The organism is Sphaerisporangium fuscum (assembly GCF_018531465.1).
In the GTDB taxonomy this organism is placed as follows: Bacteria; Actinomycetota; Actinomycetes; order Streptosporangiales; family Streptosporangiaceae; genus Sphaerisporangium; species Sphaerisporangium fuscum.
In genome coordinates this window covers 1-226,692 of the sequence record NZ_JAHDTF010000008.1, presented here as the reverse complement: position 1 = coordinate 226,692, position 226,692 = coordinate 1, and the positions used below count along the sequence as shown (strand labels likewise).

The 226,692-nt window shown below is 72.1% G+C and carries 207 protein-coding genes and 1 pseudogene (1 of these 208 only partly in view); 114 read left to right on the top strand and 94 right to left on the bottom strand.

Going from position 1 to position 226,692, the window contains the following annotated elements:
* From KIK05_RS11840 to KIK05_RS11830, 3 genes are all read left to right on the top strand, one after another.
* Nucleotides 1-45: the end of an ABC transporter ATP-binding protein gene (locus KIK05_RS11840; protein ID WP_214410692.1), read on the top strand. 669 nt of this gene lie to the left of the window's left edge; the window shows 45 of its 714 coding nt (coding positions 670-714); its start codon lies beyond the left edge, outside the window; the stop codon is at nt 43-45.
* Nucleotides 42-830, top strand: coding sequence for a hypothetical protein (locus KIK05_RS11835; protein ID WP_214410691.1), 789 nt, complete (start codon nt 42-44; stop codon nt 828-830). Before KIK05_RS11840 ends, KIK05_RS11835 begins: the two co-directional genes overlap by 4 nt.
* 322 nt (nt 831-1,152) lie before the next feature.
* Complete coding sequence (locus KIK05_RS11830) at nt 1,153-2,388, top strand: hypothetical protein (protein ID WP_308249865.1); 1,236 nt, start codon at nt 1,153-1,155, stop codon at nt 2,386-2,388.
* Between the two features lie 234 nt (nt 2,389-2,622).
* Here KIK05_RS11830 and KIK05_RS11825 read toward each other — a convergent pair whose 3' ends face one another.
* Nucleotides 2,623-2,790, bottom strand: coding sequence for a hypothetical protein (locus KIK05_RS11825; RefSeq protein WP_214410772.1), 168 nt, complete (start codon nt 2,788-2,790; stop codon nt 2,623-2,625).
* A 197-nt stretch (nt 2,791-2,987) separates the two neighbouring features.
* Here KIK05_RS11825 and KIK05_RS11820 point away from each other — a divergent pair, with 197 nt between their 5' ends.
* The gene (locus tag KIK05_RS11820) at nt 2,988-5,090 is read left to right on the top strand and encodes an ATP-binding protein (RefSeq protein ID WP_214410689.1); all 2,103 of its coding nucleotides are present in this window, start codon (nt 2,988-2,990) and stop codon (nt 5,088-5,090) included.
* 8 nt (nt 5,091-5,098) lie between these two features.
* Here KIK05_RS11820 and KIK05_RS11815 read toward each other — a convergent pair whose 3' ends face one another.
* A complete protein-coding gene (locus KIK05_RS11815) occupies nt 5,099-6,034 on the bottom strand; it encodes a 4-epi-cubebol synthase (RefSeq protein ID WP_214410688.1) in 936 nt (311 codons plus the stop codon).
* Between the two features lie 450 nt (nt 6,035-6,484).
* Here KIK05_RS11815 and KIK05_RS11810 point away from each other — a divergent pair, with 450 nt between their 5' ends.
* The 8 genes from KIK05_RS11810 to KIK05_RS11775 all read left to right on the top strand — a co-directional run bounded on the left by KIK05_RS11810 (nt 6,485) and on the right by KIK05_RS11775 (nt 16,220).
* Nucleotides 6,485-7,399, top strand: coding sequence for a proteasome assembly chaperone family protein (locus KIK05_RS11810; protein ID WP_214410687.1), 915 nt, complete (start codon nt 6,485-6,487; stop codon nt 7,397-7,399).
* Nucleotides 7,396-8,436, top strand: a complete 1,041-nt coding sequence (locus KIK05_RS11805) for a Gfo/Idh/MocA family protein (RefSeq protein ID WP_214410686.1) — start codon at nt 7,396-7,398, stop codon at nt 8,434-8,436. The genes KIK05_RS11810 and KIK05_RS11805 overlap by 4 nt, the downstream gene beginning before the upstream one ends.
* Before the next feature lie 120 nt (nt 8,437-8,556).
* Complete coding sequence (locus KIK05_RS11800) at nt 8,557-9,363, top strand: tyrosine-protein phosphatase (RefSeq protein ID WP_214410685.1); 807 nt, start codon at nt 8,557-8,559, stop codon at nt 9,361-9,363.
* A 435-nt stretch (nt 9,364-9,798) separates the two neighbouring features.
* Complete coding sequence (locus KIK05_RS11795; protein ID WP_214410684.1) at nt 9,799-11,457, top strand: ABC transporter ATP-binding protein; 1,659 nt, start codon at nt 9,799-9,801, stop codon at nt 11,455-11,457.
* Nucleotides 11,454-12,017, top strand: coding sequence for an ECF transporter S component (locus KIK05_RS11790; protein WP_214410683.1), 564 nt, complete (start codon nt 11,454-11,456; stop codon nt 12,015-12,017). Before KIK05_RS11795 ends, KIK05_RS11790 begins: the two co-directional genes overlap by 4 nt.
* A gap of 6 nt (nt 12,018-12,023) precedes the next feature.
* On the top strand, nt 12,024-12,845 hold the full coding sequence (locus KIK05_RS11785; protein WP_214410682.1) for an energy-coupling factor transporter transmembrane component T family protein: 822 nt from the start codon (nt 12,024-12,026) through the stop codon (nt 12,843-12,845).
* A 31-nt stretch (nt 12,846-12,876) separates the two neighbouring features.
* A complete protein-coding gene (locus KIK05_RS11780; protein ID WP_214410681.1) occupies nt 12,877-14,181 on the top strand; it encodes an amidohydrolase family protein in 1,305 nt (434 codons plus the stop codon).
* 77 nt (nt 14,182-14,258) lie between these two features.
* A complete protein-coding gene (locus KIK05_RS11775; RefSeq protein ID WP_214410680.1) occupies nt 14,259-16,220 on the top strand; it encodes a sensor histidine kinase in 1,962 nt (653 codons plus the stop codon).
* 112 nt (nt 16,221-16,332) lie between these two features.
* Here KIK05_RS11775 and KIK05_RS11770 read toward each other — a convergent pair whose 3' ends face one another.
* The 6 genes from KIK05_RS11770 to KIK05_RS11745 all read right to left on the bottom strand — a co-directional run bounded on the left by KIK05_RS11770 (nt 16,333) and on the right by KIK05_RS11745 (nt 21,114).
* Complete coding sequence (locus KIK05_RS11770; RefSeq protein ID WP_214410679.1) at nt 16,333-17,007, bottom strand: HAD family hydrolase; 675 nt, start codon at nt 17,005-17,007, stop codon at nt 16,333-16,335.
* A 77-nt stretch (nt 17,008-17,084) separates the two neighbouring features.
* The gene (locus KIK05_RS11765; protein ID WP_214410678.1) at nt 17,085-18,170 is read right to left on the bottom strand and encodes a methyltransferase domain-containing protein; all 1,086 of its coding nucleotides are present in this window, start codon (nt 18,168-18,170) and stop codon (nt 17,085-17,087) included.
* A gap of 273 nt (nt 18,171-18,443) precedes the next feature.
* A complete protein-coding gene (locus KIK05_RS11760; protein ID WP_214410677.1) occupies nt 18,444-19,100 on the bottom strand; it encodes an NAD(P)-dependent oxidoreductase in 657 nt (218 codons plus the stop codon).
* A 199-nt stretch (nt 19,101-19,299) separates the two neighbouring features.
* On the bottom strand, nt 19,300-20,052 hold the full coding sequence (locus KIK05_RS11755; RefSeq protein WP_214410676.1) for a ZIP family metal transporter: 753 nt from the start codon (nt 20,050-20,052) through the stop codon (nt 19,300-19,302).
* A gap of 139 nt (nt 20,053-20,191) precedes the next feature.
* On the bottom strand, nt 20,192-20,590 hold the full coding sequence (locus KIK05_RS11750; protein ID WP_214410675.1) for a hypothetical protein: 399 nt from the start codon (nt 20,588-20,590) through the stop codon (nt 20,192-20,194).
* A gap of 20 nt (nt 20,591-20,610) precedes the next feature.
* Nucleotides 20,611-21,114 carry a DUF2231 domain-containing protein gene (locus tag KIK05_RS11745; protein WP_214410674.1) on the bottom strand — a complete coding sequence of 168 codons (504 nt, stop codon included), beginning with the start codon at nt 21,112-21,114 and terminating at the stop codon, nt 20,611-20,613.
* Nucleotides 21,115-21,212: 98 nt separating this feature from the next.
* On the opposite strand from KIK05_RS11745, the gene KIK05_RS11740 reads away from it, so the two are divergent.
* Nucleotides 21,213-21,938, top strand: coding sequence for a helix-turn-helix transcriptional regulator (locus tag KIK05_RS11740; protein ID WP_214410673.1), 726 nt, complete (start codon nt 21,213-21,215; stop codon nt 21,936-21,938).
* A 123-nt stretch (nt 21,939-22,061) separates the two neighbouring features.
* On the opposite strand, the gene KIK05_RS11735 is transcribed toward KIK05_RS11740, so the two are convergent.
* From KIK05_RS11735 to KIK05_RS11725, 3 genes are read right to left on the bottom strand one after another with little or no spacing between them, the layout of a single operon-like run.
* On the bottom strand, nt 22,062-22,820 hold the full coding sequence (locus KIK05_RS11735) for an ABC transporter permease (protein WP_214410672.1): 759 nt from the start codon (nt 22,818-22,820) through the stop codon (nt 22,062-22,064).
* Entirely contained in the window at nt 22,817-23,761 is a 945-nt protein-coding gene (locus tag KIK05_RS11730; protein ID WP_214410671.1) for an ATP-binding cassette domain-containing protein, read from the bottom strand. The genes KIK05_RS11735 and KIK05_RS11730 overlap by 4 nt, the downstream gene beginning before the upstream one ends.
* A gap of 5 nt (nt 23,762-23,766) precedes the next feature.
* Nucleotides 23,767-24,975: a cytochrome P450 gene (locus KIK05_RS11725; protein WP_214410670.1), complete on the bottom strand. Its 1,209-nt coding sequence runs from the start codon at nt 24,973-24,975 to the stop codon at nt 23,767-23,769.
* Between the two features lie 146 nt (nt 24,976-25,121).
* Between KIK05_RS11725 and KIK05_RS11720 the strand changes: the two genes are divergently transcribed.
* Nucleotides 25,122-25,805, top strand: coding sequence for a helix-turn-helix domain-containing protein (locus tag KIK05_RS11720; protein ID WP_214410669.1), 684 nt, complete (start codon nt 25,122-25,124; stop codon nt 25,803-25,805).
* Between the two features lie 16 nt (nt 25,806-25,821).
* Here KIK05_RS11720 and KIK05_RS11715 read toward each other — a convergent pair whose 3' ends face one another.
* Nucleotides 25,822-26,118 carry a hypothetical protein gene (locus KIK05_RS11715; protein WP_214410668.1) on the bottom strand — a complete coding sequence of 99 codons (297 nt, stop codon included), beginning with the start codon at nt 26,116-26,118 and terminating at the stop codon, nt 25,822-25,824.
* A gap of 151 nt (nt 26,119-26,269) precedes the next feature.
* Nucleotides 26,270-26,584 carry an NUDIX domain-containing protein gene (locus KIK05_RS11710; protein WP_308249864.1) on the bottom strand — a complete coding sequence of 105 codons (315 nt, stop codon included), beginning with the start codon at nt 26,582-26,584 and terminating at the stop codon, nt 26,270-26,272.
* Between the two features lie 84 nt (nt 26,585-26,668).
* Here KIK05_RS11710 and KIK05_RS46815 point away from each other — a divergent pair, with 84 nt between their 5' ends.
* Nucleotides 26,669-26,830, top strand: coding sequence for a hypothetical protein (locus tag KIK05_RS46815; RefSeq protein ID WP_308249863.1), 162 nt, complete (start codon nt 26,669-26,671; stop codon nt 26,828-26,830).
* 14 nt (nt 26,831-26,844) lie between these two features.
* On the opposite strand, the gene hrpA is transcribed toward KIK05_RS46815, so the two are convergent.
* The 3 genes from hrpA to ppgK all read right to left on the bottom strand — a co-directional run bounded on the left by hrpA (nt 26,845) and on the right by ppgK (nt 32,136).
* Nucleotides 26,845-30,735 (bottom strand): ATP-dependent RNA helicase HrpA, encoded by a 3,891-nt coding sequence (gene hrpA / locus KIK05_RS11700; protein WP_214410665.1) that lies wholly within the window; start codon nt 30,733-30,735, stop codon nt 26,845-26,847.
* A 119-nt stretch (nt 30,736-30,854) separates the two neighbouring features.
* On the bottom strand, nt 30,855-31,286 hold the full coding sequence (locus KIK05_RS11695) for an ATP-binding protein (protein ID WP_214410664.1): 432 nt from the start codon (nt 31,284-31,286) through the stop codon (nt 30,855-30,857).
* Between the two features lie 109 nt (nt 31,287-31,395).
* The gene (gene ppgK, locus KIK05_RS11690; protein WP_214410663.1) at nt 31,396-32,136 is read right to left on the bottom strand and encodes a polyphosphate--glucose phosphotransferase; all 741 of its coding nucleotides are present in this window, start codon (nt 32,134-32,136) and stop codon (nt 31,396-31,398) included.
* Nucleotides 32,137-32,234: 98 nt separating this feature from the next.
* Between ppgK and KIK05_RS11685 the strand changes: the two genes are divergently transcribed.
* On the top strand, nt 32,235-33,158 hold the full coding sequence (locus tag KIK05_RS11685) for a serine hydrolase (protein ID WP_308249862.1): 924 nt from the start codon (nt 32,235-32,237) through the stop codon (nt 33,156-33,158).
* A 12-nt stretch (nt 33,159-33,170) separates the two neighbouring features.
* Here KIK05_RS11685 and KIK05_RS11680 read toward each other — a convergent pair whose 3' ends face one another.
* Nucleotides 33,171-34,787, bottom strand: a complete 1,617-nt coding sequence (locus tag KIK05_RS11680) for a pyridoxal phosphate-dependent aminotransferase (RefSeq protein ID WP_214410662.1) — start codon at nt 34,785-34,787, stop codon at nt 33,171-33,173.
* Between the two features lie 127 nt (nt 34,788-34,914).
* Nucleotides 34,915-36,285 carry a cation:dicarboxylate symporter family transporter gene (locus tag KIK05_RS11675; RefSeq protein ID WP_214410661.1) on the bottom strand — a complete coding sequence of 457 codons (1,371 nt, stop codon included), beginning with the start codon at nt 36,283-36,285 and terminating at the stop codon, nt 34,915-34,917.
* A 160-nt stretch (nt 36,286-36,445) separates the two neighbouring features.
* Here KIK05_RS11675 and KIK05_RS11670 point away from each other — a divergent pair, with 160 nt between their 5' ends.
* Together KIK05_RS11670 and KIK05_RS11665 are read left to right on the top strand one after the other, a co-directional pair.
* Nucleotides 36,446-38,071 (top strand): sensor histidine kinase, encoded by a 1,626-nt coding sequence (locus KIK05_RS11670; protein ID WP_308249861.1) that lies wholly within the window; start codon nt 36,446-36,448, stop codon nt 38,069-38,071.
* Nucleotides 38,068-38,739 (top strand): response regulator, encoded by a 672-nt coding sequence (locus tag KIK05_RS11665; protein WP_214410659.1) that lies wholly within the window; start codon nt 38,068-38,070, stop codon nt 38,737-38,739. The genes KIK05_RS11670 and KIK05_RS11665 overlap by 4 nt, the downstream gene beginning before the upstream one ends.
* Nucleotides 38,740-38,817: 78 nt before the next feature.
* Here KIK05_RS11665 and KIK05_RS11660 read toward each other — a convergent pair whose 3' ends face one another.
* The gene (locus KIK05_RS11660; RefSeq protein WP_214410658.1) at nt 38,818-39,009 is read right to left on the bottom strand and encodes a DUF2795 domain-containing protein; all 192 of its coding nucleotides are present in this window, start codon (nt 39,007-39,009) and stop codon (nt 38,818-38,820) included.
* Between the two features lie 493 nt (nt 39,010-39,502).
* On the opposite strand from KIK05_RS11660, the gene lanKC reads away from it, so the two are divergent.
* The 13 genes from lanKC (at nt 39,503) to KIK05_RS11595 (ending at nt 52,442) form a co-directional block, all read left to right on the top strand.
* Nucleotides 39,503-42,118, top strand: a complete 2,616-nt coding sequence (gene lanKC, locus KIK05_RS11655; RefSeq protein ID WP_214410657.1) for a class III lanthionine synthetase LanKC — start codon at nt 39,503-39,505, stop codon at nt 42,116-42,118.
* Between the two features lie 5 nt (nt 42,119-42,123).
* Nucleotides 42,124-42,246, top strand: a complete 123-nt coding sequence (locus tag KIK05_RS11650; protein WP_214410656.1) for a SapB/AmfS family lanthipeptide — start codon at nt 42,124-42,126, stop codon at nt 42,244-42,246.
* 38 nt (nt 42,247-42,284) lie between these two features.
* A complete protein-coding gene (locus KIK05_RS11645; protein ID WP_214410656.1) occupies nt 42,285-42,407 on the top strand; it encodes a SapB/AmfS family lanthipeptide in 123 nt (40 codons plus the stop codon).
* An 84-nt stretch (nt 42,408-42,491) separates the two neighbouring features.
* Nucleotides 42,492-44,252 (top strand): ATP-binding cassette domain-containing protein, encoded by a 1,761-nt coding sequence (locus KIK05_RS11640; protein ID WP_214410655.1) that lies wholly within the window; start codon nt 42,492-42,494, stop codon nt 44,250-44,252.
* Nucleotides 44,249-46,009, top strand: a complete 1,761-nt coding sequence (locus KIK05_RS11635) for an ATP-binding cassette domain-containing protein (protein WP_214410654.1) — start codon at nt 44,249-44,251, stop codon at nt 46,007-46,009. The genes KIK05_RS11640 and KIK05_RS11635 overlap by 4 nt, the downstream gene beginning before the upstream one ends.
* A 147-nt stretch (nt 46,010-46,156) precedes the next feature.
* A complete protein-coding gene (locus tag KIK05_RS11630) occupies nt 46,157-46,615 on the top strand; it encodes an Asp23/Gls24 family envelope stress response protein (protein ID WP_214410653.1) in 459 nt (152 codons plus the stop codon).
* Nucleotides 46,612-46,983 (top strand): Asp23/Gls24 family envelope stress response protein, encoded by a 372-nt coding sequence (locus KIK05_RS11625; protein ID WP_214410652.1) that lies wholly within the window; start codon nt 46,612-46,614, stop codon nt 46,981-46,983. The genes KIK05_RS11630 and KIK05_RS11625 overlap by 4 nt, the downstream gene beginning before the upstream one ends.
* Nucleotides 46,976-47,164 (top strand): hypothetical protein, encoded by a 189-nt coding sequence (locus KIK05_RS11620; protein WP_214410651.1) that lies wholly within the window; start codon nt 46,976-46,978, stop codon nt 47,162-47,164. Before KIK05_RS11625 ends, KIK05_RS11620 begins: the two co-directional genes overlap by 8 nt.
* Entirely contained in the window at nt 47,161-47,583 is a 423-nt protein-coding gene (locus KIK05_RS11615) for an Asp23/Gls24 family envelope stress response protein (protein ID WP_214410650.1), read from the top strand. The genes KIK05_RS11620 and KIK05_RS11615 overlap by 4 nt, the downstream gene beginning before the upstream one ends.
* Nucleotides 47,580-48,206 carry a DUF6286 domain-containing protein gene (locus tag KIK05_RS48825; protein ID WP_214410649.1) on the top strand — a complete coding sequence of 209 codons (627 nt, stop codon included), beginning with the start codon at nt 47,580-47,582 and terminating at the stop codon, nt 48,204-48,206. Before KIK05_RS11615 ends, KIK05_RS48825 begins: the two co-directional genes overlap by 4 nt.
* A 3-nt stretch (nt 48,207-48,209) precedes the next feature.
* Complete coding sequence (locus KIK05_RS11605) at nt 48,210-48,815, top strand: alkaline shock response membrane anchor protein AmaP (protein WP_214410648.1); 606 nt, start codon at nt 48,210-48,212, stop codon at nt 48,813-48,815.
* A 130-nt stretch (nt 48,816-48,945) separates the two neighbouring features.
* Nucleotides 48,946-49,413 (top strand): DUF4383 domain-containing protein, encoded by a 468-nt coding sequence (locus tag KIK05_RS11600; RefSeq protein ID WP_214410647.1) that lies wholly within the window; start codon nt 48,946-48,948, stop codon nt 49,411-49,413.
* A 167-nt stretch (nt 49,414-49,580) separates the two neighbouring features.
* Nucleotides 49,581-52,442, top strand: a complete 2,862-nt coding sequence (locus KIK05_RS11595) for an AfsR/SARP family transcriptional regulator (protein WP_214410646.1) — start codon at nt 49,581-49,583, stop codon at nt 52,440-52,442.
* A gap of 185 nt (nt 52,443-52,627) precedes the next feature.
* Here the strand turns inward: KIK05_RS11595 and KIK05_RS48065 are convergent, their stop codons facing one another.
* The gene (locus KIK05_RS48065) at nt 52,628-52,759 is read right to left on the bottom strand and encodes a hypothetical protein (protein WP_284681284.1); all 132 of its coding nucleotides are present in this window, start codon (nt 52,757-52,759) and stop codon (nt 52,628-52,630) included.
* A 247-nt stretch (nt 52,760-53,006) separates the two neighbouring features.
* On the opposite strand from KIK05_RS48065, the gene KIK05_RS11590 reads away from it, so the two are divergent.
* Nucleotides 53,007-53,984, top strand: coding sequence for a helix-turn-helix domain-containing protein (locus KIK05_RS11590; RefSeq protein WP_214410645.1), 978 nt, complete (start codon nt 53,007-53,009; stop codon nt 53,982-53,984).
* 324 nt (nt 53,985-54,308) lie between these two features.
* Here KIK05_RS11590 and KIK05_RS11585 read toward each other — a convergent pair whose 3' ends face one another.
* Nucleotides 54,309-54,563, bottom strand: a complete 255-nt coding sequence (locus KIK05_RS11585) for a hypothetical protein (protein ID WP_214410644.1) — start codon at nt 54,561-54,563, stop codon at nt 54,309-54,311.
* A gap of 773 nt (nt 54,564-55,336) precedes the next feature.
* Here KIK05_RS11585 and KIK05_RS11580 point away from each other — a divergent pair.
* From KIK05_RS11580 to KIK05_RS11570, 3 genes are all read left to right on the top strand, one after another.
* Nucleotides 55,337-55,573 carry a hypothetical protein gene (locus tag KIK05_RS11580; RefSeq protein WP_214410643.1) on the top strand — a complete coding sequence of 79 codons (237 nt, stop codon included), beginning with the start codon at nt 55,337-55,339 and terminating at the stop codon, nt 55,571-55,573.
* Nucleotides 55,570-56,055, top strand: coding sequence for a Clp protease N-terminal domain-containing protein (locus tag KIK05_RS11575; protein ID WP_214410642.1), 486 nt, complete (start codon nt 55,570-55,572; stop codon nt 56,053-56,055). Before KIK05_RS11580 ends, KIK05_RS11575 begins: the two co-directional genes overlap by 4 nt.
* Nucleotides 56,056-56,420: 365 nt before the next feature.
* A complete protein-coding gene (locus KIK05_RS11570; protein WP_214410641.1) occupies nt 56,421-57,521 on the top strand; it encodes a serine hydrolase domain-containing protein in 1,101 nt (366 codons plus the stop codon).
* Nucleotides 57,522-57,527: 6 nt separating this feature from the next.
* Here the strand turns inward: KIK05_RS11570 and KIK05_RS11565 are convergent, their stop codons facing one another.
* The gene (locus KIK05_RS11565) at nt 57,528-59,081 is read right to left on the bottom strand and encodes a gamma-glutamyltransferase family protein (protein ID WP_214410640.1); all 1,554 of its coding nucleotides are present in this window, start codon (nt 59,079-59,081) and stop codon (nt 57,528-57,530) included.
* 126 nt (nt 59,082-59,207) lie between these two features.
* Here KIK05_RS11565 and KIK05_RS11560 point away from each other — a divergent pair, with 126 nt between their 5' ends.
* Nucleotides 59,208-60,050: an SAM-dependent methyltransferase gene (locus tag KIK05_RS11560; protein ID WP_214410639.1), complete on the top strand. Its 843-nt coding sequence runs from the start codon at nt 59,208-59,210 to the stop codon at nt 60,048-60,050.
* A 42-nt stretch (nt 60,051-60,092) separates the two neighbouring features.
* Here the strand turns inward: KIK05_RS11560 and KIK05_RS48820 are convergent, their stop codons facing one another.
* Genes KIK05_RS48820 through KIK05_RS11535 form a run of 5 tightly spaced genes read right to left on the bottom strand, consistent with a single transcriptional unit; the run spans nt 60,093 to nt 68,185 of the window.
* A complete protein-coding gene (locus KIK05_RS48820) occupies nt 60,093-60,863 on the bottom strand; it encodes a peptidylprolyl isomerase (RefSeq protein WP_214410638.1) in 771 nt (256 codons plus the stop codon).
* 28 nt (nt 60,864-60,891) lie between these two features.
* A complete protein-coding gene (locus tag KIK05_RS11550) occupies nt 60,892-65,064 on the bottom strand; it encodes a glycoside hydrolase family 38 N-terminal domain-containing protein (protein ID WP_214410637.1) in 4,173 nt (1,390 codons plus the stop codon).
* 3 nt (nt 65,065-65,067) lie between these two features.
* Nucleotides 65,068-65,889 (bottom strand): carbohydrate ABC transporter permease, encoded by an 822-nt coding sequence (locus KIK05_RS11545; RefSeq protein ID WP_214410636.1) that lies wholly within the window; start codon nt 65,887-65,889, stop codon nt 65,068-65,070.
* Entirely contained in the window at nt 65,889-66,818 is a 930-nt protein-coding gene (locus KIK05_RS11540; RefSeq protein WP_214410635.1) for a carbohydrate ABC transporter permease, read from the bottom strand. The genes KIK05_RS11545 and KIK05_RS11540 overlap by 1 nt, the downstream gene beginning before the upstream one ends.
* Complete coding sequence (locus tag KIK05_RS11535; RefSeq protein ID WP_214410634.1) at nt 66,815-68,185, bottom strand: extracellular solute-binding protein; 1,371 nt, start codon at nt 68,183-68,185, stop codon at nt 66,815-66,817. The genes KIK05_RS11540 and KIK05_RS11535 overlap by 4 nt, the downstream gene beginning before the upstream one ends.
* A gap of 196 nt (nt 68,186-68,381) precedes the next feature.
* Here KIK05_RS11535 and KIK05_RS11530 point away from each other — a divergent pair, with 196 nt between their 5' ends.
* From KIK05_RS11530 to KIK05_RS11520, 3 genes are all read left to right on the top strand, one after another.
* Nucleotides 68,382-69,578, top strand: coding sequence for an ROK family transcriptional regulator (locus KIK05_RS11530; protein ID WP_214410633.1), 1,197 nt, complete (start codon nt 68,382-68,384; stop codon nt 69,576-69,578).
* A 129-nt stretch (nt 69,579-69,707) separates the two neighbouring features.
* Nucleotides 69,708-70,613: an ROK family protein gene (locus KIK05_RS11525; RefSeq protein ID WP_214410632.1), complete on the top strand. Its 906-nt coding sequence runs from the start codon at nt 69,708-69,710 to the stop codon at nt 70,611-70,613.
* A gap of 128 nt (nt 70,614-70,741) precedes the next feature.
* A complete protein-coding gene (locus KIK05_RS11520; RefSeq protein ID WP_214410631.1) occupies nt 70,742-72,682 on the top strand; it encodes a mannosyltransferase YkcB-related protein in 1,941 nt (646 codons plus the stop codon).
* A 10-nt stretch (nt 72,683-72,692) separates the two neighbouring features.
* Here the strand turns inward: KIK05_RS11520 and KIK05_RS11515 are convergent, their stop codons facing one another.
* On the bottom strand, nt 72,693-73,679 hold the full coding sequence (locus tag KIK05_RS11515) for an ArsR/SmtB family transcription factor (RefSeq protein WP_214410630.1): 987 nt from the start codon (nt 73,677-73,679) through the stop codon (nt 72,693-72,695).
* Nucleotides 73,680-73,738: 59 nt separating this feature from the next.
* A complete protein-coding gene (locus KIK05_RS11510; protein ID WP_214410629.1) occupies nt 73,739-75,169 on the bottom strand; it encodes a WS/DGAT/MGAT family O-acyltransferase in 1,431 nt (476 codons plus the stop codon).
* Nucleotides 75,170-75,458: 289 nt separating this feature from the next.
* Here KIK05_RS11510 and KIK05_RS11505 point away from each other — a divergent pair, with 289 nt between their 5' ends.
* Nucleotides 75,459-76,811 (top strand): erythromycin esterase family protein, encoded by a 1,353-nt coding sequence (locus tag KIK05_RS11505; RefSeq protein ID WP_214410628.1) that lies wholly within the window; start codon nt 75,459-75,461, stop codon nt 76,809-76,811.
* An 87-nt stretch (nt 76,812-76,898) separates the two neighbouring features.
* Here the strand turns inward: KIK05_RS11505 and KIK05_RS46800 are convergent.
* Together KIK05_RS46800 and KIK05_RS11495 are read right to left on the bottom strand one after the other, a co-directional pair.
* Nucleotides 76,899-77,039 (bottom strand): annotated as a pseudogene (locus KIK05_RS46800) (epoxide hydrolase N-terminal domain-containing protein); the annotation flags it as partial.
* The gene (locus KIK05_RS11495) at nt 77,036-77,488 is read right to left on the bottom strand and encodes a hypothetical protein (RefSeq protein WP_214410627.1); all 453 of its coding nucleotides are present in this window, start codon (nt 77,486-77,488) and stop codon (nt 77,036-77,038) included. The gene KIK05_RS11495 and the pseudogene KIK05_RS46800, both read right to left, overlap by 4 nt.
* Nucleotides 77,489-77,664: 176 nt before the next feature.
* On the opposite strand from KIK05_RS11495, the gene KIK05_RS11490 reads away from it, so the two are divergent.
* From KIK05_RS11490 to KIK05_RS11470, 5 genes are read left to right on the top strand one after another with little or no spacing between them, the layout of a single operon-like run.
* Nucleotides 77,665-79,491: an ABC transporter substrate-binding protein gene (locus KIK05_RS11490; protein ID WP_214410626.1), complete on the top strand. Its 1,827-nt coding sequence runs from the start codon at nt 77,665-77,667 to the stop codon at nt 79,489-79,491.
* Between the two features lie 6 nt (nt 79,492-79,497).
* Nucleotides 79,498-80,526: an ABC transporter permease gene (locus KIK05_RS11485; protein ID WP_214410625.1), complete on the top strand. Its 1,029-nt coding sequence runs from the start codon at nt 79,498-79,500 to the stop codon at nt 80,524-80,526.
* Entirely contained in the window at nt 80,523-81,407 is an 885-nt protein-coding gene (locus tag KIK05_RS11480) for an ABC transporter permease (protein WP_214410624.1), read from the top strand. The genes KIK05_RS11485 and KIK05_RS11480 overlap by 4 nt, the downstream gene beginning before the upstream one ends.
* Nucleotides 81,404-82,378: an ABC transporter ATP-binding protein gene (locus KIK05_RS11475; RefSeq protein WP_214410623.1), complete on the top strand. Its 975-nt coding sequence runs from the start codon at nt 81,404-81,406 to the stop codon at nt 82,376-82,378. Before KIK05_RS11480 ends, KIK05_RS11475 begins: the two co-directional genes overlap by 4 nt.
* Nucleotides 82,375-83,349: an ABC transporter ATP-binding protein gene (locus tag KIK05_RS11470; protein WP_372455581.1), complete on the top strand. Its 975-nt coding sequence runs from the start codon at nt 82,375-82,377 to the stop codon at nt 83,347-83,349. Before KIK05_RS11475 ends, KIK05_RS11470 begins: the two co-directional genes overlap by 4 nt.
* A 23-nt stretch (nt 83,350-83,372) precedes the next feature.
* Here the strand turns inward: KIK05_RS11470 and KIK05_RS11465 are convergent, their stop codons facing one another.
* Nucleotides 83,373-83,924: a TetR/AcrR family transcriptional regulator gene (locus KIK05_RS11465; RefSeq protein WP_214410622.1), complete on the bottom strand. Its 552-nt coding sequence runs from the start codon at nt 83,922-83,924 to the stop codon at nt 83,373-83,375.
* Nucleotides 83,925-84,025: 101 nt separating this feature from the next.
* On the opposite strand from KIK05_RS11465, the gene KIK05_RS11460 reads away from it, so the two are divergent.
* Together KIK05_RS11460 and KIK05_RS11455 are read left to right on the top strand one after the other, a co-directional pair.
* On the top strand, nt 84,026-84,535 hold the full coding sequence (locus KIK05_RS11460) for a carboxymuconolactone decarboxylase family protein (RefSeq protein ID WP_250562629.1): 510 nt from the start codon (nt 84,026-84,028) through the stop codon (nt 84,533-84,535).
* 88 nt (nt 84,536-84,623) lie between these two features.
* Entirely contained in the window at nt 84,624-84,824 is a 201-nt protein-coding gene (locus KIK05_RS11455) for a hypothetical protein (protein ID WP_214410620.1), read from the top strand.
* A 27-nt stretch (nt 84,825-84,851) separates the two neighbouring features.
* On the opposite strand, the gene KIK05_RS11450 is transcribed toward KIK05_RS11455, so the two are convergent.
* Nucleotides 84,852-86,861, bottom strand: coding sequence for a serine/threonine-protein kinase (locus KIK05_RS11450; protein WP_214410619.1), 2,010 nt, complete (start codon nt 86,859-86,861; stop codon nt 84,852-84,854).
* A gap of 296 nt (nt 86,862-87,157) precedes the next feature.
* Between KIK05_RS11450 and KIK05_RS11445 the strand changes: the two genes are divergently transcribed.
* From KIK05_RS11445 to KIK05_RS11425, 6 genes are all read left to right on the top strand, one after another.
* Complete coding sequence (locus KIK05_RS11445; RefSeq protein ID WP_214410618.1) at nt 87,158-87,772, top strand: TetR/AcrR family transcriptional regulator; 615 nt, start codon at nt 87,158-87,160, stop codon at nt 87,770-87,772.
* A 13-nt stretch (nt 87,773-87,785) separates the two neighbouring features.
* The gene (locus KIK05_RS11440) at nt 87,786-88,625 is read left to right on the top strand and encodes an NAD(P)H-binding protein (RefSeq protein ID WP_214410617.1); all 840 of its coding nucleotides are present in this window, start codon (nt 87,786-87,788) and stop codon (nt 88,623-88,625) included.
* Nucleotides 88,626-88,841: 216 nt separating this feature from the next.
* On the top strand, nt 88,842-88,967 hold the full coding sequence (locus KIK05_RS48060; protein ID WP_284681283.1) for a hypothetical protein: 126 nt from the start codon (nt 88,842-88,844) through the stop codon (nt 88,965-88,967).
* 20 nt (nt 88,968-88,987) lie between these two features.
* Entirely contained in the window at nt 88,988-89,254 is a 267-nt protein-coding gene (locus KIK05_RS11435) for a hypothetical protein (protein ID WP_214410616.1), read from the top strand.
* A gap of 24 nt (nt 89,255-89,278) precedes the next feature.
* Nucleotides 89,279-90,037 carry a 4'-phosphopantetheinyl transferase family protein gene (locus tag KIK05_RS11430; RefSeq protein WP_214410615.1) on the top strand — a complete coding sequence of 253 codons (759 nt, stop codon included), beginning with the start codon at nt 89,279-89,281 and terminating at the stop codon, nt 90,035-90,037.
* A 157-nt stretch (nt 90,038-90,194) separates the two neighbouring features.
* Nucleotides 90,195-90,920 carry an alpha/beta fold hydrolase gene (locus KIK05_RS11425; protein WP_214410614.1) on the top strand — a complete coding sequence of 242 codons (726 nt, stop codon included), beginning with the start codon at nt 90,195-90,197 and terminating at the stop codon, nt 90,918-90,920.
* Here KIK05_RS11425 and KIK05_RS11420 read toward each other — a convergent pair.
* The 7 genes from KIK05_RS11420 to KIK05_RS11390 all read right to left on the bottom strand — a co-directional run bounded on the left by KIK05_RS11420 (nt 90,848) and on the right by KIK05_RS11390 (nt 97,446).
* On the bottom strand, nt 90,848-91,747 hold the full coding sequence (locus tag KIK05_RS11420; protein ID WP_214410613.1) for a GDSL-type esterase/lipase family protein: 900 nt from the start codon (nt 91,745-91,747) through the stop codon (nt 90,848-90,850). The genes KIK05_RS11425 and KIK05_RS11420 overlap by 73 nt on opposite strands.
* The gene (locus KIK05_RS11415; RefSeq protein ID WP_214410612.1) at nt 91,666-92,154 is read right to left on the bottom strand and encodes a hypothetical protein; all 489 of its coding nucleotides are present in this window, start codon (nt 92,152-92,154) and stop codon (nt 91,666-91,668) included. Before KIK05_RS11415 ends, KIK05_RS11420 begins: the two co-directional genes overlap by 82 nt.
* Nucleotides 92,155-92,162: 8 nt before the next feature.
* The gene (locus tag KIK05_RS11410) at nt 92,163-92,726 is read right to left on the bottom strand and encodes a hypothetical protein (RefSeq protein ID WP_214410611.1); all 564 of its coding nucleotides are present in this window, start codon (nt 92,724-92,726) and stop codon (nt 92,163-92,165) included.
* 203 nt (nt 92,727-92,929) lie between these two features.
* Entirely contained in the window at nt 92,930-94,516 is a 1,587-nt protein-coding gene (locus tag KIK05_RS11405; RefSeq protein WP_214410754.1) for an acyl-CoA carboxylase subunit beta, read from the bottom strand.
* 122 nt (nt 94,517-94,638) lie between these two features.
* Nucleotides 94,639-95,682, bottom strand: a complete 1,044-nt coding sequence (locus tag KIK05_RS11400; RefSeq protein WP_214410610.1) for an NAD-dependent epimerase/dehydratase family protein — start codon at nt 95,680-95,682, stop codon at nt 94,639-94,641.
* Between the two features lie 190 nt (nt 95,683-95,872).
* Nucleotides 95,873-96,859, bottom strand: a complete 987-nt coding sequence (locus KIK05_RS11395; protein WP_214410609.1) for a helix-turn-helix domain-containing protein — start codon at nt 96,857-96,859, stop codon at nt 95,873-95,875.
* Between the two features lie 131 nt (nt 96,860-96,990).
* Complete coding sequence (locus KIK05_RS11390; RefSeq protein WP_214410608.1) at nt 96,991-97,446, bottom strand: MarR family winged helix-turn-helix transcriptional regulator; 456 nt, start codon at nt 97,444-97,446, stop codon at nt 96,991-96,993.
* 379 nt (nt 97,447-97,825) lie between these two features.
* Between KIK05_RS11390 and KIK05_RS11385 the strand changes: the two genes are divergently transcribed.
* Nucleotides 97,826-98,308, top strand: coding sequence for a MarR family winged helix-turn-helix transcriptional regulator (locus KIK05_RS11385; RefSeq protein WP_308249860.1), 483 nt, complete (start codon nt 97,826-97,828; stop codon nt 98,306-98,308).
* Nucleotides 98,309-98,407: 99 nt separating this feature from the next.
* Nucleotides 98,408-99,289, top strand: coding sequence for a phosphotransferase family protein (locus tag KIK05_RS11380; RefSeq protein WP_214410607.1), 882 nt, complete (start codon nt 98,408-98,410; stop codon nt 99,287-99,289).
* 2 nt (nt 99,290-99,291) lie between these two features.
* Here KIK05_RS11380 and KIK05_RS11375 read toward each other — a convergent pair whose 3' ends face one another.
* From KIK05_RS11375 to KIK05_RS11365, 3 genes are all read right to left on the bottom strand, one after another.
* On the bottom strand, nt 99,292-100,329 hold the full coding sequence (locus KIK05_RS11375) for a hypothetical protein (RefSeq protein WP_214410606.1): 1,038 nt from the start codon (nt 100,327-100,329) through the stop codon (nt 99,292-99,294).
* 387 nt (nt 100,330-100,716) lie between these two features.
* Nucleotides 100,717-100,860, bottom strand: coding sequence for a hypothetical protein (locus KIK05_RS11370; protein ID WP_214410605.1), 144 nt, complete (start codon nt 100,858-100,860; stop codon nt 100,717-100,719).
* Between the two features lie 92 nt (nt 100,861-100,952).
* Nucleotides 100,953-103,781: an AfsR/SARP family transcriptional regulator gene (locus tag KIK05_RS11365; RefSeq protein WP_214410604.1), complete on the bottom strand. Its 2,829-nt coding sequence runs from the start codon at nt 103,779-103,781 to the stop codon at nt 100,953-100,955.
* 600 nt (nt 103,782-104,381) lie between these two features.
* Here KIK05_RS11365 and KIK05_RS11360 point away from each other — a divergent pair.
* Nucleotides 104,382-105,251, top strand: a complete 870-nt coding sequence (locus tag KIK05_RS11360; RefSeq protein WP_214410603.1) for a class I SAM-dependent methyltransferase — start codon at nt 104,382-104,384, stop codon at nt 105,249-105,251.
* 65 nt (nt 105,252-105,316) lie between these two features.
* Here KIK05_RS11360 and KIK05_RS11355 read toward each other — a convergent pair whose 3' ends face one another.
* Nucleotides 105,317-105,742 carry an SgcJ/EcaC family oxidoreductase gene (locus KIK05_RS11355; protein ID WP_214410602.1) on the bottom strand — a complete coding sequence of 142 codons (426 nt, stop codon included), beginning with the start codon at nt 105,740-105,742 and terminating at the stop codon, nt 105,317-105,319.
* A 27-nt stretch (nt 105,743-105,769) separates the two neighbouring features.
* Nucleotides 105,770-106,957 (bottom strand): acyl-CoA dehydrogenase family protein, encoded by a 1,188-nt coding sequence (locus KIK05_RS11350; RefSeq protein ID WP_250562626.1) that lies wholly within the window; start codon nt 106,955-106,957, stop codon nt 105,770-105,772.
* 389 nt (nt 106,958-107,346) lie between these two features.
* On the opposite strand from KIK05_RS11350, the gene KIK05_RS11345 reads away from it, so the two are divergent.
* On the top strand, nt 107,347-108,951 hold the full coding sequence (locus KIK05_RS11345) for a 4-hydroxyphenylacetate 3-hydroxylase family protein (protein ID WP_214410600.1): 1,605 nt from the start codon (nt 107,347-107,349) through the stop codon (nt 108,949-108,951).
* A gap of 40 nt (nt 108,952-108,991) precedes the next feature.
* On the opposite strand, the gene KIK05_RS11340 is transcribed toward KIK05_RS11345, so the two are convergent.
* Nucleotides 108,992-109,285 carry an antibiotic biosynthesis monooxygenase family protein gene (locus KIK05_RS11340; RefSeq protein WP_214410599.1) on the bottom strand — a complete coding sequence of 98 codons (294 nt, stop codon included), beginning with the start codon at nt 109,283-109,285 and terminating at the stop codon, nt 108,992-108,994.
* Nucleotides 109,286-109,395: 110 nt separating this feature from the next.
* On the opposite strand from KIK05_RS11340, the gene rfbB reads away from it, so the two are divergent.
* On the top strand, nt 109,396-110,370 hold the full coding sequence (gene rfbB / locus KIK05_RS11335; RefSeq protein ID WP_214410598.1) for a dTDP-glucose 4,6-dehydratase: 975 nt from the start codon (nt 109,396-109,398) through the stop codon (nt 110,368-110,370).
* A gap of 69 nt (nt 110,371-110,439) precedes the next feature.
* Here rfbB and KIK05_RS11330 read toward each other — a convergent pair whose 3' ends face one another.
* Entirely contained in the window at nt 110,440-110,760 is a 321-nt protein-coding gene (locus tag KIK05_RS11330; RefSeq protein ID WP_214410597.1) for a PadR family transcriptional regulator, read from the bottom strand.
* A gap of 140 nt (nt 110,761-110,900) precedes the next feature.
* Here KIK05_RS11330 and KIK05_RS11325 point away from each other — a divergent pair, with 140 nt between their 5' ends.
* Complete coding sequence (locus tag KIK05_RS11325) at nt 110,901-111,074, top strand: hypothetical protein (protein ID WP_214410596.1); 174 nt, start codon at nt 110,901-110,903, stop codon at nt 111,072-111,074.
* On the opposite strand, the gene accB is transcribed toward KIK05_RS11325, so the two are convergent.
* Entirely contained in the window at nt 111,049-111,543 is a 495-nt protein-coding gene (accB, locus tag KIK05_RS11320) for an acetyl-CoA carboxylase biotin carboxyl carrier protein (protein WP_214410595.1), read from the bottom strand. The genes KIK05_RS11325 and accB overlap by 26 nt on opposite strands.
* Before the next feature lie 40 nt (nt 111,544-111,583).
* Nucleotides 111,584-113,410 carry a TIM-barrel domain-containing protein gene (locus tag KIK05_RS11315; RefSeq protein WP_214410594.1) on the bottom strand — a complete coding sequence of 609 codons (1,827 nt, stop codon included), beginning with the start codon at nt 113,408-113,410 and terminating at the stop codon, nt 111,584-111,586.
* 297 nt (nt 113,411-113,707) lie between these two features.
* Here KIK05_RS11315 and KIK05_RS11310 point away from each other — a divergent pair, with 297 nt between their 5' ends.
* Nucleotides 113,708-114,907 carry a cytochrome P450 gene (locus tag KIK05_RS11310; protein WP_214410593.1) on the top strand — a complete coding sequence of 400 codons (1,200 nt, stop codon included), beginning with the start codon at nt 113,708-113,710 and terminating at the stop codon, nt 114,905-114,907.
* A gap of 64 nt (nt 114,908-114,971) precedes the next feature.
* On the opposite strand, the gene KIK05_RS11305 is transcribed toward KIK05_RS11310, so the two are convergent.
* Together KIK05_RS11305 and KIK05_RS11300 are read right to left on the bottom strand one after the other, a co-directional pair.
* Entirely contained in the window at nt 114,972-116,117 is a 1,146-nt protein-coding gene (locus tag KIK05_RS11305; RefSeq protein ID WP_214410592.1) for a nucleotide disphospho-sugar-binding domain-containing protein, read from the bottom strand.
* A 22-nt stretch (nt 116,118-116,139) separates the two neighbouring features.
* Nucleotides 116,140-116,961, bottom strand: coding sequence for a class I SAM-dependent methyltransferase (locus KIK05_RS11300; protein WP_214410591.1), 822 nt, complete (start codon nt 116,959-116,961; stop codon nt 116,140-116,142).
* A gap of 165 nt (nt 116,962-117,126) precedes the next feature.
* Between KIK05_RS11300 and KIK05_RS11295 the strand changes: the two genes are divergently transcribed.
* A complete protein-coding gene (locus KIK05_RS11295; RefSeq protein WP_214410590.1) occupies nt 117,127-118,611 on the top strand; it encodes a multicopper oxidase family protein in 1,485 nt (494 codons plus the stop codon).
* A gap of 13 nt (nt 118,612-118,624) precedes the next feature.
* Here KIK05_RS11295 and KIK05_RS11290 read toward each other — a convergent pair whose 3' ends face one another.
* Complete coding sequence (locus KIK05_RS11290; RefSeq protein WP_214410589.1) at nt 118,625-118,861, bottom strand: PadR family transcriptional regulator; 237 nt, start codon at nt 118,859-118,861, stop codon at nt 118,625-118,627.
* Between the two features lie 99 nt (nt 118,862-118,960).
* Here KIK05_RS11290 and KIK05_RS11285 point away from each other — a divergent pair, with 99 nt between their 5' ends.
* Nucleotides 118,961-119,374, top strand: a complete 414-nt coding sequence (locus KIK05_RS11285) for a hypothetical protein (RefSeq protein WP_214410588.1) — start codon at nt 118,961-118,963, stop codon at nt 119,372-119,374.
* A 97-nt stretch (nt 119,375-119,471) separates the two neighbouring features.
* On the opposite strand, the gene KIK05_RS11280 is transcribed toward KIK05_RS11285, so the two are convergent.
* Nucleotides 119,472-120,209, bottom strand: a complete 738-nt coding sequence (locus KIK05_RS11280) for a permease prefix domain 1-containing protein (protein WP_214410587.1) — start codon at nt 120,207-120,209, stop codon at nt 119,472-119,474.
* A gap of 140 nt (nt 120,210-120,349) precedes the next feature.
* On the opposite strand from KIK05_RS11280, the gene KIK05_RS11275 reads away from it, so the two are divergent.
* The 7 genes from KIK05_RS11275 to KIK05_RS11245 all read left to right on the top strand — a co-directional run bounded on the left by KIK05_RS11275 (nt 120,350) and on the right by KIK05_RS11245 (nt 127,908).
* On the top strand, nt 120,350-121,909 hold the full coding sequence (locus tag KIK05_RS11275; RefSeq protein WP_308249859.1) for a multicopper oxidase family protein: 1,560 nt from the start codon (nt 120,350-120,352) through the stop codon (nt 121,907-121,909).
* 13 nt (nt 121,910-121,922) lie between these two features.
* On the top strand, nt 121,923-122,708 hold the full coding sequence (locus KIK05_RS11270) for a PEP/pyruvate-binding domain-containing protein (RefSeq protein ID WP_214410585.1): 786 nt from the start codon (nt 121,923-121,925) through the stop codon (nt 122,706-122,708).
* A gap of 122 nt (nt 122,709-122,830) precedes the next feature.
* A complete protein-coding gene (locus KIK05_RS11265; protein ID WP_214410584.1) occupies nt 122,831-124,249 on the top strand; it encodes a sialidase family protein in 1,419 nt (472 codons plus the stop codon).
* A 24-nt stretch (nt 124,250-124,273) separates the two neighbouring features.
* On the top strand, nt 124,274-125,011 hold the full coding sequence (locus KIK05_RS11260) for a class I SAM-dependent methyltransferase (RefSeq protein WP_214410583.1): 738 nt from the start codon (nt 124,274-124,276) through the stop codon (nt 125,009-125,011).
* A gap of 34 nt (nt 125,012-125,045) precedes the next feature.
* Nucleotides 125,046-126,140, top strand: a complete 1,095-nt coding sequence (locus tag KIK05_RS11255; RefSeq protein WP_214410582.1) for an NAD-dependent epimerase/dehydratase family protein — start codon at nt 125,046-125,048, stop codon at nt 126,138-126,140.
* A complete protein-coding gene (locus KIK05_RS11250) occupies nt 126,137-127,090 on the top strand; it encodes an ATP-binding cassette domain-containing protein (RefSeq protein ID WP_214410581.1) in 954 nt (317 codons plus the stop codon). The genes KIK05_RS11255 and KIK05_RS11250 overlap by 4 nt, the downstream gene beginning before the upstream one ends.
* The gene (locus KIK05_RS11245) at nt 127,087-127,908 is read left to right on the top strand and encodes an ABC transporter permease (protein ID WP_214410580.1); all 822 of its coding nucleotides are present in this window, start codon (nt 127,087-127,089) and stop codon (nt 127,906-127,908) included. Before KIK05_RS11250 ends, KIK05_RS11245 begins: the two co-directional genes overlap by 4 nt.
* Here KIK05_RS11245 and KIK05_RS11240 read toward each other — a convergent pair.
* Nucleotides 127,850-129,073 carry a DegT/DnrJ/EryC1/StrS family aminotransferase gene (locus tag KIK05_RS11240; protein WP_214410579.1) on the bottom strand — a complete coding sequence of 408 codons (1,224 nt, stop codon included), beginning with the start codon at nt 129,071-129,073 and terminating at the stop codon, nt 127,850-127,852. The genes KIK05_RS11245 and KIK05_RS11240 overlap by 59 nt on opposite strands.
* A 141-nt stretch (nt 129,074-129,214) precedes the next feature.
* On the opposite strand from KIK05_RS11240, the gene KIK05_RS11235 reads away from it, so the two are divergent.
* Nucleotides 129,215-131,029 carry a non-ribosomal peptide synthetase gene (locus KIK05_RS11235; protein WP_214410578.1) on the top strand — a complete coding sequence of 605 codons (1,815 nt, stop codon included), beginning with the start codon at nt 129,215-129,217 and terminating at the stop codon, nt 131,027-131,029.
* Between the two features lie 66 nt (nt 131,030-131,095).
* Here KIK05_RS11235 and KIK05_RS11230 read toward each other — a convergent pair whose 3' ends face one another.
* On the bottom strand, nt 131,096-132,283 hold the full coding sequence (locus tag KIK05_RS11230; protein ID WP_214410577.1) for an NAD(P)/FAD-dependent oxidoreductase: 1,188 nt from the start codon (nt 132,281-132,283) through the stop codon (nt 131,096-131,098).
* Nucleotides 132,284-132,402: 119 nt separating this feature from the next.
* On the opposite strand from KIK05_RS11230, the gene KIK05_RS11225 reads away from it, so the two are divergent.
* The 16 genes from KIK05_RS11225 (at nt 132,403) to KIK05_RS11150 (ending at nt 147,972) form a co-directional block, all read left to right on the top strand.
* On the top strand, nt 132,403-133,455 hold the full coding sequence (locus KIK05_RS11225) for a ketoacyl-ACP synthase III family protein (RefSeq protein ID WP_214410576.1): 1,053 nt from the start codon (nt 132,403-132,405) through the stop codon (nt 133,453-133,455).
* Between the two features lie 69 nt (nt 133,456-133,524).
* Nucleotides 133,525-134,739: a nucleotide disphospho-sugar-binding domain-containing protein gene (locus tag KIK05_RS11220; protein WP_214410575.1), complete on the top strand. Its 1,215-nt coding sequence runs from the start codon at nt 133,525-133,527 to the stop codon at nt 134,737-134,739.
* The gene (locus KIK05_RS11215) at nt 134,736-135,068 is read left to right on the top strand and encodes a TcmI family type II polyketide cyclase (protein ID WP_214410574.1); all 333 of its coding nucleotides are present in this window, start codon (nt 134,736-134,738) and stop codon (nt 135,066-135,068) included. Before KIK05_RS11220 ends, KIK05_RS11215 begins: the two co-directional genes overlap by 4 nt.
* A gap of 30 nt (nt 135,069-135,098) precedes the next feature.
* Nucleotides 135,099-135,551 (top strand): cupin domain-containing protein, encoded by a 453-nt coding sequence (locus KIK05_RS11210; RefSeq protein WP_214410573.1) that lies wholly within the window; start codon nt 135,099-135,101, stop codon nt 135,549-135,551.
* Entirely contained in the window at nt 135,548-136,819 is a 1,272-nt protein-coding gene (locus tag KIK05_RS11205; protein ID WP_214410572.1) for a beta-ketoacyl-[acyl-carrier-protein] synthase family protein, read from the top strand. Before KIK05_RS11210 ends, KIK05_RS11205 begins: the two co-directional genes overlap by 4 nt.
* Nucleotides 136,816-138,033 carry a ketosynthase chain-length factor gene (locus tag KIK05_RS11200; RefSeq protein WP_214410571.1) on the top strand — a complete coding sequence of 406 codons (1,218 nt, stop codon included), beginning with the start codon at nt 136,816-136,818 and terminating at the stop codon, nt 138,031-138,033. Before KIK05_RS11205 ends, KIK05_RS11200 begins: the two co-directional genes overlap by 4 nt.
* Before the next feature lie 26 nt (nt 138,034-138,059).
* On the top strand, nt 138,060-138,314 hold the full coding sequence (locus KIK05_RS11195; RefSeq protein ID WP_214410570.1) for an acyl carrier protein: 255 nt from the start codon (nt 138,060-138,062) through the stop codon (nt 138,312-138,314).
* A gap of 2 nt (nt 138,315-138,316) precedes the next feature.
* The gene (locus tag KIK05_RS11190; protein WP_214410569.1) at nt 138,317-138,784 is read left to right on the top strand and encodes an SRPBCC family protein; all 468 of its coding nucleotides are present in this window, start codon (nt 138,317-138,319) and stop codon (nt 138,782-138,784) included.
* Complete coding sequence (locus KIK05_RS11185) at nt 138,781-139,539, top strand: SDR family NAD(P)-dependent oxidoreductase (protein WP_214410568.1); 759 nt, start codon at nt 138,781-138,783, stop codon at nt 139,537-139,539. Before KIK05_RS11190 ends, KIK05_RS11185 begins: the two co-directional genes overlap by 4 nt.
* Nucleotide 139,540: 1 nt before the next feature.
* Nucleotides 139,541-139,873, top strand: a complete 333-nt coding sequence (locus KIK05_RS11180) for an antibiotic biosynthesis monooxygenase family protein (protein ID WP_214410567.1) — start codon at nt 139,541-139,543, stop codon at nt 139,871-139,873.
* Entirely contained in the window at nt 139,870-140,232 is a 363-nt protein-coding gene (locus tag KIK05_RS11175) for an antibiotic biosynthesis monooxygenase family protein (RefSeq protein ID WP_308249858.1), read from the top strand. The genes KIK05_RS11180 and KIK05_RS11175 overlap by 4 nt, the downstream gene beginning before the upstream one ends.
* Before the next feature lie 27 nt (nt 140,233-140,259).
* The gene (accD, locus tag KIK05_RS11170; RefSeq protein WP_214410566.1) at nt 140,260-141,930 is read left to right on the top strand and encodes an acetyl-CoA carboxylase, carboxyltransferase subunit beta; all 1,671 of its coding nucleotides are present in this window, start codon (nt 140,260-140,262) and stop codon (nt 141,928-141,930) included.
* Nucleotides 141,931-141,943: 13 nt separating this feature from the next.
* Entirely contained in the window at nt 141,944-143,335 is a 1,392-nt protein-coding gene (locus KIK05_RS11165) for an acetyl-CoA carboxylase biotin carboxylase subunit (protein ID WP_214410565.1), read from the top strand.
* Between the two features lie 3 nt (nt 143,336-143,338).
* Entirely contained in the window at nt 143,339-144,262 is a 924-nt protein-coding gene (locus tag KIK05_RS11160; protein WP_214410564.1) for a hypothetical protein, read from the top strand.
* A gap of 182 nt (nt 144,263-144,444) precedes the next feature.
* Nucleotides 144,445-146,286: an AfsR/SARP family transcriptional regulator gene (locus KIK05_RS11155; RefSeq protein ID WP_308249857.1), complete on the top strand. Its 1,842-nt coding sequence runs from the start codon at nt 144,445-144,447 to the stop codon at nt 146,284-146,286.
* Between the two features lie 90 nt (nt 146,287-146,376).
* Nucleotides 146,377-147,972 carry an FAD-dependent monooxygenase gene (locus tag KIK05_RS11150; protein ID WP_214410562.1) on the top strand — a complete coding sequence of 532 codons (1,596 nt, stop codon included), beginning with the start codon at nt 146,377-146,379 and terminating at the stop codon, nt 147,970-147,972.
* Between the two features lie 58 nt (nt 147,973-148,030).
* Here the strand turns inward: KIK05_RS11150 and KIK05_RS11145 are convergent, their stop codons facing one another.
* On the bottom strand, nt 148,031-149,236 hold the full coding sequence (locus KIK05_RS11145) for a cytochrome P450 (protein WP_214410561.1): 1,206 nt from the start codon (nt 149,234-149,236) through the stop codon (nt 148,031-148,033).
* Between the two features lie 161 nt (nt 149,237-149,397).
* Here KIK05_RS11145 and KIK05_RS11140 point away from each other — a divergent pair, with 161 nt between their 5' ends.
* Together KIK05_RS11140 and KIK05_RS11135 are read left to right on the top strand one after the other, a co-directional pair.
* Nucleotides 149,398-151,038, top strand: coding sequence for an FAD-dependent monooxygenase (locus KIK05_RS11140; protein ID WP_214410560.1), 1,641 nt, complete (start codon nt 149,398-149,400; stop codon nt 151,036-151,038).
* 25 nt (nt 151,039-151,063) lie between these two features.
* Nucleotides 151,064-151,876 carry an SDR family NAD(P)-dependent oxidoreductase gene (locus KIK05_RS11135; protein WP_214410559.1) on the top strand — a complete coding sequence of 271 codons (813 nt, stop codon included), beginning with the start codon at nt 151,064-151,066 and terminating at the stop codon, nt 151,874-151,876.
* Between the two features lie 75 nt (nt 151,877-151,951).
* Here KIK05_RS11135 and KIK05_RS11130 read toward each other — a convergent pair whose 3' ends face one another.
* Both KIK05_RS11130 and KIK05_RS11125 read right to left on the bottom strand, forming a co-directional pair.
* Nucleotides 151,952-153,013 (bottom strand): glucose-1-phosphate thymidylyltransferase, encoded by a 1,062-nt coding sequence (locus tag KIK05_RS11130; protein ID WP_214410558.1) that lies wholly within the window; start codon nt 153,011-153,013, stop codon nt 151,952-151,954.
* Nucleotides 153,010-154,506, bottom strand: coding sequence for a peptide MFS transporter (locus tag KIK05_RS11125; RefSeq protein ID WP_214410557.1), 1,497 nt, complete (start codon nt 154,504-154,506; stop codon nt 153,010-153,012). The genes KIK05_RS11130 and KIK05_RS11125 overlap by 4 nt, the downstream gene beginning before the upstream one ends.
* Before the next feature lie 162 nt (nt 154,507-154,668).
* Between KIK05_RS11125 and KIK05_RS11120 the strand changes: the two genes are divergently transcribed.
* Together KIK05_RS11120 and KIK05_RS11115 are read left to right on the top strand one after the other, a co-directional pair.
* Complete coding sequence (locus tag KIK05_RS11120; RefSeq protein WP_214410556.1) at nt 154,669-155,934, top strand: cytochrome ubiquinol oxidase subunit I; 1,266 nt, start codon at nt 154,669-154,671, stop codon at nt 155,932-155,934.
* 19 nt (nt 155,935-155,953) lie between these two features.
* Nucleotides 155,954-156,913 carry a cytochrome d ubiquinol oxidase subunit II gene (locus tag KIK05_RS11115; protein ID WP_214410555.1) on the top strand — a complete coding sequence of 320 codons (960 nt, stop codon included), beginning with the start codon at nt 155,954-155,956 and terminating at the stop codon, nt 156,911-156,913.
* A 66-nt stretch (nt 156,914-156,979) separates the two neighbouring features.
* Here the strand turns inward: KIK05_RS11115 and KIK05_RS11110 are convergent, their stop codons facing one another.
* A complete protein-coding gene (locus tag KIK05_RS11110) occupies nt 156,980-157,735 on the bottom strand; it encodes a SchA/CurD-like domain-containing protein (RefSeq protein ID WP_214410554.1) in 756 nt (251 codons plus the stop codon).
* 95 nt (nt 157,736-157,830) lie between these two features.
* On the bottom strand, nt 157,831-158,286 hold the full coding sequence (locus KIK05_RS11105; protein WP_308249856.1) for an anthrone oxygenase family protein: 456 nt from the start codon (nt 158,284-158,286) through the stop codon (nt 157,831-157,833).
* Between the two features lie 172 nt (nt 158,287-158,458).
* Between KIK05_RS11105 and KIK05_RS11100 the strand changes: the two genes are divergently transcribed.
* From KIK05_RS11100 to KIK05_RS11090, 3 genes are read left to right on the top strand one after another with little or no spacing between them, the layout of a single operon-like run.
* Nucleotides 158,459-158,923 carry an anthrone oxygenase family protein gene (locus KIK05_RS11100; RefSeq protein ID WP_308249855.1) on the top strand — a complete coding sequence of 155 codons (465 nt, stop codon included), beginning with the start codon at nt 158,459-158,461 and terminating at the stop codon, nt 158,921-158,923.
* Nucleotides 158,924-158,939: 16 nt separating this feature from the next.
* On the top strand, nt 158,940-159,995 hold the full coding sequence (locus KIK05_RS11095) for a methyltransferase (RefSeq protein ID WP_214410553.1): 1,056 nt from the start codon (nt 158,940-158,942) through the stop codon (nt 159,993-159,995).
* On the top strand, nt 159,977-160,729 hold the full coding sequence (locus tag KIK05_RS11090) for an SDR family NAD(P)-dependent oxidoreductase (protein ID WP_250562623.1): 753 nt from the start codon (nt 159,977-159,979) through the stop codon (nt 160,727-160,729). Before KIK05_RS11095 ends, KIK05_RS11090 begins: the two co-directional genes overlap by 19 nt.
* A 4-nt stretch (nt 160,730-160,733) precedes the next feature.
* On the opposite strand, the gene KIK05_RS11085 is transcribed toward KIK05_RS11090, so the two are convergent.
* Nucleotides 160,734-163,427 carry an AAA family ATPase gene (locus tag KIK05_RS11085; protein WP_214410552.1) on the bottom strand — a complete coding sequence of 898 codons (2,694 nt, stop codon included), beginning with the start codon at nt 163,425-163,427 and terminating at the stop codon, nt 160,734-160,736.
* Nucleotides 163,428-163,552: 125 nt separating this feature from the next.
* Between KIK05_RS11085 and KIK05_RS11080 the strand changes: the two genes are divergently transcribed.
* Both KIK05_RS11080 and KIK05_RS11075 read left to right on the top strand, forming a co-directional pair.
* Complete coding sequence (locus KIK05_RS11080; protein ID WP_214410551.1) at nt 163,553-163,921, top strand: nuclear transport factor 2 family protein; 369 nt, start codon at nt 163,553-163,555, stop codon at nt 163,919-163,921.
* Between the two features lie 153 nt (nt 163,922-164,074).
* Nucleotides 164,075-165,496 (top strand): MFS transporter, encoded by a 1,422-nt coding sequence (locus tag KIK05_RS11075; protein ID WP_214410550.1) that lies wholly within the window; start codon nt 164,075-164,077, stop codon nt 165,494-165,496.
* A gap of 150 nt (nt 165,497-165,646) precedes the next feature.
* Here KIK05_RS11075 and KIK05_RS11070 read toward each other — a convergent pair whose 3' ends face one another.
* From KIK05_RS11070 to KIK05_RS11035, 8 genes are all read right to left on the bottom strand, one after another.
* Complete coding sequence (locus KIK05_RS11070) at nt 165,647-166,078, bottom strand: hypothetical protein (RefSeq protein ID WP_214410549.1); 432 nt, start codon at nt 166,076-166,078, stop codon at nt 165,647-165,649.
* Between the two features lie 97 nt (nt 166,079-166,175).
* Nucleotides 166,176-167,339 (bottom strand): helix-turn-helix domain-containing protein, encoded by a 1,164-nt coding sequence (locus tag KIK05_RS11065; protein WP_250562622.1) that lies wholly within the window; start codon nt 167,337-167,339, stop codon nt 166,176-166,178.
* Nucleotides 167,340-167,543: 204 nt separating this feature from the next.
* Nucleotides 167,544-168,416, bottom strand: a complete 873-nt coding sequence (locus tag KIK05_RS11060; protein WP_214410547.1) for a phytanoyl-CoA dioxygenase family protein — start codon at nt 168,414-168,416, stop codon at nt 167,544-167,546.
* Nucleotides 168,417-168,507: 91 nt separating this feature from the next.
* The gene (locus tag KIK05_RS11055; RefSeq protein WP_214410546.1) at nt 168,508-168,762 is read right to left on the bottom strand and encodes a phosphopantetheine-binding protein; all 255 of its coding nucleotides are present in this window, start codon (nt 168,760-168,762) and stop codon (nt 168,508-168,510) included.
* A 30-nt stretch (nt 168,763-168,792) separates the two neighbouring features.
* Nucleotides 168,793-170,172 (bottom strand): condensation domain-containing protein, encoded by a 1,380-nt coding sequence (locus tag KIK05_RS11050; protein ID WP_214410545.1) that lies wholly within the window; start codon nt 170,170-170,172, stop codon nt 168,793-168,795.
* Between the two features lie 237 nt (nt 170,173-170,409).
* Complete coding sequence (cmdF, locus tag KIK05_RS11045; RefSeq protein WP_214410544.1) at nt 170,410-172,014, bottom strand: tyrosine 2,3-aminomutase; 1,605 nt, start codon at nt 172,012-172,014, stop codon at nt 170,410-170,412.
* A gap of 6 nt (nt 172,015-172,020) precedes the next feature.
* Nucleotides 172,021-173,613, bottom strand: coding sequence for an amino acid adenylation domain-containing protein (locus KIK05_RS11040; protein WP_214410543.1), 1,593 nt, complete (start codon nt 173,611-173,613; stop codon nt 172,021-172,023).
* Nucleotides 173,614-173,671: 58 nt separating this feature from the next.
* Entirely contained in the window at nt 173,672-175,078 is a 1,407-nt protein-coding gene (locus KIK05_RS11035; protein WP_214410542.1) for an NAD(P)/FAD-dependent oxidoreductase, read from the bottom strand.
* Between the two features lie 398 nt (nt 175,079-175,476).
* Between KIK05_RS11035 and KIK05_RS11030 the strand changes: the two genes are divergently transcribed.
* Both KIK05_RS11030 and KIK05_RS11025 read left to right on the top strand, forming a co-directional pair.
* Nucleotides 175,477-176,229: an SDR family NAD(P)-dependent oxidoreductase gene (locus KIK05_RS11030; RefSeq protein ID WP_214410541.1), complete on the top strand. Its 753-nt coding sequence runs from the start codon at nt 175,477-175,479 to the stop codon at nt 176,227-176,229.
* 46 nt (nt 176,230-176,275) lie between these two features.
* Complete coding sequence (locus tag KIK05_RS11025) at nt 176,276-177,430, top strand: acyl-CoA dehydrogenase family protein (protein ID WP_214410748.1); 1,155 nt, start codon at nt 176,276-176,278, stop codon at nt 177,428-177,430.
* An 83-nt stretch (nt 177,431-177,513) separates the two neighbouring features.
* Here KIK05_RS11025 and KIK05_RS11020 read toward each other — a convergent pair whose 3' ends face one another.
* The 5 genes from KIK05_RS11020 to KIK05_RS11000 form a co-directional block, all read right to left on the bottom strand.
* The gene (locus KIK05_RS11020; protein ID WP_214410540.1) at nt 177,514-179,115 is read right to left on the bottom strand and encodes a carboxylesterase/lipase family protein; all 1,602 of its coding nucleotides are present in this window, start codon (nt 179,113-179,115) and stop codon (nt 177,514-177,516) included.
* A 553-nt stretch (nt 179,116-179,668) separates the two neighbouring features.
* A complete protein-coding gene (locus KIK05_RS11015; protein WP_214410539.1) occupies nt 179,669-180,322 on the bottom strand; it encodes a response regulator in 654 nt (217 codons plus the stop codon).
* A gap of 43 nt (nt 180,323-180,365) precedes the next feature.
* Nucleotides 180,366-181,463: a sensor histidine kinase gene (locus KIK05_RS11010; protein WP_214410538.1), complete on the bottom strand. Its 1,098-nt coding sequence runs from the start codon at nt 181,461-181,463 to the stop codon at nt 180,366-180,368.
* A gap of 120 nt (nt 181,464-181,583) precedes the next feature.
* Nucleotides 181,584-182,969: an FAD-binding oxidoreductase gene (locus KIK05_RS11005; RefSeq protein ID WP_214410537.1), complete on the bottom strand. Its 1,386-nt coding sequence runs from the start codon at nt 182,967-182,969 to the stop codon at nt 181,584-181,586.
* 68 nt (nt 182,970-183,037) lie between these two features.
* A complete protein-coding gene (locus KIK05_RS11000) occupies nt 183,038-184,597 on the bottom strand; it encodes a class I SAM-dependent methyltransferase (protein WP_214410536.1) in 1,560 nt (519 codons plus the stop codon).
* Between the two features lie 345 nt (nt 184,598-184,942).
* Between KIK05_RS11000 and KIK05_RS10995 the strand changes: the two genes are divergently transcribed.
* Complete coding sequence (locus KIK05_RS10995) at nt 184,943-185,773, top strand: methyltransferase domain-containing protein (RefSeq protein WP_214410535.1); 831 nt, start codon at nt 184,943-184,945, stop codon at nt 185,771-185,773.
* Nucleotides 185,774-186,031: 258 nt separating this feature from the next.
* Here the strand turns inward: KIK05_RS10995 and KIK05_RS10990 are convergent, their stop codons facing one another.
* Nucleotides 186,032-187,285, bottom strand: coding sequence for an acyl-CoA dehydrogenase family protein (locus KIK05_RS10990; RefSeq protein ID WP_214410534.1), 1,254 nt, complete (start codon nt 187,283-187,285; stop codon nt 186,032-186,034).
* Nucleotides 187,286-187,593: 308 nt separating this feature from the next.
* Here KIK05_RS10990 and KIK05_RS10985 point away from each other — a divergent pair, with 308 nt between their 5' ends.
* On the top strand, nt 187,594-188,796 hold the full coding sequence (locus tag KIK05_RS10985; RefSeq protein ID WP_214410533.1) for an acyltransferase family protein: 1,203 nt from the start codon (nt 187,594-187,596) through the stop codon (nt 188,794-188,796).
* Nucleotides 188,797-188,801: 5 nt separating this feature from the next.
* A complete protein-coding gene (locus KIK05_RS10980) occupies nt 188,802-190,496 on the top strand; it encodes an AMP-binding protein (protein WP_284681281.1) in 1,695 nt (564 codons plus the stop codon).
* A gap of 14 nt (nt 190,497-190,510) precedes the next feature.
* On the opposite strand, the gene KIK05_RS10975 is transcribed toward KIK05_RS10980, so the two are convergent.
* On the bottom strand, nt 190,511-191,527 hold the full coding sequence (locus KIK05_RS10975) for a LacI family DNA-binding transcriptional regulator (RefSeq protein ID WP_214410532.1): 1,017 nt from the start codon (nt 191,525-191,527) through the stop codon (nt 190,511-190,513).
* Between the two features lie 166 nt (nt 191,528-191,693).
* Between KIK05_RS10975 and KIK05_RS10970 the strand changes: the two genes are divergently transcribed.
* Genes KIK05_RS10970 through KIK05_RS10955 form a run of 4 tightly spaced genes read left to right on the top strand, consistent with a single transcriptional unit; the run spans nt 191,694 to nt 196,245 of the window.
* Nucleotides 191,694-192,602, top strand: a complete 909-nt coding sequence (locus KIK05_RS10970; RefSeq protein ID WP_214410531.1) for a nitrilase family protein — start codon at nt 191,694-191,696, stop codon at nt 192,600-192,602.
* Between the two features lie 8 nt (nt 192,603-192,610).
* Entirely contained in the window at nt 192,611-193,804 is a 1,194-nt protein-coding gene (locus KIK05_RS10965; RefSeq protein WP_214410530.1) for a hypothetical protein, read from the top strand.
* Nucleotides 193,797-195,242, top strand: a complete 1,446-nt coding sequence (locus KIK05_RS10960; RefSeq protein WP_250562620.1) for an amidase — start codon at nt 193,797-193,799, stop codon at nt 195,240-195,242. The genes KIK05_RS10965 and KIK05_RS10960 overlap by 8 nt, the downstream gene beginning before the upstream one ends.
* Nucleotides 195,229-196,245: an alpha/beta fold hydrolase gene (locus KIK05_RS10955; protein WP_214410529.1), complete on the top strand. Its 1,017-nt coding sequence runs from the start codon at nt 195,229-195,231 to the stop codon at nt 196,243-196,245. Before KIK05_RS10960 ends, KIK05_RS10955 begins: the two co-directional genes overlap by 14 nt.
* A gap of 63 nt (nt 196,246-196,308) precedes the next feature.
* Here KIK05_RS10955 and KIK05_RS10950 read toward each other — a convergent pair whose 3' ends face one another.
* From KIK05_RS10950 to KIK05_RS10895, 12 genes are all read right to left on the bottom strand, one after another.
* Nucleotides 196,309-197,616, bottom strand: a complete 1,308-nt coding sequence (locus KIK05_RS10950) for an acyltransferase family protein (RefSeq protein WP_214410528.1) — start codon at nt 197,614-197,616, stop codon at nt 196,309-196,311.
* Between the two features lie 277 nt (nt 197,617-197,893).
* Complete coding sequence (locus KIK05_RS10945; protein ID WP_214410527.1) at nt 197,894-199,192, bottom strand: hypothetical protein; 1,299 nt, start codon at nt 199,190-199,192, stop codon at nt 197,894-197,896.
* Between the two features lie 629 nt (nt 199,193-199,821).
* The gene (locus KIK05_RS10940; protein ID WP_214410526.1) at nt 199,822-200,595 is read right to left on the bottom strand and encodes a thioesterase II family protein; all 774 of its coding nucleotides are present in this window, start codon (nt 200,593-200,595) and stop codon (nt 199,822-199,824) included.
* 151 nt (nt 200,596-200,746) lie between these two features.
* Nucleotides 200,747-201,487, bottom strand: a complete 741-nt coding sequence (gene cuyB, locus KIK05_RS10935; RefSeq protein ID WP_214410525.1) for a cysteate racemase — start codon at nt 201,485-201,487, stop codon at nt 200,747-200,749.
* Entirely contained in the window at nt 201,484-203,859 is a 2,376-nt protein-coding gene (locus tag KIK05_RS10930; protein ID WP_214410524.1) for a condensation domain-containing protein, read from the bottom strand. Before KIK05_RS10930 ends, cuyB begins: the two co-directional genes overlap by 4 nt.
* Nucleotide 203,860: 1 nt before the next feature.
* Complete coding sequence (locus KIK05_RS10925) at nt 203,861-205,726, bottom strand: non-ribosomal peptide synthetase (protein WP_214410523.1); 1,866 nt, start codon at nt 205,724-205,726, stop codon at nt 203,861-203,863.
* A gap of 53 nt (nt 205,727-205,779) precedes the next feature.
* A complete protein-coding gene (gene asnB, locus KIK05_RS10920; protein WP_214410522.1) occupies nt 205,780-207,636 on the bottom strand; it encodes an asparagine synthase (glutamine-hydrolyzing) in 1,857 nt (618 codons plus the stop codon).
* Between the two features lie 40 nt (nt 207,637-207,676).
* The gene (locus KIK05_RS10915) at nt 207,677-208,558 is read right to left on the bottom strand and encodes an LLM class F420-dependent oxidoreductase (protein ID WP_214410521.1); all 882 of its coding nucleotides are present in this window, start codon (nt 208,556-208,558) and stop codon (nt 207,677-207,679) included.
* A 97-nt stretch (nt 208,559-208,655) separates the two neighbouring features.
* Nucleotides 208,656-209,201, bottom strand: a complete 546-nt coding sequence (locus tag KIK05_RS10910; RefSeq protein WP_214410520.1) for a dihydrofolate reductase family protein — start codon at nt 209,199-209,201, stop codon at nt 208,656-208,658.
* Complete coding sequence (locus tag KIK05_RS10905) at nt 209,198-209,701, bottom strand: SRPBCC family protein (RefSeq protein ID WP_214410519.1); 504 nt, start codon at nt 209,699-209,701, stop codon at nt 209,198-209,200. The genes KIK05_RS10910 and KIK05_RS10905 overlap by 4 nt, the downstream gene beginning before the upstream one ends.
* 106 nt (nt 209,702-209,807) lie before the next feature.
* Nucleotides 209,808-211,058, bottom strand: coding sequence for a cytochrome P450 family protein (locus KIK05_RS10900; RefSeq protein ID WP_214410518.1), 1,251 nt, complete (start codon nt 211,056-211,058; stop codon nt 209,808-209,810).
* Between the two features lie 52 nt (nt 211,059-211,110).
* The gene (locus KIK05_RS10895) at nt 211,111-212,700 is read right to left on the bottom strand and encodes an FAD-binding oxidoreductase (protein WP_214410517.1); all 1,590 of its coding nucleotides are present in this window, start codon (nt 212,698-212,700) and stop codon (nt 211,111-211,113) included.
* A gap of 13 nt (nt 212,701-212,713) precedes the next feature.
* On the opposite strand from KIK05_RS10895, the gene KIK05_RS10890 reads away from it, so the two are divergent.
* Together KIK05_RS10890 and KIK05_RS10885 are read left to right on the top strand one after the other, a co-directional pair.
* Nucleotides 212,714-212,962 (top strand): hypothetical protein, encoded by a 249-nt coding sequence (locus KIK05_RS10890; RefSeq protein ID WP_214410516.1) that lies wholly within the window; start codon nt 212,714-212,716, stop codon nt 212,960-212,962.
* A gap of 82 nt (nt 212,963-213,044) precedes the next feature.
* Nucleotides 213,045-214,391: an extracellular solute-binding protein gene (locus KIK05_RS10885; protein ID WP_214410515.1), complete on the top strand. Its 1,347-nt coding sequence runs from the start codon at nt 213,045-213,047 to the stop codon at nt 214,389-214,391.
* Between the two features lie 117 nt (nt 214,392-214,508).
* Here the strand turns inward: KIK05_RS10885 and KIK05_RS10880 are convergent, their stop codons facing one another.
* Both KIK05_RS10880 and KIK05_RS10875 read right to left on the bottom strand, forming a co-directional pair.
* Nucleotides 214,509-215,219 carry a DUF2306 domain-containing protein gene (locus tag KIK05_RS10880; RefSeq protein ID WP_214410514.1) on the bottom strand — a complete coding sequence of 237 codons (711 nt, stop codon included), beginning with the start codon at nt 215,217-215,219 and terminating at the stop codon, nt 214,509-214,511.
* Between the two features lie 54 nt (nt 215,220-215,273).
* The gene (locus tag KIK05_RS10875; protein WP_214410513.1) at nt 215,274-216,356 is read right to left on the bottom strand and encodes a DUF2855 family protein; all 1,083 of its coding nucleotides are present in this window, start codon (nt 216,354-216,356) and stop codon (nt 215,274-215,276) included.
* A gap of 45 nt (nt 216,357-216,401) precedes the next feature.
* Here KIK05_RS10875 and KIK05_RS10870 point away from each other — a divergent pair, with 45 nt between their 5' ends.
* Entirely contained in the window at nt 216,402-217,859 is a 1,458-nt protein-coding gene (locus KIK05_RS10870; RefSeq protein ID WP_308249854.1) for an acyltransferase family protein, read from the top strand.
* Nucleotides 217,860-217,940: 81 nt separating this feature from the next.
* On the opposite strand, the gene KIK05_RS10865 is transcribed toward KIK05_RS10870, so the two are convergent.
* Nucleotides 217,941-218,405, bottom strand: a complete 465-nt coding sequence (locus tag KIK05_RS10865; protein ID WP_214410511.1) for a nuclear transport factor 2 family protein — start codon at nt 218,403-218,405, stop codon at nt 217,941-217,943.
* 87 nt (nt 218,406-218,492) lie between these two features.
* Between KIK05_RS10865 and KIK05_RS10860 the strand changes: the two genes are divergently transcribed.
* The 3 genes from KIK05_RS10860 to KIK05_RS10850 all read left to right on the top strand — a co-directional run bounded on the left by KIK05_RS10860 (nt 218,493) and on the right by KIK05_RS10850 (nt 223,214).
* Nucleotides 218,493-219,071 carry a TetR/AcrR family transcriptional regulator gene (locus KIK05_RS10860; RefSeq protein ID WP_214410510.1) on the top strand — a complete coding sequence of 193 codons (579 nt, stop codon included), beginning with the start codon at nt 218,493-218,495 and terminating at the stop codon, nt 219,069-219,071.
* A 184-nt stretch (nt 219,072-219,255) separates the two neighbouring features.
* The gene (locus tag KIK05_RS48055; RefSeq protein ID WP_214410509.1) at nt 219,256-222,090 is read left to right on the top strand and encodes an ATP-binding protein; all 2,835 of its coding nucleotides are present in this window, start codon (nt 219,256-219,258) and stop codon (nt 222,088-222,090) included.
* Nucleotides 222,091-222,215: 125 nt separating this feature from the next.
* Nucleotides 222,216-223,214: a helix-turn-helix domain-containing protein gene (locus KIK05_RS10850; protein WP_214410508.1), complete on the top strand. Its 999-nt coding sequence runs from the start codon at nt 222,216-222,218 to the stop codon at nt 223,212-223,214.
* 16 nt (nt 223,215-223,230) lie between these two features.
* Here KIK05_RS10850 and KIK05_RS10845 read toward each other — a convergent pair whose 3' ends face one another.
* A complete protein-coding gene (locus tag KIK05_RS10845; RefSeq protein ID WP_214410745.1) occupies nt 223,231-223,881 on the bottom strand; it encodes a formylglycine-generating enzyme family protein in 651 nt (216 codons plus the stop codon).
* Between the two features lie 65 nt (nt 223,882-223,946).
* Nucleotides 223,947-224,390 (bottom strand): helix-turn-helix domain-containing protein, encoded by a 444-nt coding sequence (locus KIK05_RS10840; protein WP_214410507.1) that lies wholly within the window; start codon nt 224,388-224,390, stop codon nt 223,947-223,949.
* A gap of 115 nt (nt 224,391-224,505) precedes the next feature.
* Between KIK05_RS10840 and KIK05_RS10835 the strand changes: the two genes are divergently transcribed.
* From KIK05_RS10835 to KIK05_RS10825, 3 genes are read left to right on the top strand one after another with little or no spacing between them, the layout of a single operon-like run.
* Nucleotides 224,506-225,036: a TetR/AcrR family transcriptional regulator gene (locus KIK05_RS10835; RefSeq protein WP_214410506.1), complete on the top strand. Its 531-nt coding sequence runs from the start codon at nt 224,506-224,508 to the stop codon at nt 225,034-225,036.
* Complete coding sequence (locus KIK05_RS10830) at nt 225,036-225,365, top strand: DMT family transporter (RefSeq protein ID WP_214410505.1); 330 nt, start codon at nt 225,036-225,038, stop codon at nt 225,363-225,365. Before KIK05_RS10835 ends, KIK05_RS10830 begins: the two co-directional genes overlap by 1 nt.
* Entirely contained in the window at nt 225,362-225,784 is a 423-nt protein-coding gene (locus tag KIK05_RS10825; RefSeq protein WP_214410504.1) for a DUF5360 family protein, read from the top strand. The genes KIK05_RS10830 and KIK05_RS10825 overlap by 4 nt, the downstream gene beginning before the upstream one ends.
* Nucleotides 225,785-225,794: 10 nt before the next feature.
* On the opposite strand, the gene KIK05_RS10820 is transcribed toward KIK05_RS10825, so the two are convergent.
* Nucleotides 225,795-226,166, bottom strand: coding sequence for a winged helix-turn-helix transcriptional regulator (locus tag KIK05_RS10820; protein WP_214410503.1), 372 nt, complete (start codon nt 226,164-226,166; stop codon nt 225,795-225,797).
* Nucleotides 226,167-226,226: 60 nt separating this feature from the next.
* Between KIK05_RS10820 and KIK05_RS10815 the strand changes: the two genes are divergently transcribed.
* Nucleotides 226,227-226,604 carry a YybH family protein gene (locus KIK05_RS10815; RefSeq protein ID WP_214410502.1) on the top strand — a complete coding sequence of 126 codons (378 nt, stop codon included), beginning with the start codon at nt 226,227-226,229 and terminating at the stop codon, nt 226,602-226,604.
* Nucleotides 226,605-226,692 lie beyond the last annotated feature (88 nt).

Genomic DNA, 226,692 nt, shown 5'->3' with positions numbered 1-226,692 from the left:
GTCTTCCTCGAAGCGACCGCCGGAGCGGATCGGAGCGCGTCATGAACGGACCCCATCCGGGCGGTAGTCCTGGCACGGCGCGGCACGACGATCCGCCCCCGGCGGGGATCCCGTTCCGCCGGTTGCTGGCGGTCGAGACGCGCAAGCTGTTCGACACGCGCGGCAGCATGCTGATGACGGCGCTGCTGGTGGTGATGACGGTCGTGTTCGTCGCCGGCCGCGGGACCGTCGCGGGCCCCCGCCTGCACATGCTGACGGGGACCGCCGGGATCGGGTACGGCACCCTGCTCCCCGTGCTCGGCATCCTCACGGTGACCGGCGAGTGGGCGCACCGTACGGCGCTGGTCACCTTCGCGCTGGAACCGCGGAGGGTACGGGTGCTGGCGGCCAAGTGCGTGCCGCCGCTGGTCCTCGCCGTGGTCGCCTCCCTGTTCGCGGCCCTGGCCGGCGTGGCCGCGACGGCCGTCACCGCCCGCCTCCAGGGTGTCCCGGCCGTCTGGGACCTTCCGCCGCTCGCCCTGCTGGGCTGGACGGCGGGGAACGTCCTGGTGGTCGCGACGGGGCTCGCCATGGGCATGCTGCTGACGAACGCCCCGGCCGCGATCGTGATCTGCCTGTCGGTCCCGATGCTCGGCAGCCTCGTCGCCCGGCTGGGCGGAGTGGGCGAGGTGCTGGCGGGATGGCTCGACCTGGGGACGACCAGCGCGCCGCTCGCGGCGGGCACCATGACCGGCGGCGAGGCCGCCCGTCTGGCGGTGTCGGTTCTGCTGTGGATCGTGGCGCCGACGGCGGTGGGCATGGCGCGCGCGGCCCGCAGGGACATCGCCTGACACGGCTATCACTACGACATAAGCGGCAAATAGCTATAAACAATGATGAAATCCCGGTGGATCGCCGCCGGCCGGCTTTCCGGCCGGCGGCGGTGCGCTCGGCATCGAGGCGGGAGGTGGCGGAAAAGCCTCTGGGCCTGGCGAGGCCGCCGATTCGATTGAGACCGATGTCCCTTTCGGGGAACATGCTTGGCGATATTCTGGAATGATCCTCTCGGTAACCCTGTCGGACATCGAGAATGACGGACAGTGACTGATGCCCCCCATCGATCAGATCACCACCTTCGTATCGGACAAACCGGTCCAAACGGCCATCATCTGCGTGTCCGCTCTGGTCGTTCTGGTCCTGGCCTACTTCGCTCTTCGCACCGCCTACCGCGCGGCCTCCCGCGCCTTCCGCCGCTTCGCCGAGAACCGTCCGGCGGAGGACATCCTCACCATCGTCGCCGCCTGCATCGCCACCGGCGTGTCGGCGCAGGGCATGTGGCGCTTCTCCGGTGACGTGCTCGGTTTCGACGGCCCGCTGCGGCTGCTGCTCTTCGCGTTCATCGAGGTCGCGGTCATCACCAGCGCCGTCCGGGCGCGCCGCAACATGCGCGAGAACTTCTCCGCCGGCATCGACGGCATGGCCGTCTGGGCCCTCACCTGCCTTTCGGCGGTGCTGTCCAGCATGGACGCCCGCAGCCTCGCCGAGGCGGTCTTCCGCCTCGCCGCGCCCCTGGTCGCCGCCTGGCTGTGGGAGCGGGGCATGGCCATCGAGCGGCACCGCATCACCGGCCGTTCCCGCATCAAGTGGCGGTTCACCCCGGAGCGGGCGATGGTACGGCTCGGGCTCGCCGAGGTCAGCGACCGCACCGCGAGCGAGGTGGACGCCCACCGCAGGCTGACCCGCGTCGCGCTCGCCGCCAAGCGTGCCCGCGCCCTGCGCGAGGCCGGCGCCTCCGACCGCAAGATGCGCGCGGCGCTCGCCAGGCTCGACAAGGTGATGGACCAGGCCGTGGAGCACACCGGCCTCGCGGTGGACCCGGCGCGCCAGGAGGCCCTGCTCTCGCAGATCGGCGCGCTGTACAACACCAGCGCCCTGATGGACCTGCGCCCGCCGGTGCCGTGGGCCCCCGAGGACGACGAGAAGGCCAAGCCCCAGGCCCTGCCCGCCTCCGCCGCCTACCTCGACGACGAGGAAGAGGAGGCCGAGATGGTGGAGCCGGAGCAGGCGCCCGCCGTCGATCCCTCCCAACGCGCGGCCCTGATGCGCGCCGCCCGGCAGTACTGGGACAAGCAGATCGAGCGCAGGATCGTGCCCCGCGCGGCCGACATCGCGAGCGAGACCGGCATCTCGCTGGCCACGGCCCGGGAGTACCGCGCCCTGTGGAAGCTGGAGCCGCGCGCCCACGCCCTGATCGAGGCGGCGTACAACGAGCACGGCATCATCGACACCGGCACCTTCCCGGCGATCGTCGTCCCCGAGGGCGGCGAGAAGGCCGACCGCGCCGAGCGTCCGCGGCAGGTGTTCTCGATGAACGGCTCCTCGCCGTCGCCCGACCCCGTCGGCATCTAGAGCATCCGCCCGTACGGACGGTGAGCCGGGTCACGGCCCGAAGGCTGAGGATCAGCCTTCGGGCCGTGTCTTTTCACGTGATGGGCCCCCGTCGGACGATGATCCGCTCGAAGGCCGTTCCCGACGCCCGTTTCCGCACATCGCCCTCATCGACCCGGGTCGATCACTGATGGCACAGGACCACACAGGGCCTCACCAGGGAGATTCGGGCTCGTGCGGAGAACAGGCGACATGTCAGTCCCAGTGCGGGGGGCGCTCCTCCAGCAGCCGAGACACGTTGTCAGACGAACTCCACTCACCCCACCCGAGGTCGGTGTCGTCACTCGTCTGGTCGGGAAGCACCGGCAGCCCCTCATCGAAGAGGTCCACCGGACGCAGGTCATCCGGCTCATGCACAGTCACGGCACAATGCTACGCGCCCCACCGGCCGCCCGTCGGTCCCCCCTGCATCAAGACGTCCCTTTCCCTGCGTACAGGGTGTTCCTCCATCGGAGGGCACATCTCGGGCGCACATCTGCGGCACAAGGACAGCTAACGGCCCGCACGGGTACGATGCGGATGCAGGCAGCACGCCGGAACGACCCCACGTGAGGCGGCCCATGGCAACCCCGGCAGGATGGCGCAGGACGGGCAACCTTCCCGCGGAGCTCACCAGCTTCGTCGGCAGGGAACGGCTGCTCGCCACCATCAGGCAGCGCCTTCAGGACTCCCGGCTCGTCACGGTGACCGGCATCGGAGGGGTGGGCAAGTCGCGCACGGCCCTGCGCGTCGCCCACCAGGTCGGCCCGCAGTTCGCCGACGGCGTGTGGTACGTCGACCTGTCCCGCCTGCAGGACAAGACGATGGTGCAGCACGCCTTCAACGCCGCGCTCGGCATCGCCGACCAGTCCGCCAGGCCCGAGGCCGAGACGCTCACCGAGTGGCTGAGCCCCCGCAGGGTCCTGCTGGTGGTCGACTCCTGCGAGCACCTCCTGGAGGCCTGCGCGGAGCTGATGGACCGGCTGCTGCGTGAGGCCCCGCACGTGCGCATCCTGGCGACCAGCAGGCAGTCGCTCGGCGTCCAGGGCGAGCAGACCATCCCGGTCGCTCCCCTGCTGGTGCCGGGCGACGACGACGGCGAGAGCCCGTTCGTCAACGAGTCGGTGCAGCTGTTCGCCGAACGCGCCGGCGGCGTCGTCCCCGGGTTCACCGTCGACGAGGACAACATCGGGCCCGTCGCCGAGCTGTGCCGCCGTCTCGACGGCATCCCGCTGGCCATCGAGCTCGCCTCGGTGCGGCTGCGCGCGCTCTCGGTCGAGCAGATCCTCGCGCTGCTGACCGATCGTTTCAGCCTGCTCGCCGGCGCGAGCCGTACGGCCCTGCCCCGGCACCAGACCCTCCGCGCGGCCATCGGGTGGAGCCACGAGCTGTGCGAGCCCGCCGAGCGCCTGCTCTGGGCCCGCCTGTCGATCTTCGCGGGCGACTTCGAGCTGGAGGCCGCCCGCTACGTGTGCGCCAGCGAGAACCTCCCCGCCGAGAACGTCATGGACCTCATCTCGGGCCTGGTCGAGAAGTCGATCCTGATGAGCGGCAACGAGCGCGCCGGGGTGCGGTACCGCCTCATCGACACGCTGCGCTCCTACGGCAGGGAGTGGCTCGACAAGCTCGGCGAGACCGAATGGGTGCGGCGCCGCCACCGCGACTACTACCTCCGGCTGGCCGAGCGCGGCGAGCACTCCTGGTCGGGCCCGCGCCAGGTCTACTGGTTCGGGCGGATGCGGCAGGAGCACGACAACATCCGCGCGGCGCTCGACTACTGCCTGGGCGACCCGGCGGAGGCGCGCACGTCCCTCGACCTGCTGTCGTCGCTGTGGTTCATGTGGGTCGCCTGCGGGTTCGCCCGCGAGGGCCGGCTGTACCTCGAGCGGGCGCTCAGCGCCTCCCCCAAGCCGAGCAAGGAGCGGTGCAAGGCGCTGTGGGTGCTGGCGTACGTGCGCAGCGCCCAGGGCGACACGGCGGGCGCGCTGCAGGCCGCGGAGGACTGCGCCGCCGACGCGGTGCGCGTGGGCGACTCGGTGGCGGTGATCCTGGCGACGAAGATGCAGGGCACGGCCGCGTTCCTGCAGGGCGACCTGCACAAGGCGACGGCCCTGCTGGGCGTGGCGATCGAGTTCCACCGCAGCGGCCGCGAGCTGAACCCCGGTCTGCTGCCCGCCATCGTCGAGCTCGCGGTGGTGCTCACCCAGCAGAACGAGCTCACCGAGGCCGAGTCGCTGCTGCGCGACTGCCGCCAGCTGTGCGCCGAGCGCGGGGAGCTGTGGCTGCGCTCGTACGCGGTGTGGGCGACCTCGGCGATCGAACGCATGACGGGCCGCCGCGAGGACGCCGTGCGCAGCGCCCAGGAGTCGCTGCGCATCAAGCGGCACTTCCACGACGTGCTCGGCGCGGTCCTGGCGATGGAGACGCTGGCGCAGCTGGCCGTCGACATGGGCGAGCCCACGCGGGGGGCGCACATCCTCGGCGCGGCGCACGCCAACTGGCAGCTGTTCGGCCTCCCGCAGTTCGGCTCGCCGTTCTTCAGCACCGAGCACGAGCAGTGCGTCAAGGAGTGCAAGCGCCTGCTCGGCGAGGACTCCTACGCCGCCGCCTACCGGCGGGGCGGCGAGATGAACTTCGACGAGGCCGTCAGCTACGCCATGGGCGAGATCGACCCGACCTCCTAGCCCTCAGTTCAGTTCCGCTGGCGAGGGCCGACGGCCGGGGTGGCCACCCCCTCCCAGGCCCGGGTGTACCTCGTGCTGGTCAGGGAGTAGGCGACGCTGCCGCTGATCCAGTGCTCCAGGCCCCGCACGTACGCGTCGACGGCGGGGGAGTTCATCTGTTCGAGCCGCGCGCGCAGGTCGAGCATCCGGAGGATGGCGTCGTCGCGCATGCGCCCGATCTGGTTCATGGCGTCCTGGATGGAGTGGTGCCGGTGCCGGGCGAGCACGTTGACCAGGTTGTTGCGGGAGTTGACGCCGTCCCTCTCCTTGGCGTAGGAGAGCAGGTCGTTGTCCCACACCACCACGTCGTTGGCGCTCTGGGAGATGGCGCGCATGTCGGGGTGGCGCCATTCGTCGGTGGTGAGGGGACGGCCGGTGGCGAGGTCGACCAGCGCGAACACGGTCAGCATGGCGCCGGTCCTGCGGCGCATGAAGATGTAGTCGCCGTAGGTGGGGACGACGGCGTCCTCCCGGTTGGCCGCCTCCCATACCTGCGCGAACAGGTAGTCCTTGACCACCGAGCGCCAGCGGTCGAGCTGGTCGGCGTCGCCGGCGGCGGCGACGCGTCCCTTGATGTCGAGCATCGACCGGGCGAAGGGGTTCTCGACGCGCGCGCCGGTCTCCAGGTCGTCCAGGACGGTCAGCAGGAGCGGCAGCGCCCGGGCGATCTCGGCGGCCCGCCGGTCCGACTCGCAGAACGCGTCGTCGAAGGCGAACAGCCAAACGCACCAGTCGGTGACCAGGCGGAGCATCTCGTGGCCGGCGTAGGGGTAGGTGCGGGCCCCCAGATAGCCGTATCCCGCCTCGCGGTAGCGCTCCAGCTCGGCCGGGTCCTCGATCATGCGGCTCGCCGTCAGCCAGGCGAAGGTCTCCTTGTCGACCTGGTCGGCGTAGGGGCTGATCAAGCTGGGGAACGGGCATGTCAAAGCAGGGAGAAGGAGTGCGGAGTGCGCTGACTCAGCCATCTGCACATCATGCCAACAAAAGGTTTTGACCACTACGGCATGAGATGCCCGAATATCGGAACTATGCCCTTTTCTCCATGCACCATTCAAGCAATTCGGCACGTCCGAACCCCTGCCCGGAGGGCGTACCCTCGGACGGACCGGCGGCCCGCGCGCACCACCTCGGCGTCCTCGGGAAGGCCGCGCGGGCGCGCGCCTTCCGCCCCCGGTCGCCCGCCTCGCCCGGGCAGGGCGCGGACGGTCCCGGCGCGGCGCATCCGGCCGCGTGTGCGGCCGGAAACCGGGGGTAGCGGAGCCGGAACCGCGGTCAGCGGGCGACACGCCGGGCGGAATCCTCAGCACATCCCATAGGTTCTGTCTTGAGAGACGAAAGAAAGGCTGGGAACCAAGGTGTTCGACCCGACGGATCTCTACCGGCTCAGCGGTGACGTCCCTGAGCTGACCGATCCGGTGCTGCTCTACCACTTCGAGGGCTTCGTGGACGCCGGAGGGGCCGGCCGGCTCGCCGTCGGACACCTGCTCGCCGAGCTGGAGCACCGGGTCGTGGCGACGTTCGACGTGGACCGTCTGCTCGACTACCGGTCACGGCGTCCCCTGATGACCTTCGACACCGACCACTGGGTCGACTGCGAGTCCCCCGAGCTCGCCGTCCACCTGGCGCGCGACGCCGCCGGCACGCCGTTCCTGGTGATGAGCGGGCCGGAGCCCGACCGCGAATGGGAGCTGTTCACCGAGGCCGTCGGCACCCTCGCCACGCGCCTGAACGTCGGCAAGCTCGTCACCGTGCACGGCATCCCGATGGCCGTCCCGCACACCCGCCCCCTCGGGGTGACGGCCCACGGCACCAAGCCGGGGCTGGCCGGGGCCGCGACCGGGCCGGCGAGCCCCTTCGGCAAGGTCCAGGTGCCGGGCAGCGCCGCCGCCCTCATCGAGCTGCGCCTCGGCGCCAGGGGGCACGACGCGCTCGGGTACGCCGTCCACGTCCCCCACTACCTCGCCCAGGCCGAGTACCCCCGCGCGGCCGTCACGGCCCTGGAGGCGGTCGCGCTCAGCACCGGGCTGGTGTTCCCCCTCGAAGGCCTGCGCGACGCCGCCGAGAAGACCACGGCCGAGATCGAGGAGCAGATCGTGGCCTCCGCCGAGCTGTCCACGGCGATCCACGGCCTGGAGCAGCAGTACGACGCGTTCACCGCCGGCGAGGAGCGCGAGAGCCTGCTGGCCGAGAGCAGTCCGATGCCGACGGGCGACGAGCTGGCCGCGCAGTTCGAGCGCTTCCTCGCCGAGCGCGACGAGAGCGACTCGTGATCAAGGTCGGGCTGGTGGGGTACGGCCCGGCCGGGGCGTTCTTCCACGCGCCGCTCATCGCCGCGACCCCGGGGCTGCGCCTGCACGCCGTGGTGACGCGGGACGCCGAGCGGGGCGCCGCCGTCGCCCGCGACCATCCCGGTGCCACGGTGGTGCCCTCGGCCGAGGAACTGCTCGGCCTCGGGATCGACCTCGTCGTCGTGGCCTCGCCGAACCGCACGCACGTCCCGCTGGCGCGGCTGGCGCTGTCGGCCGGGGTGCCCGTCGTGGTCGACAAGCCCCTGGCCGCGACCGCGCGCGAGGCGCTCGACCTGGCACGCCTGGCCGCCGAACGGGGCCTGATGCTCACGGTCTTCCAGAACCGCCGCTGGGACGGCGACTTCCGCACGCTCCTCAAGCTCGACCTCGGCGAGGTGCACCGCTTCGAGTCGCGGTTCGAGCGCTGGCGGCCGGTCCCCAAGGGCGGGTGGCGCGAGAACGGCGGCCCCGACGATCTCGGCGGCGTCCTGTACGACCTGGGCAGTCACCTGGTCGACCAGGCCCTGCGGTACCTCGGCCCGGTCACCGAGGTCTACGCCGAGACCGACATCCGGCGGGCCGGAGTGGGCGCCGACGACGACGCGTTCGTCGCGCTGACCCACGCCAACGGTGCGCGGTCCCACCTGTGGATGAGCTCGGTGGCCGCGCGAACCGGGCCGCGCTTCCGCGTGCTCGGCTCACGGGCGGCGTACGTCAAGTGGGGCCTGGACCCGCAGGAGGAGCGGCTGCGGGCGGGCGGGCGTCCGGGCGACCCCGGCTTCGGGGCCGAGCCCGAGGAGCGCTGGGGCGTCCTCGGCGCCGACGGCGACAGCCGTCCCGTGCCGACCGACCCGGGGGCCTACCAGGAGTTCTACGCGGGGGTGGTCGCGTGCCTGCGCGACGGCGCCCCGCCTCCCGTCGACCCCGCCGGCGTGGCCGAGGCGCTGGCGGTGCTGAACGCCGCGCACACCTCGGCGGCCGAGCGCCGCGTGGTCGCACTGGCGCCGCCGGCCGTCTGAGCACGGCGGGCGTCCCCGTCGCACGAATGGCGGGCGCCCCTCGCCGTTGCCTCTGTCCGGCTCCGGACGTTTCGCCGGCATTCTTCGCTCGGACATTTGCCCCATATAGGGTTGCAGGTGATGAACGCAATCAACAGGTGGATAGCTCTTGACGGTGCCGTGAACGTGCGCGACCTCGGCGGTCTGCCCACGGTCGACGGCGAGACGACGCGGTTCGGGCGGGTGCTGCGCTCGGACAACCTCCAGGGGTTGTCCGACGCCGACATCGAGAGGCTCGTCGGCGAACTGAAGCTGCGCGACGTGGTGGACCTGCGCTCCAACGCCGAGGTCGACCTCGAAGGCCCCGGCCCCCTCACCCTGGTGCCCGAGGTGACCATCCATCACCTGACCCTGTTCGCCGAAGGCGGCCGGCACACCGACGTCGAGGCCGACACGCCCAAGCGCATCGAGGGCGACAAGGTGCTCCCCTGGCAGGGGCAGCGCGAGGCCGACACCGCCGAGGTCCGGGTCGTCGGGTTCTACTACGCCTACCTGCGCGACCGGCCCGACTCGGTGCTCGCCGCGCTGCGCGCGATGGCGTACGGCGAGGGCGCGGCCCTGGTGCACTGCGCGGCGGGCAAGGACCGCACGGGTGTGGTCTGCGCCCTGGCGCTGTCGGTCGCCGGGGTCACCCGCGAGGCGATCGTCGCCGACTACGCGGCGACCGGTGACCGGCTGGAGCCCCTGCTCGCCCGGCTGCGCGCCAGCGACACCTACCGGGACGACCTCGACTCCCAGCCCGCCGAGAACCACATGCCCCGGCCGGACTACATGGAGCACTTCCTGAAGGTCCTCGACGAGAACCACGGCGGCGCGCGGGGCTGGCTCGCCGAGCACGGCTGGACCGCCGAGGACGACGCGGCCCTGCGCTCCCGCCTGCTCGACTGAGTTTCACCCGTCGTCGTCCAGGCGATCCAGGATGGCCTGGGCGCGGGTCATCCTCCGCCTGGCCGCCGAGCGCCCGCCGGGTCTGGGCCTCGGAGTACTTGTTGCCGTCGCCCTGGAAGACGGCGAGCGCCTCCTCCAGCGACCCGCGCGCCTCGGCGAGCCTACGCCGGAGGGCCGGTCACCGGAAGATCACCCATCATTCTCCTGAAATTCACCACGGAGGGGACGAAACACCCCGGTAACCGGCACAGCCATGAGTGACATGTCGGTAATAGAACCATCCAAAGGCCGCAATTCGGTTACGTCACGAAATATCACGGCTTTCACCAGCAATTGCGCTTAGGTGATGATCTCCCCTTTAATCTCCTCTGGACAAAGATCCGGACCAGGCCGCGCGCCGGTGCGGAACGGCGGAAGGAGAAGGGTGATCACGTCATGACCGCGCTCATCGAGGTCCGTGACGTGACCGTCCGTTACCTGTCGACCGGGCGGACCGCCCTCGGCCCGGTGTCGTTCACCGTGTCCTCCGGCGACCTCATGCTGGTCAGCGGCCCGTCCGGATGCGGCAAGAGCACCCTGCTGCGCCTGGTCAACGGGCTCATCCCCCACGCCTACCGCGCCGAGGTCGAGGGCGAGGTCATCGTCGGCGGGCGACCGGTCACGGGCCGGACGATCCGCGACCTCTCCTCGGTCGTCGGCACGATGCTCCAGGACCCGCGCAAGCAGATCGTCGGCACCACCGTCACGGCCGAGCTCGCCTTCGGCCCCGAGAACCTCGGCCTGCCGCGCGAGGAGATCCGGCGGCGGATCACCGAGGTCGCCGAGCGCCTCGGCATCACCCACCTGCTCGACCGCGCCACCGCCGGGCTGAGCGGCGGCGAGCTGCAGCTGGTGGCCTTCGCGGGCGTGCTGGTCATGCGCCCCCGGGTCGTCGTGGTCGACGAACCGCTCGCCAACCTCGACCCCGACGCCGGCCTGCGCCTGATGCGCGAGGTGCGGCGGTTCGCCGACGAGGGCGGGGCCGCCGTGGTCGTCGAGCACCGGGTCGAGGAGATCCTTGAGTTCGAGCCGACCCGGGTCCTCTACCTCGAGGACGGCACGGCGCGCTACCAGGGGCCCGTCGACGGATTCCTGCGCATGGCGCCCGTCGGGCACGTCAAGCTGCCGTTCGCGACCCTGCTCGCCCGCGCCGGCGACCTGCCGCCCGCGCCCGCCCTGAGCCGTGCCGCCGACGCGGGGGCACCCCCGCGCCTCGAATACCGCCAGGTCAGCCTCGGGTACGGCTCGCGAACCGTCCTGTCGGACGTCGACCTCGCCCTCGCGCCGCGTGAGCGCGTGGCGGTGCTCGGCTCGAACGGGGCCGGCAAGTCGACGCTGCTGCGCGCCGCCGTGCTCCTGACCGCCGCCACGAGCGGCGAGGTGCTCGTGGACGGCTCCCCCGTCGCGGAACGGTCGACGGCGAGCCTCGCCACGACGTTCGGATACGTCTTCCAGAACCCCGGGCAGGCACTGTTCTGCGCCACCGTCGGCCAGGAGCTGGCGTTCGGCCCGCGCAACCTGGGCTTCTCGCCCGAGGAGATCGCCGAGGAGTCGGACAGGGCGCTGCGGGCCACGCTGCTCGACGGCGAGAAGGACATCATGGACAGGCCGCCGCGCACGCTGTCGTTCGGGCAGCAGCGCCGGCTGACCGTGGCGCTCGCCCTCGCCATGCGCCCGCGGACGCTGATCCTCGACGAGCCCACCGCCGGACAGGACCTCCACACCACCACCGAGTTCGTCGGCCACGCGCTCGCCGCCGACAGCGTGGAGAGCGTGTACTTCATCACCCACGACGTCGACCTCGCGCTCACCTACGCCGACCGCGTCATCGTCGTGGACCGGGGCCGGGTGATCGCCGACGCCTCCCCCGCCGAGCTCGCGCGCGACGACGACGTGTGGTCGCGCGCGGGGCTGCGCACCACGAGCCTGGTGCGGGCCGTACGCGACCACCTTCACGGCGGCGGATCGATCCCGCACCCCTTCGATCTCGCCCGCAGGCTTTCCGTCCCGTCATGTTCCAACCCATCCCCCCAGGAAGGAACCACCTCTCCATGAGCACAGACGCGACCGCCCCACGCGAGCCGGTCTTATCCATCTCCTCCCGCACCGTGGTGTTCGGCGCGGTCGGCGCGGCGCTTTACGCCGTGCTCGGCCTGTTCAGCTTCCTCATCCCCGGCACCCAGAGCGTGGTCGTCCGCCCCGCCTTCGCGCTGGTGCCGTTCTTCGGCAAGCGCTTCGGCGTCGTCGCGGGCTTCTTCGTCGGCCTCGTCGGCAACGCCGTCATCGACCTGCTCCAGGGCAGCAGCTTCCAGTACTGGAACTGGAGCGTCGCCAACGGCCTCGCCGGCGCCGTCGCGGGCCTGCTCTTCACCTACCTGCCGCCCATCGCGAGCGAGGCGGTACGGCTGGTCGTCACCGCCGTCGTGTCGCTGGTGGCGACCGCCGTCGGCCTGCTCTTCACCCTGACCGACATCTGGGTGCAGGGCATCGGCTTCGACACCGCCTTCGGCGTCAACTACGTGCCCGCGCTCATCGCCGACGGCATCGCCGTCGTCATCCTGACCCCCGCGCTGGACGCCATCTGGGAGCCGCTGTCCAAGCGGACCGGGCGGTAACAGGCAGTGGACGTCACGCCGCGCTACCTGGGCGCGGGTTCTTTCCTGAGCCGCCGCGACCCGCGCGTGCTCCTGCTGGTCCCCGTGCTCTACCTCGTGGCGGTGGCGGGCGTCGCCGACCTTCGCGGCGTGCTGGTGTGCGCCGTGGCCGCCCTGGTCTACTACCGCGCGGCCGGCATCCCCTGGCGCGCCGTGCGGGCCAACTGGGCGTTCATGCTGGTCTTCACGGCGGTCCTCGTGGTGGTGAACAGCATCCTGACCTCGGCGGACGTGCCTCCCAGCTCGGACACGGAGGTGCTGTTCACCATCCCGGTGCCGCACACCGAGGTGACCCGGGTGATGCTCTCGTACGCCGCCACCGTCTTCCTGCGGTACGTCACGCTGGCCATGGTGAGCTTCCCGGTGGCGTTCAACGTCGCGCCGTCCGACCTCGGGGTGGCGTTCGCGCGGCTCGGGCTGTCGCAGCGGCTGGCGTACGGCGTCGACCTGACCTTCCGTTTCCTCCCCTCCACGTGGGCGAGCCTGCAGGAGACCATCGACGCCCAGCGGATCCGGGGGTACGAGCACAGCCGCACCCGCAACCCGGTCAAGAAGCTGCTGTCGCTGCGGCCGGTCGTCGTACCGGTGACCGTGAACGCCCTGATCGACGCGGAGGACACCGTGAACGCCATGGACCTGCGCGGTTTCGGCGGCAGGCACCGCACCTGGATGCGGGAGCCGGCCTTCGACCGCACCGACTACCTGATCCTCGCCGGGTTCGCCGCGGTGGCCGTCGCGATGGTCGCCGCCAAGATCCTCGGGCTGACGCAGGACGTGTGGGCGCCGTGACGGCCGGCGCGGCCGGCGTGGCGGGAGCCGCATGTCCGGTGTGATCCACACGGCGCCCCTGGTCGTCCCGATCTCCCGGCCCCCCGTCCGCGACGGCGCCGTCGCCGTGCGGGGCGGCAGGGTGGTGGCGGTGGGGCCGCGGCGGGAGGTCCTGAGCGGCGGCGGCGAGGAGGTGCGCTGGCCCGGCGTCATCGTGGCCGGGCTCGTCAACGCCCACACCCACCTGCAGTTCACCCGCATGGCCGAGGTGGGACGGCAGGTGTACGACTCCTTCGAGGAATGGTCGAACGCCTTCGACGCGGTCTACTTCTCCTCGGCCGGCGCCGACTGGGCGGCCGGCGCCCGTGAGGGGGCCCGGCTCGCGCTGCGGCACGGCACCACGGCCGTCGCCGACGTCGTCACCGACATCGAGGCCATGCCCGTGCCGGCCCAGGCGGGCCTGGCCGGGATCTCCTACCTCGAAGTGCTGGGCGACACCGACGAGAGCTGGCAGCGGACCGGCCGCGACCACTTCGTCTCGACCGTCGGCCGTCTGCGCGGCAGCGAGGGCATGGTCGGGATCTCGCCGCACGCGCCGTACACGCTGGACACCGGGGTCCTCGCCGACCTCGCGGTCCTCGCCCGCCGGTTCCGGCTGCGCCAGCACATCCACCTGCTGGAGTCGGCGCACGAGCGGGAGTACACCGTCTCCGGCACCGGGCCGATCGCCCAGCTGGTACGTGAGCTGGGCTTCGACTTCGAGATCCTGCGCGCCGGCGGGACCGGCCACGGTCCGGTGGCCTTCCTGGACAAGCTCGGGCTGCTCGGACCGCACTGCCACGTGGCGCACGGCGTCCACCTGGACGCCGAGGAGCGGGCGCTGCTGCGCGAGCGCGGGGTGAGCGTGGCGCTGTGCCCGCGTTCCAACCGGACCCTCGGCCTGGACGGGCCCCCGGTCGCCGCACTGCTCTCCGAGGGCAACCCGATCGCGGTCGGCACCGACTCGCTCGCCTCCTCGCCGTCGCTGGACCTGCTGGAGGACGTCCGCGTGCTGCACGCGCTCGCCCGCGAGCAGGGGTACCGGGAGCCGGACCTCGCGCGGCGGCTCGTCGAGGCCGCCACGGCCGGCGGCGCGCGGGCGCTCGGCCTGGACGGCGGTCCCGGCCGGATCGGGTGCCTGGAGGCGGGCACGCGGGGCGACTTCGCCGTCTTCGGCGTCGACCCCGACGAGCGGGACCCGTACCGCACGCTCATCGAGGACGGCCCGGGGCGCTGCGTCGCCACGGTGACCGCCGCCCACCGCAACGGCCGCGTTCACATCGTGAACCCCGCCACGGAGCCGCGCCGTGGGTGTTAGCCTCGCAGCGCTCTCCAGGAAAACGCGCTTCTCTTCCCTCGCAGAACCTTTTACTGCCTCACGCTAGGCGCGGAGACATGGCCCCTCAGAACCGAACCATTCGCTTCAAGCTGTACTCGCTGCTCAGCCTGCCGATCGTGGCGCTCATCGTGCTGTGGGTGTACATGACCGGGCACATCGTGGGCGATTTCTTCGACCTGCGCAGGGCCGTCACGCTGCAGCAGCAGGTGGCGTCCCCGGCCGCCGTGGTGGCCGACCGGGTGCGGGAGGAGCGCCGGCTCTCCGCCCTGTTCCTCAGCCAGCGGTCCCCCGACACCGCCGGCCTGAAGGTCGCCCGGCAGGAGACCGACAAGGCGGTGGTGCTGTTCCACCAGCGCGCGACCTCGCTGGAGGGCCTCTCGGCGACCGGCCCGGAGGTCGCCGAGAGCAGGACCGCGCTCGAAAGAGAGCTGAACCGGCTCGCCTCGATCAGGGACGCCGTCGACGGCCGTACCACCACGCGCCTCGGGGTGGTGCAGGACTACAACACCATCCAGGACGCTCTCTACCGGATGTACGACGAGCTGGTCACCGTCCCCGACCTGACGCTCGACCGGAAGGCCGACGGCCTGCAGACCGTCGTGCTGTCCCGCGAACTGCTGTCGCAGGAGGACGCGCTGCTCTCGGGGGCCATCGCGCAGGGCGGGCCGAACAAGGAGGAGCAGCGCGGCTTCGCCGAGATGGTGGCCAACCGCCGCCTGCTGCTCACCCGCGGCGCCCAGGGGCTCGACATCGAGCTGCGCCGGCCGTTCGACGACCTGCTCCTGTCGGCCGACTACAAGCGGCTCACGACGATGGAGAACCAGGTCGTCTCGCACGGCGGCAACCCCGACCAGGCCGCCGGCTGGCAGCCGCTCGCCGGCACGCTGGGGCAGCGGATCGACCAGGTCGTCGCCACCCGCGTGGCGCTGCTCAACGAGCGCACCGACGCCGCCGCCGGGGGGATCATCGCGCAGATCGCCGTCGCGGGCGGCCTCGGCCTGATCGCCGTCCTGCTCGCCGTCGTGTTCTCCGCGCGGCTCGGCCGGGGGCTGGCGCAGGAGCTCGCCGACCTGCGCACCGCCGCCCTCGACCTCGCCGACGTCCGCCTGCCCCGCGTCGTCGCCAAGCTGCGCAACGGCGAACCGGTGGACATCGAGGCCGACGCCCCGCCGATCCCGGTCACCGGCAGCACGCTGGAGGCGCAGGACGTCGCCCACGCCTTCTCGACCGTGCGGCGCACCGCCGTCGAGGCCGCGGTCGGCCAGGCCGACCTCCGCAAGGGCGTCAGCCTCGTCTTCCGCAACCTGGCGCGGCGCAACCAGTCACTGCTGCACCGCCAGCTCACCCAGCTGGACGCGATGCAGCGCAAGACCAGCGCCCCCGAGGCCCTGGCCGACCTGTTCCGGCTCGACCACCTCACCACCCGCATGCGCCGCCAGGCCGAAGGCCTGATCATCCTGTCCGGCGCCCCCGCCGGGCGCGCCTGGCGCAAGCCCGTCCCCGTGCACGACGTGGTGCGGGGAGCCGTCGCCGAGGTGGAGGACTACACGCGGGTGACGGTGCTGCCGATGTCGGACGCCTCCCTGGTCGGCACGGCCGTCGCCGACGTGATCCACCTGCTCGCCGAGCTCATCGAGAACGCCACCGTCTTCTCCCCGCCCAGCACCCGCGTGACCATCAGGGGCGAGCTGGTGGCGCGGGGCTTCGCCGTCGAGATCGAGGACCGCGGCCTCGGCATGAGCGACGACGACCGCGCCGAGCTCAACCGCCGCCTGGCCGAGCCGCCGGAGTTCGACCTGGCCGACAGCGACCGTCTCGGCCTGTTCGTGGTCAGCCAGCTCGCCGCGCGGCACGAGGCGAAGGTGACGGTGCGCCGCTCGCCGTACGGCGGCACCACCGCCGTCGTCCTGCTGCCGCACACCCTGATCATCCCGCCGGACGACGGCCTGCCTCCCGAGCAGGACCGCGTCCTGAACACCGGCCCCATGACCGCCGTGGAGGCGACGCCCGAAGGATGAGGTCCCAGGCCCGTTCTCCGCACATCGCCCTCACCGACCTGGGCCGATCACTGATGCTGCCCGGCTGTATACCGCCGGACCGGGGAGATTCGGGCTCGTGCGGAAAACAGGCCTACAGGCGGCCCTCGGCGAGGGCGGCGGCCAGCTCGGGGACGGTGTCGACGATCAGGTCGGCGACCAGGGCCTCCGGACGCTCGGCGTGCAGGTACCCCCAGGGGCCGCGGCGGATCAGGGCGGTGCGCATCCCGGCGTCGCGCGCCGGGAGCACGTCGTTGTCCAGCCGGTCGCCGACGTACAGGATCTCGCCCGGCTCCCGGCCCGCCACGGCCGCGACCTTGTCGAAGAACTCGCGCTGCGGCTTGCTGACGCCCCAGCCGGCCGAGGTGTGGACGGCGTCGGCGGGCAGGTTCATCGCGACGAGCGCGTCGTAGGCCTGCGGCGGCTGGTTGCCCGCGATGATCACTTGGTGTCCCGCCTCGCGCAGCGCCGCCAGCCCCGGCCGCACGTCGGGGTACAGGTCGTCGGCGTCGAAGTTCTCGCGCAGGCCGCCGGGGTCGTCGCGGCGCCAGGCCTCGATCTCGGCCTCGATGTCGAGCCCCGGCCGTACCACCTGGAAGGCGTCGCGGTGCGACCGGTCGAGCGCCGCCATGCCGCCGAGCACTCCGAGCATCGTGAACCGCGGGACGCCCAGCCGGTCGGCCCATCGCGACCAGATGCGCGTCTCGCCGATCAGCGTCTCCCCCACATCGAACACCACGGCCCGGACCACACCGACTCCCCTCGTCATCGCACGACGATCCGACCATACCCGCCCTTCCGGACGGCCCCGCTCTCCCGCACACCCCCCACGTCACCGCTTCCCGCCTACGTCCTCCCGCGGCGCCGTACCCGCCCCCCGGTCAGGCGGACGATGTACGACTCGGCGCCGGAGAGCCGGACCCGCTGCACCCCGACGGGCTCCAGCCCGTGCCGGATGGCGGTGACCAGGCCGCCGATGTCGGGGATGAGCACCACGGCCACGCCGTCGGGTGCCAGGATCCGCCGCAGCTCCGCCCACCACCTCGACGGCGACCCCGCGAGCAGGCCCCGCGCGCCGACCTGCCCGCCCCACGGCGGGTTGCACACCACACGGTGCGCGCCGCCGTCGGGCAGGGGGAGGTCGCCGGCGTCGGCCCGGTGGACGGCGACGGCGGGGAAGCCCGCCACGTTCGCACGCGCCGCCGTGCGCGCCTCCGGGTCCACGTCGTAGCCGTCGAACCGGGCGTCCGGCCGTAGCAGCGCGGCCTCGGCGAGCAGCGTACCGGCCCCGCAGCAGGGGTCGACGACCCGGTCACCCGGCCTGATGTCCGCCATTCGGGCGATCGCGGCGGCCAGGGGCGGATGCAGGGTGCCCGGGATCGTCCGGACCTTGTAGGCGCGCCGGTGCAGCGGCCGGTCGGCGATCCGCAGCATGAGCGTCGCCCACCGGCCGTCGAGGGTGAGGCGCCAGGCGCCGAGGCCGGGCGGCGGCGCGCCGCCCCCACGGCGCGAGTGGTAGCCGACACCCGCGCGGCGGGCCAGGGCCGGGCCGACGGCGTCCTCCACGTCGTAACGGTTGAAGTTGCGCCTGCCGAGGAAGGACGCCGACACCTCGACACCGGTGACCTCGCTCCGCCCCCCGCACAACGTCCGTTCCTCCAGGAGCGCCGCCACGTCGGCGTGGCCCGCCAGCTCGGCCAGCCGGCCGACCCCGGTCCTGGCCGCCCCGATGTCCGGAAGCCGGGTGGCCAGCAGGAACACGTCGTCGGCCGTGCGCAACCGGACCACCCCGGGGTCCGGTCGTACGGCATGGAAGTGCACTTCACGGTGTCCGAGCCGGGTGATCACGCCGAGCCCCAGGTCGAGGATCTCGGCGGCCACGACGGGCTCCAGCCCGCGTACGCACCGCGCCACCAGGCGCGCCGCCGTCATGAGACGGCAGGGGCGCCGGGACGCGGGGCGGTGAGAAAACGCACGCGAACGCGCATGCTGATCGTTCTTCTCCCACGTCGAAGCCCGGGACGGCGCCACGCCGCCCCGCCTCACCGACGACGGGGAAACCCTCGTCTCGCCGGCGGCCTGCTCAACGTCGGAAGAAGAACTTCACGCCGCGGATGCTAACAGCCGGTCCGCACGATGATCCACGCATTTTCCCGACAGACCCGACGGCCCGCGCCTCGCCCTACGGTCCTCGCCGGGCCCCTGTCACTCGGCGAGGGTCGGGGCGGCGTGGGACCAGTGGGGGTCGTGGAGTTCCTGGACGATGAAGCGGGCGAGGTCGGCACGGGTGATCTTCCAGCCGCCCTTGGGCGTCTCACCGTCCTGGACGCGATAGGCGCCGGTGGGCGGTTCGTCCAGGAGGCGGGCCGGGCGGACGAACGTCCAGTCGAGGCCGGCCTCGCGGATGACCGCCTCCATCAGGCGCATGTCGTCGTAGGGTTCCTTCGCCAGGGTGCGGGCGAGGAGGCGGTACCAGAGCGCGAAGTTCGGATCGTCATGCCGTACGCCCGCGGACGTCACGGCGATGACACGGGTGACACCGCCGTGCCGCATGGCCGTCACCAGCGCGCGGGCGGCGTCGGCGTAGAGACCGTGCGAGCGCGCGCCCGCGTGGCCGACGGCGGAGATCACGACGTCCTGCCCCTTGACGGCGGCGAGGACGCTGTCCGGCTCCCGCATGTCGGCCCGTACGACGTCGACCTCTCCCTGCCGCACATCGAACGACGGGCACCTCTCCGGCGCCCGCACCGCCGCGGCCACGTCGTAGCCGGCCCGCGCCGCCTCTTCCACGACGAGCCGTCCCGTACGCCCGGCGGCGCCGAAGACGACCACGCGGCTCACACCCGAGTTCTCCTGGATCATGCCCCTCAGCATATACGAACATGTTCGTCACGATCGCGCTCGTGACAAACAGAGTCGTCACGAACGCGTTCGCCCGACGGCGGTGCACACCCAGGGTCGCCGCCCCGTCCGTCACCCAACCCAAACTGGGCGGTGGCGGGCCGGCGGGCGGTGACCGACCCCCCGCCCCTCAGCGGGTCACCGCGAGGGCGAGGAGGGGCTATCCGAAGCGTTCGATGGTGAAGGCGGTGAGGAAGCCGGCCGTGGTGATCAGGCCGGTGAGCACGTGGGCGCGTTCGAAGGCTTCCGGGATCATGGTGTCGGCGATCATCGCGAGGATCGCCCCGGCGGCGACGGCCGTGATGAGGGCGACGACCTCGGGGGAGGCTCCCTGGAAGGCGACATATCCGAGGAGGGCCGCCAGCCCGCTGATCACCGCGATCCCACCCCAGACCCCGAACACGTAGGACGCGGGACGTCCGGCCCGCTTCATGCCCGCCGCGCTCGACAGTCCTTCCGGGACGTTGGAGATCATCACGGCCGCCAGGACGGCGACTCCCACGCCGTCTCCGTTGAGGAGGGAGAGGCCGAGCACGACGGATTCGGGGATTCCGTCCAGCAGGGCGCCGACGGCGATCGCGAGGCCGCTGCCCTGCACGTCGGTCTCGGACGGCTGCTGGTCGCCCGAGCGCTTGCGATGGCGGGCGCCACGGCGGGCCAGCCAGACGTTCGCCGCGACGTACGCCACCGCGCCCGCCGCGAAGCCGGCGACGGTCGAGAGCAGCCCTCCGGACCGCTCGGCCTCGTCGACCAGGTCGAAGGCCAGCGCCGAGACGAGGACCCCGGCGCCGAAAGCCATGATCCACGCGACGACCTGGGACGACACCCGGACCAGCCAGGCGATCAGCGCCCCGACGACGAGGGCGCCCCCGCCGACCGATCCCCACCATCCTGCCGTGACCCATCCCGGCATCGCGCCCCCTTCGAATCCGCACATGATGCCCGGCAAGGCGGAAAGCCATTCCTTCCCCTAACCGCAGCAGGCCGGGTCATGCCCGCCAGGCCCTTCCGCCGTCTTCAGGGCCTCGACAGCGGGCAGGTGGACGGTCGCCTCAGCTTCCGGGCACCACGCTGATCACGACCAGGACGAGCGTGGCGACGGCGAGGAGGCCGTGCCCGGCGACGACGGCGACGGGAATGGCGCGCTCGGGGGCGGTGCTGGTGGCGCGGGAGCGGTAGACGGGGATCCACCGGGCCAGCATCGCGAAGCCGAGCAGCGCGATCAGCACGAGCAGGCCCAGGGCGATCCGCGCCAGGACGTCGTCGCCGAAGGCCAGGTAGAGGATCCACAGGACGAGTCCGGTCGCGGCGAGCAGCAGATGGCCGAAGGCCACTGGGGCGGGCAGGCGGGATTCCTGCGTGCGGGGCCCGCCCCGCGAGATCCACACGCCGAGCATGTAGAACCCGCCCAGCGCGGTGAGAACCCAGGTGACGAGTGCGGCGACAGCCATGATGACGTCTCTCCCTTGTGTCAGGAACGGAAGCCCTCTGCTTGGGTGGTCTCATCGGCGACCCGGACGCCGTACCGGTAGGCGAGTTCGCCGCCCAGGAATCCGGAAACCGCCAGCCCTGCCAGGGCCACCACCGACAGCGCGATCTGGCCCGCCGGCACCGGCCCCGGCCCTGTGCCGGCTCGCCAGGCCCACGCGCCGCCGTACATGGCGGTGATGAGCAGGTTGAGCACCATATGGAGGCGTGCCGTGCGGAACGCGGGTGTGCCCGCCGGGATGGCCAGGAAGTCCAGGAACCCGAACAGGGCGGCGGCCAGCGCGCCGACCACTCCGACGGCGATCAGCCACAGCGATCCGCGGGCCAGAAAGGCCGGATCGGACGTCAGGTGCGAGGCCAGGTCGAAGACCAGGCTCGTCACCCAGGCGCCGATCGGCACGGTGACCAGGATCGGGTGCAGTGGATGCCCGTACGGCCCGGCCAGTGCTGTGACGGGGCGCTTGGCCTGATGCGGTGACGTGGACATGACCCACCTCCTATTTCGCCAATAAGTTTTAGCTTTATTGCGTCGGAGGTCAAGGGGTGACAGGTTTCGACCGAGAGAGCAGGTGTTACCGTGGACGGGTGGCAGACGACGCGGTGCGGGCTGTGGCGGCGCTGGACGAGGAGCTGAGGCGCCGCATGTACATGTTCATCCGGCAGTCGCCGGCGCCGGTGACACGTGACGAGGCCGCGCTCAGCGTCGGCATCTCCCGCAAGCTGGCAGCCTTCCACCTGGACAAGCTGGTCGAGGTGGGGCTGTTGACGGCCACCTACGCCCAGCCGGGCGGCATCCGCCGGGTGGGCCGCGCCCCCAAGGTCTATCAGCCCTCCGATCTGGAGGTGCAGGTCAGCATCCCGCCACGCGAGCACGGCCTGCTCGCCGACATCCTGCTGGACGCGGTACGCCTGCAGCGGCCGCAGGAGCACGGATCCGACGCCGCCCTGCGCGTGGCCGCCGAGCACGGCCGTACTCTGGGACAGGCCGAACGCGAGCGGCTCAGGCCCGGCCGCCTCGGCCCGGAACGCGCCCTCACCTACATCGGCCAGATGCTCGAGCGCCACGGCTTCGAGCCGGCCCGCGTCGCGCCGACGCGCATCCGGCTGACCAACTGTCCCTTCCACCCGCTCGCCGCCAAGGACCCCGGCCTGGTGTGCGGCATCAACCACGCCTTCCTGGCCGCCTACTGCGCCGGCCTCGGCGCCACCACCATCTCGGCCACCCTTGCGCCCCGTCCCGGGGCTTGCTGCGTCGAACTCCACGCGACCGGCCCTGGGCAGCCTGCTTCAATGATCGGTGATGTCCCGTAGTCCAACGGTCGTCCGCCGCGGCGGCCGGAGAACAACGGCTGTCCTGGTTCCGCTCCTCGGACAACCGGTCCCGGACCACCCTTGTTCAGCAGCAGGCGCCGACGTCCAGTGCCGGAACCGACCTCACCGGTTGTAGAGCCTGCGTGCCCACAGATAACCGACCAGGGCGACGCCCGCGCTCCACACAGCCGCCTCCAGGAAGCTGGACCCGGCCGGACGCCCGGCCAGCAGCGCGCGCAGCGTCTCGATGACAGGGGTGGCCGGCTGGTGCTCGGCGAACCACCGCAGACCGGCCGGCATCGACTCGGTCGGGACGAAGCCGCTGCCGAGGAACGGCAGCAGCATCAGCGGCATCGGCAGGTTGCTGGCCGTGGCCACGTTCTTGGTGACCATGGCGAGCGCGACCGACAGCCAGGTGATCGCGAAGGTGAACATGGCCAGCACACCGACCACGCCGAGCCAGTCCAGCACCGAGGCGGGCGGGCGGAACCCGATCAGCAGCGCCACCACGGTCACCACGGCGATCGCGAGGAACGTCTGCACCATCGCTCCGAGTACGTGCCCGGTGAGCACCGAGACGCGGGCGATGGCCATGGTCTTGAACCTGGCGATGATGCCCTCGGTCATGTCGGTCGCCACCGCGATCGCGGTTCCCTGCGCGGCCCCGACGATCGTCGTGATCATGATGCCGGGGGTGAGATAACCGACGTAGGCGGCACGGTCGGCGCCGATGCCCGCGCCCATGGCGCCGCCGAAGACGTAGACGAACAGCAGCAGGAACACCACGGGCACGGACGCGAACGTGAGGATCAGCGTGGGGTAGCGCCAGATGTGCTTGACCTGGCGCCGCAGCATCGTCGCCGAGTCGGTGATCGCTCTCATCGGGAGGGCTCCTTGGCCGAGGACTCCTGGGTCAGGGTGAGGAAGACGTCGTCCAGGTCGGGGGTGTGCACCGACAGTTCGGCGACGTCGATGGCATGCGTGTCCAGCCACTCCAGGAGCTTCCTCAGCGTCCTGACTCCGCCGGAGTCGGGGATCTGGACGGTGAGCGCCGCGTCGTCGCAGGAGGTGGCGCCGACGTGGCCGGCCGCCCTGCGGTACCCGTCGAGGTCGGCGAAGCGCACGACGATGTGGCCGCCGGGGACCATTCGCTTGAGCTCCTCAGGGGTGCCCTCGGCCACCAGCCGGCCCTGGCTGAGCAGCGCGACGCAGTCGGCGAGTTCGTCGGCCTCCTCCAGGTACTGGGTGGTCAGGAAGATGGTCACGCCGTCCTGCCGGACGAGGTCCCGGACGATCTGCCACATGGTGCGGCGGCTGCGCGGGTCCAGGCCCGTGGTCGGTTCGTCGAGGAAGATGAGCCCGGGCGTGCCGACCATGGTCATGGCGAGGTCGAGCCGGCGGCGCATGCCGCCCGAGTAGGTGACCGCGGGCTTGCGCGCGGCGTCGGTGAGGTCGAAGCGCTCGAGCAGTTCGCGGACGCGCCTGCGGCCCTTGGCGCGGCCGAGGTGGAGCAGGTCGGCCATGAGCCGCAGGTTCTCCTCGCCGGTGAGGAAGCCGTCGACCGCGGAGAACTGGCCGGTGACGCCGATCGCGGCACGCACCTCGTCGGGTTCCTTGGCCAGGTCGTGCCCGGCCACCCAGATCTGGCCCGCGTCGGCCTTGATCAGGGTGGACAGGATCTGCACCGTGGTGGTCTTGCCCGCGCCGTTCGGGCCGAGCAGCGAGAAGACGGTGCCCTGCGGGATGGTGAGGTCGATGCCGTCCAGGACGCGGTGGGCGCCGTAGGACTTACGCAGCCCCGTCACCGAGACGAAGGTTCGCATCGCGTTCACCCCCGATCCCAGGTGACGGGCAGGCCGTGCAGGCCGTACACCTGCGAGGGGTCGGTGCGCAGCGACAGCTCTTCGGCCGGTACGGCGAGCCGCAGCGTCGGGAAGCGGTTGAGCAGCGCGGGAAACGCGACGCGCATCTCGATTCGGGCAAGCTGCTGACCGAGGCACTGATGGACGCCGTGGCCGAAGGCCAGATGCCCGGCGGCCGAGCGGCGCAGATCGAGCACGTCGGGGTCGGAGAACCTCGCCGGGTCCCTGTTGGCGGCGTTGATCGCGATGACGACCGTGTCGCCCGCCCTGAGCCGCCTGCCGCCGAGCTCGACGTCCTCCAGCACGCCGCGCATACCGGTGGCGGCGACGGACAGGTAGCGCAGCAGCTCCTCTACGGCACCGGCGGCCAGATCGGGGTCTCCGCGCAGGACGGTGAGCTGGGCCGGGTTGCGCAGCAGGGCGAAGGTGCCGAGCGCGAGCATGTTGGCGGTGGTGTCGAGCCCGGCGCCGAGCAGGAAGGCGGCCACGCCGCCGAGCTCCTCGTCGGTCAGGTCGCCGCCGGTGGCCAGGTCGCTGAGCAGGTCGTCGGTCGGGTCGGCCCGCTTGGCGAGCGCGAGCTCCCGCAGATATGTGCCGAGCTCGACGAAGGCGGCGTACTGCGCCTCAGCGGTCCCGGCGTCCTGCAGGGCCCGGGTGGAGCTCTGGAACCGGTCGCGGTCCTCGTACGGCACGCCGAGCAGCTCACAGATGATCAGCGCCGGAACCGGCTGCGCGAAGACCTCGACGAGGTCGGCGGGCGGACCCTGCCGCTCCATCGCGTCGAGCCGCTCGCGGGTGATCTCGGTGACCCGCTCGGTGAGCAGGTTCATCCTGCGGACGGTGAACTTGCCCGCCAGCAGCTTGCGGAAGCGGGTGTGCTGGGGGGCGTCCATACCGGTCAGGTCGCCGACGGGGGCGGGCGGCAGGTGACCGCCGGCCAGGGGGTGGTAGTGGGTTTCGTAGCGGGAGCTGAACCGCGGGTCGGCGAGGATCTGGCGGACCAGGTCGTATCCGGTGATCATCCAGACGCCGGGGGCGCCCTCGGGCGCGGCCAGGCGGGCGATCGGCTGCTCTGCGCGCAGGGCGGTGAGCGAAGGGGCGGGATCGAAGGGGCACGCGGGTGCGCGGTCCAGGGACGGAGTGACCGGCTCCACGCGATAGTTCACGTTCGACATGATTGAAAGCTACGTTGCTTTCAAGAATTCCGTCAATCGACCGATTCGCTTCAATGCAGGTCAGGGCCAATAAATTGATGCGTTGACCCTGGAGTCGAATGCAACGAAACATTGCATTGCGTGATGCCGAACGCAATACTGGCGTCATGCCAGAAGGAAGGTTGACCCGGCAGGACCGCCAACGCATCGCGGCCGGCCTGGCCGAAGGACGTTCGTACGCGGAGATCGCCAGGCGGCTGGACCGGCCGACCTCGACGATCAGCCGCGAGGTCGGCCGCAACGGCGGCCCCGGCGACTACCGCGCCGAGCGGGCGCACCAGGCGGCAGCGCGGCGGGCACGGCGCGGCACTCCGGCACGTTCCCTCGAGGCCGGACCCCAGGACCGCAAGGTCTTCGAGGTGGAAGAGGGCGCCGTCGAGATGGCGGTCGGGATGGGCCTGCCGAAAATGGTGGCGCGCGTGCTCATCGGCCTGTGGCTGAGCGAGGATGGCAGGCTCACCGCGGCCGAGCTGTCGCGCGGGCTGAACGTCAGTCCCGCCTCGATCTCCATGGCGGTGGGCTACCTGACCCAGCAGGGGCTGATCAGACGCGAACGTGATCCGCGGCGGCGCCGCGACATCTACGTGGTCGACGACGACGCCTGGTACCACTCGACGGTGATCAGCGCGCGGCAGACGCTCGCGGCGGCGGAGATCACGAAGGCGGCAGGGGAGACGCTCGGGCTCGACACGCCCGTGGGACGCCGCCTGGCCAGGGGCGGTGCGTTCCTGGAGCGGATCAGCCTGGACGCTCTGGCGTCGGCCGAACGCTGGCGCGACCTCCCGCCGTGACCAGACCGCTGAAAGCTCATGAAGAACTCCTGAAAAGCCGCCGAAAAGCACCCTCCACGGAATTCCACCGCGTTTTCAGCGCCTCGAGCGAACCTTGCGGCGCACGGGACGACGTCCCCTCTCCCACCCGGAAGGTTCCCATGAAAATCAAGCGCCTGATCTCCGGCGCATTCAGCCTCGCGGCCGCGGTCTCCCTGAGCTTCGCGGCACCGGTGACCGGCGTCGGCATGATCACCCAGTCCCCACGGGTTCCACGGGCCGTCCGATCGCCGATCGACGGCCCGTTGAGCCGTACCCGGACCACAAGGGACACGGCGTGATCGTTCTCTCCGCCCCGAGATCAGCCGGATTCATCCGGGCCCGCGCCGTGGGCGTCACGGATTTCCCCGCGGTCCGGTCGCGTTTCCTGCCCGGCTGCCCGATCGGCACGACAGCTCGTCCCAGAGGTCGAGGATCAGCGCAGCTCAACGGCCGGATGTCATCCCACCGTCCCTCAGCCCGCTGTCCCAGGGCGGGCGAGGCGACACCCAGTCCACGCACAGCAGCGGCCCCACCTGCCGCTTCACGCCCAGCTCCTCCTCGATCTCGCGGACGCAGGCCGCGAACGGCGACTCGTCGACCTCCACCATTCCGCCGGGGATGTCCCAGTCGTCCTTGTACGTGGGGTGCACGACCATGACACGCCCACTCTCGTCCCGTATCAACGCCCCCGCCGCCGACCGCACCCGCGGCAACCCGTCGATGAAGGCCCGGTCAGGCCGCTTACCCGAAGTGCTCACCGGTCGACCCTAAGCTCGGCCGGAGAGTCCCGGGAGGATCGGGAGGACAAGCCGGAGATCTACGCGCGGGGCCGGGTTCCGGTGATGTTGGTGATCGACCCGGTCGACTCCCCGCCCTCGGTGACCGTTCTGAGCGATCCCGAGGACGGGTTCTACCAGACCGTCACCCGCGTGACCACGGGTAAGCCGCTGCGCCTCCCGGCCCCGGTCGACTTCGACCTCGACACGGGGATCTTCCTCGGCTGAGGAGCCTCGGGAGGCTAGTCGGTGAGCTGGGCCATGGCCTTCTGGATGCGTTTGTCGGAGACGGGGTACGGGGTGCCCAGGGTTTGGGCGAAGTAGCTGACGCGGAGTTCCTCCAGCATCCAGCGGATGTCGACGACGGCCTCCTCCGATCGGCGTTCAGGAGGGAGCTTGGCGAGGAGCTCCTCGTAGGCCAGGCGGATGTCGTCGAGCCGCAGCATCTGCTCGTGGTCGCGGTAGGGGTCGTCGGGGAGCTTCTCCAGGCGCCGCTCGACCGCCCGCAGGTAACGCTGCAGGTCGGGCAGCCGTTTGTGGCCGGTCTCGGTGACGAATCCGGGGAACACCAGGGTGGACAGGTGCTCCTCGATCTCCTCCAGGGCGTCGGCCGGGCTCTTCATCGCGGCGAGCGTGTTGCGGACGTTCTGCCAGACGACCAGGATGCGCTCCACCCGGGAGACGACCTCCGCCGTCGTGTCGTACAGCTCGGCGCGCACGTGGTCGTGCGCGCGGGTGAAGTCGGCGGCGTTCCAGGCCGGGCCGCCGGACTCGGCGATCAGCTTGTCGGCAGCGCACGTGACGCAGTCCTCGAACAGCTCGGCCGCGTCGCGGTGCGGGCTGTGGCTGAGGGCGAGCTTCTGCTGGGTGGACAGGCCGCGCAGGATCGCCTTGGCGGGTGAGGTGACGTTGAGCAGCACCAGCCGCCGCATGCCGGCCCACATCGCCGTACGCTGCTCGGCCTCGGTCTCGAAGACGCGCACGCCGACCGTGGCGCCCTCGTCGACGAGCGCGGGGTAGCCCTTCACCCGCCCCTGTTCGAAGAGCTTGGGCAGCTCGCCGAACGTCCACGAGCGCAGGCCCGTGCGTTCGAGGTGCTCCCCCGCCCGTGACAGGGTGGCCCGCAGCTTGGGGGCGAGCCGGCGCTTGAGCGCGGTGAGGTCCTTGTCCTCGGCGACCGTGCGCTTGCGTTCGTCGACGACGCGGTAGGTGACGCGCAGGTGGTCGGGCAGGCGCTCGGGCTCCCAGGCGTCCAGCGGCACGCGGACGCCGGTGAGGGTGAGCAGCTCGCGCGACACGGCCTCCAGCAGCGGCTCCTTGCCGGGGGTGACGCGCTCCAGGACGGCTTTGGCGAAGTTCGGCGCGGGGACGAAGTTGCGGCGGATCTGCTTGGGCAGCGAGCGGATCAGCTCGGTGACGAGCTCCTCGCGCAGGCCGGGGACCTGCCAGTCGAAGCCCTCGCCCTCGACCTGGTTGAGCACCTGGAGGGGGACGTGGACGGTGACGCCGTCGGCGTCCGCGCCGGGCTCGAACTGGTAGGTGAGCCGCATCCGCTGCCCGGCCTGCCGCCAGGCGTCGGGGTAGGCCTCCTGGAGGTCCTCCGCGTCGGCGCCCTCGTTGATGAGCATGTCGGTGGAGAAGGTGAGCAGCTCGGGCTCGCTCTGACGTTTCTTCTTCCACCAGGAGTCGAAGTGGCGGCCCGACACCACGCTCTCGGGGATGCGCTTGTCGTAGAAGTCGAACAGCGTCTCGTCGTCGACGAGGATGTCGCGGCGCCGGGCGCGGTTCTCCAGCTCCTCGACCTCCGACAGCAGCCGGCGGTTCTCCTTCAGGAAGCGGTGGTGGGCGTCCCAGTCGCCGTCGACCAAAGCGTGGCGGATGAACAGCTCACGCGACAGATCGGGGTCGATGCGGCCGTAGTTCACCTTGCGGTCGACGACGATGGGCACGCCGTACAGGGTGACCTTCTCCAGGGCCATGACCGCGCCCTGGTTCTTCTCCCAGTGGGGCTCGCTGTAGGTGCGCCGGACCAGATGCCCGGCGAGCGGCTCGATCCACTCGGGCTCGATCTTGGCCACGACGCGCGCCCACAGCCGGGACGTCTCCACGAGCTCCCCGGCCATGACCCAGCGGGGCTGCTTCCGGAACAGCGCCGAGCCGGGGAAGATGGCGAAGCGGGCGTTGCGGGCGCCGATGTACTCGCGGAGGGAGCGGCGGCGCGGGCCGCCGTCGTTCTTGTCGGACTTCTCGACGTCCATCATGCCGATGTGGGACAGCATGCCGGCGAGCAGCGAGACGTGGATCTTGTACGGGTCGGGGCGGGTGCTGTTGAGGGTGACGCCCATGCCCCTGGCGACCTGCTTGAGCTGGCTGTAGATGTCCTGCCACTCGCGTACCCGCAGGTAGTTGAGGTAATCGGCCTTGCACATGCGCCGGAACTGGCTGGAGGACAGCTCGCGCTGCTGCTCCCGCAGGTGGTCCCAGAGGTTCAGGTACGTCAGGAAGTCGGACTCCTTGTCGACGAACCGGGCGTGCTTCTGGTCGGCCTGGGCCTGCTTGTCGGCCGGTCGCTCGCGGGGGTCCTGGATGGACAGCGCGGCCGCGATGACCATGACCTCGGTGGCGCAGCCGTTGTCGTCGGCGGCGAGCACCATGCGGGCGAGCCGGGGGTCGACCGGAAGCTGGGCGAGCCGGTTGCCGATGGAGGTGAGCTTGCGCTGGTCGTCGAAGGCGCCGAGCTCGTGCAGGAGGTTGACGCCGTCCTTGACCTGCCGCTGGTCCGGGGGCTCCACGAAAGGGAACGCCGCGATGTCGCCGAGGCCGAGCGTGGTCATCTGCAGGATGACCGAGGCCAGGTTGGTGCGCAGGATCTCGGGGTCGGTGAACTCCGGGCGGCCGAGGAAGTCCTCCTCGGAGTAGAGCCGGATGCACACGCCGTCGGAGGTACGGCCGCAGCGGCCCTTGCGCTGGTTGGCCGACGCCTGCGAGATCGGCTCGATCGGCAGGCGCTGCACCTTCAGCCGGTGGCTGTAGCGCGAGATGCGGGCGAAGCCGGGGTCGACGACGTACTTGATGCCGGGGACCGTCAGCGAGGTCTCGGCGACGTTGGTGGCCAGCACGATGCGCCGCCCCCGGTGGGGCTGGAAGACGCGGTGCTGCTCGCCCGCCGACAGCCGCGCGAACAGCGGCAGGACCTCCTCCTTGCGGCCCTTGAGCGCCTCGGCGGTGTCCCTGATCTCGCGCTCGCCGCTGAGGAAGACCAGGATGTCGCCCGGCCCCTCGGCGCAGAGCTCGTCGACGGCGTCGACGATGGCCTGCGCCTGGTCCTCCTGCTCGTCGGTGATGGGCCGGTAGCGGACCTCGACGGGATAGGTGCGGCCGGAGACCTCGACGATCGGCGCGCCGCCGAAGTGCCGCGAGAAGCGCTCGGGGTCGATCGTCGCCGAGGTGATGATCACCTTGAGGTCGGGCCGTTTGGGCAGCAGTTGCTTGAGGTAGCCCAGGATGAAGTCGATGTTGAGGCTGCGCTCGTGCGCCTCGTCGATGATCAGGGTGTCGTACCGCGAGAGCAGGCGGTCGCGCTGCATCTCGGCGAGCAGGATGCCGTCGGTCATCAGCTTGACGAGGGTGTCGTCGCCGGACTGGTCGGTGAAGCGCACCTTGTAGCCGACGGTCTCGCCGAGCGGGGTGCCGATCTCCTCGGCGATGCGCTCGGCGACGGTGCGCGCGGCGATGCGGCGCGGCTGGGTGTGGCCGATCTGGCCCCGCACGCCCCGGCCGAGCTCCAGGCAGATCTTGGGGATCTGGGTGGTCTTGCCCGACCCGGTCTCGCCCGCGATGATCACGACCTGGTTGTCGCGCAGGGCTTGGAGGATGTCGTCCTTGCGCTGGCTGACCGGCAGGTTCGCCGGGTAGGTGATCGCCGGCGTGAGCGCGCGGCGGGCCTCGACCCTGGCCTCGGCCGCCTCGATGTCGGCGGCGACCTGGTCGGCGATCGCCCGCAGGGACTTGCCGTCGCGGACGCGGCGCGCGCCGTCGATGCGACGGCGCAGCCGGATCTCGTCGCGCAGCATGAGCGCGGGCAGGCGGTCACGCAGATCGGTCAGGGGCGATTTCAACGAAGACGTTCCCATGGTCGCTTTCCCGGCCGTCTCGTCAGACAGCCGCCACCGCAAAGGATAAGCAACTCGCCCCGGCTCCACGCCAATGGTTTACGGCCCGGCCCGCCCTCCCCCTTCCGTGATCGGCCCGTTCAGCGGGTGGACATCAGCTCCCCGGGAGAGTCGGAGGCGAACTTCAGGCCCTTCTCGAGGCAGACGATCGCCCCCTTGCGCGGGCGGTTCATGAAGCGTACGTCGTCGGCCAGCGCCCGCATGATCTGCAGGCCCCGGCCGTGCTCGGCCATGGGGGATCCCTGGCCGACCTTCTCGGCGTCGAACCCGGTGCCGGTGTCCACCACCGTGATCACGCACTTGTCACCGGAGAGTTCGGCGCTGACGGTGTACTCGTCGCCGTCTTTGGCGTGTCTTATGACGTTGGAGCAGGCTTCGGTGAGCATGAGCTGAATGTCCTCGCAGATCGGCCGTTCGACCCCGAGGACCTCCAACTCCGCCCCAAGAATCTGCCTGGTGATGGACACGCTCGCGGCATCGCGCGGCAGGCGCAATGAGATCGTCACCTTCACGTTTCCTCCTTCCGGCCCACCCTGTTAAAGGTGCCCCCATGAACGACGCCAAACACAGGACGCCGGGAAACCTGCCAGGTGGGGCCTGCCGCCGCGCGTGCCGGGGCCGTCAGCCGCGGCCGGCGGCGGCCAGCGCGGCCCCGATGATGCCCGCCTCGTTGAGCAGTGCGGCGGGCACCACCGGAGTGCCCTTCAGGTCGACGAGCGGCAGGAACTTGTCGGCCTTCTTGCTGACGCCGCCACCCACGATGATCAGCGACGGCGACATCAGCATCTGGATGTGCTCCAGGTACTTCTGGACGCGGTGCGCCCACTTCTCCCAGCTCAGGTCGTGCGCCTCCCGGGCGTGGTCGGACGCGCGGCTCTCGGCCTCGTGACCGTCGATCTCCAGATGGCCGAACTCGGTGTTCGGCACCAGCACGCCGTCGATGATCAGCGCGCTGCCGATCCCGGTGCCGAAGGTGAACATCGCCACCAGCCCCTCGCGGCCGCGCCCGGCCCCGAAGGTGGCCTCAGCGACGCCGGCGGCGTCGGCGTCATTCAGCACGGTCACCTCCAGCCCGGTCGCCTCGCCGAAGAGCTTGCGGGCGTCCAGGCCGATCCAGGCGCGGTCGACGTTGGCCGCCGTCCGGGTCACCCCGTCGACGACGACGCCCGGGAAGGTGACGCCGACCGGCCCCGTCCAGGAGAAGTGGTCCACCAGCTCCCGCACGACGGCCGCCACGGCCTCGGGGGTGGAGGGGGCCGGCGTGGGGATCCGCCACCTGTCGTCCAGCAGCTTTCCGCTCTCTGTGTCCACCGGCGCACCCTTGATCCCGGATCCGCCGATGTCGATGCCCAATACGTTCATGTCACTCCTCATTACCGGGACAGGACCCTCGATGCGTCCGCCCAGAACTATCACCGGTCGGCTCCATCGCCGGCATCGGATCTGGTAGGCATGTCCGGGTGAAGCCCTTCCCCCTGAAGACCTCGCTGACGGTGGCCCTCGCCGCCGCGCTCGTCGCCGGCGCCGCGCCCGCGTCCGCGTCCGCCGCGAGCCCCGCCTCGGCGGCACGGGCGCCGAGGATCCCGCCCGGCACGACCGCGAGCTACATGGTGTTCGACCGCCAGGCGGGCAGGGCGACGCTGGCGTACAAGACCCACAGCCGGTTCCGGTCGGCGTCGGTCGTCAAGATCCTCATCGCGATCGACTACCTGGAGTCGCTGAAGCCGGGCGCGGCCGTCCCCGCCGCCGACCAGGCTCTCCTGCGCACCATGCTGCGGTCGAGCGACGACGCCGCGGCCTCGGCGTTCTGGAACCGCCGCGGCAAGGGGGCCATCGTCGAGCGCATGGTCCGCCGTCTCGGGCTGACCGACACCGCGCCCCCTCCGGCGTCCAAACCCGGCTTCTGGGGGTACACCGCGCTGAGCGCCGCCGACGTCGTGCGGACCTACCGGTACCTGCTCGACCGGGCGGCCCCCAAGGTGCGCGATCTCGTCCTTGGCCACCTGCGCGCCGCGACGCGCTGCGCCTCCGACGACTTCGACCAGTATTTCGGCATCCCGAGCGCCGTCCCCCGGCCGTGGGCGGTCAAACAGGGGTGGTCCGGGTACGGCTCGCGGCCCGCCGTGCCGTGCTCGGGGCGGCGCGGAAGCGCCCAGGGGACCGCTGCCGCGAGCACGACGACGGCGACCGCGGGCGCGGCCGTCCCGGGACCGGTGAACCTCGTCCGGCCGGTGCTCCACACCACCGGCCTGGTGGGCAAGGACGACCGGCTGATCGTCGTCGTCCTCACCCTGCAGCCCGCCGGCTCCTCCTTCAAGTCCTCCGCCGCCCGCCTCACCTCGATCGCCCGGGACGTCTATCTCGCCGGGCGACCGGGCGGGTGACGGGCACGGCGGTCAGTACCTTCCGTCGTACCCGGCGCGGGAGCCGTCCCTCACCGCGCTGAACGGCCCGGTGTTGTTGTCGAACACCCAGGTCGCGGTGGTGCTCAGCGGGTCCAGGCGGCCGTGCCGGGGGTCCTCGCTGCCGACGACGAACGGGTCGTCCTGGTAGGAGGACGCCCCTTCCAGGCGGTAGGTCGCCGAGTCGCGCGAGTAGGAGGCCGCCGGGGCGTACGACTCCTGCGACGGCGCGGCCGGGGACGGATACGACGAATGGCCGGCCGGCGACTGGTAGCCGGAGCCGGACTCGTACGACGGCGTCGACTCGTAGGCGGGCGCGGACGGGTAGCCGGACGACGAGCCGTACGAGGATGACGAGGCGTAGGAGGCCGACGACGTGCCGTAGGAGGCGGAGGAGCCCGACGACGTGCCGTAGGAGGGCGACGACGTCTCGTACGCCGGGGAGGGCTGGTAGGACGACGACGCCCCGATGGCCGCGGTGGCCCTCCCGTTGCCCACGGCGAACAGGAAGGAGTGCAGCCCGTCGACCAGCCGTTGCACGTCCTGCCGCGGCCGCACCACCAGCCGCAGGAACTGGCTGCTGGAGCCCAGCTTGTCGCCGCACTCCCGCACGAACACGTTGTGCGAGGAGAAGAGGTGGTCGCGCAGCGCCTTGCCGTCCTTGCCGTCCGGCAGCTTGACCATCAGGAAGTTGCCCTGCGACGGGTACACCGTGAGACCGGGCAGCGCGGACAGCTGCTGGATCATCGACTGGCGGTCGCCGGCGAGCAGCCGCAGGCTGTCCTGGTACTCGCGCATGTGCTCCTTGAGCATGAAGACCACCGACTCGGCCAGGGAGTTGAGGTTCCACTTGGGCAGCCTGCGGCGGATCGTGCCGGCCAGCGCCGGGTTGGCCACCAGGTAGCCGAAGCGGATGCCGTGGAGGCCGAAGTTCTTGCCGAGGCTCTTCAGCACGATCACGTTGGGGCGGATGGCCGCCTCGTCGGCGACGCTCGGGTACGGCTCGGCGTCCACGAAGTCGATGAACGACTCGTCCACCACGACCAGGTCCAGGTCGGACAGCTGGTCGAGCAGGTCGATCACCTGGGCGCGGGGCAGGTAGCCGCCGTCGGGGTTGTTGGGGTTGCACACGACCGCGACCCGCGAGCCGCGCCTGCGGACGAACCGTACGTAGGCGTCCACGTCGAGGCCGAAGCCCTGGGCCTCGGGCAGCGGGTACATGTCGACCCGTTTGCCGGTCTCCAGCGGCTGGTCGGTCCAGCGCCCGGAGGTCGGGATCGGGACGGCGAGGCTCTCGCGGACCAGGAGGTGGTCGATCCAGGTGATCAGTTCGGTGGACCCGTTGCCCATGGCGATCGTCTGCGGCTTCAGCCCGAGCGCCGCGCTGAGCTCGGCGGCGATGGTGTCGGTGTCGCTCGGGTAGTACTTCAGGATCGTGGTGATGTTCCTGCCGAGCAGGTCGAACATCTCCGGGGTGGGGAAGTACGGGTTGCAGGGGACGCAGAAGTCCACCGGAGCGCCGTGCAGCCCGGACGTCCCGCGCAGCAGCGAGAAGTACGACGGGCTGTGCGCTTCTGCGCGCAGCAGGTTGAGATCGGTGGAACCGGCCAACTGGGGCCCCTCTCCAAGACGGCGAACGTCCGCGCATGGGTGTGGTGACGCCCGGAGGTACGCGGCGGCGCCGCGGCCGGTTCAACCGGCTTCGAGGGGGTCCGTGCCGGACCCCCTCGGTGCCGGTTCAGCTGGACGACAGTGCGGGTGCGGGCTGCTCGGTGGCCGGGGGCGGCGGGTTCTTGCCGCCGTCCTCCTCGTCCACGAACGTCGCCTCGTCGAACGGGTCGCGGCCCGCCAGCACCCTCTCGGCGCGTTCCCGGTCGAAGTCGCCCACCCAGGTGCCGATCACGACGGTGGCGACGGCGTTGCCGGCGAAGTTGGTCAGGGCGCGGGCCTCGGACATGAAGCGGTCGATGCCGACGATGAGGCCGACGCCGTCCACCAGGCCGGGACGGTGCGACTGCAGGCCGCCGGCCAGGGTGGCGAGCCCGGCGCCGGTGACGCCCGCCGCGCCCTTGGAGGCGATCATCATGAAGACCAGGAGCGAGATCTGCTCGCCGATGGACAGCGGGGCGCCGGTCGCGCTCGCCACGAACAGCGTGGCCATGGTGAGGTAGATGGCGGTGCCGTCGAGGTTGAAGGAGTACCCGGTCGGGACGGTGATGCCGGCGACCGTCCGGCTGACGCCGAGGTGCTCCATCTTCGCGATCAGGCGCGGCAGCGCCGACTCCGACGAGGAGGTCGACAGGATCAGCAGGAACTCCCGGCCGAGGTAGCGCAGCAGCGACCAGAGGTTCACGCGGGCGACCGCCCACAGCACCGGCCCGAGGACGAAGGCGACGAACAGCACACAGGTGACGTAGAAGCCGAGCATGAGGACGCCGAGGCTGACCAGGGCGCCGAACCCGCCCGCGCCGACGACCGCCGCGATCGCGCCGAACGCGCCGACCGGGGCCGCCCACATGATCATGGCGAGGATGCGGAAGACGAGCCGCTGGATGTGGCCGATGCCGGTGAGGATCGGGGCCGCCCGCTCCCCCATGGCCTGCAGGGCGAAGCCGGCCAGCAGCGCAACCAGGAGGGTCTGCAGCGTCTGCCCCTCGGTGAACGCCGAGACCAGCGTGGTGGGGATGATGCCGAGCAGGAACGACGTGGGGTCGCCCTCCGTGCCCTTGGACGCCTGCTCCTGGGCGGCCTTGCGCAGGTCGTCGGTCAGTTGCAGGCCCTCGCCCGGGTGCAGGACGTTGCCGACGATCAGGCCGATGACCAGCGCGACCGTCGACATGACGAGGAAGTAGCCGATGGCGAGGCCGCCCACCTTGCCGACCTTGGCGGCCTGGGCCACCGAGCCGACGCCGAGCACGATGGTGCAGAAGATGATCGGGCCGACCATCATCTTGATCAGGTTGACGAAGGCCGTGCCGAGCGGCTTCAGCGCCACGCCGGTGTCGGGGGCGAACAGTCCGACCGCGATCCCGGCCAGTACCGCGCCGATTACCGCCAGGTACAGATAGTGGGTACGGTCCCTGTGAGGCGTGGACGCGGGTGTGGTCACGCGGCCCTCCCTGTCGGTGAGAAGCGGGGGAAGCGATGCTTCGGGTCGAGTGACTATGCGCCACCATGGTGACCTAGGTCACTATTACGTACATTTCGTTCATTGCCGTCTCCGCACGACGGCCTCTCCCACGTCGTGATCCCCGTAATCGATGGTGAAAGTGAAGACCCTGACGACCGTCACCTCGCGCCTCGCGCTGTGGAGCCTGGCACGGCAGATGTTCGTGCTGCAGGTGGTCGTCGTCCTGGTCACCGTGGTGGCGTGCACCGTGCTGACGTCGCTGCACGTCCACCGGTTGCTGACCGACGAGGCGGCCATGACGACCCGCCGGGTGGCGATCAGCGTCGCCGACTCCCCCTCCGTGCTCGCCGCCCTCGGCGATCCCGACCCGTCGGCGGCGCTGCAGCCGTACGCCGAGCGGATCCGCTCCGAGACCGGCCTCGACTTCATCACGATCATGAACACCCAGGGCCGCCGGTACACCCACCGCAACCCCTCGCAGATCGGCAAGCGGTTCCTCGGCACCATCGCCCCCGCCCTGGCCGGCAGGACGTTCACCGAGACCTACACCGGCACGCTCGGCCCGTCGATGCGCGCGGTCACCCCCGTGCGCGACGCGGCTGGCCGGGTGCGCGGCCTGGTGAGCGCGGGGATCACCATCCAGAAGATCAGCGAGCAGGTGCGCGGGCAGATCGTCTCGGCCGTCCTCGCCGGGCTGCTGGGCCTGGTGGCGGGGCTCGCCGGCACCTACCTGGCCGGCGCGCGGCTGCGCCGGCACACCCACGGGCTGCGTTCGGCGGAGCTGGACCGCATGTACGACCACCACGACGCGATCCTGCACGCCGTCCGCGAGGGACTGCTGCTCGTCGACACCGGGCGCAGACTGACTCTTTGCAATGACGGAGCCCGGGAGCTGCTCGGCCTGCCCGCCGACGCCGAAGGGCGGCCGGTCACCGAGCTCGGCCTCCCCGCGTCCCTGGCCGAGCTGCTCGCCTCCGGCGAGGACCGCTCCGACGAGATCCACCTGACCGGCGAGCGGGTGCTGGTGGTGAGCTCCTCGGCGGTCCGCTCCGGGTCGCGCTCGCTCGGCAGCGTGGTGACCCTGCGCGACCACACCGAGCTGCAGGCGCTCACCGGCCAGCTGGACGCCGAGCGCGGCTTCGCCGAGTCGCTGCGCGCGGCCGCGCACGAGGCGGCCAACCGCCTGCACACGGTGGTGACCCTGGTCGAGCTGGGCCGCGCCGACCAGGCCGTGGCCTTCGCCACCGAGGAGCTCAGGACGGCCCAGCAGCTCACCGACCGGGTCGTCGGCGCCGTACGCGAGCCCGTGCTCGCCGCCCTGCTCCTCGGCAAGACCGCCGAGGCGGCCGAGCGCGGTGTCGAGCTGTCGATCGGCCCCGACAGCGAGCTGGACGACGTGGTGCTGAACCCTCGCGACCTGGTGACCATCCTGGGCAACCTGATCGACAACGCCGTGGAGGCCGCCATGAACGGCACGCGGCCCGCCCGTGTGCACGTCCGCCTGAGCGCCGGCGACGGCGTGTTCCTCGCGCGGGTGGCCGACAGCGGGCCGGGGCTCCCGGCGGACGCCGCCGAGATGTTCCGGCGCGGCTGGACCACCAAGGGCGACGGCCGCGGGCTCGGTCTCGCCATGGTCGGCCAGGCCGTGCGCCGCCTCGGCGGCACCATCGAGGCGGGCCAGGAGGACGAGGGCGCGGTCTTCACCGTACGGCTGCCGATCCCGGACGGCGCGGCGCGGGTGGCGGGCGGGACGGCGCCGTCGTGATCTCGGTGCTGATCGTCGAGGACGAGGAGCTGACGGCCGAGGCCAATCGCCTGTACGTCGAGCGGACGCCGGGGTTCGCGGTGGCCGGGGTGGTGCGCTCGGGCGGGGAGGCGCTGCGGTTCCTGCGGCGGCGGCCCGCCGACCTGGTGCTGCTCGACCTCTATCTCCCCGACATGCACGGGCTGGACGTCTGCCGGGCGCTGCGGGCGGCCGGGGTCTTCTGCGACGTCATCGCCGTCACCTCCGCCCGCGACCTGTCGGTGGTGCGGTCGGCGGTGTCGGTCGGCGTCGTGCAGTACCTCCTCAAGCCCTTCACCTACGCGGTGCTGCGCGAGAAGCTGCAGCGGTACGCCGAGTTCCGGTCCACGATCGAGGGGGCGGGCGAGGTGGCCGGTCAGGTGGAGGTGGACCGCGCGCTGTCCACCCTCAGGGGGGCCGTGACGACCTCGCTGCCGAAGGGGATGACCGAGGCCACGCTGGAGGCCGTCGCCGGCGAGCTGCGCAAGGCGCCCGGAGGCATGTCGGCCCAGGCGGTGGGCTCGGCCATCGGCGTCTCACGGGTGACGGCGCGCCGCTACCTGGAGCATCTGGTCGAGACCGGCTCGGTGCGCCGCGTCCCGCAGTACGGCGGGCTCGGGCGCCCGGAGCTGCTCTACCAGATCACCTAGGCCTGTTTCCGCACCACCCCTGCTCGGGTGCCGTATGCGATCCGGGAGCGATGTGCGGGAGACGGCCCAGGCCTGTCCTCATGTCTTGGCGACGGCCTGGCTGACCGCGTTGGGGCCGTCGTAGGTCTTGTCGGGGAGCCGGTTGAGGGCCTCGATCGCCTCCTGGTCGGCGCCCTGCTTCTTGGCGTGGTCCAGCAGCTCGTCCTTGCCCGCCGGATAGTCAACTCCGGACAGGTACTTCTGGACACGGATGAAGTCCGCCTGCGGCATGATTCCTCCTTTTGTCGCAAATGATTCCTGTCCCCCCGCGGGTGCCTGAAACCGGGTTCCTCGCCGCAGACATGCGGAATGTACGACTCTTTGCCTTCTCTCGCCAAGCGCCCCTTCCGGCCGCCTATGGACGTTTGCCAACCCTTACCAGTGACCCATCGCACGGTCGCTAAACCTGGCAAACCTCATCAATCTTCGGACCTACCAGCCCTACCGCCGCAATCCGGTCAAGTAACCGAACGATCTAGAGCAATGTTCTGCCGCAGGTCACGGCCCCGGAGCGTCGTCCCGCCCCGAATTCGGAGGTTCTCAAATGCCGGCGGCCCACGGCCGGGATCCGGGACATCACTGGTCAAACACTGAAGTAGTGACAACAGTCACGAAACGAATAGTGACACCGGCATATCACACCAATGGAAACCGTCACTAGGCATGGCTCGGGTTATCCGCAATTCTCCTTCCAAGCGATCGAGCGACGAGAGGGGTGCGGGACGTGATCGACAGGTACGAGATCTATTGCCTAGCCGATCCACTGTTTTACGACACCCTTGACAACCAGCGCGCCAAGTATCCGGACTTCGCGACAGCCGCGAGGGAGGTGCCCGCCGGCTGGGACCACCGCTCGACCGACACCTGGCTCCACTACGGTCCGAAGGAGCGATCCCTCCCCTCGCAGGGCTGGAAGATCCACATCTCCTCCTGCCTGGAGGACGCCGAGCGCACCCTGGACACCGCCTGGGACTACTGCGTCGCCCGCGGGCTCAGCTTCAAGTTCCTGCGCGGCCCCCGGGTCGTCATGATGCTGAACTCCAAGTACGCCGAGCGGGGCAGCAGCGGCAAACTGGTGACGATCTACCCGGCCGACGTGGACGAGCTGGAACTCGTGCTGAAGGAGCTCGACGAGCTCCTGCACGGGGTGCGCGGCCCCTACATCCTCAGCGACCTGCGCTTCGGTGACGGCCCCCTGTTCGTGCGGTACGGCGGGTTCGCCGAGCGCTACTGCCTGACGGCCGGCCGGGAGCGGGTCCTGGCGATCGAGAACGCGGACGGGGTCCTGGTGCCCGACCGGCGGGGGCCCTCGTTCTCGCCACCGCCGTGGATCACGCTCCCGGCCTTCCTGGAACCCCACCTGGCCGCCCGCAACGCGGTGACCCTCGCCGGCCTGCCGTACGAGATCGAGTCGGTGCTGCACTTCTCCAACGGCGGCGGCGTGTACAAGGCGCGGGACACCCGCGACGGCGGCCCGGTCGTGCTGAAGGAGGCGCGGCCGTACGCCGGCCTCGACGCCTCCGGCCGTGACGCCGTCACCCGCCTGCGCCACGAGGCGGACATCCTGCGGCGGCTCGACGGCCTCGACGTCGTGCCCGCGCTGCGCGACTACTTCGTCCTCGGCGAGCACCACTTCCTCGTGCAGGAGTTCGTCGACGGGCAGACGCTCAGCCAGGAGTCCATCCACCGGCACCCGCTGACCCGCGCCGACATCACGCCCGAGCACGCCGCCGAGTTCACCGAATGGGCGCTCGGCATGCTGGACCGCGTCGAGCGCGCGGTGGACGCCCTGCACGGGCGCGGGGTCGTGTTCGGCGACCTGCACCCCTTCAACGTGCTGGTGGCGGGCGAGCGGGTGGTGCTGATCGACTTCGAGGTCGCCTCCCCCGCCGAGGAGCGGAAGCGGCCCACGCTCGCCCACCCCGGCTTCTGCCCCCCGCGGGACCGGCTCGGCGTGGCCGCCGACCGGTACGCGCTGGCGTGCCTGCGCCTCGGCCTGTTCGCCCCCATGTCGACCGTGCTGATCCCCCTGCACCGGGCCAAGGTGACCCACCTGGCCGAGCTGGTGTGCGAGATGTTCCCGGTCCCCCGCGCCTACATCGACGACGCGGTGCGGACGATCCTCGGCGAGGACGCCGCCGGCCGTACGCCCGGCGACCGGGCGATGCGCGAGCTGCCCCTGCCCGGCCGGGCACCCTGGACCGAGGTCAGGGACGCGTGCCGCCGGGCGATCCTCGCCTCGGCGACCCCGGAGCGCGGCGACCGGCTGTTCCCCGGGGACGCCGCGCAGTTCCAGCCGGGCGGCGGGCTCAACCTTGCCAACGGCGCCGCGGGCGTCCTGTACGCGCTCCACGCGACCGGCGCCGGACGCGTCCCCGAGCACGAGGCCTGGCTGCGCGAGCGCGCCTTCGCCCCCGAACCCGGCACGGGCCTCGGCTTCTACGACGGCCTGCACGGCGTGGCGTACGCCTTCGAGGCGCTCGGCCGCAGGCAGGACGCCCTCGACCTCGTCACGCTGTGCCTGCGGGAGAAGTGGGAGCGGCTCGGCCAGACCCTGTACTCCGGGCTGTCCGGTATCGGGCTCAACCTCCTGCACCTGGCGCAGGCCACCGGCGAGCGGACGCTCGAGGAGGCCGCGCTGCGGGTGGTCGACATGGTGGCCGACCGGCTCGGCGGCGTCGAGGACGTGCCCGAGGTGAGCGGCGGGAAGAACCCGCACGCCGGGCTGATGCGCGGCTCCTCCGGTCCCGCCCTGCTCTTCCTCCAGGCCCACGAGCTCACCGGCGACGGCGCGCTGCTCGACCACGCGCGCGTGGCGCTCCGGCAGGACCTGCGGCGCTGCACCCACCGCGCCGACGGACAGCTCCAGGTGCAGCAGGGCTGGCGCACCAACCCCTACCTGGACGAGGGCTCGGCCGGAATCGGGGTGGTGCTGCGCCAGTACCTCGCCCGCCGCCACGACGAGGCGTTCCGGCAGGCGCTGGACGACATCGGGCCGGTCGCGACGCTCGACTACTACGTGCAGTCGGGACTGTTCGCCGGCCGGGCCGGCATGATCGCGGCCTTGGCGGCGGGGCTGCAGCCCGGGGTCGGCCGTTCCTCCCCGGAGGTGGCGGCGCAGATCGAACGCCTCGCCTGGCACGCGATGCCGTACGGCGGCGGCCTCGCCTTCCCCGGCAACCAGCTGCTCAGGCTCTCGATGGACCTCGCGTCCGGCACGGCCGGGGTCCTGCTCGCGCTCGGCACCGCGCTGCACGACCAGCCGGTGCGCGTGCCTCTGATCTCCCCGCCCGGCAATCCCGCCGGGCCGGCGGATCCCGCGGACGACGGAAGGAGGTGACTCGAATGGCGCTTCTGGACCTCCAGGAGATGGAGCTGCCCGGCGGCCACGGCGGTGGCGGCAGCAACCTGAGCCTCGTGGGCTGCACCCCCCACGAGAACAGCAGCCTCAGCATTCTCTGCGGCTGAGCATTCCCCTCACCACGAAACGAAAGGGCGTGACCCCCATGGCGCTTCTCGACCTGCAGGAAATGGAACTCCCCGGCGGCCACGGCGGTGGCGGCAGCAACCTGAGCCTCGTGGGCTGCACCCCCCACGAGAACAGCAGCCTCAGCATCCTCTGCGGCTGACGACTGACCAGAGCCTGGGGCGGCCCTGCACCGGCCGCTCCAGGCCTGTTCATTCCCGCGGTCATCGGAAGGGAAACCTTTGGCATGTCGGACACGGCGGCGGACCGGCTCGTCCTGTCCGTGCTGCGCCGCAGCGGCCCGTGGCCCGCGGTGTACGCCGTGGCCGCGCTGACGGGCGCCGTGGTCGAGCTGCTGCTCCCCGCCGCCCTGGGCCGCGCGGTGGACGCCCTGGTCACCCCCCGGCAGGGGGACGGCGGGGCGCTGCTCGCGTGCGCGCTGCTCGCCGTCGCGGCGGCGGCGTGCGAGGCGGTCGGCATGCTCGCGGCGGGGACCGGAGGCGCGCAGGCCGCGCTCATGCTCCGGCGGCGTCTGGTGCGTCATCTCCTGGCGGCCGGGCCGGCCGTCACCCGGCGCTTCCCGGCCGGCGATCTCGTCACCCGGGCCGGCGCGAACGCCGAGGAGGTCGCCGCCGCGGCGGAGTCCCTGGTCACCGCGGTGTCCTTCCTCGTTCCGGCCGTCGGCTCGCTGGTCGCCCTGGCGCTCATCGATCCGCTGCTGGCGGTGGCGTTCGCGGTGGGCCTGACCGCCATCGCCGTCGTGCTGCGCGCGTTCCTGCGGGAGACGACCGCCGTCGCGACCGGCTACCAGCGGGCGCAGAGCGACCTCGCCTCGCGGCTGTTCGACGCGCTCGCCGGCGCCCGCACCATCGCCGCCGCCGGTACCGAGGAGCTCGAGGTCCGCCGGGTGCTCGGGCCGCTGCCGCGCCTTCGCGAGTACGGCATGCGGCTGTGGCGGGTGAACGCGCGGGCCGGCGTGCAGGCGGCGATCGTCGTCCCCCTCCTGGAGACGGCGGTGCTCACCGTGGGCGGCTTCCGGCTCGCCGCGGGCGGGCTGAGCGTCGGGGAGCTGTACGCCGCGGCCCGCTACGCCGTGCTCGGCGCGGGGATCGCCTCCGCGCTCGGGCAGCTGAACCGCCTGGCCCGCGCCCGCTCGGCCGCGCGCCGCGTCCAGGAGGTGCTCCAGCAGCCGGAGGTCGCCTACGGCGGAGCCGAGCTGCCGGACCCGGGGCGGGGGCGGCTGGAGTTCCGCGGTGTGAGCGTCCACGTGGACGGGCGGGCGGTGCTGCGGGAGGTCGATCTCGTCGTGCCCGGCGGCTCCACGGTGGCCGTGGTCGGCAGGTCGGGCAGCGGCAAGTCGCTCCTGGCCGCCGTCGCCGGCCGGCTGGCCGACCCCGACCTCGGCGAGGTGCTGCTGGACGGGGTGCCGCTGCGGCGGCTCGGCCGCGCGGCGCTGCGCCGCGCCGTGGGGTACGCCTTCGAACGGCCCGTGCTCTTCGGCTCCACCCTGGGCGAGGCGATCGCCGTGGGGCGTCCGGCCGCCGAGGCGCGGACGGCCGCCGGGGCGGCGGCCGCCGACGCGTTCATCCGCAGGCTGCCCCGCGCGTACGACACGCCGGTCGCGGACGCGCCGATGTCGGGCGGCGAGCGGCAGCGGGTGGGGCTGGCCCGGGCGTTCGCCCACGGGGGCCGGCTGCTCATCCTGGACGACGCCACCTCGAGCCTGGACACCGTCACCGAATTCCAGGTGGCGCGCGCGCTGACCGAGGAGCTGCGCCACCGCACGCGCCTGATCGTCGCGCACCGGGCCACGACGGCCGCCCGCGCCGACCTGGTGGTCTGGCTGGACGGCGGCCGGGTGCGCGGCGTGGCCCCGCACGCGACCCTGTGGCGCGAGGCCGCCTACCGCGCCGTCTTCCAGGTGGACGGACCGGGCGCACCGGAGGCCTCCCCCGCAGAACGCGACTCCCCGGCCGTGAGGCGGCTCGCCGAGAGGAAGGCGGGATGAGCGGCCGGCCCCGGCGCGCGGCCGCCCTCTCGCGTCAGGTGCGCGGGGTGCTGTGGGAGGCGGTGCGGCGGGAGCCCCGGCAGGTGGCGCGGCTGCTCGGGTGGTCGTTCGCGGAGGCGGCGCCGTCGTTCGCCTCCGGGCAGGCGGTGGCCCGGGCGGTGGACGGCGGGTTCGCGGCGGGCCGTCCGCTGACCGGCCTCGCCTGGCTGGCCGTGCTGGCCGCCGCGTGGCTGGCCGCCGCGCTCGGCGCCCGCCAGGTGCTGCTGGCGATCGCCGCGATCGTCGAGCCGTTCCGCGACACGCTGCTGCGGCGCGTGGTTGACGGCGCGCTGCACCGGGCCGCCGCCTCGGGCCGGCGACCGGACAGCGCCGCCGTCGCGCGCCTGAACCGGCAGGTGGAGCTCGCGCGGGACGCGTTCGGGGCCGTGATAGCGGTGGTGAGGTCGTTCCTGTTCTCGGTGACCGGCGTGGTGCTCGGCGTGCTGACCCTGATGGGGGCCGTGGTCCCGCTGGTCGTCCTCCCGCTGGTGGCCGGGCTCGCGCTGTTCCTGATGTCGCTGCCGGCCATGGCGAGGCTGCAGCGGGAGCTGATCCTCGCCGAGGAGCGGACCGCCGCGTCCCTGGCGTCGATGGTGGACGGCCTGCGGGACGTCGTGGCGTGCGGCGCCGAGGAGCGGGTGGCGGACGTGGTCGCGCGGGACGTCGAAGGGCAGGCGCGCACGGGCCGCGCGCTCGCCCGGCTCACGGCGGTGCGCACGCTCTCGCTGGCCGTGGGCGGCCTGCTGCCGGTCCTGATGGTGCTGGCGGCGACGCCGGCCCTGCTGCGCGCGGGCGCGACCGCCGGGATCGTCCTCGGCACGCTGACGTACGTCGCGCAGTCGCTCGCGCCCGCGCTCGGCAGCCTGGTGCAGGGCGTGGGGGTCAACGGGGTGCGCCTGGTGGTGGCCCTCGAACGGATCCTGGCCACCAGCGGCCGTCCTCCCGCGCCCGCCTCCGGCGCCGTGCGCGAGGTCCGCGGCGTGTCGCTGCGGCTGCGCGAGGTGGGGTTCGCCTACGGCCCCGGAGCCGAGCCGGTCGTCCGGGGCCTGGACCTGGCCGTCCGGGAGGGCGAGCACCTGGCCGTCGTCGGCCCGAGCGGGATCGGCAAGTCGACGGTGGCCGCCCTGGTCGCCGGCATCCTCGCGCCGGACGACGGGCGGGTCCTCCTCGGCGGGATCCGCGTCGAGGAGTACGACCGGTCCGCGATGTGCCGGGCGCGGGTGCTCATCCCGCAGGAGGCCTACGTCTTCCGGGGCACCCTGGAGGAGAACCTGACCTACCTCGCCGGCGGGTGCACCCGCGCCGAGTTGGACGAGGCCGTCGACGCGGTCGGCATGCGGGAGCTGGCGGCCAGGCTCGGCGGGTACGGGGCGGAGGTGGACCCCTCGCGGCTGTCGTCGGGCGAGCGGCAGCTCGTCGCCCTGACCCGCGCCTACCTCTCCCCCTCCCGGGTCGTCCTGCTCGACGAGGCCACCTGTCACCTGGACCCGGTCGCCGAGGCCAGGGCCGAGGAGGCGTTCGCCGCCCGGGAGGGCACGCTGATCGTCATCGCGCACCGCCTCACCTCCGCGCTGCGGGCGCGGCGGGTCCTGGTCATGGACGGCAACCGGGCCCAGGTGGGCACGCACGAGGAGATGATCGCGGCCTCCCCTCTCTACCGGGACCTGATGGGCCACTGGGACGGCCCCTCCGCGGGCGGGAACCGGGCCCAGGGGTGACGACCGCCCCAAAATTCGGACATGCGATACCAAAAATGCCTTATGTCCGCTTATGAGGGGGTACGTCCATCTACGCCGGTTGTGCCTTTCCATTCGCGACGCGGGGCGGGTCCTGCTGGAACGGAGGACACCAAGGTGAGCGCACAGATGAGCGAGACGCCGGGCCAGGCGTCCGATGTGAAGACCCCACGCGGCGGGACCTCCCGCGGCGCCGAGCTCGTCAGCGAGCGCGGCCGTACGACGATCTCCCCCATCGTGGTGGCGAAGATCGCCGGGATGGCCGCCCGCGAGGTGAACGGGGTGCACGCGATGGGCGCCGGCATGTCGCGCGCGCTCGGCGTCGTACGCGACCGCCTCACCGGAAGCCACGGCGTCACCCAGGGCGTGACGGTGGAGGTCGGCGAGCGCCAGGCGGCGATCGACCTGGAGGTCATCGTGGAGTACGGGGTCTCCATCCCCGACCTCGCGGCCGGCATCCGCCGGAACGTGATCAGCGCTGTCGAGGGCATGTGCGGCCTGGAGGTCACCGAGGTGAACATCACCGTCGACGACCTCCACCTGCCGGACGAGGAGTCCGCCGAGCACGAGGAGCGCCGCGTCGTATGACGCACTTCGCCGGCACGGCCGAGGTGGAGCGCCTGGCGGACCGGATCGCCCAGGCCGTCCAGGGCTGCCCGGACGTCGCCGCGCCGGCCCGCCGCGGGGTGGCGACGTACCTGTCGGGCCGCGCGGTCGCCGGGGTCGCCGTCCGCGACACCGGGGTGGAGGTGTCGGTGGTCGTGCGGTACGGGCGGCGGCTGCCCGAGATCGCCGACGCGATCCGCGACGCGGTCGCGCCCCTGGTCCCCGGCCTGCCGATCGACGTCCACATCGACGACATAGAGATACCCGAGAAGGAACACGGCCCGGGAGACCGGGCGGGCGAGGACGCCAAGAGCCCGAGCAGGGCGGTGGAAGGTGAGCGACATGGATGAGACCCGCTTCTGGCCGGCGGTCGGCCTGCTCTTCGGGACCGCGCTCGGCTTCGCCGTGGTCGTCGGCGGCCTTACCGCCTTCCTGATCGTGCTGGTCCTCGGCGTGATCGGGTTCGTGGTCGGCCGCGCGCTGACCGGTGAGCTCGACATGAGCGGCCTGATGGGCCGGCGGCGCACATGAACACCGCCCCCGTCCCCGAGCCCGGGCGGGCCGGGACGCCTCCGGCGGGCGCCACGCTCCCGGAGAAGCGCGGCACGACGCGCATCGCCGACCGGGTGCTGGAACGGATCGCCGCGCGGGCGGTCACGGAGGTCGACCAGGTCGGCGGCGCCGCGCCGCGGCTGCTCGGCGTGCCGCTCGGACGCGGCGCGCCCCCGGCGGCGGCGCCGCGCGTCAGCGCCCGCGTCGAGGGACGCCTGGCCGTCGTCCACGTCGCGCTGTCGGCGACGTACCCGGCGCCGCTCCGGCAGGTCGCCCAGCGGGTCCGCGAGCGGGTCGCCGGACGCGTGCGCGAGCTGACCGGGCTGGACGCGCGCCAGGTCGACGTCGACGTCACCCGGCTCGTGCATCCCGTCGAGCACGGGAGGCGGGCGTCGTGACCTCGCCCGAGCGGTTCCACCACGCGGGCCCGCCCCAGGAGGCCGGTCCCGAGCCGGCCCCCCGCACCAGGGGCGGGCCGCGGACGGCGTCGCGGGCGTTCCGCCCTCGCCGGACGGTTCCCGCGACGCTGACCGCGCTGGCACTGGCCGTCGCCGCCATCCTGGCCCTGGTCGGAGCGGTCGCGGCGGCGGCCGGCGGCCTCGTGCACGCGCCGCAGGCGGGCTGGCTGACACCGCTGGACCGGTTGCACTGGGACGACCCGTCCGCCCTCGCCACCGCGTCGGTGGCGGTCGTCCTCGGGTTCCTGCTGCTCGCGGCGGCGCTGATCCCGGGACGCCCGCGGGCCATCCCTCTGGCGTCGGAGGACCCGCAGATCCTCACGGGCATCACGCGGTCGGGCCTGTGCCGTCACGTGGCCGCCGTCGCCGGGCACGTCCCGGGCGTCTCCGGTGCCCGCGCCCGGCTGCGGGGCAGGCGGCTGCACGTGACCGCCACCACGCCGCTGCGCGACCCGGGTGAGCTGCCCGGTCAGGTGGCCGGCGCCGTGTCGGCGCGCCTTTCGGAGCTGCGCCCGCTCAAGCCGGTGAAGGTCGACGTCTCCATCCGCAGGAAGGAGGGCTGAAAGGTGGACCGCCATATCGCTCGCGTCAACCGCGTCGGCCTGGCCGTCGTGGGGATGGTGCTGATCCTCTGCGGGCTCGCGGCCCTGGCCCGCGGCCTCGGCGTGCTCGGGCCCGCCCACGTGCCGGTCACCTCGGGACCGCTTCCCGCCTACGCGCTCACGCCGTGGTTCTGGCCCGCGGTCGCCCTCGTCGCGCTGGTGGCCGAGCTGCTGGCCCTGCGCTGGCTCCTCCTCCAGGGGCGCAGGAGCACCATCCACCACCTCGACCTGGAGCGCGACCCCGGGCACGGCACCACCCACATCTCCGCGCGCGCCGCGGCGGAGGCACTGGAGGACGACCTCGCCGAGAGCGTGCACGAGGAGCGGCCGGCCGAGTCCCTGGCGGCGGGCGAGGCGGCACCGGCGCGGGCGGAACGGGTGCACGCCACCCTCGGCGGCGCCCCGGCCGACCCGCGCCTCGCGCTGGCGGTCACCCTGCCCGACGAGGCGGACCCGGCGGCCGCGGGGCGGGCCGTCCAGCGTGCGGTGGCGCGGTTCCGGGAGTCCCTGGAGACCGACCGCCTCCCCGCCGTCGTCCGGCTGCACACCGTCCGGACCCATCCCTTCTGATGCCGGCAGGCCGACGCCTTCACCAGGTTTTTAAGCAGCCGGCACCGGTCCGCGACGGTGGGGCGTGTACGGCCCCGCCACTCAGGGAATGCGGACAAATACGACATATCGCCGAAGGGTAGGGGGCGTCATGGGTGCTCACCTTCATGCGCGTGAAGTGACCCGCACGCCGGTGCAGACGGCCGCGTTCGTCGTGGGCCTGGTCTTCCTCGTGGTGGGGATCCTCGGCTTCATCCCCGGGATCACGACCAACTACGGCTCCATGACGTTCGCCGGTCACCACTCGGGCTCGCTCCTGTTCAACCTGTTCCAGGTGTCGGTGCTGCACAACATCGTGCACCTCGTCTTCGGCTTCGCCGGCGTGACGATGGCCCGGTCGTACGGCGCGGCGGCCAACTACCTGGTCTGGGGCGGCGTCATCTACCTGCTGCTGTGGATCTACGGCCTGTTCGTGGCCGGTCCGAACACGGCCAACTTCGTGCCGGTGAACACCGCCGACAACTGGCTGCACTTCCTGCTCGGCATCGTGATGATCGCCCTCGGCGTGGGCCTGTCCCGCAGGAGGGCGGGGATCCGCAAGGGGACCTTCCCCATCTGACCCGCGACCGGCCTGGCGGTGGTCCGAGCGCCCGGCGAGGCGATCGAACACGGCCCCGGTACCGCCCCGCGTACGGCGGCGGGCTCCGCGGCGACGCTCATCTCATGACATGACGTGATTCTGGCTAGCATGGGCGGTCGCCGCGGAACTCGGATGGGGAGCAAGTGATGGCTGCGACGGGCTCGGCTCCGGACGGCGGACCGGGCTTCCGGGTGCTCGGGCCGCTCACCGTGCTGGCCGACGGCCGCGAGGTGCCGGTCGCCGGCAACAAGCTGCGCGTGGTGCTCGCCGGTCTGCTGCTGCGCGCCGGGGAGACCGTCCCCATGTCGCGGCTGGCCACCTGGCTGTGGGACGACGGGCCGCAGGACGCCGAGCGGGCCAGGGCCGCCGTCCACACCTACGTCAACCGGCTGCGCCGCCACTCCCAGGTGCGCGACGTCGTGCGCACCGTCCACGACGGCTACCGGGCCGAGATCGGCGAGCACACTCTCGACCTGCTGCGCTTCCGCGAGCTGGCGGCGTCGGCGCGCGAGGCCGCCGCCCGCGACGACCTGGAACCGGCCTCCCGGCTGTTCTCCCAGGCGGTCGAGCTGTGGCGGCCCCCGGTGCTGGCGAACGTCGAGTCGGTGGCGCTGCACGACGAGGAGGTGGCGCCGCTCACCGAGGAGTGGCTCCAGGTCCAGGAACAGTGGCTCGACATCGGCCTGCGGACCGGCCGGCACGCCGAGCTCGTCGGGCGGCTGCGCGAGCTGACCCGGTCGCATCCCCTGCGCGAGCCGTTCTGGGAGCGGCTGATGCTGGCGCTGTACCGCGGCGGGCGGCCGGCCGAGGCGCTGCAGGCCTACCACACGGTGAGCGAGGTGCTCGCCGACGAGCTCGGCGTCGACCCCGGCCCGGCGCTGCGCGCCCTCCACCAGGCGATACTGACCGACGACCCGTCGCTCGGGCCGCCCGGCGTCCCGGTGAAGGCCCGCGCCGAGGCGCCCGTCCAGGTCCCCCGGCAGCTGCGGCCCGACGTCCCGGGGTTCGCCGGGCGGCGGGCCCAGCTCGCCGTACTCGACGGGCTGCTGCCGGCGACGTCGTCCCCGGAGGCGCCCCCGGCCATCGTGTCCGTGCAGGGCATGGCGGGGTCGGGCAAGACGGCCCTGGCCGTCCACTGGGCCCACCGGGCGTCCCGGCACTTCCCCGACGGCCAGCTGTACCTCGACCTGCACGGCTACGGCGCGGGCAGGCCGGTCCAGCCCGCCGCCGCGCTGGAATCCCTGCTGCGCGCCCTCGGCACCCCCGCCGACCGCGTCCCCGCCGGGCTGGACGAGCGGGCGGCCCTGTTCCGCACGCTGCTGGCCGGACGGCGGGTGCTGCTCCTGCTGGACAACGCCGGCGGCAGCGAACAGGTGCGCCCCCTCGTCCCCGGCTCCGGGGGCATGACGATCGTGACCAGCCGCAACCAGCTACGCGGCCTGATCGTGCAGTACGGCGCCCGCCGCGTCATCCTCGACCAGATGCCGCACGGCGAGGCGGTCGAGCTGCTGGAAGGCGTGCTCGGCCGCGAGCGCCTGGCCGCCGAGCCGGAGGCCGTGGCCGACATCATCGCGCGCTGCGCCCGCCTGCCGCTCGCCCTTCGCATCTTCGGCGAGCGCGCCGCCCGCTTCCCCGACGCGCCGCTGGAGAAGCTCGCCTGCGAGCTGCGCGACGAGCGGACCCGGCTGTCCGCGCTCGACACCGGCGACGGCGACGAGACCGACGTGCGCATGGTCTTCTCCTGGACCTATCGGGCGCTCGACGCGGCGTCCGCGCGGCTGTTCCGGCTGCTCGGGCTGCACCCGGGCCACGAGATCGGCGCGGAGGCCGCCGCGGCGCTGACGGGCGGCGAGGTGGGCGACGCCGTCCGCCTGCTGGACCGGCTCACCGCCGACCACCTGCTGCGCTCCCGCTCCCCCGGGCGGTACGACTTCCACGACCTGCTGTCCAGCTACGCCGCCGAGCGGGCGCGCGCCGAGGAGACCGAGCAGGACGCCGACGCGGCGCTGCGCCGGCTGCTGCGGTGGTACGAGCGCACGGCGGGCAATGCCGCCCGTCACCTGCCGCACCACGGCCGGGCGCTCCCGCGGGAACCCGCGCCGGCCGACGTCGTACCACTGGACTTCGGCGGCCCGGAGGCGGCCGTCGACTGGTACGAGGAGGAGCTGCCCAACCTGGCGGCCGCGGTCCGCTACGCCGCCTCCCGCGGGTGGCACGAGGCGGCCTGGCGCCTGTCGCGGGTGCTGGCGCCGTTCTTCCAGTACCACGTGCCGGGACCGGTGTGGGTGGACGTCTTCCGTACGGCCGTCAGGGCGAGCCGCCACGGCGGGCAGGCCGTGGAGGAGGGCTGGGCCCTCACCGACCTGGGATGCGCCCTGTCCAAGCTCGGCCGGCTCGACGAGGCGGCGGCGCGGTACGCCGAGGCCCTGACGGTGGCCCGCCGCGCCGGGGACCGCGACCTGGAGGGGCAGGCGCTGGCCCTTCTCGGCACGGCGCGCTTCACGCTCGGCGACTACGAGGCCTCCACGCGCTGCTACAACCAGGCCCTCGCCATCGCCCGCGACAGCGGCGACCGGCTCCTGGAGGCGGAGACGCTGAACCACATCGCGCGGAACGACATCGTGCTGGGCCGCCACGCCGAGGCGCTCACCGGAGGCGGCGCGGCGCTGGCGGTGTACACCGAGCTGGGTGACCGCTACCACCAGGGCGACGCGCTGCGCACGCTGGGCGCCGCCCACGCCGCGACGGGACGGTGGGACCGGGCGGCGGAGGAGCTGACGCGCGCGCTGGAGCTGATGCGGGAGTTCGAGGACCGCCGCGGCGAGGCCGAGGTGCTGGTCCTGCTGGGTGACGCCCTGCACGCCTCCGGCGACCCGGAGGAGGCGCGAGGCTATCTGCGGCAGGCCCTGGCGATCCTCGTCGAGCTGGACGACCCGGGGGCGGCGGACGTGCGCGAACGCCTGACGAGGACCGGCCCCCGTACCTCGTCCGATCCTCGCCGGGCCTGAGGCACGGCGGCGCCCAGGCGCACCACCGACCTCGCCTACGCCCACCCCCTGTCGTACGCCGCGCCCAGGCGCTGGACCCACACGTTCCCGAGGTGCGCCGCGCCGGCGGCCGGTTCCCCTGACCGGGCCGCCGGCGCGGGCCCCCTCCCCGTCCCGCCTTTCACCCCCGTGCGGCGGGACGGAGCTCAGGCGCGCGTGATGCGGACGCTGTCGCGTCCCTCGGCGGGCCTTCTCCACTGGGACACGGTGTCGCCGCCGCTCACGCCGCCCCCGAGCATCTCGCCGGTCGCCGTCGGCTCCTGCATGGCTGTGCGCATGATCATCTCCGTTCGTCCGTCGCCCGCTCGGGCGAGCGATGACGAAACTAGAGGGCGCCGCTGACGTCCGCCTGTCATGACGCTCACACCGGATGACAGCCCGGCGGGAACGTCGGTGATCTCGGAATTCCTTCGCGAAGTCTCCCCTGTGACGGGAACCGGTGGCGGTCACTTGCACGTTCGTTGAACCATTGCGTATACGACTGTTTCGGTAGATGTCCCCCTTGAACCCGGTGTCTGGAGTGCCATGCGTACGACCCTGGCCGTGGAGCGGCCGCAGAACGTCCCCGTGGCGCTGGCCCTCGCCCCCGGCCTGTCGATGCTCGCGTTGATCACCGACGCGCTGGGCGGGCGTTCGCGCGGGGCCCCGGAGTCGTGGCGGAGGCTGGTGCGGTCGGTTGCCACCTCCAAGGACGCCATGGTGGTGCGGTCGCTGGCCACCCCCGGCTACAGCGTGGTCCCCGACCTGGTCTTCCCCGGCGACCCCGCCACCGACGTCGCCGTCGAGACCCAGATCGAGATGCTGCGCGACCTTCCCGGGCACGCCCTGACGGACGAGCTGCACGTGATCCTGAACGGGCCGGTGCCGCCCCACTGGCGGGCGGCGGCCGACAAGCCGGAGCAGTGGCTGCACGGCTACGCCGACCTGCTCGAACGCACCTGGTCGGCCATGGGGGACATCTGGAAGCGCGCCCGGCCCCTGCTCGACCGCGAGATGGAGCGCGTCGCCCTCGCGGCGGCCCGCGGCTCCACCGACGCGGTGCTGAACGACCTGCACGCCGACTGCATGTTCCGCGACGGCGCCTTCAGCTTCCCCGACACCCAGCCCGGCCGCTTCTACATCGGGTCACGGCGGCTGGTGCTCATGCCCATGCTCGCCGGGCCCACCGCCTTGGTCAGCCACCTCGACGGTCCGGACCTGGTGTGGATCGGCTACCCCCTGCCCGGGGTGGGCGCCCTGACGTCCTCCCCGAAGCCCAGGGGCAAGGACGACCCGCTGGTGCTGCTGATCGGCGACGTGCGGGCCGCCATCCTCGCCAACCTCGAACGGCCGCTGACCATGGGCAGGCTCGCCGAGCTCACCCACCACGCCCCCAACGCGATCACCTACCACTGCGACCGCCTGGAGACCGCCGGGCTCATCGTCCGCCAGCGCTTCGGCAGGGAGATCCACGTCCACCGGACCGACCGCGGCACCGCGCTGGTACGACTACTCAGCATCTGACGCGCCGCGCGCGACGCGACACGACCCTTCCGGCTTCCTTGAAGCATGGTTCGCGCGCTTCGGGCCCCTGGCGGCAGGGGCTTGCCGGGGGTCGGTGAGGCACTTAGGCGTCGCCGTCCCTCGGCCTGGCCTCCGGCGAGATGGCGGCGCAGTTCCTCGGAGTGCTCGGCCTGGGCGAGGGCCTCTATCGAGGCGAGCCACAGCGTGCGATCGGTCCGCCCGGCTTCGCCGCCGCACCGGCCGCCAGGCTCACCTGTGCGGGGTCCGCCGCCCACCGCAGTGCCCCACTCGCCGCACGGACGAGAGGGACACTGCCCGATGTCGCTACGGCTTGAGCCACCGCCACCTCGGCGACGAGCTCTTGCACTTGTACTTCTTGCCGGTGACCTTGGCGTACCCGTACCTGCCATGGGCGGCGGCCGGGCAGAACGCTCCCGGGGTGACGCAGTTCCAGTGGTTCCCGACCTGCTGGTACGTGCACGCCGCGGCAGTGGCGGCGTCAGCGGTCCCGACCGCCGCCGGCGCGACGAGCAGAGCACCGCCAAGGACGACAGCGGAGAGGATGGATCGCAGGCGCAAGTTGACTCCTTTTGTGGGAGACGGGGCGCTTGTGAGACGAGCTTGGGCGGGGGCGGGTTGACAGGAGTGTCCGTATTCCGACTGGCCTGGAGGGATTCGACGGCTGCGTCCGGGACACATACCGCGAGGTCGTTTCGCCGCTCCCCGGCGCGCCGCGGACCGCCGCGACGCCAGGGTCCCGCCGCGCTCACCATGTCCCGTAACCAGCGGGACCACCAGCGCCGATGCTGTCCCCAGGGTCCCCGGCCCCGCCTTTCGCTCACGGCAGGCGTCTCCCGTCGTCCCCCTTCTCCTGATCAACCGGGGAAAGAATTTCTGGCAGCGGGGAACAACCACCGGGTGCCGCTGGTTACATCACACGTGACCGGTGTGCCTGGTGTCCCCGGGCCTCATCTATCGCCTTCGCGGACTACCGTTCGGCTGGAGCCGCGTTGTGCCTTTCGCCGAGAGGCGACCCGCACACCGGTTCGCACACGTGGGACCCCGCCAGGTTCGCCTGGCGGGGTCCTTCACGTTTCCCGCCCCGGCGCCTCGCGAACCTGCCCACGCCGCCCGCCGCCCCCGAGCCTTTCCGGGGCGTCCTGCCTTGCCGGGGCGGCTTGACGGTCCGAGGTCTGGTCGGCCGTCCGCCGGTCTCCGAGTGGTCGCCGCTTCCGGGTTCCCCCGCCGCACCGCGCCCGAGTCACGCCGTGCCAGGTCTCGGGGGCACCACCATGGAGGGATTAAGCAACTCGTGTTGACTATCTCTGGATTAGTCAATTAATGTTGCTTGCATGCCGGCAAGTGAGATCCCTGTCCCGCAGGAGCCCGCCGACGCTTTGGCGGCGGTGGTGGCCTTGCGGCGGCTCGCCGATCAGTTGGAGGACGCCGCCGTCGAGCAGGCGATGCGTGCCGGCTGGGGCTGGCCGCAGGTCGCCGAGGCGCTCGGAGTGACCCGCCAGGCGGTCCACAGGAAGCATGCCAAGCGGCTCATCGCCGCAGGCGTCAAGCTGAGGAGACGTTCCCCATGAACCCGATCGACGAATACCTCCACACGGTCATCATGGAGGGGGCCGTGGAGGCGCGAAGGCAGGGATCGGACGCGGTCGAGGCGCAGCACCTCCTGCTGGCCGTCGCCGCCCAGCAGGGCACCGTCCCGCAGCGCATCCTGGCCTCCGCCGGTCTCGACCAGGAAGGGGTCCGGGCCGCCCTGGAGCGGGAGATCGACCACAGCCTGAGCGCGGTCGGGGTCTCCCGGGCCGCCTTCGGGCCTCCCCGGCCGAGCATGACGCTCAAGCGCTCCCCCACGATGGGCGCCACGGGCAAGCTCGCCCTCGAGCGCGCCTTCGCCTCGGTCTCCCGCAAGAAGGACCTCCGGCCGGCGCACGTACTGCTGGGAATCCTGCAGGCCGAGGTCGGCACGGTGCCGCGCGCCCTGGCCCTGGCCGGCGTCGACCGTACCGACCTGCTGACCCGCGTCCGTACCGCCATCGAGAGCGACGGCATCGAATAGCCGGCGTCGGGTGGACGAGCACGCCCTCGTCACCCATCGCCCTACGCGCTTCACCCAAGAGAGCTGTCGAATCAGGCGGTCCCGCGCCGTCTGACCGACCGGGCGCGCGGCTCGTTCGCCGCGCCCCCATTCGTGCTCGTCCGGACGGCATCGCGATCCGGCGCAGCCGGCGGCACGTGACCGTCACCGCCTGCCGCCCTGGCACGACCGCACGGTCCCCGGAGATCGATCGGCCGCCACGCTCCGCGACCTTCATTCACTCGCACACCGGCGAAACCCCCGGCGCAGCCCTTTCCGGGCCCCATCATGCCCGAATCCCGTCCCGGCCGGCCTCCGGCCTTTTCTCCATGCCCAAGGAGCCATGAATGTCCCTGTTCCGCACCCAGGCGGGCCTGCTCGTCGCCGCCCTGACCGTCGCGGGGGTCGCCATGACGGTCCCCGGCGCCTCCGCCTCCGCCTCCGCCTCCGGCGATGACGGCCACGAGCGGCTCCGGCGCGCGCTCGGCGATGCCGTGGCCGACGGCGGTGTCCCCGGCATCGTCGCCGAGCTGAGCGACGGCCACTCGAGGCCGTGGTTCGGCACGGCGGGGGTGGCCGATCTGACGACCGGGCGCGCCCGCCGGCCGGGTGAGCACTTCCGCATCGGCAGCTTCACCAAGGCGTTCACCGGGACGGTGGTCCTGCAACTGGCGGCCGCGGGCACGCTGACCCTGGACGACACGGTGGCCAGGTGGCTGCCCGGCGTGGTGGAGGAGCATCTCGGCGCGGACGGCACCAAGATCACGATCAGGCAACTGCTCAACCACACGAGCGGCCTCCCCGACGCCCTTCCCGGCCAGACCCCGGACCCCGAAGAGCCCGGCAGGCGCTTCATCTACTCCAAGATCAACTACAACCTCGCCGGGATGATCGTCGAGCGTGCGACCGGCTCGACCCTCGCCGACGAGATCGACCGCCGCATCGCCCGCCCGCTGCATCTCACCGGGACCTACCTCCCCGGCACCGACAACACGATGCGCGAGCCGCACGCCCGCCACTACTCGAAGTCCGACGAGGCCGGCAGTCCCACCGAGATCCACGACGTGACCGGCGCGGACCTCAGCTGGGCCTGGGCGGCCGGGGGCATGGTGTCGACGACCTCTGACGTGCACCGGTTCCTGCGGGCCCTGCTGAGCGGCCGGCTCCTCCCGCCCGCCCAGCAGCGGGAGATGTTCACCACCGTCTCCACCGAAGGCGCGGACTGGGTCCCGGACACCAGGTACGGCCTCGGCGTGTACGCGCAGAAGCTTCCCTGCGGGGTCACGCTCTGGGGCGGCGGCGGGTACATCCAGGGCTCGGTGACGTACGCCATGGGCGACCGTCAGGGCCACCACATACTGGTGACCAACATGAACGGCGACTGGAACGACTACCTGAAGACCTTCACCGAGCTCTACGAGGCGCACTTCCGCCGGTCGTTCTCCTGACAGGCGTCAGCGGCCGGCGGCGGTCGAGATCAGGGCCCGGGGGTCGGCGGCCGCGGCGAGGACGCCGTCGGGGCGTACGTCGATGAGGTGGGCGTGCCCGAACGATCCCCCGTACGGGAGGCCCTGCACCACGTGGCCGCGCTCGCGCAGGCCGTCGCCCCACGGCGCGCCCTCTTCGACGTCCACCGGCGCCTCGTCCGGCTCGCTCCAGGCGTCGAACCCGGTGAGGCCGGGGCCGAGCCGCCAGCGGGGCGCGCCGATGGCGTCCCCCGGCGACTCCCCGGCGCCGAGCAGGCGGGCCAGCACCTGCAGGAGGATCTGCGGCTGGGAGTCGCCGCCCATCGTGCCGAGCACCGTGCGCAGCGAACCGTCCGGCCGGGTGACCAGGGCGGGCGCGAGGGTGTGCGGCGGGCGGCGGCCGGGCCCGTACTCGGCGGGGTGACCGGGGACGAGGGAGAAGCCGATGCCCCGGTTGTGCAGGTTGATGCCGGTGGCGGGCTCGAACAGCATGCTGCCGAACCCCGCCGCGTTCGACTGGATCAGCGAGACGCCCATGCCGTCGGCGTCGACCGCGCAGAGGTAGGTGGTGTCGCCGGGCGAGACCAGGTCGCGCAGCCGGGCGCGGCGGGCGGGGTCGATGGCGGCGCGCCGCTCCGCGGCGGAGGCCAGCACGTGCTCCACCGAGGCGCCCTCGCACAGCACCTCCGGCCGGTCGTGCCCGGCCGCTCTGGCGGCCTCCACGAGCAGGTGGGCCCACAGAGGGTCGGCCGGGTCACCGGGCAGGCCGAGGCCGTCGGCGATCTCCAGGGCCAGCAGCAGGAGGTAGCCCTGGGAGTTCGGCGGCACGGTCCACACCTGGTGCCCGAAGGCCGGGGCGCTGAGGGGGGCGACCCAGTCGGCGCCCGGGCGCGCGAGGTCGTCCTCGGTGTACTCCCCGGTGGAGGAGCCGCCCGCCTCGGGGTCGCGGCCGAGCATGAGCAGGCCCTTGCCGAATTCTCCCAGGTAGAAGCCGTCGCGCCCGTCGGTGGCGAGGGCCGCGAGGGCGCGGGCCACGCCCGGCCGCCTGATCAGCTCGCCGGGCGCCACGGCGGTGTCCATCTCGGGCAGGACGGCGGCGGCCGGGGCGAGCAGCGGGGAGGCGGGGAATCCCTCCTCGGCGTACCGGACGGCGGGCGCGAGCAGGTCGGCCAGCGGCAGCCGTCCGTACCTCTCGTGCAGCGCGAGCCAGCCGTCGGCGCAGCCGGGAACCGGCACCGACCGGATGTCCCGCTGGAACGGCATGCGGGCGTGCCCCTCGGCGCGGAGCCGCTCCGGGTCGGCCCCGGACCCGGCACGGCCGGAGGCGTTCAGCGCGACGGGGGTGCCGCCCGCGTGGACCAGGGCGAACAGGTCTCCGCCGAGGCCGCAGGCGTGGGGGGCGGTGACGGCCAGGACGGCGTTGGCGGCGATCGCGGCGTCGGCCGCCGACCCACCGCGGTCCAGCATGGCGAGCCCGGCCGAGGACGCCAGGGGATCGATAGTGCATACCATGCCGAACCTGGCGAACCTGGTGTACGTCATGCCGGAACTGTACGGCCTTTCCGGCACCGCCGGGCGCCACGACACCGGCGCCGATCGCACCCTGCCGGGAAGATCCGCTGAGGCGTACGCTCCCCTGAGTCGCATCGCACGCCAGGAGAGCTCACCATGACCGATGACGTGACCGCCGGAAGCCCGTTACCGGGGCAGGACACTCGAAGCCCCGCTCCAGGGCGCATCGACAGCAGCGTCCCGCACTCGGCCCGCATCTGGAACTACCTGCTCGGCGGGAAGGACAACTACCCCGTGGACCGGGAGGCGGGCGACCGCATCGGCCAGGTGTTCCCCGGCATGGTGGACATCGCCCGCCACTCCCGCCACATGCTCGCCCGTACGGTGCGCTTCCTCACCGGCGAGGCGGGGATCCGGCAGTTCCTCGACATCGGCACCGGCCTGCCGACCGTTGACAACACCCACGAGGTCGCCCAGCGGGTCGCGCCTGAGTCCCGGATCGTCTACGTCGACAACGACCCCCTGGTGCTGGCGCACGCCCACGCGCTGCTCACCAGCACCCCGGAGGGGGTCACGGCCTATGTCGAGGCCGACGTCCGCGACCCCGAGCTCATCCTCCGCGCCGCCGCGAGGACGCTGGACCTCACCCGGCCGACCGCGCTGATGCTGATGGGCATCCTCGGCCTGGTCGCCGACCATGACGAGGCGCGCTCGATCGTCCGCCGGCTGATGCGCGCCCTGCCGTCCGGCAGCTACCGCGCCCTCTACGACGGCAGCGACACCGACCCCGCCTACGTGGAGGCGCTGCGCCGGCACAACTCCGGCGCCGGCGTCGTCCCGTACACCCCGCGCAGCCCGGAGCTGATCGCCGGCTACTTCGAGGGCATGACGCTGCTCGATCCCGGCGTGGTGCCGGTGACGCGCTGGCGGCCCGAACCCGGCCCCTGGGCCGCGCCGGCCGAGATCGCCTGCCACGGCGGTCTGGCCCGCAAGCCGTAGCCACGAGAGGAGCCCGGCACCGGCGGCACCGGGCTCCTCCCGTCAGTGGCGGTGGGTGGCGTCCGCGTGGTGGGGATCGGCGGGATGCTCGAAACCCGCCCAGAGTCGTACCTTCTCCGCGTAGCGGCGCTCCAGCCACCCGGCGAAGGCCTGGTCCACCGCCACGGAGGTCAGCTCGCGGGCGATGCCCTCGCGCACCGTCTCGTACGGCCTGCGCCCGCCCGGCCGTATCCGGTCCACGCGCAGCGTCCACGGGCCACCCGGCCCCTCGACGGGGCCGACGACCTCCCCCTCCTCGGCCGAGAAGACGGCCTCCTCCAGCGCGCCCGTCAGCTCGCCCCGCCGCACCGGCCCGAGGGACGACTCCCCCTGCCCCCGCAGCCGGCTGACGTGCCGGACCTCGGGATCGGTGAACCTGTCGAGGTTGCGGTCGTAGTACCCGCGGACCTCGTCCTCGGGCACGTCCACCCCGGCCGTCACCGCGTCGCGCAGGGCCCGCGCGAGCGGCATCGACGCGGTCACGGCGGCGACGACGCCTCCGGTGCGGAGCGCGGCGGGCAGGGTGAGCGGCGCGGGCGGCGGCGGGGCGGCGGGCGCCACGAGCCCGAGGGCGGCCGCCTCGTCCTCGACGAGGGCCTCGGTCACCAGCATCTGGACCAGCCAGCGGCGCAGGTTGCGCCCCTCCGCGCTGTGCGGATGCGGCAGGCGCGAGGCCAGCGGCCCGGCGCGCAACTCCGCCTCCCGGGCGTCGACCTGGGCCACCGTGACGACCCGGTCCCCCACCTCCGCCGCGACGACGGCGAGCGAGGTCACGGGCGCACCCCTTCCTCACGGGCACCGGTCATGCCCGCACCTCGATCTCCACGGCCTCGGTGTAGTGCAGCCACCCGGCGCAGGCGAGCTTGACGACGGCCCACCAGCGTCCCGGCCGCGTACCGGGCGGCACCTGCAGGACGAAGCGGAGCAGGGCCTCACCACGGGCCGGGACGACCACGCCGGTGTTCCACTCGGGGACCAGCTCGAAGGTGTGCCAGGGGCTGATGAGCTGCGCCTGCACGGACACCTCGCCGCGGGCCTCCGAGCGGAGCAGCACCTCCACGGCCCCGGTGGAGTCCGGGCCGCCGGGCGCGAGCCGTACGCGGGGCGTCCGCAGGTCGACCTCCAGGCCGGCGGCCCGGCGCTCGCCCACGTACAGCCGCGTGACGTCCTCGTACACCTGGCCGCCGTAGGTGGTGCGGGCACGCAGCCAGTACTCGCCCGGCTCGGCGCCGTCGGGCGGGACGACCCGCACCGGGAAGGCCGCGTGGCCGCCGGGCGCGAGGACGTAGGGCCGTTCGGCGGGCTCGCAGGTCCACCCCTCGGGCGGCAGCACGGTGACCACGCCGGACACCTCCGCCTCGGTGAGCCCGGAGGCGACGGACACGACCGGTTCGACGGGCCCGGAGACGGCGAGGCCGGACTCCGACAGGTGGACGGCCACCGGGATGTTCCCGGCCGGGGCGGGCCCGGTGTTGTTCAGCCAGTACCTCGTGTAGACGGGCTGGTACGGCTCGGCCTCCGGCCCCAGCGCCACCGTCCCGGACGCCGCCCCGCGAGCCTCGGCCGTGACGGTCGCGATCTCCATGCCGTTCAGCTCGACGGCGTCGAGGGACAGGGCGGACAGCGGGCGTTCGAGCAGGTCGGCGCGGTGCGCGCCACCGACGGGCAGCGCGGTGCGGACGGCGGCGGTCACCTGGTCGCCGGACGCCTCGTACAGCCGCAGCGTGACGCCGTCCACCTCGCCCGCCTCCCTGCCGGAGGCCAGCGGGTTGCCGGCGGGCTTGAGCGCGGCGAGCACCACCGCGCCGGCGGGCTCGACGGCGAGGAACGACGTGGTGGCCGCCAGCTCCCCCTCGTGCGGGTCGGCCGGGACGGCGGACAGGGGGTGGTTGACGTCGTGCCCCTGGGTCACCATGCCGGTCGCGCGCCAGTCGCCCGGCCCGGTGACCAGGGAGTACTCGAAGGAGTGCGTCCAGTGCTGGAGCTGGAAGTTCGCCCCGTCGGGGGTGGTGCGCCGCGGCGGGTCGATCCACACGCCGGACGGCCAGCCGGTGCACGAGCGCATGAGCGACAGGTGCAGGGAGCCGCCGGAGTCGACCGCGAAGCCCGGGACGCCGCGGTTGATGACGCCGAAGGTGTAGTCGTCCAGGGCCGGCTCGGTGAGGACGGCGAGCGCGGACGGCTGGGTCACCTCGATGACGGCGTCGTCGAGATCGGCGACGAGCTCCTCGGCGGCGCCCTCCCCCGCGACGATCAGCACCGGCAGCGCGCGCGGCCCGGTCAGGTCTGCGCTCGGCACCCACACCTTCTCCAGCGGCTCGGACGCCGGCACCCAGACCCGCGCGCGGCCGGCGGAGGCCAGCCGTTCGCGCAGCAGCTCGGCGTACTCGGGCTCGGCGGCCTGGAGCACCTGCGCGACGAACGGGTTGTCCTCCGGCGTGCCGAGGGCGATCCGGACGTCGGGCAGGTTGGAGTCGACGGTGAGGTCGCCGTACCGGCGGCCGGGGGCGCTGGAGCAGGTGGCGGTCACCCCCTTGCGCACCAGCGCGGCGGCGAGGTCGCGCGGCTCGCCGCCGATGATCTCGGCGATGCCGATGGCGCGGTCGCCGACGCGCTCGCCGTCATCGCCGCGCAGGGCGACCCTGGCGGTGGACGACAGCGCGATCCAGTTGCCGGCCGGGTTGTCGAGGGTCCACGGGTGCTCGCCGGAGTCGACGTCGATCAGGCCGAAGCCGCGCCCGACCACGGCGTCCCCGACCTCGCTCACCGGGAGCGCGCCGGGCACGCGGGCCGGCCAGCGGAGGCGGACGAGCTGGTCGGCGCCGTCGAACTCGTCCACGTGGGTGACGCAGTCGACCCGGTCGAGGCCGTGCCAGAGGGTGATCCGCTGGGTGTACCGCACGGGGCCGACGCGGCCGGTGACGGTGACGCGCTCGCCCAGCGCGCACGTCTCGGCCTGGACGGACTCGGCGGGCCGTGCGGCCGACCCGGTGACGGTGCCCTTGGGCACCAGGTGCCAGGGACCTTCGTGGAACTGGGGGTGCGCGGGGTACTCGTCGTACACCAGCAGCTCGTTGCCCACCCGGCCCGGCTGGAGCAGGTCGCGGTCGCGGGCCACGTCGCGGAACCGCGACACGCAGCCGCCGCGCGCCGGGTCGACCTCCACGACGTGGGTCGCGGAGGCGATCCGTACGCCGTCGCGGGCGGTCCAGCCGACCGGACGCTCGTCGGCGACCGGCTCGGCGCGCAGGGTGCGGCAGCCGAGCGGCGGCACGGCCCGCGCGACCAGGACGACGTCGACGGCGGCGAGCCCGCCGTCCTCGCGGTACTCGGCGTTCTCCAGCAGCACGGGCAGCTCGCCGCCGTCGGCGTCGGTGACGCGGACGCCGTACGCGCCCGCGGCGGGCGGCGTCAGCCGTACCCGGACGATGTCGGTGCGCTCCCAGGACGAGGGGTTCCACACCACCACGGCGAGGCCGTCGCCGCGCGTGTCGACACGGGCGGTCAGCTCGCCGAGCGAGGCCTTCAGCACGCCCTCGCCGACGTCGTGGGCCTCGCGCCAGCCGGTGAGCAGGTCGAGGTACACCTGGTCGGACTCCGAGCCGGTGATCGCGTCGTGGTGCGCGCCGTACACCAGCTGGCGCCAGGCCTTGTCGAGGGCGGCGTGCGGGTAGCGGGCGCCGGTGGTGAGGGCGGCGATCGTGGCGAACTTCTCGGCGTCGACGACCAGCGACTCGGCCGACCGCTGGGCCTGCTTGGTGTCGATGAACGAGACGTCCTTGCCGGTGTAGACCGGGTTCATGTCGCGGGTCTGCGGCGAGGCGGCCGGCAGCGACGAGCGGACGGCCGCGAAGAACTCCTTCGGCAGTCCGACGACGAACCGCGGCGAGACGTAGCGGGCGTTCCAGTGGCGGTGGATCTCGGTGACCCACTTGTTGGGTGGCGAGTAGTCGGTGCCCATCGGCAGCAGCAGGTTGGGCGTGGCCGCGACCTGCTTCAGCCGCAGGAACAGCTGGTACACCGCCTCCTCGGCGGTGGCGAGGTCGGGTGAGGAGTCGAGCCACCAGCCGGCGCTGTAGTGGGCGGGCATGTAGTGGGTGAGCACGCCCTTGCCGGACGGCGACAGCCACTCGAACTCCGCCGGGAACTGCATGCCGTCGGGGTACCCGAAGCCGTCCCGCTCCAGGTCGCGGCCGGTGAGCATGGGGCCCCACTGGTGGTGCGGGCCGCGGGCCCAGGAGCTGGACGTCAGCCCGGCCTCGGCGAGCAGCCCGGGGAACTGCGGGTCGTGCCCGAACACGTCGAGCTGCCAGGCGGTCGCCGGGTCGCCGCCGACGACGTCGCGCTGGAAACCGACGCCGTAGACGATGTTGCGGATCGTCGACTCGGCGGAGGTGAGGTTGGTGTTGGGCTCGTTGTAGGTGCCGCCCATCAGCTCGACCCGGCCCTCGGCGAGCAGCCGCCGCAGGTGGTCGCGGTCCTCGGGGTGGGCGTCCCAGTAGGGCTTGAGGTAGTCGACCTCGGCGAGCACGAACTTGTAGTCGGGGTCGCGGCGGGCGGTCTCCAGGTGCTCGCGCATCAGGGCGAACCCCGCGTTCTGCCTGTCACCACGGAACTCCTGGGCGACCTCGCCGGCGTCGTCCCAGGTGGTGGTGTAGGCGGCCTGGGTGTTCCACCACACCGGGTCGTAGTGGAAGTGCGGCACCATCCACACCGTCCAGCCGGGTTCGGCGACCACCAGCTCGCCGGTCGCGACCGCGTCGCCGGCCACCACCTCGATGGGGACGCGGGTGCCGGGCGCGGCCTCCGCCGAGACGGCCACCTCGGCGGGGCGCTCGGCCGTACGGCTCGCGCCCGTCACGCCGGGACCGGTCACCCGGACCTCGACCTCGCCGGGAGGCCCCTCGAGGTGCACCCGGACCACCTGGCCGGATTCGACGAAGAGCTCGGTGGATTCGACGCTGGTGATACGCAAGGGTCAACCCTTCACTGATCCGGCGAAGCTGAACGATCCGGCGAGGTACTTGTTGACGGCGACGTAGAGGATCACCGCCGGGGCGGTGTAGATGATCGAAAACGCGGCGAGCTCACCGTAGGCGGCCTGGCCGTACTGGGAGAAGAAGGTGTAGATGGTGACGGCGGCCGGTTGCTTCTCGGGCGTGTCGAGCAGCACGAAGGGGACGAAGAAGTTCCCCCACTGGCCGACGAAGACGAAGATCGCGACGACGGCGACGCCCGGGGCCATCAGCGGGGTCACGACGCGGGCCAGCGACTGCACCCATCCGGCGCCGTCGACCCAGGCGGCCTCCTCCAGGCTCACCGGCACGCCGTCCATGAAGTTCTTCATCATCCAGATGGAGAACGGCAGCGCGCTGGCCGTCAGGAACAGCACCATCGCCGGGACCGAGCCGTACAGGTTGAACCGGAAGAACATCGAGTACACCGGCACCATCACCGCCGTGACCGGCAGCCCGGTCGTGAACAGCAGCGTCAGCATGAAGTGCCGCTTGAAGCGCAGCTTGTACCGGGAGAGCGGGTAGGCCGCGAGCCCGGACACGACCACGGTGAGGATCGCGGTGGCGCCGGAGATGACGATGGAGTTGAGCACCGGCCGGTAGACGGTCTCCCAGTCGAGCACCGCGGCGAAGTTCCTGAAGGAGAACCGGAAGGTGGGCTTGGCGACCAGGCTCGCGTCGGGTTGCAGGGAGGCGAGCACCAGCCACAGGAACGGGCCGACGAACGCCAGCGTGATCACCACGAGCGAGACGAGCGCCGCGACACGGGCGGCCGCGCGGGTCATCAGGCCTCCACCTTGATCAGCCGCAGGTAGACCAGGGAGAACACCGCTCCGATGACCAGCAGCACCAGCGCCATCGCGCTGCCGTACCCGATCTCGAAGTAGCGGAAGGCCTGCTCGTACATGTAGAGCGGGGTGGTCTGGCTCGCCGTGCCGGGCCCGCCGCCGGTTAGGGCGTAGATCAGGCCGAAGCTCGCCAGCGTCTGCAGGGTGATGAGCATGAGGTTCGACAGGATGGAGCGGCGGATCAGCGGCAGCGTCACGTTGGTGAACCGCCGCCAGCCGCTCGCGCCGTCGACCGCCGCCGCCTCCAGCAGGTCGCCGGGCACCTCCGACAGCGCCGCCGAGTAGACCAGCATCGAGAACGCGGTGCCGCGCCAGATGTTGGCCAGGATGATCGCCACCATGGGGGCGCTGTACAGCCAGTCCTGCGAGACCCCGAACACGCCGAGGAACTCGTTCAGCGTGCCCTCCTCCGACAGGAAGGAGAACCAGCACGCGGCGGCGACCACCTCGGGCATCACCCAGGCGGCGATGACGACGCCGTTCACCACGCTCCTGACCGCCCGGCCGCGCCCGCGCTGCAGCAGCGCGATGATCAGGCCGAGAGTGTTCTGCCCGACGACCGCCGAGCCGATCACGAACACGAACGTGAGGAGGAAGGAGTTGCGGAAGGCGTCGTCGCCGAACAGCTTGACGAAGTTGGCCACGCCCACGAACCGGGAGTTCACCGACGCCGAGCCGGTGAGCGTCTCGTTGGTGAAGGCGATGTAGACGCTCCACAGGATGGGGCCGGCCATGAAGAGCACGAGCAGGGCCAGCGCGGGCAGGAGCGGGAGCAGCCGCCGCAGCGCCGGGCCGGGCCGCCGGCGCGGCTTCCCCTGGTCGGGGAGCCGCGCCGGCCGCGACGGGGTCACGGTGGTGATCGTCATGAGCCGGAGACGACCTTGTCGGGGCCGCCCGCGACGGCGGGCAGCGCGTCGGCGTACTCCTTGGCCGCCTGCTCGGGGGTCTTGGAGCCGGTGGTGACGGCCTCCATGGCCTTCTGCACCTCCGCCGAGACCTTGGGGTAGACCTCGTAAGCGGGGCGGTAGTGCGTCACCGAGGCGAGGTCGGTCCAGAACTTCACGCTGGGGTTGTCGGCGGTGTACTTCGGATCGGCGGCGACGTCCTTGCGCGGGGCCAGGTCACCGGAGCCGGTGGAGTACAGCAGCGTGTTGTCCTTGTCGGTGGCGATGGAGATGAAGTCGAAGGCGTCCTTCTTGTCCTTGGCGTAGGAGCTCATCGCCATGACCCAGCCGCCGGACATGCTGACCGCGCCGGGGGCCTGGCCGTTCTGGGTGGGCATGGGGGTCCAGCCCATCTTCTCGGTCCACTGCGGCCACGGCTTGGTGCTCTTGGGCGTCCAGGCGGCGGCCATCCACGCGCCGTCGAGGCCGATGCCGAGCTTGCCGCCGGGGAACCAGTCCTGGCCGACCTTCTCGCCGAGCTTGGGGTTGAACGCGTCGGCGGCCTTGGGGCCGAGGCCCTCGCGGTAGACGGTGTTGACGAAGCCGAGCGAGTCGGTGAAGCCCTTGCTGGAGGCCACCCACTTCTTCTGCGTGTCGTCGTACAGCGTGCCGCCGGGGGTGCCGTACAGCAGCATCTCGAAGCCCTGCATGGTGGCGGCCTCGCCGAGCGGCTTGGTGGAGTACATGTTGAAGGGGATGACGCCGGGGACCTTCTGCTTGATGGCGCGGGCGGCGGTCAGCACGTCGGCCCAGGTCTTCGGCTCCCAGGGCACCTGAATGCCCGCCTTGGCGAAGATGTCCTTGTTGTACCAGAGGCCGCGGGTGTCGGTGCTGATGGGAACGCCGTAGATCTTGCCGTCGGGGCCCTTGGCGGCCTGCTGGACCGCCTCGGAGTACTGGGTGTTCCAGTCGGGCCAGTTCTTCAGGTAGTCGTCGAGAGGGGCGAGCTTGCCGGCGGCGACGTCGGCGTTCACCTGGAACGTGTCGTGGAGGTACACGTCGGGGGCCGAGTCCGGCGAGCGGTTGAGCAGGGCGAGCTTGGTGTAGTAGTCCTCGTTGGTGCCCTGGACGGCCGTCAGTTTGATGGTCACGCCCTTGTGCGAGGATTCGAACTGCGTCTTCGCCTGCTTGATCATCTTCTCGAAGTGCGGCCAGGAGGGCTCCACCCTGTAGAGCACCTCGATCTGCTTGCCGCCGTCATCGCTCGTGCCGGACGCGTCGCCGCCGCACGCGCCCGCGGTGGCGGCGACCGCGACCGCCAGCACCGAAGCCACCATCGCTCGTCTCATCGGGACTCCTTCTCCGGCCATCCGCCCGCCGGCCACGACGGACCAGCCCGGGGCCCCGAATCCCCGTACTGGCAGTGGCCTGCCGGCTCGCTACGGCCGTGTTGCTTGGGTGACGCGAACTTAAATCTTTTTGATTTACTAAGTCAACGGTCTGTGCGATATTGCCAGGGGACCACGAGGACGCCAGGAGATATACATGCAGGTCGGCACAAACCTGCCGAAAGTCGGCACCTTCAACCGTGCCGTCGTACTGGAGGCGATCCAGGTGTCGGACGGCATCAGCCGCGTCCAGATCGCCGAGCGCACCGGCCTCACCGCCCAGACCGTCTCCGTCATCGTGCGCAGGCTCCTGGAGGAAGGGCTCGTCATCGAGGACGGCTCGCTCCCCTCCAGCGGAGGCAAGCCCCGGACGATCCTGCGGGTCGACCCCGCCGCCGGGTACGCCGTCGGCATCCACTTCGACCCCGGCGAGGTCTCCTACGTCCTCGCCGACCTCGCCGGAGAACCCGTCACGAAACTCCACACCGAGCTGCGGCCGGGCCTCTCCCCCGAGGCGGTCGTCCGGCAGATGGCCGCCACCGCGCGGAACATGCTGCAGGACGCCGGCGTGCCCGACGGCAAGGTGCTCGGCATCGGCCTCGCCTGCCCCGGGCCGCTCGACGCCGACGGCGTGATGAACGACCCGCCGCGCCTGCCCGGCTGGGACGAGGTGCCCATCAAGCGCCTGCTCGAAGAGCACACCGGCTTCCCGGTCACCTTCGACAACGACGCCTCGGCCGCCGCCATAGGAGAACGGTGGGCGGGCCTGGCCCGCAGCACGCCGAGCTTCGCCTACCTCTACCTCGGCACCGGCATCGGCGGCGGGCTGTTCCTCGACAACCAGATCTACCGGGGCCGCTCGCTCAACGCGGCCGAGTTCGGCCATATCACGGTCGTACCCGAGGGGCCCGAGTGCTACTGCGGCAACCGCGGCTGCGTCGAGGCGGTCTGCTGTCCCAGCGCCGTGGAAGCCACCTTCCGCGCCCGCCTCGCCACCGGCGTCCCGGCGCCGGCGGACCACGCCGCCATCTGCGCCGCCGCGGCGGCGGGCGACCCCCTGGCCGTCGAGGTCATCGGTGAGGTGGCCGCGCGGCTCGCCGACGCCGCCGTGAGCATCGTCAACATGCTCGACATCGACCTGCTGGTGCTCGGCGGGCCCGCGATGCACGAGGCCGCGGGCATCTACCGCCAGGTGATCGCCGACGCGGTCGCCACCCGTCCCCTCGCCCGCCGCCTCCACAAGGTGCAGGTCGAGATCTCCCCCATCGCCGCCGACGCCGCCGCCATCGGCGCCGCCTCCCTGGTCTTCCACGCCACCTACGCCCCCCGCCTGGGCACACTCCTCACTTCCTGAGATGCTGATCACGCCCCAGGCCCGACCCGTTCCCCGCCCCCACCTGCCTCTTCCGGACGCCCCGCGCTCACCTACCATCGGCCTGGGCCCGGGACGGCCGGTCCCCCACCTTCCCGCGACGAGGAGACCATGACCCCGTACGTGCTCGCCGCCGACATCGGCGGCACAAAGCTGGCCGCGGCCATGATCGGCGAGGACGGCGCGGTTCTCCGGCGCAAAGAGGTGCCCACCCCGGCGGCGCCCGCCGGACAGGCGGACGTGGTGAGCGCGGCGCTGACGGACCTGCTGAAGGAGGTCGCGGGAGACGCCGCGCCGCTCGCGGTCAGCGTCGCCTCCGCCGGGCCGCTCGACTTGCTCGCCGGCACGGTCAGCCCCGTCAACATCCCGGCCTGGCGCGAGTTCCCGATCCTCGCCCAGGTGGCCGAGGTCGTTCCGGACGTCCCGTCACGGCTGGTGGGGGACGCCGTCGCCGCGGCCGCCGGGGAGCACTGGCGCGGAGCCGGGCGCGGCAGCGCCACCATGCTCGGCATCGTCGTCTCCACCGGCATCGGCGGCGGCCTCGTCCTCGACGGGGTCCCGTTCACCGGGCCGACCGGGAACGCCGGGCACATCGGGCACATCTCGGTCGACCCCGCCGGCTCGCCCTGCCCGTGCGGGGGCATCGGCTGCGTCGAGACGATCTCCAGTGGGCCCTCGATGGTCCGCTGGGCGCGCGAGCAGGGCTGGGACGGGCCCGACGCGCGCCGGCTGGCCGAGGCGGCCGGCGCGGGCGAGGAGATCGCCCTGGCCGCGTTCGAGCGGGCGGCCGACGCCCTGGCGCGGGGCGTCGTCTCGGTGGCCGCGATCTGCGACCTGGACCAGGTGGTGATCGGCGGCGGGGTGGCCGGGGCGGGCGAGGTGCTGTTCGCCCCGCTGCGCCGCGCCGTCGCCGCACACGCCAAGCTGGGGTTCGTCCGCCGCCTCCAGGTCACCCCCGCCGCCCTCGGCCGCGACGCCGGCCTGGTCGGCGCCGCCCGCATGGCCCTGCTCCCCTGACCTCTCCACCCCGGCCGGGTCGCGGCCGGGGAATTCATGAAGTTCTCAAACTTCTCTTACGGGGCTGGTAGTCGTGCGCGCCTAGCTTTGCCGGTACATCCCAGCGCAACCGGCAAAGGACGGTCCCTGTGACTACCACCCTCGGCGGGGCGGCAGCCGCCCAAGGCTCGACGGCGACGCGGCGGGCGTGGATCCGGGGCGGGCCGCGCCGGGCGTGGCCGGGGCCGCTCGCGCTCCTGGCCGGGACGGCGGTGCTCTACCTGTGGGGGCTCGGGGCCTCGGGATGGGCCAACCAGTTCTACTCCGCCGCCGTCCAGGCCGGCACCCGGAGCTGGCAGGCGTTCTTCTTCGGCTCCTCGGACGCGGCGAACTTCATCACCGTGGACAAGACACCCGCCTCGCTGTGGCCGATGGAGCTGTCCGCCCGCGTCTTCGGGCTGAACTCCTGGAGCCTCCTGGTGCCGCAGGCGCTGATGGGCGTCGCCGCGGTGGGGGTCCTGTACGCGACGGTGCGCCGCCATCTCGGGCCGGGGGCAGGGCTGCTCGCCGGGACGGCGCTCGCGCTCACCCCGGTCGCCGCGCTGATGTTCCGGTTCAACAACCCCGACGCGCTGCTGGTGCTGCTGCTCACCCTCGGCGCGTACGGCATGGTGCGGGCGCAGGAACGCGGGCACACCGGCTGGCTGGTGTTCGCGGCGTCGTGCGTCGGCACCGCGTTCCTGGCCAAGATGCTGCAGGCGTTCCTGGTGGTGCCGGGGTTCGCGCTGACTTATCTCCTCACCGCCCCCGGGACCGCGTGGCGGCGCGTACGGCAGCTGCTGACGGCCGGAGCCGCCATGGTGGTGGCCGCAGGGTGGTGGGTCGCGGTCGTCGCGCTCGTCCCGGCCGGATCGCGTCCGTACATCGGCGGGTCGCAGACCGACAGCGTGCTCGAACTGGCCCTCGGCTACAACGGCCTGGGCCGGCTGACCGGTGAGGAGACCGGCGGCCTCGGCAACCTGAACCAGGAGGCGGGCTGGCTGCGGCTGCTCGACACCGAGATGGGCGGCCAGGTGTCCTGGCTGCTCCCGGCCGCGCTGGTCATGCTGGCCGCCGGCCTGTGGCTGCGCCGGGGCGCCCCGCGCACCGATCCCGAACGCGCGGGGTTCGCACTGTGGGGCGGCTGGCTGGTGGTGACCGGGCTGGTGTTCAGCTTGAGCCAGGGGATCATCCACGCGTACTACACCGTGGCGCTCGCCCCCGCCGTCGCCGCCCTGGCCGGCATGGGGGCCGCCTCGCTGTGGAGGAAGCGGCGCGCGCCCGCCGCCACCGTGACCCTCGCCGCGGCGGTGGCCGTGACGGCGTGCTGGGCGTACATCCTGCTGAACCGCACCCCCGACTGGTACCCCGCGCTGCGGTACGCGGTGCTCGCGGGCGGGGTGCTCGCCGCCTCGGCGCTTCTCGGCACGCGGCGGCGGGTGGGGCCCGCCGTCACCTCGGTCGTGGCCCTGGCGTTCGCGGCCTGCCTCGCGGGCCCGGCCGCGTACGCCGCGCAGACGGCGAGCACGGCGCACGGCGGCGCCATCCCCACGGCCGGCCCGGCCGGCATCCCGGGACAGGGCCGGGCCCAGGCCGGTGTACCGGGGCAGGGTGGCCGCGGCCGGCGGCGGTGGCCGGGTGGCGGGGGCCTGAACGGTGGAGGGCCGCGCGGCGGCGGTACGGGGCTGCTGTTCGGCAGTACTCCCTCCGCCGAGCTCACGGCCCTGCTCCAGCGGAACGCCTCCTCCTACACCTGGGTGGCCGCGACGGTGGGCTCGAACAACGCCGCCGGTCACCAGCTCGCCACCGGCCGGCCCGTCATGGCCCTCGGCGGCTTCAACGGCACCGATCCCGCCCCCAGCCTCGCGACCTTCAAGCAGTACGTGGCCGAAGGAAAGATCCACTACTTCATCGGCGGAGGCATGATGGGCGGCCGCGGCGGCGACACCGGCGGCAGCGACGACGCCCAGCGGATCGCCGCCTGGGTCCGGTCCACCTACCCGGCCCGGACCGCGGGCGGCACGACGATCTACGACCTCACCGCGTCCTGAACCGAGTGGGTCATGGGCGGGGGGCGGTGTGCCTGCCGTTGAGGAGGGCGATGCCGAGGTCGGTGAGGTCGTGCAGGACGGCGCCGCCGTCGCGCCGGGTGTCCAGGAGGCCGGCCTCGCGCAGCACGGTGGCCTGCCGGCTGGCGGAGGAGATGGACACACCGGCCCGGTCGGCGAGCTGGGTCGTGGTGATCGTGTCCACGCAGGCTCTCAGCACCGCCGCCCGGGTGTGACCGAGCAGGTCCGACAGGGCGTCCCGCCCCGATTCCCGTTCGCCCGCGCGCGGCAGCCAGCCCGGCGGCGGCGACACCGGGTAGACCAGCACGGGCGGCTCCCCGACGTGCCTGAGCGTGATGGGGTGACGGCGGCAGAACAGGGAGGGCAGCAGGACCAGCCCGCGCCCCCACAGGTGGATGTCGTGGTCGACGTAGTCGGCCACCTCGAGCACCGGCGGCCGCCAGGACACGCTCCGGTGCAGCCCCGCCAGCAGCCCGTCGATCCCGCCGCGCATCAGCAGGCGCCCTCTGCGGATCCTGTCGGCCTCCAGGTGCGTGTGGATCACGTCCTGGTACGGGGCCAGGCACGAGCGGTGGTAGTTCTCCACGGCCCGTGCGAGCCGATTCAGCGCGGGCAGCCCTCCGGTGGCGAGCTCCCGGACCCAGGGCGTGACGGGCTGCTCGCTCGCCATGTAGGTGAGGTCGTCGCGCAGCCGCGCGCGGGGCGTCGACAGCAGCCGGTCGATCTGGCACTCGATGCCCGCCTCTCCCCGTCCCGGGGTGAGGAAATCGGGAGAGTACCCGCTCGGCGGGGCCAGCTCGACGAGCAGCCGTATGCCCGGCGTCCTCGCCGCCGGTACCTGCCGCCGCCATTCACGGAACACCGGATCCCCCTTCTCCTGCAGCACATGGAGGCTCAGCAGCACGTCCCAGAGCGGGTCGGGCCGCTGCGCCACCGTGACCCGGCGAAGGTCCTCGGAGGTGAAATGGATGCGTAACACGCACGGACGGTAGGCGGTGGCGTGTTGAGGATCCGTTGACTCCCCGTTGAGCCGCCGGATCATCCGGCCAGGGAGCTCAGCTCCTCGAGGGCGTCCTGGAGGTACTCGGTGATGTGCCAGACGTCGGGGACCATCGTACGGTCGGCGACCACCCCCACGGCGATGTCGCCGTTGTAGGAGAAGGCGGTGATGTTGAGGCCGCCGCTGGCGTCGGTGACGACCGACACCGGGTACTGGGCCAGCAGGCGCCGCCCCCCGATGTACAACGGGATCTGCGGTCCCGGGATGTTCGAGACGATCAGGTTGACCGCCGGGGAGGTCTGGGCGGCGAGGCCGAAGGCGGCGCGGTCGGCCAGGCCGGTCAGGGCGGCGGGCATGCTCTCGCTCAGGTTCCGCAGCCAGCGGGCGGGGGCGAGGCCGAACCGGTCCTTGATCCGGCGCATCGCCTTGTGCACCGCCTGGAGCCGCTCGCGGGGGTCGTCGACCTGCGTCGCCAGCGGGGTGATCATGAGCGTGACCTGGTTGCCGGGCCCGTCGTCCTCGACCTCGCGCAGGGAGAACGGGACGCCGGCCACCAGCGGCTCCTCGGGCAGCGCCTCCTGGTCGATCAGCCAGCGCCGTACGGCCGTGGCGGCGAGCGTCATGACCACGTCGTTGACGGTGACGCCGAAGGCGTTCTTGATCCGCTTCACCTCGGCCAGCGGCAGCTCGGTGTAGGCGAAGCGGCGGTGGGCGGAGATCGGGCCGTTGAAGGGCGTGCGCGGCACGGGCAGCTTGGGCAGCTCCGGCACCTCGTCTCCTCCGTAGAGGTAGCGGGTGACCGACCGCATGGCCCGGGCCACCGGGACGGCGCCGGGGAGCTGGTTGACCAGCGGGATCTCGTCGAGGCGCGGCACCGCCTCGACGAGGAACCGCAACAGGTGGGCGGGGTTGGCCGCCAGGCGGGCCGCGGTCCTGACCAGCATCTCGGCCGTCTCGGGGCCGAGGTCGGGTTCGGGGGGCGGCGCGGGCGCCTCGCGCCGGGGCCGCGGCTCCAGGTCCATGAACGCGGCCAGCACGTCGGCGCCGCCCATGCCGTCGATCGTGGCGTGGTGCAGCTTGACGTACAGGGCGGTACGGCCGCCGTGCAGACCGTGGATGAGGTACATCTCCCACAGCGGGTGGCGCCGGTCGAGCCGCCGTGAGTGCAGCCGGGCGACCTGCGCGGCCAGTTGCCGGTCGGTGCCCGGGTGCGGCAGGGCCAGCTCGCGCACGTGGTAGTCCAGGTCGACGGCCTCGTCCTGCACCCAGTACGGGTGGTCGAGATTGAAGGGGACCTGCAGGATCCGCTGCCTGAGCTGGGGTACGAGCGCGCACCGCTCCTCCACCAGCTTCACCAGCTCGTCGCGGGTCAGCTCGCCCTCCAGGATCGACAGGCCCGCGATGTTGGCCACGTTGGTGTCGGTCTCGAAGTTCAGGAACTGCGCGTCCACCGCGCTCAGCTGCCGCAAGGTGCACCTCCCTGATCCCGCGCGGCGGCGGCCTGCCGCCCGGCCGCCCGCGACCCCGTCTCCCGTTCTACCCCCTTATGTCCCCAGGATGCCCTACTGTCCGGGGGCGGGTGACCTCGCTCCGCGGCCCGCGGTAGTGCCCGCCCCACCCTGACGCGCCTGCTCACCTCACCCGGAATTCGCTGGTCAGCGTCATGGGAAGCGCGCCCACGCGTCCGTACTGTCGTCGACGGCTCGATCTCGCCATGAGATCGCCGAACGGCAATACGCGAGTTAAGAGGAAAACTGTATGTCCAGGCACCAGAAGCGCATGAGCCGGCGGGTACTGCGGGCGGCGGCGGCGATCGCGACGGGAGCGGTCCTCGTCCCTGTGGCGGCCCAGGCGGCCCTGGCCGGCACCGGCGGCACGACGCGGGACCCGGTCCACGCCCTACAGCAGGCGGCCCACCCGCTGCGCTCCACCGAGCCCGGAAGGAACACGGCCGACCTGCGAGCACTGGACTCCATGATCGGCGACGCCGAAGTCGTCGGCCTCGGCGAGGCCACCCACGGCTCCCACCAGTTCTTCACCATGAAGGAGCGAGTCTTCCGCCACCTCGTCGAGAAGAAGGGTTTCACCACCTTCGCCCTGGAGCTGAGCTGGTCGGCGGGACTCCAGATCGATGAGTACGTCCAGACCGGCAGGGGCGACGCCCGCAAGCTCGCCAAGCAGACGCTGGCCGACTCCCCATGGGAGCGCGAGGAGTTCGTGAACCTCATCGAGTGGATGCGCGACCACAACCGGCGCCATCCCGGCCACCCCGTCCACTTCATGGGTGACGACATCGGCGCCCCCACGCTCAGCGACGAGTTCTTCGGCCGCGTGACCGGCTACGTGCGGGAGAACGACCCCCGGTCGCTGCCGCGGCTCGACGAGCTCTACACCGGCCTGCGCCCGATCGACGACGTCTTCGCCTACCTGCGCAAGCCGCTCGCGGAACGAAAGCGGCTGGCGGCCAAGGCACAGCAGGCTCTGGAACTGGTCAGCGGCCGGAAGGGCTCCGGCGGAGAGGCGTTCGAATGGGCCGAGCAGAACGCCCGGTCCATCGCACAGACCGCCGAATTCCTCACCGTGGACCTCACGGACCCGGACTCGGTGGCCGCCTCGGAGCGCTTCCGGGACGAGGTGATGGCCCGGAACGTCACCTGGTGGCAGCGGCGCACCGGCGGCAAGATCCTCCTGTCGGCGCAGAACGACCACGTCGGCTACGTCGCCGGGGACCCGAAGATGTACCCGAAGACGCAGGGGGCGTTCCTGCGCGACACGATGGGCGGGAACTACCTCGCCATCGGCTTCACGTTCGACCAGGGCTCCTTCCTGTCGAAGGACACCGCCCTCGGCGGTGAATGGAAGAAGTTCACCGTGGGCCCCGCCGAGCCCGGCATGAACGAGCACACCATCGACCAGGTCCCGTACCGGGACTACTACCTCGACGTCCGCGACGCCCCGGCCGCCGCGCGCGCCTGGCTGTCGGTCTCCCGGCCGACGCGCAACATCGGCACGCTGTACCCCTACCCCGACCTGGACATCGCGATCGCCCGCTCCTTCGACGTCCTGATCCACCTCCACGACGTCCGGGAGGCCGACAAGCTGAAGCCGTGACCTGAGCCGCGGGGTGGACGGCCTTCCCCCGGATCGTCGAGCGGCACGCGGAGGGCGGGCCGCGCGGCGGTCACCCCGCAGGTAGGCGAGTGGCACGCCGTACGCCCAGCCGCCCCCGCCCACCTCGTCCGGCCACCGGGTGGCCGCCAGGCGAGCACGCAGATCCTCAAGGTCCTCCTCCGGGACGTCGACGGTGAACGGCCGGATGACCTCCTCCCTCACGTTCATGCCGGGTCTCCGGCGGGCCGCTCGTCGTTGTCGGACTCACCGGCGAGGGCGCGGGCGGCGGCGACGGACTCGGGGTCCATGCCGGAGTAGCCGTCGCGGCGGTGCCGCTCGGCCTGGTCCTCGATCCACCGGCCGTGCGCCTCCCACGCCGCCTGCTTGCTGGTGCCGAGGGCCGCGCCGATCTGCGACCACGAGGCTCCGGCGGCGCGGGCCGAACGGACGGTGAGCTGGCGCCCGTAGGCGGCCTTCCGGGCGATCACCTCGCCGAGGGCGAGGAGTTCCAGCGCCTCCTCCCTGCTCAGCGCCGGCGCCTCCGGCTCGGGCCCCGCGGCGCGGACGTCCTCCTCGCCCACCGTCGAGGCCAGCGCCTCACGGGCCCGCAGCCGATCGTGCCGGGCGGCGGCGGTCACCAGCGTGAACTGCTTCTCGAGCATGTCAGGAGTGATCATGACGGAAGCATCACGTCAAGCCATCTTGACGTCAAGCCACCCTGACGACCGACTTGTCATGAAAAATAGCGTCGGTCGATTGCAACGGACGTAAAACAATTTTCGTTCGGCCATTGACCTGCCCCCTCGGCGAGGTGAGCCTCCGGTACAAGGGCACCGGGAAGGTGGTGAACCACATGGTCAGAGGCTTGAGCCGGATCGTGGTGGCGGCGGTGGTGCTGGGGCTGGCGGGGCCGGCGAGCCCGCTGTGGGCGGGGAGTGAGGCGCGGGCGGGGATCGAAGGGCCGGCGGGGGCGAGGGTGGTGCGGATCGGGGTGACGCAGAGCGTCGACTCGATGAACCCGTTCTTGGCGCTGCGGCTGGTGTCGACGTCGATCCTGCGCTGGACGTACGCCGAACTCACGGTGCCCGACCCGAAGACCCTCCGGCCGAGCCCGGACCTCGCCGAGTCGTGGCGGACGTCGGCGGACAAGCTCACCTGGACGTTCACCATCCGGCGGGCGAAGTGGTCGGACGGGGTGCCGGTCACGGCCGGGGACGCCGCGTGGACGTTCAACAAGCTCATGACCGACGACGCCGCCAAGACGGCCAACGGCACCGCCGTGGAGAACTTCGCGAGCGTCACGGCCCCCGACGACCGCACCCTGGTCATCAGGACGAAGAAGCCGCAGGCGTCGATGCTGGACACCCCCGTCCCCATCGTGCCGGAGCACGTCTGGAAGGACGTCCCGGACGTCGGGGCGTTCGAGAACGACAGGTATCCGATGGTCGGTGACGGGCCGTACATCGCCGTGGAGCACAAGAAGGACGCCTACGTCCGGCTGAAGCCCAATCCCGACTACTGGCGCGGCCCCCCGCGGCTCGACGAGCTCGACATCGTCTTCTACACCAACCCCGAGGCGGCGAACGCCGGGCTGAAGAAGGGCGACATCGACCTGATCGGGCGGCTGCAGGCCCCCCAGTACCAGGCGCTCGCCGGTGACCCGGACATCGTCCGGTGGAACACCCAGGGCAGGCGCTCGACGTACCTCGCGCTCAACCCCGGCGCGGCCACGGCCGGCGGCGAGCCGATCGGCGACGGGCATCCCGCGCTGAGGGACGCGCGGGTGCGGCAGGCGATCCACTACGCGATCGACAAGAAGGCGCTGGTCCAGCAGGTGCAGGACGGGCTGGCCGTCCCGGCGGACGGGTCGGTCGTGCCGCCGATGTACCCGGAGTTCTTCTGGAAGGCCGAGGGCGCCGACCTCGTCGTCCACGACCCCGCCAGGGCGAACAGGATGCTCGACGACGCCGGCTACAAGCGGGGCCCGGACGGGATCCGCACCATGCCGGGCGGCGGGCGGAGGCTGGATCTGCGCTTCAGCATCCACACCGAGACGCCGGTCGAGGAGAAGATCGCGCAGTTCCTGACCGGCTGGCTGAAGGACATCGGCATCCGGCTCACCACCCGGCCGCTCGACTCCAGCAAGTTCACCGAGGAGACCGGCAGCACCGCGCTGTACGACATCGCGATCAGCGGCTGGTCGGTCGACCCCGACCCCGAGGAGGTGCTCGCCACGCACCTGTGCTCCCGCCGGCCGACGGCGAGCGGCCGGGGCGGCGGCACGGAGTCGTTCTACTGCGACGAGCAGTACGAGGACCTCTACCGGCGGCAGCTGACCGAACTCGACCGCGCCAGGCGCGCGGACCTCGTCAAGCGGATGCAGCGCAGGCTCTACACCAACGCCCCGGTCATCGCCCTGTACTACCCCAACGACCTGGAGGCCTACCGCAAGGACCGCATCGCCGCCATCACCCCCGTCCCGGAGGACAAGGGCCTCCTGTACGGCGGCAGCGGCTACTGGCCGGTGTACACGCTGCGGGCGGTGCCGGCGGCGGCCGCGGGGAGCGGCCCGGGTGCCGGGGTGACGGTGGCGGTCGTCGCCGGGGTGGCGGTGCTCGCGGGGGTGGGCGCCTTACTGCTCGTCCGGCGGCGGCGCGCCTCGGCGTACGACCGTGAGTAGCCGGCGATGACGACGCCTCTCGCGACATCCTTCGACGCCCGGGAAGAGCGCGGCCGCGGACTGCCGAGGTACGCGCTCACCAAGCTCGGCGGCGCCCTGCTCAGCATCGGCATGGTGATCGTCGCGGCGTTCTTCCTGTTCCGCCTGATCCCCGGCGACCCCACCGTGGCCTACACCCGGGACGTCCCGGTGAGCCCCGAGCAGCTGGCGCTGCTGCGCCGGCAGATGGGGCTGGACCGGCCCCTGTCGCAGCAGTTCATCGGCTTCGTGCTGAGGACGCTGCGGCTCGATCTCGGCACCTCCTACGAGTACCGGCGCCCGGTCGCCGAGCTCATCGGGGAGCGCGCCGGGCCGACGCTCCTGCTCACCGGGGTCGGGCTGGCTCTCGCGGTGAGCCTCGGCCTGTGGCAGGGCACCCGGGCCGCGTGGCGGCACGGCGGCCGCTTCGACCGGCTCTCCACCGGGGTCTCGCTGATTTTGTGGTCGGTGCCGACCTTCTGGCTGGGACTGCTGCTGCTCATGGTGTTCGCGGCGGGCATCGGCCCCGTGCCGGGGATCCTGCCGACGCGCGGCATGGAGGGGGTGGACGCCCCCGATGGCCTGGCGTACCTGCCGCACCTCGCCCAGCACATGGTGCTGCCCTGCCTCACGCTGGTCGCCGTGGTGTACGCGCAGTATCTGCTGGTCATGCGCTCCTCGCTGCTGGAGGAGATCGGGCAGGACTACATCACCACGGCGCGCGCCAAGGGGCTGCGCGACGACCAGGTGCGGCGGCGGCACGCCGTGCCGAACGCCCTGCTGCCGACGGTGACGCTGGTCTTCATGCACGTCGGCTTCGTCGTCGCCGGGGCGGTGTCGGTGGAGGCGGTGTACTCCTGGCCGGGGCTCGGCCTGCTGTTCTACAAGGCCGTGCAGGGGCCCGACTTCGCCGTCCTGCAGGGCACGTTCATGGTGCTGTGCACGGCCGTCATCGTCATGAACACCCTGGCCGACGTGGCGTACCACGTCCTGGACCCCCGGGTGAGGTCGGCATGACGTCGTCCACCCGGGTCCGCCGCCGCGCCGCCCTCGGTCGGTTCTGGGCGGAGTTCCGCCGCAGGAGGTCCGGGGTGGCCGGGGCGGCCGTGCTGCTGACCGCGGTGGCGCTGGCGCTGCTGACGCCGCTGATCACCGACCGTGCCGGGCTGGACGTCACCAGGGCCGCCGGCGGCAGGCTGGCGCCGCCGAGCGCGGCCTTCCCCCTCGGCACCGACGAGTCCGGGCGGTCGATCCTGCTGATGCTCCTGTGGGGCTCGCGGGTCTCGCTGCTCATCGGCTTCATGTCGGCCCTGCTGAGCATGCTGATCGGGACGGTCGTGGGCGTGGCGGCGGGCCACTTCCGCGGGTGGCCGTCCGCGGTGCTGATGAGGGTCACCGACTGGTTCCTGGTGCTGCCCACGCTCGTGCTGGCCCTGGTGCTCGCGGCCGTGCTGGGCGGCGGCACCTCCACGCTCGTCCTGGCGATCGGCGTGACCTCCTGGGCGTCCACGGCCCGGCTGATACGGGCGCAGACGCTGGCGGTGGAGGCCCGCCCGTACATCGAGCGTTCCAGGGTGCTCGGCGCCGGGCACTGGCACATCATGACCCGTCACGTGCTGCCGAGCGTCGCGCCGCTCGTCCTGGCCAACACCACGCTCATGGTGGGCACCGCCATCGTGCTGGAGTCCACCCTGGCCTTCCTCGGCGCGGGTTCGGGACAGGTGTCGTGGGGCGGCATGCTGCGCGGTTCGTACGACTGGGGCGCGGCGACCGCCGGGGCGTGGTGGTACGTCCTCACTCCCGGGCTCTGCATCGTCGCGGTCGTCCTGGCGTTCACGCTGTGCGGCCGGGCGCTGGAGGCCGTGCTGAACCCACGCCTGCGAGGAGGGGGACGGTGACGGTGCTGGAGCTGCGCGACCTGGCCGTCACCTACCGGACCACGGCCGGTGAGGTGCCCGCCGTACGCGGGGTGTCGCTCGGCCTGGGGCGGGGAGAGGCGCTCGGGATCGCCGGGGAGTCGGGGTCGGGCAAGTCGACGCTGGCGATGGCCCTGCTGCGGCTGCTCCCCCGCGACGCGCGCGTGACCGGCGAGATCCTGCTCGACGGCGAGGACGTCCTGACGATGGCGTGGGGACGGCTGCGGGCGGTCAGGTGGGCGTCGGCGTCGATCGTGTTCCAGGGCGCGCACCACGCGCTGAACCCGGTGCACCGCGTCGGCGACCAGATCGCCGAGCCGCTGCTGGTGCACGGCCTGGCCACTCCCGCCGAGGCGCGGCGCAAGGTCGCCGACCTGCTGGAGCAGGTGGGCCTGCCCGCCTGGCGGGCGCGCGGCCACTCCCATGAGCTGTCCGGCGGGCAGCGGCAGCGCGTGATGATCGCGATGGCGCTGGCCTGCGCGCCGCACGTCATCATCGCCGACGAGCCGACGACCGCTCTGGACGTCATGATCCAGGCGCAGGTGCTGCAGCTCGTCAGGGCTCTGATCGCCGACCACGGGGTCAGCCTGGTCATGATCTCCCACGACCTGTCGGTGCTGGCGGCGACCTGCGACCGGCTGGCGGTGATGTACGCGGGCCGCGTCGTCGAGACCGGCCCGGCCGGTGAGGTCTTCCGGCACGCCCGGCACCCCTACAGCCGCTCGCTGGCCGCCGCGTTCCCCGTCGTCGGCGACCCGGCCTCCCGCCTGGCGCCGCGCGGGCTGGGCGGCGACCCTCCGCATCCCCTGCACCTGCCGTCCGGCTGCTCGTTCCACCCGCGGTGCCCCCTGGCCGTCGACCGCTGCGCCTCCGCCGAGGTCGAACTGTGGCCGGCGGGCGAACGGCACGCGGCGGCCTGCGTACTCGTCCATCCGGAAGGGGTGACGGCGTGAGCGCGGCGGGCGTGGCGTTGCTGGAAGCGCGTGACCTGCGCGTCGAGTTCAGCTCGCGAGGCCGGCGCGCCCGGGCGGTCGACGGGGTGAACCTCGCGGTCGGCCAGAGCGAGATCGTCGCGCTGGTCGGCGAGTCGGGCTGCGGGAAGACCACGCTGGCCCGCACCCTGCTCGGTCTCCTACGGCCGGCGTCCGGCACCGTGCTGTACGGCGGCGCTCCCCTGCGCTACACCGGCCGGGCGCTGAAGGCGTACCGGCGCGAGGTGCAGCTGGTGCTCCAGGACCCGACGGGGTCGCTCAACCCCCGGCACACCGTGTACGAGGCGGTCGCGGAGGGCCCGCGCGTCCACCGGCTGCCGGACGAGCGGGAACGGGTCCTGTCGGCGCTGTCGCGGGCCGGGCTGCGGCCGCCGGAGCGTTTCCTGGCCGACCACCCGCACGAGCTGTCCGGCGGTCAGAGGCAGCGGGTGGTCATCGCCGGGGCGCTCGCGCTCGACCCGCGCGTGCTGGTCGCCGACGAGCCGGTGGCCTCGCTCGACGCCTCGGTGCGCGGCGAGATCCTCGCCCTGCTGCTGCGCCTGCGCGACGAGCTCGGCCTGTCGGCGCTGGTGGTCACGCACGACCTGGGCCTGGCGTGGAACATCGCCGACCGGGTGGCGGTGATGTACCTCGGCAGGATCGTCGAGTCCGGGCCGGTCGAGCAGGTGCTGACGGCGCCCCGCCATCCGTACACGCGGGCGCTGCTGTCGGTGCTCCCCGAGTCGCCGGCTCCGGTGGTGCTGGCCGGGGAGCCGCCCGACCCGACGCTGATCCCGGCCGGCTGCCGCTTCCATCCGCGCTGCCCGGTGCTCGCGGGCGGCGCGGCCGCGCGGGCCGGCGTCGAGGCGGCCTGCCGCTCGCGGCCCCTCGCCGTGCTCCCGGCCACGCCCATGTCCCAGGCGGCCTGCCATTACACGGCGTCGCCGCCCTGACCCGGCTCCATGAGGAGCGGCGGTCAGCCGCCGCCGGGGGTGAGCATGGCCTGCGCGACGGTGCGGGCGTCGGCGGCCGGGGAGGGGGTGCGCTCGCGCAGGGCGGTGACGATGGCGCCGTCCATGAGCAGGACGAAGCGCCGCGCCAGCTCTTCGGCGCCGGCATGACCGTGAGCGGTGAGCAGGCCCGCGACGTACGACCTGACCCGCTCCTTGTGCTCGGCGGCGACCCGGTGCGCGGCGCTGCCGGGGTCGGCGCTCTCGACCATGGTGTTGATGAAGGCGCAGCCGCGGAAGTCGGCGCGCGCGAACCGCTCGGCCAGCGCGTCGAACACCTCCAGCGGCCCGCCGCCGAGCGCCGCGACCCGTTCGGCGAGCCAGGCGCGCCATGCCTCGTCGCGGCGGCGTAGGACGGCCACGACCAGGTCGTCCTTGCCCGGGAAGTGGCGGTAGAAGGACGCCCTGCCGACGCCGGACTCGGCCAGGATGCGCTCGACGCCGACCGCTCGGATGCCCTCGGCGTAGAAAAGCTCCTCCGCGGCGTCGAGGAGGCGTTCGCGGGCTTTGGTGGCCATGTGAAGAGGATATCCGGCTCTTGACCAAAACGGAACCGATCGGTACCGTTCTCGGCGCAAACGGAACCGATCGGTACCACTTGGAGGTCACCGTGCCACGCATGCCCCAGCTCACCGAAGATCCCTCGGGGCTGCTCGAGGAGACCAGGCGCCAGCTCGGCCGCGTACCCAACCTGTACGCGGCGCTCGCCAACGGCCCCGCCGCCCTCGCCGGTTACCTCGCCATGCGCGACCACCTCACCCGCGGCGTCCTGCGCGCACGGCTCCGCGAGCAGCTCGCGCTGCTGGTCGCGCAGGAGAACCACTGCACCTACTGCGTCAGCGCCCACACACTGCGCGGCGGCAAGCTGGGAATGTCGCAGGACGAGCTGGCCCGCACCCGCGAGGCCGACGCCGACGACCCGCACACGCGCGCCGTGCTGCGCCTGGCCCGCGACGTCATGCGCACAGGCGGCAGGGTGGACGACGAGGCGCTGGCCGCCGCCCGCGCGGCCGGGGTGACCGACGCCGAGCTGGCCGAGATCGTGGCCCACGTCGCGCTCAACACCCTGTCGAACTACTTCAACCACCTGGCCCGGCCGGACCTGGACTTCCCCGAAGTGCCGGCGTGAGCCCTCGGCGTCAGACGAACGAACATCCCGCGGGTACGCACCGGCGTACCCGCGTCCGCCCGGCCCGCACCCTCTGGAGGTACTCGAAATGAACCGCGACTGGCGTACGGGCTCGATCGAGCTCGTGACCGGCTACACCCTCACCGACGCCGACGGCCGCCGCGCCCGGCGCGTGGACGACGTCCGCTTCGCCATCGAGGGCGGCTTCGTCAACGTGCGGGTGCCGGGCGTCGCCCACGTCCAGATCGTCTCGGCCCCCGCCGTGGGGCTGATCACCGCCTCGTCCTGACCCGGGCGGCCGCGGCCACGGGGGCGGTCACGGCCGCGCGGCAGGGCCGGAGGGCGGCGGAACGGAGGGCGGCCTGCCGGTGGAGGTGGCGGACGCGGAGGCGGACGTGCGGGCACGGAGCTTGGCCCACTCCTGGCGTGCCTGCGCGCCCAGCTTGTCGAGCTGGTCGGCCAGGGTCAGCAGGAACTCGCGGACGAGGCTCGGCCCCCGCAGCCGGAGCTGGGCGATGACGAGGAACACCGCCTCCCGGATCCGGATCAGCACGGCGAGCCCCTTGCTCGCGGCCTCGTCGCGCCGCCGCCGCAGCTCCGCGCGGCGTTCCTCCGCGATCTGCTGCCCGGTCGCCGCGGCGCTCGCCGTCATGAGCAGCACTGCGGCCACCGCGGCCCGCGTCCCGATCTCGTCGCCGCGCCCGGAGAGGGCGTTGCGGCGCTGCTCCCGCCACCAGCCGACCAGCGCCGGTCCGCCGCGCCCCGGCGCCCGCAGGCCCTCCAGCCGCAGGCGGCGGCGGTAGCGGCGCATGGCGCGCGGGTCGAGGGTCAGCTCGACGGCCACCGCCACCCCGCGGTTCCACTCCCTGCCGGACACCTCCCCGGTGACCTCGCGCATCCGATCGAGCACCTGGCGCACCTCGGCCAGGACGAGCGGCGCCTCCTCGTCGACGCGGGCCACCAGGCGGCACGTCCTCGGCTCGGTGTCCTGGCATTCGACGTGGACGCAGCGGTGCCGCGCGGCGTGACCGAGCACGCCCGCCTGGACGACCTCGGCCAGCACAAGGTGGCCGGGCGGGCCTCCGGCGGCCAGCTCGGCGAGCCCCTCGGCGTCGATGGCGAAGCCGCGGTACCGCGGCCGTGCCCCGCGCGTGAAGCCGGCCGCGAACGCCGTCGCGATCACGGGGGGCGGCTCGTCCAGCAGCCCCCGGTCGAAGGTCGTGTCCTCGACGTCGAGGTCGAGCCAGTCGCGCAGCAGCACGTTGCCGCCGCCGTCCCCGAGCCACGCCTCGGCCGAGGCGGGCCGGGCCGTGAGCCGCTCGGCGAGCGCCGCCGGTGTGGGGTGGGGGCGCCCGGCGAACTCGATGGGCCGGTGTTCGTGCCGGGCGGCCGGCGGCGGGGTGCCGCCCGCCGACCACACCGCGACCTCCTTCTGTCCCCACCGGGTCTCCGGGTCGGTGGCGAGCAGGCCGTCGACCAGTGGACGCCACCGGCCCGTCACCGCGTCGTCGATCTCACACGCGGCGTCCCCCGGCTCGAAGCGCGGGGGGCGTCCGGTGAGCAGCTCGTGGACGACGACACCGAGCGCCCACCACCCGCCCGGCGCCCCGCGCTCCCCCTGCACCGTCTCCGGCGGCGCGGGGCGGGCCCTTTCGCGGGTCAGGGGCGTGGTGAGGTGGCCGACGGCCAGGACCATCGGGTCCAGGCCGCGGATCAGGAGGTCGTCGGGGCGGAAGTCGAGGAGCTCGCGCCCGGTGGCGAGCCGCCACTCCTGCGCGCACCGGGCGACCGCCGCGACCACCTCCAGCACCCGCGCCTCCACCCACGGCTCGCCCGCCATCAGGCTGCCCAGCGTGCCGAGGGGAAGGTGCTCCTGCACGAGCCACCCGGACGCGCCGTCGCCGATGCCGGAGCGGCCGTGGTCGAGGAGTCCGGCCAGGTGCGGCCCCGAGCCGCTCGCGGCGACGCGCTCGAGCAGGGCGGCGTCGGGCCAGCGGCCCTGGCGGTAGACGCGCAGGGCGACCGGCACGGGCTGTTCCGAGCGGGTCCGCGCGAGGTACAGGGAGTACTCGTCGTCGTGGATCAGCAGCCGCTCGACGGTGTAGGCGCGCCGCAGCTGCCAGGGAACGGGGTACGCGTCCACGGGGACCTCCACAGCCGGCGCCGGCCCGGCGGGATCGGCCACCGGCACCCCGGGATCGACCGGCGGCATCCGGGAGGTCTCCCCCACCGGCGTCCCCGCTGCGTCCACCGCCGGTATCCGGGCGGTCTCACCCACCGGCGCCCCCGCGGCGTCCACCGCCGGTATCCGGGCGGTCTCACCCACCGGCGTCCCCGCGGCATCCACGGCCGGTATCCGGGCGGTCTCGCCCACCGGCGTTCGTGCCGGTCCGACCGCCGGTGTCCGCGATGTCGCTCCGGTGTCCGCCGTCTCTGGAGCAGGGCCGCCTTCGGCGTGGTGAGGGACGGGCCGGATGTCGGCCGTCACATCTGTCTCGCTCCGCATGCCTCCAGTCTTGTGCACGATCGCCCGTCGCGGCGCGCTTCCCCGTACCGCTTCGGAGACTTTCGCCCCGCCCGGAACAGTTGTCATTCAATCAATTGATTGATTACGATCCCCGCATGGCGGAGGAAAGCGGAGAACGCGGCAGGTCGGCGGAGCGGACCCGCGAGCGCATCCTGGAGGCGGCGGTCGCCGAGTTCGCGGCCAAGGGGTACTCCGGCGCACGGACGGCGGGCATCGCCGCGCGGGCGGGGGTGAACCAGCAGCTGATCTCCTACTACTTCGGCGGCAAGCAGGGCCTGCTGTCCGAGCTGCGCCGCCGCTGGCAGGAGACCGAGGCCTCGATCGCCGCCCCGGACGCCACCTTCGAGGAGTCCGTCGGCGGCTACCTGGAGGCGACGCTCGACCGTCCCGACTGGGCCCGGCTGGTGGTGTGGCAGGCGCTCGGCGACTGCCCCTTCGCCGACGCCGAGGAGGGGGAACGGCTGTCGGAGCTCCAGCGGGCCAAGATGTCCGCCGCGGTCGAGGCCATGCGGCGGCGGCAGCGCGCCGGGGAGATCTCACAGGACGTCGATCCGGAGTTCGCCCTGCTGGTCGCCCATGCCGTGATCTTCTCGCCGATCACGATGCCGCAGTTCGTCCGGGACATCTTCGGCGACGACCCGCTCTCGCCCGCGATCCGGCGGCGCCTCCGCGACCAGCTGATCAAGCTCCTCGGCGCGGCCGGGGATTAGGGAGACACTCATCATGACAACCGTCGTCTTCGGCGCCCGGGGCAACGTGGGCCGTCATGTCGCCGCCGGTCTGCGCGCGGCGGGCGAACGGGTCCGGGTGACGAGCAGGGACCCGTCCACGGCCGGGTTCCCCCCAAACATCGAGGTCGTGGCGGCCGACCTGGAGCACCCCGCGACGCTGCCGGCCGCGCTGGAGGGGGCCGAGAAGGTCTTCCTCTACGCCAAGGCGGCGGGCGCCGGCGGCTTCGTCGACGCGGCCAGGTCCGCCGGGGTACGGCACGTGGTGCTGCTGTCGTCGGCGTCGGTCGTCCACCCGGACGCCGAGCGCAATCCGATCGCCCGCGAGCACCTGGCCGTCGAGAGGCCCATCGAGGATTCCGGCATCGGCTGGACCTTCGTCCGCCCGGGCATGTTCGCCACCAACACCCGATGGTGGTGGACCGCCTCGATCCGCTCCGAGAACGTCGTCCGCGTGCCCTACCCCGAGGCGCAGACCTCCCCGATCCACGAGAAGGACATGGCGGCGGTCGCCGTGGCCGCGCTGACCCGGCCCGGGCACGCCGGGCGGGCGTACACCGTGTACGGGCCGCAGTCGCTCACCCTGCGGGAACAGGTACGGCACATCGGCGACGCCGTCGGCCGCGAGATCACCTTCGAGGTGATCTCACCGGAGGAGGCCCGCGTCGAGCTGGGCAGGACGATGCCGCCGATCGGGGTGGAGACCATCCTGCGCGCGTGGGCGGCCGGCGACGGCAGGCCCGCCCCCACCTCCACCGTCGTCGAGGAGATCACCGGCCGTCCCGCCCACACCTTCGCCCAGTGGGCGGCAGACCACGCCGACGACTTCCGCTGACCCCGCGCCCGTAGCACGACCCCCGCACCCCAGGTCTCCGACCTGGGGTTTTTCCGTTTCCGGACCGGCTCGCCGGTGCCCGGCGCCGCCCGTGGCAGGAAGCTGCTACCCGGGTGCAGCTTGCTGACGCCGGATTCTCTGTCCCGCGGCCCTCCGATACCGGAGAGTTGTTCTTGCGAGAACAAATACGAAAGCCGAAGGAAAAGGAACAGAGAAATGATGAACACGACCACCGCCGCCGCCCGCTCCGGAGCTTTCCTCACCGGGACCACCTGGGACGCCGCGACCCCCGCCATCGGCACCACCTGGGACGACGCCATGCCCGGAACGACATGGGATTAGAGGAAAAGGCCAAAAGGAAAATGCTGGTAGAACTCACGATCCGGCGCACGGCCGGCGAACCGTCACCGAATTCCCCGGTCGACGGGATCAGAATACTCGCTCTCCTGCCGACGCAGTGGCGAAAAGACCTCAAGAACGTCACCGGCGACATCGCCATCCGAATTCAGACCGACGAGAACATCACCAAGGACCAGATCCGCGCCGAGGTGAACGCCGTCCTCACCAACCCCGAAGTGAGCGACTGGGAACTCGTCAACTGCCACACCCTCGTCAACGGCCACCGCTGAAAGAACCGGAAAAGGAAGACAATCATGACCGCTCTCGCCCTGAAGACCGCCGAATGCCACGTGTGGTGGGCCGACCCGAGGGAGCACCCGATCGAGAGCCTCATCGGGGTGCTGAGCCCGAGCGAGCTGAAGCGGGCCGCGAGCTACCGCCGCGAGCCGGACCGGCTGCGCAACCTGACGGCCTCCTGGCTGCTGCGCACCGCGGCCGCCGAGCTGCTGGACGTCCCGGCCGGGGACATCCCGGTGGAGCGGCGCTGCCCCGACTGCGACAAGCCGCACGGCCGGCCGTACATCCTGACCTCCGACGGCCTGCACGCCTCGATCTCGCACTCGGGCAGCCGGGTCGCGGTGGCCCTGACCACCGCCGGGCCGGTGGGTGTCGACGTGGAGGAGGTGCCGACGGCTCCCCTCAGTGAGCTGGTGCGCTGCGCGCTCACCCCGCGCGAGACGGCGCTGCTGGAGACGCTGCCGGAGCGTGACCGGCATGCCGCGTTCGCCCGTATGTGGGTGTGCAAGGAGGGGGTGCTCAAGGCCACGGGGCACGGCCTGCGGATCCCCCCGAACAAGGTCGAGGTCGCCGCGCCCTGGCTGGACCCCGCCCTGCTGGCCTGGCCGCTCGACCTCTCGCCCGAGGAGGTGCGGATCAGCGACCTGCGTCCCGGCCCCGGGTACGCCGGCGTCGTGGCGATCCTCACCGACGCGCCCGCCGTCAAGGTGTCCGAATGGGACGCCTCCGGCCTCGGCCGCTTCTCGTTCCCGTCCGCCGTCCCCATGGCGGCCTGACCACCATTGACGCCGTCCGGCAACGCACTGTTCAATCAACTACGGAATTCGTCGCCGACGACCCCGAGGGGCCGTAAGTGAAAAGCAGCGCCAAATCCCGTTTCCCGTAGTTGTTCAGTGGCAGTCCGGCTGCATAAGGAGAGGGAGCTGACCTGCCATGAAGAACGATTTCGTCCTGATCCCCGGACCGTGGATGGGCGCCTGGGCGTGGGCGCCGGTGACCCGCCGGCTGCGCGCGCTCGGCCACAGCGTCCGCGCGGTCACCCTGTCGGGCCTCGCCAGCCCCGACGCCGACGTCTCGGCCGTCGGCCTGGCCACCCATGTCGAGGACGTGCTGATGGTCCTCGCCAAGGAGGACCTCCGCGACGCCATCGTCGTCGGGCACAGCTACTCGGGCATCGTCGCCGGGCAGGTGGCCGACCGCGCGCCCGACCGCGTGGCGCGCACGGTGTTCGTCGAGGGCTTCCTCCCCCACGACGGCAAGTCGATGCTCCACGCGTTCCCCGAGCGCCAGCGCGCCGGCGAACTGCAGCTGATCGCCGAGAACCGCGGCCGCTGGCCGATCCCCGACGTGACGATCGTGGCCGAGGGGCAGGACCTCTCGACCGAGCAGGCCCAGTGGCTGGTCGACCGCTTCGTCGGGCATCCCGGGCACACCCTGTCGGAGCCCGCGGTCCTGCGCCGCCCGCTGGCGCACCAGCGGGCGAGCTACATCGTCTGCGAGAAGGAGCACTTCGGCGGCAGCGTCTCCGCCGACGTCGCCGCCATGCGCGCCGAGCCGAACTGGACCTTCCACACCCTCGACACCGGTCACTGGCCGATGATCTCCGCCCCCGACCGGCTCGCCTCGCTCCTGACCGCCATCGCCGCCCAGTCCAACTGACCCGGCGTCACCCCAGGGCGCGCAGGGAGGCGCGGCCGTACCCCGAAGGCCGACATGTAGGCCCCCGCGAAGGCCCTGGCTATCTTGAGCTCCCCGCTGTCGTTCGGATGGACGCCGTCGTAGGCGTCGTCATAGGGATCGTAGACAGCGGCGATGTCGACCGGGACCGCCCTCGACCGGGCCGTCGACAGCTCCGCCAGCCTGGCCGGCAGCAGCCGGTTGTACAGCGCGGTGTCACGCCCCAGATTCGGATGCTCCCGCAGCGGCGTACGCTGCACGATGTTGGCGACCAGCAACTGGACGTCCGGATTGGCCTCCCGGGCCCGCCGGACGAAGGTCGCGAGATCCCGCAGCGCCTGGCCGGGGCCGCGGACGCCCCAGGCCAGGTCGTTGAAGCCCAGCGCCACCATCAGGTGGTCGGCCCCGTGGGCCGCGACGGCGTCGCCGATGTTGTCCTTGGCCTCGTGGAGCAGCCTGCCCCAGCTCGCGTAGTGCCGGTCGCCCTCGAAGCCGGCGCCGTCCCGGTACCGCCCGGTGTGGACGGGCGCCGGCGAGCGGATCCCGCACCGGGCGGCCAGGGCGTGAGGTTCGGGGCCGGAGGGCCCGTTCTCCGGCGGCACCCAGGTGCCCCGCCACGGCCCGACGAACGACGCGGTGACCCCGTGGGAGCGGAAGTGCCGCCAGAGCCGGTAACGCCAGGTGTGGTCGCCGTCCCGGCCCTGGGTGATCGAGTCACCGACGATCATTATCGCCGGCTCGCCGCCGGCGATGGCGTCCCTCCCGGAGTGCGCGCGGGGGACGACGGCCTCCGGGTGCGGCGCACCCACGGGAACAGAACGAGCGCCGCGCCCGCCAGGAGCACCAGGAAGGTGAACACCCACTCGTTGGAGCCGCCCGGCCCGTAGACCTGGCTGGGCCGCCCGACGTCGACGGCCTTGGCCCGCATGCCGGGCCGCAGCGAGTCGCGGTCGCTGCCGTACAGGGTGACCGGCGAACGCCGCCGGCCGCCGCCGTCCGGCTGGAACTCTCCCGACCACGAGCAGCTCTCGTGCCCGGGATGCTCGACGCAGCTGAGCGTGCGGGCGGTGAAGACGCCGGGAACGCCGTCTGCCCGAGCCGCGCGAACGGTCGGGCCGATGTTCGGGATGGCGAGGTACAACAGGAAGGCGCCGATGAGGGTCAGGACCGCGATGAAGAACGGCGAGCGCCTCCGGCTGTCGGACCGGTCCGTCATCGGATCGCTCACTCGGCGTGCGCCGAGGCGCAGGAGCAGACCATCAGGGCGCGGTCGGCCGGGCGCGGGCGCATGTGACGGACCACGGCCACGATCATGGGGATGGTGACGATCGTGTTGTAGAACAGGTGCAGCTCGACGCGCGGCACGAGCAGCTGGATTATGCTGGTCGGCACCGGGCGGCCGAAGAAATTGTGGCCGGTGGTGGCCTGGATGAGCAGGAGCAGGTGCTCGAAGTGGTGCCACGTCTGGATGCCGAGCGCGATGTTCCACCAGGTCCGCGAGGAGCCGGTGAAGCCCTTGCGCAGCATGATGAGCGCGACCAGCATCACGATCGCGTAGCCGTAGTGCAGCCACTCCGACTTCACCAGCCAGGGGAACGCCATGCCGAGGATGCCGAGCGCCTTGGGCACCGGCCAGCCGAGCACGTAGATCTGGATCGCCTGGGCGATGTGCTCGGCCCAGTGGGCGACGACGATGAGCATGAAGACGTTCAGCGCCGTCCGGTGGTGGGTGCTGTTGAGAGGAGAAAGCCCGGCCGGAGTCGCCGTGAACGCGTCGGTGGTGGCCATGCGCGAACCTCGATTCCCAGAATGATGACCTGATGCGCCGCCACGCCGGTCGTCGCGGCGCGTTTCCTCCCGCGCCTTTTCCGCGCCGGAGGGCAAATGCCATTCTGGACGGCGGGCGCCGGGACGTTCTTCTTCCGTGATGCCTTTTCCGCGCGCCCCGGGAAACCGCCCGGACAATACGGCGGTGAATACGACCCGAAATGCTAGAGGGGAACGTTTCCGTGCTTGCGCTGCGGCGTCGGCTTGCGCTTGTTGCGGAGCATGGCGAGGCCCCGTGCGACGGCCGCGCGGGTCTGCACCGGATCGATCACGTCGTCGACCAGCCCCCGCTCCGCGGCGTAGTGCGGGTGCATGAGCTGCTCGGTGTACTCGGCGACCAGCTCCGAGCGCAGCCGCGCCGGGTCGGAGGCGGCGGCCAGCTCCTTGCGGAAGATGACGTTCACCGCGCCCTCGGCGCCCATGACGGCGACCTCGTTGGTCGGCCAGGCGAGCGAGAGGTCGGTGCCGGTGGTGCGCGAGTCCATCACGATGTACGCCCCGCCGTAGGCCTTGCGCACGATGACGTGCACGCGCGGCACGGTGGCCTCGCAGTAGGCGTACAGTAGCTTGGCGCCGTGCCGGATGATCCCGGCGTACTCCTGGTCGGCCCCCGGCAGGAATCCGGGCACGTCGATCAGGGTCACGATGGGGATGCTGAAGGCATCGCAGAAGCGGACGAACCTCGCGGCCTTCTGCGAGGCCGCGACGTCCAGCACGCCGGCCAGCACCATCGGCTGGTTGCCGACCACGCCGACCACCTCGCCGTCGATGCGGGCGAGCAGGCAGATGACGTTCTGCGCCCAGTCCTCGTGCATCTCGATGTACTCGCCGTCGTCGACGATCTCGGCGACGACCAGCCGCATGTCGTACGGCTTGTTCGGCTCGACCGGGACGATCTCCGCCAGGCGCGGCCGCACGTCGCCGGTCGCGCCGCAGGGCGCCTCGCGGGGCGGGTACTCCAGGTTGTTGCTCGGCAGCATCGACACCAGGTAGCGCACGTCCGCCAGGCAGCCGTCCTCGTCGTCGTGCACGAAGGTGGCCACACCCGACCGCTGGCCGTGGACGTCCGCGCCGCCGAGCTCGGCGTGCGTGATCCGCTGGCCGGTGACGGCCTCGACCACGTCCGGCCCGGTGAGGTACAGCTGCGCGGTGTCGCGCACCATGAACGCGAAGTCGGCCAGCGCCACGGTGTAGGCCGCTCCGCCGGCGCACGGCCCGAGCACGACGCTGATCTGCGGGATCACCCCGGACGCCTGCACGCTGCGCTGGAAGATGCCGCCGTACCCGCTGAGGGCGACCACGCCCTCCTGGATGCGGGCGCCGCCGCTGTCGATCAGGCCGATGAGCGGGGAGCCGGTGGAGATCGCCAGGTCCATGACCTTGTGGATCTTCGCGGCGTGCGCGGCGCCGAGGGAGCCGCCGAAGATGGTGAAGTCCTGGGCGTAGACGAAGACGCGGCGGCCGTGGATGGTGCCCGAGCCGGTGATCACGCCGTCGGTGTGCGGCCGGTTGTCCTCCATGCGCATGCCGTGCGCCTGGTGGCGGCGGTACATGTCGAGCTCGATGAACGACCCCTCGTCGAGCAGCGCGTCGATGCGCTCGCGCGCGGTGCGCTTGCCGAGCGCGTGCTGGCGCCGCACGCCGTCCGGGCGTCCGGCGGCGATCCCGTCGCGCAGTTCACCGTGCCGCTCGCGGAGCTCGCCCATCGACGGGCGGGGCGGCGGGAGCGGCTCGGGGCTCGGGTCGTCCATGGCCGGCCGGGGTACCGCGACCGGGACGAAATCGAGCTCGACGGTGCTCGTCCGCGCCCCCGGTGACGGGAACGACGGGCTCGGGCTGGTCGCGATCCGCTCGCTCATGGCGGCATCTCCCCTCATCGCGCTCCTACGGACGTCAGGCTCGGCCGCACGGCCCCCGCCTGCCGGGCGGTCACGTGGCCCCTGTCGCGCAGCCAGCGGATCGTGTCGGCGAAGGTCTCGGTGACGGCACGGGGGCCGATCCCGTTCGTGCCGGCGTCCTCGGCCACCCTCGTGTCGCAGGCGCAGGTGTAGATGGCCCCGTATTCGGCGGGGATGTGCCAGGGCCAGGCGCGCTGGACCAGGTCGGCGAGCAGCCCGACGGGGATCATCGCCCGGGCCGGCAGGAAGACCGCCGGCAGCGCGCGCCCGGTGACCTGGCGCACGGTCCGCATGTACTCCCGGGTGGACAGGTGGCGCCCGGGCCCGAAGTACCGCGCCGGGGTCGCATGTGGCGCGGTCAGCAGCGAGGCGTGCAGGTCGGCCGTGTCGCGCACGTCCCCGACCGGGAACCCGCCGAGCGGCCATATCGGGGTCAGGCCCCGCAGCACGGCGCGCAGGCGGGAGGTCTGGTCGCCGAGGTTCGGGTCGTGCGGGCCGAGCAGGGCGGGCGGGTAGGTGATCACCACCGGCGCCCCCTCGTCCTGGTGCCGGCGGGCGACGGCCTCGGCGGCCGCCTTGCTCGCCATGTAGGTCTCGCGCGGGCGCCCGACCGGCGAGTTCGCGTCGACGACCCGACCCGGGGCGGGGAGCATCGCCGCGAAGGTGGACACGTGGACGATCACACCGGCGCCGGCCGCCCGGGCGGCGCCGAGGACGACCTGGGTGCCGCGCTCGTTGACCTGCCGCATCCGGCCGTGCTGGCGGGCGTCGAAGGAGTACACCGAGGCGGCGTGCAGCACGGCGTCGGCGCCGCGCACCGCGCGGGCCACGGCGGCCTCGTCGGTGACGTCGCCGATGACGGCCTCGACGGCACCGAGGGGGACCCCCAGCGGGAGGAGCGCGCGCTCCACCTTGGCGGGGTCGCGGACGAGCATCCGGACGCGATGCCCGTCACGGACGACGGCGGCGACCGAATGGGCGCCGACGAATCCCGTGCCGCCGGTCACGCTTACCAGCATCGGACCATCTCCTCTGATCCACACCAGTGAAATCCCTGCGCGTCCCGGCTGTCATCTCCGAATGTGCTTTCACCGATAACGCCGCCCGTCACGGGCCCAAGAAGGGCATGAATCGATAAACGCGGCACCCGGGCCGGAATGGCAGGGCAGGGCAGGGAATACGAATACCGGAAGTGATTTCGCCGGGAAATCAGATCCAGTTCTCTTCCTTGGCGCGCAGGGCCGCCTGGAAGCGGTTGACGGCGCCGAGGCGGGCCATGAGGTCGGCGACGTAGCGGCGGTAGGTGCGGACCGAGACGTCGATCTCGCGGGCCGCGATCTCGTCCTTGTCCGCGGTCGCCATGACGGCGAGCACCTTCCGTTCGAGCTCCGACAGCAGCGGCGCCTCGACGGTGGGCTCGGTGAACTCCCGCAGGTCGACGGCGGCGTCCCACACACCGTCGAAGTAGGTGACCAGCTGGAAGACCAGGCCGGGCTCCCGGACGAGCAGGGCGCCTCGGGCGCTCTCCTTGGGGTGGATCGGCACGACGGCGACGCTGCGGTCGAAGATGACCATGCGGTCCATCGGGGCGTCGGTGATCCGGATCTGGCCGCCGAGTTTGGCGACCTCCCGGAGGTACGCCGCCATGTCGGGGTCGTCGAGCGCCTTGGGGTGGTAGACGGCCTTGATGGCGAGGCCGCGGCGCAGCGAGCGGGCGTCCAGCGGCAGCGCCGTCTCGATCGCGCCCCGGGAGAGCGGGCCGCCGGGGTGGAGGCAGAGGGTCTCCTTGTAGGAGAAGAACCCCAGGTCGTCCAGCCGCTGGCGGACCCGGTCGAGGCCCTCCACCCGTTCGATGTCGAGCGCCGAGGCGGCGTTCTCGCCGGCCCGCTGGTCCTCCATCAGCGCGGCGATGGCGTCCCGGGCGGTGAGGACGCGGCGGATCTCGGCGTTCAGGTCGTTGAGGCGCTGCTCGATGAGGCGTTCGATGCCGATCCGCGGCTCGGTCGCCATGATGCGGTGACGGTCGGTGATGTCGAGCAGGGACAGCTTGGCCAGCGTCTCGACGGCGGCCTCGATGCTGTCGGGGTCGAGGTCGAGGGCCTGCCTGATCGAGCCGATCCCGTCTCCGCGATGCCGCAGGAAATACCTGTAGATCTCGAGTGCTTCGGGGGATATCCCGATGACGGAAACGTCCATGGCTCGCCTCCTGGCCATGTCCCTCAACCCAGGAAGACCTCGGGGTACTTCCCCTCGCCCGGCTCCATGGATATGTGTGTTTACAAACTATCAGAGATCTTGATGGTCCGCATACCCTCACATACGGCCGCTCAGCCTCCGGCCGCCAACTGAGCAAGAATGCGGATGAGATGGGCGCGGTCCTCCTCGCCCAGTCTGCCGATCACCCGGTCGTGCGCCTGCGCGGTAAGGGGGTGCAGCACCTCCGAGAGCAGGGTGCGTCCGGGGTCGGTCAGCTCGATGGCGTACGCCCGCCGGTCGGCCCGGTCGCGGCCCCGCGCCACCAGCCCGCGCCGCTCCAGCTCGTCGATGATGTGGACCATCGTGGAGCGGTCGACGGCGAGCCGCCGTCCGATCTCCTGCTGCGAGAGCGGCCCGGCGGCCTCCAGTACGACCAGCACGCCGTAGTCGCGCCAGCGCAGGTCGTGGTCGCCCAGCGCCTCCTCGACCCGCAGCGTGAGCTCGCGCGCCGCCTCGTTGAGCAGCCATCCGACGGACTCGGCGAGCGGCCGCGCCGCCCCGATGGGCTCGTGCCCGCTCGCCTTCATCGCACCACCCTCTCCTCGGCCGGCTCGGGCTCAGCCTTCCGGCTGGCCGTCGATCCACGCCGTCACGATCTCACGGACCTCGTCCCAGACGTCGAGAGCCTCGTCCCACGTGGTGCCGGGGTCGGGGCCGGTTCGCGCATCAGACATGGAGCCCTCCTCGCCATGAGCGTCGGTGAACCCTGGCGGAAGCCCTCCAATGCCCTCACACTATGTTCAGTATCACGGACGATCAGCATGCCTGTCAATCAGCAAAACTGACGATTTGTCACAGCGTGTTGCGTGGCAGATGCGACCATGTGACACTCATGCCATATATAGGCATGCTTGATATTGGGCATGTCGCGCATTTATGGACAGGTGACTACCGGAAGGCACATATGTGAGCGGCGATTTTTCGGATGCCGACATCCCACCGCGAGCCGCCTTTCCGTCGAGCTCCACCAGCCTCCTGCTCAGCAAGGCGAACGACCTCTTCAACCAGATCCTCGAATCGGCGGTCGAGCCTTTCGGGCTGCGCTCCAAGGATTTCGTCGTGCTCACCGCGATCGATTCGATGGGCCCCCAATCACAGCAGCAGCTCGCCCGCACCCACGGCATCGACCGCACCACCATGGTCAGCGTGGTCGACGGACTGGAGCGGCTCGGTCTGGTGCAGCGCGCCCGCAACCCCGACGACCGGCGCAAGTACGCCATCGGCCTCACCAGCGAGGGGCAGGCACTACTGCGTCACAAGCTCGGCCCCGCCATGCTGAACGCCCTCGACACCTTCCTCGCGCCCTTCACCCCCGACGAGCGCGAGCTGTTCAACACCTTCCTGTGGCGCCTGGTGCACGACCGCACGCCGCCGCCGTCCGCGTCCTGAGACCGCGCGACGCGGCCGGATGGTTCACCTCGACACCTCTGGTCGCCGCGGACTGGAATGATGTGCGAAATGGCCGGGGCATCACAGGGAGCGACAGGAATGAGTGGTCGTACCGACCGGGTGGACGCGTGGAGCACGGTCCGCGGATCGCTGGCCCGCCATCTGCCGGGCTATGAGACGAGATCCGTCGCCCCGCTCGGCGAGGGGCTGGACAACGTCGCCTACGAGGTGGGCGGCGAGCTGGTCGTCCGGGCCAGCAAGGAACCCGACCCGGTCCTGCGGGCCGAGGCCGTCAGACGGGAGGCGGCGCTGCTGACCGCCCTGTCCGGCCTGTCCACGCTGCCGGTCCCCGAGCCCGTCTTCGCCGACGAGGAGGCCGGGATCCTCGCCTACACCAAGCTGCCCGGACTCCCGCTGTTCGAGCATCCGGTGGCCGAGCCCGCGCGGCTCGCGGAGCGGCTCGGCGGCTTCCTCCACGCGCTCCACCGGGCGCCGGTCGCGACGATGGAACGGCTCGTGCCACGCGACGACTACTCGATGGAGGAGCTGCTGGAGGACGCCGGACGCGACTACGGCGAGATCGCCGCGCACGTCCCGGCCGGGCTGCGCGGCCGCGTCGAGGAGTACCTCGGCACGACGCCGCCGCCCGCCCCGGAGGTCCTGGTGTTCTGCCACAACGACCTCGGCGCCGAGCACATCCTGGTGGACCCGGCGGCGAGCGTCGTCACGGGCGTCATCGACTGGACCGACGCCGCCGTGGCCGACCCCGCCTACGACCTCGGGCTGATCCTGCGGGACCTCGGCCCCGAGGTCTTCGAGCTGACCCTGACGTACTACGAGGGCCCCTTCGACGCCGCCGCCCGCGCACGCGCCGCCTTCTACGCGCGGTGCTCACAACTGGAGGACATCGCCTACGGCCTGCGGCACGGCATCCGGGCGTACGTGGACAACGGGCTCGCCGCCCTGCCGCACGTCTTCTGACGTCAGGGGACCGGGCAGGGCAGCGTCGTGCCGGGCGGGACCGTGCGGTAGCAGGCCGCTCCCGGGCACAGCACCTTCACCGGCCGGCCCAGCATGTCCAGCCCGACCACGATCGGCTCGTGCCCGAAACGGCGGCAGGCGATGTCGGCCCAGCCCGGCGAGCCGTCGCCCGCCTCGGCGGGGTCGAGCGAGCCCAGGTCGGCGTCCAGGGCCGACCACTCCAGGTAGGCCAGGTAGTCGACCTCGCGGTGCCACACCGTGAGGCGCCGCAGCGAGTCGGCGGTCGACAGCGTGCTCCAGGGCTGCGCCCGCGCCGCCAGTGCCCGCAGGAAGGCCTCGCCGACCGCCTCCTTGACCGTCCGGGCGGCGGCCGTCGCGATCGTCGTCCCCTCCCCGCTCACGCCGACGACGGCGATCTGGAACCCGGAGGCGGGCAGCACGAACGCCGACACCCTCAGCCCGAGCGCGGGGACCGCCGCGGCGGCGCTCTCGGGGATCAGGCTCGCGAGGTGCGCCGATACCCGGACCAGCGGCATGCGGGGGCTGGACCACCAGCGCGTGACCATGTCGTGGGCGAGCAGGTCGGCGATGGCGCCCGAGACGCCGTCGTCCTCGTCGCCGACCACGCCGACGGCCGTCGGCTCGACCCCGCAGTCACGCTCGCCCATCCACACGACCTCGGCGGGGAGCAGGTAGCGTTCCCCGCTCAGCAGCCCGAGGCCCGCGACACGCTCGTGGCCCTCGGCGGGCGGGTCGGGCATGAAGTCGGACAGATACAGGTCGCGTTCGCCGCCCATGCGAGGCTGGGGGAACCCGCCCGGCAGCATGTGGAGGACCTCCAGCGCGGCGGCCCGCGTACGCGCCCGGGCCCGCGCGGCCTCCGGTGTGAAGCCCGCCGCGACGGTGACCAGCCCCGTCGCCGGGCGGCGCGCGTAGGCGAGATGGACCTCCCCGCCGAGGCACTCGGCGATGTCCTCCGCAGGCGCCGGCGCCGTTGACGCCGGAATCGCTGACCGCGCGCTGTCAGATGTGGGCGCCATCAGTCACTCCTCGCGACGGATCCCAGGTCCCGTTGTGAGGCGCCCCGGCCCGCGGCCGCCTGCCGGCACCGGGATGGTGCTGCCACCAGCCGATCAACGAACCGACCCTCCCCGGCGTCCGGCCCCCGGCTCACGACGTCGATCGCCCCAAGGCGCCGACACAACACCCATGGAACATGGCGGGTAAACAGGCCGTCAACACGAAAAGGCCGGTCCAGCACTTTGCAAGAAAAGCGAATTCCAGGCCGAACGTGAGGGCTTCTCCGTGTGACGGCATGACGGCCCATAAAGGACCGAACGCCGCGAAACCATGCGTGAGGGTGAGCAACCGGACGCCGGGAAGGTCTCAGGTCATGGGGCGGCCGGGACGGCCGCCCGTGACGGCCCTCAGCAGCAGTTGCCGCGCGGGTCCCCGAAGGCGAGCGTGGCCGTCGTGTGCTGGTCGCGGTCCGGAACGCCCTGGGCGATCGCCGCGGTCAATCCCGTGCAGACCAGGGCGGCCATCAATAAGTGCGTGATTCGACTGCGCATCTGTTCTCCCCGTGGTTGATGTACTTGATGTGACCGACGAACATCGACGCCGAAAAGTTCGCGGTATATGAGGTTTCTTTCGGCTTTCGTGCTCAGCCCGCGCACGGCGTCCGGCCGAGGCGGCGGCCGATCTCGTCGCGTTCCTCCAGGGCCCGCTGCTCGTCGTGCCGGTCCCCGCTCTCCCGCGCGATCTCCAGGGCCTCCTCCGCGTACGCGGCCGCCTCCTCCAGCCTCCCGAGCAGCCGGGAGGACCGGGCGAGCCCGACCATCGCCTCGGAACGTTCGGGCCCCTGGGGGCCGAAGCTCGCCAGCGACGCCGTCAGCTGGGAGCGCGCCGCCGGGATGTCGCCCCGCAGAAGATAGGCCTCGCCGAGACGCCTGCGGGCCATCCCCTCGTGCAGGGCGTCCCCCACGTCCTGGGCCTGCCCGAGCGCCTGAAGCAGCATCGCCGCGGCCTCGTCGTGCCCGCCGAGCTGGACATGCGCCTCACCGGCCATGATGAGCGCGTACCGCTCCCCCACGCCCGAACCGATGCGCCTGCTGATCTCCAGCTGCCGCTCGGCCAGGTCGAGCGCCTCCTTGGAGTGCTCCATCAGCAGCAGGGCGCTGGCGAGGTTGCCCAGCGCCCGCTGCTCCCCGAACAGGTCGCCCAGCTCGCGGCACAGCTCCAGCTCCCGCCGCAGGCAGGCGAGCTCGGCGGCCTGGTCGTTGAGCAGGCGGTGGGCCATCGACAGCAGCCCCAGCGCCTGCGACTCGCTCGCCCGGTCCCCCAGGCGCCGCGCGACCTCCAGGGACATCTGCCCCAGGCGCAGCATGTCGTGACGGTAACCGTGGGCGGCCAGGTACCACCGCATGGTGAGCGCGAGGGCGACGGCGAGGCGGGCCGTGGCGGCGTCCCGGTCCCACGCCTGCCCGACGAGGGTCAGCAGGTTGGGTCTCTCCCGCTCCAGCCACCGGCCGGCCTCGGCCCGGTCGCGCAGCGGCAGGGGGGCCTGCGGGACCGCCGGCGCGGTGACGTGCACGCGGTGGGGCTCCAGCAGGCCCACGGCCAGCGAGGCGGTGGCGAGATAGTGGCCGAGGACGCGGCGCAGGGCGACGTCCCGTCCCTCCTCCGGGCCGCCGCCGGCGGCGCGCTCCCTCGCGAACAGCCTGACCAGGTCGTGCATGGTGTACCTGTCGGGCGCGGGGCAGTCGACCAGGCGCACGTCGAACAGCCGCTCGACCGTCTCCTCCGCCACCCGCGCCGGGGCGTCGAGGAGCGCCGCGACCGCGCCCAGCCCCAGCTCCGGGACGTTCAGGGCGCCGATCAGGCGGAACGCGCGGGCGGCCTCACGGTCGATCTCCTGCCCGCTTTCCTCCAGTCCCGCGTAGCTGACCGCGATGCTGCTGCGCACGCCGATCTCCCCGGTGCGCAGCTCGTCCAGGCGCCTGCCCTCGTCCTCCAGCCGCTCGATCAGGGTGTCCGCCGACCAGTTGGCCCGGCTCTCCAGCCGCGCGCCGGCGACGTGCAGCGCCAGGGGAAGCCGGTCGCACAGGACCGCCAGCCGGTGCACCGCCTCCTCGGAGAACTCGATGCCCACCGACTCGAAGCGCCGGGTCAGCATCGCGACCGACTCCGAGTGCAGCATGGGACCGAGGTTGACGTGCGCCCCCGGCGCCGCCGCGGCGAAGCTCTCGCGGGACGTCACCAGTACCGTCGAGCCGGGCGTCATCGGCAGAAGCGGCCCGACCTGCGCGACCGAGGCCGCGTCGTCCAGCAGGAGCAGCACGCGCCTGCCGTGCAGGAGGGTGCGCAGCACGGAGGCGGCCTCGTCGGCGTCCACGGGGACGTCGGCGCCCGGCACGCCGAACGTCCGGAGGATCCGGCCGAGCAGTTCCCCGGTCGGGAGGCGCCGGACGCCCGGCGTCGCGCCGCGCAGGTTGACGTACACCTGCCCGTCGGGGAACCGGCCGGCGGCCAGGTGCGCGACGCGCAGGGCGAGGGCGGACTTGCCCGCGCCAGGCGGTCCGCAGATGCCCACGACCGGCACGGGGAGGGCGTCGCCGGGAGGGTTCAGCCACGACACCAGCCGGGCGACCTCGGTCCGCCGGCCCACGAAGCCGGGGACCTCGGAGGGGAGCTGCCGCGGGACGGCCGCCGGCTCGGCGGGGCCGGTCGCGGGACGGGCCGCCGGGGCGGCGTCGTCCTGCGGGGACGGGGGCGGCGTGACGGGAGTGAGCGTGAACAGCTCGGCGTCCCCGTCGAGGATGCGCCGGTGGAGTTCCCTGATCGGGAAGCCCGGCTCCACCCCGAGCTCGTCCACCAGCCGGTTCCGCAGCTCGTGGAACGTCTCCAGCGCCTCGGCCCTCCTGCCGTCGCGGGCCAGGGCCAGCATGAGCTGGCCCCACGACCGCTCCCGCAGCGGGTGCTCGCGCAGCCACCGGCGCGACCGGGCGATCACCTCGGCGTGCATGCCGAGGGCGAGCCGGGTCTCGACCCAGTCCTCGAAGGCGCCGGCCCGCTCCTCCTCCAGCTGCGCCGCGATCTCGCCCAGGCGCAGCGTGAGGGGGATGTCCTGGAAGGCGGGGCCGCGCCAGAGGGCCAGAGCGCGCTGGAAGGAGACCTCGGCGCGCCGGACGTCCCCCGCCTTCAGGGCGGCCCGGCCCTGACCTGCCAGTTCGGAGAAGGTCAGGCAGTCCAGCTCGCCCGGAGGCACCGAGATGCGGTAACCGTCCGCGACGGTCTCGATCGGCGCGGACGCCGGGTCGCCGGGGGCGAGCAGCCGTCGCAGGCTCCAGACGTAGGTCTTGAGGTTCCCCCGGGCCGAGGGCGGCGGCGTGTGGTCCCACAGGTAGCCGATGAGCTGGTCGGCGGCCACCACCTGCCCGGCGGCCGAGAGCAGCGCCGCGAGGACCTGCCGGTGCTTGGGCCTGGCGATCACGACTTCACGGTCTTCGGAGTCGCGGATCCGCATCGGCCCAAGGAGCCGGAAATCCACACCAGCCTCCGAGGTGAGGTGAGAGATATTCAGATCCTAGGCAGGCCTGACACAAGGGATCAAGGCGGCCGGGAAACCGGCGTGGACCGGCGGTGGACCGGCGCCTGATGGACTGGTTCGCGTCCATTCCGCACATCGGCGCCGAATCGATCCTCCCCCTACGGTGCCGTCACTCCCACGCCCTGGAACGGCCTCGGCGCGGTCGAGGGGGCCGCACCGAACGACCCGGCCGGGCAGGGCCTCCTGAGCGGGGAGGGCACGGTACCGGGCGGTCCGTGCCCGCCCGATCAGGAGACAGGCAGAAAGGAAGGTGCGAAGTGTCGCGGCCGGCACCACTCTCGAAAGCCGCCTTCTCGCCACCCTCCGGTACACGCTCCACCGCACCCAGCTCCACCGCGCCCGGCTCGACCGGCGCGGCGACCCGGCGCTCCGCCGTCCCGGCGGGCCTGAAGTCGACCTTGCCGGCGGGGGCCAGGGTCGTGCAGGTCCGCCCGGCGGGCGTCCACGAGGCACAGGGCAACCCGAGAGAGGGCGGTGTCCGGCATGATCTCGGGTTCCTGCGCGTACGGGCGTTCGCTCCGTCCGGCGGGGCGGGCGCATGAGCGTGCCCGGGCCCGGCTGCGCGCGGGCATGAGCGGCATGGCACGAAGCGGCCACGGCGGGCACTCCACCGGCTTCCACGACCGCATCTTCCCCACCGGCCCGGAGTCGGAGCAGATCGCCGAGTGGCTGGCCCGGCTCGTCGCGGCGAGCGAGACCGACGGGCACGCCGCCCTGGAACTGGGCGTGGGCGTCGGGCGGGTGGCGCTGCCGCTGTCACGGCGGATCGGCGACGTGGTCGGCGTGGACTCCTCCCCGGAGCGGCTCTCGGTACTGCGGGAGAGCCTCTCGGTGACACCGAGGCCGGTCGTCCCCGTCGAGGGCGACATGCGCACCTACGCCGACGGACGGCAGTACCGCCTGGTCTACTGCCTGCGCGACACGTTCTGCATGCTGCTCGACCCCGCCGACCAGCGGCAGGTGCTGCTCAGGTGCGCCGAGGCCCTCGCGCCCGGCGGCACCGTCGTGCTGGAGACCCACAACCCGGCGGCCGTGGCGGCCCTGCACCAGGGACGGCCGCGCGAGATCTTCTTCACCCCGTATCCGGGCGAGGACACCGGGCTGCTGTCCTACTCCACCCGCGACCCGGAGAAGCGGACGTGGCGGCTGTCGCACATCTGGTTCGAGGAGGGCAACGCCCGCATCTCCTCGACGGTCAGCCGCCTCACCGAGCCGGAGGAGCTCGACGCCCACGCCGGCCATGCGGGACTGAGCCTCCATGGGCGCTACGGAGACTGGCACGGCACGCCGTACACAGGCTCCGAGCCCATGGTCGTCAGCGTCTACCGGGCGGGGAAGACCGGGGACGCATGACGGACCGCCCGGCGGGCGGCGGGGGTCCTGCTCGCCGGGCGGTGTCCTGTTTCACCCGCCGGCGGTCAGCGGGGGCTGTTCTGGTAGGCGGCGAGCTTCCACTCGCCCTCGTGCCGGGTGACGACCCACGTCGCCCGGATCGCGCGCTCGTCGGCGACCTCGGTCTCGCCGGCGGCGAGCACGCCGCCCTGGGTGACCACCACGGCGCTGTCGGCGCTGATGAACCGCACGTCGATCGGCTGCCCGGTCACCTGGGTCCCCTTGTAGGGGCCCTGGAAGGCGCCCGCCATGAAGGCCTCGATGTCCGCCGAGCCCTTGCGGTAGAACCCCGGGAGGATCATCGTGCCGTCCGGGGTGAAGACGTCGGCGAAGGCCTTGGCGTCCTGGCGCGCCCACGCCGCGACGATGCGCCCGGGGACGGCGGCCACCGCGGCCTTGTCCGCCTCCGACACCGCGGTGCCGAGGGTCGCTGAGGAACTGGTTGTGGCCATGGCACGAACCCTTCTCAGAGCTGGTGGTCAGATGTAGAGCGTGTTGGGCTCGAGACCGCACAGGACGCGCCCGTACAGCTCGGCGTTGGTGTTCGGGTGCATCAGGGCGTGCAGGTTGACGGCCTGGATGTCGCGGGCGATCCGCTGGATCGGCATGTGGCTGTAGATGGACGATCCGCCGCTGGCGGTGTTGAAGATGTCCACCGCCTCCTTGGCGAGCCTGCACACCGCGCCCATGTCCGCCCGCGCCCGGGCGCGCTCCTCCAGCGTCCAGGCGGCGCCCTCGACGCCCTTGGTGTCGACCAGCCCGGAGAGGCGGTGGGCGTGGAACTCGGCCTCGTCGATCTTCATGGTGGCGTCGGCGACCTGCAGGTGGGTGATCGGGGCCTCGCTCTGGCTGGTGTAGCCGGTGTAGGTGATCTTTCGCTCGGGCAGCCGCTCGAAGAACGCGTCCCTGGCCCCGCGCGCGAGACCGAGCACCGTGCCCACCGAGGACGCCGAGGCGACCGGCAGCAGCGGCGCGTTGTAGATCGGGCGGCCGGCGTTGGCCCGCGAGGCGCCGCCCTGTCCCTGCAGCACCGCGCCGATGTGCAGCACCCGGTCGGCGGGGACGAAGACGTCCTGGGCGATGGTGCTGACGCTGCCGGTGCCCTTCAGGCCGGAGGTGTGCCAGTCGTCGGCGACCTGCAGGTCGGACAGGGGCACCAGGGCCATGACGGGGTGCGGCTCGCCCTCGCCGCCGACCAGGACGGCGACGACGACCTGCCACTGGCTGTGCAGGGCGCCGCTGATGAAGCCCCACTTGCCGTTGACGACGACACCCCCCTCGGCCGGGGCGGCCATCGCGGTCGGGCTCAGCGTGCCGCAGATCCGCACGTCGGGGGTCGAGAACACCTCGTCCTGCACGTGGTCGGGGAACAGGGACGCCATCCAGGTCGGGATCCAGAAGACCGAGGCGACCCACGCGGTGGACCCGTCGCCCCTGCCGAGCTCGGCGGCCACGTCGACCAGCGTGCGCGTGTCGACCTCGTACCCGCCGTACCGGACGGGCGTGCGCAGCTTGAAGACGCCGGCGTCGGCGAGGGCTTCGATCGACTCCTCGTGGATGCGGCGGTTCTCCTCGGCCCACACGGCGTTCTTCCGCAGAACCGGCACCAGTTCGGACGCCCGGCGGACGAGTTGTTCGCGCGTCGGGACATCGGTCGTCAGCACCATATCCTCCTAGAAAAGAAACCGACGATGAAACGCGGAGCCGGCCGGGTTCACCGGGCTACGGAAAATCTTTTCCAGCCGAATGGCCGTCCGCCGACGCTCACCATCCGACGGTCGCATTCAGGCCTTTGCACTGCATCTTCTGAATTGCGGACCGCCCTTGTCGTGAACACCGCAACGTGAAAGATGCCCCTGGTGGGCGGTGGCGCGACGATGGAGATCCACAGCGGGCCTCCGGTGTGGCCGCCCATCACCGCCGGCATCGGAAACCACGCCGGCGACCTCCGGTTCCGGCCGTTTCCGACCTTTCCCGCCGGCGTGCTCGACGTTCGCGGGCTTTTCTTCGGGCACGCGGCGATGCTCGACGGCTACCGATTCATCGAGGAGTTGAGGTGCGAGAAGAGGAAAGCACTCCGGCGACCGGCGACCGGCCCACCGCCGTCGGCGTCGCCGAGCGGCCGAAGACACGTCCGCTGACCGGCGACGAGTACATCGAGAGCCTGCGCGACGACCGCGAGATCTACCTGTACGGCGAGCGGGTGAAGGACGTCACCGCGCACCCGGCGTTCCACAACCCCATCCGGATGACGGCGCGGCTGTACGACGCCCTGCACGACCCCGAGAAGCGGGACGTCCTCACCAAGCCGACCGACACCGGCAGCGACGGGTACACCCACCGGTTCTTCACCACCCCGCACAGCGTCGAGGACCTGGTCGCCGACCAGCAGGCCATCGCCGCCTGGGCCCGCATGAGCTACGGCTGGATGGGGCGCAGCCCCGACTACAAGGCGTCCTTCCTCGGCACCCTCGGCGCCAACGCCGACTTCTACGAGCCGTTCGCCGACAACGCCCGGCGCTGGTACGCCGAGTCGCAGGAGAAGGTCCTGTACTGGAACCACGCCATCGTGCACCCGCCGGTGGACCGCAACCGGCCACCGGACGAGGTCGCCGACGTGTTCGTCCATGTCGAGAAGGAGACCGACGCGGGCCTGGTGGTCAGCGGGGCCAAGGTGGTCGCCACCGGCTCGGCGCTCACCCACTACAACTTCATCGCCCACTACGGCCTGCCGATCAAGGACAAGAAGTTCGCGCTGGTGGCGACGATCCCCATGGCCGCGCCGGGCATGAAGCTGATCTGCCGGCCGTCCTACTCCACCACCGCCACCGTGATGGGCAGCCCGTTCGACTACCCGCTCTCCTCCCGGCTGGACGAGAACGACACGATCCTCGTGCTCGACAAGGTGCTCATCCCGTGGGAGAACGTCTTCGTCTACGGCAACCTGGGCAAGGCGCTGCTGTTCACCGGCCGCTCCGGCTTCTTCGAGCGCTTCACCTTCCACGGCTGCACCCGGCTCGCGGTGAAGCTGGAGTTCATCGCCGGTCTGCTCATCAAGGCCACCGAGATGACCGGCACCAAGGACTTCCGCGGCGTTCAGACGCGGATCGGTGAAGTGCTGGCGTGGCGCAACCTGTTCTGGGCCTTCTCCGACGCCGCCGCCCGCAACCCCGTGGAGTGGAAGGACGGCGCCCTGCTGCCGAACCCGGCGTACGGCCTGGCGTACCGGTGGTTCATGCAGAACGGCTACCCGAGGATCAAGGAGATCATCCAGCAGGACATCGCCAGCGGGCTGATCTACATCAACTCCAGCGCCGAGGACTTCAAGAACCCCGACATCCGCCCCTACCTGGACAAGTACATCCGCGGCTCCGACGGCAGCGACGCCGTCGAGCGGATCAAGGTCATGAAGCTCCTCTGGGACGCGGTCGGCACCGAGTTCGGCGGCCGCCACGAGCTGTACGAGCGCAACTACGCCGGCAACCACGAGAACACCCGCGTGGAACTCCTGAACGCCCAGATCCTGGGCGGCCAGGTCGACCAGTACAAGGCGTTCGTCGACGAGTGCCTGTCGGAGTACGACCTCGACGGCTGGACGGTCCCCGACCTGTCCTCCTTCGACCACCTGCGCCGCATCGGCAACGGCACCCTGAACCCCTGAGCCCTCCCCCGGCCGCCGGCGCGGCCGGGGGGCGCTCGCCCTACGGCTGGGCGAACACCTCGTAGTGCCCGCCGGGGCGATCACGGTCCTGGAACGGCCGCAGCGGCGAGGGATGACCCTGCCGGCGCAGTTCGCGCTCCCAGGCCTCGAAGGCCGCCGCGTCCGACCAGCGCATGGCGAGCACCCAGCGTTCGCCGTCCCCGTCGGCCTCGCCGTGGAGGAGTTCGACACCGAGAAGGCCCGGCGTGGCGGCCATCTGCACGGCGGTGCGCGCGTAGCCGTCGCGCACGGCCTCCGCGGGGCCGCGATAGTGGACCAGCACGAGTACAGCCATGCCGCCGAGGGTGACGCGACCGCCTCGAGGGCCGCTCGAGAAGCCGTGTACCAGAAAGGTTCCACCGGCATTCGATCGTTGCCCGAGTACGGCGGGCGAGCCTGGTCCGTATGAGGATCCTGGTAACCGGAGGCGCGGGCTTCATCGGAAGCCACTACGTCCGCTCTGTGCTCGACAACCAGTACGCCGGGTGCGAAGGCGCCGAGGTGACGGTTCTCGACAAGCTGACCTACGCGGGCTCGACCTCGAACCTGCCCATGGGCCACCCGCGGCTCACCTTCGTGCGCGGCGACATCTGCGACCGCGCCATGCTCATGGACCTGCTTCCAGGGCACGACGCGGTCGTCCACTTCGCGGCCGAGTCGCACGTGGACCGCTCGATCACCGACCCGGACGTGTTCGTCCGGACCAACGTGCTCGGCACGCAGACTCTCGCCGACTGCTGCCTGCACCGGGGGATCGAGCGCGTCGTGCACGTGTCGACCGACGAGGTGTACGGCTCGATCGAGCAGGGCGAGTGGACCGAGGACGCGCCGCTCTGCCCGAGCTCGCCGTACTCGGCATCCAAGGCCGGCAGCGATCTGATCATGCTGGCCTACCACCACACGCACGGCCTGCCGGTGTGCATCACGCGGTGCTCCAACAACTACGGGCCGCACCAGTTCCCCGAGAAGCTCATCCCGTTGTTCGTCACGAACCTGCTGTCGTCACGGGACGTGCCGTTGTACGGCGACGGGACGGTGGTGCGCCAGTGGGTGCACGTGGACGACCACTGCCGGGGGATCGACCTCGTCCTCGGCAAGGGACGGCCCGGCGAGGTGTACCACCTCGGCAACGGCGTGGAGCTCACCAACCGGGACCTCACCGAGCGGCTGCTGCGGCTGTGCGGCGCGGGGCCGGAGCGGGTGCGCCGGGTGGCCGACCGCAAGGGGCACGACCGGCGCTACTCGCTGAACGTCGGCAAGGCCGAACGCGAGCTGGGGTACGAGTCGTCCATCTCCTTCGACCAGGGACTGGCCGACACGGTGCGGTGGTACCGCGAGAACCGGGCCTGGTGGGAGCCTCTCCGACCGGACCTGGGCTGACCGCCGAGGTGTCCCGGCACGACGACGGCCGCCGCGAAAGGCGGCGGCCGTCACACGGGTGACTCGGCGTCAGTCGGTGCCGAGAACCCCCCCGACGATGTTGCTGAAGGCCTTCCAGGTGTCGCGCTCGCTCGCGAGAGCGCGACGGCCGGCGGCGGTCAGCTCGTACGTGCGGCGCTTGCGTCCCCCGACGATGCTCCAGTCGCTGGAGACGTACTCCGCGCGCTCCAGGCGCCGCAGCGCGGGATAGATCGTGCCGGTGGGGAGGTCGAGAGTGCCGCCGCTGCGCGCACGCAGGGTGCTGATGATGGCATAGCCGTGGAGCGGGCCGGGCTCGAGCACAGCAAGCACCAGCGCGTCCAGATGCCCCCGGAGTGTGTCGAGCTTCATGTCGGCATTCTACATGTATCGCGTCTGAAGCCCATCAGGTACCTCCCGACGATCAGTCAATTTCATTTGTCCGACGACCTCGCCCATGCCCGCTGCCGGGCCCCCCGAGAAGTCCTGACGAGCTTTGGAGGAACTTCCCCATGAACGCGTCGAACACGGGCCGGTCCGTGCTGCGCCTGATCCTGGCCGGCCTCGGCTCCGGCCTGGCCTGGTTCGGATACCTGCACTGGACCGACCCGCACGTGCCGGGCGGCGCCGGCGAGGGCGAGCCCTCGCCCGCCGATCCGTTCATTCGTCCAGAAGAGAGATGGTGATCAGCGGCTGGCCGTACTCGACCGAGGTGCCGTCCTGGACCAGGACGGCGGTGACCACGCCGTCCCGGTCGGCCTCCACGCCGTTCATCAGCTTCATGGCCTCCACGATGCCGACCTGCTGGCCGGCCACGACCGTGTCGCCCACCTCGACGAAGGGCTTGGCCCCGGGCGCGGGGGCACGGTAGAAGGTCCCCACCAGCGGGGCGCACACCTGGTGCTCCTCGGCGCCGGGGACCGTCTCGGCGACCGCCGCCGGGGCGGTCGCGGCGAGGGGGACGGAGGCGGGCACGGGCGCCGCGAGCGGCGCCTGGCCCGCCGGGCGGGACAGCTCGGGCCACTCGACCTCGACGCTCGTCTCGCCGGCCGTCAGCTTGACGCGCCGGACCGGCCCCTCCGTGCCGTCGATCAGCGCGGCGGCGTGCCGCCACAGTTCCTCCAACGTGGGCGTGTGCCCAGAGCGCTCGCTCATCGATGAGCTCCTTTCCTGCAGATCCAGGCAGACGTGTGCCTCACAGATCCCCCCAGGCCGACCGGATGAGGGCGAAGTCCGCGTCGGTGATGGCCTCGCCCGTGGTGTCGAGGTGGCTGGCGTAGTACAGGCTCGGCACGCCGAGCTCCGGCTGGACGGCCACGTACTCGCGGAACGCCTTCATCGAGGGCAGCGGCCAGCCGTCGGTGTCGATCAGCCAGTTCTCGTCGGCCACCCGCGCCATGCGGGCGCGGAACGCCATGTCGGCCACGACCGACTCGCGGTCGCGGGTGTAGATGTCGCCGAGCCGTACCATGTCGAGGACGTCGGCGAAGTAGGGGTTGGGCGACTGGCCCATGATGAGCGCGTCCGGCTTGATCTCCTTGGCCGTCTGGTAGATCAGCCGGTGCATCTCCTTGGCCGCCTCGATCCCGGACAGCCGTCCCGACCCCGGCTGGAACGCCATGCCCTCCAGGGCCGGCGTGGCCGACACATGGTCGATCTTCAGGCCGTCGACGTCGAGGCAGCCGGGCCCCGACCCCAGCACGCGGTGAAGCTGGGCCCGGATGCGTTCGCGGGCCCCGGGCAGCGTCGGGTCGATCGCGACCCGGGAGCCGGGCGACAGGTGCTCCCACTTGCCGCGCTTGCCCGGCCGGGACCGCCCGTCGTCCGGGCGGTACAGCACGCACTCGTCCTCCGGCAGCCCTTCGGGATCCCACGGCCCCCACCACAACAGGACGCGCTTGCCGTCGGCGTGCAGCCGGTCCACGAAGCCGCGCATGTCGGGCCACCGGCCGGCGTCGACGTTCTTCAACCCGGCGGCGAGGAACCACCGCGCGTCGATGACGAGCGTGCCCCACGGCACCCCGCGGTCGTCCAGACGACGGACGATGTCCTGGTAGTTCGGCTGGGTGCACAAGGTGTAGACGGCGTTGTCGCGCCCCCGCTCCCGTGGGCTGCGGATGCGGAACAGGTCGCCCTGGTACGACTGGTGCCCCCAGCCGGAGACGATCGGCCGGCTCCACCAGGAGGGCCGCTCCCCCGCCGGCCGGGCGGCCGCGGGCCCGCGCAGCGCGGCCACGTACGACCGCATCGCGAGCTCCGGGTCGCGGTCGAGGACCATGACCACCCGGGGGGTCTCGGCGCGCCCCTCCACGGCCCGGCCGCCCGGGCAGGCCAGGTGCAGCCCGAACCCCTCGCCCCCGACGTACTCGTAGTCGGAGAACAGGTACTCCCCGGGCGTCACCCGCAGGCCGAAGGTCAGCCACTCGTGTCCGGCCCGGGCGGCCACCGCGAAGCAGAGCAGGCCCGGGTTGGAGACGAGGTTGCCGCCCTGGTAGTCCAGGTCGGCGTTCACGCTGACCTGCGCGCGCTCGAAGGGCCGGAACTCCTGCCGGCCGTAGGTGTTCGGCTCGGGGCTGAACACCCTGTCGAAGCCGATGGGCGTGGCCCGCGAGTAGGCGCGGACGGGGGTCCGCAGCTTGTCGTTGAAATGCTTGGTGAGCGCGAAGTGCTCGCGGAAGTCCGTGTCCTCGATGATGTCGAAGAACCGCACGGCCGAGACGACGCCGTTGCCGACGACCTCGGCGTGGAACTCCAGCCGGTCCCGGTGGACGTCGAGGTGGTAGAACTTGTCCCACCGGGTGCTCTTCGCGGTCCAGGTGATCCGCTCGTACTCTCCCCTGTCGACGATGGTCCGGTCGACCAGGTCGATCTCGCGGTCCAGCGCCTCCGGCCCGTCCACGCCCACGCCCACCCGCAGCGGCTGGGTGAACGATTCCAGATCAAGGTGGACGAACGGTGCGGTCGGTTCCCCGAGCCGTAACCGGAAGGCCGGTCGCTCGAGTACGGTCTGGGAATCCCGCATGTACCACTCCTCCTCGAGCCGCCTGCGCTCACTACGTCGGGTTCGCCCGCTCATGGGTCGCTCACCGCTCCTCATTCGCTTCGCGGGCGGCTCGTTCCTCACCGACCACTCCGCTCACTACGTCGGGTTCGCTCCCGCTCATCGGTCGTGTGCCGCAATGCTCACCGCCGGCGCTCGAAGGTCGCTGGAGTACGTGTCGGTCCCCGATCGGGCGCGGCGGCGCCATCTGGATCTCGGCTAAAGCCGCCTTCGAGCCCGCGCTGTCACCCTGTGGGGCGTCTGCAGAGGGAGAGTGAAATGACGGAGATCGACTTCGATCCCTTCGACGCCGCGCATCGCGCGGACCCCTACCCGTACTACCGCCGCCTGCGGGAGACCGCTCCGGTGTGGCGCTCCCCGCGGGGCGCCTGGGTGCTGACCCGGTACCACGACTGCACCCAGGTCTTCCGCGACCCGCGGTTCGGTCACGGCTCCCGGCAACGCCTGCTGGACGACAGCAAATGGCGGCGGCCGGCCCCCGGCAAGGCCATGCCGTTCATCCTGCTCGACCCTCCCGAGCACACCCGGCAGCGCTCGCTGGTCAACAAGGCCTTCACCCCGCGCCGGGTGCAGCGGCTGGAGCCGTGGATCCGGCGGCTGATCGACTCGATGCTAGAGGAGGCGGTCGAGCGCGGCGAGGTGGACCTGGTCGAGACGTTCGCCCACCCCCTGCCCGCGACGGTGATCAGCGAACTGCTCGGCGTGCCGGTGCGCGACCGGGAGATGGTCAGGGAGTGGTCCAGAGTGATCGCCCGGGGGGTCGACCCGGACTACCAGCACAGCCCGGAGCAGAAGGAGGAACGCAACCGGGCACTGGCGGCCTTCGACGGCTACTTCAGGGAACTGGTCGCCGACCGGCGCCGCACGGGAGGCGACGACCTGCTGACCGAGCTCATCGCGGCCCGCGACAACGGGTCAGCGCTGTCGGAGGGCGAGCTGCTGGCCACCTGCACCATGATCTACGTGGCGGGCCACGAGACGACCACGGACCTGCTGAGCAACGGCACCCTCGCCCTGCTCCGCAACCCGGGAGAGCTGAAGCGGCTGCGCGACGACCCTGGCCTGTTCACCTCGGCCGTGGAGGAGTTCCTCCGGTACGACCCGCCGACGCAGCTCACCCGCCGTACCGTCCTCTCCGACCTCACCCTGGACGGGCACGAGTTCCGCCGGGGAGAGCAGGTGGTGCTGGTGCGCGGCGCCGCCAACCGCGACCCGGAGGTGTTCCCCGACCCCGACCGGCTCGACGTGGGCCGCTCCCCCAACCGGCACATCGCCTTCGACGGGGGCCCCCACTTCTGCCTCGGGGCGGGGCTCGCCCGGCTGGAGGGGCGGCTGGCGTTCGAGGCGCTGGTGAGCAAGGCCCGCACGATCGAGGCGGCCACGGACTCGATCGCCTACAAGGACAACCTCACCATCCGCGGGCCCAAGGAACTCCTGGTCCGGCTGACCCGCGCCTGACGCGCACGCACGCGGACGTCGTACGGCTCGCCGCCCCCCACCGGGCGGCGAGCCGTACGACGTTTCAGGAGGCCAGCGACTCGAGCACGTCCACGATCTCGGCGGGCACGGCCTGGCACTCGATCTCTTCCTTGAGCTTGAGCGCCGCGTCGCGGTGAGAGTCCTGCTCCAGCAGGGCCGAGACCTCGGCGCGGATGACGTCCTGGCCGGCGTCGGCGAGGTGGACCTGCCGTCCCGCGCCCTGCGCCTGCAGCATCCGGGCGTTCAGCGGCTCGTCGGCGATGGACGGCAGGATCAGCTGCGGCACCCCGCAGGCGGCCGAGGTGAGCATGGTGCCGGCGCCGCCCTGGTGCACCACGGCGGAGACCGTCGGCAGCAGCAGATGCAGCGGCATCGACTCCACGACCCTGACACTGCCGGGCAGGTCCCCGAGCAGCGCGCGCTGCTCGGCGAAGGCGGCGACGACGACCTCCACGTCGAGGCCGCTCACCGCCTCGGTCGCCACACGGACGGGGTCGAGGTTGCCGGCGTGCTTGGCGAACGTCACCCCGAACGTGACCAGGACGCGCGGCCGGGAGCGGGGTTCGCGCAGCCACGCCGGCACGGTGCCGCCGCCGTTGAAGGGCACGTAGCGCATGAAGCGCCTGGCGAGCGGGCCCTCGACCTGCAGGGACGGCGGGCAGGGGTCGACGGTGAGGTGGCCGTGGGGGCTTCCGAGCGCGAACCGCTCCCACAGCGGCGCGAGAATCGGCCGTTCGACGTCCTCGCGGACGTAGGTGTAGTCGGTGCCGCCCGACAGGGAGCGGACCGCCGGCACCCTCAGCACCTGGGCGACCTTCATCGCGGCGTACTGCCTCGGCTCGTACACCACCAGGTCGGGCCGCCAGCCGCGGGCGAAGGCCAGCAGGTCGTCGGCCATGGCCTCCGCTCCGGCCATGAACATCCGCACGGCCGTGGCGGAGCGGGCCCGTTCCCGTTCCTCGCGGCTCGCGTCGGGCGGAGGCTTCAGCCGGATCCCCTCGATGAGGGCGCCGAGGTCGAGCGCGGGCCCGGCCGGCACGAACGGGAGGCCGGTGCGCGTGACCATGTCACAGGCGTCGGGCTGGCCGGCGATCCGCACCTCGTGACCGGCCGCCCGCAGCGCCCAGGCGAGCGGCACCAGAGGGTAGTAGTGCGACCGGGTGGCCCAGGTCGCGAACAGCACTCTCATCGGCGTGCGCCTCCTTCGCGGGTCAGGCCGGCTTCCGCAACGCGATGGCCTGCGACAGCGCCGAGAAGTACCCCATGAGGTACTCGGGGATCAGGCTGACGACGCGGTCGTAGTCCCACTCGGGGAAGCCGAGCAGCTCGCGCGGGTCCCCGGCGGCGACCTCGAACCCGAGCCCGCTGACCAGCGCGTGGACGTCGATGTTGGAGCCCCAGACGTTCCTGTCGAGCACGCCGAACGGCTTGCAGTCGAGGAACAGGTCGATGGTGAGCAGGCACAGGCCGCCGGGCTTGAGCAGCGCGTGCATCGCGGTGAGCATGTCGCGCGCCTCCTGCTGGTCGACGTGCTCGATGACCGACAGGCAGAAGGCACGGTCGAACGTGCCCTTGGGCAGGTCCGCGTCCTGGATCGTGTCCGTCACCAGGCGGACGGAGGTCTTGAAGGCGTCGTTCAGCCGCTTGTGGTTCTGCTCCGTCAGCGGGACGCCGACGGAGGGGAAGCCGGTCCAGCCGCGCTTGTCGGCCCAGGTCTCGACCTCGCGCGCCTCGGGGTCGACGTTGACGACCTCGCAGCCCTCGGAGGCGAGCACGAACTGCAGGCCGCCGAGGCCGCCGCCGACGTCGACCACCTTCATGCCCGGCTCGATCCCGGCGGCGAAGTACGCCCAGGGGTACTCGAACAGCCGGGTGTGGTTGTTGCGCTGGTAGGCGAACGGGCCGAAGCGCGACGGGTCCGGGTCCTCGATGCGCTGGCTGATCGACAGGTCCGCGCAGTCGTGCCCGTACGGCACTCCCCAGCGCTTGTTCCACTCCAGCTGCTCCTGCGGCAGTTCTCGCCGACCGATCATGATTCGTCTCCTTGCCGACGTCTCCGTACTCGATGCCGACGCTTGCAGCCGCTGCTCGACCGGTGGTCGAGGGCCGATGGAGGAGCGCGCACGCGAGCCGTTCTGGACGGGATCTCAAGCCGGTACGGCGACCATGCGGGCCGATGACCGGCCACGGAGGGGAACATGCTGAGCAGACGTAACATCATGAAACTGGGGGTGCTCGGCGGCATGGCGGCGGCGATGCCCGTGCGGGCCGCGCTGTCGCCCTCGAAGCACACCTTCGACCTGCCGCACGGGGCGCACGCCCGATCGGCCGCGCTGGTCTCGGCCACCGGCCCCGCGCCCGTCGTCACGCCGTTCTCGCAGGCCCTGCGGGTCCCTCCGGTGCTCAGTCCGTACATGTCGACGCCGACGACGGACTACTACCGGATGGCGATCAAGCCGGGCCAGGTGGAGATCTTCCCCGGGTACGGCACGACCGTCCTGGGGTACAACGGGCAGTTCACCGGGCCGACCATCAAGGTGCGGTCGGGACGCAAGGTGGTGATCCAGCAGAGCAACGGCGCGGCCCAGCCGGTGGCCGTCCACCTGCACGGCGGGCACGTCTCGGCGGACAACGACGGCCATCCGATGGACATCTTCGACCCGGGCGCCTCCCGCACCTACACCTACGAGAACCGGCAGCCCGGCGCCACGCTGTGGTACCACGACCACGCCCATCATCTGGAGGCGGAGCACGTCTACCGGGGCCTGGCCGGCTTCTACATGATCAAGGACGATCTGGAGGACCAGCTGAAGCTGCCGAGCGGGGCGCACGACATCCCGCTGATGTTCCGCGACGCGCTGTTCGACGAGCAGGGACAGCTGGTCTACGTGATGGGCGGCTTCCGCGACCGCAAGACCGTGCTGGTGAACGGGCAGGTGCGGCCGTACCTCCGGGTCAAGAGGCGGAAGTACCGCTTCCGGCTGCTCAACGTGTGCCTGGACCGCGACCTGGCGTTCACGCTCGGGAACGGCGGCGAGATGGTGCAGATCGCCTCGGACGGCGGCCTGCTCCCGGCCCCGGTGCCGGCGACGAGGGTGCCGGTGTGGCCCGGGGAGCGGGTCGAGGTCATCGTCGACTTCACCCGTTACGCGGTGGGCAGCCAGGTGATGCTGGTGAACGACCGCGGCGCCGACGAGGGCACGCGCGACGTGCTGCGCTTCGACGTCGTGGCGGACGCCGACGACGACGAGAGCGAGATCCCCACCACGCTCCGCCCGCTGCCCGACCTCGGCGAGGCGACGGTCACCCGCGATCTGTCGTTCAAACTCGACCTCGCCACGGGGATGTTCCTGCTGGACGGCAAGACGTTCGACCCGGCGCGCGTGGACCAGCAGGTCAAGCTCGGTACGACGGAGATATGGCGGGTGCACAACCTCGACACCCGGCCGGCCGTCCCGCACAACATGCACCTGCACCTCGCGCACTTCCAGGTGCTGGAGCGCGACGGGCAGCCGGTGACCGGGCACGAGGCGGGGCTGAAGGACACCGTGACGGTGCCGTCGGCGTCCACCGTGGCCTTCAAGGTGAGGTTCGAGGAGTACACCGGCCGCTACGTGTACCACTGCCACCTGCTGGAGCACTCGTCCATGGCGATGATGGCCCAGATGGAGATCGCGCCCTGAACGGGACCTTGTGTCATGGGCGGCACTCCTGAAGGCCCATCTCGGTGAGCTCGTACGTGCGCCGCTGCCTGCCCTCGTGGGGCACCCAGGCGCTGCGCACGTACCCGAGCCGCTCCAGGCGGCGGAGCACGGGGTACAGCCCGCCGGCCGGGAGGTCGAGGTCGCCGCCGAGCCGGACGCGCAGCGCCTCCATGATCAGGTATCCGTACAGGGGCCCACGCTCCAGCACCGCGAGGACCTGACGGTCCATACGGTCAAGGAAGTAAGTCCCTGTCATGTAGACAGCCTACACGTAGAACACCTACTCTCGAACACCGAGTCCGAATCGTGAATAGAAGGGGTGAGGAAAGTGGCGCAGCCCTACAGAGGACACCCGCAGGAACCTCCGACGGCCGTCGCCACGGCGGCCAAGGCGATGCTCGGCCTCACCGCGCTGTTCGTGGTCGACCGCCTCCTGGCGTTCGGCCTCGGCGACCCGCCCTTCACCACATGGGAAGCGGTCACGTCGGTGGTGCTGGTCGCGCTGTTCCTGGCCCTGACCACGCTCGTCCGCCAGGGTAACAACAGCATGCGTGTGATCACGACCCTGCTGCTCGTGATCGGGGTCTTCCGCGCGCTCGACCCGATCACCGGCTCCCACGCGCTCGTCGTCCGGGCCGTGGGCCTGGTGGAGCTGGTGCTGGAGGTCGCCATCGTGGCCCTGCTGTGGGCCGGGCCGGCGGCCAACGCCTACTTCCTGCGGCCGGAGGGCGACCGCCGCTGAGCGGTTCCAGGCCTTCCGGCCGACCAGGCGCCTGCGCGTACCACGACAAAGGCGGGCGGTTCCACGGAACCGCCCGCCTTGTGGCCTCGGACGGGCGTCAGGGGTACAGAGCGGAGCGGCGCCGCCCCAGATCGGCGGTGCCGAGCCGGCGGGCCGTGGAGACCGCGATGCACCGGATGGCGGAGATGCCGACGTACCAGTTCGGCAGGACCCAGATGGCGAGCCCCACAAGAGTGAGCAACGACTTCGGGCTGGTCAGCGAGACATGCGAGAGGATGCCCGAGGCCAGGTTGGGCGTCGCCGCCAACAGGACGAAGGAGGCCAGGGCCTTCAGGCCGAGCACGACCAGGGTGACCATGCCGGTGATCCGGGCGAACCGCCACGGGGCGCTGACATACCGCACGCCGAGACCGAAGGTGAACAGGGCGAGCACGGCCACGACCACGAAGAGCATCTGGCTGTAGTCCCAGAAGCGGGTGAACACCAGATACAGCGCGCTGGGCTGCCGGTCGGACCACGCACCCGTGGACTGCCAGCTCTCGTCGGCCAGGAACATCTGGGCGGCCATCAGGACCACGAACCAGCGGGCCGTGCGGCGCGCCTGGGCGAGCGCCAGCTCACGCTGGTAGGCGGGCGCCACCTCGGCCACCGTGCCGAAGTCGGCCAGAGCCATCGACTCGGCCTCGTGCTGGTCGTAACCGACCTCGCGGAACGCCTCCACGGCGTCGTCGAGGCTGTCTCGAGTCTCCTGTAGGAGCTCGGCCTTCAGCCGGCGAGGGCCGCTCAGACTGCCCCGCATGTCGGCGAGGTAGGAGTCGATCGCGCTTTCGCTCATGCACCGCCTCCTCGGCTGCCCCACAAGCTACGGGCCCCTAACTTTACCCCCTACTCAAACTTTACTCGACCCCGGAGTGCTATAAGTAGAGTGTCTACATGTAGAGTTCTTACGAGAAATGACGTGATGACGATGAAGGGATGGGGTTCATGCCACACAGCCGACGAGATTTCCTGAGAATGTCAGCGGGGACGGGATTGCTGCTCGGGGCCGGAGGTTTGGTCGTCGCCGGATGTCAGCCGCCCAACCCCGAGGCGGGTGCTCAGTTACGCAGCTCCGCGAAGTCCCCCAAGCTCTTCGAGGTGCCCTTGCCGATACCACCGGTCTTGCGCCCTTCCCGGTCTGAAGGTGACACGGACTACTACGAGATCACCCAGAAGGTCGCCAAAGTAGAGATAATCCCTGGTCTGACCACCAGCATCTGGGGCTACAACGGCATCTTCCCAGGGCCGACCATCGACTCCCGCAGCGGCCGCCGCATCGTCGTCCGGCACCACAACGAACTGCCCGTCCCCACCACCACCCATCTCCACGGCGGCCACACTCCGGCCGACAGCGACGGCTACCCCCTCGACCTGGTCATGCCCGTCGGGGGCATGCGGCAGAGCCCGCACGGCCACAGCTCCCACCGCGACATGACCCCGACCCACGTGAGTCAGGGCGCCAAGGACTACGTCTACCCCCAAGACCAGCGGGCCGCGACGCTCTGGTACCACGACCACCGGATGGACTTCACCGGACCGGCGGTCTACCGGGGCCTGGCCGGCTTCCACCTCCTGCGCGACGACACCGAGGACTCCCTGCCGCTGCCCAAGGGCGAGTACGAGATCCCACTGATGATCGCCGACCGGTCCTTCACCGACAGTGGCGACTTCTTCTACCCGGCCGCCGACCCGTCCGGAGCCAGCCCCGGCGTGAAGGGCGACTACGACGTCGGCGTGCTCGGCGACGTCATCCTGGTCAACGGCGCGCCGTGGCCCGTCCTGGAGGTGGCCGCGGTCCGCTACCGGTTCCGCCTGCTGAACGCCTCCAACGCCCGGCGCTACCGGCTGAAGCTCGACAAAGGGGGCGACGCGCCGTTCGTCCAGATCGGCAGCGACGGCGGCCTGCTCAAGGCCCCGGTGCGCCGCAAGTCGATCACCATGGCCCCCGCCGAGAGGTACGACGTGGTCGTCGACTTCTCCCGCTACCGCCCCGGCACCGAGATCACGCTGCTGAACGAGCTGGGCGACGGGTCCATCGGGAAGGTCATGAAGTTCCGTGTGACCCGCAAGGCCTCCGACGACAGCACGGTGCCGGACCGCCTGTCGGAGTTCGAGACCCTCGACCCCTCCAAGGCCGTCAGGACCCGCGACTTCTCGTTCGAGCGGGGCGACGAGCACACCTGGACGATCAACGGCAAGACCTACGAGCCCGGCAAGATCTTCGCCCGGCCGCGCATCGGCGACGTCGAGATCTGGAACCTCGACATCGACGGCGCCGACCATCCGGTGCACCTCCACCTCGACCAGTTCCAGGTACTGGGCGACGACGAGCGCAAGGCCGATCCCGGGCTGAAGGACACCGTGGCGCTGACGGCCGGCCAGAAGACGCGGATCATCGTTAGGTTCACCGGCTACGAAGGCCGCTACATGCTCCACTGCCACAACCTAGAGCACGAGGACATGGGCATGATGGCGGACTACGAGGTCTCGAGCTAGGAGGCCCGAACCAATGGGATCGTTCCACGACCCCGTCCGCCTCGTATGGCTGGACGCGCCGGGCGCCTCCCTTGACATCCCCCTCGGGCTGGCCGCCATGCGGATGCGCAGTGTCATCGAAGAGTGGAAGGGCCCGACGGGCTTCTGTGCCATCGTGCCGCCGGAGCGGATCCCCCCGGCGGGGCGGCTCGGCCTGCTCGGTCCCATCATGGAAGGCGCCTACGAAGAGCTCGACCCCCACGAACCGGACCCCGCGGTCGACCTGCGGATCTGCGTCACCGGCGCCGACACCGTGCCCCCGCCGCTGACCTTCCGCAACATCCGCGGCCGCGAGGCGGTGGAGAGCGGCGTGCTCGAGCTCTTCGGCTGGGTGGCCAAACAGGACGCCGGAGAGGGTGTCCTGCTGCTGGTGCAGCGCTTCGTCCCGGCGCGTGTCACCGCGGTGGTGAGCGCGCCCGACCCTGGCAGCGTCAGGGTCACCGCGTGCTGGGGCCTCGGCGAGGACCTGCTGTCGGGCGGCACCAGCGCCGACACCTTCGTGCTGCGCCGCGCCGACCTGGCCCTCCAGGCCGTGGAACGTGCCGTGAAGCCCTGGCGGGACATCCCGGCCGACGTGGGGGTGACACGGGCGTCCACCCCGTTCCATCTGCGCAACGTCCTCTGCCTGAGCAGCGAACAGGTGCTCGACCTCGCCAGGCGCGGCCTGGCCGTCATGGAGCGGATGGGACGGGCGATCCCCGTCGAGTTCGCGCTGACCATGCTCGGGCCCAGGCTGAGCGGCACCGGCGGATACGCCTGATCGCGCCGCCCCTCCCTCGAGCGGTCTTCGAGCAGAGGTAAAGCCCCCCGGCACATGCTCCTGGCATGACCGGCAACACGACCAGCAGACGGCCTGCCCGACTGGGCGCGGCAGTCGCCGCCATGACCGTCGGTACCATCCTGATCGCCGGCGCCCCGAAGGCCGGCGCCACAGCGCGGCCGGGGGCGACCGAGGTCGTCTCCGGGAACACACCGTTCGCCACCTGCGCCGACACCCAGCGCGTCCCGAACACCGAGTTCGAGCCCTGGCTCGCCACCTCGCCGCACGACCCTCGGCGGGTGGCGGTCGCCTGGCAGCAGGACCGGTCGGCCACGGGCGCCGCCCGCGGCGGCATCGTGGTCGCCACCACGACCGACGGAGGGGCCGGCTGGCGGAGCTCCCCGCTCCCCAAGCTGACCAAGTGCTCGGGCGGTCCCTACTCCAGCACGAGCAACCCCGCCGTGAGCTACGGCCCCGGCGGGCGGCTGTTCGCCGTGGCGATGGCGATGACGTGGGGCGATTCGACCGCCATCCTGGCGTACCGGTCGGACGACGACGGCGCGACGTGGACGGGGCCCACGGCCCTGACGCAGGACCCGAGCCCGGCCTACTTCAACGACCGGCCCTCCATCACCGCCGACCCCCGCGACCCCTCACGCGCCTACGCGGTGTGGAACCGGGCGCGGGCCGCGGACAACCGGCACGAGCTGATGTTCAGCCGCACCACCGACGGGGGCAGGACGTGGGAGACGGCGCGGGCCGTCTACGCTCCGGCCGAGGCCGGCGCGGGAACCGTCGGCAACCAGATCGTGGTGCTGCCCGGCGGGGAGCTCGTCGAGGTCTTCCACGAGGGCGACTTCCCCGTGGCCGGCCCCTCGAACCCGGACCTGCCGTCACGGATACGGGTCCTGCGCTCCGGCGACGGAGGCACGACCTGGTCCGAACCCGTCACGATCACCACCACGGCGTTCAACGACCCGCTGCTCCCCGACGTCGCGCGTCCGGTCAGCGCCCGCGGCCTCGTGCCCGACATCGCCGTCGACCGGCGCACCGGCGCGCTGTACACGGTCTGGGGAGACGCCAGGCTCGCCACGAGCCGCAGCTCCATCGGGCTGGCGGCGTCGTACGACGGAGGACGCCGGTGGACCCCGCCCATCAGGGTGGACCGCTCCCCGGAGAGCCCGGCGGGCGGCAACGGCCAGGCGTTCCTCCCGCAGGTGGACGTCTCGGACAACGGCACCGTCGCCGTCACCTACCACGACTTCCGCAACAACACCCCCGAGCCGGGCGCGCCCACCGACGTGTGGATGCTGACCTGCCGCGGTCGCAGGTGCGGCGAGGCCCCCGCGGCATGGCGGGAGCGGCACCTGGCCGGGCCGTTCGACATCGAGCGGGCGGCCACCTGGTCCGGCGCCCCCTTCCTGGGCACCTCGGTCGGGCTCGGGCACACCAGGGCGGGCTTCTACGCCGCGCTCGTCCTGACCAACGACACCCCTGACAACCCACAGGACATCCACGTCGTACGGGCACCGTCGCCCTGACGGCCACATCACCGGGAGGAACACATGTTCGCTGAAATGATGGCGGGGGCCGGGGCACGCATCGTGCGGCGTTACCCGCCCGACGGCTCCACCTACTGGTCGCAGCGCTTCTGGGACCGGGAGAACCTCGAGAAGGTGCCGGTCTTCGGCGACCAGCTCCAGCTGGTCAAGAAGGACATCGCGGCGCTGATGAAGACACACGCCGGCGACGTGGGCACGGTGCTGGAGTTCGGCTGCGGCACCGGCGAGTTCACCGCCATGGCGGCCGAGCTCACCCCGGCCAAGGAGATCACCGCGGTCGACATCTCACCCCAGGCGATCGAGATCGCCGGGAAGCGGGTGGACCACCCCTCGCTCAAACTGGTCTGCGGCGACTTCTGGTCCGACCACGGCCTCGCGCAGGCCGACATGGTCATGTGCGTGGACGCCATCCACCACCTGGGCAACGTCCGCCAGGTGCTGCGGCGGTTGAAGTCCTACATGGCGCCCGGCGGGATCCTCGTCGGCAACCTGTGGACCATCGACCACTTCCACGAGGAGCAGCGGCACAAGCACGGCAGCTTCCGCCACCTGGTCAACTGCAGCCGCTTCCTGGCCGGCGCCCTGATGTTGCGCGCCACCAACGGCCGCGTGCGCCCCGCCTCCTACCGCAGCCACCTGCTCCGATCGCGTGAGGTCGAGCCGCTGCTGCTGCAGGAGTTCGGCGAGGTGCTCGAGGTCGTCCCGGCCCGCTACTTCGTGAGCTTCGTCTGCAAGGCCTGACGGCCGACGAACCAGGGGAGACAGGAGATCCGAGTTGCGCATCCTGGTCACCGGCGGAGCCGGATTCATCGGAAGACAGATCGTGGCGGCCTACCTCGCCCAGGGCCACGAGGTCCGGGTCATCGACGCCGCACTGGAGGACGCCCACGGCCCCGTCCGGCCGGAGGCGCCGGCCGGCGCGGAGACGATCTGGGCGGACCTTCGCGACGACGGGGCGGCCGAGCGGGCCGTCCAAGGCGTGGACCTGGTGTGCCACCAGGCCGCACTGCCCGGCCGAGGGCGGGAGATCTTCGACGCCGCCAAGTACGTCGGCTGCAACGACCTCGGCACCGCGGCGCTGCTCGCCGCGATGGCCAAGCACGGCCCGCGCCGCCTCATCCTCGCCAGCTCGGTGGTGGTGTACGGCGAGGGCCGCTACACCTGCGCCGAGCACGGCGAGGTCACACCCGCCCCGCGCCGGGAGGAGGACCTGCGCGAGGGGCGGTTCGACCCGCCCTGCCCCACCTGCGGCGCCCCGCTCGGCCCGGTGCCCGTGCTGGAGGACGCCGAGGCCGAGCCGCGCAACATCTACGCCGTCACCAAGCTGGCCCAGGAGTACCTGTGCCGGATCTGGGCGCACGAGGTGGGCGGCAGCTGCGCGGCCCTGCGGTACCACAGCGTGTACGGGCCGGGGATCTCCTACGGCAGCCCGTACTCCGGGACCGTCGCGGCGTTCCGCGCCGCGCTCGACCGGGGCGATCCGCCGGACGTGTACGAGGACGGGACGCAGCTCCGCGACTACGTGCACGTCGCCGACGTGGCGGCGGCGAACGTCGCCGCCGCGCGGTGGGAGGGGCAGGGGTTCCGCGCGTTCAACGTGGCGAGCGGCGACCCCCGTCCGCTGATCGACATGGCCCGCGTGCTGTCGGCCGCGGCGGGCGGCGGCGAGCCGGTCATCAGCGGCACCTTCCGTCTCGGCGACATCCGGCACATCGCCGCCTCCCCCGAGCGCCTGATGCGGGAGCTCGGCTGGCGGCCCAGGGTGGGGTTCGAGGCGGGTTTCAAGGAGTTCGCCACCGCGCGGCTGCGTGACGTGACGCCCCGGGCGCGGGGCGAGGCCGCGGCGGCCGGAGCCGGTGGGCCGGCATGACCAGCGCCATCCTCGCCGAGGACCTGGTGAAGACCTACGGGCGGGTCAGAGCGCTGGACGGTTTCGGCCTCGACGTGCCCGAGGGCAAGGTGCTCGCTCTTCTCGGCCCCAACGGGGCCGGGAAGAGCACGGCCGTACGGGTGCTGACCACGCTGCTTCGCCCCGACGCCGGCCGGGCGGAGATCATGGGGGTCGACGTCGTACGCGACCCCACCGCGGTCCGCCGCATGATCGGCGTCACCGGGCAGCAGACCTCGGTGGACGCCCAGCTGACCGGCCGGGAGAACCTGGAGATGTTCGGCAGGCTCTCCCGGCTGTCCCGGCGGGCGGCCAGGGCGAGGGCGGACGAGCTCATCGAGCGGTTCGCCCTCACCGAGTTCGCCTCCCGGCCGAGCCGCACCTACTCCGGGGGGCAGCGCCGGCGCCTCGACCTGGCCGCGTCCCTGATCGCCGGCCCGCCGGTGGTCTTCCTCGACGAGCCGACCACCGGCCTGGACCCGCGCAGCAGGTTCGGGCTGTGGGAGAGCGTCGCGGAGCTGGCCCGCGAGGGCCGCACGATCCTCCTCACCACGCAGTACCTGGAGGAGGCCGACAACCTCGCCGACACCGTCACGCTGGTGGACCACGGGCGCGTCGTCGCCCAGGGGACGCCCGACGAGCTCAAGGCGCTGGCGGGCAGCGGGGTGCTGGAGGTCGTCGTGCGGTCGGCCGACATGCTGGAGAAGACCGAGCGGATCGTCGAGGCCGTGGCCACCGGCCGTACCGAGGTCAGCGAGCGCCTGCTGCGCGTCACCGCCCCGGTGCCCGACCAGGCCGACCTGCTCGGCGAGGTGATGCACTCGCTGGGCGCGGCCGGGGTGCGGCTCGCCGGCTTCAGCCTCAGACGGCCCACCCTGGACGAGGTGTTCCTCACGCTCACCGGGGAGCCGGAGACGGGTGGTGTCCGATGACCGAGGGAGTCGCCGGCGTCGGGTGGGCGGTGACGGACGTGCTCGTCCTCACGCGCAGGCACCTGCTGCAGGTGCTGCGGGAGCCGCAGGCCCTGTTCTGGACGATGGTGCAGCCCATCACCAACGTCCTGCTCTTCGTGTACGTGATCGGCAACATCGTCCGGCTGCCCGACGGCGGGAACTACCGCGACTACCTGATGGCCGGGGTGTTCACCCAGACCGTCGTCTTCAGCGCCGCGTCCACCGCCATCGGCCTGGCCGAGGATCTGCAGCGGGGCGTCATCGACCGGTTCCGGGTGCTGCCGCTGGCCCGGTCGTCGGTGCTGCTCGGGCGCACGGTGTCCGACCTGGTGCGCAATTCCGCGCTGCTGGCCATCATGATGGCGGTCGCCCTGGCCGTCGGCTGGAGGGCACCGGGCGGGATCGGCGGCGCCGTCGCCGGCGCGGCGCTCATCGAGTTCTTCGCCTACGCGGTGGGCTGGCTGGGCGTGATGATCGGGCTGTCGGTGCCGAACGCCCAGACGGCGACGGCCGCCGGGCTGACGTGGGTGTTCCCGCTGATGTTCGTCTCCAGCTCCTACGTGCCGCTGCCCAGCCTCCCCGGGTGGCTGCGGCCGGTGGCGGAGTGGAACCCGTTGACGGCCGTGGTGAGCGGGTCCCGTGAGCTCTTCGGCACCTCGGCGGGCGCCGCCGCCTGGAACAGCGGGTCGATCCCGTTGGCCCACCCCACCGTCACCGCGGTGCTGTGGGCCATCGCGATCATCGCGGTGTCGGTACCAGTGGCCGGGAGGAAGTTCGCGCGGCTGAGCCGTTCGTGACCCTGCCGGCGATCTCGCGGCCGTGGGCGACGACGAATCGGATGATCTGGCACACCCGGATCACGTCCTCGTCGCTCACGGCCGTTCCCGTGGGAAGGCCCAGCACCCGCTCGGAGACGGCCTCGGTCCGGGGCAGCCGGGAGGACCCCCGGTAGGCGTCCATCATGTGGCAGCCGGGCGCGAAGTACGACCTGCAGCGGACGTTCTCGGTGGCCAGGACGGCGCGCAGCGTGTCCCGCCCCACGCCGGTCACCGTCTCGTCGATCTCCATGACGATGTACTGGCAGTTGTTGCCGCCCTCGTAGAGCAGCACGCGGACCCCGGGGAGGCCGGCCAGCTCGCTGTGGTAGCGCTCGTAGTTGAGGACGTTGCGGACCACGATCTCCGGCATGGCGTCCAGCGAGACCAGCCCCATCGCGGCGGACGCCTCCGACATCTTGGCGTTGGTGCCGAGGTAGGGGATCTGGTCCTCGCCGGTCTGACCGAAGGAGTGCATGGCGCGGGCCGTGGCGGCCAGCTCGTCGTCGTCGGTGACCAGCGCGCCGCCTTCGAAGGCGTTGACGAACTTGGTGGCGTGGAAGCTGAAGACCGCCGCGTCCCCGACCGTGGCGAGGGGCCTGCCGTTCCACCGGCTGCCGACCGCGTGCGCGGCGTCGTACAGCAGCGGCAGGCCGTGGCGGCGGGCGAGCCCGGGGAGCACGTCCGGCGAGCAGGGCTGACCCCACAGGTGCACGCCCAGGATGCCGGTCGTGGCGGGCGTGATCAGCGACTCGACGTGCGCGGGGTCCATCAGGTGCGTCTCGGGGTCGATGTCGCAGAACACCGGGGTCAGCCCGATCCACGACAGGGCGTGCGGCGTCGCCACGAACGTGAACGACGGCATGATCACCTCGCCGGTCATGCCCATCGCCCGCGCCGCGATCTGCAGGGCGAGGGTCGCGTTGCACATGGCGACACAGTGCCGGGTGCCGGCGAGGGCGGCGACCCGCTCCTCGAACTCCCGCACGAGCGGCCCCTGGTTGGTCAGCCACCGCCGGTCGAGCGCCTGCTCGAGGCGGTCGAACAGGTGCTTGCGGTCGCCGATGTTCGGCCGCCCGACGTACAGCGGCTCGGTGAAGGCGGGTGGTCCTCCGTAGATGGCCAGGTCACCAAGAGTGTGTTTCATGCCGCAAGGGTGGAAGCACGCCGTCGAGTCGCGGACGAGCGCCGCTCGAGCCGCCGGTGCGAGGGTGACGGCTGTCGAGGATGACGATGGGCCGAGCCTCGCCCGGGGCTCGTGCCGGATGGGATGGTGGAGATGCCGGACGTGACGACACCGTCCGTCCTGCTCGGCCCGGAGCTGAGCTTCGAGGACGGCGACCGGATCGAGGAGCTCGTCGAGGCGTGGGCGCGGGTGCGGCCGCACGCGCCCGCCGTACGGTGGAAGGGCCGGGACCTCAGCTACGCGGGGCTGGTGTCCCGGGCCGAGCGCGTCGCCGCGGCGCTCGGGGACCTCGGGATCGGCGGCTCGCAGGTGGTCGCGGTACGAGCCTCGCGCGGCCCGGAGATGATCGCGGCACTGCTCGCCGTGCTGAAGTCGCGCGCCGTCTACACGGCGATTCCCGTCGAGTGGCCGCAGGCGCGGGTCGAGGACGTGCTCAGGCGTACCGGGGCACGGGTCTGTCTCGCCGACGCGCCCGGCCCGACCCTCGCCGGGGTGCCGACGGTCGGCCTGGGCGAGCTGCTCGACGGCTCCGCGGCCTCGCGGCGCGACGAGCTCCCGCCGGCCGGGGCCGCCGTGCCGGACGACGCCTGCTGCGTCTTCTTCACCTCCGGCAGCACCGGCACGCCCAAGTGCGTGCTCTCCCCCCACCTCGGGACGCTCCGCGTCGCCCGGGAGAGCATGATCGGGTTCGGCGCGCACACGGTGATGCTGCAGTCGGCGCCGGTGGCGTGGGACGGTTTCGGCTTCGAGGTGTGGTGCCCGCTGGTGAGCGGCGGCACCACGGTGCTGCGGGAGAGCGAGCACTTCGGGTACGACGACCTGCGCACGGCGGTCGCGCAGGGCGTCAACACCGTGTTCCTGACGCCGACGCTGTTCAACGCCACGGTGGACGACGACATCGACGCCCTCCAGGGCGTCCAGGCGGCGCTGCTCGGCGGCGAGAAGGCGTCGGCCAAGCACATCGCGACGGCCATGCGCGCGTTCCCCGGGCTGCGGGTGCTCAACCTGTACGGCCCGGTCGAGGCCACGATGTGCCCCACCGGGTACGTCGCCGACGGGCGGGAGGAGGACGAGGTGCCCATCGGCACGCCCATCGCGTCCACCGGGGTCTATCTGCTGGACGACGACCGCCAGGTGGTGCCGGTGGGAGAGGCCGGGGAGATAGCCGTCTCGGGCGTCGGGCTGGCCCTGTGCTACCTCGGCGACGAGGAGGAGACCGCGCGCCGCTTCCCGGTGCTCCCGCTCGGCGGGGACGGGGCCGGCGTGCGGGTCTACCTCACCGGCGATCTCGGCGTCGTCGGCCCGGACGGCCTGATCCGGTACCGGGGGCGCAAGGACCGGCAGCTGAAGGTCCGCGGTGTGCGCGTGGACCCGGGCGAGGTCGAGCAGGCGCTGTGCGCGCTGGAGGGGATCGGCAGCGCGGTGGTCGTCCCCCTGCCGGCCGGCGGCCCCACCGTGGAGGCCCTGGCCGCGTTCTACACCGCCGGCGGGGACGGCCCGGCCGAGGCGGAGGTGCACGCGGAGGTGGCCGCGCGGTTCCCCGCGGCGTTCGTGCCGAACATCATCCGGCGCGTGGCGGCCCTCCCGGTGACGAGCATCGGGAAGATCGACCACGAGGCCCTCGCGGCGCTGCTCGGCGAGGAGGCCGGCGGCGCCGCCGGGGACGGCGAGGCGTTCGACGGCACCCTCGGCGTCGTGCTCGGCCACGTGCGCGAACTGCTCGGCCGCCCGGTCCGCCCCGAGGACGACATCTTCCACCAGGGCGCGACCTCCATCGTGGCGATCCAGCTGGCCAACAGGATCGGCAGGGACCGCGGGGTGGAGCTGCCGGTGTCGGTGTTCCTGCGCGGCCGAACGCCCGCCAGGATGGCCGAGGCGCTGGACGACCCGTCCTTCCTCCCCGCGCCGATCGGCTGAGGGCCGGGCACGCGAACAGCGGGGCCGCCTCCGTCCGCGGAGGCGGCCCCGCCGTGTTCCCGGTCCTCACAGCCGGGCGAGCAGGTCCGGGGTGTAGAGGTCGCGGATCGTGCAGGCCCCGGCGACGGTCGAGAAGTACCTTTCGACGTCTCCCGGGTCGGAGGCGACCGCCCGCAGCATCGCGAGCCGTTCGGGCTGCACGTTGAGCCGGGCCACGATCAGCGTGGCCTCGTAGATCTCGGCGAGTTCCCGGTCGCGGTCCTCGCCGTAGCCGCGCAGGGCGGCGTCCACCGCCGTGCGGTCGGCCGGGTCCACCCCCTCGAGGCGCGAGACGATCAGCTCCGCCTGCAGGAAGGCGTCGGTGATCCCGCGCGCGGTGATCGAGTCCTTGTGGTGGCCGGCGTCGCCGACGAGCGCCCAGCCCGGGCCGTACGCGCGCCGGAAGAAGTTCTGCTGGTCCCCCGTGCCGTACATGCGCTCCAGACGGCGCCCGGAGCGCAGCCGCTCGTACATGCTCGGCGCGGTCCGGCGGATGTTCTCCAGGTAGGCCCCCTCCACGTCGGCGCGGACGGCGTCGAACTCGCTCTGGGGGAAGTAGGCCGCCACGCACGTCGCCCCGTCGTTGGTGGGAGCCGCGCCCACCCACCTGCCCGGCGCCTCGTACAGCTCGAACACCGAGGGCACGTCCCCCCAGTACGTGTAGTAGACGCAGGTCAGCAGGGGGTCGCTGACGACCGTCTCCGCTCCGGCGAGCCGCGCCACCGCCGAGCGCATTCCGTCGGCGCCGACCACCAGGGCGGCCCGTTCCTCGAACTCCCGGCCCCGCTCCCCTCGGAAGCGGACCCCGCACACCCGGTCCGAGCCGTCGCGCAGCAGGCCCGTCACGGTGCAGCCGTGGCGGACCTCCACGCCCGAGGCCGCCGCCCCTTCGGCGAGGATCGCGTCCAGGACGTGGCGGCGCGGCGCGTACGCCTCCTCGTGCCCGTCGACCGCGGCGGACGAGCCGACCAGGCGGACGTCCCCGACCTCGTAGACCGTCTCGCGCAGCGGCGGGCAGCCGGAGGCGGCCACCGCGTCGAGCAGCCCCCATCGGGCCAGGCGGGCGACCCCGGGCTGGTGGATGTAGTGGGTCGACAGGGTGTCCCGGGGGAACGTGGCCCGCTCCAGGAGGAGCACCCGGTGGCCGGCGCGGGCGAGGAGCATTGCCGTGGGGGCGCCCGCGCACCGTGCCCCCACCACGATCACGTCGTACATGTTCGACCTCCTGAGCTTGTGTGCCGACGGTGTCAGCACCTGCTCGAAGGTCGCTTGACATCCGCTCCGTCCCAGCGCGATTCGAGCGGAGTTCAAGCCCCGCCACGGAGTCTCGGCGCATGAGACTCCAGGACGTCCACATCGCAGGGGCGGGCATGTACCTGCCGCCACCGCTCACCGTCGAAGAGGCGATCGCGTCCGGGCAGTGCGACGAGTCGGTGCGCACGGAGACGAGCGTGACATCGGTACGGGTGGCCGGCTCGCTGTCGGCGCCCGAGATGGCCGCGCGCGCCGCCGCCGAGGCGCTCGGACGTTCGGGGCACGCCGCCGACGAGATCGACGCGTTCTTCTACGCCAACGCCTGGCACCAGGGCCCGGACGGCTGGTCTCCGCAGTACTACGTGCTGCGCGAGGCGATCGGCACCGACATCCCGGCCTTCGAGGTCAGGCAGGGCTGCAACGGCGTGTTCGCCGGCATCGACCTGGCCGCCTGCTACCTGGGGGCCTCCGATGAGCGTGGCGCCGCGCTCGTCGCCGCCGCCGACAACTTCGGCACACCCCTGGTCGACCGCTGGCGGTCGGCGCCGGGCAGCGCCCTCGGCGACGCGGCGACCGCGCTCGTGCTGTCGAAGCGGGGCGGGTTCGCCCAGGTGCTCGCGCTCAACCTGGCCTCGGTGACCGAGCTGGAGGAGGTAGACCGCTTCGGCGAGCAGCTGTTCCCGCCGGCCTGCACGGTCGGCAGGGTGATGGACCACCGGGCGCGGTCGCGCAGGTACCTCGAGAGCTTCGAGACCCGGATGCCCCCGATCGTCACCCTGACGCCCGCGGCCACCGTCAAGGTCGTCGAGCGCACCCTCGCCGAGGCGGGGGTGACCACCGCCGACATCAGGCGCGTCTGCCACGTCAACGTCTCGGACTCCTATCTCAAGCGGTTCGTCTTCGCGCCGCTCGGCCTCTCGTACGAGACCGGCACCGCCGGGTTCGGCCGGGGCAACGGGCACATGGCGGCCAACGACGTCTTCTCGTCGTTCGTGCACCTGGTCGAGACCGGGCAGGTGCGCCCCGGCGACCATGTGCTGCTCTTCGGCACCGCGCCCGGGCAGTCGATCGCCTGCGCCCTGGTCCGCATCACCGCGGAGCCCGGCTGGGAGATCCCGGCCGAGGGCCGCTGACGACTCATCCATCGAACCGGCTCGCCGTGCCCGTGGCCGCCGAGCCGAACCCACCGGGAGGTGAGGGGCGTGCGCGTCCTGTTCGTGTCTTCCTGGCCGACCCACTACTTTCCCATGGTGCCGCTGGCCTGGGCCCTGCGCTCCCAAGGTCACGAGGTGCGGGTCGCGGTGCCGCCCGCGCACGCCGACACGGTCGCGCGCTCCGGCCAGCTCGCGGTGCCCGTCGGGGACGACGTCGACATCACCGAGCTGTTCAAGCGCGACGTGCAGCCGCTGCTGGGGAACGACGACCCCGAGGTGCGCCGCCGCCGCACGCTCGCCGCCATCGGCATCTTCGTCGCGGTCGCCGAGGCCATGTCGGGCGACACGGTGGCCTTCGCCCGCGACTGGGCTCCCGACCTGGTCGTCCACGAGCCCACGGCGTTCACCGGGCCGCTGGTCGCCACGCTCCTCGGCGTCCCGTCGGTGCGTCACCTGTGGGGTCCCGACGGCACGAACGCGGGGCCGGCGCGGGGCGGGCCGATCGACGTGCCAGCGCTGCGCCGCCTCGCCGGCCGGTACGGGCTCGACGACATCGACCCCACCGGCGACTACAGCGCCGATCCGTGCCCGCCCAGCATGCAGGCCCGGGTGGAGCTGGAACGCATCCCGATGAGCTACGTCCCGTACAACGGGGCCTCCCCCGTGCCGCCCGACCTGCTCGCACCCCCGCGCCGCACCCGGGTGTGCGTCACCTGGGGGGTGTCCACGGCGGCACTCGCCGGGCCGGAGGCGTTCCTCGCGCCCCGGGTCGTCGGCGCCCTCGCCGAGCTGGACGCCGAGATCGTGGTGACGGTCAACGCCGCCACCCGCGAGCTGATCGGGGAGCCGGGCGGCAACGTGCGGGTCGTGGAGTCGGTGCCGCTGCACCTGCTGCTCCCCGGCTGCGCCGCCCTCGTCCACCAGGGCGGCGGCGGTTCCATGCTCACCGCCGTCGCGACCGGCGTCCCCCAGCTCGTCATCCCCCAGCTGCCCGACCAGCGGTTCAGCGCCGCCCAGCTCGCCGCGACGGGGGCGGGACGAAGGCTGCCCGGCGAGCACGCCGACCCGGGGGCCATCCGCGCCGCGGTGACGGCGCTGCTCGAGGAGCCGGGCCACCGCGAAGCGGCGCGGCGGCTGGCCCAGGAGAACGGCGGGCGGCCCAGTCCCCTGCAGGTCGCCCGGCGACTGGAGGAGATCTCAAGCCGGGCTGTAGCCGGGCGTCGCAGCATGGCGATGCCCGCCGACAGAGGAGGAACGCAATGAGCAGGACGTTGATCGTGGCCAGGCTCCAGCCCGGACCGGCCGAGGCCATCGCGGACATCTTCGCCGAGTCCGACGCCACGGATCTGCCGCACATGGTCGGCGTTTCCCGCCGCACCCTCTTTCGCTTCCACGACCTGTACTTCCACCTGGTGGAGGCGGACGACGACATCACGCCCAACCTGTACAAGGCCCGCAGCCACCCGCTCTACAAGGACATCAACGAGCGGCTGGCCCAGCACGTGCGCCCTTACGACCCCAACTGGAAGGAGCCGAAGGACGCCATGGCCACGCCTTTCTACGTCTGGGAGAAGGACCCGGCCCGCGCCTGAGCGGCCGTGCGGACCAAAGGAGACCGAAGGATGACCGACAAGCTGGTCCGCGACCCGATCGCGGCCGAAGACGTTGCCCCCAACCGGCGCAGGGGCGGCGACATCCGCGTCCTGCTGAGCCCGAAGACGGTCGCCTCGACCTCCGGGTTCATGGGGGTGCTCACGCTGGAGCCCGGTGAGTACGTCAGCGAGCACTACCACCCGTACTCGGAGGAGTTCCTGTACGTCGAGCGGGGCCTGCTGACGATGACCGTGGAGGGAGAGCCCGTCAGCCTCTCCCCCGGCCAGGCGCTCATGGTGCCGAAGAACGTGCGCCACCGGCTGCGCAACGACGGCGAGGAGACGGCGTTCGTCGTCTTCCACCTCGGCCCGCTGGCCCCGCGTCCCGAGCTGGGGCACGTGGACACCGAGCCGCTGCCGGCGGCCGGCGAGCCGATCCTCGCGGTCGGCGGCGCCCCTAACGGGGAGGGCGACGCCCGATGAACACCGGCAGGGTCGTCATCACCGGGATGGGGGTGGTCGCCCCCGGCGGTGTCGGCGCCAAGGCCTTCTGGGAGCTGCTCACCAGCGGCAAGACCGCCACCAGGACCATCAGCCTGTTCGACCCGACGGGTTTCCGGTCCCGGGTGGCCGCCGAGTGCGACTTCGACCCCGCCCGGGAGGGGCTCACTCCGCAGGAGATCCGCAGGATGGACCGCGCGGCCCAGTTCGCCGTGGTCTGCACCAGGGACGCCCTGGCCGACAGCGGGCTCACGCCGGACGAGTTGCCCGTGCACCGCACCGGGGTCAGCATCGGCAGCGCGGTGGGCTGCACGATGGGCCTGGAGGAGGAGTACGTCGTCCTCAGCGACGGCGGCCGCAAGTGGCTGGTCGACTCGACCTACGGGGTGCCGCACCTGTACGGCTACATGGTGCCGAGCACGCTGGCGGTCGAGGTGGCCTGGGCGTGCGGGGCGGAGGGGCCGGTGGCGCTCATCTCCACCGGCTGCACCTCCGGACTGGACGCCGTGGGGCACGGGGCACAGCTGATCCACGAGGGGTCGGCCGACGTGGTGATCGCCGGCGCGACCGACGCGCCCATCTCCCCCATCACCTCGGCCTGCTTCGACGCCATCCGCGCCACCACGCCGCAGAACGACGACCCCGAGCACGCCTCGCGGCCGTTCGACCGCGACCGCAAGGGTTTCGTGCTGGGCGAGGGCTCGGCGGTGTTCGTCCTGGAGGAGCTGGGCCGGGCACGCGCCCGGGGCGCCCACATCTACGCGGAGATCACCGGGTTCGCGACGCGGAGCAACGCCTTCCACATGACCGGCCTCAAGCCCGACGGGCGCGAGATGGCCGAGGCCATCAGGGTCGCCATGGGCAAGGCGCGCGTCCGGCCGGAGGACATCGACTACATCAACGCGCACGGGTCGGGCACCAAGCAGAACGACCGGCACGAGACGGCGGCGTTCAAGGCGAGCCTCGGGCAGCGCGCGTACGAGGTGCCGGTCAGCTCCATCAAGTCGATGGTGGGGCACTCGCTCGGCGCCATCGGCTCGATCGAGATCGCGGCGTCCGTGCTGGCGATCGAACGGGGCGTGGTCCCCCCGACGGCCAACCTGGACACCCCCGACCCCGAATGCGACCTGGACTACGTGCCGCACGTCGCGCGCGACCACAAGGTCCGCACGGCCCTGACGGTCGGCAGCGGGTTCGGAGGGTTCCAGACGGCGATGCTGCTGTCCGGCCTGGAAAGGCTGGCGGCATGACCGCGGTCGTCACCGGCGTCGGGGTCGTCGCGCCGACCGGCATCGGAGCCGAGGAGCACTGGGCGGCGCTGCTGGCCGGCGAGACCGCGATCGGGCCGATCAGCCGGTTCGACGCCTCGTCCTATCCCGTCCGGCTGGCCGGGGAGGTCAAGGGGTTCGAGGCGGGCGAGCGGGTGCCGAGCCTGCTGATCCCGCAGACCGACCACTGGACGCACATGGGGTTCCTCACCGCGGAGATGGCCCTGGCCGACTCCGGGGTCGACCCCGCCGAGCTGCCGGAGTACGAGATGGCGGTGGTGACCGCCGCGTCCTCCGGGGGCACCGAGTTCGGCCAGAAGGAGATCCAGAAGCTCTGGTCGAAGGGCTCCAGGGCCGTCGGCGCCTACCAGTCGATCGCCTGGTTCTACGCGGCGAGCACCGGCCAGATCTCCATCCGGCACGGCATGCGCGGGCCGTGCAGCGTCATCGCCAACGAGCAGGCCGGCGGCCTGGACGTGCTGGCGCAGGCGCGGCGGATGGTCCGCAACGGCTCCAAGGTCGTGGTCAGCGGCGGCACCGACGCCTCGCTGTGCCCGTACGGCCTGACGGCCCAGCTCAGCAACGGCATGCTGAGCCGCGACGGCGACCCGGCGCGGGCGTTCCGCCCGTTCAGCCCGGACGCCTGCGGCTACCTGCCCGGCGAGGGCGGCGGCAAGCTCATCGTGGAGGACGCCGCGCACGCCGCCGCCAGGGGGGTGCGCGAGCCGTACGGCGAGGTGGCGGGGTACGCCGCGACGTTCGACCCGCCCCCTCGGTCCGGACGCCCGCCGACGCTGCGGCGTGCCATCGAGGGCGCCCTCGCCGACGCCCGGGTGTCGCCCGGGGAGGTGGACGTGGTGTTCGCCGACGCCATGGGCCGGCCGGAGGCCGACCGCGACGAGGCGGAGGCGATCTGCGGGGTCTTCGGCCCCGAGGCGGTGCCGGTGGCCGTCCCGAAGGCCCTGACCGGCCGGATGTACGCGGGCGGCGCCCCCCTGGACGTCATCACCGCTCTGCTGTCCATCCGCGACGGCGTCGTCCCGGCGCTGCCCGACAGCTGGGAGATCGACCCCGGCTACCGCATCGACCTGGTCAGGGGCGCGCCGCGCCGGATGCCGGTGCGGACCGCGCTCGTCCTCGCCCGCGGATACGGCGGGTTCAACGCGGCGCTCGTCCTGCGCGCCTGCGGCACATGACCGACAACGACACCCGAGGAGGAACGATGTCCGACCTTGACCTGGACCAGCTAAGGACCATCATGCGCGGCTGCGGCGTCGCCGAGTCGACCGACCTCGACGGAGAGATCCTGGACCTCACGTTCGAGCAGCTCGGTTACGACTCGCTCGCCGTCCTGGAGATCCAGGGGCAGCTCGAGCAGCGTTACGGCGTCCTGATGACCGACGACGCGCTGGAGAAGACCCGGTCGCCCCGCGAAATGCTCGAGTTCGTCAACAACCTCATCACCGCTGGAGCCTGACCGTGGCCGCACACACCGAGAACGAGATCGTCATCTCGGCGCCGCTGGACCTGGTCTGGGACATGACCAACGACGTCCCGTCCTGGCCGGACCTGTTCAGCGAGTACGCCTCCGCCGACGTCCTCAGCCGCGAGGGCGACACCGTCCGCTTCCGGCTGACCATGCACCCCGACGCCGACGGCAACGCCTGGAGCTGGGTGTCGGAGCGCACCGCCGACCGCGAGACCCGGACGGTGCGCGCGCACCGGGTCGAGACCGGCTGGTTCGAGTACATGAAGATCTTCTGGAGCTACCACGAGACGCCGGGCGGCGTGCTCATGCGCTGGGTCCAGGACTTCCACATGAAGCCGGAGGCGCCGGTCGACGACGACACCATGGCGGCGCGCATCAACGGCAACAGCAAGGTCCAGCTCGAACTCATCAGGGAGCGGGTCGAAAAGGCCGCGGCGGAGCTTTCGGAGGCACGATGAGCGTCACACTCACAGGCAGGAACGCGCTGGTCACCGGGGGCACCCGGGGGATCGGCCGGGCGATCGTGCTGGCACTGGCGGCCGCCGGCGCCAACGTCGTCACCAACTACCGGGCCGACGACGAGGCCGCCGAGAGCCTCCGGCTCCAGCTGAAGGAGACCGCCGGCACCCACCACGTGCTCAAGGCCGACATCGCCACCCCGGAGGCGGTCGAGGAGCTGATCGGCGAGTGCCGGTCGCGCCTCGGCTCGCTGCACGTCGTCGTGCACAACGCCGGGCAGATCAGCCACGTGCCGTTCGAGCGGCTCACGGACGGGGGCTGGAGCCAGGTCGTCGACTCCAACCTGACGGCGGCCTACCGGCTCACCCAGAAGGCGCTCCCCCTTCTCGCGGAGAACGCCTCGATCATCTACGTCGGCTCCAAGGTGGCCACCGTCGGCGTCCCGCTGCGGTCGCACTACACCGCGGCCAAGGCGGGCCTGATCGGCCTGTCGCGGTCGCTGGCCAAGGAGCTCGGCCCGAAGGGCATCCGGGTCAACGTCGTCGCCCCCGGGATCATCGACACCAGCGACCCGGACCGGATGTCGCCGGAGGACTACGAGGCCATGCAGGGACGGCTCGCGGAGTACCGCAAGCGCACCCCGCTCGGCAGGCTCGGCCGGGCGGAGGACGTGGCCCGTGCCGTCCTGTTCCTCGCGGGGGACGAGGCGGCGTTCATCACCGGAGAGACGGTCAACGTCGACGGAGGCATGTGACATGGCCCAGGGACCCTTCCGGGTGATGCTGCGGATGCAGATCAACCCGGGCATGGAGCCGGACTTCGAGCGCACCTGGCTCGGCATCGGCGGCGTCATCACCGGCCACCCGGCGAACCTCGGCCAGTGGCTGATGCGGAGCGCCGAGGAGGACGGTGTCTACTACATCATCAGCGACTGGGTCGACGAGCCGCGCTTCCGCGAGTTCGAGACCAGCGACGCGCACCTGGAGCATCGCAAGAAGCTCCACCCGTACCGCTCGGGCGGGTCGATGACCACGATGAACGTCGTCGCCCACCTCACTCCGGCGCCCGTGGAGGTGGCGGCGGGGTGAGCGGCGTCGACACGCGGAGCGGCACCGTGTCCGGCCCTCGTCAGGAGGGCCGGGCCCGTCCCGTCCGGGTCGTGGTCTGGTACCGCGCGCCCGAGGGCGAGGACGAGGCGGTGCAGGCCGCCTACCACGGCATCAGCCAGGCGATGGCCGGGACCCCGGGTCTTCTGGGCAACGAGCTGCTGCGCTCGGTCACCGACCCGTCGGCCTTCGCGGTGATGAGCCACTGGGAGGACTTCGAGGTGTTCAACCGCTGGGAGCGCGGCCCGTCGCACCAGACGACGACCGCGCCGCTGGTCCCCTACCTCGGCAAGGCCCCCGACAGGCACTTCGAGCTTTACGAGGTCACGGCCGCCTACTGAGCCGCCGGGACCGCGGAAGGAGCAAACATGAGCCTGATCACCGAAGAGAAGATCGTCGACGCGGACTGGCTGATCTGCTCGGGTTGCCGCTCGCTGGTGTACCGCAGGCGGTTCGCGGACGAGCTTCACGTCTGCCCGTCGTGCGGGCACCACGACCGGCTGTCGGCCCCGGACCGGCTGGCCATGCTCCTCGACGCGGGCTCGTGGCGTCTGCTGGAGTCGCGGCCGGCCCCGGTGTTCGACCCCCTGGGGTTCGCCGACTCCCGGCCGTACCCGGAACGCATCCGGGAGGCCCGGGAGGCGACCGGCCTGGAGGAGGCCGTGCTGTGCGCGCGGGGCGCCATCCAGGGTCAGCCGGTGGTGGCGGCGGTCATGGACTTCCGCTTCCTCGGCGGCAGCCTGGGCTCGGCGACCGGGGAGCTGATCACGAGGGCGGCCGAGACGGCCCTGGCCGAGCGGGTCCCGCTCCTCCTCGTCACGGCCTCCGGCGGGGCGCGCATGCAGGAGGGCCTGTTCTCGCTGATGCAGATGGCGAAGACCAGCCAGGCCCTCGCCGAGCTGGACGAGGCGGGCATCCTGACCCTGACGCTCATCACCGACCCGACCTACGGCGGCGTGGCGGCGTCCTTCACGACGCTGACCGACATCATGATCGCCGAGCCGGGCGCCCGGATGGGCTTCGCCGGGCGGCGGGTGATCGAGCAGACCATCGGGCAGACGCTGCCGGCCGACTTCCAGACCGCGGAGTTCCTGCTCGCCCACGGGCTGATCGACGGCATCCAGCCGCGCCGGCAGCAGCGGGCCACGCTCGGCCGGCTGCTGTCGCTCGGCGCCCCGCGCCCGCCCGCGCCGCCCGCGGACGACGAGGCCGTCGTCCGCGACCCCGGTCTGCTCCAGCCGCGTGAGGCGTGGGCCGCGGTGCGGCTCGCGCGCGAGCTCGGGCGGCCGACCACGCTCGACTACGCCGGCTACATGCTGGACGGCTTCGTCGAGCTGCACGGCGACCGCATGTCGGCCGACTGCCCGGCGATCGTCGGCGGCGTCGGCTGGCTCGACGGCATGCCGGTCATGCTGATCGGGCACCAGAAGGGCCACGGGACCCACGAGCTGATCGCGCGGAACTTCGGCAGGGCCACGCCGGAGGGGCACCGCAAGGTCGCGCGGCTGATGCGCACCGCGGCCAAGCTGGGCATCCCGATCGTGACGCTGATCGACACCCAGGGAGCCGAACCCGGGCTCATCGCCGAGGAGCACGGGCAGGCCATCGCCATCGCGGAGAACCTCCGCCAGATGTCGGGGCTGAAGGTGCCGATGGTCGCCGTGGTCACCGGTGAGGGGGGCAGCGGCGGCGCGCTCGCCCTCGGCGTCGCCGACCGTGTCCTCGCCTGCGAGAACGCGGTCTACTCCATCATCAGCCCGGAGGGGTGCGCGTCGATTTTGTGGCGCGACGCCGCCGAGGCGCCCCGCGCGGCGGCGGCGCTGCGGCTCGACGCCCGCGAACTGCTGCGGCTCGGGCTCATCGACGGGGTGGTGCCGGAACCCGCAGGCGGGGCCCACACCGAACCGGCCCGCGCCGCCGCTCACCTGCGGGCGGCCATCAGATCCGCTCTCGCCGAGCTCGTGCCCCTGGACGGCGCGACGCTCGTCCGCGACCGGCGCGCGCGCTTCCGCCGCCACGGCGCACAGGCATGTCCCTGAGCTGGAGGTTGCAGTGTTCTCCTCGATTCTCATCGCCAACCGGGGCGAGATCGCCCTACGTGTGGCACGCACGTGCCGTGAGATGGGCATTCGCTCGATCGTCGCCCACTCGACCGCGGACCGCGACTCCGCGGCCGTCGCGTTCGCCGACGAGGCCATCCAGATCGGCCCCGCGCCGGCGAAGGCGAGTTACCTCAACATTCCCGCGGTGATCGAGGCGGCGCTGGCCACCGGGGCGGAGGCGATCCATCCCGGTTACGGGTTCCTGTCCGAGGACCAGTACTTCGCCGAGGTGTGCGAGGCGGCCGGGCTGACCTTCATCGGCCCGCCCGCCGAGGTCATCGCGCGGCTGGGCGACAAGGCCCGGGCCCGCACCATCATGGCGGAGGTCGGGCTGCCGGTCCTCCCGGGCAGCAGCGAGACCATCGACTCGGCCGCCGAGGCCAAGGCGCTCGCCGACCGGATCGGCTACCCGGTGATCATCAAGGCCGCCGCGGGCGGCGGCGGCCGCGGCATGGGCATCGCCCGCCACGGCGGCGACTTCCTGCGGGTGTACGGCGAGACGCGGGCGCACGCGCAGGCGACGTTCGGCGACGGCCGGGTGTACATCGAGCGCTTCTGCGAGACGGCGCGGCACGTCGAGATCCAGATCCTGTGCGACGGGCACGGCAACGCGATCCATCTGGGAGAGCGTGACTGCTCGGTCCAGCGCCGCCATCAGAAGCTCGTGGAGGAGACGCCCGCGCCGGGGCTGCCCGCCGAGCTGACGGCCCGCATGGGCGAGGCGGCGGTGCGCGGCGCGCTGGCCACCGGCTACGTCGGCGCCGGCACGTTCGAGTTCATCGTCGACCAGGACGGCGAGTTCCACTTCATGGAGATCAACTGCCGTCTCCAGGTCGAGCATCCGGTGACCGAGATGGTGACGGGGATCGACCTGGTCAGGGAGCAGATCGCCGTCGCCGCGGGGCGGCCCCTGCGGCTGCGCCAGGAGGACGTGGTGCGGACGGGGGCCGCCGTGGAGTGCCGTATAAACACCGAGGACCCGGCGCGCAACTTCGCGCCGACCCCGGGCACCCTCACGGAGTTCGTCGTCCCCGGCGGGCCCTTCACCCGGGTGGACACCCACGGCCGGCCGGGCTGGCGCGTCGGCCCCGACTACGACTCGCTGCTGGCGAAGGTCGTCGCCTGGGGACCCGACCGCGAGCAGGCGCTCGACCGGATGGAGCGCTGCCTCTATGAGATGCGCGTCGAGGGGCCGAGGGTGCGCACGAACGGCGCGTTCCTGCGCGAGGTGATCGCCCACCCCATGTTCCGGGACGGCAAGCACACCACGTCGCTGGTCGACCAGATGCTGACCGACGGCGGCCCCGTGAAGGAGCCGCCCGACCATCGTCACAAGGAGTGAGACATGATCAGACCCGCTCGCGGAGCCCTGCGCACGGTCGTGGGGCTCGCGGTGGTTCTCACCCTCGCCCTGCCGGCGGCCGGCGCGGCCGCCGACGACACCGGGGCCGGCGTGACCTCGCACACCAGGCCGGGCCCTCCGGCGGTGGTGTCCCTCACGGTCTCGTCCAAGGGGTTCACCATCCCGGGCCCGAACCCCCGGCCGAGCGGACTGACCACCTTCCGGGTGGAGACCGCTGAGGCCGGCGGGACGTACTTCGCGCTGCTGCGGCCGAAGCCGGGCGCCACCTTCGAGCAGATGAAGAAGGCGTTCGACGACGCGGAGTCACGCGATCCCGCCGTCTCCCTGCAGGGTCTGCGGGATCAGTACCGCTACGTCGACTTCTCCGGTGGGGCCGGGGTGTTCCAGGGGCGGCCCGTCACGTTCACCGAGCGGCTGGAGCCGGGCCGGTACTACGCTCTGGCCGCCTCGCCGCTCGGCGGGGCGCACATGGAGACGCTGGACGTCAGCGAGGAGAGCGTGGCGGCCAGGCCGCCGAGGTTCGACGGGATCATCAGGTACGTCCAGACGGGCGGTGGCGCGCGCGTGATCGCCCCGAGCCGGCTGCCGGCGGGCGGCACCTTCCTGGTGCGCAACGACTCCGCGCTCCCCCAGGAGGCGGTGTTCGTGCGCATCCCGGAGGATGCCACCTACGACACGTTGCAGGCATATTTCACGGCGCTCCGGGCAGGGAAAGAACTGCCGCCGAACCCGCTCCTGGAGACGACGGCGGGCCTCCTCGCCATCGAACCCGGACGCTCCGCCTGGATCCACGTCGATTTCACACCCGGGAAGTACAGTGTGTTGTCCTTTCTGGCCGAGCCGGAACACGGAGTACAGCAGGCCTACCTTGGCCTTCACGACGAGCTGCATTTAGAGGCTCGCTGAAATGGCGGTTTCGGCCTTCTGGCCGAAACCACCACCCAGCCTTCTGCCTTGCGAAACCCCCACCGAAGGAAGCCAAGATCCGAGCCGCGAATGGGTAGACTTTCTACTCGTGCTTGGCTTACTGTGGTAATCGCCTACAAAGGGGGCATTCCATCGGCATATGCCGAACCGAGGCCGGGGCGATGGGGTCCGTCATGCATTTCAAGGTTTTAGGTACATTTGAGGTGCGCATCGGCGAGCAAGACTTAACGCCTTCCGCACCGAAACTCCGCACGGTGCTGTCGTTGCTATTGATTAATTACAACAGGATCACTCGTGCAGACTCGTTGATAGACGAGTTATGGGGTGATTCGCCGCCGATCAGCGCCGCGACCACGCTGCAGACCTACATCTATCAACTTCGAAGGATGATGACCGCGGCCGGACAGCCGGGAGAGGAGCTGCTCGTCACCAAGGCCGCCGGTTATGAGGCACAGGTGCCGCCGGAGGCCATCGACGTCCACCACTTCGAACGACTCGTCAAGCAGGGCAGGGAGTTGCTCCAAGGGGGCGAACTGGAGCAGGCTTCCGAGACGCTGGGCCACGCGCTGAACCTCTGGCGCGGGCACGCCCTGACCGACGTGCCACGCGGGCGCCTGCTGGAGGCGCACTCCACCAAACTCGAGGAAGGCCGCCTGAACGCGCTGGAGATGCGGATGGACGCCGCCCTGCGCCTCGGCCGGCACCGCGAGCAGATCAGCGAGCTGAAGGAGCTGACCTCCAACTACCCGATCTGCGAGGGCTTCTACTCCCGGCTCATGCTCGCGCTGTACCGGTCCGAACGGCGCAGCGAGGCGCTGGCCGTCTACCAGCAGCTGCGCGCCATGCTGAACGACGAGCTCGGCCTGGAGCCCTCGCAGCCGGTGCAGCGGCTCCAGCAGGCGATCCTGCGGGGCGACCCTTCCCTCGACCTGCCGCCGCGCAAGGCCGAGTCGGCCCGCCCGCCCGCCACGCCGCCACCGAGGACGGCGCCGGCCGAGCTCCCACCGGACATCGTCGACTTCACCGACCGGTCGGAGATCCGCGACCGGGTGGAGCTCTCGCTCGTCGGGCCCGCCAACAGCAAGGCGCTGCCGATCGTGTCGCTCACCGGCATGGCCGGAGTGGGCAAGACGGCGCTCGCCACGCACGTCGGGCACCGGATCCGGGACCGCTTCGCCGACGGCCAGCTGTACGTCAACCTGCGCGGCATGTCGGCGGAGCCGAGAGATCCCGAGGACGCGCTAGGGGCGATGCTCCGGGCCGGCGGCTTCCGCGACAGCCAGATCCCCTCGGGGCTCGAGGCCCGCAGCGGCCTGTTCCGTACCTGGAGCGCCGACCGCAGCCTGCTCGTCGTCCTGGACGACGCCTTCTCGGCGGCGCAGGTGCGGCCGCTGTGCCCCACCGGGACCAACAGCTCGGTGATCGTCACCAGCCGCTCGCCGCTCTACGGCCTCACCAGCGCCGACCAGATCGAGCTGGGCGCCTTCGACGTCTCGTCGGGGCTCGAGCTGCTGCGGCGCATCATCGGGGAGCGGCGGGTCGCCGACGAGGAGGGCGCGGCGCGCGACATCGTCGAGATGTGCGGCGCGCTGCCCCTCGGCCTGCGCATCGCCGGGGAGCGCCTGGCGGCGGCCCCGCACTGGACGCTGGAGCGCTACCGCGCCAAGCTCGCCGACGAGAGCTGCCGGCTGGACTGGCTGCGGTGGGGCGACCTCGACGTCGGCACCCGGCTGGAGTACAGCTTCCGGCAGCTCGACCCGAAGATGCGGGAGGCGTTCACGGTGCTGGGCTCCTCGCAGGAGCGGGAGTTCTCCCCCCGCAGCACCGCCGACCTGCTCAATGTCAGCGACAGCTCCGCCGAGGAGATCCTCTTCCACCTGCTGGACATGCGGCTGATGACCGTCTCCCAGTCGATGCCGCACGGCGACTTCTCCTGCGCCATCCCCGAACTGGTCCGTCTCTACGGCGTGCAGTGCGCCGAGGAGTCACCCTGCGCCCTCTGAGAGGGCCTATCGCGATTCGAGAGCACTTCGAGTGACACGGGCGACCATCGGAGCGACGGTTCCGACGGCTCCCGAGGAGGGCTCTCCACTATGCATCACCACCGCCCAGCCGTTCTGATCGTGGGTGGCGGGCTCACCGGGTTGAGCGCCGCGGTGTTCCTGGCCGCGCAGGACGTTCCCGTCCTGCTGGTCGAGCGGCACTCCGGCACACTGATCCACCCGCGGGCGCGCACGATCAACTCACGCACACTTGAGCTCTACCGGCAGGTGGGCCTGGAGGAGGAGATCCTCGCGGCCCGGAGACCTTTCGACGGGAAGATCATCCTGCACGCCGCCACGCTGGCGGGGCCGGAGGACCGCCGCCGGCCGATGGAGATCGAGAAGGACAGCCGCGACGCCAGTCCCTGCCCATGGGTCCCGATCGACCAGGATGTCCTGGAGACCATCCTGCGGCGCCATGCGGTGAGGCTGGGCGCGGACGTCAGGTTCGCCACCCGTCTCGAAGGGTTCGACCCGGACGAGGGCGGCGTGACCGCGACGCTCACGGATCTCGCGACCGGACGTGAGGAGGTGGTCCGGGCCGAGTACATGATCGCTGCCGACGGGGGACCGAGCCCTATCCGCGAGAGGCTCGGCATCCCCCGCACCGGCTTGGGCCGGCTCGGGCACACCGTGACGCTGGTGTTCGAGGGCGACCTGTCGAAGGCGCTGCGCGGCCGGTCGGTCGGCCTGTCCCACCTGCGGGAACCCATCTTGGGCACCGTGCTGATGCCGCACGACTGCGACGAGCGGTGGGTGGTCAGCTTCCCCTACGATCCCCGGCGGGGCGAGTCCCCCGAGACCTTCACCGAGGAGCACTCGATCCGGCTGATCCGCGCCGCCGTCGGAGTGCCGGACCTCGACGTGCGCATCGTGCCGCAACTCGCCGACGGCACCACCGTGCTCTCCTACGACATCGACGCCCTGCTCGCCACCAGCTACCGGTCAGGCAGGGTCTTCCTGGCGGGCGACGCCGCCCACTCCATGCCTCCGTCCGGGGCGTACGGCTCGGGCACCGGCATCCAGGACGCGCACAACCTCGCCTGGAAGCTCGCCGAGGTGCTCGGCGGGCAGGCCGGACCGGGCCTGCTGGCGAGCTACGAGGAGGAGCGCCGGCCCGTGGCGGACATGACCATCACGCAGGCGACGCTCAAGCGCGAGGTCAACATGGGGTTGGTGCCGGAGGAGCGGGCGGCGCAGCTGTGGCGCTCGGAATCGGTGATCCTCGGCTACACCTACACGTCGGAGGCGGTCATCGAGGGCTCCTGCCCGCGCTTCCTCTCCCCTTCGGCCCTGGCCGGGCAGCCCGGCACCCGGGCCCCGCACCTGCCGGCCCGCGCCGGAGGCCGCGAGATCTCCCTCCTCGACCTGTACGGGCGCGGCTTCGTGCTGCTGTCGGGCGCCGCGACGGACGCCTGGGTGGAGGCGGTGCCCAAGGTCGCCGGCGGCTTCGGCCCGCGCCTGGACGCCTACCGCATGGGGCCGGACGTCGAGGTGCCGGACGGCTGCCAGGCGCACGGCATCGGCCCGGCCGGCGCGGTACTGGTGCGTCCCGACGGTTTCGTCGCCTGGCGCGCCACGCACTGCCCCCCGGATCCGCTCCTCGCCCTGGACGAGGCCATGACGAGCGTTCTGTGCCGCGTCTGAACACGCCACGAGGCGGTCGCCCTCATGGCCGACCGCCTCGTCCCCGTCCCTGTGCCGCCTACCAGGCGACCGGCAGGGCCTCCGGGCCGCGGATCATCTTGGCCCGGGTCCACGAGATCCCCTCCAGGTCGACGGCCGGGCGCAGGGCCGGGAACCGCGCCAGGAGGCCCGCCAGCGCCGCGCCCAGCTCCAGGCGGGCGAGCTGCGCACCGAGGCAGTGGTGCGGGCCGTGCCCGAAGGCCAGGTGGGGGTTGGGGTCCCGCGTGAGGTCGAGTCCGTCGGGCCGGTCGAACACGGCGGCGTCCCGGTTGGCCGACGTCGTCGCGGGCAGCACGGCCTCGCCCGCCTTGATGACGACACCTCCCAGCTCGACGTCCGCCACGGCCACGCGGATCGTGCCGCCGGTGACGGCCAGCGGCACGTACCGCAGCAGCTCCTCCACCGCCCGGGGCATGAGCGCCCGGTCGCGCCGTAGTAGCGCGAGCTGGTCCGGGTGCCGCAGCAGGGCGAAGACCGCCCCCGAGATGAGGTTCGCCGCGGTCTCGTAGCCCGCCACCAGGAGTGTCACCCCCAGCGTGACGAGCTCCGCCTCGCTCAGCCGATCGTCCTCCTCGGCGGCGGCCAGCTCGCTCAGCAGGTCGTCGGCCGGCTCGCGCCGCTTGGCGGCGACGAGCTCGCGGAGGAACGCCTTCAGCCGGTCACCGGCCTCCCGCATGGCGTCGGGAGTGCGGCCGGTGACGGCCAGGTAGGTGTCCGTCCAGCTCTGGAAGCCCTCGCGGTCCTCCTTGGGCACGCCGAGGAGCTCGCAGATGACCGTGATGGCCAGGGGGCGGGCGAAGCCGCTCACGATGTCGCCGGGCGCCCCGTCGCGTGCCATGGTGTCCAGCAGGTCGGCGACGTGGTCCTCCACGCGCGGCCTGAGGCGTTCCACCCGCCGAGCAGTGAAGGCCCGCATGACCAGGCCGCGCAGCCGGGTGTGCTCGGGAGGGTCCATGGTCGTCATGGAGTCGCGCTCCAGCGGGATGGCGCGCGCCCTCGGCGCTCCCGGCGCGGCCGCCGCCGCGCGGCTCAGGCGCGGGTCGGCCAGCAGCCGCCGGTTGTCGGCGTGCCGGGTCACCAGCCACGCCCGGTCGCCCGTGGGCAGCCGGACCGGCACGGCCGGCCGCGACCGCCTCAGCCCGGCGAAGGCCGGAGCGGGCTCGTACGGCACCGGGATCTCCGGCGGAAACGTCAACTCGTGATTCTTCTCCGCGGGCTCGGCCACAGTTTCTCCTGAATTAAGAGGGTGGGCGAGAATATCATTGAACAACCCGCTGGAAACCGGCTCGAAAACCCCTCGAAGCGATTAACCGATAATTGTCATACATATCATCGCACGACTAGGCTCGGGCCAGGCTACGACGTCGAAGATGGAGGTAGGGCGGGATGGAGTCCCCTTCGGTGGTGATCGTGGGCGGAAGCCTGGTCGGCCTTTCGCAGGCCCTTTTCCTCGCCCAGCGAGGTGTTGACTGCGTCCTGGTGGAACGGCACCACGGCCTTTCCACGCACCCGCGTGCCCGCGGCATCAATCCGCGCACCATGGAACTGTTCCGGCAGGCGGGGGTCGAGCCCCGGCTGCGCGCCGCCGAGTCCGCCCGGGCGCTGGCGGGCAACTCCGGGGTGGTGATGGCCGAGACGCTCGCCTCGGGCGAGTACCGCCGGCTCGACCAGGCGTACTTCATGGACACCGACACCGATTTCTCCGAGTACACCCCGGTCTCCTGGTGCCTGTGCCACCAGGACGAGGCGGAGCCGGCCATCGCCGCCCGCGCCCGCGAACTCGGGGCGGACATCAGGTTCGGCACCGAGATGACCGGATTCGAGCAGGACGACGACGGCGTGACCGTGACGGTCCGGGACCTGGCGACGGGAACCGTCCGGACGATCCGCTCCCGCTACCTGGTCGCGGCCGACGGCGCCCGCAGCGGCGTCCGCGAGCGGCTCGGCATCGGCGTGGCCGGGCCCGGGACGCTGAGCGACTTCCTCAACATCTCCTTCACCGCCGACCTGCGCGAGGTGCTGGGCGCGCGCCGCTTCGTCATCTGCTACCTCACCGCGCTCCCCGTACGGGCCGCGCTGCTGCCGGTCAACAACGCCGACCGCTGGCTCCTGCACGTCGAGTGCGAGCCGGAGCGCGCGGCCGCGATGAGCGAGGAGGAGTGCCGCGAGCTGGTGCGCGCCGCCGTGGGCGTCCCCGATCTGAAGGTGACCGTGGAGCAGGCCGCTCCCTGGGCGATGGCGGCGAACGTGGCGGAGACCTTCCGCGACGGCCGTGTGTTCCTGGTGGGCGACGCGGCGCACGTCATGCCGCCGACCGGCGCCTTCGGCTCCAACACCGGGGTCCAGGACGCGCACAACCTGGCCTGGAAGCTCGCCCTGGCCCTCGAGGACCTGGCCGGCCCCGCGCTCCTGGACAGCTACGACGCCGAACGCCGGCCGGTCGCCACCGAGACGGTGGGGCAGGTCGTCCTGAGGTCGAAGGACCGGTCGCGGATGACCAGGGGCGACGCCGGCGGACCGGCCCCGGTGATCCGCTCCGACGCCGAGCTGATGTTCACCTACCGCTACCGCTCGGACGCCGTCATCGCCGGGGACACCGGCGCGGAGCCCGGCTCCGGGGAGACGTACGGCGTCGGGGTGCGCGCCCCGCATCTGGTGTTCGCGCGGCCGGGCGAGCGCGTCGACCTTCTCGACCTGCTCGGCCGGGACTTCGTCCTGCTCGCCGGACCGGCCGGCATCTCCTGGACGAAGGCCGCCGCCGACGCCGCGGCGCGGTGCGGCGTGCCCGTGACCGCCCACCGGGTCACGCCCGCGCTCGCCGAGGCCGTGAGCGGCCAGGGCGTCCTCGCCGACCCGCTGGGACGCTTCGGCGAGGCCTTCGGCGTGGGACCTGACGGAGCCGTGCTCATCCGGCCCGACGGGTTCGTCGCCTGGCGCGCCGCGACCGCGCCGGAGGACCCGGCCCGGCACCTGACCGGCGCCCTCTCCCGCATCCTGCACGCCCGGACCGTCCCCTCCCTGGTCTGAGGGATCGGCTGTGGAAGGAGACCACATGCGACAGCACCGCAGGGCGCTGGTCACCGGCGCATCCGGCGGCCTCGGCGCCGCCTTCGCCAGGGAGCTCGCCGCGCGCGGCGCCGGCCTGGTGCTGGTGGCGCGCGACGAGGAGGCGCTGGACGACCTCGCGCGGGAACTCCGCAAGCGGCACGGCACGGAGGTGACGGTCCTGGTGGCCGACCTGGCCGAGCCGGACGACCTCGCCCGGGTGGAGCGCCGGCTGTCCCAGGCGGACGAGCCCGTCGACCTGCTCGTCAACAACGCCGGCGTGATCGGCCAGGTGGGCCCGTTCGCCGCGCGGGACGCCGGCACCGAGGAGTACAACCTCCGCCTCAACGTGCTCGCCGTGCTGCGCCTCACCCACGCCGCCGTCGGCGCGATGGCGCGGCGGCGGCACGGCGGGGTCATCAACGTGTCGTCGGCGATGGGCTACCTGCACATCCCCGGCGGGGCGCCGTACGCGGCGGCCAAGGCGTTCGTCACCTCGCTCAGCCAGACGGTGCACAGCGAGGTGCGGGCGCTCGGGGTGCACGTGCTGGCGTTGTGCCCGGGGTCGACCCGCACCAACCTGCACCGCTCCCGCGGCAGGCGCGGCTGGACGCTCGGCAGGGTGCGCGAGCCGGAGTTCGTCGTGCACGAGGCGCTGAAGGCCCTGGAGGCGGGGCGGCCGGTGCACATCCCGGGCGGGGAGTACAAGCTGAAGGTGTTCCTCGCCCGGCACGCCCCCCGCCGCCTGGTGAACCGCCTGCTGTACCCCGGGTGGGACGTCGAGACCTCGCGCCGGCTGGCCGAGTCCTTCACGGCGTGAGCCGGGCCCGAACGAGAAACGTCCCGGCGGCCGGTCTCTTCCGAGGCCGGCCGCCGGGACATTTCCGTACTCCGTTCAGCTGAGGACGATCTGGCTGTGCTCACCCAGCACCAGCCGGTGCCCGGCCCGCACGGAGGTCGCGGTCCGCACGGTCGTGGCCCGCCCGATCAGCGAGCCGTGGATCCCGCGCACGTCGCGGATGACGGCGCGGTCCATGACGATCGAGTACTCCACGGCGGCGTCCTCGATGACGCACTGCTCCCCCACCGAGGTGTAGGGGCCGAGGTAGCTGCCGTCCACGATGGCCTCGGCGCCGACGACGAGGGGGCCGACGAGCCGCGACCGGGTGACCGTGGCGCCCTCCTCGACGACCACCCGCCCGATCACCTCGGTGTCCTCGTCCACCTTGCCCAGGATGCGCGGCCCGGCGTGGTCGAGGACCGCCTGGTTGCACTCCAGCAGGCTGTCGATCATCCCGGCGTCCCGCCAGAACCCCTGGTAGTGGTGCCCCCTGACGTCGTACCCCTTCTCGATGAGCCAGCCGATCGCGTCGGTGATCTCCAGCTCGCCGCGCGCGCTCGGCGGGATGGACCGTACGGCCTCGTGGATGACGGGGGTGAACACGTAGATGCCCATCAGGGCGAGGTTGCTCGTCGGGTTCTTGGGCTTCTCCTCCACCGCGACCACGCGCCCGCCGGCGTCCAGCACCGCGAGCCCGCCCTCCCGGGGGTCGGCCGGGTGGACGGTGATCTGGGCGTCGCAGGGGGCGGCCCGGAATCGGCCCACCAGCTCGTCGATGCCCTCCAGGACGACGTTGTCGCCGAGGTACATCAGGAAGTCGTCCCCGCCGAGGAACTCGCGGGCGATGACCACGGCGTGCGCGAGGCCGAGCGGCGCCGCCTGCGGAATGTAGGTGACCTTGATCCCGTACCGCTCGCCGTCGCCGACGATCTCGCGGATGTCCTCCATCCGGTCGCCGACCACGATGCCGACCTCGGTGATCCCGGCGTCGCGGATCGCTTCGAGGCCGTAGGCGAGGACCGGTTTGTTGGCGATGGGGACGAGTTGTTTGGGCATCGTGTGGCTGAGCGGGCGCAGACGGGTACCGCTGCCGCCCGAGAGCACGAGGGCTTTCATCGTTCCTCCTGAAGGGATACCGGCGTCAACACAACGGGTTTCTGATCGGGGGTCTCCTCCTGCCCGTCGGCGAACAGCCGTTTGACGCGTCCGCCGAACAGGGCCAGGGCGCCGGCGGCGGCGACGAGCGCCGCGCCGACGAGGAGGTAGTAGGCCGCCGGGGAGATCGCGGCGGACGCGCGTACCACGATGCTGCCGAGAGAGGCGCCGAAGGCCACGAAGAGCCAGTACAGGCCCATCATGCGAACCCTGAAGGCGGGCGGCGCGGCCCCGGCCACGGCGCTGAGGCCCACCGGGCCCAGCGTGATCTCGCCGCAGGCCTGCAGGAGGTAGACCGCGAGCAGCCACAGGACCGGTACGCGGCCGTCGCCGGCCTCGGCGGCGGCGCCGAACATCACCAGGAAGCTGGAGCCGGCGAGGACCAGCCCGAGCACGAACTTCTCCCGCACGCCGAACCGGTCGCCCAGGCGGAGCCACGTCCGGGCGAACAGCGGCGCGACGATGAGGATGATCAGCGGGGTGGCGCTCTGCAGCCACCCCGCCGGGAGGGTGAACGCGCCCACCGCCCGGTCGACGTGGTCGCGGGCGAACAGGTTGAGCAGGGATCCGGCCTGGCTGACGACCATCCAGAACAGTGCCGAGCAGAGCAGGAGCCAGGTGGCGGCGCCGAGCCGCCGCCGGTCCCCGGCCGACAGCGCCGGATCGCGCCGCAGCGCCCGCAGGGCCACCGGAGGGGCGACCAGGGAGACCAGGCCGAGCGCCATCAGGACGTGCTCGACGGAGAACGTGCCCGCGACGACGTCGGCGGCCACGAGGACGGCCACCACGGCGGCGGCGACGCCCGCCCTGCGGTAGAGCACGGCCAGCTCGGCGCGCGAGGCCCGCCGCACGGGACGCTCGCCCTGTCCTTCCAGGTGCCGTGCCCCGGCTGCGAACTGCGCGACGCCGAAGGCCATGCCGACGGCCGCGGCTCCGAAGCCCGCGTGCCAGCTGACGTACTCGCCCAGGAAGCCGGTCACGATCGGCGCGAGCATGGCGCTGACCTGGATGCTCATGTAGAAGATCGAGAAGGCGGCCTCGCGCTTCACCGAGCGGCCGTAGAAGCGGCTCAGCAACGCGCTCAGGCTGGGCTTGAGCAGCCCGGTGCCGAGCGCGATCAGCGCCAGCCCGGCGTACGCCGAACCGGTGACGGGCAGCGCCATGCACAGGTGTCCGGCGGTGATGAGGCATCCGCCGTACGTGACCGCACGGCGCTCGCCGAGGACCCGGTCGCCGATCCAGCCGCCGGGCTGGGCGAGCAGGAAGACCGTCGCCATGTACGCCCCGAACAGGGCGGCGGCGGTGGGGGCCGGCAGGCCGAGACCGCCGCGCTCGGCGGGGGTGACGGCGTACAGCACGAGGATGGCCTGCATCCCGTAGAAGCTGAACCTCTCCCACATGTCGGTGAGGAACAGCGTTGCGAACCATCGGGGGTAACGGGACCACGGGGACATGGGACTCTCCGCGCGAATCGTCGAATCGGTACCGCGTCCGTCCGACCATCTCGGAGAGGTCTCGTGCCGGGATCGAAGACGTCTGGATCGCTGTTCCAGTCACTCCCGAGTACGATAGGTTTCTCTTCTACATATAGACTGTATACTCTTATAGGGGGCGTGGTGGAAGTTCTCAACCTGGCCCGGTTGCAGTTCGCCGTGACGACCAGTCTTCACTTCCTGTTCGTCATCGTCACGCTGGGGCTCGCCCCCTTCGTCGCGTTCATGCAGACCCGCTATGCGATCACCGGTAAGCCGGTGCACGAGCGCATGACGAAGTTCTGGGGCCAGATCTACGTCATCAACTACGCGGTCGGCATCGTCACCGGCCTGTTACTCGAGTTCCAGTTCGGCCTGAACTGGACGGGGCTCACCGCCTACACCGGCAACATCTTCGGCGCGCCGCTCGCCATGGAGACGCTGGTCGCGTTCTTCCTCGACTCGACCTTCCTCGGCATGTGGATATTCGGCTGGGGGCGGCTGCCCAAGGCCGTCCACCTGCTGCTGTTCTACCTGGTCACCATCACCGCCTACGTCTCCGCCTTCTGGATCATCGTCGCCAACGGCTACATGCAGCACCCGGTCGGCGACGTCGTGGAGAACGGGGTCGCCCGCCTGGCCGACCTGTCGGCCCTGCTGACCAACCCCAACGCGCTCGCCGCGCTCAAGCACGTCGTGGCGGCGGCCCTGCTGATCGGCGGCTACCTCATCGCCGGGGTCAGCGCCTGGCACCTGCGCCGCGACACCGGCGACCGCGACCTGCACGGCCGCGCGCTGCGGCTCGGCCTCCTGGTGTCGTTCGCCGCCGCCTGGTTCACCAGCATCATGGGCTTCCAGCAGGCCGACCTGGTGGCCCGCACCCAGCCGAGCAAGGGCGTCGTCATCCAGCCGAGCAAGCTGCAGGAGCTCGGCGTTCCCGGGCCGACCGGCGACCTGGCCGCGGCAGGCGGCCCGCCCACCTGGATCAAGAGCTTCTTCAGCTGGATGCTGACCGTGGGCGAGATCTACCAGTACATCGGCCTGATCTTCGTGCTGCTCCTGATCGGCAAGTTCATCGAGCGGCGCCGCCTGGTGCTGCGCCTGCTCACCTGGATGATCCCCATCCCGTTCACCGCGGTCGTCTCCGGCTGGCTGGTGCGCGAGGTCGGCAGGCAGCCCTGGGCGGTGTACGGCCGGCTGAAGACCGCCGACGCGGTGGCCCCCCTGTCCTTCGGGCCCGTCCTGGCCTCGCTGGTCGTCTTCACCGCGCTGTACGTCGTCTGCGTCCTGACCGACTGGTACCTCATCGCCAGGTACGCCAGACGCGGGCCGGACGGCGTCGTGCTCGGCCGCACGATGGCCGACCTGGAGCCGCACGAGCGCCAAGAGAGCGTGTCCCCCGCTTACTGAGCCGCTGAGGAGAAGCGCAATGGATGTCTTATGGCTCACCGTCCTGGTTGTGATCCTGGGCGGCTGGTCGGTGCTCGACGGTTTCGTCATCGGTCTCGGCATGCTCCTGCCCAGGCTGGCCGACGGTCCCGTCGGGCGACGGCTCGTGCTGACCGGCATGGGACCGTTCTTCCTGCCCAACGAGGTGTGGCTGATCGCCGCGGCCGGGGTGATGACCGCCGCCTTCCCCCACTTCGAGGCCAACCTGTTGAGCGGCTGCTGGCCGATCGTCATCGCGATGCTGGCCTCGTGGATCGCCAAGGACGCCGCCACCTGGTTCCGCAGCCGCCGCGAGCCCGATCAGTGGCGCACATTCTGGGACAGGACCCTCGCCGCCGCGTGCCTGTGCTTCGCGCTGTCGTTCGGCCTGCTGGTCGGCAACATCCTGGAGGGTCTTCCCGGGGCGGGCGGGCGCGAGTTCCTGCGCCTGTTCAACCCGTTCACGGTGCTCTGCGCGCTCGCCACGGCGCTGCTGTTCGCGCTGCACGGGGCGAGCTTCGTCGCGCTGCGCGTGCCGGGCGCCCCAGCCGAGCGGGCCCGGCGTCTCGCGGCCATGCTCCTGCGGCCCGCGCTGGCCGCCCTGGCGCTGGCGGCCGTCGCGGGCGTGCTCTGGAGCGGCGTGCGGGACGCCGTCGTCTGGCCGGTGCCCGCCCTGGTGCTGCTCGTGGCCGGCGCCGCCGCGGTCGTCCTCTCCGGACGGGCCGCCACCGCACGGCCGGGCCGCGCATTCGCGCTGACCGCGATCGGCGCCGCGACGCCCGTGCTCGTGGCCCTGACCGGTCTCGGCGCCACCGTGCTCAAGGGAGGCACCGACGCCGCCTCGCTGTCGGCGTTCGCCTCCATGGCCGTCCCGGTGCTGCCGGTGCTGCTGCTGGCCCAGGCCTGGCTGTGGTGGACCTTCCGCCACCCCGTCGGCGACCGATCGCCGGTGTTCTTCTAGTCCCCCACCGGAAAGGGCCCGGCCGACCTTCGAGGTCGTCCGGGCCCTCCCCATGTGGCCGGTCCGTCAGCCCACCGGCTGCCGGCCGGCCGAGAGCATCGAGATGCGGCGCATGGTGTTCTTCTCGAACTGCTTGAGGAAGTCCTCCGGCGTCTCCACGTGACGCTCCTCGGCCATGTACGGGGCCAGCTTGCGCTCCATGTCGGGACGGCCACCACGCTTGGCCATGTACCGGGCCACGTCCTCCAGCTCGCCGTCGTACTGCACGACGCGGATCATCGAATCGTCCTTGACGAACAGCGCCACGGCCACGATCAGACCGACCTCCTGGCCGTTCTGGTCGCGCAGAGCCGGGCGGGCCTCCGCCTGGACCTCGCTGAAGACCTGCGCGATCTCCTTCTCGAATCCCGGCTTGACGCGGTACCGCAGCGCCGCGAGCTGCGCGCCCGGCACGTCCTGGATCGTGCGCTGCTGGACGCACAACATGGTGCTGCGCTTGAAGTACGACATGAAGCCCTCCACCGAGGAGGTGTCCCGCTCCTCGGCCAGGTACTGCGCGATGCGCTCCTCGGCCTCCCGCACGCCCCGCTGGGCTCCCATGTGGCGCGCGACGTCCTCCAGTTCGCCTTCGTACTGGATGGCCCGCACCATGACGTCGTCCTGGATGAACAGGCCCGTGCTGAGGATCCGTCCCGCCTGGCCGCCCTGGTCGTCGCGCATCACAGGGGTGTCGGCGCGCTTGAAGTTGGCCGGGGAGAAGATCTGGGCGATCTCCTCCTCGTGGCCGGGCTTGACTCGGTAGGTGATGGCGGCGAAGGCCATGGCACTCCTCTTTCCTGTGGGTTGACGATGTCCGCCCTGAGCTCCGGCAGCGGGCCGGCGAACGGTCCCGCGTCCCGGGGAAGAGCCTGCGGACGCTAGGGGAGCAGCACCGCCCCCGCGCCCGTGGCGACCAGCGCGGCGAGGGCGATCGCCGTGCGCAGCAGGTGCCAGTTGCGCCAGACGGGGCGCGGGTCGTTCCAGTCGGAGGGGATCGCGGTCACGTCGATCTCGTGCAGCGACCGGTTGATCGGGACGTTGCACAGGTGCGACACGAACTGACTGCCGAGCAGCAGGACGGCCGCGACCGCGAACGAGACGCGCGGCGCGCCCCGCAACGCGATCGCCAGAGCGATGTCGAGCAGCATCGTGGCGTTGACCAGCAGCGGCATCAGCGGGTGATACCCCTTGCCGAGCATCCGGTGCGTCTCCACATACCTGTCCGCCGGCATCGCGATCAGGGTCGGGAGCACGCTCACCGCCACCGCGACGAAGACGCCGGCGACGATCCCGGCGCCCACGAGAACCGCGACGCCCGCCACCTCGGCCAGCACGATCCGGTCACCTTCCCTCCGGTCGGGGCTGCTTGTGCGGACATGCTCGCCCCTCCGGCTCGAATGCCCCTAGAGGACGCATGGGGACTCGGGCTTCAGCGGCTTTCGAGGCGGATTCGAGAGCCGGTCTGGATGGTCGAACCCGGATCACGGTCGTGAGAAAGGTGGCGAGGTGACCAGAGTCCTCATGCTTCTCGCCCTGACCGGCAACGGTCTGGCGGCGGGCGTGCTGCTGTCGACCGTTCTCGGAGGCGTCCCGCTCCTGCTGTCCCTCCCGCCGGCGAGGTACGTGCACGCGCACGGCTTCCTCGCCCAGCGCTACGACCCGTTCATGCCGGTCACACTGGCCGCCACGGCGGTCGTCGACCTCGTGCTGGCGTGGCTCACCCCCGGCGTCGCGGGGCACGCGCTGTACGCGGCGGCGGCGCTGACGGTGGGCGGCGTGATGACGATCTCGGTGACGAAGAACGTGCCGATCAACAAGTACCTGATCTCACTCGACCCCGACACGTTGCCGGACGACTGGGATCGCCGCGACCCCCGCTACAGGTGGAGGACGTGGAACGCGGTGCGCACCACCCTCGCGGTGGCCGCGCTGGTGATCAATCTTGCGGCGAGCGCCACTGCGCTCCTTTGAGAAGGGACCGCGGCTGATGGAGAACAAATCACTGGGAATCGTGGGGCCGCCCTACTCGGGACAGCTGCCCGCGGCCGCCCGCCTGCTGCTGCTGACCAGCGGCAAACGCGTGTCGCAGGTCGTCCACCTGGTGGCCGAGCTCGACATCGCGAGCCGTCTCGCGGACGGCCCCCGCACGGCCGCCGAGCTGGCCGAGGACACCGGCTCGCACACCGAGTCGCTGGCGCGGGTGCTGCGCGCGGCCACCGCCATCGAGCTGCTGAAGGAGCTGCCCGACGGCACCTTCGCGCTCACTCCCCTGTCGGAGATGCTGCGCGGCGACAATCCCGACAACGTGCGTGACATCGTGCTGTTCAACGGCGGCGAGCTGGTCGGGGCGGCCCTCGCCGGCGCCATGCACACGGTGCGGACCGGCGAGCCCGCGTTCGAGCACGTCTTCGGCGTGCCGTTCTTCGAGTACCTGCAGACCGACCAGGAGAGCGGCGCGCTGTTCGACCGGGCCATGGAGCACATGAGCCGGGTCACCGCGCGCGGCCTCACCGACAAGATCCGGCCCGAGCGGTTCTCCCTCATGGTGGACGTCGGCGGCGGGCGCGGGCACTTCCTGGGCGCCCTGCTCCGCAGGACCCCGCTGACGCAGGGCGTGCTGTTCGACCTGCCCGGGGTGGGCCCGGAGGCCGAGCGGACCCTGGCCGAGCTGGGCGTCGCGGGCCGCGCCAAGTTCGTGGCGGGCGACTTCTTCCAGGAGGTGCCCTCCGGCGGCGACGCGTACGTGCTGAAGGCGGTGCTGCACAACTGGGACGACGAGGCCGCGCTGAAGATCCTTTCCCGGATCGGCGAGGCCATGACGGCCGGCGAGCACTCCCGCCTGTTCATCGTCGAGCAGGTGATCGGGCCCTCCAACCAATGGGACCACGCCAAGCTGCTCGACCTCGACATGATGATCAGGTTCGGCGGGCGCGAGCGCGACCTGTGGGAGTGGCGCGGCCTGATCGAGAAGGCCGGGTTCGAGCTCGTCGACACCCCCTCCACCGGCGCCTGGAGCGTCCTCGAATGCCGGAGGGCGTCGTGAACCTCGACCTGTCGGGAAAGAACGCCCTGGTCACCGGAGGCACCCGCGGCATCGGCCGGGCCGTCGTACGGGCACTGGCACAGGCGGGCGCGAACGTGACCACCTGCTACCGCTCCGACGAGGAGGCCGCCGCCGACCTGGCCCGGGAGCTGAAGGAGATCGGCGGCGACCACGCCGTCGTCCGGGCGGACGTCAGCCGTCCCGAGGACGTCGACGACCTCGTCGCCGCGTGCCGCGCCCGGCAGGGCGGCCTGGACGTCCTGGTCAACAACGCGGGGGTGATCGGCCACCAGCCGCTGGAACGGATGAGCCTCGACGAGTGGCACCGGGTCGTGACCAACGACCTCACCGGCGTGTACCTGGTGCTGCGGGGCACGCTCGACCTGCTGGGCGACGGCGCGTCCGTGGTCACCGTCGGGTCCGCCGCCGCTCTGCGCGGCCTGCCCGGCCGCGCGCACTACACGGCGGCCAAGTCGGGGCTCATCGGGCTGAGCCGCACGCTCGCCAAGGAGCTGGGGCCGCGCGGGATCCGGGTGAACGTCGTCGCCCCCGGCGTCATCGACACCGACGACCCGCCCGGCCAGGTGTCCGAACAGCAGCGACGCCTGACCTCCGTCATCGCCCTCGGCCGCCTCGGCCGCCCCGAGGAGGTCGCCGGAGTCGTCCTGTTCCTCGCCAGCGACCTCGCCCGCTACGTGACCGGCGAGACCGTCACGGTGGACGGCGGCTTCTGACCGGTCAGCCGGGACCGGCGAGCTCGAGCGAGGCGAGCTCGCCGCGGGACGCGACGCCCAGCTTGGGATAGGCCTTGTACAGGTGGTAGCCGACGGTGCGGGGGCTGAGGATCAGCTGGGCGGCGATGTCCTTGTTCGACAGGCCCTGCGCCGCCAGGCGCACGATCTGCAGTTCCTGCGGGGTCAGGTCGGCCAGGATCCCCCGGGCCCGCGACTGCGGGGCCTTCGTGCCGGTCGCCTCCAGCTCCGCCCTGGCGCGGTCGGCCCAGGGGCGCGCGCCCAGCCGCTCGAACGTCTCCAGCGCCTCACTCAGGTGGCCGCCCGCGGCGGCCTTCCGGCGGCACCTGCGCAACCACTCGCCGTACAGCAGCGACGTGCGGGCGTGCTCGAACGGCTGGTCGCGGTGCTTCAGCGCGGCCAGGTAGCGGTCCTCGACCTCGGCGTCGGAGCCCAGCAGGGCGCGGCACCGCTCCGCCAGGGACCGGGGCAGAGGCTGCTCGGAGAGCTCCGACCAGCGTTCGTACCGGGCGAAGGCCCGCCGGGCGCGTTCGGGATCGCCGTGACGCACGGCGGCCTCGACCAGGTCGGGCACGCTGCGCATGGCCGAGATGTGGTACCAGCCCGGCCCCTGGGCGAGGGACTCCAGCCGCGTGAGCGCGGCCCCCACCCGGCCGTACCCGAGGTCGAGCACGGCGCGCGCCCAGTCGACCCACAGGGCGCCCTGCATCGGGACCACCGCCCCGCCCAGCGCCTGCTCGCAGAGCCGGAGGCACTCCTCCTCGTCCCCGGCGAGCGCGGCGAGGTAGGCCAGGACGCTCTGCAGCTGGATGACCCACTGGTGCTGGCCGGTGTCCTCGGCGATGCGCAGCGCGGTGGAGACGGTGGTGAAAGCGTCGTGGTGGCGTCCCTCGTGGAAGATCTCCGCCTCCGCCAGGAAGAACAGCACCGTCGGCAGCATGCCGATGCGTCCCTGCGCCCGGCAGTCCTCCGCCACTCGCGTGATGATCTCCAGCGTGTGGACGTCCGCCCCGATGACGAGTGAGGCCCCCGCCACCAGCAGCTGCTCACGAGGATGCTCACTCGTCAGCACCTTCCGCGCCTCGGCCACGCAGTCGCTCAGGCGGGGAAGGCCGTCGTCGTTCCCTTCGACCAGACGGGTGAAGGCCCCGGCCTGCACCCGTGCCACGAGCCCGGCCGGCTCGCCGGGCGGGAGCGAGATCTCGCGCAGCCGCCGCGCCACCTCCTTGAGGTCGGGTTCACCGACGTACCACCCCGTGTGGAAGGCCTGCGTCAGCATGCGCACCGCCTGGGCGGGCGCGGTCTCGCGGACGAGGTCGGCGGCCGACAGCACCCGCCGGTGGGCGTCGCCGTAGCGTCCCCGCCAGAAGTCGGCGGTGGACTGGACCAGGAGGAGCCTCCCCCGCAGCAGCGGGTCGTCGACGCGTCCGCCAGCCTCCTGGGCGAGCGTCCCCGCCCGGTCGAGTTCACCCGCCTCCGTGGCGGCCTCGGCGGCCAGGGCGAGCCGTCTGACCCGGTCGCCGGGGTCGTCGGTGAGCGCGGCGGCGCGTTCGTAGGCGGTGGCCGCCGCGGCGTACCCGCGGCGGTCGGCGGCACGCAGGGCGGTGCGCTCCAGCTCGCCCGCCGCCCGCTCGTCGGAGCCGACGGCCGCGGCCGCGCGGTGCCAGGCCCGGCGGTCGGCGTTGTGGTCGCCGGTCAGCACCTCGGCGAGCGCGGCGTGGACGGCGAGGCGCAGGCTCAGCGGCGCCCGCTGGTAGACGGCCTCCCGGATCAGGGGATGGCGGAACGCCACGGCCCGCTCGTCGACCGCGACCAGCCCGGCCTTCTCCGCCGGCAGCAGGTCGGCGGCGCCGATGCCGAACCGCTCCCCCGCCGCCAGCACCTCCCCCAGCCTGTCGGCCACGGCCGCGACCAGCAACAGGGTCTGGGTCGGCTCGGGGAGATGGTCGACCTGCCCGGCGAACGCCGCCCGCAGCCTGCTGGTCAGCGGGAGGGCGCCCGGCCGCTGGGCGGTGGCGTCATCCCGCAGCGCGGCGGGCAGCTCGATCAGCGCCAGCGGGTTGCCCTGCGCCTCGGCCAGGACGCGGTAACGCAGGGCCGGGGACAGCGTGGCGTCCTCCAGCATCGCGGTCGCGGCGGCGGCGCTCAGCCCCCGCAGCCTGATCTCCGGAAGGCCGGGCATGTGGTCGCCCCGGGTCGCCATGATCAGCCCGACGCCCTCGGCGCCCAGCCGCCGCGCGGCGAAGGTCAGCGCGTCCAGCGAGGAGCGGTCCAGCCAGTGCGCGTCGTCGACGAGGCAGAGGACGGGCCCGTCCTCTGCCGCCTCCGCCAGCAGGGAGAGCACGCCGAGGCCGACCAGCAGGCGGTCGGCGCCCCGCGCGTCGGCCAGGCCGAAGGCGCCCTGCAGGGCCAGCCGCTGCGGCTCGGGGAGCGCCGCCATCCGGTCGAACACCGGACGGATCAGCAGGTGCAGCCCGGCGAACGCCAGGTCGCTCTCGGACCGCACGCCGACACTCCGCAGAATTTGCAGGTCGGCGCCGTTCGCCATCGCGTGTTCCAGCAGCGCCGTCTTGCCGATGCCCGGCTCCCCGCGCACCACCAGGACCCCGCTGCTCCCCGTGCGCACCTCGGCGATGAGCCGGTCGATGGCCGATATCTCCGCTTCTCGTCCGTGCAGCACGCAGGACACGCTACCTATACGAATACGGTCACAGCGACCGTAATTGCCGATGTATGACGGATTCCCCGGCCGGCGAATGTCCGTAACTTCGTGACCTGCAACGACACGAAGCAACGGAGGAAGACATGAGCGACATCAACGAGCTCGTCACCCGGTACATGGCCACCTGGAACGAGACCGACCCGGTCGCCCGCCGCGCCGCCATCGACGAGATCTGGGCCGAGGACGGCACCTACACCGACCCGATCGCCGTCGCCGAGGGCCGCGACGCCATCGACGCCACGATCGCCGCGGTGCAGGGCCAGTTCCCGGGCCTGGTCTTCACCCTGGCCGGCGCGGTGGACGCCCACCACGACATCGCCCGCTTCACCTGGGAGCTCGGCCCGGCCGGTGGCGAGTCCCTCGTCGTGGGCTTCGACGTCGCGGTCCTCACCGCCGACGGGCGCATCGGCAAGATCCTCGGCTTCCTCGACAAGGTGCCCGCCGGCGTCTGACCCACCGCCGTACGGCCCGCACCGGCCCGCCGGTGCGGGCCGGCTCCGGGCACCGCCCCGCGGGAACCTCATGACCTCCCACGTAATCGCCAAGACACACCACCGGCGGCCAAGCTTTGCGTGGAACGACGGACACGAGCAGGAGAAGGAACCTTGACCACCATCACGTCACCGAAGCCGGCGCGCGTGGCACCGGCGGCCCCCGCCGGATGGGGAAGCCTGCTGGTGCTCCTCACCGGCGTCTTCATCACCACCCTCGACTTCTTCATCGTCAACGTGGCCATCCCGGCGACGCAGCGGGACCTGAACGCCGGCCCGTCGGCGATCCAGTTCATCGTCGCCGGATTCGGCATCGCCCTCGCCGCCGGGCTCGTCATGGGCGGGCGCCTGGGCGACCTGTACGGACGGCGCCGGCTCTTCGCGATCGGCCTGACCGTCTTCACCCTGGCCTCGGCGGCCTGCGGTGAGGCCCCCACCGCCGGGTTCCTCGTCGGCGCGCGCATCGTCCAGGGCATCGGCGCGGCCCTGCTGATGCCGCAGGTCCTGGCGCTCATCAACACGCTCTACACCGGCGAGCACCGGGCCAAGGCGTTCAACGCCTACGGCATGGCCCTCGGCTTCGGCGGCGTGTTCGGGCAGCTCATCGGCGGCGTGCTCATCAACGCGGACATCGCGGGCCTCGGCTGGCGCAGCATCTTCCTGATCAACGTCCCGGTGGGCATCGTCACGCTGGCGCTGACCCCGCGGCTGATCCCCGAGTCCCGCTCCCCCGGCGGCGCCCGTCTCGACCTGATCGGCACCGCTCTGGTGTCCCTGGGCCTGGTGGCCGTGGTGTACCCGCTCGTCCAGGGGCAGCAGCAGGGCTGGCCGGCGTGGACCTGGCTCTGCCTGGGCGCCTCGGTCGTCCTTCTCGCCACCTTCGCCCTGTACCAGCGCCGGGCCGCCGCGCCCCTGGTCGACCCCGCCCTGTTCCGCGCACGCTCGTTCTCCGCGGGCGTGGTGGTCAGCCTGATCCACGCGATGACGATGGGTTCGTTCTTCCTGGTCCTGGCGCTCTACCTGCAGGAGGGCCGCGGCCTGGACGCCCTCGGTTCCGGTGTGATCTTCCTTCCCCTGGGCATCGGCTACTTCGTCTCCTCGGCCCTGTCCGGCAAGGTCGCGGCCCGGCTCGGACGCCAGGTCGTCGCGGTCGGCGCCCTGGTCCTCGCGGCCGGATACGCGACCCTCGCCGAGACGGCGTCGGCCCTGGGCACCGGGGGCGCGGTCGAGTGGACCATCCCGGGCCTGGTCGTCTCCGGTGCGGGGATGGGCCTCATCATGGCGCCGCTGCCCTCGTTCGTCCTGGCGGGAACCGATCCCCGCCACGCCGCCTCGGCCTCGGGAGTCCTGAGCACCGCCCAGCAGGCGGGCGGCGCGATCGGCGTGGCCCTGGTCGGGATCGTCTTCTACGGCACCCTGGGCACCCCCGCTCCGGCCCACTACCCCCACGCCTTCGCCCTCGGCCTGGCCCTGCTGATCGGCCTCGCCGTCGCCGTCGCCGCCCTGGTCCAGGCCCTCCCCCGCCCCACCCGCTGAACCACACCCCCGCGGCCGACCCCTCCCGGCCGCCCCGTCCGGGCCCCTCCAACCGAGGGGCCCGGACCCAGTCATGTCCGAGCCCCTCACAACTCCGAGAACAGCCCGCCCACGTGCGCCGCCCACTCCTCGCCGTCCGGCACGAGGGGATCAAGAACGGGCGGGGTCGTTCGTGCTGTCGGGCGCGGCCCGGGTCGCGCTCCAGGTCGTCCCGAGGACGCCGATCGCGGCCAGAGCAGAGGCCGCCTGCTCAGGATCGCTGACCGGCCAGAGCGGTTCGGCTTTCCCGCCGGGCGGGCACAGGACGTAGGTCGCCCCCTTCGGCACCTCGTCGACGGTGATCGTGCCCAGACGCTCACCGTCCGAGCCCCAGACGTCCAGTTCCGGAGGGCCATGGCTCACGGACCCCACGCCCACCTGGTGAGTGGTGCCGACCTTCAATGTGATTCGCCTGCTGATCAGAACCGACAGCCCTTTGTCCCGCAGATGAGGGACCAGCGCCACCAAGTGGCTCAGTAGCCGCTGCGAGTGCTTTTCGGGCCGGCTCGAAGACCAGGCCGGACGCGTTTTCTGGAAGGCCATGCGGCAACGGTATGAGCAGGTCGAACATGCACACCAGATCGATTTCGTGTCACTTCACAGCCATCAGAAATGGAAGTGACACGGCGGACGCCGCATCCTAGTACTCAAGTCTGATGAAATCGGCCAAATCCCTCATATCCCCGGTGAGGGTACGCCTTTTACCGATTATGTCGTTGAGAAGGTCTTTCGCGTAACGCTGGTTGACGATCCACTCCGGGGAGTCCTGCCGGATACGTTGCAGGATCTCGAACGCGGCTCCCTGCTCATGTGTACGGCAGTGGGCGCTCGCCACGTCGAGCAGGTGACGGTTCCTGTTGTTGGACGTCGGCTTCAGTCCCGACGTCGGGATGTTCCGCGAGAGCTGGAGAACCTTGTCCGGCCGGTCCTCGATCATGGCGTTCTCCGTCCGCTTCATGGCGACCGTGACCGGACCGAACGTACGCAGGAAGTCCTCGGCAGGAGCCATGTCACGGCCCATCGCGACCGCGGCCGTACGGGCGAGCCGCATGGCGTCCTCCGCCTCACCAGGTCTGTTGTCACGAACGGCGGCGGCGGACATGCGAAGCAGCAGCCAACCCCAGGCCGACAGTTCGTTCGGCGTCGCCCGAGAGATCCGAGGTTCGACGTCATCCGCCCAGCTGGTCGCCATCTGCCGGGCCTGCTCAAGATCACTTTGACGCAGCAGCAGCCAGCAACGCGTGCTCACGATCGACGCGGCATCGAGGGGGTCGTCGGCATCGTCCAGCCCACGGGACAGGGCGAGGTCGGCGTCGTCGTACTGCCGGGTCTGGGTGAGCAGCCAACCCGTCAGGTGAAGGAGACGAGAACGCAGGGGACGAGCCGATCGGTCGGCGTCGACAAGCGCGTCGGTGTCCCTGAGCAGCGCTGGAAGGACCACGCTCAACCGGGAGTAGCGGTCGTCCTTCCACAGCGGCATCGAGGCTCCGATAGCGTCCGTGATCCCCTCGACCGTCGGCGGGTCGTCCGGTCGCCCTCCGAGCCCGCGAAGCGCCCACCGGACCGGCGCCCACAGGTCATCGATATGCCCTTCGTACGTCTCCGGGCCGGTCAGCAGGCCGGTCGTCGGCACGCGGAGCGCGACGGCCAGTTTTCGAACCGTCTCCAGCCGTACGTCCGCACGATTTCCCTGTTCGAGCTTGCGAATAAGAGACACGGAAACGCCCGACACCGCAGCGAGCTCGGCCTGGCTCAGTCCACGCCGCTTGCGAACATTCGAAATCCGCTCACCTATCGTGGCCATGAATTCCATGCTAGACCCGCGAGCAGGACGCGCAGAGGAAACTCGTACCTCCGGTGGAACGCGAAGTGCGACCGATGCACCTGCGCGGCGGACGGTCGAACGCGGGGTCAGGGTCGCCTGGAAAAACTGCGCCGAAGGCACCATTTCGAGGCGGAAACGACGAGTGGGGGCCGGTTCGGCGGGAAGCGGCCCCCTGGGAGGCGGTCAGGCGGTGACCGGGGCGCGGAGTTCGGGGACGCCGGAGGTGTCGGATTCCAGGACGACGTACGGGTCGTCCATCTCGTACCAGCCGAGCCCCGGCGGGCAGCGGTCGTAGCCGAGCAGGCGCCGGACCTCCTCCGGGTAGGCCAGGACGGCCTCCTTCGGCACGGCGAGGTACTGGTTCTCCTCCTGGCGGAGGTTGCCGAGGTCGAGGGCGATGGTCATGCCGGTGCGCGGGGTGTCGGTGGTGTTCTTGCCGCCGCCGTGGTAGACGCCGCCGAGCCAGATCAGGCCGGACCCGGCCCGCATGACCGTCGGGTACGCCTCGTGGGCCTCCGGGGCGCGTTCGTCGTCCCAGTGGTGGCTGCCCGGGATGACCAGGGTGCCGCCGTTCTCGGCGGTGAAGTCGCTCATCGCCAGCATCAGCTGCACCCGGCTGGTGGGGCCGGGGTGGGTGCGCAGGTGGAGCGCGTCGTCACGGTGCAGCGGCTGCTTGCCCTGCCCCCCGTGGATCTCGATCAGCTGGGTGCCGCTGATCTGGATGGTCGGGGTCATCTCAACCCGCGACTTGCCGATCCACATGGGCACCGGCTTCTGCATGATCTTGCGCGCGGCCCCGAGGTAGAGGGGCTGCGTCACGACCGGCGTCAGATGCGCGGTGCGGGCGAAAAGGGATGAAACGCGTCTGGTGCGCTTGCCGTTGTACCAGTCGTCGCCGTACGGGCACGCGTCGAGGGCCGGCCCGAGGTCGTCCCACAGGGCCGCCAGCGTGGCATCGTCGACGAAGTCCTCGACGATGACGCCACCGTCGCGTTCCAGGATCTCGACGACCTCGTCGAGATCGGCGTCGGGTCTCACCCGGCTCAGACCTGCCATCACGGACCACCTCTTCTCAAATGACTGCCTGGTACGGCCGCGCGACGGCGCCTGCCGCGCGCGGCCTCCAAAGCCGACCGGCCCACGCCGGTCAGACCGCCGACGGGCTCTCTGCCCTGGCCACGACCATGCGGACGAACCCGGCGAGGTCCGGGTCCTCCTCGAAGATGTCGCCCACCTCGATGGAGACGCCGAGCGCGTCCTCGACCCGGGAGACGAGCCGGTTGGCGGAGATCGACTCGCCGTTCAGCGCGAAGAACGTCTCGTCCTCCTCGCCGTCCTGGACCTGCAGGACGTCCCGCCAGATCTCCTCGACCTTGGCCTCGATACCGTTGATGTCGCTCATTTCGGTGTCCTCTCGCTTGCCGCTGTCGGCTTACTGCTTCCGGTCGAAGGGCGCGTCGGGCGCGGTGACGGCACGCTCCAGGACACGCTGGAACTCCGAGGCCATGCGGTGCATCGTCGCCTCCTCGAAGAGGTTGGTGTTGAACCCGAGGGTGCCGACGATGTCGCCCGAGGAGTCGATCTCCAGGTGCCACATCGCGCCGTCCGGGATGTCGCCGCCGACGGGCTGCGACAGCAGCCGCCTGCGGATCTCCGAGTAGGTGACGTCGCCGGCCTTCTCGCCGTCGGTGGCGAGCGGCGACCGGAAGACCTGGAAGGCGCACACGGCGCGGTCGTCGGCGATCGACGGCAGCATCAGCTCCGGCGCCTCCTGCAGGACCTGCGCGAAGGGGATGTCGTGCGTGTAGGCCTCGATGCAGGTGGCGCGGGTGCGCCCGACCGCCTCGCGGAAGGTCGCGCATCCGGCGAGGTCGATCCTCAGGGGGACGAAGTTGAAGAACGACCCCACGGTGTCCTGGAACCGCGCCTGGGCGCGGCCGGAGGTGAAGGTGGGGACGACGATGTCGTCGATCCCGGTGATCTCGCGCAGCAGCGTGGCGTAGACGGTGAGCAGCACCATGAACGGCGAGGCGCGCATCTGCTTGGCGACGCCCGTCACGCCGGAGGTCAGCTCGGCCGGGATCCAGAAGCGGTGCCAGGAGGTCGTCTTCGGCAGGTCCGCCGACCTCGGATGGTCGGTCGGGGTGGCGAGGATGCGGGCGCCGGCGAGTTTCTCCCGCCAGTACGCCCGCTGCGCCGCCGCGCCGCCCTCGGCCGCGCTCTCCTGCTCCCAGCGGGCGTACTCCTGGTACTGGCGCGTCCGCGGAAGGTTTCCGGGGTGGCCCGTGCGGGCGGCGTAGAAGCCGGCGAGGTCGCGCATGATCAGGCGCATCGACCACTCGTCGGCGGCGGTGTGGTGGGCGATCAGCACGAGCACCGCGTCGCGGTCGTCGAACCGGCCGAGGACGGCGCGCAGCAGCGGCAGGTCGTGGATGCCGTAGGCGCCGGACTCGATCTCGATGAGCAGCTGTTCGGCGCGCAGCTCGCGCTCCTCGCGGTCCACGCCGGTGAAGTCGTGCACGAGCAGCACCGGAGGGGACGGCGGGAGCACCTTCTGGTACCGCGCGCCCTCCTCCCGGACGATGAGCGTGCGGAGGGCCTCGTGCCGCGCCACGACGTCGTCCAGGGCGTCCTGGAGCGTGGCCTCGTCGACCGGGCCGTCCAGCCGCCAGCCGCACACGATGTTGTACTTGGGGCCGAACGGCCCTTCCTCGTCGCCCTTGTCGAAGTTGCAGAGGAATTCCTGGTTGAAGGAGAGCGGAATGCGGTCCGCCAGGCCGTCCGGCGCGTGCGGCGCCTCAGAGATCGTCATGGTGTCCGAGTCCTCCTTCGGATTTCCGCGCGCGACTCCGGCGCCCCGGTGCGGCGGCGCCGCGGGCGATCCGTTCGACGGGCGGAACCGCCGTCGGACGGTTTTCAAAGGCTCGTGAGGAGACCGAGCGGCCGCCCGGCTCGGGAAAGGATGCGCGCGGCCATATCCACTGACTTTAACGATCCCGAGCCGGGGGCTGGTTCTTCGGAATTGCGCTCTTTTCGCGAGCGCCGTCTTTCAGCGGAGCTCGATCTCCGCGCTTCCGGCGACCTTGAGGAATTCGCCCCGCGACAGCGCGGCGGCGATCAGCTCGATGTCGTCGGACATGTAGCGGTCGCTCTCCAGCGTCGGCACCAGCGAGCGCACCAGCTCGTAGGCCGCCTTGCCGGCCCGGCTCAGCCCGTCGTAGCGCCCGGAGACGTCCACGGCCTGGGCGGCGGCGAGGAACTCCACCGCGAGGATCCTGTTGTTGTTCGCCAGGACGCGGCGGGCGTTGCGGGCGGCGATCAGGCCCATGCTGACCACGTCCTGGTTGTCGCCGTTGGACGGGACGCTCTGGGTGCTGGCCGGGCCGATGGTGCGGTTCTCGGCGACCAGGGCGGTCGCGGGGTACTGGGCGCCGGCGAAGCCGCTGTTCAGGCCGGGGTCGCCCTTGACGAGGAACTCGGGCAGGCCGTCGCTGAGGTGCCGGTTCAGCAGGCGGTTGGTGCGGCGCTCGGAGAACACGCCGAGCTGGGTGAGCGCGATGGTGACGTAGTCCATGGCGAACGCGATCGGCTGGCCGTGGAAGTTCGCGCCGTGGAAGATCTCCTTGCCCTCGAAGAACAGAGGGTTGTCGTTGGAGGAGTTGAGCTCGATGCGCAGCTTCTCGGCCGCGTGGTACAGCGTGTCGCGGACGGCTCCGACGACCTGCGGGATCGCGCGCAGCGTGTAGGCCTTCTGGATGTAGACCTCGGTGCGGGAGACGCCGTCGCCCGACTGCTGCTCCTTGGCCTGGCGGCGCAGCTCGGCGTGCTCCAGGGTGAGGCCGCTGCCCTTGATCAGCGACCGGATGTTGGCGGCGGTGTCGATCTGCCCCCGGTGCGGGCGCGCCACGTCGTGGCCGTCCGCCAGGAAGGGGCTGGTCGAGCCGCGCAGGGTCTCCACGACCAGCGCGGTGACGATCTCGGCCTGCCGCACCTGGTCGAGGGCCCGGCCGACGACGAGGGAGCCGAGGCCCGTCATCCCGGAGGTGCCGTTGATCATGGACAGGCCCTCTTTGAAGCGCAGCTGGAGCGGCTCGATGCCGTGCTCGCGCAGCACCGTGCCGGTCTCCACCCGCTTGCCCTCGCGCAGCACGTACCCCTCGCCGATGATCGTGCTGGCGATGTGGGCGAGCGTCGCGAGGTCGCCGCTGGCGCCGAGCGAGCCCACCTCGGGGATGGCCGGGGTGATGCCCAGGTTGAGGTACAGGGCCAGGCGCTCCAGCAGCTCCGGCCGGACCGCCGAGTAGCCCCTGGCCAGGGCGTTCAGCCGGGCCGCGACGATCGCCCGCGCCTCGTCCTCGGCGAACAGCTGTCCCACGCCGGCGCTGTGGCTGCGCACCAGGTTGGTCTGGAGCTCCACCTCCTTGGAGGTGTCGACCAGCATGTAGATCATCTCGCCGTAGCCGGTGGTCACGCCGTAGACGGGGATGCCCTGCCGCACGGTGTCCTCGAACATGCGCCGGCTGGTGGCGGCCCTGGCCAGAGCCGCCGGGGCGACGCTGACCGTGGCCCAGTCCTCGGCGACCCGCCGGACATCTGCGATCTCCAGGTTCTCACCGTCGAAATCAACTGACAGCTCGGTTTCGACCAGAGTCACGTTCTCTCACCCCATCATGGTTTGGGTAACAACTGCTTTCGGTACGGCTTGGGGCAGCGCGCGCCGGTCGACCTTGCCGCCGACGTTGCGCGGAAGCCTGTCGAGGGCCGTGAAGGACACCGGCGGCATCGCCGCCCCGAACCTCCGCCGCAGCACGGCCCGCCAGACGTCCGGCCTGCTCTCGGGCGCGGGGCGGGGCACGACGTACGCCACCAGGCGGGCCACCAGGCCGTCGGCGCCGCGCACCGCGGTCACGGCGCACTCGGCGACCGACTCGTGCGCGGCCAGCGCCGCCTCGATCTCGGTCAGCTCCATGCGGACGCCGTTGAACTTGACCTGGAAGTCCTCGCGCCCGCCGAACTCCAGCACGCCGTCGGGCCGCACGAGGCCGAGATCGCCGGTCCGGTACGTCGGGCCGTCCGGGCCGCCCGGCCCGTCCAGCGGGACGAAGGGGGCCGTCTCGGCGCCGGCGGCCCCGACGTAGCCGGGCGTGACGTGCGGGCCGCGGACCACGATCTGGCCGGTGACCCCGGCGGGGCGGGGACGGTCCAGCTCGTCCACCACCAGGACCTCCCGGCCGGGGATGGGACGGCCGATCGGCGTCATCCCCTCCACCGGTCCGGTGACCTCGTGCCAGGTGGCCAGGATCGACTCGGTCGGCCCGTACAGGTTCACCAGCCTGGTGGACGGCAGGGCCGCCCGCAGGCCGTTCGCCAGTTCCCCGGGCAGCGGCTCGCCGGCGAGCAGGAGGTGGTCCAGCCAGGACGGCGCTCCCCCGGCGGCGATCGCCTCCAGCAGCCGGCGCGCGAAGCTCGGGACCGTCTGGAAGAGGTTAATCCGCTCGGCGTCCAGCCAGGCGGCCAGCCTTTCCGGGTTGGCCCGCGCCCTTTCCGGCACCGGGCACAGCGTCGCCCCCGCCGTCAGCGCGGCGAATATCTCGACCAGGCTCGCGTCGTAGCCGGGCGCCGCCCACTGCGCCACCCGCGCGCCGGGACCGATGCCGAACTCCCCGGCGAACCAGGTGACGAACTCCGCCAGCGTGGCGTGGCTCTGCGCGATGCCCTTCGGCCTGCCGGTCGACCCGGAGGTGTAGGCCACGTAGGCCCGCCCGCCGGGCTCGGCCGGAACCGGGTGCGCCCGTTCCCCGGCGGGGTCCAGGGCGGCGAGGTCGACGACGGCGCCGCCCAGTTCGGCGGCGAACCACCGGGCCAGCTCGTCGCGGGCGCCGTCGCCGTCCACCACCAGGCAGGACGGCCGGACGTCGGCGAGCACGACCCTGCCCCGCTCCCCGGCGTCGCCGGTTCCGACGCAGACCAGGTGGGCTCCCGCGTCGAGGACGCCGAGCAGCGCGGCGACCTGCCGCGGCCCGCGCGGCGTCCGCACCGCCACCGGCGTGCCCTCGACGCCGCCGAGGGCCCGCAGGGCGGCCGTGACCGGCGCCGCCCGCTCCTCCAGTTCCCGGTAGGAGAGGATCTCCCCCTCCCAGACCACCGCCACCGCGTCCGGCAGGCGCCGGGCGCGCTCGTGGACCAGTTCGTGCACCGCCCGGCCGGCCGCGGGGAGGGCCCCGGGCGCGCGGACGGAAGACGCCTCAGTCACTCGTCATCCCTTCGAGTCCTGGCGGAGCGGACCGTCGGTCGTCCTCGCGGGACGGCCGTCAGGAGACGGAGACCCTGCTCTGGCCGGCGGTCTCGGCCGTCCGGCCCCTCGGACGGTCCGGGGACGGCTTGGTCAGGCCCGCGGCGGCCAGCAGCACGCGCAGGACGAACTTCGGCTTCATGAGGGTGCTGGGGTGCTCGACCTGCCCGGCGACGCGCATGTACCCGGCGGTGACGCGGCTGTCGCGGGCGGCGGCGGTCTGCACGAGCGCCATGAACGCCTGCTCGAACTTCAGCGACAGCGGGCGCTTGCCCTCGACGCCGGGGAAGCCGAGGTCGACGTTGTGGGTCATCTGCCACGGCGGGTCGATGACGTTGCGGGCCAGGTCGCGGAAGTAGTCCAGCGGCTGCGGGGCCGCGCCGCTGTGCAGGTGCTCGCGGATGGTCAGCGCCGACAGCGCGGCGACGGTCATGCCGCCCGCGTAGACGGGGTTGAACGTGGTCACCGCGTCGCCGACGACGAGCAGGCCGTCGGGGAAGCGGTCCATGTCCTCGTAGCGGCGGCGCAGCGTGGTGGGGAAGCTGAACCGCACCGGGTCCTCGAGCGGCTCGGCCTGGGTGACCGCCTCGTAGATCTCGGGGATGCCGAGCGAGCGGATGAACTCGAACAGCCCGGCCTGGTCGGTCGGCGGGTGGTCGCCGAGGATGCCGTAGGTCGTCATCTCGGCCCGGTCGCCGTCGGTCTTGGCGAACAGGATGCCGCGCGGCAGCTTGGGCCAGGCGACACCGTTGATCGACAGGTCGCCGCGGTAGGGGTCGTTGCGCAGCCGGTAGTGCTGGGTGACGTAGCCGAGGCCGATCTTCTTGCGGTCCTCCTTGACCCTCTGGTAGCCGAGGTCCTCCAGCCAGATGGGGGTCCGGGAGCCGCGCCCGGTGGCGTCGACGACGAGGTCGGCCTCGATGACCTCCACGCCGTTGTCGGCGTCGAGGTTCTGCACCCGGACACCGGTGATCTTCCGGCGGTCGGGGGTGGCCTCCAGGCCGAGGATGTCGTGCCGCTCGGCGAACCGCACGTTGCCCAGGGCCTCGGTGCGGCGGCGCACGTGGTACTCCAGCATCGGGCGGCTGGCGCCGACGCACAGCATGTCGGCGTTGCGCTGCTTGAGCCGCTTGCCCCGGACGTACCAGCGGACGGTGCCGGCGAGGTCGCCCTTGGGCACGCCGTCGGCGAACAGCTCCTCGGTGATGCCCGGGTACATGCTCTCGATGGCCCGCTGGCCCCGGGTGAGCAGGCCGCTGATGTGCCGTCCCTGCGGGCAGCCGCGCCGGGGCTCTCTCACGCCGACCAGCAGGTCGCGGTCGACTATGACGACTTCGTCGTAGACGTCGGCGCACACCCTGGCCGCGAAAAGCCCGCCAAGGCTTCCGCCGAGCACCACAGCGCGCGTGTTGCCGTCGTTGCCCATCTGGTCATCTCCTCGAATTTCCGTATATTGATCCGGCATCGTCTGTACGGCTGTCGGTCAACTGGCAATGGATGGGCTTTTCCCGCCCGATGGCCGCCCCCGTCTTTTCGCATGGGCCTTTGAAACCGAGGTCTCCCCCCGGGCGCCGGGGAGTTCCCATGCGTGCGGTCCGTCCGCCGATCGGCACCGCTTCATCGTCACGCCCGATCTGACGGGAACGCATCTCTCGGAATGCTGTGCTGAAGGGCCTTCGCGGCCCGGTTCTTCTGCCGGTCGGCACCCTTAATAGAATGCGGTTATCCGGTGAAGAGAGCCCGCCGCCTAATGGAACCGCGCGCGGGAAACGACACCGCAATTACAAAGATGTGAGCCGTGCGCGCGGATGTGAACCTGACCGCATGGCCGAGTTCAACGGTAAGACCGTATTGATCACCGGTGGCGGCAGCGGGATGGGCCTGGCCACCGCGAAGCGACTCCTCGGCGCCGGCGCCCGCGTGGTGCTCGCCGGCCGTGACGAGGAGCGCCTGGAGAAGGCGGTGAAGGAGCTCGACGCCGGCGAGGACGTCCTCGCGGTGCCCACCGACGTGGCCCGCACCGCCGACCTCGACCGGCTCGTCGAGCGCGTGCGCGAGCGGTACGGCAGCCTCAGCGGCGTGTTCGCCAACGCCGGGATCGCCGCCTTCTCCCGCAGCGCCGACGTCACCGAGGCCGACTTCGACCACGTCGTCGGCATCAACTTCAAGGGCGTCTACTTCACCATCACCAAATCGCTGCCCATCCTGGAGGACGGCGGCTCGGTGGTGCTCAACGGGTCCTGGCTGACCCACAAGGGCCTCGCCTTCACCTCGGTGTACGCCGCGACCAAGGCCGCCGTCATCAGCCTGGCCCGCACGCTCGCCTCCGACCTCGGCACGCGGGGCATCCGGGTCAACGCCATCAGCCCCGGCTACATCGTGACCGACATGTTCGAGGCGGTCGCGGGCTCGGAGGAGGCCAAGGAGGAGCACCGTGGCCATGTGGCCCTCGGCCGGCTCGGCAGTGCCGCCGACATCGCCGACACCGCGTTCTTCCTGCTGTCGTCCCGTTCGTCCTACATCACCGGTCAGGAGATCGTCGTGGACGGCGGCCTGACCACGTCCGTCCCCCTCTGACCCCCGCGCCCGCCCGCCGCCGTCCCCCACACGAGGAGCTGCAGTGATCGACTTCCGGCTGGACGACGAGTACGAAGCCCTGCGCAAGACCGTCGAGGACTTCGCGCACTCCGAGGTCGCGCCGGTCATCGCCGGTTTCTACGAGCGCGAGGAGTTCCCGTACGAACTGGTCGCCAAGATGGGCCGGATGGGCCTGTTCGGCCTGCCCTTCCCCGAGGAGTACGGCGGCGGTGGCGGCGACTACCTGGCGCTGTGCCTGACGCTGGAGGAGCTGGCGCGGGTCGACTCCTCGGTGGCGATCGCGGTGTCGGCCGGGGTGTCCCTCGGCGCGATGCCCATCCACCGCTTCGGCACGCCGGAGCAGAAGGAGCGGTGGCTGCCCTCCCTGTGCTCCGGCGAGGCACTGGCGGCGTTCGGGCTGACCGAGCCGGGCGGCGGCACCGACGCGGGCGCGACGCGCACCCGGGCCGTCATGGACGGCGGTCACTGGGTGATCGACGGCAGCAAGTCGTTCATCACGAACTCGGGCACCGCCATCACGCGCCTGGTCACCGTCACGGCGGTGACCGGGGAGCGCCAGGGCGGCCGCAAGGAGATCTCGGCGATCATCGTGCCGTCGGGGACGCCGGGCTTCTCGGTGGCGCCGAAGTACTCCAAGGTCGGCTGGTGCGCCTCCGACACCCACGAGCTGTCCTTCACCGACTGCCGGGTGCCCGAGGAGAACCTTCTCGGCGAACTCGGCCGAGGGTACGCGCAGTTCCTGTCGATCCTGGACGAGAGCCGGCTGGCCCTGGCGGCGGTCGGCGTCGGGCTCGCCCAGGGCTGCGTGGACGAGTGCCTGAGGTACGTGCGCGAGCGGGAGGCCTTCGGACGCAGGATCGGCGAGTACCAGGCGATCCAGTTCAAGATCGCCGACATGGAGGCCCGCACGCACACCGCGCGGCTCGCCTACTACCAGGCCGCCTCCAAGCTGCTGCGCGGCGAGCCGTTCAAGAAGGACGCCGCCATCGCCAAACTCGTCTCCTCGAACGCGGCCATGGACAACGCGCGGGAGGCCACCCAGATCTTCGGCGGGTACGGCTTCATGAACGAGTTCGCCGTCGGCCGCTTCTACCGCGACGCGAAGATCCTGGAGATCGGCGAGGGGACGAGCGAGGTGCAGCGGATGCTCATCGCCCGGCACCTCGGCCTGTCCTTCTGACACCTCCGCCCCTCTGCGACCGCCCGGTAGCTGATCGTCGCCCGCCTCGGCGTACCCGTCCGGCACACCGGGCGGGGCGGCGGTCAGAGGTCGAGGGCGGCCAAGGGGGCGTCGTCCCACAGGGCCCGTTCGGCGCCGCGGGGGTCGTCGGCGGTCTTCGGCGGGATGTCCCAGATCATCGTGGTGCGGCGCGGCGTCCGGTACGGCGGCCAGTCCGGCCGGGCGACCGTACGGCGGGCGGCGGGGTCTCCGGTGCGGGCGAACGACGTCCAGGCGTCGACCATCTGGTCCGACAGCCTGGTCAGCCGCGCCCGGTCGGCGCGCAGCGCCTCGTCGCCGCCCTGGATCCCGGTGAAGCGCAGGGTGCCGAACATGAACGGCAGCTCGATCGTGTGCACGGCCCCCACACCCTTCGGCGGCTGCCAGTCGAACTGGTAGACGTAGGTGTCCCGCCAGCGGCTCTGCGCGGCGGCGAGCCGGGTGGCCGGCACGCGCAGCGTCTGGTCCGTCATCATGGCCAGGGCGGCGTCCAGCGGCGAGCGGTCCTTGCGGTAGACGGCGGTGATCCGGTCGCGGCGGGAGGCGAGCTCCTTCGGCAGGGAGAGCTCCCCGGCGACCTTTCGCAGCCCGTCCTCGGCGAACTGCCCGAAGAAGTTGACCTCGTCCCGGTCGGTGCCGATCAGGAGGTCCACCTTGCGGGCGTTCCCGGCCGCGACCCGCTTGACCACGGAATCCTTCACCAGCGTGCCGTCGATGTACGGGCCGAAGTACAGCGCGCCGCCGGCCACGCCGGGCAGCGCGGCGACCGCCTTCTCCTGGAGCGCGAGCACCTGCCGCGTGGACATGGCCCTGAGGTCGGCGAGATCGCGCACGGGGAAGGCGGCGGCCAGCTTGCGCTCGAACGCCGCGGAGTGGACGACCGCGCCGTTGCCGCTCTGGATGACGGCCCGGCGGAACAGCCGTTCGGGGTGGTCGGTGGCGAGCATGGCGCTGATCGAGAAGGCGCCCTCGGACTCGCCCACCGCGGTCACGTTGGACGGGTCGCCGCCGAAGTCGGCCACGTGCCGCCGCACCCAGTCCAGCGCCGCCATCTGGTCGCGCAGGCCGTTGTTCCCGGAACCCCGGTAGGACGGGTCGAGGCCGCCCAGTTCCGACCAGCCGAACACGCCGAGCCGGTAGTTGAGGGAGACCACGACGGCGTCTCCCCTGGTGGCGAGCTTGGAGCCGTCGTAGCGCGCCTCGTTGGCGGTGCCGAACCGGGCCGCGCCGCCGTGGATGAACACGATCACCGGCCGCTTGGCGCGGTCCGGGCGGGGCGTCCACACGTTCAGGTAGAGGCAGTCCTCGTCGGTGTACATCTTGCGGCCGTCCGGATAGTCCTCCGACAGCCGGTCCCGATCCTGCGGGCAGACCCGCGTGCCGTCGACGGCCTTCAGCGTGCCCTTCCATGGTCGTACCGGCTGCGGCGGCCGGAAGCGGCGCTCCCCGACGGGCGGCGCGGCGTACGGGATCCCTTTGAAGACGCACACCCCATCGCCGGCGACCCCCGAGACGGCGCCGAGGGCGGTGCGGGTGGCGCAGCCGCGCTGCGCGCTCGCGTCACCCGACGGCTGGGCGGAGGCCGGGGTACCGGTCGCCGCGGCCAGGGCGAGTACGGCCCCGGCGATCGTGACAGTACGGAACATCGGAATTCTCCTTCACGAGAGACTGCGGAGAGTCTCACCGCGAAGGGCACTCCCGGGGATCGCCCCAGAGAACCGAACCTCGATCACTCCCGAGAGCGAGGCCCCACCCCACAACCAGCCCACCCGCGAAGGCCGCCCGGCCACCCGCCGTACAACGGCGCCGACTTCGCCGCACAGCATCCCGCCGACCCGGCGCCGAAGAGAAACACCCCACCAAACCAGAAGCCAGGGCACCGGACCGAACCACCCCCACTCGCCCGAACAACCCACCGCACCACCCTCACCCGCGAAGGCCGCCCGGCCACCCGCCGTACAACGGCGCCGACTTCGCCGCACAGCATCCCGCCGACCCGGCGCCGAAGAGAAACACCCCACCAAACCAGAAGCCAGGGCACCGAACCGAACCACCCCCACCCGCCGGAACAGGGCGGCCGGGCCGCCCCTTCCCGCTCGACGTACGGTTTCCCGGTTGGCGCCGCGTCGGAGGGACGTGGTACGGCGGATCCGGCGCCTTCGTACGGTGGGCAACCCGGGGGGCCGCGTGGGCGGCGTGTCAGTCGGAGCCGGGGACGGTCAGGCCGGATTCGTAGGCGAAGACGACCGCCTGGGCCCGGTCGCGGAGGTCCAGTTTGGTGAGGAGGTTGCTGACGTGGGTCTTCACCGTGTGCTCGGTGACGACGAGTTCGGCGGCGATCTCGGCGTTGGACAGGCCCCGGGCGACCAGGCGCAGCGTGTCGAGCTCGCGGCCGGTCAGCTCGGCGAGGCGCTTCCTCAGCGCGGGGCGGGCGGTGCCGCGCCGGACGACGTCCTCGATGAGCCGGCGGGTGACGGCCGGGGCCAGCAGGGACTCTCCGGCGGCGACGAGGCGGACCGCGCGCGCCAGCTCGTCGCGGCGCACGTCCTTGAGCAGGAAGCCGCTCGCCCCGGCGCGGAGCGCGTCGTACACGTACTCGTCGACGTCGTACATGGTGAGGACGAGGACCTTGGCGGAGGTGCGGCGGCAGATCTCCGCCGTGGCGGCGACGCCGTCCAGGCGGGGCATGCGGATGTCCATCAGCACCACGTCGGGCCGGAGTTCGAGGGTCCGCTCGACGGCCTCGGCCCCGTCGGCGGCCTCTCCCACGACCTCGATGTCGTCGTGCGCGTCGAGGATCATGGCGAAGCCGCCGCGGAAGAGGTCCTGGTCGTCGGCGACGAGCACACGCATCAGCGGCCGTCCAAGGGGAGAGTGGCGGTGACGGGGCCGCGCATCAGCGGCCGTCCAAGGGAAGAGTGGCGGTGACGGTGAAACCGCGGGGGTCCACGGTGAGGGTGCCGCCGCAGGACGCCACGCGCTCGCGCATACCCACGATGCCGTTCCCTTCGCGCAGGTCGGCGGTACCGCCGCCGTCGTCGGCCACCTCGACGGACAGGGCGCGCGGCGACCAGGCCAGACTCACCCGCACCGTGCGGGCGGCGGCGTGCCGCAGGACGTTGGTCAGGCACTCCTGGACGATCCGGTAGGCCGCGATGTCCACGGCGGCGGAAACGGCCGGCCGGGGCCCGCGCTCCTCCACCGTGACGTCGAGGCCCACCCGACGCGACCGCTCGACGAGGGCGGGCAGGGCGCCCAGGCCCGGCTGCGGCTCGCGTGGCGACGTGCCGCGCAGCGCGCCGAGGATCGCGCGCAACTGCCCGATGGCCTCGCGCCCGGTGTCCGCGATGGCCTCGAACGCGGCCTCGGCCTTCGCCTGGTCCTTGCGCAGGGCGAGCGGCCCGGCCTCGGCCTGCACGACCATGAGGCCGACGGAGTGGGTGACGATGTCGTGCATGTCGCGGGCGATGCGGGTGCGCTCCTCCGCGGCCGCCGCGGCGCGTTCCTCCTCCAGCCGCATGGCGCGTTCCTCCAGCACCTCGCGCTGGGCCCGGCGCGCCCGGGCGCTCATCCCGAGGGCGTACGCGGCGACGAACGCGGTGACGACGTACCGGGAGGTGTCGAAGTCCTCGTGCGGCAGGACGACGGAGAGGATCACACCGCCGGCCAGCCCGGCGCCGCCCACGATCTGCCACTTCGACGGGGTCGCCGCGCCGAAGGTGTAGGCGCAGACCAGCGGGCCGAAGGGCATGAAGAAGAACGGCGGGTCCGGGAGCGTGTGCTGCTGCAGCACCAGGACCGTCATGGCGGCCCCCGACGCCGCGCCCGAGGTGACGAGCAGCCGGCGCCGCCACAGGACCGGCGCCGCGGAGAGGAAGGCCAGCGCCAGCACCCACCAGGGCTGCCTGAGGGGCACGAGCAGCGGCACGATCGAGGCGGCCGTGACGACCGCGGCCGTCACGACGTCGCGCCGCGGCACCCGCAGCAAGTCCACCCTGGTTCTCCCTCTCCGCCCGCAATCCCGCCCAGGTTACGGGCCGGCGCCCGCCCTCGCCTCACCCGGCGGGGCGAACACCGCCTCCCTCCCCAGGGTGAGGCGGCGCGGAGGGGGTGTTCAGAGCAGGCCGGTGGTGTTGCGCATGGTGTCGGTGCGGAACAGGCCGCCCGGGTCGACGCGCTCGCGGACGCGGTCCACCGCGGCGATGCCGTCGGGCGACAGGTGGCCCTGCGGCTGCTCGAAGCTCTCCACGAAGGTGGGGGCGGTACGGCCGGTGTCCCACGGGGAGAGCGTGAACCGTACGCGGGCGCAGTGCTCGCGGATCGCCCCCGCCGTGAGCGTCCCGCCCGGCACCCCTGCTCCGGAGTAGGCGTACCTGGCGTCGAGATGGGAGAGGGCGCCGCCGGAAGGGTCCGGCACGGCGTACGCGCCGCCGAGCTGGCGCAGCCCCGCGGTGATCAGCGGGGAGCCGGAGCCGGGGCCGATCACCCGCAGCAGCTCGTCGACGCCCTCGTCGCCGATCTCACGGAGCAGCATGTGGTCGCCGACGATCGGCACCGGGTCGGAGGGGTCCATGTGGGCCGAGAGCACGTCGGCCGGCTCGGTCAGCTCCCAGCTGTACATGACCGGGTCCGCCACCTTCCGCAGCGGCGCCAGCAGCTCCTCGCTCCGGCGCTCGGCGGCGGGGATGTCGTCCTCCGACTCGATCAGCACCACGCCGTCCACGCACAGGGTCGGGCCGGCGGACAGCACGGTCGGGACCTCGGGCAGGGGAGGCAGGTTCATGATCCGGGCGGACGTGGAGACCTCCCACGGCGCCTCCACCGTCCAGCGCCGCCACTCCCGCAGCAGCCTGGAGGCGTGGGCGGCCGGCCAGAAGGCCGCCCCGGTGATCACCTTGGCGACGGGGAACAGCGCGACCTCGACGGCCGTCACGACGCCGAAGCCCCCGCCGCCGCCGCGCAGGGCCCAGAACAGCTCCGGGTCCGTCGCGGCGTCCACCCTGCGCAGCTCCCCGTCGGCGGTGACCAGTTCGACCGCGCGGACGCTGTTGGCCGCGAGCCCGACCTTGCGGCTGTAGAAGCTCATGCCGCCGCGCAGCAGGTAGCCGACCACGCCGACGTCGGGCGAGGAGCCGTGCGGGGGCGTCAGCCCGTACGGGGCCGCCGCCGCGACCACCGCGCCCCAGCGCGTCCCGGCGGGGATGCGGGCCAGGCGCCTGCCGGGGTCGATCTCGACCGCGCCCTTCATCCGGGTGCGGATCAGCAGGGCGTCCCGCATGGAGCGCGCGGTGGCCGAGGCGTGCCCGGTGGTGTGCACCCGGACCCCCAGCCTGCGGGAGGCGGCGAAGCGCAGCGCCGCCCGGACCTCCGCCACCGTCGTCACCGTCACCGCGGCGCAGGGGCGCGCGGGCGACACGAGGTTGAACACCTCGGTGGCGTCCTGGTAGGCGGGCTCGCCCGGCCAGGCGACGGCCACCTCCGACAGGTTGATCGTGGTCATGGGCGGCTCGCCTCCAAGGGGGGTCGGCGGTGATGCTCGGTACGGTGTCGGGTGCCCGCCGCCGCGGGTCAGCGGTCGCGGACGGCGGTGATGAAGGCGAAGGTGCCGGGGCCGGAGGCGTCGACGATGGACATGCCGGCGTCGGCCAGCCACCTTTCGATCTCGTCCATCGTGAACAGCAGCATCCCCTCGGGGCGGCTGGGGAAGAAGTGCGACTCCTGGAAGTACTTCGCGATCGGGTCGTCGTCGAACAGGAACGTCATCAGGGTGAAGGTGCCGCCCGGCCGCAGGACCCGGCCGACCTCGGCGATCGCCCTGGCGGCGTCGTCGGGGAAGGCCTGCAGGGCGTTCCAGCAGTTCACCGCGCCCAGCGTCGCGTCGCCGAAGGGGATGTCGAGGGCGCTGGCCCGCACGGCCGGCACCCGCGGCAGCTTGCCGCGCAGCACGGTCAGCATGGGCAGGCCCATGTCGAGGGCGATCAGTCGGTCCTGGCCGACCGTCCCGGCGACGACGGTCGTCCACCGGCCGGCGCCGGCGGCGAGGTCGAGCACGGGGCCGTCCACGGGCTTGATCTGCCGGGCGATGTACCCGTCCTCGTCGGCGGGGGTCACCGCGCCGCCCCAGTTGGCGCCCGCGATGCGCAGGAAGGCGGGGCGCAGCACCGACTCGTAGTACAGCCCCATGCTGGGCATCTCGGCGAGCTTGGCCAGCAGGTTCGCGGTGGCCTCGTGCGGGACGTCGGCCGCCGACTCGCTGACGCCCTCGGACAGGTCGAGGATGCCGCGCGCGACCGGGTAGCGGGTCGCGCAGGCGGGGCAGCGGACGGCCTGCTGGTGGAACTCCAGTTCCCCCGAGCAGGCGGGGCAGCGCAGCACGTCGGCGTACCGGGTGAACAGCTCGGTGCCGTCCTCGGCGGGCGCCTCGGCGGGCGCGGGCGGCGCGGCGGGCGGAGCGGTGTCGGCGACCTCGACGGGGGTGCCGTACCGGACGGCCCAGTAGGCCTTGGCGCCCGAGTAGCCGAGCATGGTCCGCGTGTCGTTCTCCCAGTTCTTGGTGATCTGGGCGTCGGTGAGGGTGCTGATCCACTCCCGGTCGAACTCGAGCTCCTCCTCGGTCAGCTTCCACACCGACGGCGAGGGCCAGACGCGGCCGAGGTCGGGGGCGCCGAGGTCGAGCTCCTTCAGGCCGCGGTCGAGCCTGGTCAGGTCGCCCGGGTCGAGTTCCAGGCGCTCGACGGCGGCGAGGACGCGGTCGCGGTCGCCCGGAAAGTGCGACAGCAGGTACAGCAGGGCGAGGGTCAGCGGCCGCCCCTTCTCTGCGCGGGCCACCAGGTCGAGGTAGCGGCCGAGCCCGGCCCGGACCGCCGCGGTCACCTCGCCGGCGGCGGGGTACTCGGCGTCGGCGAGCAGGCCGAGCAGCACGATGAGGTACCCCTTGCGGTCGTCGTCCACCCGGTCCAGCGCGGCCACGATCTCGGGGGTGGCCGCGAGCGCCGCGCCGGTGAGGCGGCCCTCGTCCCACACCGCGCCGGCGAGCCGCAGGAATTCGGTGTCGACGCGGCCGGGCGCCGCGTCCACGAAATCATTCAGCAATTCGGCGACGGTCGGCTGCGTGGTGGAGACACTCATGTGCGCGTCCTTTCGCGAAAGGTGAACGGGTTGGGCCGTGCGGCCCGACCGGCTGTATTTCGTCGGCCACGCCCTCGGGTGCACCGGCGGAACGGCCGCCTCCGCGGTCCCGCGGGGTCCGCTCCCGTCCGGCGGCAATCCGCTCGTGAAATCGTCGCACCGGCCCGTCGCCGTAGTCTTCTCCGAGCGTGCTTACCGCCTTTCACCAGGTAAGAGTGCGGCGGGGAAAGCAATGGGAAAGATGCGCTTTCGGTCGTCCGGACCCGAGTATGGTGGCGACGCATCGCCTCCGGGTCGTCATGCCTTTTCTCGTTCGTGCGGCCACTCGATGGGAGTGACGGTTTCATGACGCAGGAATTGATCGACCCAGCCGACATCGGCACGCATTACGACGAACGTTCCCCGATCGGGGACGAGATCCGCGGCGGCCAGATGCACATGTGGTACTGGTACGACGAGCAGGACGAGACACCGCTCAAGGACGCCGTCCAGCGCGTCAGCCGCAAGGTGGCCGAGACGCTGGGCCTGCGCCCGGGCGAGCGCGTCCTCGACGCCGGGTGCGGCCCCGGCGAGACCGCCGTGTACCTCGCCAAGGCCTTCGGCGTGCACGTGACGGGTGTGACGGTGAGCGCCTTCGAGATCGACAAGGCGAAGGAGCGCTCCGCGTCCGCCGGCGTCCAGAACCGGACGGTCTTCCAGTACGGCGACTTCATGGACCTGGAGTTCCCCGACGGGTCCTTCGACGCCGTCCTCGCGCTGGAGTCGCTGCAGAACGCCCCCGACCTCGACCAGGTGCTCGGCGAGCTCTTCCGCGTCCTGCGGCCGGGCGGCCGGCTGTCGTTCTCCGACTTCAGCCTGGAGTCGGCGGCCGACCAGGCGCGGGTGGACAAGTTCATGGACACCCTCAGGCTCCGCGAGCTGCCCACGCTCGCCGAATGGCTCGACCGGGTGCGCGCCGCCGGCTTCGAGGTCGAGGAGTACACGCAGTGCGGGCCGAGGGTGTTCGGCAAGAAGACCAAGTACCTCAAGGCGGCCATGCGGGAGCGGGAGGCGATCGTCGCCAAGTTCGGCGAGGAGGCCCTCGGGGAGTTCTCCCGCAGGCACCTGGGCTTCTTCGCCCCCCGCAAGGACCAGATCGGGTACGTCGTCGTGTCGGCCCGCAAGCCGAACCGCTGACCGGGCCCGCCGCCCGCGCCCCTGGCCGGATCCGGGGCGCGGGCTTCGGCGTTCCCGGGCGCGGGCTTCAGGGTTCCCGGGCGCGGGCTTCAGGGTTCCCGGGCGCGGGCTTCGGCGTTCCCGGGCGCACCCGCCGTTCGCACGGCACACCCACCGGGCTCGTTGGCGAGGGTCGCCGCCGGGCATGGCTCTGCCGGCCGTGTCCGTCGACGCTGTCGGACACGACCGGCAGGGATCAGGGGCCCGGCCGCCGGGCTGTCAGGCGTGCGCGGGGTCGGCGACGCCGAAGCGCGCCTTGGCCAGCTCGCGCTTGGCGATGGTGGAGAGGAAGACGGCGAAACCGGCGTGGCTGTGGAACATCGACATGTCCCGCCACACCCGCTCGATGCGCTGCCCCTGCCGCACCGCGCTCGACCCGGCCGTCGGGAACAGGTAGTTCTCGACCGCGTGCCAGCACAGGTCCACCACCTGGTGGCAGATGCCGGCCAGCCGCATCTCCTGCTCCTTGGTGACCGCAGCCGGGCCCCGCTCGCACAGCTCGCGCCACTGCTGGACGGCGTTCAGGACGGCCGCCTCACCCGTGGCGATCATCGCGGCGGCCTCGCCGTACCAGTACTGGTAGTCGGGGTCCTGGCTGCGGGGCAGGTTCGGCGGGAACGCGGCGGTCCGCGACCGCATCAGGTCCTCGTAGGCGTCGAGTGCCCCGAGGGCCATGCCGACGGCGAGGGCGGCGTCCTCGATGACCATGAAGCTCAGCTGCCCGCCCCCGTACTCGGGGTTGCCGTGCAGGTCGCGCCCGGGGGTGCCCTCGGTCACGGTGACCTGGCTGACGTGGGTGGGGAGCGTGAAGTGCGCGGGAACCAGGCCGCCGTCCATCGCGATGCTGTGCGACCCGCTGCCCTTCAGCCCGAGCTGCCCGCCCCAGTCGGACAGGCGCTCCCACTGGCCGCGCGGCGCGACGAACATCATCATCGACGGCGGCCGCCCCTCCCCCTGCGGGACGAGGGTGTGGCCGATGAAGTGGGTGGCGTACGGCGAGCCCGAGCAGTAGTTCCAGGTGCCGGTCAGCAGCCAGTCGCCGTCGGGGGTGCGCTCGGAGGTGCCGGCGGGCGCCACCGTGGCCGGGCAGATGAACTCGCCGGAGGCGAACAGCTCGGCCTGCGCCCGCTCCTCGAACAGCGACGCCACGACCAGGGCGTGCGCGTGCCCCAGGCAGTACATCCAGCCGGTGGACGGGCAGCCGCGCGTGAGCGCCATCGTCACCCGCATGAAGGTATCGATCCCGAACTCGTAGCCGCCGTAGCGCCGCGGGACCAGGATCCGGTAGAAGCCCGCCCTCTGGAACTCCTCGTGGGTGTCGGGGGCGTAGAAGGTGCGCTCCTCGGTCTCGGCCTGGCGGGCGACGAGCGTCGTGGCGATCGCCTCGGCCCGCGCGACCATCTCGGCGGGCGTGAGGCCCGGCTCGGGCGGGAGGACGACTCCGTACTCGGGAACATTCGTGGCTACTGCCATTGCTGAGCAGGCCCTTCGTCTCGAATGGTGGGCGGGGAGTGGTGCGTTACCTCCGCGGTGGGCGGGCGACGACGGTACAGCCAGCGTCGCCCCCGCCCCGTGAGCCGGGCATCTCCTGAATTGCGCTCTGCCCGCGATACCGAGGGGGTTCGCGCGCAACACCGCAATCTGGGAAATGCATCGCCACGCGCCCGGGTGCGATGGTCGGTCGTGCTGATCGATGAATGGTGGCTCCCCGACCGCGCGAATTGCCGGGCCGCCTCCTGATCGACCACCGAGCCGGCAAGAACATGAAAAAGGTGCGTTCAATGGTGGAGTTATCTACGGCGAAAAGCGGCGCCCCGGCGGCCGCCCTGCCGTCCCGGCTTCCCTCGCTGACCGGTATGCGGTTCATTTCCGCGGGAATGGTGTTCCTGACCCACGCGATAGGCGCGAACCTGTTCGCCTCGGCGGCCGTGGCGGGCGCCTACATGTCCATCGTCATCCAGGGCGGCTGGGCGGCGGTGTCGTACTTCTTCATCCTCAGCGGTTTCGTGCTGACCTACGCGCAGCGCGCCTCGGACACCCCGGCGACGTTCCTGCGCCGCCGCTTCCTGAAGATCTACCCCAACTACGCCGTCACGCTGGTCGCCGCGCTCTTCCTGGTCGCCTACGTCGGCAAGCAGGCCATCGACAACGGCACGGCGATCCTGCACTTCCTGCTGCTGCAGTCGTACGTCCCGCAGCTGAGCGTCCGGACGGCGTTCAACTCCCCGGCGTGGTCGCTGTCGTGCGAGGCGCTGTTCTACCTGTGCTTCCCGCTGCTGGCCCGGTACATCGGCCGCATCCGCCCCGAGCGGCTGTGGGCGTGGGCGGGAGTGGTCGTGGCGGTCATCTTCGCCGTCCCGTTCATCGCCAAGGCGCTGCCGGCCCAGCCTCCGATCCCCGGCTTCGGCATGACCGAGCTGGAGATGTGGTTCGTCATGCAGTTCCCGCCGGTCCGGATGCTGGAGTTCGTGTTCGGCATGATCCTGGCGAGGATCGTCATGACCGGCAGGAAGCTCCCGATGGGCCTCGGCGGCGGCATCGCGCTCGGCATCGCCCTGTACTGGCTGGCGCCGCTGTTCCCGGTCTCCTTCGACGTCGTGGCGATCTCGGTGCTGCCGCTCGGGTTCATCATCGCTGGTGGCGCGGTGAAGGACGTGAGCGGGCGCTCGAACTGGATCGGCGGCAAGGTCATGGTGTGGCTCGGCGAGGTGTCCTACGCGTTCTACATGTGGCACTTCCTGATCCTGATCTACGTCCGCCAGTGGTTCGGGTCTCCGCAGGGCTACGGCACCCCGATGGCGTTCACGATGCTCGCGGTGCTGGCCGGCATCACGCTGGTGCTGTCGTGGCTGCTGTTCTCGCTGGTCGAACGCCCGGTCATGCGGCGTTTCGCCTCCTCTCGCCGCAGGCCCCGCCCCGCCGCCGCCGAACAGGAGAGGGCAGGGGAGCTGGCGGCCGCCGGCTCCCGCGAACCGAAGGAGTGAGGTCGTTGACCGTCCCCGTCCTGGAAAGCCAGATCCCCGGCGCGTCCGGCGCGGGGAGCCTGCCGAGTCTCGCGACCGGTATCTGCACCACGCCGCTGCTCTACGAGACCGTCGGGGAGAACTTCGACAGGACGGTGGCGGCCCACGGCGGCCGGGACGCGCTCGTCGAGCACGCCACGGGCCGCCGCTGGACGTACGCCGAACTGGCCGAGGAGGTCGACGCGCTCGCGCTCGGCCTGCTCGGCCTCGGCGTCGCCAAGGGCGACCGGGTGGGGATCTGGTCGCCGAACAACGCCGAGTGGACGATGACGCAGTTCGCCACGGCGAAGATCGGCGCGATCCTCGTCAACGTCAACCCGTCGTACCGGTCGCACGAGCTGGAGTACGTGCTCAACCAGGCCGGCGTCCGGGCGCTGGTGGCGGCCGACAGGTTCAAGACCTCCGACTACGCGGGCATGATCGCCGAGGTGCGCCCGCGGTGTCCCGCGCTGGAGCACGTGGTCCTCATCGGGAGTGAGGCGTGGCGGGAGCTGCTGTCCGCGGGGCGGCGGGCCGACCGGCGGGAGCTGGCCGAGGCGCAGGCCTCGCTGAACCCCCACGACCCGATCAACATCCAGTACACCTCGGGCACCACCGGGTTCCCCAAGGGCGCGACGCTGTCGCACCGCAACATCCTGAACAACGGCTTCTTCGTCGGTGAGCTGCTGGCGTACACCGAGGCCGACCGGGTGTGCGTGCCGGTGCCCTTCTACCACTGCTTCGGCATGACGATGGGCACCCTGGCCGCCACCAGCCACGGCGCCTGCGTGGTGATCCCCTCCCCCGTCTTCGACGCCTCGGCCACCCTGCGGTCCGTGGCGGACGAGCGCTGCACCTCGCTGTACGGCGTGCCGACGATGTTCATCTCCGAGCTGGCCGACCCCGCCTTCGCGTCGTACGACCTGTCGTCGCTGCGCACCGGCATCATGTCCGGCTCCCCCTGCCCGGTGGAGATCATGAAGCAGGTGGTCGAGCGCATGGGCATGGCCGAGGTCACCATCTGCTACGGCATGACGGAGACCTCCCCGGTGGCCACCCAGACCCGTCCCGGCGACTCGATCGAACGGCGGGTCTCGACCGTCGGCCGTGTCGGGCCGCATCTGGAGGTGAAGGTCGTCGACACCGAGACGGGCGAGATCGTGCCGCGCGGGGTTCCCGGTGAGGTGTGCACCCGCGGGTACTCGGTGATGCTCGGCTACTGGGAGCAGCCCGACAAGACCGCCGAGGTCATCGACGCGGACGGGTGGATGCACACCGGCGACATCGGGATCATGGACGAGGAGGGGTACCTCAACATCACCGGCCGCATCAAGGACATGGTCATCCGCGGCGGGGAGAACATCTACCCGCGCGAGGTCGAGGAGTTCCTCCACACCCACCCCGACGTCCTCGACGCCCAGGTGATCGGCGTGCCGGACGAGCGTTTCGGCGAGGAGCTCATGGCGTGGCTGCGGATGCGGCCCGGCGCCGAGCCCCTCACGGCGGAGACCCTGCGGGAGTTCTGCACGGGGAGGCTGGCCCGCTTCAAGATCCCGCGTTACGTGCAGATCGTGGACGCCTACCCTCTGACCGTCAGCGGCAAGGTCCGCAAGGTGGAGCTGCGGGAGCGGGCGATCACCTTGCTCGGGCTGCGGCACCTGACGGCCACGCCGCACGCCTGACCGCCGGGCGGGGGTCAGCCGGCGCCGGTCGAGGCGCGCGCCACCAGGGTGGGGGCGAGGCGCTGCGAGCGGACCTCCTCGCCGGCGAGCGACCGGGTCAGCAGTTCGAGGGCGCGCCGGCCGATCTCGTGCATGGGGACGGCGACGCTGGTCAGCGGGATCGGCAGCTCGGCGGCGAGCGGCGTGTCGTTGTAGCCCATGATCGCGATGTCGGCGCCGGCCTGGAGGCCGTGGTCGCGGGCCGCGCCGAGGGCGCCGATGGCCGCGAAGTCGTTCACGGCGAAGATCGCCGTCGGCGGGTCGGGCCGCCGGAGCGCCTGCTCCGCCGCGGCCCGCCCGCCCGCGGTGTCGAAGGGCGAGCGCAGCACGACGGGGTCCCCGGCGCCGTGCTCGCGGTAGTACTCCACGAACCCGGCGGTCCGGTCGACCGCCGTACTGGCGAAGGGCTCGCCGCCGATGACGGCGACGCGGGTGTGGCCGAGGCCCAGGAGGTGCTCGGCGGCCAGCCGCCCGCCGAGCCGGTCGTCGGGGGTCACCGACGGGTGGCCGTCGGCTCTGCGGTTGACCAGCACGAAGCGCACGCCGTCGGCGGCCAGTTCGTCGAGGAAGCCGCTGTCGAGCCGGGCGTCGCCGAAGATCAGGCCGTCGACGCGGCGGGCGAGGAGCATCCGGGTGCGCTGCCGCCGGACCTGCTCGTCGTCCAGGGTGTTGGCGGTGATCGTGGTCAGCCCGAGCTCCCCCGCGGCCTCGTCGATGCCCTCGTAGATCATGGCGAGCACGAGGTCGGACAGCCGTGGCACCAGGACCCCGACCAGCTCGCTGCGCCCGGTGCGCAGCCCGCGCCCGTGCGGGTCGGGCCGGTAGCCGAGCTCGGCGGCCAGCCGCCGGATGCGGGTGGCGGTGTCGCCGGAGGCCGCGCGCACGCCGTCGCCGTCCCTGCCGTTCAGGACCCGCGAGACGGTCGACACGTGCAGCCCGAGCTGGTCGGCGATGGAGCGCAACGTCACCGGGCCGCCCTTCCGGTCCACCACCACGGCCTCACTTCCGCACCCTGCCGGACCGCGGGTGGCCGGCGCTGTCTGCAACTGTGCCACGCGCACCGGGCGGGGCGAACCCTCTTGACTGCGTCCCGATGCCGCGTACATGCTAGCGCAAACGTTTGGCCCAAACGTTTGCGTAGCCGAGAGGACCAGAAACATGGCCCGTACCCCCACGCCAGAGGACACCCGCGTCAGCCCCGCACGCGTCGCGGTCGTGCAGTTCGCCCCCCAGGCCGGCCTGGACAACCGCGCCGCCAACTCCGAACGGGCCCTCGCCCTCGCCGCCCGCGCCGCCGACGACGGGGCCACCCTGATCGTCCTGCCCGAGCTGGCCACCACCGGCTACAGCTTCCGCACCCGCGCCGAGGCCTACGCGCACGCCGAGAGCGTCCCGGACGGGGACACGGTCAGGGCCTGGGAGTCGTTCGCCCGCGAGCGCGGCGTGCACCTGGCCGGCGGCCTGGCCGAACGGGACGGCGCGCGGCTCTACGACACCGCCGTCCTCGTCGGGCCGGACGGGTACGTCGGCCACTACCGCAAGGCGCACCTGTGGAACGAGGAGAAGCTCTGGTTCACCCCCGGCGACCTGGGCTTCCCGGTGTTCGAGACCCCGATCGGCCGCATCGGCCTGCTGATCTGCTGGGACATCTGGTTCCCCGAGGTTCCCCGGCTGCTCGCCCAGCAGGGCGCGGACATCATCTGCAGCGTCAACAACTGGGTGTGGACCCCGCCCCCGATCTTCGACGAGAGCGGCCGGTGCATGGCCGCGTACCTCACCATGACGGCCGCGCACGTCAACAACGTGTTCATCGCCGCCGCCAACCGGGTGGGGACCGACCGGGGCGCCCGCTTCCTCGGCTGCTCCCTCATCGCCGGGACCAACGGCTGGCCCATCGGGCCGGTGGCGGGAGCCGAGGAGGAGACGGTCCTGACCGCCGACGTCGACCTCGTCGCCGCCCGCAGCGCCCCGGTGTGGACACCGCTCAACGACCTGATCCGCGACCGGCGCACGGACCTCTACGATCCGATGCTCGGATACACCCGCGGCCCGGCCTTCCCCCGCTGACGGCCCCGATGACCGCCACCCTCCCGCTCGCGACCGGCGGGCGTGTCCGCGTACTGCGCCTGTGGGCCGCCGCCGCGGCCGTCGTCGCCGCCACGGCCCTGCTCACGGCGGGGCTCGACGCCCTGCGTCCGCGCCTGCCCGCGCTCGTGCCCGGCTACGCCTCCTGGGGACTCGGCTACGACGACCCCACCTGGTACCTCTACTGGATCCTCGGGGACACCACCGAGGCGACGATGGCCAAGTCCGCCCTCGGCGGGCTGCTGATGGTGGCCGGGGCGGTGTTCGCCCACGCCGCCCGCCGCCGGGGCGGCCGCCTGCAGGGGTTCCCGCTGGCCTGCGGCACCGGCGTGCTGTGGCCGTGGGCCGCGGCCAGTGCGGGGCTCGGCCTGCTGCTCTCCAACCTGATGTGGGGATGGACGCTCCAGGCGTCCGGGGCCTGGCAGCCCACGTTCGCGCCGTTCGTCTCCGTCCCGCCGGCCCTCGTGATCCTGTACGGCGCGGGCTGGACCGTCGCGCTCACGGGGGCCGCGCTCGGCGCGCTGCTGGTCACGCCCGCCGCGCTGGTGCTGGTGAACCTGGTGTGCGTTCCGCTGGGCCTGTCCCCCGTCGTGGGCAGCGTGCTGGCCATGTCCCTCGGCGGCGTGGCGGCCTGCGCGATCTGCCGGAGGTTGCCGTGGATGCCGCCGCTGCGCGTGGCCGCCGCGCCACCCGTTCCGGTGCGCCACGGGCCCTCCTGGGTGCCCCGCCGCGTGCTCGCCGACTTCACCGAGGCGCACTTCTACGGCAGCGAGTGGGCGGGGGCCGGGCTGCTGCTGGGGTGCGTGCTGCACTACCTGCTCAACCCCGCCGCCCCCGCGTACGGCGGCGGGCTGCTGCCGCGGATCGTCGCCGCGCAGGTCCTGACGGCCGCCGTGGGAGTGACGGTGTGGCGGGGACGCTGGGAGGCGGCCGGCTGGTACCCGACCTTCGTACCGGTGGTGTCCGTGGCCCCGGCCACCGTCCTGACCTTCGGCGGGTCGCTCCCGTCGATCGTCGCGGGGGCGGTGCTCGGCGCCGTCGCGGCGCCCCCGCTCGCCGCCGCCCTGGCGCGCCGGCTGCCGCCGCACTTCGCGCCGATGATCGCCTACACCGCCACCATGGGCCTGTGCACGGCGACGATCGTCCCGCTGCTCGGCCTGCTCCCCGGTTTCCGGCATGCCTGACGGCGGCCACGACCCGTCCCACGAGGAGACCACGATGACCTCCCCCGGCCACCTGCCCGACAGCGGCCCCGACCTGTCCCCCGGTCACTTCTCCGGCCGCTCGCTGGCGGAGCTCGGGCGCGACCTGCGCGACGGGCGCACCACGGCGACGGCGCTCGCCGAACACGCGCTCGACGCCGTCGCCCGGCTCGATCCGGTGCTGAACGCCTTCGCCGCCGTCGACGCCGGACGCGCCCTGGCGGCCGCGCGGCAGGCGGACCACGAACTGCGCGCCGGCCGCGACCGGGGCCCCCTGCACGGCGTACCGGTCGGGGTGAAGGAGATCATCACGGTGGCGGGGCTGCCCGCGACCATGGGCTCCCGGCACTTCGCCGGGCACGTCCCCGCCACCGACGCGGCCTGCGTACGCGGGCTCAGGCGGGCCGGCGCCGTCGTGGTCGGCATGACCAGGACGCACGAGTTCGCCTACGGGCCCACCGGCGACCGCTCCGCCGGCGGCCCGTCGCGCAACCCGCGCGATCCGGCACGGATGTCCGGCGGCTCCAGCGGCGGGAGCGCCGTCGCCGTGGCCGCGGGGATGGTCCCGCTCGCGCTCGGCACCGACACCGGCGGATCGGTCCGCATACCCGCGGCGTTGTGCGGGACGGCCGGGTTCAAACCGGCCCACGGCGCGATCCCGGCCGACGGCGTCTTCCCCCTGTCCACCACGCTCGACCACGTCGGCCTGCTCGCCGGGACCGCGCAGGACTGCCTCACCGCGTACCTGGCCCTCGTCCCCGGTGGCGTTCAGCCCTCCGCGGAGGCGCCGGCCGTCGGCTGGCTCGACCCCCTCGACCTGTTCCGCTGCGATCCCCGCGTCGTCGCCACGGCGCGGGCCGCGCTCACGGCCGGGACCGGTCCGGCCGGCGAGGTCCGCCTCCCGCCCGGAGCCGTCGACGACATGCGCGAGGCGTTCACCGCCATCCAGGGCAGCGAGGCGGCGGCCGTGCACGCCGAACGGCTCGCCGAGGCGCCCGAGCTGTTCGACCCGGAGGTGCTCGACCGCCTGCGCACGGCCGCCGAGGTGCCCGGCTGGCGGTACGTGCGGGCCCTGAAGGCACGGTCACGGCTCGCCGAGGACGTCGGGAAGCTGTTCGGACGGCATGACGTCCTCGCGCTGCCCACCGTGCCGCTCACCGCCCCCCTGCTCCAGCAGCGCGCCGCCGAACTGGACGGCGCGACCGTGCGCGTCCGCGACGCGCTGCTCGCGCTGACCAGCCCGTGGAACCTGCTGGGCCTGCCCGCGCTGACCGTGCCGGCCGGGACGGTGGACGGGCTGCCGGTGGGCCTGCAACTGGTCTGCCGGCCCGGGCGGGAGCACCTGCTCTTCACCACCGCGACACTGTGCGCCGTACCCGGCCAGAACCCTTCGATCGGAGAACCCCATGTCGTCGCCTGACCACGAGGTCCTGGAACTTCCCGGTTTCGTCCTGGAGAGCGGCGCCGTGCTCGATCCGGCGCGGCTCGCCTACCGGACGTACGGCGAGCTGAACGCCGACCGGACCAACGCGGTGCTGTTCCCGACGTGGTTCGCCGGCGACCACCACGCCAACGAGTGGCTCATCGGTCCCGGCCGCGCGCTGGACCCGCGCGAGTACTTCGTCATCGTGCCGAACCTGTTCGGCAACGGCGTGTCCTCCTCCCCCTCGAACACCCCGCCGCCGCACGACGCGGCCGCCTTCCCCGGCGTCACCGTCCGTGACAACGTCCGCGCCCAGCACCTCCTGGTGACCGGGACCTTCGGCGTCGAACGGCTGGCCCTGGTGCTCGGCTGCTCGATGGGCGCCCTGCAGACCTACCAGTGGGCGGTGAGCCACCCGGACATGGTCGCCCGGGCGCTGCCGTACTGCGGCGCGCCCGCCACCTCGCCGCACAACCAGGTGTTCATCGAAGGCCTGAGGGCGGCGCTCACCGCGGACGCCGCCTTCGACGGCGGCCGCTACGGGACCCCGCCCGCGGCGGGCCTTCGCGCGTTCTCCCGGGTCTACGCCGGCTGGGGCTTCTCCCAGGCCTTCTACTGGGAGGAGACCTGGCGGCAGCTGGGGTTCGCCTCGCTGGAGGACTTCCTGACCGGGTTCTGGGAGGCCAACTTCGCCGGCTACGACGCCAACGACCTGCTCGCGATGCTGTGGACCTGGCAGCACGCGGACGTGGCCACGACCCCGGGGATGGACGGCGACGTCAAGCGCGCCCTCGGCTCCATCACGGCCAGGACCCTCGCCCTGCCGGCGGAGAAGGACCTGTACTTCCCGCCCGAGGACGAGGTGCGCGCCGCGCGATACATCCGCGGCGGCGAGGTGCGGGTGATCCCCGGGATCTGGGGCCACCTGACCGGCGGCGGCGCCAACCCCGTCGACGCCGCCTTCATCGACGCCGCCGTCCGGGACCTGCTGTCGGAATGACCACGTCACGACGCCCCGCCGAGGGAGAACCCCGGCGGGGCGTGGGGCCGTCCGAGGAGCGGGTCAGGCCTGGACCTTGGCGGAGACGGCGGGCTCGGCGGGCGCCGGGGCGGGTTCGGGGACGACGATGGCGACGCTCGGGTCCTTGGTGGCCTTGCCGAGGCGCTCGCGCAGCCGCATCGCCGGGCTCTCGATGAGGTAGTAGCTCACGGTGGCGCAGGCGATGCTCCCCAGCAGGTCGACCGCCAGCAGCACGCCGAAGTTCCCGGCCCGGAACAGGTTGCCGTGCCAGAAGTAGATGATCGCGATGTGCCAGAGGTAGATGCCGTACGAGATGCGGCCGAGGAACAGCATCACCCGGTTGGTGACCACCGCCTCGATGAAGCGCGACCGCAGGTGCGGCAGGGTCAGCGGCGTCACCGCGAGGAAGCCGAAGACCAGGTACGCGAGGTGTTCGACGATGCTCTGGCCGAGCGGGGGGTAGTTTGCGCTGCCCGGGTCGCCGAAGGGCGAGACGCAGGCGACGAGGTAGGCGGCCAGCGCGCCGGCCCAGCACAGCAGGGGCCGGCGGTCGGCGGCGCGGTAGGCGGCCGGCACGTGCTCCCAGGAGACCGACGCCGCGGCGGACAGCGCGGCCAGGGCCATGCCGGTGGCGATGTAGTCGATCCACCCGGGCGGCCAGTTGCCCTCGATGGGCCAGGCGCCGAAGGAGGGCAGGTGCGTCCAGGCGGTCCAGGCGACGCTGACCGGGATGACGGTGGACAGCGAGATCAGGATGCGGCGCACCCGGGCGGCGGGCGTGGCGGCCCCGCTCGCGATCTTGTGCAGGATCCAGGCGATCACGGGGAGCGCGAAGTAGAACGCGATCTCGGTCGCGAGGCTCCAGGTCTGCTCCATGCCGAGCACCCAGGCGTTGTTCTGGTAGATCTGCAGCAGCAGGACCGGGCGGAGCACCTCCCAGAACCCGTGGATGTTGTCACGGTTGAGCAGCACGAGCGTCACCGCGGTCAGCGCCCAGTAGGCCGGCAGGCAGCGCAGGGCTCGGCGCCACAGGTACGGCTTGATCGCGGGCTTCGGGGTGCCGACGATGGTGGCGAGGGCGAACGGCCGGTAGAGCAGCATGCCCGACAGCGTGAAGAAGATCGGCAGGCTCACCTGGAACTGGTTCAGCAGGACGCTGAATATGCCGTTGCCGGTCTCCTCCATGCCGGGATTCTCGTCCCACCGCATCTGCGTGGCACTGAACGCGACATGAAGAACGAGCACCCCCAGGGCGGCGAGCCCTCGCATTCCCTCGAGTTGGGGGAAATACCGGCGCGCCGTGCTGGGGGTCCCTCCTCCGGGATTTCCCGCCTTCTCTGACACGACCATAGAGTGCTCCTTACGAATTGGTCGACGTGACCAGCTTCGTTCCGGCCATTCCTTTTCCGCATCTCACGGAGTGCGAAGTCCGCAGGACACCGGCCGTTCCGGGGGTCGTGAAGGGATATGCGGTCATCGGTTGATAAGGGGTGTGAGCAACAGAAGGGACACCCCGCCGGCGGAAACCGACATCGAGGCGGCGTGGACCGACACCATCCCCGCCGTCCCGGCCCTCTGACGGTCCACCGGCCGGACGCCGGCCCGCCTCGCCCGTGTTCCGGCCTCATCACCGTGGCCCGCGCAGCCGATCTGCCGTCCCGGCCAACGCCAGCCCGGCGGCGAGGCAGGTGGAGGGGAGGGCGGGAATCACGTACCGGACGTCGAAACCGGTGAGGAACGGTGGCGCCAGGATCAGTGCGGCGGCTGTCAGGGCGGGCAGGAGGGCGTCGCGGCGACGTCGTACGGCCGCCACGATCAGCGTCCCGGCGAGCGCGAGCACCAGCAGCGGGAACGGCAGGTACCCGAAGCGCTGGTAGGCGCGCAGCCAGCCCGCGTACGGCTCGTGGACGCGGGTGGCGGCCGGGCCGCCCTCGTATGCCTCGGCGGCCGGACGGACCGACGGTCGCAGGGACCGTTCCTCGAAGGGGAACCAGTACGGGTTCGTCCGCCTCACGGCGGCGTCGCGGCTGGTGGTGCGCTCCCAGCGCAGCAACCGCCGCAGGTCGGAGCCCGCCGCGGCAAGGTAGTCGCCGGGCTGGGCCAGGATGGCGGCGCGGGCGAACCCGCGGGCGAGCCCGTTCCGATCGCCGTGCACGTGATTGACCGGCGACCAGGACGACCACAGCCAGTACGGCGGCGCCGGCCGTGAGGCCACCGGCGTGCCGGGGCAGAGCGGCGCGAGCCGGGGTTCGGGCCGGATCACCGAGCAGTCGGCGAACGTCGTGGTCCGCGCCCACAGGAACAGGCCGTCGGCTCGGGTCAGCCCGAAGACTCCGCTCGTGGCGGACATCCACGTCGCGTAGGCCAGCAACGGCGCCAGACCGGCGGCCGCGAAGGTCGTCCACACCCGCCATCCGTTACCGCGCTTCAGCAGCAGCCAGGCCGCCGCGAGCGCGAGCACCAGCACGCCGATCGTCCGGGTGAGTGCGGCCAGGCTCAGCACGACCCCCGCGAGCGCGGCGGCCGCCGCCGTGAGCCGCTGCCGCAGCAACACCAGCACCCCGCCGGTGACCAGCACCGTGAACAGCGCATCGGCCATGACCATGTGTTCGAGCAGGATGAGGAACTCGTCGTACAGCAGTGGCACCACCAGCACGATCGCCGCCCAGCGGGACAGCCCTCGCCGTACCTGCGACGCGTACACCGCCACGGCGATGCCCACCCCCAGCAGGTGCTGGACGGCCGTCACCAGCGTCAGGCCCGGCCCAGGGGCGAGGGCGGCGAGGAACAGTGAGTACCCCAGCGGCCGGAACGCCCCCGGCACCGGATGGGCCGCCGACTCCAGATAGGTGAAGGAATCGGCCCAGAAGAACAGGGCCGGCCGGTACCCCAGCATCGCCAGCCCCCTCAGGACCAGCCCGAGCACCAGTGCGACGATGAACGGAAGATGCCGCCGCCCTCCGGGAAGAAGGCGCCACCTCCGGAGCGGGCTCCGTTTTTCGGGCAGCACAAAGACAACGGCGGGCGCCGTCATGGAAGAACTCCTTATGTGGGTCGGCCGGATCCGCGCAGGCGAGCCCCGCGTGTGTCTGCTCTTGGCCTCTGAACCGCGAGGCGTTACCGCTCCGGACGACAGTGCGAGTACGGCCTCACCCTTGTCTTACCGTCAGCTCCGAAAAAGGTTCACGCCATCACGGTTCCGGCTCTGACGGCCAGGTCTCGCTGGCTCCGCTCCGTGATGGGCCACCAGGAGATGACGGTAGGCGCGCTGCGCCTGGAGCTCTGGGAGAAGACCCCGGATGACGACACCGTGAATCGGGACGTGAGTATGGTCACCGCGATGGTGCTCAGCTCAGGAAGAGTCCACCTCGTTCAGCCGTCGGCGAGGTCTTCACCCACGACCTTCGATCTCCACGGTCGCTGTCAGGACCGGAACGTCCGGGCCAGTGTCAGAGCGCCGGCCGCCGGCGACCCGCGAGCGATCAGACCCGTCGATCTCGAGGAGTAGCGCGTGCAGTTCTGGCGCAGGTAGGTCACGACCGGCGAGTGGGCCCGCTACCCGTTCGTACGTCCGGTGATCTCGGCGGCCACGGCTGCCCGGTTGGGCTCGTCGAGGAGGTAGAAGTGGCCGCCGGGGAACAGGCGGGTGCGGGAGGTGGCGGTGGTTCTGGTCGTCCAGGTGAGCAGGTCGGCGGGGTCGACCAGTTCGTCGCGGTCACCGCCGAGGACGGTCAGCGGCGTCGTCAGCCGGCCGTTCCGGTTACGGCGGACCAGGCGGCCGGCGAGGGAGAGATCGGAGCGCAGGAGGCCGAGCACGTAGCCGCGCCAGAACGGGTTCTCCAGGATTTCGGGCGGGGTTCCGCCGCCCAGCCGGATGATGTCGAGGAGCACCTGGTCGTCCCAGTCGTCCGCGCGCTCGTAGCGCACGCCGGCGGGTGGGTGGGCGCTGAGCACGAGGCGCGCGCACAGGGCGGGCTCGGCGAGGGCGACGGCGACCGCGACGGCCACGCCCATGCTGTGGCCGAAGAAGACGGTCGGACGGCCGGCAGGGAGGCGACGCAGTTCGGTGAGGACGCCGTCCACGACGGCCTGCGGGTCGTCGGGCGTGCGTTCGTAGCTCTCGCTGAAGCGGCGTTCCCTGCCGGGGAGGGTCACGCCGAACACCTCGTGGTCCTCCGGGAGGGCGGCCAGCAGCGGTGTCAGCGCGTTGGGCCCGGCCCCGGCGTGCGGGAAGACCAGGACGCGGCCCTTCACCTCCTGCCGCGCGGCGCGCATGCCGGTGATCCACGCGCCCGGCCTGGCGCGGCGGGACTGCTCTCGCAGGCTCATCTGTTCCTCCGGTCCAGGCCCCGCCGAGCCGGTCGGCATTCTTCTCGTACGGTCATCTGTCCCTCCCGTCGCAGGCCGGCGACCGGCTCGTTCAGCGGGAGCAGTGGCGAGCGGGGCGGCTCAGGCCGGCGGCGGTACCGGGTGGCGCGGGTCACGCCGGCGCTCCCGTCGGCTGCAGACGCCGCGGGGCCGTCTCGTGCGTGTACAGCCGGTCGACGCAGGCCGCGGCGAGGGCGTCCAGGCTGGAGACCGTCATCTCCCGCGGCAGCCCGGCCGCCTCGTACGCCAGCGGGAGCTCGGTGCACGCGGCGACGACGGGGACGTGCTCGCGCCGCCACAGGGCCCGGACGACCCTGCCGAACAGCGCGGCGGCGTCGTCCCCGCGCCCGGCCTTGACCAGGGCGGCGCTCTCGTGGACGGCGTTCTGGTGCCCGTCGCCGGGCAGGAGCAGCCGGTAGCCGAGGGCCCGCGCCCGCCGCTGGTACAGCCCGCTCATCACGGTGCCGGTGGTGGCGGCGAGCCAGCCCCCGCCGGGGGCGAGCCGCATGGCCGCCTCCAGCGTCGCGTCGACGATGTGCACGAGGGGGACGGTGAGGCGGTCGCGGATGCGGTCGATGGAGACGTGCGCGGTGTTGCACGGCACGGCGAGCAGGTCGGCGCCCCACCGCGCGAGCGTGGCCAGCCCCTCGGCGATGTGCGGAAGCGGGTCGGCGCCTCCCGACAGGACGGCGGCCGTCCTGTCGGGGATCGACGGGTCCGACAGCATCAGGATCCGCGGGTGGTGCTGGTCGGCCGTCCCGGGGACGTGGGCGGCGAGCAGGCGGAGGAACTCCGCCGTGGCCGCCGGTCCCATGCCCCCGAGGACGCCGAGGGTCTGGCGTGGCGCTCTCATCGTCGGACGGCACCGCCCACGGCGTCCGGCAGCAGGCCCGGGAGGGTCTCCTCCGGCAGCCGGTCGCGCACCTCGGGGCCGTACCGCCATTCCAGGCGCAGCCGCCCGTCCCGGACGACGCCCGTGACCGTCACCGCGTACGGCCCGTCGCCCGGCAGGTCGGTGAAGTCGGCCTCCTCGCGGGCGGCGAGCGTCAGCGGCGCCCCGGCGGGCAGAAGCGCGGCCAGGTCCCCGAAGTGCTCGTACCTGACCCGCACCACGGCCTCCGCTTCCGGCGGCGTGACGGCCGTAGTCGTGGGTGAGGTCAGCTGCCCGATCAGGCGGGTGTCCCCGGGACGGTCGCCCCGTGTGGTGTGGTCCACCACGTCTACCTCGAGGCTCTCGCCCGGCAGCGCCTCGGTCAGGGCCGACGTGATCGCGGCCACGGCGTCCCGCGCCGCCGGGCCGGAGGAGGCCGAGGCGGGCGAAGGTGTGCCGGAGGCGGCGTGGGCGAGGAAGGAGGCGGCCGGTGGGAGGGTGACCACCGGGCCGGCGGCCAGTTGCGTGCGGGCGGTCAGCAGGTCCGACAGCAGGACCCGCCAGGACTCGGTGTCGGCGATCAGCTCGTGGACGACCAGCAGCAGCCACGCGGGCCGCTCCCCCCGGTCGATGAGGGCGATCTGCGCCACCGGCCCGCCGGTGAGGTCGAGCCGCGCCCGCAGCCGGTCGACGGCCGCGCGGAGCAGGCCGGGCTCGACGCCGGGGTCGTGCCGCGAGAGGTCGAGACCGATGACGGGCAGCGGGCCGCTCGCGCCGCCGTCGCGCTGCCGCCACTCGCCGTCCCGCTGGAGGAAGCGCAGCCGCAGCGCGTCGTGGTGCAGCATCAGTTGCAGCGTGATCTTCTTGACGCGGGCGGCGTCGGGGCCGCCGGGCAGCTCCAGCAGCAGTGCCCTGGCCCGCCGCGCGAGGTCCGGGGAGCCGGACCAGGTCTCGAAGAACGCCCGCTGGGCCGGGGTGAGCGGCACCGTCGGGTCGGCCGGGCGCGGGGCGGGCACGGCCTTGGCGGGCTCCTCGCCGATGTCGGTGCCGAACCTGGTGGGGCGGGGCGCCGCCAGGGCCTCCCGGACGACGAGCCCCGCCGAGCGCGGGATCTCCTCGACCGGCACCCACTGCTCGGGGAGCAGGATGTCGGGGACGGCGCGGGCGACCGAGGCGCGCAGCTCATCGGGGTCGATCGGGCGGCGCGCCACGTAGTAGGCGACGAGCCTGCTGCCGAGCCGGTCGCGGTCGGCCGGGTCGGCGTACCCGATCTTGGCGAGCATCCGCTTCACGCGGGGGATGTCGACGGGCGTGCGCAGCTCCTCGTCGGCCTCGGGGACGGTGAGGTGGCCGACGCGCACCTCCCACCGCGTGGGGGCCTCGTAGTTGTGGTAGCCGCGCTCCTGGTTGTGCACGTACACGCCGACGTCGTTGATCATGCAGTTGGAGCTGCAGAACCCCGTGTCCTGGGGCTGGGACCAGAACGACGAGCGCCGCTGGAGGAACTCGCGGATGCCGGTCTTGGTGACGTCGGAGTAGCGGAAGTAGTCGACCACCTCGACCGCGTCGACGGCGGCGGTGTCGATGTCGCTGCCGGTCTGGTGGTAGATCTTGCGGCCGATGGCCAGCTTGGGCTCGATCTCGGCGGGGTCGAACACCCCCTGCTGGTAGAACCACGACAGCCGTTCGTCGATGATCTGCCCGCGCGAGAGGCCGGTGACGATGGTGGGGATGCCGCGCTCGTGGGCGAGCTCGGTGCTGAGGTCGAGCAGCGAGCGGAAGCAGCCGTTGCAGACGCTCTTGTGCTGCTGCAGGCTCAGCAGGAAGATCTTGTTCTGGTCGGCCCGGGTCATGGTGACGTGCTCGATGCCGAGCTCGCCGGTGATCTCCTCGACGTTGCGCAGCGCGGTCTTGGAGATGAAGCCGTTGTCGAAGGTGAAGGTCATCACCCGCAGCCCGAGGTCCACCAGCTGGTGCAGCACGTACGTGCTGTCCTTGCCGCCGCTGAACAGCAGCAGGCAGTCGTAGTCCGAGCGGCTCGCCTCGGCGCGGGCGCGGATGCGCCGCACCATGTCCTCCGGCTGCCCGAAGTAGGCGTGGATCGCGTCCCTGTTGCCCTCGTACATCTGGCACAGGTTGCACACCCCGCCGGCGTCGAAGCCGATGCCGGGGTACTTCTGGGTGATGCCGCACCGCACGCACAGACGTGCGGCGCCCTCGTCGCCGACGCCCTGGAAGACGACGGCGCAGTCGGCGACGGCGTCCTGCTGGAGCAGCGCCGTCTCGACCTCCCGTTCGAGCAGGCGCGCCTGCTCGGGGCTGAGCTCGCCGGCCGGCCGGTCTGTCAGCGTCATGTCAGTCTCCACTCCGTCGCGCCGGCACAGCGGCGGTCTCGTCGATGCCGTCCAGGGAGACGAAGAAGTCGTCGTCCGGCGCGTCGCGGGTGAGGATGGCCTCCTCAATGAGCGCCGCCAGGGATTCGATGGTCGGCGCGGCGAGGAACTCCTGCAGGGGCACCTGCACGCCGAACTCGGTGACCAGCCGGGAGAGCAGCTCGAAGACCACCAGCGAGCCGCCGCCGACCTCGAAGACGCTCTCGCGGACGTCGACGTCGCTCACCGGCAGGATGCTCTGCCACAGCCGGGCGAGGGCCTGCTCGGTGGGGGTGCGCGGCGCGACGCGGTCCTCGGCGGGGGTGTCGCGCCGCAGCACGGGCGTCGGGAGCGCCTTGCGGTCGATCTTGCCGCTGATCGTCCTCGGCAGCTCGGGGAGCGGGACGAACACCGCCGGAACCGCGCTGTCGGGCAGCCGCTCGCGGACGTGGCCGCGCAGGTCCTGCGGGTCGGCGCCGTCGGCGAGCTCCACGAACGCGCACAGGTACGGCACGCCGCTCTCCTCCTCGGCCGCGACCACGGCCGCGTCGGTGACGGACGGGTGCTCGCGCAGCACGCTCTCGACGCCGTCCAGCTCGACGCGGACCCCGCCGATCTTGACCTGGTGGTCCTTGCGGCCGAGGAACTCGAGGGAGCCGTCGGGCAGCAGCCGCCCATAGTCCCCGGTGCGGTAGATCACGTCCTCGGGATCGCCGGTCAGCGGGTTGGTCACGAACGCCCGCGCGGTGGCCTTCGGGTCGCGGTGGTAGCCGAGGGAGCGGTAGGCCGTGCGGATGCAGATCTCGCCGACGGTCCCCTCGGGGGCGGGCTCGTTCAGGCCGTTGAGCAGCAGCACCTCGGCGCCCGGGATCGGCCTGCCGATCGGGATGGACGGGCGCAGCACGTCGGCGTGGGTGACGAAGTGGAAGGTCTTCGTCATCGTCGTCTCCGTCGGCCCGTACAGGTTGAGCAGCTCGACGCCGTCGCCGAACCGGTCGAGGAAGCGGGCGGCGTCGGCGGGCGGCAGCTTCTCCCCCGACATGGCGACGCAGCGCAGCGCGGCGAACTCCCGGTCGCCGGCCGCCGCCTCGCGGATGACGCCGCGCAGCAGCGTCGGCACGCAGTGCACGAGGTTGATCCGCTCCTCGTCGATCCAGCGGGTGAGGACGGACGGGTCGCCCGTCGCCTCGGGCGGGGGGACGCAGACCGTGCCGCCCGTGGTGAGGGGGACGAACACGTCGCGGAGCATGGCGTCGAACGCGGGCGAGGTCACGTGGCTGACCCGCCATCCGGGCTCGACGCCGAGCAGTCCGGTCTCCCAGCGGACGAAGTGGTCGATTCCCCGCAACCTGCCGACGATGCCCTTGGGACGGCCGGTGGAGCCGGAGGTGTAGAAGATGGCGCACGGGTCGTCGGGGCCGGGCGTGTGGCGGGTGACCGGCGCGCCGGTGCCGTCCACGCCGACCCGTACGGCGGCGGGCGCGGCGGCGGCGAGCACCGCGCCGGCGGCATCCTCCACCCCTGAGCCGACGACGGCCCAGCCGGGGTCGCTGTCGCGCAGCATCTGCGCCAGGCGCGGGGCGGGGGCGCTCATGTCCAGCGGCACGAAGACGCCGCCGAGGCGGAGGACGCCGAGCAGCGCGGCGATGATCTCGCGGCGGTCCTCGGCGAGGACGGGGATCGGCGTGCCCGCGCCCGCGCCCGCCGCCTGGAGGGCCGCGGCGACGCCGTCCGCGCGGGCGTCCAGCTCCGCGTACGTCAGCCGTCCCCGCGGGGTCTCGACGGCCACCCGATCGGGCCACCGCTCGATCGCGCGCCCGACGAGCGACTGGATCGCTTCGAAGGCCATCCTGCTTCCTTCCTCTTCTGCCAGGGACGCTCGTCCGATCCGCCCCGCGGGGTTCACGCGTGGCCGGCGAGCCCGAAGGTGTCCAGGAGGATCCCGAACGTCAGGACCACCAGCAGCAGGTCGTCGCCGAGGTGGGGGTGCACCTCGAAGCCCTCGCGCGTGTAGCGGGCCCTGAGGTGGTCGACGACGGCGGGGTCGAAGTAGCCCTGCCGCCTGATCCGGTCGTGGGACAGCATGTCGTTGATCCACTCGATGTTGCGGCGCAGCAGCCGCGGGCTGCCCTGGGCGCGGAACCCGAACTTCTCCCGGCCGATGATCTCCGGCGGGACCAGGCCCTGGGCGACCTGCTTGACCACGTACTTCTCCCCCTGCTCGCCGACCTTCAGGTGCGGGGGGACGGTGGTGGCGAACCGGATGACGTCGATGTCGAGGAACGGGTAGCGGGCCTCGACGGAGTTGGCCAGCGCCATCCGGTCGCCGTGGTCGGACAGCAGGTGGTCCGACAGGCGCAGCTTGAAGTCGAGGTAGGACCGCTGGTCGAGCCGGTTGCGGCCGGCCAGCTGCGCGGTGTCGACCAGCGGGTGGCGCAGGCAGTCGATCTCGGCGAACGCCTCCTGGACGCCTTCGGAGTAGAGCTCCATCTTCGACTCGCGCCAGGCGTGGTAGGAGCGCTCGTAGAACAGGCCGGGGTCGCCCCACAGCTGCCGGCGCACGTCGTCCTCCAGCGCCTCGGCGAGGCCTCCGGCGCCGCGCCCGCCCCGGCCGAACCGGTCGAAGCGGTAGCCGACGTACCCGCCGAACAGCTCGTCGGAGCCCTCCCCGGTGAGGATCACCTTGACGCCGTTGTCGCGGGCCAGGGCCGACAGGGCGAGGGAGCAGGTGTTGTAGGTCTCCTTGACCGGGCACTCGGCGTGCCACACCATGCGCCGCAGCTGCGCCTCGATGTCCGGCGGGGTGAACTCCGTCTCGTGGTGCAGGGAGGCCACCTTGGTCGCCATGAGCCGCTGGTAGGCCGACTCGTCGATCTCGGCGTCGGGGAAGGTGATCGAGAAGGAGTGGGACGGCGGGTGCGTCTGCCCGACCAGGGCGGCGATCAGCGAGGAGTCGAGGCCGCCGCTGAGGTAGAAGCCCACGGGCACGTCGGCCTGCAGGCGGCGCCGCACCGACTGGGCGAGCAGCTCGCGCAGCGTCTCCACGTAGTACTCGTCGGGCCGCGGCGGCTCGCCGTCGAGCGGGAAGTCGAGGTCCCAGTAGCGGTGCTCGCTCACCTCGCCGTCCTCGACCAGCAGGTAGTGGCCGGCCCGGACGCTGCTGACGCCGCGGAACATCGTGCGCGGGCTCACCAGCCCGGGGAAGGTAAGCACCTGGTCGAGCCCGGTGAGGTCGGGCTCGCGGGGCACCCCGGGGTGCTCGAGCACCGTCTTGCCCTCCGAGCCGAACACGAAGTGCTCGCGGGTCCGGGCGTAGTACAGCGGGAGGATGCCGACGTGGTCACGGGCCAGGAACAGCCGGCGCCGCCTGCGGTCGAGGATGGCGAAGGCGAACTGCCCGTTGAGCCGGTCGAGCAGCTCGGTGCCCTCCTCCTCGTACAGGTGGACGAGCACCTCGACGTCGCAGTCGGTGCGGAAGCGGTGGCCCTTGGCGACCAGTTCGGCGCGCAGCTCCCGGTGGTTGAAGATCTCTCCGTTGCACACCGACACCACGGAGCCGTCCTCGCTGAACATCGGCTGGTCGCCGCCGTGCAGGTCGATGATGCTCAGCCGGCGGAACCCCAGGGCCACGCCCTCGCCGAAGAAGCTGCCCTCGGCGTCGGGGCCCCTGTGGATCAGTGTGTCGGTCATCCGGGTCAGTGCCGCCTCGTCGATGGCGCGGCCGTCCCCGAGGGCCATGGACCCCGCGATCCCGCACATTTCCGGTGCGCTCCTTCCAGCTCTACGCGTCGGCGGCGGTCTAGGCGTCGGCGACGGCCGGGACGACCTTCTTGCCGATCACCTCGACCTGCCGCACGGGATCGGGACCGGAGATGATGCCGATCGCGGTGTGGACGCCGAGCCCGGCGAGGCCGCGCAGCTGCTCCGCCAGCTCGCCCGCCTTGGCGCCGTCCTCGCCGGTGTCGAAGGGGAAGATGACGGTCTTCTCGATCGCGTCGTAGTCGCGGCCCTCTGCCTCGCACAGCTCGCGCAGCACCGCGAGCTTGGCGGGCAGGTCGGGCCCGGGGTAGAGGTTGCACGCGTCGGCGTAGCGGGCGACCAGGGGCAGCGTCTTCTTCTCCCCGCCCCCGCCGATCAGGATCGGCGGCCGGGGCCTGCTGATGCTCTGCGGCAGGTTCAGCGGGCGGGCCAGCCGGTAGTGCTTGCCGTCGTAGGGCCGCTCGTCCCCGCGCTCGCCGTCCCACATGCGCAGGCAGATCTGGATCGTCTCCTCCAGCATCTCGAAGCGCTCGGAGAGGGAGGGGTACGGGATGCCGAGGCCGCGCGCCTCGTCCTCGTACCAGCCGACGCCGAGGCCGAGCATGGCGCGGCCGCCGGAGAGCACGTCCAGCGTGGTGACCGCCTTGGCGAGCACGCCGGGCTGCCGGAAGTGCACCCCGGCCACGATCGGCGCGAGCAGGCAGCGCCGCGTGTGGACGGCGAGGGCGGCCAGCGTCGTGAAGCATTCGAGCATCGGCGCCTCGGGGCCGCCCGCGTGGGGGCCCTGCCAGACGTGGTCGCCGACGCCGATGAGGGCGAACCCGGCGTCGTCGGCGGTCTGCCCGATCGCCGCCAGCGTCGCCGCCGTGCGGGCCGCGCCGCCCTCCCAGGCGAAGTCTCCGAGTTCCAACCCAACCTTCATGCCGGTCTCCCGTGATGACGTAGTTCGGTGCCAGGGGTCGGCGGCCGGGGAGGCCGCCGACGTCTTCCGCGTCCGCGGGGCCGGGTGGCGGGTCGGGCTACGCCGGCCGGTACGACAGGACGCACACCCCGGAGTCGAAGACCCGGGTGCCGATGAGCTCCAGGTCGAGGCGGTCCTTGACGCCGTCGAACATCGGCTTGCCGTCGCCGAGCACGACCGGGTGGACCCAGACGCGGTACTCGTCGATCAGGCCGAGCCGCATGAGGCTCTGCGCGAAGGCGGCGCTGCCGTAGATCAGCATGTCCCTGCCGGGCCGCCGCTTCAGCTCCGCGATCTCCTCGGCGGCGTCGCCCCCGGCCACACGTGTGTTGTTCCATTCGGCCGTCTTCAGGGTGCGGGAGAAGACGACCTTGGCGATGCCGTTCATCTTGTCGGCGAACTCGCCGGTCTCGGCGGGCCAGGCCCGCGCGAAGAGCTCGTAGGTGATTCGCCCGAGCAGCAGGGTGTCGACCTCGTCCAGTTGCTCGTCGGCGTACCGCTCCATGTCGTCGCCGAAGACGTCGATGTTCCAGTCGTTCTCGCCGTTCGGCCCCTCGATGAAGCCGTCCAGCGTGACGAACGTCGACAGGATGAGCTTTCTCATGGCTTGGCCAGGTACTCCGCCAGGCAGTCGAAGAAGCTGCCCCAGCCCTCGACGGCCTTGGGCACGGTCTCGGCCGGCAGATAGCCGACCTGGAGGAACTTCATCTCGGTGCCGCCGTCGCGCTCGGTGAAGGTGAGGGTGACGAGCTCCTCGCCCTCTCCCGCCTCGCTGCGCGCCAGGAACTCCGGGTCCAGCGGGTCGCCGAGGGTGAACGACAGCCGCTCGGGCCGCACGAGTTCACGGTAGACGCCGAAGAACGGCTGCTCGACGCGCTCGGTCTCCTCGGTGGCCTCCATCACGATGGTGGCCTTCCAGTGGCCGCCCGGGCGGGCGTCGATCTCGACGGTCTCCCGCGGGCTGTGGGTGCCCCTCGGCCCCCACCACTGCGCGAAGGCGTCGGCGACCGTCCAGGCGTCGAACACCCGCTCGCGGGGGGCGTCGAACACGCGGGTGATCGCGACCTCCTGGAGCGACACCTCGGGGTTCGTGGTCTCGGTCAACGGCTTTCCTTCCTGTCAGGGGGAGTCGAGCCCGCCGAATCGGGCATCGTGGCCAGACTGGCACGCCACCTGTTCAGCGGGCTTCTCCTGAAGTGCCGTCCGCGGGTCAGTGCACGTCGGCGGGGACGCGGGCCTTCAGCCGCACCGGCAGGCTCCGGTGGCCGTTCATGATGAACGTCGGCAGCGGCTGCAGCTCCTCGGCCGGGACGGCGAGGCTGATCTCGGGGAACCGCTCGAACAGCGTGGACAGGCCGATCGACCCGACCAGGCGCGCGATGCCGGCGCCCAGGCAGAAGTGCGGGCCGTAGCCGAAGGAGATGTGCTCCTTGTCGGCGCGGGTGATGTCGAACTCGCAGGCGCTGCCGCCGTGCACCTCGGGGTCACGGCCGGCGGCGGTGTAGTTCACGAGGATCGGGTCGCCCTTGCGGATGAGGACGCCCTCCCCCAGGTCGACGTCGTCGGCGGCGAACCGCAGCGGCAGGCTCGCCAGCGGCGCCTGAACGCGCAGCACCTCTTCGAGCACGTTGTCCCAGGACAGGCGGCCGGAGGTGACCAGCTCCAGCTGCTCGGGGTGGGTGAGGAGCTGGGTGACGGCGTTGCCGAGGAAGTTGATCGTCGTCTCCGACCCGGCGCCCAGGATGGCGAAGATGGTGTCGGTCAGCTCGCCCTCGGTGAGCTTGGAGCCGTCCTCGTCGTCCCGCGCGGCGATCAGGTCGCTGGTGATGTCCTCGGCGGGGTTGGCGCGCTTGCCGGCGATGAAGTCGGCCATCGCGTCGCGCCAGCCCATGAGGATCGAGTGCGCCACCTCGGGGCTGACGGTGGTGTCGACCATCATGTTGATCACGGGCGCCGTCTTGGCCAGCGCGGTCTCGTCCATGCCGATGATGTCGGCGACCAGGCGGGCGGGCAGCGGGTAGGCGAACCGCTCGCGCAGGTCGACCACCTCGCCCGGCTCGGTGTCGGCCAGGCCGTCGAGGATCTCGTTGGTGAGCTCCACGATGCGCGGCCGGATCGCCTCGATGCGGCGCGGGGTGAAGGCCTTGCCGACCAGCCTGCGCAGCCGCTTGTGGTCGTTGCCCCAGGACGTCGAGATGTTGTCCATCGCGACCCAGCTGATCAGCTCCCAGTCGGGGCGGATCTCCCCGTTGGTGAAGGCCGGCCAGTGGGCGCGGGCGCTCTTGGTGACGCGGGGGTCGGTCAGCAGCTTGCGCAGCACGTTGTTGCCGGTGACGTACCAGGCGACCACGCCGCCGGGCAGCTCGACCTGGGTGGCGGGTCCGAGCGGGCGCAGGCGCTCGGCCTCGGCGTGGATGTCCTTGCCGGTGATGTCGAGGGCGACGGGGCAGCGATTCTCCATGGATTTCTCCAAGACGGTGTTCGGCGGGTCCGAGGAAGAGGAGGAAGAGCCGCTATTCCGGAAGCCTGATCGACAGCGCGTGGCGGAACACCTCGCGCGGGTCGTAACGCTTCTTGACGGCCTGCAGGCGGGGGTAGTTGTCCTTGTAGTAGAGGGTGTGCCAGGGCACGCCGGAGGTGTTCAGCTCCGGGTCTGCCAGGTCGGCGTCGGGGTAGTTGATGTAGGCGCCGTCGCTGATCTCGTCCGGACCGGGCACGCCGCCGCTGTCGGCGTACACGTCGCGGTACAGGTCGCGGATCAGGCCGATGTTGGTCTCGTCGTCCGCCTCGCTCGCCCAGGCGCCGAGGTAGGCCGCCTTGAGGATCGAGTCGCGCTGCGCGGTCGCCGTGGCGTCCGGGGCGACCGTGTTGACCTGGCCGCCGTATCCGACGAGCAGCACCTGCGTGGGGTTGTACACCTCGCCGGTGAAGTGCTTGTGGATCGCGGCGATCTGCCGGTCGGTGTAGCCCTTGCGCAGGTACGCCGCCTTGATCTTGAAGCGCCGCACGCCAGGGTTGCCCGGGTCGCCGTAGCCGGGATAGGCCGCCGCGTACAGCCAGGGCTGGACCTCCTGGAACCGCATCGCCGGCTCGACGCCCACGCCCGCCGCGACGTCGTCGAGGAACGCGGTCATCAGCGCCTCGGCGTCCGGGACGCCGTCGTCGATCAGGGCGCCCACCATGAGGCCGGGCTGCGTGGAGGAGTGGGTGCCGTGGAAGTACGGGAACAGCCGGGCCTGCGGGGTGCCGGGGGCGCTGTTCTCCTCGCACCAGGTGCCGAAGTTGCGCAGCAGCGTGGTGAAGCTCTGCTCGGTCATGCCCTCCCACGACCAGATGGCGACGCCGCTGCGGGTCGCCGACGGGGCCTTGGGCAGCAGCTCGGCCGGGTTGGAGGAGGTGGCGCCGGGGCTGCGCATCCAGTAGCGGGTGACCACGCCGAAGTTGCCGCCCCCGCCGCCGGTGTGCGCCCACCACAGGTCGCGGTGCGGGTCGTCCTCCTCGCGGGTGGCCACGATCGCCCGCGCCCGGCCGTCCTCGTCCACCACGACGACCTCGACGGCGTACAGGTAGTCGACGACCGCGCCGTAGCTGCGCGACAGGGGGCCGAAGCCGCCGCCCGCGAAGTGCCCGCCCACGCCGACGTCCGGGCACATCCCGGCCGGGACGGTGACGCCCCAGCCCTTGAACAGCACCCGGAAGACGTGCCCGAGCATCGCGCCGGCCTCGATGGCGAACGCCCGCCGGCCGCTGTCGTAGTAGACGTTCGTCATCTCCGAGACGTCCAGCAGGACCTTGACCTCGGGGTTGGCGATGAAGTTCTCCAGGCCGTGCCCGCCGCTGCGCACGGCGATGCGCTTGCCGGCGGCGACCGCCTCGTTGACCGCGTCGACGACCTGCTCGGTGGTGGTCACCACCCGGACGTAGTCCGGCCGGCCCACGTGGCGGTGGTTGGTGCCGCGCAGCATGCTGTCGTAGCGGGGGTCGTCCGGGGTGATGGTGGACGGGCCGAACGCCGGGACGTACCTCGCCTCCACCCCGGCGGGCGGGCCGGTCGCGACACCCCCCGCGCCGTTGGGCAAACCGCGGCTGTGTACCTCGGTCATATTCGTTCCTCCAATGGCGGCCGGCGGTCTCGGCGTCACCGCCCCGGCCGGACACGATCAGCTCGGCTCCCAACAGCCTGCGCCCGGCCGTATCGGGGTGTCATCTCCCGATGTGCTCTTTCAAAAGCGGCCCGAATTCACCTCGGCCGCGCGATTCACCCCGCCTGCGGAAACGACGGGAGACAGCAACCGTAAAGATGCGGACGCCGGCCAGGACGCCGACCATTGGGCGCAGGAAAGCCCGCGTTTCCGCACCTCGTGAGCCTGGCCGCCTCGAATTCCGCGACCAGGCCGATCGGGCTGCCCGGGCTCAGCCATGTCGGTCTCCACGAAAGGATGAGCACGTGAACGAGGCGAACCCGACCGGCAAAATCGTCATCGACGCCCGGTTCTCCGGTTACACGTTCCCGAACTTCCTCGATCCCATCAAGAAACGGGCCGCGGAATTCGAGAAGGCCCATCCCCGGTATCGGATCGACGTCAGCAGCTCCTACTTCCAGAACCTCGCCGAGGACATCTCGCGCGACACCTGGGAGGGGCGGCCGCCGACGATGGCGTCCTACTACAGCGGCGCCACCCAGCTCGCCCGCGACACCCTCACCCGCGAGGGCCGGCCGCTGTTCACCTCGGTGGAGAAGGCGATCGGCGGGCGGACGGAGATCCTCGGGCATCCGGTGGTGCTCGGCGACGTCGTGGACGCCGGTCGGCACTTCTACACGATCGACGGCACGTTCGCGGCCATGCCGGTGACGCTTTCGACGATGCAGATGTACACCAACACCACGCTGCTGCGCGCCGCGGGCGTCGAGGAGGTGCCGCGCACCTGGCAGGAGATCGACGCCGCCTGCGAGGCGGTCGCCAAGCTGGAGGACGGCCCCTCGCACGCCATCAGCTGGGCCAACGACGGCAAGTTCTTCCAGCAGATGATGGCCCACCAGGGCGCCCTGCTGACCGACAACGACAACGGCCGCACCGGCCGCGCCACCAGGGTCGACCTGCGCTCGCCCGAGATGGTGGCCTACGTCATGTGGTGGGCCCGCCTGCACCGGGACGGCCACTACCTGCACACCGGCAAGCTGGAGGACTGGGCGGGCTCGTCCAAGGCCTTCGCCGACCAGCAGGTGGTCTTCCGCTTCAGCTCGTCGTTCGAGGCGCCCTACATGGTGCGGGCCGGGCAGGAGAACGGCTTCGAGGTGGCGGTCACGCCGACGCCGTACAACGGCGACATCCCCTTCGCCGGCAACTGGATCGGCGGGGACGCCATGTGGCTCGCCGACGGGCTCGACGAGGAGACCCGCGACGGCGCCCTCGCCTTCATGCAGTACCTCAACAGCCCGCGCAACGCCGCCGAGTGGCACAAGGTGTACGGCTCGGCCCCGGTGACGAACGCGGCGGCCGCGCTGCTGGAGAGCGAGGGCTGGTTCGACGAGCACCCCTACCACCGGGTGGCCGTCGACCAGCTGAACATGACGACCGGCGCCCCGGGTGGGCAGGGGGCGATGCTCGGCCACTTCGCCCAGATCCAGCACGCGATGATGTACGCCCTGGAGGACATCATGGCGCTCGGCGCCGACCCGGCCGAGCGGTGGGCCAGGGCCGCCGCCGAGGCCGACAGGCTGCTCGACGACTACGGGACGCACTGCCTGGCGACCGGCCCGCGTCCCGCCCACTGCCTGCTCATCGACAGCTGAGCGATCCGTCGAGGCCAGGGGCCGCTCCGTCCGGAGCGGCCCCTGCTCGTTCCGCCACACGTGCGAAGGCCGCCGTCCCTTCCAGGACGGCGGCCTTCGTGGTACGGCCGGGGACGCTCAGGACCCCACCGGGCGCCGGCGGCGCGGCAGGCCGATGTCGCGGCCCTCGGTGTGGTACAGCCACCACTGCACGAGGATGAGGTTGAAGACCCACCCGGTCCAGCGGGCGGCCTCCAGCATGTAGGTGAACCCGACCTCCCACGGCATTCTCATCAGCACGTTGACGATCAGCACGCCCCAGATGTTGTTCATGATGATGGCGAAGCTGTAGAGCATGAAGCGGCGGTGCAGGTCGTAGCGGCCCTTGCGGGCGTAGACGACGGCGGCCACCGTGAAGACGATCCAGAGGGTCGTCGCGGCGGCGACGCCGATCTGGCCGACGGGCGGCGCGAAGCGCACGATGATCAGGCCGCAGGTGCCGCCGACGACCGCGCCAAGCACGTACACCCGGCCGCTCGCCCGGTGCACCGCCGGGTGGCGGCGGCGCAGCCACGGCCACACCTGGAAGCAGGCGCTGATGATGGCCAGCGTCCCCGACACCATGTGCACCACGAGCAGCGGGTAGTAGGCGGGGAAGCCGTCGTGCGGCGGCGTCGGCGCCTTGCTCTCCGGAACGTACGGCGAGATCTGGTAGATCAGGTACGCCGCGACGACCACCATCAGCGGGACGATCCACGGGCGGCGCCACCAGCGCGGCCGCGCGGCCGCTGCGTGGAGCGGGGCGGCCGGGCGCGCCTGCGCGCCGGCGTTCCGCGTGTCAAGGGTCACGGTTGTCTCCTCCTGCTCGACGAGGCCCGGCATCGAGCCGTTCATGGGTCGCCGTCACGGACGCAGGACGTAGCTGACGTCCGGGGGCTGCTTTCCGGCGAGCACGTCGCCGAAGACGTCGGCGATGGCCTCGGGTCCCTGCGCCTGCTCGATCGTGAGCCACGACGTGGTGCTCTCGAGGAAGCGCCGCTCGGACCTGGCGTACCGCGCGTAGTAGTTCTCCGGGCCTTCCTCCTCGGCGGTCTGCCACTCGACGGCCGGGGTGAAGAACACCTCGGCCGCCGGTCCCCGCAGGCCGGGGGGCGGCGGGACGGCGGCCCCGGGGTGGGTGAAGCCGATCAGGGTGGTGTTGACCAGGTCGTCGGCGAAGCGGTCGGCGACGGCGAGCCGCCAGGCGGCCTCGCCCGTGCCGTCCACGAAGACGGCCGGCGCGGTCACCTCCACCGTGGCCAGGTCCTCGTAGGCGGCCACCGTGTCGTACAGGCCGAGGCTCTCGACGAACGCGACGTTGCGCGAGGAGGTGATCCCGATGGCCCGCAGGCCGAGGTTACGGGCGGCGGCCTCCTCGACCATGCCGATGGCGACCTTGCTGGAGGCGCTGGTGACCAGCACCGACCGGGCGCCGTTCGCGGCCTGGCGCTGGAGCATGTCCGCCAGGGTGTAGGCCGCGGGGTAGACCGGGTGGACGAGGGCCCGGCGGTCGTCCAGGGCGTCGGGCTCGCCGGCGCGCTCGAAGTGCCAGTACCAGGGGTGCAGGAAGTGCCGCTGCGGCGTGGCGTCGGCGAACCCGCGCGGGGTCACCTGGGGCGCCACGACGTGGTGGGTCGACATGGGCATGTACCCGAAGTACCGGTCGCCCACGTTGATCTCGGGGTGGCGGGACTCCTCGACGCGCGCGAACCCCCAGACGGGCACGCGGCCGTACCCCTCGGGGCCGGGAAACGCGTTCCAGAAAGGAATGTCGGAATCGCCGAAACGCGCGTAGGTGGCGTTGTTCGTCGTGAGGCCGAATTTCTCGACCACGAGGCTCACCTCGCCGTCGGCCAGGCGAGGAGAGGAGGCCTCCCGGAGCTCGCTCACCGTCAGATCGTCGCGCTTGAAAACCAGATCCCATCTGTCCGGCTGAGGCACGGTCATCTCCCTCTCCGTCGCGCGGTGTTGCGTGAAGTCGACTCTCGCCACATGGTTCTCCCGGGTCGTTCCGGGACGCATCTTTTGGATTGCGCGGCGCGGGGCCGGCGCCTGGAGGAGGGCAAGACCGCAATACGGAATATGTGGGCGCAGGCAGGGACGGCCACGCTGGTGTCTACCGGCTCGGTGGATGGCGGCCGCCTGACCCGTCAGTGCGCTCGGTGCCCCCGCTCGATCGAGTCCCCGTGTGCCCGAACGTGGAAAGGCACTGACATGGTGCAATTATCGAAACAATCCGAGGTGCGGCCGGATATCACGAAGACCCGGCTGAACTCGCTGACGGGAATGCGAATGCTCGCCGCCATCGGCGTGTTCGCCTTCCACGCCCTGTGCACGACCGTGTTCGCCTCCAAGGACTGGCAGATGATGCCCGTCCGCGGCCGCTACGCCGACCTGTTCTGGCAGGGCAACTGGGCCAGCGTCAGCTTCTTCTTCCTGCTCAGCGGTTTCGTGCTCACCTGGTCGATGCGTCCGGGCGACACGACCACGACGTTCTGGCGGCGGCGGATCTTCAAGATCTGGCCGAACCACCTGCTGACGTTCGTCGCGGCGGTGATCCTCTTCGTGGGCGTGTCGAAGATGGCCTTCGACCTCAAGGCGGCGGTCCTCAACGCCACCCTGCTGCACTCGTTCTTCCCGCAGCTGGAGATCTGGACGAGCTTCAACTCGGTCTCCTGGTCGCTGTCGAACGAGGCCTTCTTCTACTTCCTGTTCCCGTTCCTGATCCGCTACATCGGGCGCATCCGGCCGGAGCGGCTGTGGTTGTGGGCGGGTGTCGTGGTGGCGGCCATCCTCGCCGTCCCGCTGATCGCCACGCTGCTGCCCGGCGGGCCCTACCAGCCGTGGACGCAGTCGGCGCACCTGCAGTTCTGGTTCACCTCGAAGTTCCCGCCGGTGCGGCTGCTGGAGTTCGTCCTCGGCATCATCCTGGCCCGGATCGTCATCACGGGCAGGAAGATCCCCCTGGGCCTCGGCGGCGCGACCGCGCTCACCGTCCTCGCCTACGTGGCCGGCCCGCACCTGCCCCTGACCTACCCGCAGGTGGCCGCGACCGTGATCCCGCTCTCCCTGGTCATCCTCGCCGCGGCGTCCGATGACGTGGCGGGCAGGAAGAACTGGCTCGGCAGCCGTGTGATGGTGTGGCTCGGCGAGGTGTCCTTCGCCTTCTACATGTGCCACCTGCTGGTCCTGATCTACGGCCCGCAGTTGCTGGGGAACCGGAGCTACGGCACACCGGTCGCGATCGGCGTCATCGCGCTGCTGTTCCTCACGGCCCTCGGTGTCGCGGCGCTGATGTTCCACCTCGTGGAGAGCCCGATCATGCGGCGCTTCGCCACCTCGCGCCGCCGCGCCCGCCTGGCCCGCAACGGGGCGCCGCCGCCCCCGCTGCCGGACCTGCCCCTCGCCTCGACCTCCTCGTCGCCGCCCGCCGGGAACGACGACGTCTGATCTCCACGAGCCGGGGCGTCCGGAGCCGGTCACTGCGTCGGGTCCGGCTCCGGGCGTCCCTTCCCCTCCTGCGCGCAAGCACTAGGCGCCGGTGGCCGGGCGTTCCTCCAGGGCGGCGACCATGTCCTCGAGGCGGCCGAGGGCGCCGAAGGTGCCGAAGACGTCCATGTAGTCACGGGTCTCGACGATCTCGCCGCCGCGGACGCGCAGCATGAGCACGCCGCGGGCCCGGAACGGCCGTGCGTCCGGCAGGACTTCGCCGACGCCCTCCCACTCCCCGAAGACCACCTCGGGATCGGCTCCCTCCTGCACGACGACGTCGCTGATCTCTCTCAGCCGCACGGGGCTGGGGTCCCAGGCCTGGTGGTAGCACGCCCGGACCTCCTCGCGGCCGTTGAGGCGCGCGGGGAACCCGGGCGCCGGGAACGGGAAATCGTGGACGGCGTCGGCGGCGTACAGGTCGGCCAGGTCGTCGGCCGACCGGTCGACCATGGCGCGGTGGTAGCGGGTCAGCACTTCACGCGGTGTCGGCCGGCTTTCCGGCATGGGTGTCCCCTGTTCGCTCAACGGATGTTGACTCAACGAGCGTAGAGCGAAAGTCCGGAGCAGGTCAACGCCGGTAGAGTCGGCGCTGTGGAGGACCCGCCGCCGACGACCCGCACGCAGCGCAGGCAGCAGACCGAGCAGAGAATCCTGTCCGCCGCCCGCCGGATGTTCGGCGAGCGCGGCTACGAACGCGCCACCATCCGCGCCGTCGCCGCGGCGGCGAAGGTCGACCCGGCCCTGGTCATGCAGTACTTCGGCTCCAAGCAGGAGCTGTTCGAGCGGGCGGCGCGGATGCCGTCCGTCCCTCCCCTCGAAGGCACCCTGGAGGAGCTCACCGAGGAGCTGCTCACCCGGATCGGCATGAAGCTCGGCTCCATCCCCGAGGCCTCCCTGGCGACGATGCGCTCGATGCTCACCCACCCGGAGGCGGCCGAGCGCGCCCGCGCGGCGCTGGACGGCCAGATCGCGCAGGCCGGCGCCGCCATCGAAGCCGAGGACGCCGAGTTGCGCGCCGCGCTGATGATCAGCACGATGCTCGGCGTGACGATCGCCCACCAGTTGCTCGACCTGACGGCGCTGCGCGGCGTACCCACCGAGAAGATCGCCGGCCTGCTCCGCCCCTCCCTGAGAACGTTGGCTGCGCTCCCCCCGGACGCCCAGGGTTGAGGGCCGTACGCCCGCCCCACGTGTCCGGAACATGGACGGGCACCGGCGATCGCGGGGGCGGTGTGGCAGGCTGATGGCCGTGGTCGGCGACGAGCGCTGCGCACCGGCACCGGATGCCATCGGGACAGAGGCGGCACCGCGCGGGGACACCGCGGACGGGCTGTCATTCGGGGTTCTGGGACCCTTGCAGGTCGAGCGGGACGGCCGGCGGGTGCGGCTGGGACCTCGGCTGGTGGAGCTGTTGTCGCTGTTGCTGCTGGAGGCCGGCCGGGCGGTGCCGGCGGTACGGCTGGCGGAGTTGCTGGGGGCGCCGTCCGGGGTGGCGGGGTCTCTCGTCACCCTGCGCAGCCACGTGTCGCACCTGCGACGGGCACTCGCGCCCAGTGGTGGACCGGGCGGCGGGCATGGCGCGGTGGTGACCGTGGGGCGCGGAGCGGGGATCGGGTACCGGCTGGACGTCGCCGCGGAGGCGGTCGACGCCCGGCGTTTCGAGCAGGCGTGCGCGGAGGGGCGGCGGCTGCTGGAGGCGGGCGGGGAGCGTGACGTACGCGCCGCCGTGACCGTTCTCACCGACGGGTTGGCGCTGTGGCGCGGTACGCCGTTCGCCGAGGTGGCGGACCGAGGGTTCGGCCTGCCGGAGCGGGCGCGGCTCGAGATGCTGCGCAGGACGGCGTGGCTGTCGCAGGCGGAGGCCTTGTCCCGGCTGGGGCGGCACGGTGAGGCGGCGGCGCGGCTGGCGGCGGCGGTGGCCGCCGAGCCGTACGACGAGCGGCTGCGCGCCGAGCTGGTGCTTGCGCTGTACGCCCAGGGGCGGGTGGCCGAGGCGGCCGAGGTGTGCCGTGACGGGCTGTCCCTGCTGAGCCACCGGGGCCTCGACTCCCCCGAGCTGCAGGAGCTGCAACGCCTGGTACTGCGCAGAGAGTTACCCGGGCCGCCGCCGGGATCCGGAGCCGCCCCGCCGCCGGCTCCGGCTCCGTCGGAAGCGATGCCGCTTCTGCCGCCTCCGCCCCGGCCGCACTGGTTCGTCGGCCGTGCCGGCGCCCTGGAGGAGGCGGTGCGCCGATTATGCGGTCCGGAGCCGTGGCAGCGGGGTGTCCTGGTGGTGACCGGGTTACCGGGGGTCGGCAAGACCAGCTTCGCCGTACGGGTGGCCCACCAGGTCGCCGATCACTTCCCCGACGGGCAGTTGCACATCGACCTGCACGGCTTCGACCCCTCCGGCACCGTGCTGGAACCCCAGGAGGCGCTTCGCATCCTGCTGGAAGCCCTCGGCGTGCCGCCGGAACGCGTCCCTGACGGCGTCCCCGCCCAGCGCGGCCTGTACCGCGACCGGCTGGCCGGCCGTCGCGTCCTGGTCGTGCTGGACAACGCCCGCGACGAGGAACACCTGCGCCACCTGCTGCCCGACACCCCCGGGTGCGCGGTGATCGTGACCAGCCGCAGCCGGCTGCCCGGCCTGATCGTCACCCAAGGCGCCCACCCGCTCACCCTCGACGTCCTACCGCCCGCCGAAGCCGAGGAACTCCTGATCCACCGGCTCGGCGAGGAGCGGGTACGGGCCGAGCCGGACGCGGTCCAGGACATCATCGCCCGGTGCGCCCGGCTGCCGCTGGCGCTGTCCATCGTCGCCGCGCGCGCCGCCGTCCACCCCTCCTTCACGCTGCGCACCCTGGCCGACGAGCTGGCCGACGTCGACGCCGACCTCGGCATCCTGAACGCGGGCCACGCCCCCGCCGACATCCGCGCGGTCTTCTCCTGCTCCTACCGCGCCGTCAGCCCCGACGCCGCACGCCTGTTCCGGCTGCTGGGCCTGCACATCGGCACCGATCTCACCGCCGAGGTCGCCGCCGGCCTCGCCGGCGCCCCCGCCGTCCGCGTCCGGCCGCTGCTGGCCGAGCTGGCCCGCTCCCACCTGGTCACCGAACACCGGCCCGGCCGATATCTGCTCCACGACCTGCTGCGCGCCTACGCCGCCGAACTGGCCGCCACGGAGTGCGCCGAGCCGGAACGGCAGGCCGCCCGCCGGCGGCTCCTCGACCACTACCTGCACACCGCCTACCGCGCCGAACGACTGCTGTGGCCCCACCGCGAGCCGATCGACCTCCCACCCCCCGCCCGCGGCGTGGACCCCGGACAGATCACCACCGAGGAGCAGGCCCTGGCATGGCTCGCCGCCGAGCACGTCACCCTGCTCGCGGCCGTGCCGTGGGCCGCCTCCATCGGCCTGGACACCCACGCCTGGCAGCTCTCCTGGAGCATCCACACCTACCTCGGCCGGCAGGGACGCTGGCGCGACCAGCTGGCCGTCCAGCAGGTCGCCCACCAGGCCGCACGACGGCTCGGCGACTCGAGGGCGCTGGCGGTGTCGGCGCGCGACCTCGCCATCGTCCTCACCCAGGTGGGCGAGCACGACGAGGCGCTCGGCCACCTCCGGCACGCCCTCTCGCTGTACCACGAGCTGGGCGATCTCGTGGGGCAGGGGCACACCCACCTCAGCTTCGGCTGGGTGTGCGAGTGCCTGGACCAGCGTGAGCAGGCGCTGGCGCACGACCGTCGGGCGCTGGAGCTGTTCCGCGCCGCCGACCACAAGAGCGGGCAGGGCCGGGCCCTCAACGCGGTGGGCTGGGACTACGTCCTGCTCGGGCATCACCGGACCGCCATCGGCTACTGCCAGGAGGCGCTGACGCTGCAGCAGGCGCTCGGCAACAGCCCCGGCGAGGCCCGCGCCTGGGACAGCCTGGGCTACGCCCACCACCATCTGGGCGACCACGACCAGGCGGTCACCTGCTACCACCGCGGTCTGGAGCACTACCGCAAGGGCGGCGACCGGTACGGCGAGGTGGAGACGCTGATCCACCTGGGGGACGCCCACCACGCCGCCGGCCGTCCCGCGGAGGCGTCCGGGGCCTGGCGGGACGCCCTGGTCATCCTGGACGAGATGGGCCATCCCGACGCCGAGGAGATCCGCGGGAAGCTCCGCCGGCTGGACGAGGACGGTTCCGGGGCGCCGTCCCGCTGACCCCGGCTCACCGGCAGGCGGCCCGCACGCGCCGGACGTCCGTCACGCGGCTTCCACGCTGTTTCCACTCAGATGCCGGACATTGGACACGCCCACCCGAGCAGGCCGACCTACCTGGGGGTTGCGTGGAGATCCTGGAGTTGCGCACCGCGGACCTGGCGATCGAGGACAGGTTCCCCTACTGGCTGGAGATGGCGTCGCAGACGCACGTGCCGTCGTTCATCAGCACCGACCACGCGGCGGACTTCGAGGCGTCGGTGCGCGTGCTCGACCTCGGCGGGCTCCAGGTGTCGGCGCTGAGCCATCCCACGGTGCGCGTGGCCCGTCCCACCAGGCTCGTCAGGCAGTGCGACCCGGAGGTGTTCCAGCTCCACCTGTTCACCGGCGGCACCGGCGCACTGACCCAATCCGGCCGGGAGGCCGTGTTCGGCGTGCGGGAGTTCCTCCTCATCGACTCCTCCCGGCCCTACAACGGGTGGCGGGCGGCCGGCGGGGCCGGTCTCGCCGAGGGGCTGGTCGTGCAGTTCCCCCGGGCGGCACTGGCGCTCGGGCCCGAGCTCGTCGGCCGGCTCGTCGCGACGCCGCTCCCCGGCCAGGGCGGGATCGGCGGCGTGCTGGCCGGACATCTCACGGACCTGATGGCGAACGCCGAGGGCTACACCCCGGGGGACAGGGCGGCGCTGGCCTCCGTCACGCTCGACCTGATCGCGGCCGTCTGCGCCCACCATCTGGAGGCCGCCACCGCGCTGTCGCCGGAGTCACGGCGCCACGCCCTGCTGTCGCTGGTCCACGGCTTCATCCGTCAGCGGCTCGGCGACCCCGATCTGAACGCCGAGACCATCGCCGCCGCGCACCAGATCTCCGTCCGCCACCTGTACAAGCTGTTCCAGGAGCAGGGCGTCGGCGTGGCGGCCTGGATCCGCCGCTGCCGGCTGGAGCGGTGCCGTCACGACCTCGCCGACCCGCGGCAGCGTTCCCGTCCGGTCCAGGCCGTCGCCCGCCGCTGGGGCTTCACCGACGGCGCGCACTTCAGCCGTGCCTTCCGGGCGGAGTACGGCGTCTCTCCCCGCGACTACCGCAACCTGGCCGCCGACCTCGACGGCGACCAGGCAGGACCCTCATGATCACCGGGCAGGGCCTTCACAGCGACCGGGCGAGCCGGAACCCGAGGTCGTCGATGCGGAAGGTGGGATGGCTCCTGCGCCGGCACGACGCCCGGCATCCTCGCGGCGGCTCGTACCAGCCTCCGCCGCGGAACACGCGGTAGGGGCCGTAGACGGCGGGGTCGTAGACGTCCCAGCACCACTCCCACACGTTGCCGATCATGTCGTGGAGACCCCACGCGTTCGGCGCCCTGGTCCCCACGTCGTGCACCACGCCGCCGGAGTTGCCCCGGTACCAGGCGATCTCGTCCAGCTCTCCGTAGCGGACGCCCGACGTCCCGGCCCGGCAGGCGTACTCCCACTCCGCCTCGGACGGCAGGCGGTAGCCACCGGCCTCCCAGTGGCAGACCACGTCCAGCCCGTCGGGATCGTCCCCGAGGGAGTAGCAGGGCTCCAGCCCTGCCGTCTCCGAGAGCAGGTTGCAGAACCGGACGGCGTCCAGCCAGGACACGCCCGTCACCGGCGTGCGCGGCCCCGCCGGGCTCGCCGGCGCCTCGCCCATGACGGCGGCGTACAGCTCGCGGGTCACGGGATGCGGCGCGAGCAGCAGGGCCCGGACCTCGGCCGTCCAGTTCGTCCTCGTCCCCTCGTCCCGCAGGAGGATCTTCCCGGCGGGGATGGCGGCCATCGGCCCGGGAAGCGGCGTCGGGTTCGTCACAGGTCCTTCCTCAGAGATCGGTGCGGCGCCGCCGCTCAGGCGAGCACGCCGCCGCCGTCCTGGAGCACGGCTTCGAGCAGGTTCAGCACGTCGGCGGTGGCGGCGGCGCCGCCGAGTATCACGATCTTCATGCGGGCCCGCTCCTCGTCGTGCACGGTCTGGACGTTCAGCGGCCGCGCGGGATCGTGTGCGGTGTGCACCGCGGCCAGGACCAGCGTGCCGAGCCGGTCGGCCGTGTGCCGGTCGAGACCGTCGATCTGCACGATGCTGGACACCTCCACGCGGGCGAGGCCGGTGGGCGGGTCCGGCGCCTGCCGCGGCCGTCCGATCAGCGCCTCGAGGTCGGCGTGGGCGATGCGGTACTGCTTGCCGATCCGCACGGCGTTGAGCCGGCCCGTACGGATGTAGCCGCGCACCGTGCGCACGTGCAGGCCGAGCCGTTCGGCCACCTGCTCGACCGAGTACATTTCTTGCTTCATCGCTCCCTAACTTAGGCCATGAAAGGAGTGATGAGGACGTTTGGGGTAGCCCGCTGGCGATGCGAGGCGGACACGGCTAAGATTCCGACCGTCTGGACGGTCGGGAGGATGGCCTGTGCGAGATCGGATACTGGACGCCGCCGAGCGGACGCTGGTGGCGGGAGGCGCCGACGCGATCCGGCTCGACGCGGTCGCCAAGGAGGCCGGCGTCAGCAAGGGCGGCCTGCTGCACCACTTCAGGTCCAAGCAGGCGCTGGTCGAAGGGGTGCTCGAACGCCTGGTGGACCGGTTCGAGGCGGAACTGCCCCCGCCCGGATCACCGCCCGGCGCGTTCACCCGGGCCTACCTGACCGCCACCATCCCCGACGCCGACACACCCGCCCTCGGGCACGCCGACCAGGTGTCGGTGGCCGTGCTGGCGGGGATGTCCGGAGGTCCGGAGGTGCTCGCCGCCCTCCGGCACCGCTACGAGAGCTGGCAGCGCCGCGTCGAGGACGACGGCCTCGACCCCGCGCTGGCCACCCTGGTCCGGCTCGCCGTCGACGGCTGGTGGACCGCCCGGCTGCTGGACCTGGCCCCACCGCACGGCGACCTGCACGTCCAGGTGCGCGCCCGGCTCATCGAGATGATCGACGGAGAACGCTGATGCCCTACCTGCTGCTCGCCCTGGCGATCGTCTCCGAGGTGACCGCCACACTGTCGCTGCGGGCCTCGGAGGGGCTGTCCAAGGCCGGCCCGTCCGTGGTCGTGGTGGTCGGTTACCTCGTCTCCTTCTTCCTGATGGCCAAGGCGCTCACGTCGCTGAACGTCGGCCCCGTGTACGCCATCTGGTCCGCGCTCGGCACGGTGGGCGCGTTCGTCGGCGGGGTGATGCTGTTCGGCGAGCCCGCCCGGCCGATGACGATCGTGGGGGCGGGGATCGTGGTCGCCGGCGTGGTCGTGATGAGCCTCGGCGGAGGGATCAGCCACCAGTGAGCAGCGTTCCCCGCCGGGATGGCGAGAAGGTCCTCCGGGCGACGAGGGTGGCCATGGCGGTGGCCGACGTGGGCTTCCTGCTCTACTGGGCGGTGGTGTTCGCCGGGCTCATCCCGTCCGAGCTGGCGTACAAGGACTACGCCGACCCGATCCTGCGGGACTGGAACCTGTCGTTCGTCGCGCTCGACCTGGCCGCGAGCCTCACCGGGCTCGCCGGCCTGTGCCGCACCCCCGTGTCGCGCCCGCTGATCACCGTGTCGCTCACCCTGACGAGCACGGCGGGCCTGCAGGCCGTCGCGTTCTGGGCGCTGCGCGGCGACTTCAGCCTCACCTGGTGGCTGCCGAACCTGTTCCTGCTGCTGTTCCCCTTGCCCGCCCTCGTCGTCCTGACCCGGCGCCCCCGCGAGCGCGCCGCCTGACCGGGCGCGGTCAGGGCCGGTCGCTCCCCCAGTCCCACAGAGCCTGGAGCACGGGGCCGAGGCGGCGCCCGTGCGGGGTCAGCGCGTAGCGCACCCGGGGCGGCCAGCCGGGCCGCCGGAGACGGTCGAGCACCCCGGCCTCGGTCAGCTGCGCGAGCCGGTCGGACAGCACCTTGTCCGACAGCGCGGGCAGCGCCTCGCGCAGCTCGCTGTAGGTGCGCTCGCCCCGCAGCAGTTCCCGGACCACCAGGGTCGTCCAGCGCCCCCGCAGGGTCGCGAGCGTGATCTCCACCGGGCAGGACGCGGTCGGCTCGGCGACCCCCGCCCGGGGGTCGTCGGGCAGCCCCGGCCGGACGGCGTGACCAACCGTTTGGTGAGCCACGAAGGCGCCTCCTAGCGTTGCCGCTTGCTTTCCCCTGTTTCTACTCGAAGGAGTGCGAGCATGACGGCACTGGCCCGGCGCCCCGAGGACGTCCCCCTGGTCTTCGCCGAGCGGTTCAACAGCGGCGACGCGCGGGCGGTGGCGGAGGTGTACGAAAGCGGCGCCGTCTTCGTCCCCGAAGAGGGACCGGCCGTGACGGGCGAGGAACTGCACGCCGCGAACGCGCGCTTCCTGTCCCTCGGCCTGCCGATCACCGTCCGGCCGCGCCATGTCCACGCCGCCGGCGACACGGCCCTGCTCATCGTCGACTGGACCATCTCCGGCACCGGCCCGGACGGGGAGGCCGTGCGCATCGAGGGGACCGCCACCGACGTCGCCCGCCGCGGGTCCGACGGCTTCTGGCGCTACATCGTCGACAGCCCGTTCGGCACGCGGTGAGCGGCCCGGCAGCACGTCGCCGCGGGGGGCCCGGGGGGCGCCCCCGGGACGGGGGGGAGGGGGGTGCCCGGTTGGGGGGTGAGCCGCC

Excerpts from the sequence above, each read along its gene's own strand:
- KIK05_RS11835 (WP_214410691.1), top strand. The coding sequence starts at position 42 with ATGAACGGACCCCATCCGGGCGGTAGTCCTGGCACGGCGCGGCACGAC.
- KIK05_RS11820 (WP_214410689.1), top strand. The coding sequence starts at position 2,988 with ATGGCAACCCCGGCAGGATGGCGCAGGACGGGCAACCTTCCCGCGGAG.
- KIK05_RS11800 (WP_214410685.1), top strand. The coding sequence starts at position 8,557 with ATGAACGCAATCAACAGGTGGATAGCTCTTGACGGTGCCGTGAACGTG.
- KIK05_RS11795 (WP_214410684.1), top strand. The coding sequence starts at position 9,799 with ATGACCGCGCTCATCGAGGTCCGTGACGTGACCGTCCGTTACCTGTCG.
- KIK05_RS11790 (WP_214410683.1), top strand. The coding sequence starts at position 11,454 with ATGAGCACAGACGCGACCGCCCCACGCGAGCCGGTCTTATCCATCTCC.
- KIK05_RS11780 (WP_214410681.1), top strand. The coding sequence starts at position 12,877 with ATGTCCGGTGTGATCCACACGGCGCCCCTGGTCGTCCCGATCTCCCGG.
- KIK05_RS11775 (WP_214410680.1), top strand. The coding sequence starts at position 14,259 with ATGGCCCCTCAGAACCGAACCATTCGCTTCAAGCTGTACTCGCTGCTC.
- KIK05_RS11770 (WP_214410679.1), bottom strand. The coding sequence starts at position 17,007 with ATGACGAGGGGAGTCGGTGTGGTCCGGGCCGTGGTGTTCGATGTGGGG.
- KIK05_RS11765 (WP_214410678.1), bottom strand. The coding sequence starts at position 18,170 with ATGACGGCGGCGCGCCTGGTGGCGCGGTGCGTACGCGGGCTGGAGCCC.
- KIK05_RS11760 (WP_214410677.1), bottom strand. The coding sequence starts at position 19,100 with ATGATCCAGGAGAACTCGGGTGTGAGCCGCGTGGTCGTCTTCGGCGCC.
- KIK05_RS11755 (WP_214410676.1), bottom strand. The coding sequence starts at position 20,052 with ATGCCGGGATGGGTCACGGCAGGATGGTGGGGATCGGTCGGCGGGGGC.
- KIK05_RS11750 (WP_214410675.1), bottom strand. The coding sequence starts at position 20,590 with ATGGCTGTCGCCGCACTCGTCACCTGGGTTCTCACCGCGCTGGGCGGG.
- KIK05_RS11745 (WP_214410674.1), bottom strand. The coding sequence starts at position 21,114 with ATGTCCACGTCACCGCATCAGGCCAAGCGCCCCGTCACAGCACTGGCC.
- KIK05_RS11735 (WP_214410672.1), bottom strand. The coding sequence starts at position 22,820 with ATGAGAGCGATCACCGACTCGGCGACGATGCTGCGGCGCCAGGTCAAG.
- KIK05_RS11730 (WP_214410671.1), bottom strand. The coding sequence starts at position 23,761 with ATGCGAACCTTCGTCTCGGTGACGGGGCTGCGTAAGTCCTACGGCGCC.
- KIK05_RS11725 (WP_214410670.1), bottom strand. The coding sequence starts at position 24,975 with ATGTCGAACGTGAACTATCGCGTGGAGCCGGTCACTCCGTCCCTGGAC.
- KIK05_RS11720 (WP_214410669.1), top strand. The coding sequence starts at position 25,122 with ATGCCAGAAGGAAGGTTGACCCGGCAGGACCGCCAACGCATCGCGGCC.
- KIK05_RS46815 (WP_308249863.1), top strand. The coding sequence starts at position 26,669 with ATGTTGGTGATCGACCCGGTCGACTCCCCGCCCTCGGTGACCGTTCTG.
- hrpA (WP_214410665.1), bottom strand. The coding sequence starts at position 30,735 with ATGGGAACGTCTTCGTTGAAATCGCCCCTGACCGATCTGCGTGACCGC.
- ppgK (WP_214410663.1), bottom strand. The coding sequence starts at position 32,136 with ATGAACGTATTGGGCATCGACATCGGCGGATCCGGGATCAAGGGTGCG.
- KIK05_RS11660 (WP_214410658.1), bottom strand. The coding sequence starts at position 39,009 with ATGCCGCAGGCGGACTTCATCCGTGTCCAGAAGTACCTGTCCGGAGTT.
- KIK05_RS11650 (WP_214410656.1), top strand. The coding sequence starts at position 42,124 with ATGGCGCTTCTGGACCTCCAGGAGATGGAGCTGCCCGGCGGCCACGGC.
- KIK05_RS11645 (WP_214410656.1), top strand. The coding sequence starts at position 42,285 with ATGGCGCTTCTCGACCTGCAGGAAATGGAACTCCCCGGCGGCCACGGC.
- KIK05_RS11640 (WP_214410655.1), top strand. The coding sequence starts at position 42,492 with ATGTCGGACACGGCGGCGGACCGGCTCGTCCTGTCCGTGCTGCGCCGC.
- KIK05_RS11635 (WP_214410654.1), top strand. The coding sequence starts at position 44,249 with ATGAGCGGCCGGCCCCGGCGCGCGGCCGCCCTCTCGCGTCAGGTGCGC.
- KIK05_RS11630 (WP_214410653.1), top strand. The coding sequence starts at position 46,157 with ATGAGCGAGACGCCGGGCCAGGCGTCCGATGTGAAGACCCCACGCGGC.
- KIK05_RS11625 (WP_214410652.1), top strand. The coding sequence starts at position 46,612 with ATGACGCACTTCGCCGGCACGGCCGAGGTGGAGCGCCTGGCGGACCGG.
- KIK05_RS11620 (WP_214410651.1), top strand. The coding sequence starts at position 46,976 with ATGGATGAGACCCGCTTCTGGCCGGCGGTCGGCCTGCTCTTCGGGACC.
- KIK05_RS11615 (WP_214410650.1), top strand. The coding sequence starts at position 47,161 with ATGAACACCGCCCCCGTCCCCGAGCCCGGGCGGGCCGGGACGCCTCCG.
- KIK05_RS11600 (WP_214410647.1), top strand. The coding sequence starts at position 48,946 with ATGGGTGCTCACCTTCATGCGCGTGAAGTGACCCGCACGCCGGTGCAG.
- KIK05_RS11595 (WP_214410646.1), top strand. The coding sequence starts at position 49,581 with ATGGCTGCGACGGGCTCGGCTCCGGACGGCGGACCGGGCTTCCGGGTG.
- KIK05_RS48065 (WP_284681284.1), bottom strand. The coding sequence starts at position 52,759 with ATGCGCACAGCCATGCAGGAGCCGACGGCGACCGGCGAGATGCTCGGG.
- KIK05_RS11590 (WP_214410645.1), top strand. The coding sequence starts at position 53,007 with ATGCGTACGACCCTGGCCGTGGAGCGGCCGCAGAACGTCCCCGTGGCG.
- KIK05_RS11580 (WP_214410643.1), top strand. The coding sequence starts at position 55,337 with ATGCCGGCAAGTGAGATCCCTGTCCCGCAGGAGCCCGCCGACGCTTTG.
- KIK05_RS11575 (WP_214410642.1), top strand. The coding sequence starts at position 55,570 with ATGAACCCGATCGACGAATACCTCCACACGGTCATCATGGAGGGGGCC.
- KIK05_RS11570 (WP_214410641.1), top strand. The coding sequence starts at position 56,421 with ATGTCCCTGTTCCGCACCCAGGCGGGCCTGCTCGTCGCCGCCCTGACC.
- KIK05_RS11565 (WP_214410640.1), bottom strand. The coding sequence starts at position 59,081 with ATGACGTACACCAGGTTCGCCAGGTTCGGCATGGTATGCACTATCGAT.
- KIK05_RS11560 (WP_214410639.1), top strand. The coding sequence starts at position 59,208 with ATGACCGATGACGTGACCGCCGGAAGCCCGTTACCGGGGCAGGACACT.
- KIK05_RS11545 (WP_214410636.1), bottom strand. The coding sequence starts at position 65,889 with ATGACCCGCGCGGCCGCCCGTGTCGCGGCGCTCGTCTCGCTCGTGGTG.
- KIK05_RS11540 (WP_214410635.1), bottom strand. The coding sequence starts at position 66,818 with ATGACGATCACCACCGTGACCCCGTCGCGGCCGGCGCGGCTCCCCGAC.
- KIK05_RS11535 (WP_214410634.1), bottom strand. The coding sequence starts at position 68,185 with ATGAGACGAGCGATGGTGGCTTCGGTGCTGGCGGTCGCGGTCGCCGCC.
- KIK05_RS11530 (WP_214410633.1), top strand. The coding sequence starts at position 68,382 with ATGCAGGTCGGCACAAACCTGCCGAAAGTCGGCACCTTCAACCGTGCC.
- KIK05_RS11525 (WP_214410632.1), top strand. The coding sequence starts at position 69,708 with ATGACCCCGTACGTGCTCGCCGCCGACATCGGCGGCACAAAGCTGGCC.
- KIK05_RS11505 (WP_214410628.1), top strand. The coding sequence starts at position 75,459 with ATGTCCAGGCACCAGAAGCGCATGAGCCGGCGGGTACTGCGGGCGGCG.
- KIK05_RS11495 (WP_214410627.1), bottom strand. The coding sequence starts at position 77,488 with ATGATCACTCCTGACATGCTCGAGAAGCAGTTCACGCTGGTGACCGCC.
- KIK05_RS11490 (WP_214410626.1), top strand. The coding sequence starts at position 77,665 with ATGGTCAGAGGCTTGAGCCGGATCGTGGTGGCGGCGGTGGTGCTGGGG.
- KIK05_RS11485 (WP_214410625.1), top strand. The coding sequence starts at position 79,498 with ATGACGACGCCTCTCGCGACATCCTTCGACGCCCGGGAAGAGCGCGGC.
- KIK05_RS11480 (WP_214410624.1), top strand. The coding sequence starts at position 80,523 with ATGACGTCGTCCACCCGGGTCCGCCGCCGCGCCGCCCTCGGTCGGTTC.
- KIK05_RS11465 (WP_214410622.1), bottom strand. The coding sequence starts at position 83,924 with ATGGCCACCAAAGCCCGCGAACGCCTCCTCGACGCCGCGGAGGAGCTT.
- KIK05_RS11460 (WP_250562629.1), top strand. The coding sequence starts at position 84,026 with ATGCCCCAGCTCACCGAAGATCCCTCGGGGCTGCTCGAGGAGACCAGG.
- KIK05_RS11455 (WP_214410620.1), top strand. The coding sequence starts at position 84,624 with ATGAACCGCGACTGGCGTACGGGCTCGATCGAGCTCGTGACCGGCTAC.
- KIK05_RS11445 (WP_214410618.1), top strand. The coding sequence starts at position 87,158 with ATGGCGGAGGAAAGCGGAGAACGCGGCAGGTCGGCGGAGCGGACCCGC.
- KIK05_RS11440 (WP_214410617.1), top strand. The coding sequence starts at position 87,786 with ATGACAACCGTCGTCTTCGGCGCCCGGGGCAACGTGGGCCGTCATGTC.
- KIK05_RS48060 (WP_284681283.1), top strand. The coding sequence starts at position 88,842 with ATGATGAACACGACCACCGCCGCCGCCCGCTCCGGAGCTTTCCTCACC.
- KIK05_RS11435 (WP_214410616.1), top strand. The coding sequence starts at position 88,988 with ATGCTGGTAGAACTCACGATCCGGCGCACGGCCGGCGAACCGTCACCG.
- KIK05_RS11430 (WP_214410615.1), top strand. The coding sequence starts at position 89,279 with ATGACCGCTCTCGCCCTGAAGACCGCCGAATGCCACGTGTGGTGGGCC.
- KIK05_RS11425 (WP_214410614.1), top strand. The coding sequence starts at position 90,195 with ATGAAGAACGATTTCGTCCTGATCCCCGGACCGTGGATGGGCGCCTGG.
- KIK05_RS11415 (WP_214410612.1), bottom strand. The coding sequence starts at position 92,154 with ATGACGGACCGGTCCGACAGCCGGAGGCGCTCGCCGTTCTTCATCGCG.
- KIK05_RS11410 (WP_214410611.1), bottom strand. The coding sequence starts at position 92,726 with ATGGCCACCACCGACGCGTTCACGGCGACTCCGGCCGGGCTTTCTCCT.
- KIK05_RS11405 (WP_214410754.1), bottom strand. The coding sequence starts at position 94,516 with ATGGACGACCCGAGCCCCGAGCCGCTCCCGCCGCCCCGCCCGTCGATG.
- KIK05_RS11400 (WP_214410610.1), bottom strand. The coding sequence starts at position 95,682 with ATGCTGGTAAGCGTGACCGGCGGCACGGGATTCGTCGGCGCCCATTCG.
- KIK05_RS11395 (WP_214410609.1), bottom strand. The coding sequence starts at position 96,859 with ATGGACGTTTCCGTCATCGGGATATCCCCCGAAGCACTCGAGATCTAC.
- KIK05_RS11390 (WP_214410608.1), bottom strand. The coding sequence starts at position 97,446 with ATGAAGGCGAGCGGGCACGAGCCCATCGGGGCGGCGCGGCCGCTCGCC.
- KIK05_RS11380 (WP_214410607.1), top strand. The coding sequence starts at position 98,408 with ATGAGTGGTCGTACCGACCGGGTGGACGCGTGGAGCACGGTCCGCGGA.
- KIK05_RS11375 (WP_214410606.1), bottom strand. The coding sequence starts at position 100,329 with ATGGCGCCCACATCTGACAGCGCGCGGTCAGCGATTCCGGCGTCAACG.
- KIK05_RS11370 (WP_214410605.1), bottom strand. The coding sequence starts at position 100,860 with ATGCGCAGTCGAATCACGCACTTATTGATGGCCGCCCTGGTCTGCACG.
- KIK05_RS11360 (WP_214410603.1), top strand. The coding sequence starts at position 104,382 with ATGATCTCGGGTTCCTGCGCGTACGGGCGTTCGCTCCGTCCGGCGGGG.
- KIK05_RS11355 (WP_214410602.1), bottom strand. The coding sequence starts at position 105,742 with ATGGCCACAACCAGTTCCTCAGCGACCCTCGGCACCGCGGTGTCGGAG.
- KIK05_RS11350 (WP_250562626.1), bottom strand. The coding sequence starts at position 106,957 with ATGGTGCTGACGACCGATGTCCCGACGCGCGAACAACTCGTCCGCCGG.
- KIK05_RS11340 (WP_214410599.1), bottom strand. The coding sequence starts at position 109,285 with ATGGCTGTACTCGTGCTGGTCCACTATCGCGGCCCCGCGGAGGCCGTG.
- rfbB (WP_214410598.1), top strand. The coding sequence starts at position 109,396 with ATGAGGATCCTGGTAACCGGAGGCGCGGGCTTCATCGGAAGCCACTAC.
- KIK05_RS11330 (WP_214410597.1), bottom strand. The coding sequence starts at position 110,760 with ATGAAGCTCGACACACTCCGGGGGCATCTGGACGCGCTGGTGCTTGCT.
- KIK05_RS11325 (WP_214410596.1), top strand. The coding sequence starts at position 110,901 with ATGAACGCGTCGAACACGGGCCGGTCCGTGCTGCGCCTGATCCTGGCC.
- accB (WP_214410595.1), bottom strand. The coding sequence starts at position 111,543 with ATGAGCGAGCGCTCTGGGCACACGCCCACGTTGGAGGAACTGTGGCGG.
- KIK05_RS11315 (WP_214410594.1), bottom strand. The coding sequence starts at position 113,410 with ATGCGGGATTCCCAGACCGTACTCGAGCGACCGGCCTTCCGGTTACGG.
- KIK05_RS11310 (WP_214410593.1), top strand. The coding sequence starts at position 113,708 with ATGACGGAGATCGACTTCGATCCCTTCGACGCCGCGCATCGCGCGGAC.
- KIK05_RS11305 (WP_214410592.1), bottom strand. The coding sequence starts at position 116,117 with ATGAGAGTGCTGTTCGCGACCTGGGCCACCCGGTCGCACTACTACCCT.
- KIK05_RS11300 (WP_214410591.1), bottom strand. The coding sequence starts at position 116,961 with ATGATCGGTCGGCGAGAACTGCCGCAGGAGCAGCTGGAGTGGAACAAG.
- KIK05_RS11295 (WP_214410590.1), top strand. The coding sequence starts at position 117,127 with ATGCTGAGCAGACGTAACATCATGAAACTGGGGGTGCTCGGCGGCATG.
- KIK05_RS11290 (WP_214410589.1), bottom strand. The coding sequence starts at position 118,861 with ATGGACCGTCAGGTCCTCGCGGTGCTGGAGCGTGGGCCCCTGTACGGA.
- KIK05_RS11280 (WP_214410587.1), bottom strand. The coding sequence starts at position 120,209 with ATGAGCGAAAGCGCGATCGACTCCTACCTCGCCGACATGCGGGGCAGT.
- KIK05_RS11275 (WP_308249859.1), top strand. The coding sequence starts at position 120,350 with ATGGGGTTCATGCCACACAGCCGACGAGATTTCCTGAGAATGTCAGCG.
- KIK05_RS11270 (WP_214410585.1), top strand. The coding sequence starts at position 121,923 with ATGGGATCGTTCCACGACCCCGTCCGCCTCGTATGGCTGGACGCGCCG.
- KIK05_RS11265 (WP_214410584.1), top strand. The coding sequence starts at position 122,831 with ATGACCGTCGGTACCATCCTGATCGCCGGCGCCCCGAAGGCCGGCGCC.
- KIK05_RS11260 (WP_214410583.1), top strand. The coding sequence starts at position 124,274 with ATGTTCGCTGAAATGATGGCGGGGGCCGGGGCACGCATCGTGCGGCGT.
- KIK05_RS11250 (WP_214410581.1), top strand. The coding sequence starts at position 126,137 with ATGACCAGCGCCATCCTCGCCGAGGACCTGGTGAAGACCTACGGGCGG.
- KIK05_RS11245 (WP_214410580.1), top strand. The coding sequence starts at position 127,087 with ATGACCGAGGGAGTCGCCGGCGTCGGGTGGGCGGTGACGGACGTGCTC.
- KIK05_RS11240 (WP_214410579.1), bottom strand. The coding sequence starts at position 129,073 with ATGAAACACACTCTTGGTGACCTGGCCATCTACGGAGGACCACCCGCC.
- KIK05_RS11230 (WP_214410577.1), bottom strand. The coding sequence starts at position 132,283 with ATGTACGACGTGATCGTGGTGGGGGCACGGTGCGCGGGCGCCCCCACG.
- KIK05_RS11225 (WP_214410576.1), top strand. The coding sequence starts at position 132,403 with ATGAGACTCCAGGACGTCCACATCGCAGGGGCGGGCATGTACCTGCCG.
- KIK05_RS11215 (WP_214410574.1), top strand. The coding sequence starts at position 134,736 with ATGAGCAGGACGTTGATCGTGGCCAGGCTCCAGCCCGGACCGGCCGAG.
- KIK05_RS11210 (WP_214410573.1), top strand. The coding sequence starts at position 135,099 with ATGACCGACAAGCTGGTCCGCGACCCGATCGCGGCCGAAGACGTTGCC.
- KIK05_RS11205 (WP_214410572.1), top strand. The coding sequence starts at position 135,548 with ATGAACACCGGCAGGGTCGTCATCACCGGGATGGGGGTGGTCGCCCCC.
- KIK05_RS11200 (WP_214410571.1), top strand. The coding sequence starts at position 136,816 with ATGACCGCGGTCGTCACCGGCGTCGGGGTCGTCGCGCCGACCGGCATC.
- KIK05_RS11195 (WP_214410570.1), top strand. The coding sequence starts at position 138,060 with ATGTCCGACCTTGACCTGGACCAGCTAAGGACCATCATGCGCGGCTGC.
- KIK05_RS11185 (WP_214410568.1), top strand. The coding sequence starts at position 138,781 with ATGAGCGTCACACTCACAGGCAGGAACGCGCTGGTCACCGGGGGCACC.
- KIK05_RS11180 (WP_214410567.1), top strand. The coding sequence starts at position 139,541 with ATGGCCCAGGGACCCTTCCGGGTGATGCTGCGGATGCAGATCAACCCG.
- accD (WP_214410566.1), top strand. The coding sequence starts at position 140,260 with ATGAGCCTGATCACCGAAGAGAAGATCGTCGACGCGGACTGGCTGATC.
- KIK05_RS11160 (WP_214410564.1), top strand. The coding sequence starts at position 143,339 with ATGATCAGACCCGCTCGCGGAGCCCTGCGCACGGTCGTGGGGCTCGCG.
- KIK05_RS11155 (WP_308249857.1), top strand. The coding sequence starts at position 144,445 with ATGGGGTCCGTCATGCATTTCAAGGTTTTAGGTACATTTGAGGTGCGC.
- KIK05_RS11150 (WP_214410562.1), top strand. The coding sequence starts at position 146,377 with ATGCATCACCACCGCCCAGCCGTTCTGATCGTGGGTGGCGGGCTCACC.
- KIK05_RS11140 (WP_214410560.1), top strand. The coding sequence starts at position 149,398 with ATGGAGTCCCCTTCGGTGGTGATCGTGGGCGGAAGCCTGGTCGGCCTT.
- KIK05_RS11135 (WP_214410559.1), top strand. The coding sequence starts at position 151,064 with ATGCGACAGCACCGCAGGGCGCTGGTCACCGGCGCATCCGGCGGCCTC.
- KIK05_RS11130 (WP_214410558.1), bottom strand. The coding sequence starts at position 153,013 with ATGAAAGCCCTCGTGCTCTCGGGCGGCAGCGGTACCCGTCTGCGCCCG.
- KIK05_RS11125 (WP_214410557.1), bottom strand. The coding sequence starts at position 154,506 with ATGTCCCCGTGGTCCCGTTACCCCCGATGGTTCGCAACGCTGTTCCTC.
- KIK05_RS11115 (WP_214410555.1), top strand. The coding sequence starts at position 155,954 with ATGGATGTCTTATGGCTCACCGTCCTGGTTGTGATCCTGGGCGGCTGG.
- KIK05_RS11110 (WP_214410554.1), bottom strand. The coding sequence starts at position 157,735 with ATGGCCTTCGCCGCCATCACCTACCGAGTCAAGCCCGGCCACGAGGAG.
- KIK05_RS11095 (WP_214410553.1), top strand. The coding sequence starts at position 158,940 with ATGGAGAACAAATCACTGGGAATCGTGGGGCCGCCCTACTCGGGACAG.
- KIK05_RS11090 (WP_250562623.1), top strand. The coding sequence starts at position 159,977 with ATGCCGGAGGGCGTCGTGAACCTCGACCTGTCGGGAAAGAACGCCCTG.
- KIK05_RS11080 (WP_214410551.1), top strand. The coding sequence starts at position 163,553 with ATGAGCGACATCAACGAGCTCGTCACCCGGTACATGGCCACCTGGAAC.
- KIK05_RS11070 (WP_214410549.1), bottom strand. The coding sequence starts at position 166,078 with ATGGCCTTCCAGAAAACGCGTCCGGCCTGGTCTTCGAGCCGGCCCGAA.
- KIK05_RS11065 (WP_250562622.1), bottom strand. The coding sequence starts at position 167,339 with ATGGCCACGATAGGTGAGCGGATTTCGAATGTTCGCAAGCGGCGTGGA.
- KIK05_RS11060 (WP_214410547.1), bottom strand. The coding sequence starts at position 168,416 with ATGGCAGGTCTGAGCCGGGTGAGACCCGACGCCGATCTCGACGAGGTC.
- KIK05_RS11055 (WP_214410546.1), bottom strand. The coding sequence starts at position 168,762 with ATGAGCGACATCAACGGTATCGAGGCCAAGGTCGAGGAGATCTGGCGG.
- KIK05_RS11050 (WP_214410545.1), bottom strand. The coding sequence starts at position 170,172 with ATGACGATCTCTGAGGCGCCGCACGCGCCGGACGGCCTGGCGGACCGC.
- KIK05_RS11035 (WP_214410542.1), bottom strand. The coding sequence starts at position 175,078 with ATGGGCAACGACGGCAACACGCGCGCTGTGGTGCTCGGCGGAAGCCTT.
- KIK05_RS11030 (WP_214410541.1), top strand. The coding sequence starts at position 175,477 with ATGGCCGAGTTCAACGGTAAGACCGTATTGATCACCGGTGGCGGCAGC.
- KIK05_RS11020 (WP_214410540.1), bottom strand. The coding sequence starts at position 179,115 with ATGTTCCGTACTGTCACGATCGCCGGGGCCGTACTCGCCCTGGCCGCG.
- KIK05_RS11015 (WP_214410539.1), bottom strand. The coding sequence starts at position 180,322 with ATGCGTGTGCTCGTCGCCGACGACCAGGACCTCTTCCGCGGCGGCTTC.
- KIK05_RS11005 (WP_214410537.1), bottom strand. The coding sequence starts at position 182,969 with ATGACCACGATCAACCTGTCGGAGGTGGCCGTCGCCTGGCCGGGCGAG.
- KIK05_RS11000 (WP_214410536.1), bottom strand. The coding sequence starts at position 184,597 with ATGAGTGTCTCCACCACGCAGCCGACCGTCGCCGAATTGCTGAATGAT.
- KIK05_RS10995 (WP_214410535.1), top strand. The coding sequence starts at position 184,943 with ATGACGCAGGAATTGATCGACCCAGCCGACATCGGCACGCATTACGAC.
- KIK05_RS10990 (WP_214410534.1), bottom strand. The coding sequence starts at position 187,285 with ATGGCAGTAGCCACGAATGTTCCCGAGTACGGAGTCGTCCTCCCGCCC.
- KIK05_RS10985 (WP_214410533.1), top strand. The coding sequence starts at position 187,594 with ATGGTGGAGTTATCTACGGCGAAAAGCGGCGCCCCGGCGGCCGCCCTG.
- KIK05_RS10970 (WP_214410531.1), top strand. The coding sequence starts at position 191,694 with ATGGCCCGTACCCCCACGCCAGAGGACACCCGCGTCAGCCCCGCACGC.
- KIK05_RS10965 (WP_214410530.1), top strand. The coding sequence starts at position 192,611 with ATGACCGCCACCCTCCCGCTCGCGACCGGCGGGCGTGTCCGCGTACTG.
- KIK05_RS10960 (WP_250562620.1), top strand. The coding sequence starts at position 193,797 with ATGCCTGACGGCGGCCACGACCCGTCCCACGAGGAGACCACGATGACC.
- KIK05_RS10955 (WP_214410529.1), top strand. The coding sequence starts at position 195,229 with ATGTCGTCGCCTGACCACGAGGTCCTGGAACTTCCCGGTTTCGTCCTG.
- KIK05_RS10950 (WP_214410528.1), bottom strand. The coding sequence starts at position 197,616 with ATGGTCGTGTCAGAGAAGGCGGGAAATCCCGGAGGAGGGACCCCCAGC.
- KIK05_RS10940 (WP_214410526.1), bottom strand. The coding sequence starts at position 200,595 with ATGAGCCTGCGAGAGCAGTCCCGCCGCGCCAGGCCGGGCGCGTGGATC.
- cuyB (WP_214410525.1), bottom strand. The coding sequence starts at position 201,487 with ATGAGAGCGCCACGCCAGACCCTCGGCGTCCTCGGGGGCATGGGACCG.
- KIK05_RS10930 (WP_214410524.1), bottom strand. The coding sequence starts at position 203,859 with ATGACGCTGACAGACCGGCCGGCCGGCGAGCTCAGCCCCGAGCAGGCG.
- KIK05_RS10925 (WP_214410523.1), bottom strand. The coding sequence starts at position 205,726 with ATGGCCTTCGAAGCGATCCAGTCGCTCGTCGGGCGCGCGATCGAGCGG.
- asnB (WP_214410522.1), bottom strand. The coding sequence starts at position 207,636 with ATGTGCGGGATCGCGGGGTCCATGGCCCTCGGGGACGGCCGCGCCATC.
- KIK05_RS10915 (WP_214410521.1), bottom strand. The coding sequence starts at position 208,558 with ATGAAGGTTGGGTTGGAACTCGGAGACTTCGCCTGGGAGGGCGGCGCG.
- KIK05_RS10910 (WP_214410520.1), bottom strand. The coding sequence starts at position 209,201 with ATGAGAAAGCTCATCCTGTCGACGTTCGTCACGCTGGACGGCTTCATC.
- KIK05_RS10900 (WP_214410518.1), bottom strand. The coding sequence starts at position 211,058 with ATGGAGAATCGCTGCCCCGTCGCCCTCGACATCACCGGCAAGGACATC.
- KIK05_RS10895 (WP_214410517.1), bottom strand. The coding sequence starts at position 212,700 with ATGACCGAGGTACACAGCCGCGGTTTGCCCAACGGCGCGGGGGGTGTC.
- KIK05_RS10890 (WP_214410516.1), top strand. The coding sequence starts at position 212,714 with ATGGCGGCCGGCGGTCTCGGCGTCACCGCCCCGGCCGGACACGATCAG.
- KIK05_RS10875 (WP_214410513.1), bottom strand. The coding sequence starts at position 216,356 with ATGACCGTGCCTCAGCCGGACAGATGGGATCTGGTTTTCAAGCGCGAC.
- KIK05_RS10870 (WP_308249854.1), top strand. The coding sequence starts at position 216,402 with ATGGTTCTCCCGGGTCGTTCCGGGACGCATCTTTTGGATTGCGCGGCG.
- KIK05_RS10865 (WP_214410511.1), bottom strand. The coding sequence starts at position 218,405 with ATGCCGGAAAGCCGGCCGACACCGCGTGAAGTGCTGACCCGCTACCAC.
- KIK05_RS10845 (WP_214410745.1), bottom strand. The coding sequence starts at position 223,881 with ATGGCCGCCATCCCCGCCGGGAAGATCCTCCTGCGGGACGAGGGGACG.
- KIK05_RS10840 (WP_214410507.1), bottom strand. The coding sequence starts at position 224,390 with ATGAAGCAAGAAATGTACTCGGTCGAGCAGGTGGCCGAACGGCTCGGC.
- KIK05_RS10830 (WP_214410505.1), top strand. The coding sequence starts at position 225,036 with ATGCCCTACCTGCTGCTCGCCCTGGCGATCGTCTCCGAGGTGACCGCC.
- KIK05_RS10815 (WP_214410502.1), top strand. The coding sequence starts at position 226,227 with ATGACGGCACTGGCCCGGCGCCCCGAGGACGTCCCCCTGGTCTTCGCC.